General features: G+C 60.5%; 180 protein-coding genes and 4 pseudogenes. 74 read left to right on the forward strand and 110 right to left on the reverse strand.

What is annotated here, in order from left to right:
- Positions 1–574: 574 nt before the first annotated feature.
- The 5 genes from AC0L2C_RS00005 to AC0L2C_RS00025 all read left to right on the forward strand — a co-directional run bounded on the left by AC0L2C_RS00005 (position 575) and on the right by AC0L2C_RS00025 (position 7,707).
- On the forward strand, positions 575–2,635 hold the full coding sequence (locus tag AC0L2C_RS00005) for a hypothetical protein (protein WP_473522411.1): 2,061 nt from the start codon (positions 575–577) through the stop codon (positions 2,633–2,635).
- A 105-nt stretch (positions 2,636–2,740) separates the two neighbouring features.
- The gene (locus AC0L2C_RS00010; RefSeq protein WP_287279764.1) at positions 2,741–3,442 is read left to right on the forward strand and encodes a class I SAM-dependent methyltransferase; all 702 of its coding nucleotides are present in this window, start codon (positions 2,741–2,743) and stop codon (positions 3,440–3,442) included.
- Positions 3,443–4,082: 640 nt separating this feature from the next.
- Positions 4,083–5,363, forward strand: a complete 1,281-nt coding sequence (locus AC0L2C_RS00015) for an O-antigen ligase family protein (RefSeq protein WP_287279766.1) — start codon at positions 4,083–4,085, stop codon at positions 5,361–5,363.
- Positions 5,360–6,325 (forward strand): glycosyltransferase family 2 protein, encoded by a 966-nt coding sequence (locus AC0L2C_RS00020; RefSeq protein WP_287279768.1) that lies wholly within the window; start codon positions 5,360–5,362, stop codon positions 6,323–6,325. The genes AC0L2C_RS00015 and AC0L2C_RS00020 overlap by 4 nt, the downstream gene beginning before the upstream one ends.
- A 278-nt stretch (positions 6,326–6,603) precedes the next feature.
- Positions 6,604–7,707 (forward strand): glycosyltransferase, encoded by a 1,104-nt coding sequence (locus tag AC0L2C_RS00025; protein WP_473522412.1) that lies wholly within the window; start codon positions 6,604–6,606, stop codon positions 7,705–7,707.
- Positions 7,708–7,978: 271 nt separating this feature from the next.
- Here AC0L2C_RS00025 and AC0L2C_RS00030 read toward each other — a convergent pair whose 3' ends face one another.
- A complete protein-coding gene (locus AC0L2C_RS00030) occupies positions 7,979–9,847 on the reverse strand; it encodes a Wzz/FepE/Etk N-terminal domain-containing protein (RefSeq protein WP_473522413.1) in 1,869 nt (622 codons plus the stop codon).
- Positions 9,848–10,107: 260 nt separating this feature from the next.
- On the opposite strand from AC0L2C_RS00030, the gene AC0L2C_RS00035 reads away from it, so the two are divergent.
- On the forward strand, positions 10,108–10,341 hold the full coding sequence (locus AC0L2C_RS00035) for a hypothetical protein (protein ID WP_473522414.1): 234 nt from the start codon (positions 10,108–10,110) through the stop codon (positions 10,339–10,341).
- A 74-nt stretch (positions 10,342–10,415) separates the two neighbouring features.
- On the opposite strand, the gene AC0L2C_RS00040 is transcribed toward AC0L2C_RS00035, so the two are convergent.
- Together AC0L2C_RS00040 and AC0L2C_RS00045 are read right to left on the reverse strand one after the other, a co-directional pair.
- A complete protein-coding gene (locus tag AC0L2C_RS00040) occupies positions 10,416–10,622 on the reverse strand; it encodes an exopolysaccharide production repressor protein (RefSeq protein ID WP_353818970.1) in 207 nt (68 codons plus the stop codon).
- A 465-nt stretch (positions 10,623–11,087) separates the two neighbouring features.
- Positions 11,088–11,240: pseudogene (locus AC0L2C_RS00045) on the reverse strand (molybdate ABC transporter permease subunit); the annotation flags it as partial.
- A 111-nt stretch (positions 11,241–11,351) separates the two neighbouring features.
- Here AC0L2C_RS00045 and AC0L2C_RS00050 point away from each other — a divergent pair.
- Positions 11,352–12,650, forward strand: a complete 1,299-nt coding sequence (locus AC0L2C_RS00050; RefSeq protein ID WP_287279774.1) for a polysaccharide biosynthesis/export family protein — start codon at positions 11,352–11,354, stop codon at positions 12,648–12,650.
- A 175-nt stretch (positions 12,651–12,825) separates the two neighbouring features.
- Here the strand turns inward: AC0L2C_RS00050 and AC0L2C_RS00055 are convergent, their stop codons facing one another.
- On the reverse strand, positions 12,826–13,818 hold the full coding sequence (locus tag AC0L2C_RS00055; protein ID WP_473522415.1) for a glycosyltransferase family 2 protein: 993 nt from the start codon (positions 13,816–13,818) through the stop codon (positions 12,826–12,828).
- Between the two features lie 536 nt (positions 13,819–14,354).
- On the opposite strand from AC0L2C_RS00055, the gene AC0L2C_RS00060 reads away from it, so the two are divergent.
- Entirely contained in the window at positions 14,355–15,029 is a 675-nt protein-coding gene (locus AC0L2C_RS00060; protein ID WP_473522416.1) for a protein-L-isoaspartate(D-aspartate) O-methyltransferase, read from the forward strand.
- A gap of 66 nt (positions 15,030–15,095) precedes the next feature.
- Here the strand turns inward: AC0L2C_RS00060 and AC0L2C_RS00065 are convergent, their stop codons facing one another.
- Positions 15,096–15,722, reverse strand: coding sequence for a CDP-alcohol phosphatidyltransferase family protein (locus AC0L2C_RS00065; protein ID WP_473522417.1), 627 nt, complete (start codon positions 15,720–15,722; stop codon positions 15,096–15,098).
- A gap of 328 nt (positions 15,723–16,050) precedes the next feature.
- Between AC0L2C_RS00065 and AC0L2C_RS00070 the strand changes: the two genes are divergently transcribed.
- Positions 16,051–16,524 carry a phosphatidylglycerophosphatase A family protein gene (locus AC0L2C_RS00070; RefSeq protein ID WP_287237106.1) on the forward strand — a complete coding sequence of 158 codons (474 nt, stop codon included), beginning with the start codon at positions 16,051–16,053 and terminating at the stop codon, positions 16,522–16,524.
- 73 nt (positions 16,525–16,597) lie between these two features.
- Here the strand turns inward: AC0L2C_RS00070 and AC0L2C_RS00075 are convergent, their stop codons facing one another.
- From AC0L2C_RS00075 to AC0L2C_RS00105, 7 genes are all read right to left on the reverse strand, one after another.
- A complete protein-coding gene (locus tag AC0L2C_RS00075; protein ID WP_023799535.1) occupies positions 16,598–17,290 on the reverse strand; it encodes a class II aldolase/adducin family protein in 693 nt (230 codons plus the stop codon).
- Positions 17,287–18,762: an FGGY family carbohydrate kinase gene (locus AC0L2C_RS00080; RefSeq protein ID WP_473522418.1), complete on the reverse strand. Its 1,476-nt coding sequence runs from the start codon at positions 18,760–18,762 to the stop codon at positions 17,287–17,289. Before AC0L2C_RS00080 ends, AC0L2C_RS00075 begins: the two co-directional genes overlap by 4 nt.
- Before the next feature lie 4 nt (positions 18,763–18,766).
- The gene (locus AC0L2C_RS00085) at positions 18,767–19,615 is read right to left on the reverse strand and encodes a sugar phosphate isomerase/epimerase family protein (RefSeq protein ID WP_023799537.1); all 849 of its coding nucleotides are present in this window, start codon (positions 19,613–19,615) and stop codon (positions 18,767–18,769) included.
- Positions 19,616–19,620: 5 nt separating this feature from the next.
- Positions 19,621–20,616: an ABC transporter permease gene (locus tag AC0L2C_RS00090; protein WP_473522419.1), complete on the reverse strand. Its 996-nt coding sequence runs from the start codon at positions 20,614–20,616 to the stop codon at positions 19,621–19,623.
- On the reverse strand, positions 20,613–21,614 hold the full coding sequence (locus AC0L2C_RS00095; protein WP_473522420.1) for an ABC transporter permease: 1,002 nt from the start codon (positions 21,612–21,614) through the stop codon (positions 20,613–20,615). Before AC0L2C_RS00095 ends, AC0L2C_RS00090 begins: the two co-directional genes overlap by 4 nt.
- Positions 21,607–23,121: a sugar ABC transporter ATP-binding protein gene (locus tag AC0L2C_RS00100; RefSeq protein ID WP_473522421.1), complete on the reverse strand. Its 1,515-nt coding sequence runs from the start codon at positions 23,119–23,121 to the stop codon at positions 21,607–21,609. The genes AC0L2C_RS00095 and AC0L2C_RS00100 overlap by 8 nt, the downstream gene beginning before the upstream one ends.
- 88 nt (positions 23,122–23,209) lie before the next feature.
- On the reverse strand, positions 23,210–24,199 hold the full coding sequence (locus AC0L2C_RS00105; protein ID WP_023799541.1) for an autoinducer 2 ABC transporter substrate-binding protein: 990 nt from the start codon (positions 24,197–24,199) through the stop codon (positions 23,210–23,212).
- 211 nt (positions 24,200–24,410) lie between these two features.
- Here AC0L2C_RS00105 and AC0L2C_RS00110 point away from each other — a divergent pair, with 211 nt between their 5' ends.
- On the forward strand, positions 24,411–25,469 hold the full coding sequence (locus tag AC0L2C_RS00110) for a LacI family DNA-binding transcriptional regulator (protein WP_128167811.1): 1,059 nt from the start codon (positions 24,411–24,413) through the stop codon (positions 25,467–25,469).
- A 144-nt stretch (positions 25,470–25,613) separates the two neighbouring features.
- Here the strand turns inward: AC0L2C_RS00110 and AC0L2C_RS00115 are convergent, their stop codons facing one another.
- Entirely contained in the window at positions 25,614–26,258 is a 645-nt protein-coding gene (locus AC0L2C_RS00115; protein ID WP_473522422.1) for a hypothetical protein, read from the reverse strand.
- A gap of 355 nt (positions 26,259–26,613) precedes the next feature.
- On the opposite strand from AC0L2C_RS00115, the gene AC0L2C_RS00120 reads away from it, so the two are divergent.
- Positions 26,614–28,089, forward strand: coding sequence for an FAD-dependent oxidoreductase (locus AC0L2C_RS00120; protein ID WP_473522423.1), 1,476 nt, complete (start codon positions 26,614–26,616; stop codon positions 28,087–28,089).
- Positions 28,090–28,115: 26 nt separating this feature from the next.
- Here the strand turns inward: AC0L2C_RS00120 and AC0L2C_RS00125 are convergent, their stop codons facing one another.
- The 5 genes from AC0L2C_RS00125 to AC0L2C_RS00145 form a co-directional block, all read right to left on the reverse strand.
- A complete protein-coding gene (locus AC0L2C_RS00125; RefSeq protein WP_473522424.1) occupies positions 28,116–28,580 on the reverse strand; it encodes a YbhB/YbcL family Raf kinase inhibitor-like protein in 465 nt (154 codons plus the stop codon).
- A 50-nt stretch (positions 28,581–28,630) separates the two neighbouring features.
- Positions 28,631–29,068, reverse strand: coding sequence for a DUF2267 domain-containing protein (locus AC0L2C_RS00130; protein WP_473522425.1), 438 nt, complete (start codon positions 29,066–29,068; stop codon positions 28,631–28,633).
- Positions 29,069–29,242: 174 nt separating this feature from the next.
- The gene (locus AC0L2C_RS00135) at positions 29,243–30,595 is read right to left on the reverse strand and encodes a Do family serine endopeptidase (protein WP_473522426.1); all 1,353 of its coding nucleotides are present in this window, start codon (positions 30,593–30,595) and stop codon (positions 29,243–29,245) included.
- A 116-nt stretch (positions 30,596–30,711) separates the two neighbouring features.
- On the reverse strand, positions 30,712–30,918 hold the full coding sequence (locus tag AC0L2C_RS00140; protein WP_473522427.1) for a sugar phosphorylase: 207 nt from the start codon (positions 30,916–30,918) through the stop codon (positions 30,712–30,714).
- 338 nt (positions 30,919–31,256) lie between these two features.
- Entirely contained in the window at positions 31,257–31,688 is a 432-nt protein-coding gene (locus AC0L2C_RS00145) for a hypothetical protein (RefSeq protein ID WP_023799551.1), read from the reverse strand.
- Positions 31,689–31,858: 170 nt separating this feature from the next.
- Here AC0L2C_RS00145 and AC0L2C_RS00150 point away from each other — a divergent pair, with 170 nt between their 5' ends.
- From AC0L2C_RS00150 to AC0L2C_RS00165, 4 genes are all read left to right on the forward strand, one after another.
- Positions 31,859–32,041, forward strand: a complete 183-nt coding sequence (locus tag AC0L2C_RS00150; RefSeq protein ID WP_128172175.1) for a hypothetical protein — start codon at positions 31,859–31,861, stop codon at positions 32,039–32,041.
- Between the two features lie 8 nt (positions 32,042–32,049).
- The gene (locus tag AC0L2C_RS00155; RefSeq protein WP_023799552.1) at positions 32,050–32,271 is read left to right on the forward strand and encodes a hypothetical protein; all 222 of its coding nucleotides are present in this window, start codon (positions 32,050–32,052) and stop codon (positions 32,269–32,271) included.
- A 286-nt stretch (positions 32,272–32,557) separates the two neighbouring features.
- A complete protein-coding gene (locus AC0L2C_RS00160) occupies positions 32,558–32,722 on the forward strand; it encodes a DUF3309 family protein (protein WP_023799553.1) in 165 nt (54 codons plus the stop codon).
- A gap of 169 nt (positions 32,723–32,891) precedes the next feature.
- Entirely contained in the window at positions 32,892–34,298 is a 1,407-nt protein-coding gene (locus AC0L2C_RS00165; RefSeq protein WP_473522428.1) for a PAS domain S-box protein, read from the forward strand.
- Between the two features lie 67 nt (positions 34,299–34,365).
- Here the strand turns inward: AC0L2C_RS00165 and AC0L2C_RS00170 are convergent, their stop codons facing one another.
- A complete protein-coding gene (locus AC0L2C_RS00170; protein WP_473522429.1) occupies positions 34,366–34,752 on the reverse strand; it encodes a hypothetical protein in 387 nt (128 codons plus the stop codon).
- 205 nt (positions 34,753–34,957) lie between these two features.
- Here AC0L2C_RS00170 and AC0L2C_RS00175 point away from each other — a divergent pair, with 205 nt between their 5' ends.
- Together AC0L2C_RS00175 and AC0L2C_RS00180 are read left to right on the forward strand one after the other, a co-directional pair.
- On the forward strand, positions 34,958–35,212 hold the full coding sequence (locus AC0L2C_RS00175) for a hypothetical protein (RefSeq protein WP_023799556.1): 255 nt from the start codon (positions 34,958–34,960) through the stop codon (positions 35,210–35,212).
- A gap of 149 nt (positions 35,213–35,361) precedes the next feature.
- Positions 35,362–35,778 carry an HD domain-containing protein gene (locus AC0L2C_RS00180; RefSeq protein ID WP_027153568.1) on the forward strand — a complete coding sequence of 139 codons (417 nt, stop codon included), beginning with the start codon at positions 35,362–35,364 and terminating at the stop codon, positions 35,776–35,778.
- 68 nt (positions 35,779–35,846) lie between these two features.
- Here the strand turns inward: AC0L2C_RS00180 and AC0L2C_RS00185 are convergent, their stop codons facing one another.
- Positions 35,847–36,257: a DUF427 domain-containing protein gene (locus AC0L2C_RS00185; RefSeq protein WP_128245278.1), complete on the reverse strand. Its 411-nt coding sequence runs from the start codon at positions 36,255–36,257 to the stop codon at positions 35,847–35,849.
- 220 nt (positions 36,258–36,477) lie between these two features.
- Between AC0L2C_RS00185 and AC0L2C_RS00190 the strand changes: the two genes are divergently transcribed.
- Together AC0L2C_RS00190 and AC0L2C_RS00195 are read left to right on the forward strand one after the other, a co-directional pair.
- Positions 36,478–36,915, forward strand: a complete 438-nt coding sequence (locus AC0L2C_RS00190; protein WP_287341702.1) for a CBS domain-containing protein — start codon at positions 36,478–36,480, stop codon at positions 36,913–36,915.
- A gap of 448 nt (positions 36,916–37,363) precedes the next feature.
- Positions 37,364–38,494, forward strand: a complete 1,131-nt coding sequence (locus AC0L2C_RS00195) for a site-2 protease family protein (RefSeq protein WP_128167820.1) — start codon at positions 37,364–37,366, stop codon at positions 38,492–38,494.
- Between the two features lie 110 nt (positions 38,495–38,604).
- On the opposite strand, the gene AC0L2C_RS00200 is transcribed toward AC0L2C_RS00195, so the two are convergent.
- Positions 38,605–39,261 carry a TerC family protein gene (locus AC0L2C_RS00200; protein ID WP_128167821.1) on the reverse strand — a complete coding sequence of 219 codons (657 nt, stop codon included), beginning with the start codon at positions 39,259–39,261 and terminating at the stop codon, positions 38,605–38,607.
- Between the two features lie 396 nt (positions 39,262–39,657).
- Between AC0L2C_RS00200 and AC0L2C_RS00205 the strand changes: the two genes are divergently transcribed.
- The gene (locus tag AC0L2C_RS00205; RefSeq protein ID WP_473522430.1) at positions 39,658–40,767 is read left to right on the forward strand and encodes a calcium:cation antiporter; all 1,110 of its coding nucleotides are present in this window, start codon (positions 39,658–39,660) and stop codon (positions 40,765–40,767) included.
- Between the two features lie 31 nt (positions 40,768–40,798).
- Here AC0L2C_RS00205 and AC0L2C_RS00210 read toward each other — a convergent pair whose 3' ends face one another.
- Together AC0L2C_RS00210 and AC0L2C_RS00215 are read right to left on the reverse strand one after the other, a co-directional pair.
- On the reverse strand, positions 40,799–41,254 hold the full coding sequence (locus AC0L2C_RS00210; RefSeq protein WP_473522431.1) for an NUDIX hydrolase: 456 nt from the start codon (positions 41,252–41,254) through the stop codon (positions 40,799–40,801).
- Positions 41,255–41,346: 92 nt separating this feature from the next.
- The gene (locus AC0L2C_RS00215; protein WP_473522599.1) at positions 41,347–42,513 is read right to left on the reverse strand and encodes a glycosyltransferase family 4 protein; all 1,167 of its coding nucleotides are present in this window, start codon (positions 42,511–42,513) and stop codon (positions 41,347–41,349) included.
- 408 nt (positions 42,514–42,921) lie between these two features.
- On the opposite strand from AC0L2C_RS00215, the gene AC0L2C_RS00220 reads away from it, so the two are divergent.
- Together AC0L2C_RS00220 and AC0L2C_RS00225 are read left to right on the forward strand one after the other, a co-directional pair.
- On the forward strand, positions 42,922–44,364 hold the full coding sequence (locus tag AC0L2C_RS00220) for a DUF4214 domain-containing protein (RefSeq protein ID WP_473522432.1): 1,443 nt from the start codon (positions 42,922–42,924) through the stop codon (positions 44,362–44,364).
- 1,127 nt (positions 44,365–45,491) lie between these two features.
- On the forward strand, positions 45,492–45,653 hold the full coding sequence (locus tag AC0L2C_RS00225) for a glycosyltransferase (protein ID WP_353817074.1): 162 nt from the start codon (positions 45,492–45,494) through the stop codon (positions 45,651–45,653).
- Positions 45,654–45,807: 154 nt separating this feature from the next.
- On the opposite strand, the gene AC0L2C_RS00230 is transcribed toward AC0L2C_RS00225, so the two are convergent.
- The 5 genes from AC0L2C_RS00230 to AC0L2C_RS00250 all read right to left on the reverse strand — a co-directional run bounded on the left by AC0L2C_RS00230 (position 45,808) and on the right by AC0L2C_RS00250 (position 50,927).
- Positions 45,808–47,892 (reverse strand): oxidoreductase, encoded by a 2,085-nt coding sequence (locus tag AC0L2C_RS00230; protein ID WP_473522433.1) that lies wholly within the window; start codon positions 47,890–47,892, stop codon positions 45,808–45,810.
- 139 nt (positions 47,893–48,031) lie between these two features.
- Positions 48,032–48,784: an FkbM family methyltransferase gene (locus tag AC0L2C_RS00235; RefSeq protein WP_128245273.1), complete on the reverse strand. Its 753-nt coding sequence runs from the start codon at positions 48,782–48,784 to the stop codon at positions 48,032–48,034.
- Positions 48,785–48,939: 155 nt separating this feature from the next.
- The gene (locus AC0L2C_RS00240) at positions 48,940–49,572 is read right to left on the reverse strand and encodes an FG-GAP repeat domain-containing protein (RefSeq protein WP_473522600.1); all 633 of its coding nucleotides are present in this window, start codon (positions 49,570–49,572) and stop codon (positions 48,940–48,942) included.
- A 12-nt stretch (positions 49,573–49,584) separates the two neighbouring features.
- Positions 49,585–49,875 carry a hypothetical protein gene (locus tag AC0L2C_RS00245; RefSeq protein ID WP_288141922.1) on the reverse strand — a complete coding sequence of 97 codons (291 nt, stop codon included), beginning with the start codon at positions 49,873–49,875 and terminating at the stop codon, positions 49,585–49,587.
- 227 nt (positions 49,876–50,102) lie between these two features.
- Positions 50,103–50,927 carry a PIG-L deacetylase family protein gene (locus AC0L2C_RS00250; RefSeq protein ID WP_128245272.1) on the reverse strand — a complete coding sequence of 275 codons (825 nt, stop codon included), beginning with the start codon at positions 50,925–50,927 and terminating at the stop codon, positions 50,103–50,105.
- Positions 50,928–51,016: 89 nt separating this feature from the next.
- Here AC0L2C_RS00250 and rfbF point away from each other — a divergent pair, with 89 nt between their 5' ends.
- From rfbF to AC0L2C_RS00275, 5 genes and pseudogenes are all read left to right on the forward strand, one after another.
- Positions 51,017–51,856 (forward strand): glucose-1-phosphate cytidylyltransferase, encoded by an 840-nt coding sequence (gene rfbF, locus AC0L2C_RS00255; protein ID WP_473522434.1) that lies wholly within the window; start codon positions 51,017–51,019, stop codon positions 51,854–51,856.
- Positions 51,792–52,835, forward strand: a complete 1,044-nt coding sequence (locus AC0L2C_RS00260; RefSeq protein ID WP_128245270.1) for an NAD-dependent epimerase/dehydratase family protein — start codon at positions 51,792–51,794, stop codon at positions 52,833–52,835. Before rfbF ends, AC0L2C_RS00260 begins: the two co-directional genes overlap by 65 nt.
- 25 nt (positions 52,836–52,860) lie before the next feature.
- On the forward strand, positions 52,861–53,037 hold the full coding sequence (locus AC0L2C_RS00265; protein ID WP_128245269.1) for a hypothetical protein: 177 nt from the start codon (positions 52,861–52,863) through the stop codon (positions 53,035–53,037).
- A 271-nt stretch (positions 53,038–53,308) separates the two neighbouring features.
- A pseudogene (locus tag AC0L2C_RS00270) lies at positions 53,309–53,554 on the forward strand (IS630 family transposase); the annotation flags it as partial.
- A gap of 167 nt (positions 53,555–53,721) precedes the next feature.
- Positions 53,722–54,777, forward strand: a complete 1,056-nt coding sequence (locus AC0L2C_RS00275; protein ID WP_287050117.1) for an acyltransferase family protein — start codon at positions 53,722–53,724, stop codon at positions 54,775–54,777.
- 776 nt (positions 54,778–55,553) lie between these two features.
- On the opposite strand, the gene AC0L2C_RS00280 is transcribed toward AC0L2C_RS00275, so the two are convergent.
- Entirely contained in the window at positions 55,554–56,843 is a 1,290-nt protein-coding gene (locus tag AC0L2C_RS00280; RefSeq protein WP_473522435.1) for a glycosyltransferase family 4 protein, read from the reverse strand.
- A 23-nt stretch (positions 56,844–56,866) separates the two neighbouring features.
- The gene (locus tag AC0L2C_RS00285; RefSeq protein ID WP_473522436.1) at positions 56,867–57,829 is read right to left on the reverse strand and encodes an NAD-dependent epimerase/dehydratase family protein; all 963 of its coding nucleotides are present in this window, start codon (positions 57,827–57,829) and stop codon (positions 56,867–56,869) included.
- Positions 57,830–58,154: 325 nt separating this feature from the next.
- Here AC0L2C_RS00285 and AC0L2C_RS00290 point away from each other — a divergent pair, with 325 nt between their 5' ends.
- Positions 58,155–59,495: a nucleotide sugar dehydrogenase gene (locus AC0L2C_RS00290; RefSeq protein WP_473522437.1), complete on the forward strand. Its 1,341-nt coding sequence runs from the start codon at positions 58,155–58,157 to the stop codon at positions 59,493–59,495.
- A gap of 225 nt (positions 59,496–59,720) precedes the next feature.
- Here the strand turns inward: AC0L2C_RS00290 and AC0L2C_RS00295 are convergent, their stop codons facing one another.
- Positions 59,721–62,534 carry an FG-GAP-like repeat-containing protein gene (locus AC0L2C_RS00295; RefSeq protein ID WP_473522438.1) on the reverse strand — a complete coding sequence of 938 codons (2,814 nt, stop codon included), beginning with the start codon at positions 62,532–62,534 and terminating at the stop codon, positions 59,721–59,723.
- Positions 62,465–62,731 carry a PIG-L family deacetylase gene (locus tag AC0L2C_RS00300; protein WP_473522439.1) on the reverse strand — a complete coding sequence of 89 codons (267 nt, stop codon included), beginning with the start codon at positions 62,729–62,731 and terminating at the stop codon, positions 62,465–62,467. The genes AC0L2C_RS00295 and AC0L2C_RS00300 overlap by 70 nt, the downstream gene beginning before the upstream one ends.
- 382 nt (positions 62,732–63,113) lie before the next feature.
- Between AC0L2C_RS00300 and AC0L2C_RS00305 the strand changes: the two genes are divergently transcribed.
- From AC0L2C_RS00305 to AC0L2C_RS00325, 5 genes are all read left to right on the forward strand, one after another.
- Positions 63,114–64,367 carry a class I SAM-dependent methyltransferase gene (locus tag AC0L2C_RS00305; RefSeq protein WP_287061278.1) on the forward strand — a complete coding sequence of 418 codons (1,254 nt, stop codon included), beginning with the start codon at positions 63,114–63,116 and terminating at the stop codon, positions 64,365–64,367.
- Entirely contained in the window at positions 64,364–65,587 is a 1,224-nt protein-coding gene (locus tag AC0L2C_RS00310; protein ID WP_473522440.1) for a class I SAM-dependent methyltransferase, read from the forward strand. The genes AC0L2C_RS00305 and AC0L2C_RS00310 overlap by 4 nt, the downstream gene beginning before the upstream one ends.
- Before the next feature lie 773 nt (positions 65,588–66,360).
- A complete protein-coding gene (locus tag AC0L2C_RS00315) occupies positions 66,361–67,806 on the forward strand; it encodes a lipopolysaccharide biosynthesis protein (protein WP_128245263.1) in 1,446 nt (481 codons plus the stop codon).
- Between the two features lie 157 nt (positions 67,807–67,963).
- Entirely contained in the window at positions 67,964–68,110 is a 147-nt protein-coding gene (locus tag AC0L2C_RS00320) for a hypothetical protein (RefSeq protein ID WP_287061281.1), read from the forward strand.
- On the forward strand, positions 68,107–68,490 hold the full coding sequence (locus AC0L2C_RS00325; RefSeq protein WP_128245262.1) for a Rossmann-fold NAD(P)-binding domain-containing protein: 384 nt from the start codon (positions 68,107–68,109) through the stop codon (positions 68,488–68,490). Before AC0L2C_RS00320 ends, AC0L2C_RS00325 begins: the two co-directional genes overlap by 4 nt.
- On the opposite strand, the gene AC0L2C_RS00330 is transcribed toward AC0L2C_RS00325, so the two are convergent.
- From AC0L2C_RS00330 to AC0L2C_RS00345, 4 genes are read right to left on the reverse strand one after another with little or no spacing between them, the layout of a single operon-like run.
- Positions 68,451–69,440, reverse strand: a complete 990-nt coding sequence (locus tag AC0L2C_RS00330) for a hypothetical protein (RefSeq protein WP_287237082.1) — start codon at positions 69,438–69,440, stop codon at positions 68,451–68,453. The genes AC0L2C_RS00325 and AC0L2C_RS00330 overlap by 40 nt on opposite strands.
- 40 nt (positions 69,441–69,480) lie before the next feature.
- Positions 69,481–70,440: a glycosyltransferase family 2 protein gene (locus AC0L2C_RS00335; RefSeq protein WP_128245261.1), complete on the reverse strand. Its 960-nt coding sequence runs from the start codon at positions 70,438–70,440 to the stop codon at positions 69,481–69,483.
- A gap of 30 nt (positions 70,441–70,470) precedes the next feature.
- Complete coding sequence (locus AC0L2C_RS00340) at positions 70,471–71,691, reverse strand: class I SAM-dependent methyltransferase (RefSeq protein ID WP_128245260.1); 1,221 nt, start codon at positions 71,689–71,691, stop codon at positions 70,471–70,473.
- Positions 71,688–72,971: a glycosyltransferase gene (locus tag AC0L2C_RS00345; RefSeq protein ID WP_419697011.1), complete on the reverse strand. Its 1,284-nt coding sequence runs from the start codon at positions 72,969–72,971 to the stop codon at positions 71,688–71,690. The genes AC0L2C_RS00340 and AC0L2C_RS00345 overlap by 4 nt, the downstream gene beginning before the upstream one ends.
- Before the next feature lie 345 nt (positions 72,972–73,316).
- Between AC0L2C_RS00345 and AC0L2C_RS00350 the strand changes: the two genes are divergently transcribed.
- The 3 genes from AC0L2C_RS00350 to AC0L2C_RS00360 all read left to right on the forward strand — a co-directional run bounded on the left by AC0L2C_RS00350 (position 73,317) and on the right by AC0L2C_RS00360 (position 76,569).
- Complete coding sequence (locus tag AC0L2C_RS00350; protein ID WP_128245259.1) at positions 73,317–74,183, forward strand: glycosyltransferase family 2 protein; 867 nt, start codon at positions 73,317–73,319, stop codon at positions 74,181–74,183.
- A gap of 178 nt (positions 74,184–74,361) precedes the next feature.
- Entirely contained in the window at positions 74,362–75,657 is a 1,296-nt protein-coding gene (locus tag AC0L2C_RS00355; RefSeq protein WP_287061611.1) for a polysaccharide biosynthesis/export family protein, read from the forward strand.
- A gap of 138 nt (positions 75,658–75,795) precedes the next feature.
- Positions 75,796–76,569: a TylF/MycF/NovP-related O-methyltransferase gene (locus tag AC0L2C_RS00360; protein WP_287363407.1), complete on the forward strand. Its 774-nt coding sequence runs from the start codon at positions 75,796–75,798 to the stop codon at positions 76,567–76,569.
- Positions 76,570–76,581: 12 nt separating this feature from the next.
- Here AC0L2C_RS00360 and AC0L2C_RS00365 read toward each other — a convergent pair whose 3' ends face one another.
- Complete coding sequence (locus tag AC0L2C_RS00365; RefSeq protein WP_287237079.1) at positions 76,582–78,057, reverse strand: hypothetical protein; 1,476 nt, start codon at positions 78,055–78,057, stop codon at positions 76,582–76,584.
- 149 nt (positions 78,058–78,206) lie between these two features.
- Here AC0L2C_RS00365 and AC0L2C_RS00370 point away from each other — a divergent pair, with 149 nt between their 5' ends.
- A complete protein-coding gene (locus AC0L2C_RS00370; RefSeq protein ID WP_287050091.1) occupies positions 78,207–78,449 on the forward strand; it encodes a hypothetical protein in 243 nt (80 codons plus the stop codon).
- 71 nt (positions 78,450–78,520) lie between these two features.
- Here the strand turns inward: AC0L2C_RS00370 and AC0L2C_RS00375 are convergent, their stop codons facing one another.
- From AC0L2C_RS00375 to AC0L2C_RS00395, 5 genes are all read right to left on the reverse strand, one after another.
- A complete protein-coding gene (locus AC0L2C_RS00375; RefSeq protein ID WP_473522441.1) occupies positions 78,521–79,411 on the reverse strand; it encodes a sugar transferase in 891 nt (296 codons plus the stop codon).
- Between the two features lie 412 nt (positions 79,412–79,823).
- Positions 79,824–81,767: a GNVR domain-containing protein gene (locus AC0L2C_RS00380; RefSeq protein WP_473522601.1), complete on the reverse strand. Its 1,944-nt coding sequence runs from the start codon at positions 81,765–81,767 to the stop codon at positions 79,824–79,826.
- A 59-nt stretch (positions 81,768–81,826) separates the two neighbouring features.
- Positions 81,827–82,597: a response regulator transcription factor gene (locus AC0L2C_RS00385; protein ID WP_287050089.1), complete on the reverse strand. Its 771-nt coding sequence runs from the start codon at positions 82,595–82,597 to the stop codon at positions 81,827–81,829.
- Between the two features lie 396 nt (positions 82,598–82,993).
- Positions 82,994–83,713, reverse strand: a complete 720-nt coding sequence (locus AC0L2C_RS00390) for a Crp/Fnr family transcriptional regulator (protein WP_287061292.1) — start codon at positions 83,711–83,713, stop codon at positions 82,994–82,996.
- Between the two features lie 1,039 nt (positions 83,714–84,752).
- The gene (locus tag AC0L2C_RS00395; protein WP_473522442.1) at positions 84,753–85,892 is read right to left on the reverse strand and encodes an acyltransferase family protein; all 1,140 of its coding nucleotides are present in this window, start codon (positions 85,890–85,892) and stop codon (positions 84,753–84,755) included.
- A gap of 522 nt (positions 85,893–86,414) precedes the next feature.
- Between AC0L2C_RS00395 and AC0L2C_RS00400 the strand changes: the two genes are divergently transcribed.
- Positions 86,415–86,597 (forward strand): hypothetical protein, encoded by a 183-nt coding sequence (locus tag AC0L2C_RS00400; RefSeq protein WP_473522443.1) that lies wholly within the window; start codon positions 86,415–86,417, stop codon positions 86,595–86,597.
- Positions 86,598–86,635: 38 nt separating this feature from the next.
- Here AC0L2C_RS00400 and AC0L2C_RS00405 read toward each other — a convergent pair whose 3' ends face one another.
- The 3 genes from AC0L2C_RS00405 to AC0L2C_RS00415 form a co-directional block, all read right to left on the reverse strand.
- Positions 86,636–87,367, reverse strand: a complete 732-nt coding sequence (locus tag AC0L2C_RS00405; RefSeq protein WP_287061295.1) for a glycosyltransferase — start codon at positions 87,365–87,367, stop codon at positions 86,636–86,638.
- A gap of 78 nt (positions 87,368–87,445) precedes the next feature.
- On the reverse strand, positions 87,446–88,261 hold the full coding sequence (locus AC0L2C_RS00410; protein ID WP_287061296.1) for a glycosyltransferase family 2 protein: 816 nt from the start codon (positions 88,259–88,261) through the stop codon (positions 87,446–87,448).
- Between the two features lie 108 nt (positions 88,262–88,369).
- Positions 88,370–89,533 (reverse strand): glycosyltransferase family 4 protein, encoded by a 1,164-nt coding sequence (locus AC0L2C_RS00415; RefSeq protein WP_473522444.1) that lies wholly within the window; start codon positions 89,531–89,533, stop codon positions 88,370–88,372.
- A gap of 116 nt (positions 89,534–89,649) precedes the next feature.
- On the opposite strand from AC0L2C_RS00415, the gene AC0L2C_RS00420 reads away from it, so the two are divergent.
- Entirely contained in the window at positions 89,650–90,714 is a 1,065-nt protein-coding gene (locus tag AC0L2C_RS00420) for a glycosyltransferase family 2 protein (protein WP_287061298.1), read from the forward strand.
- Positions 90,715–90,744: 30 nt separating this feature from the next.
- On the opposite strand, the gene AC0L2C_RS00425 is transcribed toward AC0L2C_RS00420, so the two are convergent.
- The 11 genes and pseudogenes from AC0L2C_RS00425 to AC0L2C_RS00475 form a co-directional block, all read right to left on the reverse strand.
- The gene (locus AC0L2C_RS00425) at positions 90,745–91,440 is read right to left on the reverse strand and encodes a sulfotransferase family protein (RefSeq protein ID WP_473522445.1); all 696 of its coding nucleotides are present in this window, start codon (positions 91,438–91,440) and stop codon (positions 90,745–90,747) included.
- A 14-nt stretch (positions 91,441–91,454) separates the two neighbouring features.
- Entirely contained in the window at positions 91,455–92,234 is a 780-nt protein-coding gene (locus tag AC0L2C_RS00430; RefSeq protein ID WP_128245247.1) for a sulfotransferase domain-containing protein, read from the reverse strand.
- A gap of 304 nt (positions 92,235–92,538) precedes the next feature.
- On the reverse strand, positions 92,539–93,717 hold the full coding sequence (locus AC0L2C_RS00435; protein ID WP_473522446.1) for a glycosyltransferase family 9 protein: 1,179 nt from the start codon (positions 93,715–93,717) through the stop codon (positions 92,539–92,541).
- Positions 93,707–94,894 (reverse strand): glycosyltransferase family 9 protein, encoded by a 1,188-nt coding sequence (locus tag AC0L2C_RS00440; protein ID WP_473522447.1) that lies wholly within the window; start codon positions 94,892–94,894, stop codon positions 93,707–93,709. Before AC0L2C_RS00440 ends, AC0L2C_RS00435 begins: the two co-directional genes overlap by 11 nt.
- A gap of 9 nt (positions 94,895–94,903) precedes the next feature.
- Positions 94,904–96,082, reverse strand: a complete 1,179-nt coding sequence (locus tag AC0L2C_RS00445; RefSeq protein WP_473522448.1) for a glycosyltransferase family 9 protein — start codon at positions 96,080–96,082, stop codon at positions 94,904–94,906.
- A 6-nt stretch (positions 96,083–96,088) separates the two neighbouring features.
- Positions 96,089–97,894, reverse strand: coding sequence for an ABC transporter ATP-binding protein (locus AC0L2C_RS00450; protein WP_287061304.1), 1,806 nt, complete (start codon positions 97,892–97,894; stop codon positions 96,089–96,091).
- A gap of 170 nt (positions 97,895–98,064) precedes the next feature.
- Positions 98,065–98,892, reverse strand: coding sequence for a hypothetical protein (locus tag AC0L2C_RS00455; protein WP_128245242.1), 828 nt, complete (start codon positions 98,890–98,892; stop codon positions 98,065–98,067).
- A gap of 134 nt (positions 98,893–99,026) precedes the next feature.
- Entirely contained in the window at positions 99,027–99,833 is an 807-nt protein-coding gene (locus AC0L2C_RS00460; RefSeq protein ID WP_128245241.1) for a polysaccharide pyruvyl transferase family protein, read from the reverse strand.
- A 489-nt stretch (positions 99,834–100,322) separates the two neighbouring features.
- Positions 100,323–100,496 carry a hypothetical protein gene (locus tag AC0L2C_RS00465; protein ID WP_287061307.1) on the reverse strand — a complete coding sequence of 58 codons (174 nt, stop codon included), beginning with the start codon at positions 100,494–100,496 and terminating at the stop codon, positions 100,323–100,325.
- Between the two features lie 101 nt (positions 100,497–100,597).
- Positions 100,598–101,224 (reverse strand): transglutaminase-like cysteine peptidase, encoded by a 627-nt coding sequence (locus AC0L2C_RS00470; RefSeq protein WP_473522449.1) that lies wholly within the window; start codon positions 101,222–101,224, stop codon positions 100,598–100,600.
- A gap of 981 nt (positions 101,225–102,205) precedes the next feature.
- Positions 102,206–102,427, reverse strand: a pseudogene (locus tag AC0L2C_RS00475) (plasmid stabilization protein).
- A gap of 233 nt (positions 102,428–102,660) precedes the next feature.
- Between AC0L2C_RS00475 and AC0L2C_RS00480 the strand changes: the two are divergent.
- The 8 genes from AC0L2C_RS00480 to hutC all read left to right on the forward strand — a co-directional run bounded on the left by AC0L2C_RS00480 (position 102,661) and on the right by hutC (position 110,749).
- Positions 102,661–103,434, forward strand: coding sequence for an SDR family NAD(P)-dependent oxidoreductase (locus AC0L2C_RS00480; protein WP_287237069.1), 774 nt, complete (start codon positions 102,661–102,663; stop codon positions 103,432–103,434).
- Positions 103,435–103,536: 102 nt separating this feature from the next.
- Entirely contained in the window at positions 103,537–104,682 is a 1,146-nt protein-coding gene (locus tag AC0L2C_RS00485; protein ID WP_128245238.1) for an ABC transporter ATP-binding protein, read from the forward strand.
- A gap of 35 nt (positions 104,683–104,717) precedes the next feature.
- Positions 104,718–105,824, forward strand: coding sequence for an ABC transporter substrate-binding protein (locus tag AC0L2C_RS00490; RefSeq protein ID WP_473522450.1), 1,107 nt, complete (start codon positions 104,718–104,720; stop codon positions 105,822–105,824).
- Positions 105,825–105,889: 65 nt separating this feature from the next.
- Positions 105,890–106,834, forward strand: a complete 945-nt coding sequence (locus AC0L2C_RS00495) for an ABC transporter permease (RefSeq protein ID WP_473522451.1) — start codon at positions 105,890–105,892, stop codon at positions 106,832–106,834.
- Positions 106,831–107,631, forward strand: a complete 801-nt coding sequence (locus AC0L2C_RS00500; protein ID WP_027156432.1) for an ABC transporter permease — start codon at positions 106,831–106,833, stop codon at positions 107,629–107,631. The genes AC0L2C_RS00495 and AC0L2C_RS00500 overlap by 4 nt, the downstream gene beginning before the upstream one ends.
- 35 nt (positions 107,632–107,666) lie before the next feature.
- Positions 107,667–108,989 carry a histidinol dehydrogenase gene (hisD, locus tag AC0L2C_RS00505; RefSeq protein ID WP_031255121.1) on the forward strand — a complete coding sequence of 441 codons (1,323 nt, stop codon included), beginning with the start codon at positions 107,667–107,669 and terminating at the stop codon, positions 108,987–108,989.
- A 6-nt stretch (positions 108,990–108,995) separates the two neighbouring features.
- Positions 108,996–110,018 (forward strand): zinc-dependent alcohol dehydrogenase, encoded by a 1,023-nt coding sequence (locus AC0L2C_RS00510; protein WP_473522452.1) that lies wholly within the window; start codon positions 108,996–108,998, stop codon positions 110,016–110,018.
- Positions 110,015–110,749 carry a histidine utilization repressor gene (gene hutC / locus AC0L2C_RS00515; protein ID WP_023799637.1) on the forward strand — a complete coding sequence of 245 codons (735 nt, stop codon included), beginning with the start codon at positions 110,015–110,017 and terminating at the stop codon, positions 110,747–110,749. Before AC0L2C_RS00510 ends, hutC begins: the two co-directional genes overlap by 4 nt.
- A gap of 176 nt (positions 110,750–110,925) precedes the next feature.
- Here the strand turns inward: hutC and AC0L2C_RS00520 are convergent, their stop codons facing one another.
- From AC0L2C_RS00520 to AC0L2C_RS00530, 3 genes are all read right to left on the reverse strand, one after another.
- Complete coding sequence (locus tag AC0L2C_RS00520; RefSeq protein ID WP_128172146.1) at positions 110,926–112,275, reverse strand: SLC13 family permease; 1,350 nt, start codon at positions 112,273–112,275, stop codon at positions 110,926–110,928.
- 222 nt (positions 112,276–112,497) lie between these two features.
- Complete coding sequence (locus AC0L2C_RS00525; RefSeq protein ID WP_473522453.1) at positions 112,498–114,018, reverse strand: malonate--CoA ligase; 1,521 nt, start codon at positions 114,016–114,018, stop codon at positions 112,498–112,500.
- A 22-nt stretch (positions 114,019–114,040) separates the two neighbouring features.
- A complete protein-coding gene (locus tag AC0L2C_RS00530; protein ID WP_287172014.1) occupies positions 114,041–115,435 on the reverse strand; it encodes a malonyl-CoA decarboxylase in 1,395 nt (464 codons plus the stop codon).
- A 200-nt stretch (positions 115,436–115,635) separates the two neighbouring features.
- Between AC0L2C_RS00530 and AC0L2C_RS00535 the strand changes: the two genes are divergently transcribed.
- The 3 genes from AC0L2C_RS00535 (at position 115,636) to AC0L2C_RS00545 (ending at position 119,234) form a co-directional block, all read left to right on the forward strand.
- The gene (locus AC0L2C_RS00535) at positions 115,636–116,286 is read left to right on the forward strand and encodes a GntR family transcriptional regulator (protein ID WP_128167928.1); all 651 of its coding nucleotides are present in this window, start codon (positions 115,636–115,638) and stop codon (positions 116,284–116,286) included.
- A gap of 268 nt (positions 116,287–116,554) precedes the next feature.
- On the forward strand, positions 116,555–117,028 hold the full coding sequence (locus tag AC0L2C_RS00540) for a hypothetical protein (RefSeq protein WP_128167859.1): 474 nt from the start codon (positions 116,555–116,557) through the stop codon (positions 117,026–117,028).
- A 130-nt stretch (positions 117,029–117,158) separates the two neighbouring features.
- A complete protein-coding gene (locus AC0L2C_RS00545) occupies positions 117,159–119,234 on the forward strand; it encodes a sigma-54-dependent Fis family transcriptional regulator (RefSeq protein WP_473522454.1) in 2,076 nt (691 codons plus the stop codon).
- Positions 119,235–119,421: 187 nt separating this feature from the next.
- Here AC0L2C_RS00545 and AC0L2C_RS00550 read toward each other — a convergent pair whose 3' ends face one another.
- From AC0L2C_RS00550 to AC0L2C_RS00585, 8 genes are all read right to left on the reverse strand, one after another.
- On the reverse strand, positions 119,422–120,465 hold the full coding sequence (locus tag AC0L2C_RS00550) for an NAD(P)-dependent alcohol dehydrogenase (protein WP_027156423.1): 1,044 nt from the start codon (positions 120,463–120,465) through the stop codon (positions 119,422–119,424).
- 38 nt (positions 120,466–120,503) lie between these two features.
- Entirely contained in the window at positions 120,504–122,135 is a 1,632-nt protein-coding gene (gene groEL, locus AC0L2C_RS00555) for a molecular chaperone GroEL (RefSeq protein ID WP_128167861.1), read from the reverse strand.
- Between the two features lie 77 nt (positions 122,136–122,212).
- Positions 122,213–123,013: an iron-sulfur cluster assembly protein gene (locus AC0L2C_RS00560; protein ID WP_128167862.1), complete on the reverse strand. Its 801-nt coding sequence runs from the start codon at positions 123,011–123,013 to the stop codon at positions 122,213–122,215.
- Positions 123,014–123,018: 5 nt separating this feature from the next.
- Positions 123,019–124,041, reverse strand: coding sequence for an amidohydrolase family protein (locus AC0L2C_RS00565; RefSeq protein WP_128167863.1), 1,023 nt, complete (start codon positions 124,039–124,041; stop codon positions 123,019–123,021).
- A gap of 73 nt (positions 124,042–124,114) precedes the next feature.
- Positions 124,115–124,486, reverse strand: coding sequence for an MmoB/DmpM family protein (locus tag AC0L2C_RS00570; RefSeq protein ID WP_023799649.1), 372 nt, complete (start codon positions 124,484–124,486; stop codon positions 124,115–124,117).
- 17 nt (positions 124,487–124,503) lie between these two features.
- The gene (locus AC0L2C_RS00575; RefSeq protein WP_023799650.1) at positions 124,504–125,562 is read right to left on the reverse strand and encodes an aromatic/alkene monooxygenase hydroxylase subunit beta; all 1,059 of its coding nucleotides are present in this window, start codon (positions 125,560–125,562) and stop codon (positions 124,504–124,506) included.
- A 50-nt stretch (positions 125,563–125,612) separates the two neighbouring features.
- Positions 125,613–126,674 (reverse strand): 2Fe-2S iron-sulfur cluster-binding protein, encoded by a 1,062-nt coding sequence (locus AC0L2C_RS00580; protein ID WP_473522455.1) that lies wholly within the window; start codon positions 126,672–126,674, stop codon positions 125,613–125,615.
- Between the two features lie 54 nt (positions 126,675–126,728).
- Positions 126,729–128,402 carry an aromatic/alkene/methane monooxygenase hydroxylase/oxygenase subunit alpha gene (locus AC0L2C_RS00585; protein WP_023799652.1) on the reverse strand — a complete coding sequence of 558 codons (1,674 nt, stop codon included), beginning with the start codon at positions 128,400–128,402 and terminating at the stop codon, positions 126,729–126,731.
- A 562-nt stretch (positions 128,403–128,964) separates the two neighbouring features.
- Here AC0L2C_RS00585 and AC0L2C_RS00590 point away from each other — a divergent pair.
- From AC0L2C_RS00590 to AC0L2C_RS00600, 3 genes are all read left to right on the forward strand, one after another.
- Positions 128,965–129,441, forward strand: a complete 477-nt coding sequence (locus AC0L2C_RS00590; RefSeq protein ID WP_128167865.1) for a hypothetical protein — start codon at positions 128,965–128,967, stop codon at positions 129,439–129,441.
- 336 nt (positions 129,442–129,777) lie between these two features.
- Positions 129,778–130,905, forward strand: coding sequence for a WD40 repeat domain-containing protein (locus tag AC0L2C_RS00595; RefSeq protein WP_287227283.1), 1,128 nt, complete (start codon positions 129,778–129,780; stop codon positions 130,903–130,905).
- Positions 130,906–130,937: 32 nt separating this feature from the next.
- Entirely contained in the window at positions 130,938–131,111 is a 174-nt protein-coding gene (locus tag AC0L2C_RS00600; protein ID WP_167366274.1) for a hypothetical protein, read from the forward strand.
- 221 nt (positions 131,112–131,332) lie between these two features.
- On the opposite strand, the gene AC0L2C_RS00605 is transcribed toward AC0L2C_RS00600, so the two are convergent.
- The 3 genes from AC0L2C_RS00605 to AC0L2C_RS00615 form a co-directional block, all read right to left on the reverse strand.
- The gene (locus AC0L2C_RS00605; RefSeq protein WP_473522456.1) at positions 131,333–131,542 is read right to left on the reverse strand and encodes a hypothetical protein; all 210 of its coding nucleotides are present in this window, start codon (positions 131,540–131,542) and stop codon (positions 131,333–131,335) included.
- Positions 131,543–131,689: 147 nt separating this feature from the next.
- Positions 131,690–133,858 carry an amylo-alpha-1,6-glucosidase gene (locus AC0L2C_RS00610; protein WP_128167869.1) on the reverse strand — a complete coding sequence of 723 codons (2,169 nt, stop codon included), beginning with the start codon at positions 133,856–133,858 and terminating at the stop codon, positions 131,690–131,692.
- A gap of 77 nt (positions 133,859–133,935) precedes the next feature.
- A complete protein-coding gene (locus tag AC0L2C_RS00615) occupies positions 133,936–135,030 on the reverse strand; it encodes a glycosyltransferase family 4 protein (RefSeq protein ID WP_473522457.1) in 1,095 nt (364 codons plus the stop codon).
- Between the two features lie 175 nt (positions 135,031–135,205).
- Between AC0L2C_RS00615 and AC0L2C_RS00620 the strand changes: the two genes are divergently transcribed.
- The 7 genes from AC0L2C_RS00620 (at position 135,206) to AC0L2C_RS00650 (ending at position 140,614) form a co-directional block, all read left to right on the forward strand.
- Positions 135,206–135,352 (forward strand): hypothetical protein, encoded by a 147-nt coding sequence (locus tag AC0L2C_RS00620; protein WP_023799660.1) that lies wholly within the window; start codon positions 135,206–135,208, stop codon positions 135,350–135,352.
- A 58-nt stretch (positions 135,353–135,410) separates the two neighbouring features.
- Positions 135,411–135,614, forward strand: a complete 204-nt coding sequence (locus AC0L2C_RS00625; RefSeq protein ID WP_287227289.1) for a hypothetical protein — start codon at positions 135,411–135,413, stop codon at positions 135,612–135,614.
- A gap of 324 nt (positions 135,615–135,938) precedes the next feature.
- Positions 135,939–136,694: an ABC transporter ATP-binding protein gene (locus AC0L2C_RS00630; RefSeq protein WP_128167870.1), complete on the forward strand. Its 756-nt coding sequence runs from the start codon at positions 135,939–135,941 to the stop codon at positions 136,692–136,694.
- Positions 136,687–137,433, forward strand: a complete 747-nt coding sequence (locus AC0L2C_RS00635; RefSeq protein ID WP_128167871.1) for an ABC transporter ATP-binding protein — start codon at positions 136,687–136,689, stop codon at positions 137,431–137,433. The genes AC0L2C_RS00630 and AC0L2C_RS00635 overlap by 8 nt, the downstream gene beginning before the upstream one ends.
- 53 nt (positions 137,434–137,486) lie before the next feature.
- A complete protein-coding gene (locus AC0L2C_RS00640; RefSeq protein ID WP_413468402.1) occupies positions 137,487–138,674 on the forward strand; it encodes an ABC transporter substrate-binding protein in 1,188 nt (395 codons plus the stop codon).
- Between the two features lie 69 nt (positions 138,675–138,743).
- Positions 138,744–139,631, forward strand: a complete 888-nt coding sequence (locus AC0L2C_RS00645; RefSeq protein ID WP_023799665.1) for a branched-chain amino acid ABC transporter permease — start codon at positions 138,744–138,746, stop codon at positions 139,629–139,631.
- Entirely contained in the window at positions 139,631–140,614 is a 984-nt protein-coding gene (locus AC0L2C_RS00650) for a branched-chain amino acid ABC transporter permease (protein ID WP_473522458.1), read from the forward strand. Before AC0L2C_RS00645 ends, AC0L2C_RS00650 begins: the two co-directional genes overlap by 1 nt.
- A 79-nt stretch (positions 140,615–140,693) precedes the next feature.
- Here AC0L2C_RS00650 and AC0L2C_RS00655 read toward each other — a convergent pair whose 3' ends face one another.
- From AC0L2C_RS00655 to AC0L2C_RS00695, 9 genes are all read right to left on the reverse strand, one after another.
- On the reverse strand, positions 140,694–141,548 hold the full coding sequence (locus tag AC0L2C_RS00655; RefSeq protein ID WP_473522459.1) for a PCC domain-containing protein: 855 nt from the start codon (positions 141,546–141,548) through the stop codon (positions 140,694–140,696).
- Positions 141,549–141,558: 10 nt separating this feature from the next.
- Positions 141,559–142,317 (reverse strand): SDR family NAD(P)-dependent oxidoreductase, encoded by a 759-nt coding sequence (locus AC0L2C_RS00660; protein ID WP_128167875.1) that lies wholly within the window; start codon positions 142,315–142,317, stop codon positions 141,559–141,561.
- Between the two features lie 10 nt (positions 142,318–142,327).
- The gene (locus AC0L2C_RS00665) at positions 142,328–143,953 is read right to left on the reverse strand and encodes an acyl-CoA synthetase (protein WP_473522460.1); all 1,626 of its coding nucleotides are present in this window, start codon (positions 143,951–143,953) and stop codon (positions 142,328–142,330) included.
- Positions 143,950–144,129 carry a hypothetical protein gene (locus AC0L2C_RS00670; protein ID WP_128167876.1) on the reverse strand — a complete coding sequence of 60 codons (180 nt, stop codon included), beginning with the start codon at positions 144,127–144,129 and terminating at the stop codon, positions 143,950–143,952. Before AC0L2C_RS00670 ends, AC0L2C_RS00665 begins: the two co-directional genes overlap by 4 nt.
- Positions 144,126–144,983 carry an IclR family transcriptional regulator gene (locus AC0L2C_RS00675; RefSeq protein WP_473522461.1) on the reverse strand — a complete coding sequence of 286 codons (858 nt, stop codon included), beginning with the start codon at positions 144,981–144,983 and terminating at the stop codon, positions 144,126–144,128. The genes AC0L2C_RS00670 and AC0L2C_RS00675 overlap by 4 nt, the downstream gene beginning before the upstream one ends.
- Positions 144,984–144,985: 2 nt before the next feature.
- Positions 144,986–145,789: an SDR family NAD(P)-dependent oxidoreductase gene (locus tag AC0L2C_RS00680; RefSeq protein WP_473522602.1), complete on the reverse strand. Its 804-nt coding sequence runs from the start codon at positions 145,787–145,789 to the stop codon at positions 144,986–144,988.
- A gap of 80 nt (positions 145,790–145,869) precedes the next feature.
- On the reverse strand, positions 145,870–146,886 hold the full coding sequence (locus AC0L2C_RS00685) for a TRAP transporter substrate-binding protein (protein WP_473522462.1): 1,017 nt from the start codon (positions 146,884–146,886) through the stop codon (positions 145,870–145,872).
- A gap of 29 nt (positions 146,887–146,915) precedes the next feature.
- Positions 146,916–148,760 carry a TRAP transporter large permease subunit gene (locus AC0L2C_RS00690; protein ID WP_473522603.1) on the reverse strand — a complete coding sequence of 615 codons (1,845 nt, stop codon included), beginning with the start codon at positions 148,758–148,760 and terminating at the stop codon, positions 146,916–146,918.
- A 296-nt stretch (positions 148,761–149,056) separates the two neighbouring features.
- On the reverse strand, positions 149,057–150,256 hold the full coding sequence (locus AC0L2C_RS00695) for an ABC transporter ATP-binding protein (RefSeq protein WP_473522463.1): 1,200 nt from the start codon (positions 150,254–150,256) through the stop codon (positions 149,057–149,059).
- A gap of 101 nt (positions 150,257–150,357) precedes the next feature.
- Here AC0L2C_RS00695 and AC0L2C_RS00700 point away from each other — a divergent pair, with 101 nt between their 5' ends.
- Positions 150,358–150,627, forward strand: coding sequence for a hypothetical protein (locus tag AC0L2C_RS00700; RefSeq protein ID WP_473522464.1), 270 nt, complete (start codon positions 150,358–150,360; stop codon positions 150,625–150,627).
- Here the strand turns inward: AC0L2C_RS00700 and AC0L2C_RS00705 are convergent.
- From AC0L2C_RS00705 to AC0L2C_RS00715, 3 genes are all read right to left on the reverse strand, one after another.
- Positions 150,612–151,694, reverse strand: coding sequence for a P-loop NTPase family protein (locus tag AC0L2C_RS00705; RefSeq protein ID WP_473522465.1), 1,083 nt, complete (start codon positions 151,692–151,694; stop codon positions 150,612–150,614). The two genes, AC0L2C_RS00700 and AC0L2C_RS00705, sit on opposite strands and share 16 nt — an antisense overlap.
- 155 nt (positions 151,695–151,849) lie before the next feature.
- Positions 151,850–152,254, reverse strand: coding sequence for a type II toxin-antitoxin system VapC family toxin (locus AC0L2C_RS00710; RefSeq protein WP_128172121.1), 405 nt, complete (start codon positions 152,252–152,254; stop codon positions 151,850–151,852).
- Complete coding sequence (locus AC0L2C_RS00715) at positions 152,251–152,484, reverse strand: AbrB/MazE/SpoVT family DNA-binding domain-containing protein (protein WP_254023080.1); 234 nt, start codon at positions 152,482–152,484, stop codon at positions 152,251–152,253. The genes AC0L2C_RS00710 and AC0L2C_RS00715 overlap by 4 nt, the downstream gene beginning before the upstream one ends.
- Positions 152,485–152,645: 161 nt before the next feature.
- Here AC0L2C_RS00715 and AC0L2C_RS00720 point away from each other — a divergent pair, with 161 nt between their 5' ends.
- Positions 152,646–153,590: a lipid kinase gene (locus tag AC0L2C_RS00720; protein WP_473522466.1), complete on the forward strand. Its 945-nt coding sequence runs from the start codon at positions 152,646–152,648 to the stop codon at positions 153,588–153,590.
- A 103-nt stretch (positions 153,591–153,693) separates the two neighbouring features.
- On the opposite strand, the gene AC0L2C_RS00725 is transcribed toward AC0L2C_RS00720, so the two are convergent.
- The 4 genes from AC0L2C_RS00725 to AC0L2C_RS00740 all read right to left on the reverse strand — a co-directional run bounded on the left by AC0L2C_RS00725 (position 153,694) and on the right by AC0L2C_RS00740 (position 157,424).
- Complete coding sequence (locus AC0L2C_RS00725) at positions 153,694–154,188, reverse strand: hypothetical protein (protein ID WP_473522467.1); 495 nt, start codon at positions 154,186–154,188, stop codon at positions 153,694–153,696.
- Positions 154,189–154,457: 269 nt separating this feature from the next.
- Positions 154,458–155,243, reverse strand: a complete 786-nt coding sequence (locus AC0L2C_RS00730; protein WP_473522468.1) for an ABC transporter ATP-binding protein — start codon at positions 155,241–155,243, stop codon at positions 154,458–154,460.
- Positions 155,237–156,304, reverse strand: a complete 1,068-nt coding sequence (locus AC0L2C_RS00735) for a FecCD family ABC transporter permease (RefSeq protein ID WP_473522469.1) — start codon at positions 156,302–156,304, stop codon at positions 155,237–155,239. Before AC0L2C_RS00735 ends, AC0L2C_RS00730 begins: the two co-directional genes overlap by 7 nt.
- Positions 156,294–157,424, reverse strand: a complete 1,131-nt coding sequence (locus AC0L2C_RS00740) for an ABC transporter substrate-binding protein (RefSeq protein ID WP_473522470.1) — start codon at positions 157,422–157,424, stop codon at positions 156,294–156,296. The genes AC0L2C_RS00735 and AC0L2C_RS00740 overlap by 11 nt, the downstream gene beginning before the upstream one ends.
- Before the next feature lie 113 nt (positions 157,425–157,537).
- On the opposite strand from AC0L2C_RS00740, the gene AC0L2C_RS00745 reads away from it, so the two are divergent.
- Positions 157,538–158,326 (forward strand): class I SAM-dependent methyltransferase, encoded by a 789-nt coding sequence (locus tag AC0L2C_RS00745; RefSeq protein WP_473522471.1) that lies wholly within the window; start codon positions 157,538–157,540, stop codon positions 158,324–158,326.
- A gap of 76 nt (positions 158,327–158,402) precedes the next feature.
- Here AC0L2C_RS00745 and AC0L2C_RS00750 read toward each other — a convergent pair whose 3' ends face one another.
- The 13 genes from AC0L2C_RS00750 to AC0L2C_RS00810 all read right to left on the reverse strand — a co-directional run bounded on the left by AC0L2C_RS00750 (position 158,403) and on the right by AC0L2C_RS00810 (position 174,904).
- A complete protein-coding gene (locus AC0L2C_RS00750) occupies positions 158,403–160,025 on the reverse strand; it encodes a GMC family oxidoreductase (protein WP_473522472.1) in 1,623 nt (540 codons plus the stop codon).
- Entirely contained in the window at positions 160,022–161,536 is a 1,515-nt protein-coding gene (locus AC0L2C_RS00755; RefSeq protein ID WP_473522473.1) for an FGGY-family carbohydrate kinase, read from the reverse strand. Before AC0L2C_RS00755 ends, AC0L2C_RS00750 begins: the two co-directional genes overlap by 4 nt.
- 25 nt (positions 161,537–161,561) lie before the next feature.
- The gene (locus tag AC0L2C_RS00760; RefSeq protein WP_287237044.1) at positions 161,562–162,404 is read right to left on the reverse strand and encodes a class I fructose-bisphosphate aldolase; all 843 of its coding nucleotides are present in this window, start codon (positions 162,402–162,404) and stop codon (positions 161,562–161,564) included.
- Positions 162,377–164,113, reverse strand: a complete 1,737-nt coding sequence (locus AC0L2C_RS00765; RefSeq protein WP_473522474.1) for a glycerol-3-phosphate dehydrogenase/oxidase — start codon at positions 164,111–164,113, stop codon at positions 162,377–162,379. Before AC0L2C_RS00765 ends, AC0L2C_RS00760 begins: the two co-directional genes overlap by 28 nt.
- An 18-nt stretch (positions 164,114–164,131) precedes the next feature.
- A complete protein-coding gene (locus AC0L2C_RS00770) occupies positions 164,132–165,127 on the reverse strand; it encodes an aldo/keto reductase (RefSeq protein WP_473522475.1) in 996 nt (331 codons plus the stop codon).
- Positions 165,124–166,104, reverse strand: a complete 981-nt coding sequence (locus tag AC0L2C_RS00775; RefSeq protein WP_023799691.1) for a sugar-binding transcriptional regulator — start codon at positions 166,102–166,104, stop codon at positions 165,124–165,126. Before AC0L2C_RS00775 ends, AC0L2C_RS00770 begins: the two co-directional genes overlap by 4 nt.
- Positions 166,105–166,132: 28 nt before the next feature.
- A complete protein-coding gene (locus tag AC0L2C_RS00780) occupies positions 166,133–167,122 on the reverse strand; it encodes an ABC transporter permease (RefSeq protein WP_192355807.1) in 990 nt (329 codons plus the stop codon).
- Between the two features lie 19 nt (positions 167,123–167,141).
- The gene (locus AC0L2C_RS00785; protein WP_473522476.1) at positions 167,142–168,683 is read right to left on the reverse strand and encodes a sugar ABC transporter ATP-binding protein; all 1,542 of its coding nucleotides are present in this window, start codon (positions 168,681–168,683) and stop codon (positions 167,142–167,144) included.
- Between the two features lie 104 nt (positions 168,684–168,787).
- Positions 168,788–169,819: a substrate-binding domain-containing protein gene (locus tag AC0L2C_RS00790; RefSeq protein ID WP_027156384.1), complete on the reverse strand. Its 1,032-nt coding sequence runs from the start codon at positions 169,817–169,819 to the stop codon at positions 168,788–168,790.
- A gap of 422 nt (positions 169,820–170,241) precedes the next feature.
- Entirely contained in the window at positions 170,242–171,336 is a 1,095-nt protein-coding gene (locus AC0L2C_RS00795; RefSeq protein ID WP_287374676.1) for a LacI family DNA-binding transcriptional regulator, read from the reverse strand.
- A 110-nt stretch (positions 171,337–171,446) separates the two neighbouring features.
- Entirely contained in the window at positions 171,447–172,964 is a 1,518-nt protein-coding gene (locus AC0L2C_RS00800) for an amino acid ABC transporter permease/ATP-binding protein (RefSeq protein WP_473522477.1), read from the reverse strand.
- A gap of 75 nt (positions 172,965–173,039) precedes the next feature.
- Entirely contained in the window at positions 173,040–173,876 is an 837-nt protein-coding gene (locus tag AC0L2C_RS00805; RefSeq protein WP_287244877.1) for an ABC transporter substrate-binding protein, read from the reverse strand.
- Between the two features lie 161 nt (positions 173,877–174,037).
- The gene (locus tag AC0L2C_RS00810; protein ID WP_287374682.1) at positions 174,038–174,904 is read right to left on the reverse strand and encodes a PfkB family carbohydrate kinase; all 867 of its coding nucleotides are present in this window, start codon (positions 174,902–174,904) and stop codon (positions 174,038–174,040) included.
- A gap of 95 nt (positions 174,905–174,999) precedes the next feature.
- Between AC0L2C_RS00810 and AC0L2C_RS00815 the strand changes: the two genes are divergently transcribed.
- The 7 genes from AC0L2C_RS00815 to AC0L2C_RS00845 all read left to right on the forward strand — a co-directional run bounded on the left by AC0L2C_RS00815 (position 175,000) and on the right by AC0L2C_RS00845 (position 184,358).
- Entirely contained in the window at positions 175,000–176,007 is a 1,008-nt protein-coding gene (locus AC0L2C_RS00815; RefSeq protein WP_473522478.1) for an SIS domain-containing protein, read from the forward strand.
- 60 nt (positions 176,008–176,067) lie between these two features.
- A complete protein-coding gene (locus tag AC0L2C_RS00820; protein ID WP_473522479.1) occupies positions 176,068–177,195 on the forward strand; it encodes an NAD(P)/FAD-dependent oxidoreductase in 1,128 nt (375 codons plus the stop codon).
- A 231-nt stretch (positions 177,196–177,426) separates the two neighbouring features.
- Positions 177,427–179,196, forward strand: a complete 1,770-nt coding sequence (locus AC0L2C_RS00825; RefSeq protein WP_473522480.1) for an IucA/IucC family protein — start codon at positions 177,427–177,429, stop codon at positions 179,194–179,196.
- Positions 179,180–180,889, forward strand: coding sequence for an IucA/IucC family protein (locus AC0L2C_RS00830; RefSeq protein ID WP_473522481.1), 1,710 nt, complete (start codon positions 179,180–179,182; stop codon positions 180,887–180,889). Before AC0L2C_RS00825 ends, AC0L2C_RS00830 begins: the two co-directional genes overlap by 17 nt.
- Positions 180,890–180,901: 12 nt before the next feature.
- Complete coding sequence (locus tag AC0L2C_RS00835) at positions 180,902–182,173, forward strand: AMP-binding protein (RefSeq protein ID WP_287363399.1); 1,272 nt, start codon at positions 180,902–180,904, stop codon at positions 182,171–182,173.
- Positions 182,173–183,516, forward strand: coding sequence for a DUF6005 family protein (locus AC0L2C_RS00840; protein WP_128245193.1), 1,344 nt, complete (start codon positions 182,173–182,175; stop codon positions 183,514–183,516). Before AC0L2C_RS00835 ends, AC0L2C_RS00840 begins: the two co-directional genes overlap by 1 nt.
- A complete protein-coding gene (locus AC0L2C_RS00845; protein ID WP_128167906.1) occupies positions 183,513–184,358 on the forward strand; it encodes a sugar phosphate isomerase/epimerase family protein in 846 nt (281 codons plus the stop codon). Before AC0L2C_RS00840 ends, AC0L2C_RS00845 begins: the two co-directional genes overlap by 4 nt.
- Positions 184,359–184,499: 141 nt before the next feature.
- Here AC0L2C_RS00845 and AC0L2C_RS00850 read toward each other — a convergent pair whose 3' ends face one another.
- The 6 genes from AC0L2C_RS00850 to AC0L2C_RS00875 form a co-directional block, all read right to left on the reverse strand.
- Positions 184,500–186,593 (reverse strand): TonB-dependent receptor domain-containing protein, encoded by a 2,094-nt coding sequence (locus tag AC0L2C_RS00850; RefSeq protein ID WP_128245192.1) that lies wholly within the window; start codon positions 186,591–186,593, stop codon positions 184,500–184,502.
- Positions 186,594–186,760: 167 nt separating this feature from the next.
- Positions 186,761–187,519, reverse strand: coding sequence for an iron ABC transporter ATP-binding protein (locus AC0L2C_RS00855; RefSeq protein ID WP_128245191.1), 759 nt, complete (start codon positions 187,517–187,519; stop codon positions 186,761–186,763).
- Entirely contained in the window at positions 187,516–188,490 is a 975-nt protein-coding gene (locus AC0L2C_RS00860) for an iron chelate uptake ABC transporter family permease subunit (protein WP_287237036.1), read from the reverse strand. The genes AC0L2C_RS00855 and AC0L2C_RS00860 overlap by 4 nt, the downstream gene beginning before the upstream one ends.
- Positions 188,483–189,463 carry an ABC transporter permease gene (locus AC0L2C_RS00865; protein WP_287237035.1) on the reverse strand — a complete coding sequence of 327 codons (981 nt, stop codon included), beginning with the start codon at positions 189,461–189,463 and terminating at the stop codon, positions 188,483–188,485. The genes AC0L2C_RS00860 and AC0L2C_RS00865 overlap by 8 nt, the downstream gene beginning before the upstream one ends.
- Complete coding sequence (locus AC0L2C_RS00870; RefSeq protein ID WP_473522482.1) at positions 189,460–190,362, reverse strand: siderophore ABC transporter substrate-binding protein; 903 nt, start codon at positions 190,360–190,362, stop codon at positions 189,460–189,462. Before AC0L2C_RS00870 ends, AC0L2C_RS00865 begins: the two co-directional genes overlap by 4 nt.
- A gap of 28 nt (positions 190,363–190,390) precedes the next feature.
- Positions 190,391–190,675: a DUF2218 domain-containing protein gene (locus AC0L2C_RS00875; protein WP_287363396.1), complete on the reverse strand. Its 285-nt coding sequence runs from the start codon at positions 190,673–190,675 to the stop codon at positions 190,391–190,393.
- A 159-nt stretch (positions 190,676–190,834) separates the two neighbouring features.
- Between AC0L2C_RS00875 and AC0L2C_RS00880 the strand changes: the two genes are divergently transcribed.
- On the forward strand, positions 190,835–192,544 hold the full coding sequence (locus tag AC0L2C_RS00880; RefSeq protein ID WP_287363395.1) for an ABC transporter ATP-binding protein: 1,710 nt from the start codon (positions 190,835–190,837) through the stop codon (positions 192,542–192,544).
- Positions 192,545–192,622: 78 nt separating this feature from the next.
- On the opposite strand, the gene AC0L2C_RS00885 is transcribed toward AC0L2C_RS00880, so the two are convergent.
- A complete protein-coding gene (locus AC0L2C_RS00885) occupies positions 192,623–192,886 on the reverse strand; it encodes a hypothetical protein (protein ID WP_287363394.1) in 264 nt (87 codons plus the stop codon).
- A gap of 709 nt (positions 192,887–193,595) precedes the next feature.
- Positions 193,596–194,978: an FAD-binding oxidoreductase gene (locus tag AC0L2C_RS00890; protein ID WP_473522483.1), complete on the reverse strand. Its 1,383-nt coding sequence runs from the start codon at positions 194,976–194,978 to the stop codon at positions 193,596–193,598.
- Between the two features lie 342 nt (positions 194,979–195,320).
- Between AC0L2C_RS00890 and AC0L2C_RS00895 the strand changes: the two genes are divergently transcribed.
- Together AC0L2C_RS00895 and AC0L2C_RS00900 are read left to right on the forward strand one after the other, a co-directional pair.
- On the forward strand, positions 195,321–199,010 hold the full coding sequence (locus tag AC0L2C_RS00895) for a PAS-domain containing protein (RefSeq protein ID WP_287363391.1): 3,690 nt from the start codon (positions 195,321–195,323) through the stop codon (positions 199,008–199,010).
- 69 nt (positions 199,011–199,079) lie between these two features.
- A complete protein-coding gene (locus AC0L2C_RS00900; RefSeq protein WP_287363390.1) occupies positions 199,080–199,790 on the forward strand; it encodes a response regulator in 711 nt (236 codons plus the stop codon).
- 241 nt (positions 199,791–200,031) lie between these two features.
- On the opposite strand, the gene AC0L2C_RS00905 is transcribed toward AC0L2C_RS00900, so the two are convergent.
- The gene (locus AC0L2C_RS00905; protein ID WP_287363389.1) at positions 200,032–201,738 is read right to left on the reverse strand and encodes a tetratricopeptide repeat protein; all 1,707 of its coding nucleotides are present in this window, start codon (positions 201,736–201,738) and stop codon (positions 200,032–200,034) included.
- A 3-nt stretch (positions 201,739–201,741) separates the two neighbouring features.
- Positions 201,742–201,918, reverse strand: a complete 177-nt coding sequence (locus tag AC0L2C_RS00910) for a DUF1127 domain-containing protein (RefSeq protein ID WP_084833736.1) — start codon at positions 201,916–201,918, stop codon at positions 201,742–201,744.
- A gap of 305 nt (positions 201,919–202,223) precedes the next feature.
- Between AC0L2C_RS00910 and AC0L2C_RS00915 the strand changes: the two genes are divergently transcribed.
- Complete coding sequence (locus tag AC0L2C_RS00915) at positions 202,224–202,673, forward strand: dihydrofolate reductase (RefSeq protein WP_023799722.1); 450 nt, start codon at positions 202,224–202,226, stop codon at positions 202,671–202,673.
- Positions 202,674–202,738: 65 nt separating this feature from the next.
- Here the strand turns inward: AC0L2C_RS00915 and AC0L2C_RS00920 are convergent.
- Positions 202,739–202,927, reverse strand: a pseudogene (locus AC0L2C_RS00920) (hypothetical protein); the annotation flags it as partial.

A 202,927-nucleotide genomic window follows, 5' to 3' on the forward strand; every position in this document is an offset into this window, starting at 1 on the left:
AGCGCGCCCGCTTCATCGCCGCGTGCCGGACAGCACTGCAAGCGCTACTCGTACCACACGAAAACGCATGGGAAATCCGATTTCTGAAAAGAGGTACTAGGACGGGCGAAGTTCATCACATTGAACTCGCGGGAGACGACCTGACCAAGTGGGTTCCGGCGCGCGGATAGATCTTCGGAGCAAGCTAAGCGCCTTGTAGCAGAATTGCCAGAACTTGTCTGCGGCCATCTTACGGTAGAGAGAGAGAGAGAGAGAGAGAGAGAGAGAGAGAGAGAGAGAGAGAGAGAGAGAGAGAGAGGCAGCGTTCATGTTGACCCGTATGTTCGAGCCCCCTCGACCGAACGAATGACGATAACGGCTCGTTCCATAGTATCTCGATGCTCGCAGACCACTCCGTTTCGAAGGATTCTGTTGCCCTTCGGCGCGCCGCAGGGCGTCATTGAAAAGCCAAACTAAAGCGGCGAATTGTTTTTTGCGAGGAGAAGCGCAATAATCGGTAACGGGCGTCGTTGTGCAGCCTTAGCTCGAAACCAGCGGATATTGGCGCGATGTGAGATATGTAAGGCACACGATAATGACCAACCGCATTTCTCGCCGGGATTTGGCACGGGCCGCATGCGCCGCCCTTGTGCTGACCGCATCCGGTCGCTCGGGATGGGATGCTCGGGCCGCCGGCCCGGCGCAAGGCTCGCTGCCGGAAGCTGACTCCTGGCGTCCTGGTCTGTTCCCGGAAATGATTGTGAAATCCTGGTTTCAGGAGGATCTGGCCGAAGGCGAAATCTCCTCGTGGCAATCCGGCGGCGTGAAGCCGGTGGCTGCGGTGCAAGCCGGGCCCTCCCTGCGCCCAACAAAGCTTCCGAATAACGGCGGCGTCCTCTTCAAGAAGGGCACGAAACAGGCGTTGACCTGGCCAGTCGATAAGGATGCCCCCTATCTCCACCGGTGGTGGCTCGTGATCGCCCGGTGCCATTCGGTGAACAGCACCGGTGCGGATAACGTTTCCGTTCTTTGCGTCAATGGCGCGGAGGGTGGCCCGGTGCATCGCCAGCCCCAGGTCTGTTTCAAGCCCTCGGCCGGCACATTCGTTTCGCGGCTCCATGACGGCAAGCTCAAGAGCGAGGAAGGGCAGTACTCGACCGATTTTGACGACTGGAATGTCATGGTCGGGTACCGCCGCGGATTCGTGATGCAGGCTGTGGTGAATGGGGTCAAGACGGCCGGCCAGGCGATTCATGCATTGAAACCCAACCTGATGAAATCGCAGAGCTTCATGGGCGATGTGAACAATCCGATGAGGGCCGATGTCGCGATCGATTGCGTCATCATCGGGCAAAGCGAACTCAATGATGCGCAGATCGACAAGCTCGTGGGTTGGGCCATGTGGCGCGCCGGCAGGCAAGCCGACCTGCCCGACGATCATCCCTATAGAAAGAGCCCGCCTTCGGCGGTGGATGCCAGCGACAATCCCGCGCGCTATGCCTTCGATTCGCAGGCTTGGGCAAGTTGGGCGGCGGTTGATACAAGGACGAACCAAGCCCATCGCGGTCAGGCGGCGCCCGATATCAGCGGCTATACGACGGTGTTCTTCGACGATTTCGAGACCAACACCATTGTCGACGATCTGACAGGCGCACAGAGCAGCGGCTGGTTCGCGCCGACGCACCTCACCAATATCGGCGGGGATGCGAAGGCACAGCGGATTTCCGGGACGCCGTCTTCATACATTCACGATGCCGAGAGCCACACGCTGTCGCTCCGTCTCGTCCACAACAAGGTTTGGCGGACCGGAGCGTTTTCTTCGGTCAACAACAACGGCCAAGGTCGGTGGTGGGGAAAAGGAATATTCGAGATCCGCGCCAAGTTCCCCAAGCTTTCCGCGCCGCGCCCGGGCTTCTTTCCTGCCTTCTGGGCCTATGGCAAGGAGCACCTGTTTTGGCGGACGCGGAATCGTCTGGAAACTGACTTTTGGGAATATGGGGCGGAGGACGGAACGTGGATCAATATCAGCCAGCATGTGCATAAGCCGGCGCTTGCCTATCCCGATCCCCAAATCGCCGCCGCTGACGTGCGCAGGAAGATCGCCGGCTACCCGATCGACCAATCAAACGGCTTCCCCAACGCGATAGACATATATGACGGCGAGTTTCATACGTGGTACGCCCAGATCGAAGATAATTACACATACTTCGTGATTGATGGCTATGAAGTGGCACGTTGCCCGACGACGCTGGAGCTTGCCGCGCAAAAATACATCATGGTCGATTTGGGCTTTCGATCCGGCAGGGGCGGAGTCTTGCCGGATCCATCCGAAACTTACGACATGGCCATAGACTATATTCGGGTCCGCCAGAAGGAGTCGGACCTTGCGGAGGTGCCTGCCGGCTTCGCGCGATTGCCAGAGCTTTCCGGCTCTGCCTCAATCGGAAGCACGCTGAGCGTACAACCGAATGTGCCAGCGTCGCATCTGGAGTACCTTTGGTATCGTGACGGAGTTCCCATCGTCGGCGAAACTGCTGCAACATACAAGCTCAATGCAAGGGATGCTGGGCACAGGATCCGGTGCCAAGTGCGTGCGCTCTCTTTGCTTGATCAGCCGGAAGCCTGGACAGCCGAAGCGGACGTCGTAGAGAGGTAATCGTGCAAATGAGCTTTCGCGGCTTGACTATGGCATCATCTGCCCGAGCAAAAAGGACAGGCGGCAGGGTCTCCTCTTAGTTCCTTTTCGCCCCGGGAGAAACATATGAGTCCGTCCGCCTATGATCGCTTGACGGTGAATAGCCCCAACCCGGCTGCACGGTTTGCACAGAGAAGCCGGCATGAAAGGGGTATCCGACTTGTGAAGCAACATCTCTCTCCAAGCAGCGCTATCCTCGACTACGGATCCAACAATGGCGACTTTCTTAACACGCTGGCCGGCGGGGGCTGGTCAGGACCGCTTTACGGCTATGATCCCTATGTGGCGCCAAAAGCCCCATCGTTCACGCCGGTAGGGAGCCTGGGAGAGATACCTGATGAGGTACTAGACGCGGTGCTGGCCTTTGAAACCCTCGAGCATGTCGACGAGAACGTATTAGAGGAGTTCATCTCGTTCTGTGAGCGCTCTCTTCGGGCTGGTGGAGTTCTGATCATCTCCGTGCCGATCATGGTTGGGCCTATTCTCTTGCTCAAGTACCCCAACGCCGTTTTCATAAACAAGTCGCGATGGCGATACAGCGCCCGGGAGCTATTCCGTGCGGCAATTCTCTGGCAACAGGTCCCACGGAGCAAGTCCGGCGCCTATCTCGATCACAAGGGGTTTGACTACAGGGTGCTTCGACAGAGACTCGCCTGCCGCTTCGCCCCGATCTCGATCGGATATTCTCCATTTCCGGGCTTGGGCCCGGCCCTAAACTCTCAGGCTTTTATGTGCTTCCGGGCGATGAGCACGAGCGATCGTATCTGAGGTGAAATTGGAACCACCGCCACGGATATGTCCCTTGCTTTTCTCAAAGGCTTTCTGCGGACTGAATGAGTGCACTGAGTCCTGCGCGGACCCATCCCCCTTGATGTCCCGCCGAAATTCAGCGCATTGCCGGTCTTCTCGGGCGAGGCTTCACCAGTCCAAGAGCTGACTGTCGTATCGAACGTGATTGCGTCGCAATAGAGTGTCTCTGGTATCGCGACGGCGTTCCGATCGTGGACGAAACCGGCACAAGCTATGAGCTCAGTTCGCGGGATACCGGGCATAAAATTCGCTGCCATGTTCGCGCGGTCTCTGTTGCTCAACCAGCCAGAAGCCTGGACACCGGAGAGCGAGACCGTCGGCTAGCCCGCATCGACCGCACGCCGTCGGGATGCGTCACCACTCTCGTCGGACTGCTGATGAGTTCTGCCACCAGTAAGCCTCCCCGCAGCCGAGGAGGATGAGCTTTCCCAACAGGCGGAAACCTCTTCGATATGCGATTGCCACAGCGGGCGGAACGATGGGGTCGTCGGCTGGAGGGTGAAGTGTTTCTCCGCGGGCTGGCATTGATACATCCAACAAGTTCTGTTTCCGGGAAAGAGAACATGCTAAAAGAATATCGCGCCGCGAGGGGGCTGTGATGCGTTATCTCCTCACATTCGCGATACTGAGCCTCTTCCTGCCAATCAGGCTCGGGACGGGTCTTGTATTGCTGCGTCCGTTCGAGGTGATCGTATTGCTGGCGCTCATCATTGGCCTGGCGACGGGGCGTTGGCGAAATTTGGCTTTTTCAGTCGGTTTTCTGCTGCTCCTGCCCTTCTTCGGCTGGCACTTGGTCTCGGCCTTCAGCGTAGACGCGAAGAACGGCCTGCGCGAGCTGTTGCAGATGTCCACTGTGGGCGCCTTTGCGTTCGCCATCGCACAGGAGGCTAGATGGCTCGAGACGCAGAAGGCCGTCAACATCTTGCTTTTCGGCATGGTGCTGATTCTCGCCTATACGATCACCTGGCATGTGGCTCATGGCTACTCGGTCGGCTGGAAGCACTTGGCCGACCCAAAGCTCGTATTCACCTTCCTTCCAATTGCGCTCGCGGGGCTCCTCCTCTTCGCCAAACGGGCCAAGCGGCGCGGCCTTTGGTTTGCATGGGCAGGGATACTTCCCCTGCTCCTGCTATCCGGGGAACGCAAGGCGTTTTTGATCTGTCTCTTTCTGACCGCTGCGCTTCTGATGCGCGGACGGCTCGCTGCAATGGTACCGGCGATCGCCGCCGGCTTCGTGGGTCTTTTCATGTTATCGACCACGATGGATAACGCCTATGTCGAGAAGCAAATGCAGACCATTCTCGATCCGCTGAGCATGGGGCAATACGAATATCTGGTTGCGACGGGGAAATATGCCCCTGGCGACACGCCGAGCAATGTCCAGCGCGCGTTTGCTTTCACTCTGTCCAGACAACTCATCTCCGAACATCCACTGATGGGCGTGGGTACGAACCAATTCAAGAATATTATCGATACGGATTTCAGCGGACTTCCTGGCGAGTTGCGGCTGGGGATACATGGCGAGTTTCAACGCATCCTCACCGAGAACGGCATCATTGGGCTCAGCCTCTATATTCTCATATGGATTGCTGCATGGTTTCGCTTAAGCCGTACTCTAAGCTGGGCCCTTTCTCACGGATTGATCGGAGCGGCCCAGGCACGGCTTCTGCCCCTCGTGCTTCTTGTACCCTGCGCCTTTTACGTTGGAACAGAAGCCTCCGGCACACGAGCTTTCGTCACGCTGAGTCTTGTCTCGCTCCTGCCTGAATTGACGCGGCACGGGCTTTGTCTATCATTGCGCAGGACGCGGAGGAGCCACCCCGGGAGCATGAGACATCCCCGATTCCTCGGGAGCCCCTTGGCAGGAAACACGAGATGAGTGTTTCAGTTATCATGACATGCCACAATGAAGAACGCTTCATCGTGCAGGCAGTGGAAAGCGTGATTAATCAGACCGCGTCGAGCCACATCAAAGAGATCATCATTGTCAATGATGGCTCGATGGACGGCTCGTCGGAAGTGATTGCATCGCTGGGTCGCAGGGAGCCGCGCATACATGTCCTGACGACGGCGGGTATCGGGCTTTCATCGGCGAGGAATCTTGCCATCAGACATGCTGCCGGCGACCTTATTGCAATTCTCGACGGCGATGACTTCTGGGCCGAGGACAAGCTTGAGCGTCAATTAGCCGTCTTGGGCAATGGCTGCAAGGCAGGTCTTGTCTATGGCGATTTTGTCGATTTTTCCGCTCCGGATCTGTCCGATGCTCTACACGTCGCCGTGCGCCGCTATCGCGCGGACCAACGCGATACGCTGCCGACATATTTTCTGCTTGATGGGCCGATTGTTCCTTCCAGTATGGTTATGCGGCGGGAGATGGTCGAAGATATCGGGGTATTCAACGAGGCGTTCAGGGCTGGAGAGGATACAGAGTTTTGTATGCGCGCAGCCGAGCGTTGGACATTTCAACATGTGGCCGGAGCACTCGTCTATAAACGGCGCCATGGCTCGAACATAACCCGCAGACTCGACGCGCTTCTGCCGGTAGGCGAAGGCGTCACGCGAGAATGGGTCATGCGGCGGCCGGAGCTTACGCACCTCGCGCGTCGGCGCAACGCGCGTCTGTACGCAAAGGCGGGCAATGATTGCGTGGCTCAAGGCGAAAAGAAACGCGGAGCGCGCTTGCTCATTCGCGCGATGTGGCACAATCCATTGTCATGGCGGGTGTACGTTTACTTTTTTCTTTGCGCCCTGCCGAGGGGCATGGATCCGCAGGTGCGCCGTGCAGCCAAGCTATTGTTCTACCGCGCCTTGCGCAAAGACTTTGCTGACGGCTCTTAATGATGCTGGCGGAATGGCGAGAGTTCGAGCATCTCATGCGGCAGCCCTGGAATCTTTCCATAGCGATTATTCTGTACCGCGACACAGGACCATAACGGAGGCGAAATCAGAGCTCTCCGCGGTCGCCAAGTCGCTCTTAATGCGGGTAAGAACTTGAAAGGTGTCCAGACCCCACCACTGAGCCCTCACCACAAGCGCAGGAGAATTCCACACAAGATCGGGCCGTTAGTTGCGACAGTAAATACGAGGGCAAGAGAATCGGAGCGCTTCACTATCACATGCGAATTCTTTACTTCATCAACGGATTCGATCCCGGTGGCGCCGAGCATGGGCTGCTGACCTTGCTGCAAGCAGGATTTTTCAGCGGCCACGAGCTGAAGATTCTAGCCTGTTGCCGTGGTCGCGGGGCTCTTGCCGATGAAATCGCCGCAAATATCGGAGAGCACAATCTTATCCTGACGTCGCAGAGCGAAGTGCCTTCCTTGCGCATCTTCGTGAGCACGTTCTTTGTAATGTTGCGCCTCATTCGGGAGTGGCGGCCGGATATGGTTGTGTTGTCGCTCAAGCAGGCCAATCTCCTGGGACGGCTAGTTGCGATGTTCGCTCCTCGGCTTCGCTGCGTTTCATTCGAGCACATCGCCCGTTACCGCTCCCGGCGTGCCGAAGGCGTTTATGGCCCTGTGCTCAAGGCGCTGTCCTGGCGTGTCGACGAAATCTGGGCTGATTGCGAAAATACGCTGCAGGATACGCAAGCATACTTCCTGCCCCGCAGGCGCCGGTCGCATGTGGTGCCTCTGTTTCGTGCCGATGAGGCTTCCTCCCACAAGCGCGACTACGCGCTTCACACACCCTTGCGCCTTGCTGCAGCCGGACGCCTTATGGCGCGAAAGAACTTTGACCGCCTGATTGAGGCCATCCGAATGCTCCAAGACCGCGGCGTTTCGGTAAGCCTCGATCTTTACGGCGACGGGCCGGAACGGCAGGCGCTTTCGCGCAAGGCGGATGAGCTCGGCATTCGAGATCGCGTGCATTTCCATGGATATGTCGCACGCTGGTTCGAGCGGGCCTGTGATCGTGACATGTTCATCAATCTGTCCGATACGGAAGGGTTCTGCATCGTCGTCGCGGAGGCGATGCTTGTCGGGCTTCCGGTGATCGCGACCGACGTCGGCGGTATTCGGGATTACGGGAAGCATGGAGAGAATATGCTGAAGCTTACTGTGCCCTCAGCGGAGACGGCGGTGACCCAAGTGTTATTGCTCGCGGGCGATGAAACGCTCCGCAGAGAGATCGGAATACAGGCACGACACGATATGCTGGAGGCCTATTCGCAGGATGCTTTGCGTGTCCGCGCTACGGCGGTGTTGGGTGGCGGAATGTAATGACCGGCAAAGCACTGGCGACCAGGATAGCCGGACCGATCGTGAATTCCGACTGCTCGGCATCCCACCTGTCCGACATGGTTCTCGACCTGGCCCTTCTCCCAGTCCGATGCCAGCGCGCAGCCCACCGGCTGGAGGAAGCGACGAAGTATCGCCGGTCCTTGCCGACGAACACCATCCTGCGGCTCGCGCGGATAAGCCCGGACGGAGTTTGTTCGTCAAAGCCTCCTTGGGCTATCTGCTCAAGACAAAAACAATGCCTGCTCCACAACTAGGCCTGGTAATACTGACTATAGCGTTCACTGTAAAATTCGGCGCTGCCGAACTTTTGGTACCGCTTGATTCTTTTCATATCGACCTTGTTGAGCAGAACGCCGATGCATTTATCCGCCAGGATCGGGTTGTTGTCGAGGATTTCGCGCACGAATGTACGAGCGGTCACACCCCATTCAACAACCAGAACAAGGCCGTCGAGGTGCTGGACAAAGGACCTCACGTCCGCGACTGGAGCCAACGGGGGCAAATCAACGACGACGTAATTGAACATAGGGCCGACCTTGAGCAGAAAGTCGCCCATTTTCTCGATAGGCTGCATGGTGTTTGCGAGCTTTTGTTGGCTCTGGTTCACGCCGGGCAGGAACCTCAATGGCAATGACTGATGGGCCAGCAAATCTCTCGGATTGAGTTCTCCAGCCAACAAGTTGGCCAGGCCTCGTTCCCAGCCGTTGGCTAACATGGGGGACAAGCCCGGATTGTGGATATCGGCATCGATCAACAACGTCTTACAACGCTGCATAGCAAGAACCATCGCTAAATTAGCAGCGACCAGAGACTTCCCTTCTCCCGGGAGGCAAGAAACGATGCCGAGCGCCTTGGTGCTCTTCCTTGGTAACTCGACGTCAACAGCGACTTTCACAGTTCGCATCGTTTCAGCGAATTCCGAGCGCGGATGTTGCTCTACCCAGTTGAAAGCGCTGTTCCCCACCTCGATGAATGACGGCTCTCCGGCCGCACGATCGTGATTGTTTCGGCGAATTGGCTTCCCGTCCAGCAACGGGATCATTCCGAGCGTCTGAAGTCCTAGTTCATCGCGCACTTGAGCCGTCGTGCGGAAAAAGCGCTCCCGGTACTCCCGAATTCCGCCCACACCGGCGCCAACCATGCCGGCGAGCACGACGCAGAACGCCAACGTAAGACTGCTGTTCGGAGAACTCGGTCTGCTGGGGTTTGGTGCCTCCGAGATAGTCCGCGCCTCCGTCAACGCCATCGAAAGGTTCTGCAGGCTCGCTTGGTACTGCTGCAGGACCTGTTCATATTGCGACTTGAGAGAGGACGCCTCAAGTTCGAGCTGGCGCAAGGTTACCAGCGTTTCCTTGGTAAGCGTATTGTCTTTTCGGAACCTGTGGATTGCGAGCTCGGCATCGACCGATCGCTTCCGCACCGTCTCGACCTCTTCCGCCAGTGCGCCGCGAGCTCGGATAATCGACTCGTCTTTGGCTCCGACTTGGTCAGAGATATAGATTTCTGCATACTTACTGGCTACTTTTTGCGCCATTTCGGCGCTAGGCGACCGAAATTGGACTTCCAGAACGTAAGAATCCCCTACACGAGCTACGGTTATATTCTCAGCCAGAATGCCAAATGCCTGCCATCGAGGATCGGATCCTCGCGCGGCACTCGATTTCACCAGCGCTCCGCTTGCTTCGGAACTGCCGATGAATGGCCACCGAGCGACCGATCCCGTGAGACTGTTGAGCAATGAATATGGCGCTGACAAGAAAGAGCGATCGGTAGCAAGACCGAGGCTGTCAACGACCTTTAGCCCGATGCGGTCGGAACGCAACAATTCGACCTGACTCAGCATCATCGGGTCAACCGGTGCGGAGCTTCCGCTCTCTGTTAACTCCGTCACGACGGATGGCTGGTTCTTGTCGATCAGGATTCTGGCGGTCGACTCGTACAAGGGCACCTCGGCCCAGAGATACGCCAGCCCCAGCACAAGTCCTGCGAGCGCGCATGTAAGGACGAACCTCAGCTGCCGTTGCGCTGCCGCCACGAGTGTTTCGAGATCAATCGTTCCCCACTGAGGATCGCCGAATGGAAAGGCAGAATCCGGGTGCTTTTCAACTTCGCGGAGCATGAGCCTTCAAACCCGTGGAATGAGACTGGCAGCGCATTGGTAGTGACAAATTCCATACCACATTATCTGACTAAATGTCTGCAAATTCAGTATCGACGCCCGCGGAGCACAGGCGCACCGCTCGGGGCGGCACAGCCCGCGCTTCGCTAAAGGCGAAACTCCTAACCTCGATGCAATAAACGAAACCTCACGCGGACTGCCGCAATTCCGCTGCATGTCGTAAGCTCCAATTGAAGGAAGAAATTGAGTCGTATTGCCAAATGGCAAAACATCTGAGCAAGAGATTCCAGGCTCCGGTTGAGCCTGTCCTGCGGGAAACAGGGATGTCGATTGGAATGGCTCGTCGATCACAGGCGCGGGATAACGATCACTGCAAGGGTCCTGCGCGCGTCTGGCGTGTCGCGGAAAGCCTCTCCGATGCCCGCATGAGACAGGTTGCAGTCACATTTTGTTTCGTGGTGTGGGGTGTGATCTTGCTGATCGGCCTGCTCTAGCAGCCAGAGCCTATAAAGGCGGAGAGTGGCCCGCCTCACTTTCTAAGTGGCTCGGCAGTTGCTCCCTTTCGGACTCATCGCGCGATGTGTGACTTGGGAGTCTCCGATTCTTTGGAGACCGAGCGCCACACTAGCAGCATGACAGCAACAAAGTACCCGATCTGTATCAAGATCCCACAAATTAACGTTTGGACAAACGTGACCCACGGGGAGGCGGTGAGCAAATATATACTGATGGCGAATGCCAACAGTACTATGATAAGCCCTCGCAAAAAAAGCAAAAAGGAAATCGCCTTCCCACTCGCAGCCGCTGGCGTGACGCGCTCCTTGGCTATCCAGCCTCAGCGCATTAACCATCATAACATATCGGAACGGGTCAGAGCGATCAATATATTAGCAGGTGCGAATAACGATGCCCCAACCTATGCCCGGACGCGCTTGCTTCCAGGCGCGACCAACTCCCGTTCGGCGGCCAAGAGAGGTTGCCACACGGACTGGCCCTGCCATGCGATCTGGATTTAGGCAGAGGCTGAGTCGCGTTGTGTGCGTCAAGTTGAGCAAAATGGGACGGCTTCGACGTTGGTGTGTCCGCCGCGCAGCTTCCGTGTTTAGCGAGCGGCGGACATGGCGGCGCCGGCTCAGGCAGGCCAATGCCGCGACGAACGCGACCGCCATCAGCAGGTTGCGCGCGACCGGCTGCTCGCTGGCCGGCGGTGTCGCTTCCGATCGGCGATACGATGGTGACGTCAGCCATAGCGTTTGCGGCTCCACGACTGCGCCAGATTGACGACCAGGAGCATCGCGAACGATAGCAAAACCATGATCGCCGCGATCGCGGTGGCCGCCGGATAGTTGTATTCTTCACAGCCGGATGACGATCAAAGTGGCGCGATTTCGGAACATCGGCTGCCTTGTTGCCGTTGTTCAGAGCGTAAATTCGCCTCAAAAGAATGGCATTGTGAGAAAGGTCTGCGTCGATATCATGCTCAAGCATTGCGGGGTGATCGCGAATGTTGAATAGATCGGTGCGCTGGATGCGGGCAGGCAGCTGCGCTGCGCTCGCATGCGTGTTTTTGTTGTTCGCAAACGCGAATCTGTCGAATGGCCTTGCCCTAGCAGAAGAGTACAGTGTCGGCGAGTACCGTCTGCAGACTGGCGACGTGATCGGCTTCGCTGTCATAGGCTATCCCGAGATGCAAAAGCGAGCTGTGATCGACCAAAGCGGTGTAATTATGTTGCCGGTCCTAGGCCCCCTAAAGGTTCTCGGGAAGACAATAGAGGATGTTCGCAAGGAGGTAATTGAGGTTTTAAAACCAAAATCCCTTCCGCAACGATCCGCCGACGGCACTGAGACTTGGACTGGTTTTTACCAAGATCAGATTATTGTTGATATTGAGGAATACCGACCCGTCTATATTGACGGGGACATTGCCTCTCCCGGGATTCAGCCCTTCAGACCAGGAATGACTGTCCGACAAGCTGTGGCGGCTGGCGGCGGCTACAAACTCGGTCGCGGTGAGCTTGAAAACCCTGAAATGACAGCAGCGGACCTTGGCGGCCGCCTCCACATTCTGCGCATCAAGTACCAGGAAAGCGAACTCAAAGCTGCTCGCATAGAGGCGCAGCTGAGCGGCGCCAGAGCGATTGAGGTTCCGGACGCAGAACGTGACTCGAGCCTCGAGCCTCGTCGCGACGAAGCTTTGCAGCAGGAGGGGAAGCATCTTGAAGCTGTCTATGCGGATCAGGAGAAGGAGCGCGCTTCGATTAAGTTGGCCACAACCAAGGCGGCGGAACGAATGGGCTACCTGAAGGAGCAGCAGAAGGCGGATCAAGCGGGCGCAGCCACAGATGCGGCGGAACTTGATCGCCTCAAGAAGCTCTTCGAAAAAGGTCTGATCCAGATCACGAGCGTCAACGATGCTCAACGCGCAGTGCTCTTGTCAGCGACCCGCGCTTTGCAAACCAACGCTGAGATCGCTCGACTTGAACGCGACCAAGGGGATTTGCAGCGCAGTCTTGATAAGTTTATCGACCAGGGTCGAATTGACCTGTTGGCTGAACTGCAGACTGAACGCGCGGCGATGACGCAAATGCGCGCTGAGATGGATTCATTGACCAAACAAATCGCCTACGTGATGCAGATGCGCAGCGACCTTGTAGGCGAAGGGGACCGAATTACGATCGGTGTAACCCGCTCCACTGACGGACAGGCAGCAACGACCGAGGCGACAGAAGATACTCTGCTTGCTCCGGGAGACACCATCACAATTACGCTGAAGGCCGCACCAGGAGCGGCGGTCGCGAACTAAGTAACTAAGTATTGCATAGAGGCGGCGCGCAGTTGCACGTGTCCTATGGAATGTGGTCCGGGCCAAGATCGTTCTGGTGGCCGCTCAGGGTCCGGGCAGCGTGCGCCGCCAAAGCCTGGCATCAAGCATCTAGCTTGAACAGCTCCGGCTCGGTAGGTCCGAACAGGGGACGCGCTCACCTCTCCAGATAAATCTTTTCATAAAGAGGCCGAAACTCGGCGTTTCGCATCCGGTTCACTCGAACCTTGATCCAGCGAGGAACCAGCCCCCGGCAGAAGACGTCGATCGTGTGAGGCAGACGTGAAATGGCCGTGCGCGGCTCCAGGACAAAGAGCTTCTTCGACAGGTACCAGGCTGCGGAAAGCCGCCCTTGAACCAAAGCTCTCACGGCAAGCGCATTGATCGTGTCAAGCAGATGGGCATTGAGATCGCTCCCAAATTGCGGATATTTCTCGTGAAACTCGGCTAGGACAATTTCATACGAACGAAACATTTGCATGACATCGCTCGACATGTTGCCGATCGTCCTCCGATAACCCACAAGATGTTGGGGCACGATACGAAACTCGTAATTCTCCGCTATTCTGAGGCACATTAGAAGATCTTCGCAGCCTTGTGCGTTCCTCGCCCTCAGGGAAGGATCAAACTGTCCTGCCCGCTCGAATGCGGAGCGACGTACAAGCATCGAACTTCCGTTACCGACAAAGTTGTTTCTGCACATGCGTTGCAGCACGCGCCCCTCAGCATCGGGCTGTTTGAAAGAAAATATCCGACCGTCCTCGTCGATCTCCGCAAACCAGCAATATGCCAGGCCAGCTGACGAGCCTCCTTCCTGCAGGACGCGCAGTTGCAGTGCGATTTTGGATGGAGCCCAAAGATCATCCGCGTCCACGAACGCTAGAAACTCCGCATCGGTGGCAGCGGCGCCGCTGTTGCGTGCGTGCGCAACACCCGCGTTCGGCTGCCTGAAAAGGCGTATACGCGGATCTTGCTCGGCATAGGCGGCCACGATTGACGCGGATCGGTCCGTCGACCCATCATCCACTACGATAATGTCCAGGGCCTGGTGGCTCTGCTGGCAGATGCTGGTCAGCGTCGGGAGAATGGTTCTCTCGGCATTGAACATGGGCACCACGACGCCTATCCCAGTGGCATTGTGCTGGCTCATTTGCCTTCGTCTTCTCTCACGACGTGGTAAAATGGCACATCAGGGCCGGTAGTTCCATCAGATTTCGCTACTTTAGCTGATGAGGATTCAACCACGACGGCCGAACGGCAAGGCAGAGGCCTCGGCGAGTTCCACTCAGCACTCCTGGAAGCGATAAAGTAGCGGCTTCCGGACTTTAGCTGGATATTTAGGAACCGCCCGTCGCGGCATTCCGCTGCCGAAGCCATGCAGCAGTCGCATCGGTGAAACAGGCGTCCACCACTACAACGACAACGCCTCGGTCGAGATCGCCGGCTGCCCACGCATGCACGCGATTCAGCCGTTCATCGTTCAAATCACCGCGAGCCAGGACATACCGTTATGGCTACATGGCACCGGATCTCCAGGGCCGCCGCCGATATCGACCAGACGCAACGCCGAAATTACCTCCGGTCGCCGTGGGCCACCCGCAACTGGAAACGATGACGGGCGTTGCTGTGACGAACAGGATATAAGCGTATCAGGCAGCAAGCCTGGTTGAAGAAAGCCTGACGGTCATGAAGCCAATGAACGAAGAGCACCTCGCAGTGCTGCGCAGGCACATGGTCGAGATGATTGCAATCCATACCGACCTTACAAGCGAGGAGCTCGGCAAGGCGGCGCTCGATGAACGGGTGATGGCAGCGATGCAGCGGGTGCCGCGCCATCTCTTCGTGCCAAGCTCGGTCGCGCCTTATGCCTATCAGGACATGCCATTGCCGATCGGCTTCGACAAAACCGTCTCGCAGCCGTTCATTGTCGCACTCATGACCGATCTCCTTGCGCTCCAACCGCACGAGGCGGTGCTCGAGATCGGCACCGGCCTGGGCTACCAAACCGCAATCCTCGCGGAACTCGCCGGGCACGTTTGGAGCGTTGAAATCATCGAGGAATTCGCAAGCCATGCCGAGGCTCTGCTGCAGGACCTCGGTCTGTCCAATGTCGGCATTCGTGTCGGGGACGGGTCTCGCGGCTGGCCCGAGCACGCCCCATTCGACAAGATCCTGGTCAGCGTCGCGGCGGGGCGGGCGCCGCCGGCGTTGCTCGAGCAGCTCAAGCCGGGGGGCCGCCTGGTTATGCCTGTAGGCCCTGAACAAGGGCAGTTGCTGACGGTCATCGACAAGAATTCGGCAGGACAACTGAAGACCCGCAAAATCATCCCGGTTCGGTTCAGCCGGCTCGAAACGGTCTAACGAGGGGTGCGGACAACAGGCACGCAGGGAGCGCCGGGCGCCTCATCCTTATGGGATTTGGCCGTCTCACGGCTGCTTCGCGTCCGATCGTTTGAGCATCGCAAATGCGCGATTGATCCGTTGCAGCGCTGTCGCGTTGGCCACGAGTGCGTACAGCGCGAACCCGCCCGTCAGAATCCAGGGCGAAGCGGCGCTCATGGCGGTCGCCAATCCGTCGGCGACCAACAGCACGCAAATGAACACCAGGCGTTCCATCCGTTCGAAGAAATCCGGCCATGCCTGGTTTTCTATGGGGATTTCGATCGCCGTCCGCGCCTTGGCGTAGCTGGTGAGGAGTCCGCCGGCGAACGCGAGCATGGCGATTGCCCACATATCGGCGACCCAGCCTATTGCCGCAAACACGGCGAATTCCTGATAACGGTCGGCCATGGCGTCGAAATAGCCACCCGCCTTGGTGCTCATATGTCTGCGGCGAGCAACCGCCCCGTCGAGCGCGTCGAAGGTGAAGGCAAACGCCAGGCAAAGGCCAAAGGCAAGACTTGACTGGTGGTACAGATAGGCGGCGCACGACAAGGCGACGAGCACCAGCCCGCCTGACGTAACCTGGTTCGGGGTCATGCCGATCCCGATCAGCGGAGAGGCGGCGTGCTCCCATAGCGGGTCGATACGGCGTTTCATGAGACCGGCGATCATGATGACTTGGCTCCTCTGATGATGTCGACGTTTAACCGGCAAATTGAGGGTTCGTTCCAGCCCGTCGGCGCCGATCGAGGTGGTCAGCGCAATGTCCGTCTGTGTCCGCTGTCGCAAATCGACTGGCGGTCTAAAGTGCGTCGCGGCTGAATGGATTCATGCGAGGCGCTTCAAGTTCTTGTCTTTACGCACGTCGTTGTCGCAAAACCGCTGCGCACCCTTGGGTCGGGCCTGAGGGCACGCTTTTGCGCGACCGCATTGGCGGAAGTAACCGGATAGACTGATATAACGCATATCCGCAATTCACCGGGAAGCCGTTCGAAACGCCATGCGTAAATTTTTGCCCAGGCTTGCTTACCTGCTCGCGACCTCTGCCGGCGCGGGACTATCTCCGGTATGGCCAGGCACGGCCGGCGCGGGTGTCGGAGTGGCTGTTGCCGCGGTCCTGATACCTGCATCGCCTTGGCTGATCGTGCTCGCCTATATGGCCTTTTTTGCCGTGGGAGTATGGGCGTCGTCGCATGTCGTCTCCCATACCAGGACGGAGGATCCGCAGATCGTCGTCATTGACGAGACCTTCGGCACCGCCGCAACGCTTTCCGTGCTGCCGCCAGATCCGGTCTGGTGGGCAGCAGGTTTCCTTGCTTTCCGGTTTTTCGACGTCGTCAAGCCTTGGCCGATCGGCGTCGTGCATGACAAGGTAAGGGGTGGACTCGGCATCATGCTGGACGACGCGGCTGCGGCTGTCTTCGCCGGCGCGTCGCTGCTTTTGCTGAACGATTTGATTCACCGTTTGCCGTAAGGAGGACATCTCAGTCTTCACCTGCCACCCAGCGCGAAAACAGACATCTTCACTAAAATCTGCCGGAGCAGCGCTAGACCGCAGCGTCGCGCGGCCGCGCCAAATCGTTCGTTCCCTCCGGATCCGGCGCCTGGCCATAGCTCATCTTCTTCATCTGCTCGATCACGCGCGCCATCTCCTCGTCGGAAAGGACCGGCGGCTCGCCAAGGCTAAGCGCCTGGACATACATGCGCGACAGGGTTTCGACCTCGTTCGCCAGCCACAACGCGGCCTCCATGGTCTTGCCGAGCGAAATCTGGCCGTGCTGGCCGAGCAGGCAGGCGAGGCGATCCTTGAGTGCAACCAAGGCATTGTCGGACAAGGCCTGCGTGCCAAAGGTTGCGTATTCCGCGCAGCGGATGGTGGTGCCGCCCGCCACTCCCGTCATATAGTGGAAGCTCGGGATCGTCTTGTGATGGCAGGCCAGCGTCGTGGCGTAGAGCGAGTGGCAATGCAGCACGACGTCGATCTCCTGCCGCTCCCTCAAAATGTCACGGTGGAAGCGCCACTCCGAGGAGGGCCGTCGGCCGACATAGGTGCCGTCAAAGCCCATCTCGACGATGTCTTCGGGCGTCATCGTTTCGTAGGGCAGCGACGAGGGCGTGATCAGGAAACCGTCGCTAGAGCGCACCGACAAATTGCCGGCATTGCCCTGGTTGATGCCGCTTGAGTTCATCCGGCGGCAAGCATCCACCATCTCGCGGCGCAGAGCGCTGTCATCAGTCATCGATCATTCCTTTTGCTGGTCTTGCGCTGTTGCAAGTTGTTTCGCTTCGCCAGTTCGCGCCACCGCTGTGCATAGGCTGCGAGCGCCTCACGATCGCCGGCAAAGCCAGTCGGCAGGCTGAGCGCGATCGGAGCCGGCGTGTCACGCGTTTCGTGTTCGCCAAGCAGCGCCGCACCCGAAGCGGTGCCATAGGAGTCGAGGTTGTAGGCCGTTTCGGCGTTTGGCCGCAGCGCCGCAACCAGCGTGGCGTAGAGCGGGTCTCGCAGGAAGGTGCCATCCAATGCAACCAGCCCGGTTTCGTTCAGTGCATCGATACATTCGACCGTCAGCAGCGCGGCGTAGAGCACCGCGAGCGCCTTGCGCTCTGCAGGGGTTTCTGCAGGCGGCCCTTCAAACCGGCCGAGCCCAGCGCTGCCTCGAAACAGGCCGTCATCGTCGCCGAACGACGGCAATGCGAAAGTGCCGCGCTCAATCAGCAAACTGACGAGCGCAGCGTCGGCCGCAGTTCCTTCTTGCCCCTGCCCTGCCACCCCGTGCCCTGCCACATGACTGAACTCACGTCCGCCCATGGTCAAAACGCCGCCGACCGGGCGTCCTGTCACGTCGCTGTTCAGAACCATTCCGCGATTTTCATCGAGGCGGTCGAGAGGTGTCGCCGCGCACATTCCGACAATCCAGGTTCCGGTAGAGATCACGCAGGCGTCGTGCATGCCTGCCGCCTGATAGCGGTAGAGGTTCAGGCTGCTGTCGTGGCCGCCGGTCAGGACAGACAGCTCTTCCGGTATGCCGTGTCGGCGCGCCAGATCCTGCCGGATTGGCCCCAACCTCTCCCAGGCCGGATGGAATGGTGGCATGAGGCGCTGCCATCCCTGCCCCGCCACAATGGGCGACCACTGCTTGCGCACATTGTTCCACAGATGGGATTGCGCCGAGAGGATCGTCGTTTCGGCCGATGGCACGCCTGACAGCCGCCAGGCCCAATATTGAGGCAAGCCCAGATACCAACGAGCCTGAGCGACGCGCTCCGGATCAACCTGCTGCATCCAGTACAGCTGACGCGCCTGGTGGGCAGCCTTCAGCATGATCGCGCTGCCGCGATCGAAGAAATCGCCCGAAAGCGGCGCGTAGCCTTCGCGAATTGCACGCGGCAGATCCTGCTCGTAGTCAATCATCGGCAGGGCACAAGTCTCGTCGGGATCTGCGTTCACCAAGACCCCCGCGGAGCCATGTCCGGTGCCGACCACCTTTTCCAGCGGATGGTGTCGGCACAAAGTGGCGAGCGAGCCGAACAGCCAGTCGCTAATGCCGTTGAGATCGTGCTGCCGCCAAGGTGGACCGGGCCGCACTTCGTTGTGGACAGAGAGGCTCTCCACGAGCACGCCGTCGAGCGTCATTGCGGAGAGCTTTATGTTGGTCTTGCCGACATCGAAGACGGCGATCCTTGCGCCGTCCGCCTTCTGCCCGTCACCCATCGTCTCAGATCAGACCGTATTGGCGAGCCTTGTTGCGCAGGAACGGCAAGCCATTGCCCATCACTTCGGCCTCGTCCTTCGCAACCGGCCGCCAGACCGAGAGGCCGTAGGAGACTTCCGGCGGCATGTTGATGAAGCTTTCCATGGCCAGTCCGCCCTTGAAGCCGATTGCCGCCAGCGTCGCGTAAATCTCGTCCCAGGGGCAGTTGCCGGTGCCTGGTGTGCCGCGATCACTCTCAGACAAGTGGATGTACTTCAGGTGGTCGCGGGCAGCCAGAATGCCGTTGGCTGCCCCTTTCTCCTCGATGTTCATGTGGTAGGTGTCGAGATGAACAAAAATGTTGTCGGCCCCGACTTTCTCGACCATCCAGACGGCCTGGGCGCCGGTGTTGATCAAATGGTTCTCGTAGCGGTTCACCGCCTCGATTCCGAGCTCGATGCCGCGCTTCTTGGCGTGCTTGGCGGCGACGGTCAGCACGTGGGCGATATTGTCGTATTCCTTTTCGGTCGGTGGCAGGCCGGTGCGTTCGCCGATACCGCCAAAAATCACGCCGGAAAGCGCCAGCGCGCCCATTTCAGCAGTCTTGTCGATCGCCACTTCGAGATGTTCGATGGCGGCATCCGGCCGCACCGAGGCCCAGGCGCGCTCCGGCAGGCCAAGCGAGCAAACGGCAGGAAGATTGTGCTTTTCGAGCAAGGCGCGTGTGTGCGCGGCATCGACCGCCGGCGCGTTCAGAAGCGCGATCTCGATAAAGTCCATCCCGTATTTGACGGAAGCCGCGATCGCCTTCTCCGCGCCGGCCCGGTCCCAGTTCATCGTCCACATCGAGGTGTGGACCCCAAAACCATGCATCTAACTCACCCTCTGTTTGTGTTCAGGAATTTGAGGCGCCCGGCAAGCCAGCGCAGGATCATCACCGTGATCATCAGGATGCCCCAGACTGCCGTCGCAAGATGCTGGCTTGCGCCCATCAGATTGAGTCCCGAGGACAGAAGCTGGAGCACGACGAGCGCAACGAAGACCGGGATCACCCGACCGAAGCCGCCGAACGGATTGACCCCGCCAAGGAAGCAGGCAAGCACGGTGATCAGCAGGTAAGACTCGCCGTGGCCGACACGCACCGAATTGAAGCGCGCCAGCATGATGATGCCGGCGACCGCGCACATCGCGCCGGACAATGTGTAGACGAGAACCTGCACCTTGCGCGTATTGATACCGGAATAGCGTGTGGCCTCGATATTGGAGCCTATCATGTAGGTGTTGAAGCCTAGCTTCATGCGCGTTAGCAAGACGTGCCAGATCAGCACGCAAGCGATGAAGATGAGCAACGGCACCGGGATGCCAAAAATCGAACCGTAGCCGATCGGCGCCAGGAAGCCGGGAATGCCGGACACGTCGCCCCCGCGCGTCAGGAATTCGCCGAGACCGCGCAGGAAGATCATCATCGACAGCGAGACCAGGATCGGGTGAGCCTTGGTGTAGGCGATGACGAGCCCCATGATCAGCCCGCTCAGTGCGCCGACCGCGATGGCAAGGACCGAGCCAAGCACAAAGGCGCCGACGCCCGCTTCGACGCCTCCCTGGCTTTGCAGTACCCAAGCCAGCGTCAAGCCGGCCATGTTGGCCGTGAAGGTGATGGCCAGGTTCAGGCCGCCGGTCAGGATCGGCATCAGCATGGCGAGTGTGAGGAGGCCGAGTTCCGGCAGCTGGAAGGCAACGGATCCAAAGGTAGCGCGGGAAAGAAAGTTCGGCGCGGCAAAACCGAACACGATCATGACAGCTACGAACGCGGCAAACGGACCTGCAAGTTCGGGGCCGAGCGCGTTGCGGACGCGTTCAATCAAAACCGTCATGAAGGCGCCCGTCGGCTTTTCAGGAACGGCAGCAGGCGTTCGATGCTGGTATTCGAAAGCGTGATTGCGGCAAGAATGATGGCGCCGACGATCATCTTGAACGCGAAAGGCGACACGCCCATCAAATTAAGCCCGTTCTGGGTAATCGAGACCAACAGAACGCCCAGAATGCAGCCGAGCACGCTGCCCTTGCCGCCGCCGAGCCGCGCACCGCCAAGGACCACCGCTGCCAGGACGTCGAGTTCGCGCCCATAAAGGGCATTCGGCACAACCTCCTGCGCGTAATGCGCCTGGACGAGACCGGCGATACCCGCCATCAGGCCAAGCCAGCCGAAGGCGATAAATTGCATGGCACCGATATTGATGCCGAAGCGGCGCGCGCCCTCCGGGTTGTCGCCAAATGCGTAGAGTTGGCGGCCAGTCGTGGTGCGCGTGATCAACGCCCAGGTAGCGAACACGCATATGGCCATAATGAGCACAGGCAGGGTGATCTCCGCCCAGGTCCCGTCAGCCATCTCTCGCTCGAACAGCACGACGCGGGTGGTGAGCCAGTCCGGCAGGTTGTAGATCGACACGCCGCCTGTGAAAAACATCAGCAAGCCGAAGAAAATGTTGAAAGTCGAAATCGTGGCGACGATCGAGATGATCCTGAACCCGTGGATCAGGAAGGCGTTGATGCAGCCCAACGCGACGCCCAATGCGCCAGCGATGATGAAGCCGACAATCCAATTCCCGCCGCCGATCCAGCCGAGGACGGTCGCGGTCAGATATTGCACAACGGAGGCAGCAACCGCGAAGGAAATATCAATGCCGCCGGCGATCAGCACGACCAGCAGGCCGACGGCGAAGATGATGTTGACCGAGCTGGTGTTCAGAAGGTCAAACGCGTTGCCGAGGGTGAAGAACCGGTCTGTCGCGAACGAAAGGAAGACGCAGATGACTGCGATAACGCCGAGCAAAGCCAGTTCCGTTGCGTGGGAGCGGACAAACCTACGCATAGACCGCCTCCTCGATCGCCTGGAGGGTCGTAGCGCCCGGCGTAAATTCGCCGACAATGCGCCCCTGAGCCATGTGCAGCACACGGTCCGCGTTGAAATAGACTTCAGGCACCTCGTCCGAGATCAGGATAATGGCCAGGCCGCTGTCCGCCAGCTTGGAAACGATGTCGAAAATGCCGGCGCGCGCGCCGACATCGACGCCGACCGTCGGTGCGTCGAGGATAAGCAGCTTCGGGTCGGTCGCCAGCCATTTTGCAATGGCGACACGTTGCTGATTTCCCCCTGACAGGGTCGAGATCGCGTCGTCCTGCTTTCCGATCCTGACCCCGAGATCCCTTATCCAGCGATTGACCAGAGATCGCTTGCGATCGCTCGAAATGAAACCGCCTGAAAGGATCTTGTCCAGCGAGGCGATGACCATGTTGTCGGCGATTGCCTGGGGCTGAATGAGACCGAGCGACAGCCGGTCTTCCGAAAGATAGGCGACGCCGGCGGCGATCGCGTCACGGTTGGAACCGAATCGGACGGGTTTGCCATCCAGGACGACGGAGCCCGATTTCGGCTTGCGCATGCCAAACAATGTCAGCGCCAATTCGGTGCGCCCTGCCCCGAGCAACCCGGTGATGCCGAGCGTCTCGCCGCGCCGGACTGTCAAGGACACGTCGTCGAATTCGCCGGGCCGCGACAGTCCCTTGACCTCAAGCATGACTGGGCTCCTGCTCAAATCCCGATGCAGGACGGAATAGTCGAAGGTCTTGCCCGTCATCAACTCGGTGACGCGCGACTGGGTCAGGCCTTTGGTTGGATAGACGCCAACCAGGGCGCCGTCGCGCAGCACGGTGACGCGGCTGGAGATTTCAAGAACCTCCGCCAGGCGATGACTGACGAACACAACGGCGACACCCGACGCCGACAGATTGCGCACAACGTCCAGCAGATAGTCGGTTTCGGATTGGGTGAGCGACGCCGTCGGCTCGTCCATGAAGACGAGCTTTGCCTCACCGACGAGGGCGCGGGCGATTGCTACGATCTGCCGCTGTGCGATGGGAAAGTGGTGGAGTGCCAGATCGACATCGAAGGTAACACCAAGACGTTGCAAGGCGTTGATCGCGATACGGCGCATCTCGGCATAGTTCACCAGCCGCGGCCAGCGGCCGATGACGGTCTGGAACGCGATATTCTCGGCGACAGTCATCTCGGGAAACAGGGCGAGGTCCTGCCAGATGATCTGAATTCCGCTGGCCTGCGCCGTAACCGGCGACATATGGGAGTAGCTCTGGCCATCATAGTCGATCACGGCGCCCGCCTCGGGCTTGTACACGCCTGTAATGACCTTGATCAGCGTGCTCTTGCCGGAGCCGTTCTCGCCGGCAAGACAATGCACCTCGCCCGGCAACACCTCAAAGCTGACATTCTTCAGCGCCTTCACGCCGCCGAACGTCATGTTGACGTTGCGGAGCGACAGCAGCGGCCGTGGTGCGGCGCCATCGAGTGCCTGATCAGCCATCGAACGAAACCTGGATCCAATCGCGTTTGCAATCCTGCAGCCGGGCCGGTTCGAGGCCGGGCCCGACTGCCATTCGCCTTGGGAGGCTTTACAGGCCCATCGCCGCGAGATCGTCGACAGTATCCTTGTTGATGGGGACGAGTTGATCGACGATGATGTTACGGTTTTCGAAGTCGGGCTTGACTGTCCCAAGCCCTTCGATCGTATCGCCATCCTTGATCTCTTTGCCCTTCATGAGATGGTCGGCCAGCGTGACGAAAACCTCGCCCGCCTGCTTCGGATTCCACATGAAGCCGCCGGAGATCGCGTCGCTTTTGATGAGCTTCCGGCCTTGGCCTGGCGAGAATGGTCCGAGCACGAAAATTTCGCCCACCTTCCGGCGCTCTTCGATTGCGCGGCCAGCGCCGATCGGGCCTTGGCTGCCGAAGGCGAGGAAGCCCTTCAGGCCGGGATTTGCGGAAATCAGGTCAAGCGCAGTGCTGCGGCTCTTGTCCACATCCTCGGCGACGCCATAACGTTCGCCGACGAGTTTCATGTCGGGATTATTCTTCTTCAGATACTCGATTGCCGCATCGGCCCAGGCATTGTGCAGCGGCACCGTCAACGAGCCGACGAACACTGCATACTCACCCTTGCCGCCCATCTTCTCCGCCAGGAGCTTGGCGTGAGCCTCGCCGAAGCCGGTGGCGGACGCGAGTTCGAAATCCCAGTCGGCGCCCTTCTGGCCAGGCGATTCATGTGTGATGACGATGATGCCGGCGTCCTTGGCCTTCTGCAGGACCGGTTCAAGCACTTTGGCATCATTCGGCACGACGCCGATGACCTTGACGCCCTGCGCGATCAGATCCTCGATGGCGCGAACTTGCAGTGCTGGATCAGCGCTGGTCGGGCCGACCATGAATGCGTCGATCCCGAGCTTCTCGCCGCGCTCCTTGATACCCGCCTCCATTGCGTTGAACCACGGAATGCCGCCGATCTTGACGACGACGCCGACCTTGCCGGCCTGCTGTGCCATCGCAGCGAATGATCCGCCAATCATAAGGGTCACGGCAAGCGCCGCGATCAAGAGCTTTTTCATCTGTACTCCTCCCATAACGTTCCTAGTGGGAACACACTCGAGCCGTCGAACGACGGCGGCCGTTAGAAACCTCCCCGAAAGAGACGGGGCACTTCCCCATCGATCATCCACCGGTTTTCGCTTGCACAATCGATGGTGCAGAAACTATTGTGCATTGAGAAGCTCTCGTCAAGCGGGATATTGCTCTAAATAGACGCGCCGGAGGCGCCAGATGGATCAGCGGGTCAAGAAGAAGGCGACGATCTATGACCTGTCCGTGCTGTCGGGCAGTTCGCCCTCGACCGTGAGTGCCGTGCTGAACGGCACTTGGCGCAAGCGCCGCATCAAGGAAAGTACGGCGCAAACAATTCTCGGCCTCGCCGAACTCCACCAATACACCACCAATCTGCAAGCGCGAGGCTTGCGACGCTCGCGATCGGGCCTGGTCGGCCTGATGCTGCCCGTCCACGACAATCGCTACTTCTCCTCCATGGCGCAGACGTTTGAGGGGCATGTGCGCAGCCGCGGCCAATGCCCGGTCGTGGTTAGCGCCAGCCGCGACCCCGAAGAGGAACGGCGGACTGCGGAGACGCTGATCTCCTATTCAATCGACCAGCTCTTCATCGTCGGCGCCACCGATCCCGATGGCGTGCACGAGGTCTGCGAACTGGCGGGGCTGAGGCATATCAACATCGACCTGCCGGGAGCGAAGGCGCATTCGGTGATCAGCGACAATTATCAGGGCGCGCGGATGCTGACGGAAGCAATCATCCGCCACTTCGGCAACGACGATCCTCTGCGGCCGGACGAGCTGTTTCTGTTTGGCGGCCGCAACGACCACGCCAGCCGCGAACGCATCGCCGCTTTCCATGCGACCAAGAAGGCGCTGCTGGGCGCCGACCCTGACGATGGTGTGCAGTCCTCCGGGTATTCGCCTGATATAACTTTGCGTGCCTTCGAGGCGTTTTACCAATGCCGTGGCAAGCTGCCGCGCGCGCTGTTCATCAATTCGTCGATCAATATGGAAGGTCTGCTGCGTTTCATGGCCGGCCGGCCGGCGGAAATGTTCAGCGAACTCGTCGTCGGTTGCTACGACTATGACCCCTTCGGCTCCTTCCTGCCCTTCCCCGTAATCATGGTGCGGCAGAATGTTGAGGCGATGATCACGAAGGCATTCGAGCTGATCGATGAACCTCCGACGGCACCGCAGACCTTCCTGATCGCGCCAGAGTTGATCCAGCCCAGGTCTGCATTGAAAGGGCCGCTGGACACGCTGAAGGATATAGCCTGAGGGTGACCCGGCGCTATAGGGCGACACCGCCTTGAGATTTTCAGTGGTTCATCGTGCCGACCCTCACGGGGGTGTCGCCGTCCTCAGCGCGAGCCAACTGGGTGGGTGCGTAGGCGCCTGCAAGAAGGTCTACAGCACCGAGCGTTAGAAGCGATAACGGATTCCAAGGGCGTTCGCATTGGAACCCTCTGTCATATCTCCAAACGTACCATCGGCGCCGGATCTATGGTGGAGTTGGTAGACGAGTTCGACGTTGGGAGCCTGCCTCACTCTGAACGAAAGCTCCGCACCAACGAAGCCGAGGAATGATGCATCGCCATCGCGGACGATTTCGCGTTCGCGCTCGATCTCGGTAGGGCCGGTAACGACACTGAATCCAGCAGTCAGTGCGGGCGCAATCGCCAAATCACCAATGACCAGGCCGTGGTGGCGCAGTCGCGCTCCGGCCCAAAGTTCGCCAGTCGTATCATCGTCCTCGCCAAATCTTATGGCCGCGCCGGCGACGCCACCAAGAACGAAGCCAGCGCCGATATCGACGAAATCGCGACCGTATGCAGCTCCGATTATATAGTTGTCCGTGTAGTCGGCACCCAAAACATTGATCGCGTCCCCGAAGGCCCCGTGCGCAAAGACGCCACCAAAGACATAAACATCATTCTTGGTCGGCAAACCGTCTGCGAAAGGGTCCTGGGTCGCAAAATAGATAAAGGGAGAATTGTCATCGGCGAGTCCAGAACTGACTGAAATGCCCAAGATCACCGCAGCCAGGGCCACTTGCAGTCCACGCATAGACTAGCTCCGAATCAATCCATTTCCATGGTTGGCAATTGCAATGGGGAAAAACAAGGTACGAATTGTTTTATCGCCAAAATACTGGATGCGGGTGGCTCGAACCATTCTTCAGGCTTTGCCGGGCGCGCGCAGGTGACCTTCGCCACAGGCCGTAACGGCGCAGTCTTCGGCCGCCGGCCTAACAGTAATGGCATCTGCCTATACCAATTCACGTCCGTTGCTGCGTTCGACTGCCCCGATCATCTGCTGAAGCTCCAAATAAACCACGATTGAAGACCGTAGATCTCGGAACTTTTTCGCGCCGGCGCGGGTTGTCGATGGAGATGCATCGAACGCATGGGACGCTGGTGAAATGGCCATTCTTTCGGGAAAACCGGGAAGCTGTTGGGTGGCGGCAGCCACCGCTACGAACTATCCCCCGCTCGAGGGCTCGATCCATGCCGATGCCGTTGTCGTGGGCGCCGGGATTGTCGGGCTCACGACGGCGCTTCGCCTTTGCGAGGCCGGTCGGTCGGTGATCGTCATCGAAGGCCTGCGGACAGGCGGCCAGGTGACCGGCCGCTCGACGGCCAAGATCACGACGCAGCACGCGCTGATCTATCGCCATCTCATCGACACGTTCGGGCGGGACCTGGCGCAGACCTATGCCGATGCGAATTCCGCCGGCGCCATCCAGATCCGGGAATGGGTTCGCGACCGCGCCATCGCCTGCGATCTCGAGGCCAAGGACGCCTATACCTACACCTGCGATGCAAGCCGGCGCGCGGAGATCGTGGCCGAGGCGGAGGCCGCGCGCCAGGTTGGGCTGGACGCCGATGTTTTGGAGCGCGCGCCGCTGCCTTTCGAAACGGCCGCCGCTCTGCGTTTTTCCGACCAGGCGCAGTTCAATCCGGCGATGTATCTGGTTGGCCTGGCTCAAGCAGTGACGGCCCGTGGCGGACGGATTTTCGAAAACAGCCGCGCGATCTCGATCGGCGAGGCAAGCCGCTGGCGCGTCGTTACCGACAGCGGCACCGTTCACGCCGAGCATGTGGTCGTCGCCACCAACATGACGGTGAAGAGCCCCGTCGGCATGGCGAACCGGACCCAGCCGCGCTGTCACACTGCCATGGCGTTTCGGATCGATGACCCTCGTGCTGTCGACGGCATGTTCATCGGCATCGACGATCCGACGCATTCCATCCGCACCGGCCGCGACGCCGAAGGCCCGCTGCTGGTCGCGCTCGACCCCAAGTTTGACACGGGCCAGGACGGCGACGTGGCGAAACGGTTTGTCGAGCTGGAACAATGGGTAAGAATGAGCCTTCCAGTTGGAGACGTTGCGTGGCGCTGGTGTAATGAGGACTATGATACGGCCGATAGGGTTCCGTATGCCGGCGAGCCCGATCCGGACAAAGCCTCCGGGTTTTATATTGCCACGGGTTTCAACGCCTGGGGCATCACCAATGGAACGGCCGCAGGCATGACGATCGCGGATTTGATCTGCGCGCGGCCGAGCCCATGGCAAAAGCTCTATGATCCGGCGCGGCCTTATCCCGAGGACTTTCACAGGAATGGCCGCAGCCAATCGATTGTCACAAGCCTTGACGACATCGTGCCCGGCATGGGCGGTGTGATCGTCAGGGGCGACGAAAAGATCGCGGCGTGGAGAGACGCTGAAGGGGTGCTCCACCCGGTTTCGGCGACATGCACCCACAAGGGCTGCACGGTGACCTGGAACAATGCGGAGAACACCTGGGATTGTCCTTGCCATGGCTCGATTTTCGCCGCCGACGGTTCGGTCATCCATGGCCCAGCTCGAAAGCCGCTTGCGCCGGCCGCGCTATAAGAGGCAGCGACTGGCGCGGCCCGGTGTTACCGTGCGTAGGTTCCGACCAGCTCAGTCTGCTCCAGCGCATGCTTCTGGGCTTCCTTCCAGACGAGCTGCACGCCCGCCTGTCCCGGCACACTGAGGCTCGGCACGTCGAGCGCGGCCAGCCGGAAATGATAATGATGGACGCCATGTCCCACCGGCGGCTGCGGGCCGTCGTAATAGGCATTGCCGAAATCGTTGGTGCCTTGCCTGAGTGCCGACGGGCCTGGCTTGCCATCCTGCGCCTCGGTGAGTTCGCTCGCATCGGGCGGGATATTGAACACCGCCCAGTGCCCGAAAATCCCGCTCGGCGCGTCGGGATCCTGCACGACAAGAACAAGGCTCTTGGTACCGTTCGGAACACCGGACCATTTTAGCGGTGGTGAGACGTTCTCGCCGTCGCGGGTATATTTTTCAGGGATTTTCCCGGCCGCCGGGAACGCCGGGCTGATAAGGGTGAGTGGCATTTCCATCTCCCCAAGAACAAGCGCTACAGCCAGCTATATCTGGCGCTATTTCACGCCGCTTGCTGAGCTTCCGCGACGCGCCTGATTTCTGCTGGCAAGGATTCCCAAACCTTGATCATCTGCCCCTCTCCCACATGGTGAGCGAGAACCTGGGATACGACCCTCAATGCATCCTTGGAATCGACCGATCGGGTGAATTCCAGCTCCGCCTTGATTTTGGCCAGGAACTCGTCGAGCGACCGCAACTTCTCGGGAGTCTTGGAGGGCTGATATTGGTCGTAGTAGGCGCCGCGCACGAGGATCGGCAGCTGCGAGCCCAGGTGGGCGGCAAGATCCGGCTGCATGCGGTCTCGCAGGGCGTGGAGCACCGCTCCAAGCACATGCCATGCGACCTGCCGATCCGGTCCAATCTCGGTCATGATCTCGTCGAGCCAGATGTTTGTTATCTGCAGCGTCTTGTCGAATACTTCGAGTCCGGTGGCGCTCATCGAAGCCTCCTTTCAACAGGTTGAATGACTCATTGGACGAAACGGCCTGGGTCGGCTGTTGTTCCCGTTCCTAAAGGCCGCCTCTCGCGAAGGCGGGTGATCTATTCGGCCAAGTTTACGTTCGCCAAACTTAACGCGTTCCCGTCAAGAGTTGGCCCGTCAAGATTTGGCCCGTCAAGATTTGGCCGTGGCCACGGCAACGAAAAGAGATTGCCCTTGCCTGCTGATGCGGAACAACATCGGCTTGTTCAGCTGGCGGGATTTCGCCCACTCCTCTTGGATGTCCGACGGCTGTGTCACATCCCGGTTGTTGGCCGAGACGATCACATCGCCAGGCTGAACGCCGTTTTCGGCGGCGAGGCTGTTTGGAGCCACTTCCTGGACGAACACGCCTGTAGTATCCGGCTGGAGTCCGAGCTGCCGGCGTGCCTCATCCGGGATTGGGCTGAGCGACAATCCAAGACGCGTGTCGGCCGTTTCCGACTTCGGAACGGCGCTGGTCTGTTGCTCCTCATCGTTGCGTTGTCCGATGGTCAGAGCTATTTCCTGTTGGCTGCCTCCGCGGTTCCGTGTCAGCGTCGTTTTTGTTCCCGGCTTTTGGCTCGCAGCGGCGAGCGTCAGATCATGGACGCTCTGGATGTCCTTGCCGTTAAAGCGTGTAATCACGTCTCCCGCCTGTATGCCTGCCTGCTCTGCCGGACTGCCGGGTTCGACCGAGGCGACCAGCGCTCCCTTGCTGCCGGGTATTCCAAGCGCCTCGGCAATCGACGGGGTGATCTCCTGGAGACGCACCCCGATGAAACCGCGCTCGATCCGGCCAGTGCGGATCAACTGGTCGACGACGTTCCGGGCGGTGCGGGATGGTACCGCAAAGCCAATCCCTATGCTGCCACCTGTGGGAGATACGATGGCCGTATTGACCCCGATCACTTCGCCGCGCGCATTGAACAGCGGGCCGCCGGAATTGCCGCGATTGATTGAGGCGTCGGTCTGGAGAAAATCGTCGTAAGGACCGGCATTGATGTCGCGCGAACGGGCCGAAACCACGCCGACGGTAACGGTCCCACCGAGCCCGAACGGACTGCCGACAGCGATCGTCCATGCGCCGGGTTGTACTGCATCGGAGTCACCCCAGGCGGTCGTTGTCATATTGGACCGCGGGTCGATCTTCAGCACCGCGAGGTCGGTTGCCGGATCGCGGCCGACGAGCTGCGCAGGCAACGTCTCCTTGTCAGAGAATACGACATGAATTTCGCTTGCATCGGCAACGACATGGTTGTTGGTGACGATGTACCCCTCGGGGCTGATCACAAAGCCGGAACCAAGGGCCTCTCGCACCTGCGGTTGCGCCGGTCCGAGGCCGGGACTGCCGAAAGGACTAAGAAAGTCGCCCAGCGTCGCCTGGTCCTGGATGATCTGTTTGGTCGTTATTGCGACCACGGCTGGAATTTTCTCGCGCACGATCGCCGTGAAGTCGTTTGGGATTTCCTGAGCTGCGAGCGGAGCAAAGCCGCCGGCCGAGAGCATCAGAGTTCCGGCGATCAGCCCGGCGCAAAGTCTTTTATTCAATACCGGTAACATGGCCTGCGACGCCTCCAGCGTTCAGTGATCAAGCATGGGCCGCTCCGGCATGAGCCAGCGGTTCACCAGCGGATTACGACAACCCTGTCGTTCCCGTTGGCGAGTTCGACAGCTTCGGTGCCGTCCGGTTTCCGGCTTTCGATCCGGGCACCTTCTACCGTTTCTATGCCGGCAATGTTGGCCGCAAAGGCCTCGTCAATCTCGGCGGTACAGACGAGGGTATCCGGGGGCAGATCCTTCACTTGGTCCATCAACTCGCGAAGCTTCATGGCGAACCTCCTTGGCACAGGCCCGGATTCTTTCAGCCGCACATTCCAACCATGTGCCTCCAGAAAAGTTCCCAGACGCGATTGCGGGCATGTCACAGGGACGAGATTCCGCCAACGATGCATCGGTGGTGGCATGGATCAGGGGCGCGGGCCGTGTTCACATGAATCGAGCTTCCTGCCCCCCCGACAAGGGACCCGGCCATGAGCCTTCGTCCGGCCGCCCTGAATGCAAGGCGTCGGCTCGATCAACACTGCGGCGCCGGCGATGCCACCAGCCTTTTGCCGGCCAGCCGCTAACGAGAACGATCAAGACTTGTCGTCACCGTTCTGGGCTGGCCTCAATGCACAAACCTTGCCCTCAGCCAGGCCAGAAGTCTGTTCCCGGTAATCGTCCGGCGGACTCTGGCGGCAGCCCATCGCGCTTGCATCGTAGCACCAACGTGACAGTGACAGACGATGTTGTGCAACTGCCAGTCACTTAGCTCGAAGAAGCGCTTTGCCTCACCGTAGGTATCATCTTTCAGACCCATGGCGCGCAGCACCGGATCCTCATAGGCAACGGTGATCGGCGACCCCGCGCCACGCGCTACGTCACGAGCTTCAGGACTGAGATATTCGGTGCCTGAAAGGGCTCCGAGGCAACGCCGTGGATTTTGTTCGAGAAGCTCTGCCCAACGCTCGATCCGCTGCGCCCGAGTCATGGTCGGGTATGTCGCCGAGGGCTCAACTTTCGCAACTGTCTGCAGTTGGTCGAGTGTTTGGTGTTTCATGGTCGGCTCCTTTCAATAGGGGGAAGTGCCCACGCCCTAACAGAAGATTATTGCGCTGCGACGCGCCGACAAGGCCGGAATTGGCAATGTCAGGAGTTTGCCCCTCGCCCGGTTCGGATTAGGAACCTTCCCGGGGGCCTGCTTGTTTTGGCTAGTGAAAGGAGACGGTCATGAGCACAAAACCACCACCCGTTCCGACAGAGAACCAGAGCCCAAAGGGTCCGGGCGACAAGAAGTCGGTTCCTGTCGACCAGACGCAGCACAGCCATTCCGCCCCAAATCCTGACAAACAGGGCCAGCAGGGCAACACGAAGGTCAATACGACCCATCAAGGCTATCAGCAGGACCGCTAGGTGATTTCATGTCCACGTCGAAGAAGACCCGCGCCAGTATTCGCCATGGCGGTCCTGGCGCATCGCACGAAAATGCCAAGGAGCCGCTGGTGATAGAAAAACCGCCAGCCGATTCCGATCTGCGCAGCCGCAGCAAGATCTCCGGCGGCGGAGGCGAACGCGACAGCCACCATACTCATGACCCGGAAAAGAAGGGCGGCGGCACCCGGCCGGCAAACAAAGGGCGGTAGAGTGGCTGTGGCCTTCTTTGGCCTACCGCCGCAACTTCCGACTGCGTCAGGCATTTTTGCTGTGATCGCCGTTCCTCCAGGCGGTCCGAGGCTGAGAAAGCCTGTCGCCCGCGGGCTCCCGGCCGGCGGGCTGTCTCGTCAGCCTACCGGCTTTTCCCGCTAGACGAGCGACAGCGATGCTACTTCCGGTGGAACAGGAAGCCCCCTCTGGGAGTTCATACCGTCATCAACAGGCGCATGGACGTGCCCTTGTACGGCGCGGCAGCGCACGAATGGGAGAACCACCATGAGCCTCGGAACCATACTCATCATCATTTTGATCCTTATCTTGCTTGGCGGGTTCAGCGGTTTGGGTGGTGGACCGTTCTACGGCACCGGCTATTATGGTGGCGGTGGCCTCGGTCTCGTGCTGCTGATCGTTATTATCCTGGTCCTTCTCGGGCGCATTTAGTACACGATTAGGCGGACAATTTGGCGATGATCCTGTGTCGGCCTGATGCCTTGCCCAGGAATGTCGCCGCGACTGCGGGCAAAGGGGGCCGCACGTGATTGTCCGGACGGAACCGAAACCGCTCAAGGGCATTATAGCCGCTCAGAAATCCACGAGAATGGCGCCATAAGTGAACTTCGTTGAACAAGCCGATGTCGGCCTCGGAGTTCCGGGCATTCCCACTGCCGATCTGATGCAGGCACTGCCGGTCGCCATCTACACCGTCGACGGGCAGGGACACATCACCTTCTTCAACGAAGCCGCAGCTGAGCTCTGGGGCCATCGTCCTGTTATCGGTCGGGACCTATGGTGCGGCTCGTGGAAGCTTCGTCATCTGGACGGTCGGGATATGGCGCATGGCGAGTGTCCGATGGCCGTGGCGCTGCGCGAAGGGCGGGATGTCTCCTGGGACCAGGCGATTGCGGAGCGGCCGGATGGCGAACTGGTCCCATTCAGGGCTCACCCACGCCTGCTTCGCGACGAAGCGGGCAATGTTGTCGGTGCCATCAACACGCTGCTCGACCTGCGCACGCAGACGCTGGGCGATGAAGCCCGCATGCGTCTTGCCGCCATTGTCGAGTCGTCGATGGACGCCATCGTCTCGAAGGACATGAATGGCATCATCACCAGCTGGAACGATGCTGCAGAACGCCTGTTCGGCTACACGCCTGCCGAGGCGATCGGCCGGCCGGTGACGATGCTCATTCCGCCTGACCGTCTCGACGAGGAAGTCTCGATCATCAGCCGCATCCGCGCCGGCGAACGCGTCCCCTCCTATGAGACGATGCGCCTGCGCAAGGACGGCACGCTCGTTTCGGTCTCGCTCACCGTCTCACCGATCCGCGACGGGATCGGGCGGGTCGTCGGCGCCTCCAAGATCGCGCGCGACATCAGTTCCCACAAGGAGAACGAACGGCGCATCCGACTGCTCATGCGCGAGGTCAACCATCGGGTGAAGAACCAGTATTCGGTCATCCTCTCGATGATCCGCGAGACAAGCAAGCTGACGAGCACACCTGAGGCTTTCCTCGGGCAAGTTCGAGAGCGCATCATGTCGCTTTCGGAATCCCATGATCTCCTGGTCAATGCCGAATGGCGCGGCGCGACGGTCGGCGAGCTCATCCAGGCACAGCTCAAGGCCTTCGCAGCGCAGTCCCGCGTGTTGATGGCCGGGCCAATGGTGGTACTGCAGCCGAACGCCGTCCAGTATCTCGGCATAGCCTTTCACGAGCTCGCCACCAATTCGGCAAAACATGGAGCGCTGTCGTGCAACGGCGGACGCGTCGAGATCGATTGGCACGTGGTCCCTGCGGGCGACGGCGCTGAGACCTTTCGACTGGTCTGGCGTGAGTTGGACGGGCCAATCCTGGACGCTGTCAGGGGGCGCGGTTTCGGACTGGTCGTGCTAGAGCGAGTGGCGCCGCAGGCTCTCAGCGGCAGCGGGCGGCTGGAGTTCCACGCCCGAGGCATCACCTGGACGCTCGAGGCGCCGCTGCATTTCGTCCAGACATCACTGGCCGAAATCGCGGCCGATTGAAGGAATTTCGCCGCGCTCGTGACGTGAAGCTGAGCCCTTCCCCGCGACCGACTGTGTTCGGCCAGACCTATTGCGTTTGGTCCGGCGGGCGAAAATAAGGCGAAACAGCCCTGTCCTCCAGAACATCGACGTCGCCTCTTCCAGGCAGGGCATCGCAGCCAAGCGAGTGCCGATCGACGTTACCTGGTTCAAACACGGTCAGGCTGTCGAATTCCATGGCCGCCCCGTAGAACTGGGCGGCTTGCAACACCAGGCATTCGACGTCTTCAAGCGCAACGTTTTCTGCGAGGTTTCGCAGCCGCACAGCCTCGGCCACCGCAGTGACATTGAGTATCCCCTTATCCCGGGCGGCTGCCCAAACCTGGAGGTTGACGTCTTGATACAAATGAGCCGAGTAACCGAAGCGCATGGAAAACCCCCTTTTCAGGAGCGGTTTGTCCCTCGTGATCAGCATGTGCCCTATCGGTCCGAATAGCAAGCTGAATTAGTAAAATTACCCGCACAATCAATGATTTAGCATATGACGAAGACTGCATAATCGACGCCTTGCCGTAGCTGTCAGCCGTTCACACCAATGGCTAATCAACCGGTCTTGACGACCGCTGAGGCGTTTCCTAATTCTTAGGCAAATACTAATTTTGAGCGACTGGAGGGCAGAAATGGCCGAACTGGAAAGACCCGAACGACTGCAGATCATGCTAACGTCGGAGGAATTGGCTGCTCTGGAAAACTGGCGCTTCGAAAGGCGCATGCCAAGCCGGTCTGCGGCCGTGAGGGAGTTGCTGCGGCGCGGTCTCCACGCGGACGGATTTTTGACAGCGGCACAAGGTGCCAAGTCGCAGGATTTTGGAATTCTGCCCAGTTCCGGCATTGTCGATGGAGCGTCCCGCGACCAGGGCGGCAGCAAGCTGTGAGGCTGCCCTTGCGGCGCTGGAGATGTTTCGGCGCCGGAGCCTTGCCCATTCTGTGGAACTTCAGGCAATCGTCGCGCGTTCGGTGAGGCATGTTGTGGACCGGAACAAGGCCGGTTGCAGCATCACACAGGCCAGCAAGGATCGAGGCAGTGAGCTTCCTTTACCGCGCGGCAAAAATCGCCGAACAAGCTCATGCGGGGCAGACGGACAAGACCGGACGGCCCTATATCGAGCATTGCCGCCGGGTCGTTGATGCCGTCGAAACGCTCGACCAGAAGGCCGTTGCCTACCTCCACGACGTTGTTGAGAAAAGCGACGATTGGGATCGCGAGCGGCTCGAGGCGGCAGGTTTCGGAACGTCCATCGTATCGGCCGTCGATGCGATGACACGCAGGCCGGACGAGGACGACCTCGCTTTCGTGCGCAGAGCAGCAGCCAACCCATTGGCGCTGCCGGTCAAGCGCGCCGATCTTACCGACAATTTATGGCAGGCACAGCAGATTGGCGCGTCGACATCGAAATATGAAGACGGACTGCGGATCCTCGACGAAGAATTCTCCGAATGACTAAAGGAATGACTAAAGGATTGTCGCCGGTGGCGTGATCGGCCGATGTGCGACCTTCATGCGAGGCTCTATTCGGGGATGTGAGGCGTATGTCGCTTGTCCTCGGCAGGATCGGCATCGATCCGCGCCTTGCTGGGATCGAAGGCGCCATGGCGGGCGATGGCCAATGCCGGCGTGTCGGGCGTCTCGTAGGCCCACATGAAGTCGTCGGCCGCTCCGCCGACCGCGTGGACCCGCCAGTAACTGGCCGTGCCCTTCAGCTGGGAGTGGGTTGTGGTGTTGGTCTTCTCCAGAAGGTCGAAATAGATATCCTCGAACGGGATATAGAAGACCGGACCTTGCCCCTCTTCATGGAGCACTTTTGCCCGCTCTGTCGAGGCAATGATCGCGTCGGAGAACCTGACCGTCACGGTTCCATTGAATGGGGTAATCGTCAGCGCGCCGGGACGGCTGGTGGAATTTACGGCTAAGGGCTGCATTCGACTTCTCCGTTGGCTGCCGATCTCCTGGAACGTCGTATCGCCCGTCAGGGTTCCAACCGCGTGAGGCTCATTGGAGCCGCGACATCGGGGGGCCGGCGACAGATGAAAAACCTCCCGCGGGGCATTCAGATTCAAGGGAACGTTACCGCCGAAGAGTTCGTTTCCTAGATTGACACCGGAACCGGCGGCAGGGCTTCGCAAGTCAAGGGAGATTGCCATGAAGGTCGGCAACTGCATGACGAGGAATGTACAGGTCGCTAACGCCGAACAGTCGATCCGCGAAGTGGCTGAGATGATGGGCAGGCTTGACGCCGGAGTGATGCCCGTGGGCGACCACGACCGGCTGGTCGGGATGATCACCGATCGAGATATCGCGATCCGCGGCGTAGCATTGGGCAAGGGACCTGACACGAAGGTGCGTGATGTCATGAGCCCGGAGGTCAAATATTGCTTCGATGACGAAGACGTCGAGCATGTGCTTGAAAACATGGGCGACCTGCAGGTACGTCGGCTCCCGGTTCTGAACCGCGACAAGAGGCTCGTCGGCATCATCTCGCTTGGCGATCTCGCGACGAATGGCGAAGCGGCAGAGGCGGGAGAAGCTTTAAGCGACATCTCGAAGCCGGGCGGCGAGCATTCGCAGACTGCTCACTGACTAACGCCGCGACATGTCGGCGCAAGGTCAACATCACTTGTTTCGCGGTGCGTCGGCTAACGCCGGCGCCCCGCCGGAGCCTTCTGCATTTGCGATGTTTTTCGGCAAAGGTTCAGGAGCATCCATGACAACGATCCGAAGCACCGTGTCCTTCAGCGCCGAAAAAAGCGCGGCAGGGCGAAATCATCGTGCAGGCGCGGACGCGTCAGATCACGCGCCGAGACGTTCACCCGGATGTCGTGTCGTGATAAGCTGTTCTTGCGACGGGACCGCGCAACACCGAGGCGGGCATCTCGCGGCCGGGCAGCCCTTAGTCGCAGACGATGAGCTTTGAGCACCTGATGTTCTCGAACGATTGCAAGCGTCCTGCCAAACCCTGTTGCGAAGGTGGGGACTGTTGCCAAGGTGGGGCCTCTTGCGAACGTCGGGCCTCTCGGAGTGGACGGATTTGGGTTGGTCGCTGAACCTCGGGACGATCGCCGGCACCACCGTGCGCGTTCACTTTACCTTCCTGCTTCTGCTCGTCTGGATCTGGCTGACGCACTATCAGATCGGCGGCACGCCAGCGGCCTGGCAAGGCGTTGCCTTCATCATTGCGGTTTTTGCCTGCGTGGTCCTGCATGAGTTCGGCCACATCGCCGCTGCGCGGTATTTCGGCATCAACACGCCGGACATTACGCTTTTCCCGATCGGCGGCGTCGCCAGGCTCGAACGCATGCCCGAAGAGCCGGGGCAGGAGTTCGTGATCGCGGTCGCGGGGCCGCTGGTCAATGTCGCGATCGCCGCGCTGATCTTCGTCCTGCTCGGCGGGTCGGCGGGCGTCGAACAGATGGCCGGGATCGAGGATCCGCGTATGAGTTTTCTCGCCAGGCTTGCCGGGGTCAATGTCTTCCTGGTCATCTTCAATATGATCCCAGCCTTCCCGATGGATGGCGGCCGTATCCTGCGCGCCGCACTCGCCGCCCGCCTGTCGTGGTCGCGCGCAACCCAGATCGCAGCCATGATCGGGCAAGGATTGGCCTTCGTCTTCGGTTTTGTTGGGCTGTTCTACAATCCGCTACTGATCTTCATCGGCATCTTCGTCTATCTCGCCGCGGCAGCGGAAGCGCAAAACGCACAGATCCGGGAGGTAGCCACAAGCGTCCTTGTCGCGGATGTGATGATCACCGAGTTCGCCCGGCTGGAACGGTCGGCGACGCTCGACCAGGCAATCGAGATGCTGCTCGCGACGACGCAGCACGAATTCCCTGTCGTCGACTCCGCTGGCCATCTTGAAGGATTGGTGACACGCAACGACATGATCCGGACATTGAAGGAAAAGGGACCCGCCGCACCGGTCGCGAGCGCAATGCGGCACGATATCCCGAAAATACATTACCGCAAAAGTCTCGAGGAAAGCCTGCGGCTGATGCAGCAGGCAGACGTGCCTGCTGTAGCCGTCGTGGACAGTTCCGACCGGCTGGTCGGGCTCATGACACACGAAACCATAGGCGAGATGCTCATGATCCGCTCAGCCGTGTCGGATGCCTTCCGATTTGGTCGTTTGCGTGGGGCCAAGCCGCGATTCACACGGATCTGAGCACGAGGATTCTTTTCACCGCCGGATCGGGTGAGTGCGCTCTAAATCGTAGCGGAGCGATAAGCAGAAATCGGCCGGAACGAAGGTCGTCCCGGCCCTTTTTCTGTGTCTCAAGCGCCCGGAACGTGAGGCAGAAGTTCAAGCGCACCGCGATAGATCATGTCGCCAGCTACGTAGAGGATGACCACCAGCCCGACATAGGCGATCCAGCGGTGCTTCTGAAGCAGATTGGCAATGAGGTTTGCAGCGATGCCCATCAGCGCGACGGAGAGGACAAGGCCGAAGATCAGCACGTTCGGATGTTCGCGCGCAGCACCGGCTACCGCCAGAACATTGTCGAGTGACATGGAGACGTCGGCGATGATGATCTGCCAGGTTGCCTGGGCCAGGGTCTTGCGCGGAGCCTTGCCAGCTACGACACCATCGTAGTCGACGTCGCTTTCCGAAAGCGCTTCGATCGCCTGTGCTTCCTGCGCATGGTTTTGCCGGAGTTCGCGCCACATCTTCCAGCAGACCCACAACAGCAAAAGACCGCCGGCGAACAGCAGCCCGACGATCTGCAGGAGCTGGGTTGTCGCGGCCGCAAAGCCGATGCGCAGAACGGCCGCTGCGATTATGCCAACGACGATTGCGTTTCTGCGCTGCTCTTTGGGTAGTCCGGCCGCGGCAAGGCCGATAACGATGGCATTGTCGCCGGCCAGCACCAGGTCGATCATGATGACCTGCATGAGAGCGGTCATTGCTTCGGGACTGAAAAAATCTGTCATACGGCACCCTTGCGTTCAGCTAGGGGTGACGCGGCTTGCGAGTATAACCGTAGAGCAACGCGGACACCGCGTGTGACAAGAGAAATGCCGCTACAGCTGAAGAAAACTCAAAGCCAGGCCACCCGGATTGGAATTCCAGTCCGACATCGCAGTCCTGATGGACTGCCAGAGGGGCCCGGCCTGGCAGCACCTAGCTATTGCCCCAAGCGCAAAAACTCAAGGCTTAATTGTGATCAGCATATGCGGCATCGAGTTCGGCAAGCTGGTTAAGCCAGGTCGATCGGCCACGCGGCCATTGAACGGGCCGGCAGCCGCAAGTAGACTGATACAGTGCGCTTCGGTAAATTTCTCCAACACCCGATCTGCGACCGTCGATGGCGATGAAGGAATTCCGTCTTGGCTGCTCATCGACGATCGATCGGCAAATATCTGTTCCCAATCGGCTCCTTGGGCCTGGCCGCACTCATTCATTTCGGCGCCGCGTCGATCGAGCATTCGCCGCTCTCGATCAAAATCCTGGCGTTGATCGTCGTCGCTATCTTCATCTTCGCGACAGTGTTTGTGGTTTTGCATCATGCAGAAGCCGTCGCACTGCGGCTCGGTGAACCATATGGCACGCTGCTGTTGACATTTTCGGTGACGGCCATCGAAGCGTCGGTCATCGTTTCGATGATGCTGCACGGCGAGAACAACCCGACGCTGGCACGCGAATCTGTGTTTTCGACGGTCATGATCGTTTGCGCTGGCGTCGTCGGGGTCTGCCTCACCCTGGGTGGGCTGAAGCATCGATATCAGGACATCAAACGTCAGGGCACCAACGCCTCGCTTGCCGTCATTATGGCGCTGACAATTCTTACGCTGATCCTTCCAAACTACACGCTTGCAACAAGCCCCGGTACGTTCTCCGCCTCGCAGCTCGCTTTCGTGAGCGTTCTTTCAATCCTCCTCTATGGTGCCTTCGTCTTTGCCCAGATGGTGCGCCATCGGGGCGATTTTATCGAAGACCTGACCTCCAGCGCGGAACATGACAAGCATGTATCTGAGGGTGGGAGAGTGACCACCAATGTGCTCCTCTTATTTGTCGGACTGGCAGGGATCGTTCTTCTGACCGAACAGGTGGCCGGCAACATCGAGAATGGGCTCGAGTTTCTTCATATTACCCAGGCGGACGCCATCGTGGGCTTCTTCGTCGCTGCGCTTGTGCTTATGCCGGAGGCGGTATCGGCGGTTCGGGCAGCACTCAATAATGAACTTCAGCGAGGGCTGAATGTCGCCCTCGGCTCGGCCTGCGCCACAATCGGCCTGACAATCCCGGCGATCGGTGCGGCGAGCCTGCTCACCGGACGAAGCCTGACTCTTGGTCTGGGTCCGGGGGATACCGTGCTTCTCATCCTCGCCCTTGCCATCAGCATCGTGAGCTTTGGGACGGGCCGAACAACGATGCTGACGGGGCTCGTTCATCTCGTCGTGTTTGTCGCGTATCTGTTCCTTATCTTCGTGCCGTAGGTAGATGTCAGTCGGGCCATTGGGTCGACCCTTAGACAGACACCACAAGCCGGTCGAGAAAAGGCCGCTGGCCGACAAGCAACTTTTCCCGGGCCATTTCGAGGCCGAACCACCCTGCGCGATCGATCTCAGGAAAAGTCTGCATGCGGCCGCTGCGCGGCGGCCATTCCATCTCGAACATGTTGCTGCGCAAGGTGCCGGCGTCGAAATCGTCTTCGACGCCGAAGGCCGTAACAAGCTTGCCGCCGGGCTGGCGCAGTTCCCCTAGCGGAAGCAGTGCTCCCGAGAGCTCCCAGCCGGTTTCCTCCTCAAATTCGCGACGCGCCGCGGCTTCCGGCTGTTCGTCATCACCATACTCGCCCTTTGCAATCGACCATGCGCCGAGATCGCGGCTTTGCCAGAACGGCCCGCCCGGATGGACAAGCAGCACCTGCAGTTCGTTGGTCGATCTGCGGTAAGGCAGGATGCCCGCACTTCTTTTCGCCATCGCCTCATACCTCCGGATCCAGCCTGTCATCGCAGGCAGGCTGAACGGGAATGATGCGCCTGAATGGCAGATGCCGTTAGACTCGAGATACCTCAATTGATACTAGCGGCCGCCGCAAGTCGCTCATTCGGATTGCATTCGACTTCCCTCAGCGGTGGTGGCGGCACTTCTGGAAATCCATCCACGCTGGCCATCAGCTCCACATAGCGCTGAGCCGACGCGGCCCACTGAAATCGCGCCGCCCTGGCGCGGCCGCGTGCGATCAAGTTGGTTCTCAGGTCTTCTTCGTGGACCAGGCGCATGAAACAATCGAACCATGCATTCTCGTCGCAAGGTGATGCGTACAAAACCGCTTCGCCGCCGATTTCGGGCAGGCTGGCACGGTCCGACATGACCACCGGACATCCCAGTGTCATGGCCTCGAGGGGCGGCAGCCCGAAACCCTCGACCAAGGAGGGGAACGCGAGGCATAGGCAATCGCGCAGAAGCGCGCCGAGTTCCGCGTCCGACCTTCTTCCCAGCCAAATGACGTTCGGCGATTTTTTGTCGCCGATGCTGGCGAAAACACGGGACGTTGACGCGCCCACAACAACAATCTGCAGGCCCGCCGCGGCAAGTCGCTCGTGCATGCCGATGATCAAGCCGACATTTTTGTGCGGGATGGAACTGCCAAGCACAACGATCGTACGAGGGCCGGCGACTGCCAGTGTTTGTTCCGAGTGGCAAGGAGCCCATCGCAACGCATGTTCATGCCCATTGCCTGCAATTTCGACCTTTGCCGCCGGGCACACGCCATAGCGCGCCAGTTCACCCGCAGAGTATTTCGACACCGTCGTAATCTTATGCGCGGCCCGGCCCAGGGCAGGAACCAAGGTGCGGTAAAGAAGCCGGAATGGAAATGAATAGCTCTGCGGGCATGCCCGTGTATTGACGTCGTGAATACACAGCACCTGCCGACGAACCGTCACAGGGCCCGTATTGCAGAGGCTAAGCAGCCCGCCGCGAAGATAGGCCGGAAGCACAGCCTGTTCCCATAAATGCCCGCCGACGCTGCCGACAGTGCGGACACGGATCGCTGCCAGGGGCAGTTTGTCAAGCGCCCCCGGCGGGACCAGCAACTCGACCGTGAGATCCCGTGTCAAGGCAGCCTGGCCCACGATCAAGGCGTCCAGCGCCGAAACGATCTCGCGTGCGTAGCGCTGAACTCCGGTGGTCGGCTGCGCGAGAAAACGGCCGTTGATTGTCCAATGTCGTGTCATCACAGGGTTTTTGGTCACCAGCGCCATGCCTCGGTTGCACGACTTTGGACGACCAGGACAGCAGGGTCATCCTGGCCTTTGGGACGTACCCGGTCGTTTTCCTCAGAGGCATCCCGGCAGCTCTCATCCGAATGGCGAGGCCAATCATGGGCGTTTACGCCAAACGTGTGAGGTTCTGCGTGGCGCGGTTTTGATAGACTGCGTCGGGCAGTGCGGCAGATCTCAATCGTCGTCTCGGATGGATGTCAGGCGAGTTCAGCGAGTGGAGTGATGCCGCATGATGTCCGGCGCAAACCAGGCAAGTTCGAGCTGATGCAGCGGCCGACTAATCCATCGCAACCAGGTTCCGTTGGACGGGCCGTCGCCGCGGCCAGACGCCTATGGACAACCCTGGCATGCCTGCTGGGCATGACAGCTTCGTGCGCAGCGGATCTGCTCTGGGGGGTGAACGGCCACCCTTTCAACGCCTATCCCGGGATATCGATCGAACAGCAACTCGACTATGTCAGCGACCTCGGCATGAAGTCGTATCGCGTCAACATTTCCAGCGCCGACAGCGCCACCAAGCTTGCCGAACTGGTCAAGTCGGGCAAGCAGCGCGGAGTCGAAATCCTGCCGGTAATCACGCCCGACCTGGACCTCGACAATCAATCCGTCGATGACCTCTATGCGCAAGCCTACGATCTCGCGTCGACACTGGTATCCCGCTTCAAGGACGACATCCGCGTTTGGGAGCTTGGCAACGAGATGGAGAACTACGCCATCCTGATGCCCTGCGAGATGCAGGACAACGGAATCCAATACAACTGCTCCTGGGGCCCTGCCGGCGGCACCGAGACGTCCGACTATTTCAGTCCGCGCTGGGCAAAGGCAAGCGCAGTGCTGCGCGGCCTGTCGGATGCAACCATCGCAGTGGATCCGACCATACGAAAAGCAATGGGAACGGCCGGCTGGGGTCACCGCGCAGCGTTCACCCGCATGCTGCAGGACGGCATCAGATGGGATATATCGGTCTGGCATCTTTACGAGGGCGATCCCGAGGAAGCATTCAAGTTCTTGGCCACTCTCGGTCGTCCAATCTGGCTAACCGAATTCAACTACGCCGGGGGCAGCCAACGAGGGGAAAAGCAGCAGGCGGACGGTCTGGTCCAGACGATGACGCTATTGCGCCGATATCAATCTCGATATGGATTGGAAGCTGCCCATATCTACGAACTGCTCGACGAGCCGTACTGGGCGCCAAGCTACGAGGCCTTTATGGGCCTCGTGCGCCTGAAGAAGCGCGGCGAAGGGCTATGGGCGCCGAGCGGGCGAAAGCCGGCATACGATGCCGTAAAGAAGACCATTGCGAACGGCAATGCAGGCTCGAGCTCGTCAATGGCCACGACGGAGAGCTTGCCGCCTGCTGACCAGATGTCGGTGCCCCGCGTTCCCGGCATCGGGGCATTTCACCCCTGTTCGCTTGATGCGTTCGACAAGTCTGTCTTCAACCACGCCAACCAGATTGCATATGCTTACTGCCTGGTCCTGCGTCGCATGCCGTCTCCGGCCGAGCAGTGGCGCGAGGTCATCGCGATGAAGAAGGATCCATCGATCGTTCCATTACTGACGAAGATGTTGCTTTCGGTCGAATTCAGGACTGACAATCAGCCGGTTGGGCTTGGAAACGCGCAATACGTGGCCCTTCTCTATCGGTCATTGCTGGGACGGGAGCCAGACGGCCAGGGACTTTCTGCTTACGTGTCGAAACTGGACAGCGACAAGGCGAGTGGAGAACAGATCGTGGCGGAATTGATCCATTCGTATGAGTTTCGCTCCAGACACACGGTTCTGTTTGCCAACGAGCCTTAGCTGGCGGTCCAATGATTTTTTTCGGCCGACAGGTCGTGACTGGCGCTGTTTGGGCCGCAGTCGATAGCTGGGGCCGACAGATCGCTATGCTCGGTGTATTGTGGTGCTGGCGCGGCACCTTGGCCCCGAGGCGTTCGGGATTGCGGCGCTCGCCATGGTGGTGCCCCAATATTCTGGCTGCTCCGGTAAACGAGGGGTCTACCTGACGCCATTATCCAGCGGGAGGAAATCGATCCCATGCACCTTGATTCGGCTTTCTGCCTCCTTGCGGCGACAGGCGTTGTGATCACTGCACAATCTGGATATCCGCCGGTGCCATCGCGGCCGCGTTGGACCAACTGCATTTGGAGACGCTCGTAAAAATGGACCAGCGCCATAGGCTGCGGGCTCGATGAAAGTCGTAATCCTGAGCTAGCCTTTTGACACGGTCACGCCCCTGGCCGCGGTCGCCGTTGGTGGCACAAAGTCCCTACGCATTCGACTTTCTCGCCCAAGCCATTCGGACAATACGCCGTCTATCGCCCGACGTGGTCCACACCCAGAATTTTCCGCATGCCCGCCATTCGATAGGGGGCGCCGCAAGCAGCAATCGTGTTGCACATGCATTGTGACTGGCTTGCAGAACTTGACCGCCATGCGATGAACCGAGCCCTCGCGCCAGCGATCTCACCGTCGGTGCTCAGAACATGTCGTGACGGCGGCGCACGTGCTTTGCTGAAATGGGCACAATTTTCGCAGTCCTGCCGAATGGAGCGCCCCCGCGAACCAGGACGTCGCCGTAGCGCGAATACCAGGAAAAGTATTATTCGTTGGCCGTGTGTCGCCCGAAAAGGCATTCACACGCTGATTGAAGCTTGGCAGACCGTTATCGCGGCCTGTCCTGAAGTCCCGCCGCGAGATCGTCGGCCCCATCGGCAACGCTTCCTCGTGAGTTCCTGATTGACCTGAGTGCGGACCGCGAAGTCTGCGATCTCGCTCGCTTCTACCACAACGGTAGCGCATACCCCGGTCCCTACCATGCCGCGCTGCGCGATGATCCCACTCTGAGCTTCGTTGGCACCCTGCCCTACGAAGAATGGCCGCGCGATATGCCGAAGCAACGCTTCTGATAATCCATCTCTCAGCGAGTGCTTCGGAATGAGCCTGTCGAGGCGCTGTCGAATGGTACTCCTCTCGTAGCCACTCGCGTCAGCGGCATGACCGAAATCGTGGAAGCGACTGGCGATGGCGTTGGGGTTGAAAACAATGACTCGGAAGCGCTTGCAGCCCATATCATCTGCCTTTCTTGATATGCAGGCGGGCGGCAAACCTGGGACGCCAGGAAGCCGCGCGGGTCGCCGATCTCTATTCGGGGGAAAAATAGCCCAGTCGACCCGGGACCTGTACGATGAGGCCGTCGTCATTCAACCGTTCATGGCTTGGAAAGCGAAACCGCTCTTTCGCTCAGCGCCGGGCCTTGAACGACGTGAACACCGAGCCCGTGTCATCTCCCCACTCCCAGTTGACGGCGAGTCCGACCCGCAAAATTTGAAGGGCGGCATCGTCGGGATAGATATCGGTGAGGCTTCGCTGCATCACCAGTTCGTCGTCGATCAAGATTGCAAACCGATTTCCGTCGAACGCAACGCGCATGCGAAAAGGTTTTCCCCAAACGACCTTGTCCGCCACATTTGTCCAAACCGCGTCATAAAGTTCCTCAAAGCCGAGCCGCTTGATGAACACCGAAATCGATGCACCCTGGTAGACGTCGTCGAGCCAAGTCGTGACACAAACGTAGTTGTCGCTGTCTTGCCAGAAAAGCAGTCCTGCCCGGCCGCGCTGATCTTGTCCTCGGCGCTCCCCAGGAGGCTCGATTGTGGCCTCGAGATCGGCGAATCCCGGTAGGTCCCATGGCAGCGAATAAAATGTTCGACCTGGGTTCGGTCTGTCTACGCTCGCGCGCACACGCGCGCTGCCCAGCCCATCAACGTCGATGACACCGGTGCCCAGTGTTCTGGCCCATTGCCCGTCGCCCAGCTCCGACGTGCGGCGATCTAGTTCGCCGGCAGTACCGGTAAAACCGTCGGCATAGGACAGGGTTGCTCCGAGTTGGTTCCAAGGTGCCCCCAGAGGCGCCATAAATGGGATGGGAACTTCGCAAGGATGAGCCTCGAAATTATGCCAGCGCGGCTCGCTATCGAAGCTTTTCCATATACCTACTCCGGTAGCGTTCTCGACCGAATCGGCATTGACAGACGCTTCGAAAAGGCGAACCCCGTCAAGAAAGCAGCTCACCTGACCGTTCCAGTCAAGAATCTGGACCGAATGGGTAGAACAGCTGCGCAAAGCGTGTTCCGTACCGGTCCCGATCGTAATCTCTTTGCCCGATTGCTTGCGCACCAAGGTCCATCCGAGCGTCGACAGTTTCAGCACCCAGAAATTGTCGTTGTCCCGAAACCGACAAACAAGACCACACACATCCGAGACGGCGCCAATTGCCAGCAGCCCGTGGATCAATCCTGAAGGGCGACCAGGATCGACGACGGATAGGTTATCGCCAGCGTCCTGCGAAAAATGCCACCGCCCCCCGATTGCAGCGATTTGCCCAGGCCAGCCTTCGACGAGTGCATCGGCGGCGTGGGCGGTGCCAAACAGCGTCGAAAATTGAGGTATCCGCCCGACTTGGACCGCTTGGACGCGTGTGTCGACCCGAAAACCGATCTGGCCAAGTGCCGACTGATGAACACCCGCAAACAGCTTTTCGTCCTTGTTGAAAGGATCGATCGCGATCGGACGCATCATCGGAAAAGCGGCAAGACCGTGGGCTTTTTGGTCGGCGGCCGCATAATAGACAGCGCCCTGCTCTCGCAACGCCACGACATAATAGACATGAACATTCTTTAGGCGCCGAAACGCACTCAGGCATTGCTTTCCTACACGAGCCCACAGCTCGCCGTTTTCGCCTTCTGCGGCATGCACGACAAAGCCGCAGCCCTCTTCCACGGGATTAATCGGCGCCTCACTGGGGAACCAGCCGACAGCCAGGTTCTCGTCGATGTTCGATCCCCGGTAGGTTCTGGAGGTGCTGAGCGTCCACCACCAAAAACGGCGAAGGGTGAGCCTCTTTCGTGGCGCACGTATCAGGGCAACCAGTCGGCCGGGCCATGGGTCAATGCCGGGTCCTCGCAACCAACGGTAGAGCCGCCTGGCGAGGTCATCAGGCAATGGCGATCCCTGCGATGTGTTGTGGCCGTTGGTGATCGAGACCAATAGCACCAGACCAGCCTCTCGCTGAAAGGGACCATAGGAGATCCCTTGCCGGCTCCAACCTGGCCTGACGAGCGGCTGGAAACGAAGTGCGCCGTGATCGATCGCGATCTGGCGTTCGATGTCACGTCCTCGCCTGACACCTCCCTTGACTGCCAAGGTGCCAATTACCGCACCGCGGGCGCGTTTATCTTGAAAATCGTCTGCGACAAGAACCTCCGGCCGGGCAACGCCGGACCCAGCCTCTTCAGCAGTTTCTACCCAGTCATGACGGTGCAACAACAAGACCCTCCTCACGTCGTCGTACGAGATTCTTCAAGGCATCAATGACGTTTCGCAGTCCTGGGCAGAAGTCGCGCACTGCCTCGCTTGTCCCATTGATCAGGCTTGCTGTCTCGCATGACGCCCGCGAAGATAGTTCTTAAGCGCCCACCGGCCGCGCCAAGACGTGTTCGACCCGCCATTCCCCATTGCCATAGGAGGCTGGCAGCGGTTTTAATGCGTAGCCTGCAGCAGTCAGGAGTTCCGCGATCTGTCGGGCCTTGCGGTTGAGCCCCTCGCGCGTTGCATCGTCTACCTCATAAATCACCTTCGGACGGTGTCGCCGCAGTGTTTCCGTCATACCGCCCAGGACGTCAATTTCGGCGCCTTCCACGTCGATCTTGACCAGCGAGGGCGGCCTGAGGCCTCGCTGGGCGATGGCATCGTCGATGGCGACTATGCTGACCTCCAGGCGGCCGCTCATGTCCGGCGGTGCTCCCGCCGAGGCAAGCGCGGCGCCGCCGATGTGATGGGCGAGCAGAAGCTGGCCACGGCCGGATGTGGCGCCCGCAGCTTCGGCGAACACCCGTATTGTGTCGAACCCGCTAAGCCGTGCACTCTCTGCGACAGCTGCGGCATTGCGGGGAACAGGTTCGAACGCATAGACTTGACCGCGCGGCCCGACGCGGCGCGCGGCGATGAGGCTGAAGAAACCTATATTCGCGCCGATGTCGAAAAAGGCGTCCCCAGGCGCCAGGTTTGCCGCGATCGCCTGTTGGATGGGCGGCTCGTAGGTGCCGCGAACAAAGTTCGGGTCGGCGCTCTTCGCCACCAGTTTGAGACCGGCGGCCTCTCCCTTGGCTATGACGCGCGCGTCGCTGAACACGCTGAGGAACCTTGCCGTCAATGTCACGCGCTCTTTCCCATTCTTCGACGCCTCGGGGACGGGGCCAGCCCGTGCCGCTCGCCGCGAAGGTGACAGATTGCGCGCCCGGGATCGAGCCCGACAACCGGTTGGCCGGCTCCTACCTCCTCCGACTGATCGCTACTCCGATTGTGGGCCATATCTCATCTTGGGGGTACCTGCCCGGCCTCCCGGTCCGATGGAACGGTGGCATCGTTGCGCGAGACATGGATGGCCTGGGGAGCATCCCCCCCCTTCGAAACGATCTCACGATCGCCGTCGCCGTCGAGGTCGACCGTGCGGGCGCCGAGATGACTCTCGACGCCCTCGCCGACCAATTGCTCGATGAACCGCCCGCCTCCCAGATTGCGCCAGAGCGAAAGGCGCAGGGCGCCGCGGTGCTCGCCCATGACGAGGTCCGGCCGGCCATCGTCATTCATATCGGCCCCCGAAAGACTGTTGAGCGAGCCGCGCGAGGTGATCTCCTGCTGCTCCCAGTTTTGCTTGATGTCGCCGGGATTGCGCCGCCAATAGGCCTTTGCGTGGTCGGCCTGCCCGTTTTCTTCACTCATGACGATGTCGGTTCGTCCCTCGCCGTCCAGATCGGCGACCGCCACGCGGTCCGGATAGACCATGTTGGGGACATTGGCGACGTCGCGGCGCTGCCAGTCGTCAGAGCCATCCCCCGGATTGCCCCACCATGCGATCTCCTTTGCGTTGCCGGTAGTGGCCGCAAGGTCAAGCAGGATGTCGCCGTCGATACTAGGCGAACGCGATCCCCTCGTCAGAGGCCTCAGGGCAAATGCGGGTTAGCGGCCCCCCGCCGCCGTGTCGCCGGGGATGGGAAAGTAGAACACTCCGAGACCGCTTGCGACCGCAAGCTCGGCCGGCCGCCTTCGACGATCTGCGACGGTGCATGGCCCTGCCCCGAGATCGTGGCTGGCGGCGGGAACCTCGCCGATCGCATGTTCCTCAAAGCCCCGCGCTGACGCCTGCTGCGCCTGAAGCCACGCCAGGTTCAGTGTCTCGCCCCCGCCGCGCTGGGCGATCACTTCCCCGCGTCCGTCGTCGTCAACATCGATTGCCGCGATCGCATCCACTCCCTCACCGAGCCGGCCTGTTCCCATTCACCTTGCCAGGGATCGGCCGGCCGGCGATACCAGAACGGACCCGAGGCTCCGTCTTGGATGGGACGGCGGTTCATCCAAAACGGGCGGCAAGTAAAGTCGCAGAGGGATCGAAGCCGCACCGCAGCTTTGGCTCGAACCCCGAAGAGGTCATGGCCGCCCCGCCGACTTCCTCCCGAGACGCTTCAGGCCGCCTATGTTCACGCATTAAGCTCGTATCGCGTGAATATCTCGTGCTCGCTCAGCAGCCGATTCAGAAAATCGCCCCCACCTACATCCGCCAGGATAGGCCAGTCGTCGAGTCCCGCTGGCCGCTCCATCTGGGACCGGTGAGCTGCCAGCGCGTGACGTTTTGCATCTATCACGTCGCCGATAAAAGCGTGGGAGTTGAACATCTTAACGCCGCGCAAGCCGGCAAGGGTCCGGACCGTCTGCCGCAATGCGGTGCGATTGAATCCAAGCACTCGATCGTGCAGACGAACCCAGGGCCACTGATACCAGTACCAGACGGGATATTCGAACACGGTCACGCGCCGGCCATACAGTTGCAGCGCGCCTCGGGCGCCAAGATTGGTGGCAACATGGTCCGCGGGCGGCTCTTTTGCATGGGTGACGAACACGCTCTGCGGTTGCCAAACGAAAAGCAACTCAGCGATCGCCTCTGCGATCTTGCCGATGTGATGCTTTGCCGTGCCGTCGGGAACACGCAGGAATCTCACCCGATCGGCCGACCCTCCCAACCGGCAAACCGCCTCGATCGCTTCGTCCTCGCGGGCGATCCGCAGCGCCTCCCTGTCAACCCGATTTGCATGGGATGCCGAACCGTCGGTGACAAAAATAAACCGGACATCGGCGCCCGAGCTAAACTTCTTGCTGGCAACCCCTCCACATCCCAGCGTTTCATCATCGGGATGGGGTGCAATGATGACCGCCGACGCCTGCCAGTCTGCTACATCGAAAGGATGAGACCGGTTACGCATCGCTCTATCGAGCATAGCGCCAATCGTATGCCTGACGTCATGCATCGATGCTTCCGATCATCCCTTCTTCGGTGTGGTTCAACCCGACCTGCGCATGGTAGCAAAACACTGTAGGCGATTGGGGTGAGAAAACAATGAAGGTAGGAATTCTTGCTGGCGGACTGGGAACGCGGCTAGCGGAAGAAACCGAGATCCGGCCGAAACCAATGGTCGAAATCGGAGCAAAGCCGATCCTTTGGCATATTATGATGCATTACTATGCCTACGGCCACCGCGAGTTCGCCGTCGCGTTGGGGTACAAAGGCGAATACATCAAACGCTGGTTCAGCGACTATGTCGCATTTGATGGCAGCTTGACTGTCAATGCTGCATCGGGAAGCGTCAAGCGCCACTCGAACTCGCTGCCTGACTGGTCCGTCGATCTTGTGGAGACGGGACTGAATACGCTGACGGGCGGCCGCATAAAACGCCTGATCGACTGGATGGGCGACGAGACATTCATGCTCACTTGGGGAGATGGCGTTTCGGACGTCAACCTTGATAAACTGATCGCCTTTCACAAATCGCATGGCAAGCTTGCAACGATGACGGCGGTGCGTCCGCCAGCACGCTACGGGCACATCGAATTCGATGGTCATCGCGTTGTCAACTTCACGGAAAAGCCACAGGCCTCGGAGGGTTGGATCAATGGCGCCTTCTTCGTGCTCGAGCCGGGTATAAAGGACTATATCGACGGCGACGATGTCATGTTCGAACACGCGCCAATGCAGCGGCTCGCGACTGACGGCCAACTGATGGCATATCGCCACGAATCCTTCTGGCAATGCATGGACACCATCCGCGAAAAGCATCTCCTTCAGAAATTGTGGGACAGCGGGCAAGCGCCCTGGAAAACATGGGAATTTATTGATGAAAGTTCTGGTTACAGGCCACCTCGGTTACATCGGTTCCGTCCTGACTCCGATGCTGCTTGAACGCGGCCATGACGTCACGGGCCTGGACAGCGACATCTTCCGGTCATGCACTTTCGTAGGAACGTTGGCCGAAGTGCCGACGATCGAGAAAGACATCCGCGACATTGAAATCGACGACGTCGCCGGCTTCGACGCGATCATCCATCTCGCCGGACTGTCAAACGATCCGTTGGGGGACTACCGACCCCTGCTTACCGAGGAAATCAACTGCGGCGCTTCGGTCAGGCTCGCGCAACTCGCCAAGGCCGCCGGCGTCCAGCGGTTCCTGTATGCTTCCTCTTGCAGCAATTACGGCGCGGCCGGCGACAGCTTTCTAACTGAAGATGCTCCCTTCAACCCGGTTACGCCTTACGGCGCCTCGAAGGCGAATGTGGAGCGAGCGGTCGCCCCGATGGCGGATCAATCGTTCAGCCCGACGTTCCTGCGTGCGTCGACTGCATACGGCCTGTCGCCTCGCATCCGCTTCGATCTCGTGGTCAACAACCTGACCGCCTGGGCCTACACGACCGGCCTGGTCTACCTCAAGAGCGACGGCTCGCCATGGCGGCCGATCGTCCACGTGGAGGACATCGCGCTGGCCTATATCGCGGTACTCGAAGCCGAGCGAGAGCTGGTCCACAACGAGGCATTCAATGTCGGCTTGACCACGGAAAACTATCAGATTCGAGAGATCGCGGAGTTGGTGCAAACGATCGTTCCCGATAGCCGGGTGAAGTTCGCGCCCGACGCCGGGCCTGACAGACGGTGCTATCGCGTCGACTGCACCTATATTGGTCGCCGCCTGCACGGGTTTAAGCCGCAATGGACAGCGCGGCGCGGTATCGAACAGCTCTATCACACATTTCGAGCGGAAGGCCTTGCACTTGGGGATTTCGAGGGCGAGCGGTTCAAGCGCATCGCCCATGTGCAGAAGCTGATCCAAGATGGTGAACTGGATACCGATCTGCGTCGCACGCCGCAATTAGCGGTAGCGGTTTGAACAAACACAGCCGGGAGCCATGGCCATGATGATTGCTGGTGCAGCCTCTGTAACCGAGCAGGTTTGCCGCTCCTGCGGCGGAAGTCACATCGACACTTTCCTGAAGCTCGGCACGACGCCCTTTGCCGATCGGCTTTCCCTCAAGGTCGACGACGGCGAGGACGAGCCTGTCTTTCCGCTCAGTGTGGTCGTGGTCGAGTAGGTCAGCAATTCGGCTTTCGCCCTCAGAGATCCGGGCGTGCGGCTATCCCGAAACCGGCTCTTCCCGACCCGCGCGCCGTCAGGGTCTCGAACTCCGACCAGCCATACGCCGGTTTTCTGGATGCGTCGCGCAAAATCCGGTCGCCGCGTCGCGTTACGATCCCGACGCCACCGCCTCGCCACCAGCAATGTGTTGCGAATTGATCCTTTGTCGGAACGGAAAGAAGTCTTGCAGTCGTCTGCGTCAGATGGCAGCGAAGATGCTGCGCCGCCGCGTCCATTTCACCCCAACATCCTGCTCTTGGCTCAACGCCGTCGAGGGCTTCTTCGCCAGACCCACCCGGCGCAGGCTCAAGCACGGCGTCTTCCATTCCGTTGTCGATCTTCAGGCCGCCATTAACCGCTTCATCTGCGAATACAATGCCGAGAACCCGCGACCATTCATCTGGAAAGCCAACCCCGATGACATCATCGCCGCCCGAAACCGCAGGTTCCAAACGTTGGAATCAATCCACTAGGTCGTGAGGCACGTACCTTCGAAAGGATGAATTCGGCTCTCAAAGGACGAACTTACAATGCCCATCGGCGGCCTCTAAGCTCACTTTGACGCGCTCTGCCCAAAAACTGGTCTCCTTGCTGAGATCGCAATGCCCGACGCAAGAGATCACTTCTCGAAGGCTATCAAATGAGTGATTTCGACTTACGAAGGCCCAACGCTCTAAGCTTCTTCCGGCTATTCTTTGCGTCGCTTGTTATTATATCCCACTCGCCGGAACTTATAGATGGGAACTCGAATCGCGAGGTGCTGAAGAACATCTTCGGTACATTGACCTCCGGCCAGGTAGCTGTTTACGGATTTTTCTTCATTAGTGGATTCCTCGTGCTCGACAGCGCGATGCGAAGCAGCATCTACGCCTTCATGTCCAGACGTGTACTTCGTATAGTTCCTGGATTTGTTGTGGCATACTTGATCAGCATTAGTCTGGTATTCTGGCTGGGAGGTGGTGACTTTGATGAACTATCTCCGAGCCAGTGGGCGGCTAAGCTTTCCAAAATGGCGCTCTTGCTGAATCCGGCGCAGGTAGGATCGGCGTTTGCCGGGTCCCATGCACCAGATGTTAATGGATCACTATGGACTATTGCATACGAGTTTCGCTGTTATGTGCTTGTGGCAATTGTCGTATTCTGTCTCGGTCGCGTTACGCTTGTCTTTTCGATCATGTCAATGTCACTGGCCATAATCCTCGTTAGTTCCATTTCGCAGGGTGTCTACTTTCGCTACGACCTTGGAAACTTTGAGCCCATCGGTAACGTGGACGATGCCGTACGTTTTACGATGATATTTTCCATTGGGGCGTTGTTTCAGCTGCTCAAGGAGAATGTGAGGAGGAGCAATCGGGTAGCGCTTTTGTGCTGTTTCCTTCTCATAGGCGGGATGTGCTCGGAACGGCTAGCGCCCCTCGCAGTGGGCGTGTTTGGAGGTTATCTGGTCCTGTATTTGGCGTTTCTAAACGAGAACAGCGTCTTAAATTCGATTAACCGAAGGAATGATATATCGTACGGCGTGTATCTCTACGCATGGCCGATTCAGAAGCTACTGATCATGTATGTTCCGGCAATCACGCCTACGCAGCTAACGATCTTGACCTTGCCTATAGCAGTCTGCGCGGGCTTTCTCAGCTGGCATCTTGTTGAGAAACGCGCGATCCATATGCGGCTGCCGATCCTCCGCACTGCATAGTTCGGCTGTCGTTGGGCCGGACCTCGGTCGAAGGCGACGGCTCCGCCCGTCGGATAGACGCGGTTTCGCTCGCCGGACCGCCATCACATGCTCGACGTGCCGGTTCCCATTGGCGTAGGAGGCGGGCAGAATGGTTACCCATAGTCCATCGATGCCATAAACGACGCGATCGCCCGGGACCTTCAGCTGAAGCCCCTCGCGCCTGGCGTCGTCGAGTTCATAGATCACCTGTGGGCGATGCGCACTTAGGACCGACCGCTTCGGCGAACACGGTGTCGACCTGTTGGGCCGAGCGCTCTGCTCAATCGCGGCAGCGCTTTGCGCACCTGTTCAGATGCGTAGGCGCGCTCTGCCGCCCCCCACGCGGGCGCGCCGCAATCGATGTCGTAGACAACGTCACCTGCGTTCAGGTTCGATGCAAGTAGCTGCTGGACCGGCGGCTCGTAGGCGCCCCGCGCAAAATCTGGGTCGCCGCCTCTCGTTACGATCCTGAGGCCACCCGCCTCGCCACCAGCAATGCGTTGCGATTTGGAGAACAGATTGCGGAGCGTTACAGCCAGGTTCACTCGGCCTCTCTCCGCCCTTTGGGCTGGGTGCCCCTGACGCCCGTTACGGAAGAGAACGGCGGGGCCCGACGGGCCTATTTCAATCCGACATGGGTTGGCCGTAGACCGATACGCTCACTGGGTTGAGCGCTACACTGAGGGTCGCCGCATGAGCATCACATCGGCCTACAAGCTGCGAGGCACTTGGCGATCGCCGCCCACCGCTAAGGCTCAATGGCTCACGATCTTTGTGGAAACATGGACCCGCGTGCCTGGGCGCAGTTTCTGATAGACGGACTTGAGCCGTTCTGCGCGCGCCTCCCACGAATACAGCTCGACGGCACGCTTGCGCCCCTCGTTTCCCATTTCGCTTGCCCGGACGGTATCCTCCAGCATCGTGATCAATGCCTGGGCGAGTTCGCCAGGAGCATCGACTTCGACCAGCATCCCGGTGCTGCCAGCTAGAATGGATTCACACATCCCGCCCACGCGCGTTCCAACCACCGGTATCCCGCAGGCCATGCCCTCCACGACCGATATTCCGAAGCTCTCGCTGAGTGACGGATTCACCACAATGTCGGCCTCATGGTACGTCGCTACGAGGTCCTTGTGGGGCACGTTGCCCACGAAGTGAACTCGATCACGTAACCCGTGGCTCTCGATGAGTTCTTCTAAGTGTTCCCGATATTTGCAATTGCCCCAGCGATCGTAGAAACGGCTCAACGCGGTAACCCGCGGATCCGACGAGAGGCTGGTCAGGAAGTCCGCCGGGAGCGGAGAATGCGGCCCTGCGATCCGAAGTTCCACGTCCGCGAACCTGGTCGCAACCTCACTGAAGGCCTCGATCAGTGTGTGTAGCCCCTTCTCTGGCGACACCCGCCCAACGAACAGGATGACATGTCGGGTTCTGGTGGATGCGGAAGCCCGCTGCTCGCTCGGCCGAAAGTAAGAAACGTCCACGCCATTACCGACAGTGGCAACGACGCCAGGATAGTCCGGGAATGCAGAACGAAAGGTGCTTGCGATGTGGTCGCTGACGGCGACCACAGCATCCACCACCTTGAGCTGACGGGCCACCTGATCGCGGTCACGCTGTGACAGCCACTCACACTGCATCTCAAGCACGAGCCGATGAGATGAGCTGGCTGCTTTCAGTTCCCGGCACCATGCCCAGTAATTCATCAAATGGACGATATCTGGTTGATCGACGGCGAGGTAGCGACGAACCTTGTTACGATATTGCGAGTGGTCATCGGCCTTCCGATCCAGCCGCAGCCAGCGCGCCAGGCGCGGAAACTGGTGGATGATCCGCTGCAGCGCGCGGTCGCGCCGCGCCGCAGCCCGCCGCACCGCGAACGGCAGGTCCGCGGGCACCGTATCGTCTCGATAATGCTTGCCATAGAGCGTAATCTGCAGGCCTTCGCCGAGCCGCAGCGCCGTATTGTAGACGATCAGACCGATTGAGTTTTGAACAGGCGGAAAAAGTCTATCGTACGGCTGACCGACGTATACGAGCTTCATGTCACTCCCTACCGTCAGCTCGTTCAGGCGACTCTTCTAAGTGCAGGGCGGTCTTCGGGTCGGGAGAGGTGGTCGGCGAGGCGGCGAATGCCCTCTTCGAGCGGCACCAGGGGACGATTCAATATAGCCTTCATCTTGTTCGTGTCAGGACAGCGGCGCGTCATGTCGCCCTCCGCAAGGGGCGGTCGGAATTCCAACTTCGATGACGAGCCCAGCACTTCGATGACAAACTCGGCCAGCTGTCGAATGCTCATTTCCACGTCGCTGCCCACGTTGATCACTTCGTTCTCGTGCGCGCGCGTTCGATGAACCGCGATGCAAGCGTCAACCGTGTCGTCGACATAGCAGAAGGTGCGGGTCTGCGAACCGTCCCCGTAAATCGTCAGGGGCTCGCCGCGCTGGGCGGCACGCACAAATCGCGGCAGAACGAAATCCTCGCTCTGACGTGGTCCGTAGGTGTTGAAGAAGCGAAAAATGGTAAATGGCAGTCCAAACTCACGCTGAAAAGTGCGCAGATAGACCTCTCCAAGATTCTTCACCACTGCATATGGCAGACGAGAGTTAAGCGGCGTGGTGCTCTCGTTTTGAGGAATCTCGAAAGGCTCGCCATATACCTCCGATGACGAAGCGAAGTAGACACGCTCGGCGCCGGTGTTCTTGCATAGCCTCAGCACGTTCTCGATACCGGTGATGTCGCGCAGCACGAGCAACGGATTTGCCAAAGTCCGCTGCACACCGACCACGGCTGCGAAGTGGAAGACGTGGGTGAAATGGAAGCGGTAGAACAACGACGAGATGTCGTCGAAATCGTTCGCATCCGCCTTTACTACGGTCAGATTGCCCGCTTCTATTTGTACCTTGTCTCGACTTCCGGTCGACAGGTTGTCAGCGACGACCACCTGGGTCTGAGGTAGCTTGACCAACGCGCGAGTGAGGGCGCTGCCGATATTGCCCGCTCCACCAGTTACCAGGATCGATTGCATCATATTCCCCACCTCAACCGAACAGTTTAATCGTCTGACGCAGTGTGCGTCCCTTCGCCAAACGCGACATCTTCGATCTCGCGAGCGAAGGTGGCTCCTAGATCCTTTAGGACGTCGCTTGAAAGTTAAATGTGGCAGCGCCAGGTTTATTTGACAACGTGGCTTGGGGTAAGCATTTCGGCTGTTCTCCCAATGGTGCAATCCATGCTATTTTCAGCTCTGGGGCTGGCTAAGCGCATACATTTTGCTGATTGCTGTGAACTGCTTCCCCGCGGTAATTGAGGCGATCCTTTATTGTCGACATTGAAGCGAAAGTTGCCAGCATCTCATGCAAACTGCTCCAGATCTTCAGGAACTGGTTAACCGCATCCGAACGCGGGACTACACCATTGGCATCATGGGCCTCGGCTACGTTGGCCTGCCGCTCGCCATGATCTCGCTGGACGCGGGGTTCAAAGTCATCGGTTTCGACATCGACGCGTCTCGGGTTGCACTTCTTAACCGCGGAGAAACAGGCATAGATCATTTGCCTGGTGCTGCCATCAAAGTGGCTGTCGACAGCAAGCGGTTTCGCGCCACCAGCGATTTCGCCGACCTAAGCGAACCTGACGCGATCTTGATAGCGGTGCCAACGCCGCTTACCAAAAACCGGGAGCCGAACCTGTCGTTCGTCGAAAACAGCGCACGTGCGATCGCGGAGCGGCTGCGCCCTGGTCAACTTGTCGTTCTGGAGTCGACGACCTGGCCAGGAACGACGCGGGAGGTCGTGCAGCCGTTGCTCGAGGCGACGAATCTTTCTCTGGGAAAGGACTTTTTCCTCGCCTATTCGCCCGAACGGGTGGACCCAGGCAACGACGTACACACCACCGCCACAGTTGCAAAGGTGATAGGCGCCGACGATCCATCGTCCCTACAAGTTGCAAAGGAACTGTATGATCAGATCATCGTGCAAACCGTTCCCGTTGCCTCCACCGCAACGGCAGAGGCTGTGAAGCTGACCGAGAACATATTCCGCTCTGTGAACATTGCGTTGGTCAATGAGCTAAAGGTGATTTTTGACAGGATGGGCATCGACGTCTGGGAGGTCATCGAAGCCGCCAAGACCAAGCCGTTCGGATATATGGCGTTTTATCCAGGCCCCGGCCTCGGCGGGCACTGCATCCCGATCGACCCATTCTACCTGACCTGGAAGGCAAGAGAGTACGAAGTAACAACACGCTTCATTGAGCTTGCCGGTGAAATCAACACAAACATGCCGCATTATGTGGTTGACCGCCTTGTGGAGGCCTTGGACCGGCGAGCCGGCCGCGGCCTGAGCGGTTCGCGGATCTTGGTGATCGGGATGTCCTACAAGAAAAACGTGGGTGACACACGAGAAAGCCCATCGTTGAAGCTGATCGAAATCATGGAGCGACGCGGGGCAGTCGTTGATTACCACGACCCCTACGTACCGGAGATACCCGGAACGAGAGAGTACGCCACCCTGGCAGGTCGCCCCTCTGTGGATATCTGCCCTAGCAGTTTGGCATCGTATGATGCCGTTGTCATCTCGACAGATCATGATGCGATTGATTGGCACAACATCACCAAGCACGCAAAGCTGGTGCTCGATACCAGAAATGCTTGTGCGCGTAGTCAGTCACGCACCGACAACGTCGTAAAGGCATGAGCGGCCCGACTTGCGCACCGGCTTGGTCAACCGGCTATCGACAACGTTGAATGGTTTAACACGTCGAGCGGTTGAATTCATTCAGCGCATCGCATTTTCCCGGACTTGCGCGTCGAGGCATGCATGAGCGCCGGCGCAGCCGTGTAAAGCCGGCGCAGCCGTGTAAACAGGTGGTGCCGGACGAGGTCGCCACGGTTCATGCGGCGCCGGCCGATGCCCTCCCCGTCAGCGGGCCTTTTGGTCGCCATCAGCATCCTTGCCGACCGCGTCATTCCGCCAGACATGGATCGCTTTGAATGCGTCCCACGCGATCGACACGAGGTCGAGATCCCCGTCACCGTCGAGGTCGACCGTCCTTGCTCCCAGATGGCTTTCCATCCCTTCGCCGACCAGCTGCTCGATGAACCGTCCCCCACCCAGATTATGCCAGCTCGAGAGGCGAAGTGCGCCGCGATGCTCGCCCATGATAAGATCCGGCCTGCCGTCCCCAGTCATATCGGACACTGAAAGGCTATTAAGGGAACCACGCGAGGTGATTTCGTGTTGCTCCCAGTCGGAGGAGCTGTCGGCGGGGTTGTGCCACCAATACGCCTTAGCGCTGTCGGCTTTGCCGTTTTCCTCGGTCACGACGATGTCCGCACGTCCATCGCCATCAAGATCGGCGGCCGCGACGCGGTCGGGATAGACCATTTCAGGAACTTTTCCAACGTGCCGAAGCTCCCAGTCTGGCGAGCCGTCACCTGGATTGCGCCACCATGCGACCGTCTTTGCATCGCCGGTCGTGGCGACAAGGTCAAGTAGACCGTCGCCATCGATATCGGCGAATGCGATCCCTTCATCAGACGCTTCGGCGCAGATGCGGGTGCGCGGCCATGGCTCGACTGTTGGATCGTCAGGAATCTTAAAATAGAAAACCCCACCCCCACTCGAGACCGCCAGCTCCGGCTTTCCACCCTTTACGACCTGGGCTAGGGCATGGCCCTGAGAGCCGAGCTCATGACTGGCGGCGGGAACCTCTCCGATCTCGTGCTCTTCAAAGCGGTGCGCTTCAATGTCCTCGGCATGGAGCCACACCAGGTGCAGAGCCCTGCCTTCGCCGCGCTGTGCTATGACCTCCCCGCGCCCGTCACCATCGAGATCCAGGGCTGCGACCGCGTCCACACCCTCGGCAAGCGGTGTCCGTTCCCATTCTGTGTTCCAGGCTTCGGACGGTTGACGGTACCAGAACGGACCCGAGATGATGTCAGTGAGATCATCACCATCCATGGCGGAAAAAGCGACCCCAAAGGAGCGGACGTGCCCGTTCGTGATACGATGATAGGTCCAGCGGTCGAGGCGGACCGATGCAGGCGGATCCAGCCGATTGATCCACACTCTGACAGGCGGGTTGCCCACCCAGTTCGCCCCATAGATGTCAAAATCGCCGTCCCTGTCGACATCGGCGACGACGCCGTTGTGGAGACCCACATCGTCGATCACTTGACGGGCCCAGCGCGTTCCTCGCCCGTCGACATTGTAATGAATCGCGAGCTTGCGCTCCTCGGTCGTATGCATCTGCCCGACAACGACATCGTTGTCCCCGTCTCCGTCCATGTCGGCGGCCTGCAGCGTATGGGCGCCCGCGACAGAAGGCTGAATGACATGGCGGATCCAGCGGCCCGTCGGTCCGGCGAGGGGCTGGAACCAGGCGACGTCGTCAGTGTGCTCGGAACTTGAAGTCAGAATGTCGGCGCGGCCGTCCTGGTCAAGGTCGGTGACGAGCGCCTTGAATGCAGGATTGAACGGACCAAGCTCATAGCTGCGCCATAGTGCTGCATCGCGTGCTGCCGCTGCGCCCGGATTCGACGCCCATACTCCGTGCAGGACGAGATCGACATCAGCATCGCCGTCAATATCACCAATTGCCATTCCCTCTTCGCCAAGGTTGAAGAAAAAGCCAACGCGGGCCCAGGAGTTGGGGCTTTCTTGGAAGAAAATCATCACTTCGCCAGGCGCCCGAACGACGATATCAACGAGGCCGTCCCCGTCGAAATCAGCCGCCTTGATGTCTTTGCCCCAGCTGCCGACTGCACCGATTTCCCGACGATTCCAGCTGGGACCGTGGGTCGGGTTACCATTCGGCCGCGGGTTCTCGAACCAGACGAGATTGACAGCATCGGGCCCATCGGCCGTGACGATGTCGGGATCACCGTCCCCGTCGATGTCGGCAAGCACTCCGTCGGTGGTGAACTCGACGCGAGGCCTCGCGATTACGGTGTGAACCAGATCGGGCCACCGCCACCAAGACATCGCATCCTCGGGGAAGCCGCCAAGGACGAAATCTAGTCGACTGTCGCCGTCTATATCGCCAACAAGCTTTACGTCTCCTGAATAGGGGGCAATCTCTTTGCGTTCAAAAACAAGACCCGACTGTAGAATTTCTTCGGGAGGCCCCTGTCCCCGAGCGGCCTCGCAACTTGCGAGGGTGTACCCGATCACCAGGACCGCGATCAGGCGGCCGAACATGCTAAATGTTGATTTCGCAGCGTGTGAACATTTCGTAGTCGGCCAGCGACCGCCCGACGAAATCTCCCCCTGACAAGTCCGACAGCGTCCGCCATTCATCTTGGTTCTCCAGGCGCTGCATCTGCGCGCATGCGCCGCCAGCGCTTCCCGCGATATGCCCATAACGTCGCCAAGATAGGCGAGGCTATTGAGCGTGGACGACGCAATGGTACCAATCCAGACTGGATACTCTAATACCGCAACAGGGCGACCATAAGCACGAAGCGCCGCGCGAACTACTGCATTGATGGCGACATGATCGGAAGTCGGATCCTTTGCATAGTTCACGAAAACGCTCCGCGGCCGCCATGATTTGAGCATCGACACGACCGCATTTGTTATCTCATGAACGTGATGATTGGCCGCCCCGCCTGGAAGGCGTAAGAATGTAACACTTTCGGATGCGCCCAGACGATGCACTGCTTCTATGGCTCCGGCCTCGCGTGTCCGCAAGGTTTCAGGATGCCTAAGGTCGCGGTGAGGAGACGGCGCCATCGGTGACAAAAAACAAAACGGACCTGGGCACCCGAGGCAATCTTTTTGGCCGCAACGCCACCGCAACCCAGCATCTCATCATCCGGATGCGGCACAACAACGACAGCCGACGCTGACCAGTCGCCTACCTCAAACGGCCTAAGTCGCAGTCGCAATTGACTAGCAAGCATGGTGCTGAAGGTCCGCCTAATCCCCATTGGTGCGCTTCCATCATCCGTTCGCTCGCATTGTTGAACGCCGATCGCCCATGGTAACAGAACTCACTGGCGTTCGAGGCCTGTGTCTGTTGGTGGGGAAGACTTTTATGAAAGTGGGTACCCTCGGGGGAGGATTTGGGACACGGCTGGCCGAGGAAACCGAGAGCCTGCACGCGTTCAAGCCGCAATGGACGGCCGACGCGGCGTCGCGCAGCTCCACGAGGCATTCGGCACTGTTGGTCTCTTGCTTGAAGAGTTCGAGGGGAGCGCTTCAAGCGCATCGCCCACGTGAAAAAGCTGATCCGCGATTGCGAACTGGACGAGCACCTGGTCTCGTTCCCGTTCTGGCCAAAGCAGACTGAGCAGGGCTAAGGGGGACGATATGGACATGATGTGCCTAGATGCGAAGTCGGTGACCGAGCGGGCCTGCCGATCTTGCGGTGGAAGTGGCATTGAGACGTTTCTCGAGTTCGGTAAAACGCCACTGGCCGATCGCCTTCTCACCAGCAGCGACATCAGCGAACCGGAGCCCATTTTTCCGCTGCGCGTCGCGTTCTGCAAAGACTGCAGCCTCGTCCAGATCACCGAGACGGTGAATCCGATAATCCTTTTTGCCGATTCTTATCCATATTATTCTTCTTTCTCCCCTGCTCTCTTGAAGCATTCGCGTGCGAATGCGCTTGATCTGATCAACCGCCGCGGTCTTGGCCCGGAGAGCCTTGTCATCGAATTGGCGAGCAATGATGGTTATCTGCTGAAGAACTACGTCGAAGCGGGAATCCGGGTGCTCGGAATTGATCCCGCCGACGGACCTGCCGCCGCTGCCGAGAGGGTCGGCGTGCCCACGCGCTGTGCGTTCTTCACCCGCGATCTCGCTGAAACGCTGCGCGCGCAAGGCATGCGCGCGGACATTGTCCATGCCAATAACGTGCTCGCCCACGTGGCCGACACCAACGGATTTGTGGCAGGAATTGCCCGACTTCTCAAGGATGACGGTGTGGCGGTTATCGAGGCACCCTATGTCGAACCTTTGATCGAACATTGTGAGTTCGACACGATCTATCACGAGCATCTTTGCTATTTTTCAGTTACTGCACTGGACAAGCTGTTTCGCCGTCACGGGCTTTACCTCAACGAGGTCAAGCACCTTTCAATCCACGGCGGTTCGCTGCGCCTTTACGTGGAAACGCGCGAGAACGTGGGGGCGACAGTAAAGGAACAACTTGCCCATGAGGCCTCGCGCGGGATCGATGCAATCGGCTATTTCCGCGATTTCTCCACCAAGGTCGACGCGCTGAAGCGCGACCTTTCCACGCTCTTGCGCCGGTTAAAGTCGCAGGGTGCCACGATTGCCGCCTATGGAGCGGCAGCCAAGGGAGCAACGCTGATTAACACCGTCGGCATCGGGTGCGACCTCGTGGACTTCGTCGTGGATCGCAACGTCCATAAACACAACAAATATATGCCCGGACAGCGCCTGCCGATCCGCTCGACTGAAGCGCTTCTCGAGGTGCAACCCGATTACGTCCTTCTCCTTGCTTGGAATTTCGTAGACGAAATTCTCGATCAACAGGCCGAGTATCGTGCACGCGGCGGAAAATTCATCCTCCCCGTCCCAACGCCGAGAATCATATGACAAAACAGGCGGACCGCGCGCAAATGGCTTGCCTGAAAGCCGATGGACCGACGCAGTCGGCGGGTTCCATTCGAACCGATTGCTTGGTCTGCGGTCAGCGAAATCTGCTCAATTCGGTGCTATTCGAAGCGTTGCCCCTGCTCTGCAACGCGCTTTGTGCGGACGCGGCATCGGCGCGCGCGGCACAGACCGGCAGATTTGCGACTACCTTCTGCCTCGGCTGCACGCACGTCTTCAATGCCTCGTTCGAGGAAAATCGCATTGGTTATACGCAAAGCTACGAGAATTCGCTTCATTTCTCCGCCCGTTTCGTGGCGTTTGTTGAAACACTGGCCGAGCGCCTGAGCAGGACCTACGCGCTCTCCGGGAAGACGATCGTCGATATTGGATGCGGCAAGGGGGATTTCCTGAAGCGGCTCAGCTTGATCAGCGGTGCGCAGGGAATCGGTTTCGACAAGAGCTTCGAGGACAATCGGGGGGAGGTGGTCCCTGGCGTACGATTTATCAACGACTGGTTCGGCGATTCCTACGCGGATTTGCGTCCGGACCTGGTGGTATGCCGCCAGGTTCTCGAACATATCGCCGAGCCGGTGAAATTCCTGCGCGCCCTTCGCGCCCATCCGGGCATCGGACCGGAGACGGTGTTCTTCTTTGAAGTCCCGAATGTCCTTTACACGCTCCGAGATATGGGAATCTGGGACCTCATTTATGAGCACGCCTCCTATTTCACGCCCGCTTCGCTGAACGCGGCGTTCGAGACAGCTGGCTTTCGAGTGCTGGATGCAGGGACGTCTTTCGGCGAGCAATATCTTTACATTGAGGCGCGGCCGGCTGCCCCCAAGTACACTACTTCCGTTGACAGCCGCGAGATCGAGATGCTCGTCCGCGATTTCGAGCGCGCCTATCGCGACAAGATCGAGCGATTGGGTGGTTACATCGCGAGGCGCAATCCCCAGCAGACCGTCGTCTGGGGAGGGGGATCGAAGGGCATTACATTCGTCAACGTGGTGCCAGGCGCCGATCGGATCCGCGCGATCATCGACGTGAATCCGCACAAGCAAGGTCGCTTTGCCCCAGGAACCGCCACTCCGGTCCTTGCTCCGGAGGCGTTGCGCGGCCAGCCAGTCGAATCAATCATCGTCATGAACCCGCTCTACCGCGAGGAGATCACCAGTCTCGTAGCGGAGCTCGGCTTCACACCGGAGATTGTGGTTGCATAAAAGTTCAATTCAACCGCGGCGGCACGAAGCGCAGAACGGGATTGGCAGGGGATACTCCAATGACCGTGCCGGTCGGGATCAACACGGCCATTCCACCAAGGGTCATCGGACTTTCTCGTCTCGTTATAGCCCGACAATCTGGCAGAGAGCGCTCTCACTTTGATTGCCGCGGGCACCTCGTTTGCCCTTGAATATCAGCCAGCGCGGAAAGAGGTAGCTCCCGCTTCTTGATCGCCTGTGCGGATCGGCGTGTGGGACGCGGGATGGTCCCTCGGTAATCGGGCTGCACCAAACTGCCCGGAGGGGCGTAAGACATACGTCGTTTGGGGACGTTTACGTTCCCACGCTCCGGCGTAAGGTTTGGCAAGATGCACTCGAACGAATTCGAATCCCAGCGACGCGCCCGCAGCGATAACCGCCTAATTTGATTGCGCTACAAAGAGGATTTCCAGAGGAGCTGCCTATGACCAATAAGAACTGGAAGCAGCCATCCTTCCTCGCCAACCACAGCATCCTCAGCCATGCGTGCTTGTGGGGTGGTGGAATAGAATGACGAGCAAGCATGCGAAACGCCATCTGTGTCCCGCGACAACTCTGCGTTCGCGAGGTTCCAGCTCGATAAACGGTAGCCGGAGAGAGATCGACGGCTCTCCTTTTTATTCACGTAGACCAGGCCAGATCGCTAGCGGCGCAGCTGTGAGACGACGACGGAAAGCCTTGACTGCGCGATCGAAAGTCGCAGTTCCGTCCTCCAACGGGCAAAGAGACATGCGATGACATCGATCGGCGCGAAGATTGTCACCGGCGCAGCTTGGACAGCAGTCGAAACATGGGGGCGGCAAGCAGCCATGTTTGCCGTTTTTGTCGTATTGGCCAGGCACCTCGGACCTGAAGCATTCGGCCTCGCCGCCCTCTCCATGGTTGTACCCGTCATTCTTGCTGTTCCGGTCACGACCGGAATACCGGAGGCACTCATTCAGCATCCTAAAATTGAGTCCTTACACTTTGACTCGGCCTTCTGGCTTCTCGCCGCGAGCGGCGCGGTGATTAGCGGGCTCATCTGGATGTCTGCCGGTTTGATTGCTGCAGCGTTCGGACAGCCCATTCTCGAAGATCTCATCCGCTGGAGCAGCGTGGTCGTCGTAATCCAGGCCCTCTCGTCGGTACCTGCGGCTGTGTTGAAGCGCCAACTCGAGTTCCGCTTGTTCGCGTTGCGTACGCTTGCCGGCACCGTCGTCGGCGGCACACTCGGCATCGTCTTGGCAATAGGCGGTTTCGGCGTATGGAGCATGATTTGGATGCACCTTGCAAAAGCGACTGTGGAAACCGCTGTCCTGCTCGTTGGCAGTTCTTGGCGACCCCGTCTGACCTTCTCCTATGCAAAGGTTCGTGACCTATTAGGATTTGGTGGCCCGCTTATCGTCCAGACTTTTTGGAGTTTTTTGAATGAGGAAATTCCAAAGGTCCTACTCGGTACGTTCCTCGGCCCCCACGCGGTCGGAGTCTATGCTCTCGCCCGTCGTCCGCTCGACCTTCTGGTGCAAGTATTCCTCAGTCCGCTGATGGCTGTCACTATGCCCACCGTGGCACGGATTCAAGATCAACCCGAAAAGATCGACCGCTTCTTCAACACGACCGTCCGCATCGCCGGGATAGCGGGGTTTCCTGCATTCATCGGATTTGCCGCGATCGCACCGATCGCGGTTCCCTTTATCTTCGGCCCCCAATGGGCCAGCGGGGTCGTCGCTGTCCAGATTCTCATGCTGCTGGGCCTGCAACGCACGATTGACAGCCTCTGCGCGTTTACGATCCTTGCAATGGGTCACTCCAGGTTGATCCTGAAGTTGAACATAGCCTACTCTGTTGTCGCAACGATGCTGTTGTCCGTCACTGCGCAGATCAGCCTCGAGATGACAATGGTGGCGCTCGTAGCCTGCGGCCTGGTCCTCCTACCAATCTTCCTCTTCTACGCTCAGCGCATCGCGCGTATCGACGTGCTGAGACCCCTTGAGATCTTCCCACGACTGGCTCTCGCCGCCCTCCTGATGTTCGGCGCCGTCAGCGCGTGGCTAAGCAGCGCGCCTGAGCACGCCTCACAGGAGACGCTTCTTATTAGCGCAATTGTCCTTGGAGCCGCTGTCTATTGTACGGCTCTCTTCGTGCTGGTGCGCTCTGACCTGTTCAATGCGCGAGACTTGTTCCTCAGGCTTCGCGGCTAGTTTGGTGTCGGGCGCGACCTGTAGAAGAACCCGGGGAAATAGGAGCCCTTCCAGCCGGCGCCGGTGGCGCCCCCAACCTCTCGGCGGCAAAGCCAATCATCTCGCGCAAGAGATCGGAATCCGGAGTCTTCTCCTCGAGCGCGCGCAAGTTCTGTCGATGACCACCGCAAAGCCGCTCGATCGCAACAGCGCTATCGAGGGCGCGCTCGCGAGCGGCGTCGCTACCGCCGAGCTACACCACCTGTGGGGACGCGACCGTGACCAGTACCTCTTCATCGAAGCAAGCCTCCCGAAACCGGGATGACCGCTGGTCTTTCAAGACTGGAAGGATTGATACGTTGGTCCGCCGCTTCGACCAAAACTATCGCGACAAAGTCGCCTGGTGGCGCGATTACCCATTACCTTGCCTGGGGTGCGGGATCAAACGGTATCACTTTCGTCAACGTCGTTCCCGAGGGCGCGCGGATAAGCGCTCTGGTCGACGTCAACCCGCACAAGCAAGAGCGCTTTGCTCCAGGCACAGGCACAGCTGTGGTTGGGCCGGAGAGCCTACGCGGCCGACCCGTGCGGTCAATCATCGTGATGACCGCTCTATCGAGACGAAGTTGCCCAGGCGGCACACAAGCTTGGTCTCGCGCCCGATATCATCGTTGCCTGAGCCGGCGACCCAGACTTTGCGGCTGACGGCCTGACTTAACCACTCCTTCGACGTCGATCCGTTGCAGGTTGACCGGCCTCAGCCAGCAGTGTCGCGTATAGTCGGTCGAGCGGCGCATAAACTGCGGCCATCTAAGTGGCGTCTTGGGCAGCGCCCGCCAAAGGGACAGCGAGTTAAGGCCGATCAGAAAGCGAGACCGGATGAGCTGCCCGCGCCGGTCCACCGCTGCATAGGTTACGAACCCGCGAAACGCAGCGCCGAACCTCTTCAGCACAGCATCAACCTGCACGTCATAACGCTCGTTGGCGGCGAAACCTTGAAGCGACTTTGTTGTCCCGACGGGCCGCGTGTGTCTCACAACGACATCGTCAACGATGGCGTACCGCAACCAAGGCATGTCAGTCAGGCGGGTCCAAAGAAGGTCTATTCCCGTCTCGTAGCCGAGCCCGAACAATTTCAATGCCGTTTGCAGGCACCTGGCGCTGAACACCGGGCACATCATCTCGACCGTGTTGGTATATCGCAATAAATATCGCTTGCCGATGACAAGCGTCGCTGCGTAGGAGAAATAGCTGTCCCAAGACAGTGCTGGCTGAAACAGATCAAGTTTATAGCGGCGGCCTATGGCGAACAGACGATTCAAGTCCAGCTTCGTCGTCTCGATGTCATCGTCGATCAGTGCAATGAGATCATATCGCATCACAATTTCAGGGTAGCATTGAAACAAGGCATGATAGCCGGCGATCTTGCGCCCCGGGAGAAATACGCTGAACTCGTCCTGTCCATGGGAGACGCCAGCCTCGTAGGCGGCGACGAGAAGATCGAAGTCGGCGTCGCCCGCCCCCTCAGTCCAGCCGGCATGCAAAGAGCTACGCCCCGCCCGGACGATCACCAGATTTCTCTTGCCCGAGCCCTCCGGCAATTTTCGGAAGGCTGACACTGTTGAGGCCGCGGGCGTGACTTGGCGAAGGTTCATACAAAGCCTCCCGACGGGCGTCGCACCAGATCACTCGTTTCTAGCCAGGCGATCGGTTTGACACGGCATGAATGCGTTTCAGCGCTCCCAGGCCGGCGCCGCGGAGCTTGGTACGAAGCTGCGGAGATATGGCGCCTACAAGCTCCAGGAACAATCTTGCGATAAGCAGCGGATCCAAGATCCACGCAACCAGATGAAGCAGTGTCATGCCCAACGGTGCTGTGCGCCTGTGCCGATAGGCAATTGCGACGAGGTGTTTTAGCCGCCTCGACAATTCAAAGGCATTCGCCGCGGAGTCACCAGGATTTTGCCAAGCCAATCGCTCGGAGCTTGGCAACCGCACCGAGCGCGTCGGATGGTCACGGCTGTACAGTATCGCGTTGGGCGCATGAACAAACGTCCCGAGAAGAGCCATCTCGGCCAGAAGCGCACAATCGGAGCCGTAGTAGGGCTCGTGCAATGTCGTCTTGGCTAAGGATTCCCGACGCCAAAGGCCGAACATCGCAGCATCCCAACCGTGCGCAGCAACCATCAACCGGAAGCGGGATGCGGGCCACGGTCCTTCCATGTCCGGCAGCACCCTTTCGACATAGGAAGTGAGCTGCCCTGTCTCGTCGATTCCCAGCAGGCGCGGGTAGGCAATAACGTGGCGGGCATTCGCGTCAAGCGCACGCACGCAGTCTGTCAAGAAACCACCGCTCAAGAGGTCATCGTGCGCGCACCATTTGAAATATTCGCCTGTGCTCAGCTGGAAAGCTCGATTGAAATTGGCACCGGCGCCCAAATTGCGCGCGTTTCGGACATAACGGACGCGCTTGTCCAGCCTCGCGAATTCCAGACATATATCGGCTGTTCTATCCGTCGAAGCGTTGTCGGTGATGACGAGTTCGAAATCACCGAAGTCCTGCTCGAGGATCGACCGGATCGCTTCGGCGACGAAATTCTCGCCGTTGTAGACCGGCATACCAAGGGACACTTGCGGCGACTTAGGACGTTCCATTTCGGGTTCTTCTTTGACGAGAGAGCGCAATCAGACCGCGACGACTTCCGCTCGAAGGTCCAGCGCAATCAAGGATTGCGTCACTTCATTCAGGTATATCGGGTTCATGACGATGACGAGATCAGGGGGAGCGTCCAACAAGTCGCTTGGCGCGATGACCGGGTGCCCGGTTCCGGGCGTAAACTTGCCTTGCTTGTAGGGGTTGATGTCGACTGCTGCCCAGACTTCGTCTCCAAGCTGCAAGGTCGTCAGGAACGACACTGCCTTGGAGCCGCCGCCCCACAGGACGACCCGCCGGCCGGCGGCGTGCGCGGCGCGAATGCGCTCCTGCCAGCAAGTCTGAGCGGCTCGCACGCGGGCGGGAAAGGTTTCCGCCAAACGGTGCATCACTTCCAGATCGTGCTCGAGCGGTAGTCTCGGCGTCGTCCGGCCGGCTGACGGCCGGGCGTACTGAACGATGTACTGGTTGTCGTAGACGAGCTCCAGATCGGTAACGTCGAAACCTTCCTGGCGAAACAGGCGTGCGTGCGCGCCAGGACTGAAATAGGAGCAATGCTCGTAGTAAATGTCCCAGAACGCGCTCTCCACGAGCACACGTTTTGCATCCGGCGTCTCGAAGACCGCCCAATCCTGGGTCCTCTTGCCGATCATCTTGCGGATCAGCCGCACGAAACTCGACACCGAGCTTACGTGTTCGAGCGTGTGGCGACAGAGGACCGTATCCGCCTGGAGATGCTGGTAGTCCGGTCCGAAAAAATCGACGATGATCTTGACGTCGCCGTACTCGTCATTACGGCCTTTGTCGGCTCGATAAGCTGGATCGATGCCGAGCCCGGTGGCGCCGGCCGTCATGCAAAGTTCGCGGAGAAATTCACCCTTGCCGCAGCCGATCTCTAACACGTGCTTGCCGGCTATCGCACATTTTTGTGCAATCTCGCGTGCAAGTCCCTTCGCGAAATTGTTGAAGGTGCTGGAAAAATGCTGGGATTCCTCGAAGTTGGTGGAGTACCCCATGATCGTCTCGTCAAAGGCCCTGTTGAATATGAACCCGCATGCTTCGCAGAATGCGAGGTCAAGGTCGCGACGAGGAAAGGCATGGGCTTCTTGGGCCGAGTTAAGCAGGACGCAACTATGCACCGGGATGGCTTCGACCCGGTAGATTGACCGGCTGACTGGCGCCGAGCAGCACGGGCACACGGCCGATCGAAGCGTTTTGCTGTTACTTGCCATGGGAAGGTCAAATGAGTTCATTGTAGAATTGGCTCGACAAGTGAACCGGTTATATCGCGCGTCGAGCTCTCGGCTCCGAAGAGTTCATTGTACTCGGTTGCGCGAGCGAGTTGGACAGACTGGGCCAGGCCAAGGGCGTCGAGAATCGCCAGGTCGAATCTTTCCTCGGAGAACCGGGTCGCGTTCATGCGACAGGCGTGCGGCGTAATGGACAGTGCATTTTTCTCGAATAGATCAATGGCCCCAGCTACGGAATCGACGGCCTGACGGTCGAAGAGCACACCTGTCGGATGGGCGCTCTCGCCAAGCGGCCGGACAATGTCGCGCGCACCTCCGCGGCCGAAGGCGATCAATGGAGTACCACACGCTTGGGCCTCGGCAAGCGTTATCCCGAAATCCTCGCATCCAGCGAACACCATCGCACGAGCATTGGCGATTTTTTCGATGTATTCATGCCGCGGCAGATAACCGGTGAAGACTATGTTGGAGCCGGCAAGCGATCGCAGATGCTTGGATTGTACTTCGTCGCCTACAACAACCAGGCGACGCGACGGCGTTTTGCTGAACGCCTCGATTATCAGATCCGTACGCTTATACGGGGCGTGGAACGCGGCCGTGACGTAGTAGTCATCCTTGTTGACCACGAATTTAAGATCCTCGATGGCGACCGGCGGATGGACTACCCGCGCGTCGCGGCCGTAAATCCGTTCGATTCGAGAGCGGACATAATTCGAGTTTGCCAGCATCAGGTCAGGACCATGTGCCGTTCGGGTGTCCCAGGTCCGCAGCCTGTGAAGCATGTAACGAAAGGCTAGACCTTTTGGTCCAAATCCCAGGCCGGCTTGCTGCAAATAGGAGAATTGTTCGTCCCACGCATACCGCACCGGACTGTGCACATAGCACAGGTGTAGTTGGTCTGGGCGAGTCAGAACGCCTCGAGAGAATGCGGCCGAAGAGGAAATTACCGCGTCATAACCCGTGACATCAAATTGTTCGATCATAAACGGACAGAGAAAGAAAAGTGACCTGTAGTACTTTTCCACGAACGGAAGTCGATTCATGCCGGAAACGTGGAAAATTACGCCTGGAAAATACTCTTCCTTGATTTCCTTCGGGAGAAAATCAAAGAGGGTGAAGACCTCGGCTCTTGGAAAAGTCTTGCAGATACGAGCAAGGACCTGCTCCCCTCCCCGAAAGTTGGGGCACCAATCATGCACGACGGCGATGCGGGCGTTGCGGTCTATCGCGGCAAATGGCGTCTTGCTGATGGATCGCAAATGTTTGGCATCACGGCCCACCATAGTGGTTGCTTTCGGCTGTCGCACATGGCGCATGCTTTGCCCCTCACGGAATGTTGGCACTTTTTTTTCCGGAATTCTTGTTGCCCGGATGCTCAGCGACTGTGTGCCGTCCGTCCCGTCCAAACAAGTTGCCTATCGGGTTAAGCGCCGCACCCTCCCGAGGCCGGATGTACTCCAACGAGGTACGTCTACTACTTCGATGGGCCTAAGCAGGCCTCAACGCTAACCTTATGCGCAGGCTGTATCGGCGCGGCCGGCGGATTAGGATCACAGCGCGCTCACTTCGCAAGCAGTGGTCGCACGCCGTATCTGTAATCCATTGCTCGCGAGGAGAGTTGATCGTCGATGAAAGTGGTGGTGATCGTCGCAACGTTTGGTCGCAAAGAACAAGTGGCTCGGCTTCTCGCACAGCTTGAGCGACAGACCCTGCTCCCTGACGCCGTGATACTGTCGGCCCCCGACGCCAGCCATATTCCCGGTAACACGGTTTGCCGGTTTCCCGTATCGCGCGTCGTCGGAAGGACCGGCTTGCCGGCGCAGCGCAACATCGCCCTCGACGTCGCAGGCGACCGTTTCGACATAATCACCTTTTTCGACGACGATTTCATTCCGGCGGACGACTACCTCGAAGGCGTATCGAAGGCGTTCAAGCAGCAGCCCGACTGGGCAGTGATGACGGGACACGTGCTTAAGGACGGCGCGACAACCGCAGGGCTCACATGGGACGAGGGCATCCAGGCGCTTCGCGAGGCCGGCCCTGCGACTGAATCGCGTGGGGTGGATCAACTCAGCGCCTATGGATGCAACATGTCGATCAGGGCCGCATTCATCAACGGCCTGCGCTTCGACGAACGGCTTGCGCTCTATGGCTGGCAGGAAGACGTTGATTTCACCAGCCAGTTGAGAGCCAGAGGGCGGGTCGTCCGTTTGCCGTCGATCCGCGGGGTTCACCTCGGCATCAAGAGCGGTCGCGTAAACGGCATCCGTTTCGGCTATTCCCAAGTGGCGAATCCGATCTACCTCGTCCGCAAAGGCACCGTCCCATCGACTTTCGCACTTAGATTGATGGGCAAAAATCTGCTCGCCAATCTCATGCGCAGCCTCTGGCCGGAATCCTACGTCGACCGGCGAGGGCGTCTGCGCGGCAATCTCCTGGCCCTTTCACATGTGGCAAGGGGCCGGGTGGAGCCCGAGTATATTCTGAAGATCTAGTGCAGAGGAAAGAGAAGATCTAGTGCAGAGGTAAGAGATGCTCCAGGAACTGCCCTTTTCAGTCGACAGCGACGCTCGCTCAAATCATCGAGTTCGGCGCCTGGGCCAGTTGTCGGCTCAGCGCAAAGGTTGGCGCATTCTCCACGTCGTGGTGTATGCGGGGATATCCCTGGCCGGCATGTTGGGTGCCTCGGCTGCAAACGACAAAGAGTATGTGCTCGGTCCGCAGGACAAGCTCCGCGTCAAGGTCTACGAATGGCGTGCGTCACGCGACAAGATTTTTGGCTGGGATGCTCTCAACGACGAGTACACGGTCGGTCCCAATGGCTCCGTTTCGCTACCGCTGGTCGGCGAAATCAAGGCCGCCGGACTCACCACCGGTGAGATCGCAAACTCGATCGGCGACAGTCTCATGAAAAGTACCGGCCTTGCCCGAAAACCGAATACGGCGGTGGAAATCGTCCAGTTCCGACCGTTCTATGTTGTCGGCAAGGTGACGCAGTCGGGAGAATTCGCATACCGGCCTGGGCTGACCGTGTTGCAGGCATTGAGCATCGCGGGCGGGTTGCGGACTCGAGAGGACAGGGACGCCAGGTTCGAGCGCGAAGTGATCCAGGGCGAAGGGGATGTGAGCCTGCTCAGACTGAACGAGGCCAGTCTCATCGCTCGCAAGGCACGACTCGAGGCGGAACTCTCGCATGCCAGCGACATTCAGTTTCCGGCCCAATTGACCTCCCGCATTCAAGACGACGTCTTTGCGATGCTCTTGAAGCAGGAGCGCCTGATCTTCCAGGCGCGCAGCGAGGGATTGGACACTCAGGTCAGGGCGCTTCATGGACTGCGCGAGTTCCTCCAGAAGGAACTTGCCTCGCTGGAAGCGCAACTCGTTTTCCTCGACAAGCAAATCGGCTCAATCCAGAAAGAGTTGACAGCGGTTTCGGCGCTTGTCGTCAAAGGCCTTGCGGCGGCCCCGCGCGAGTTTTCTCTAGAGCGGGCCCTTGCCCAGGCGCAGAGCGAGAGGTTGTCGGCGGAAACCAGTCTGCTGCGTGGGCGTCAGGAAATCAGCAAAACTGACATATCAATTCTCGAGCTCCAGGATGGGCGCAAAAATGAGGTAACGATCGACCTGCGTCAAACGCAAGCTGAGCTCGATGCTCTCGAAAGCAAGACAGAGACGGCAAGGCGGCTATTGTACGAGTCCGCGGTTTCTGCCCCGAGCCTTCTTGCCCGCCGAACTGATGCGGAGCTGGCTGCGCCGATCTACACGATTTTCCGGCCGTCGGCGGATGGTGCGACAGTGCAAATCCAAGCTAGCGAAACGAGTGCCGTCGAGCCCGGAGACACGATCAAGGTTGAAATACCACTGGCTGAGGATGAAACGGGCGCGCTGGACCTGACATCGACCGAGCGGCACGAGGCGCCGGGAATAGAACTCAAGGCAGAAACCGCCGGCGATACTGTAGGCGTTCCGTAGCCTCCCGGCGGGTCTTGCTAGAAGGATTAGGTAGCAACGCGCGACTGCTTGATGTAGATCAGGTAACTTCCTTGACCAATACACGCACTATATAGCTCTATCGCCATCGCGCTCTATGAGAGGAAAAGAGACTTCGCTATGCAAGCAACTGACCTACCGAACGTCTTCTTGACCAACACGTTCGATGAATGGATTCAACAGAAGCCATCCAAGTCTCAGACGGTTCGCTTTGCCAACAAGGTTCTCCGAAAACTTGGAATAAATCTCGTCCTCGCACCACCTGTTCGCACGGGCTGGATGACCAGTGTTGAACAGAGAATGGACATGTATCACTTGGCAGGCGCAGCGCTTTTCTACAACGTACCGGGAGACTTCTGTGAATTGGGATGCCACGAAGGCAAGTCAGCCGTGGTATTCCAACGCATACTTCAGCACTACGATCCAAGCAGGAACCTTCACTTGTATGACAGCTTCGAAGGTCTCCCGAACGCCAGTGCCGAAGACGGCCACGCCAACGCTCACAAGGGCGACATGGCCACTACGAAGGATGCGCTCATGGCAAACTTCAAGCGTTTGAATCTTCGGCAGCCTATTCTTCACCAGGGATGGTTCGAACATACGCTTCCCACACAGTTGCCGGACAAAATTGCATTTGCGCATCTGGATGGTGACCTATACGACTCGGTCAAGGTCAGCTTGGAGTATGTATATCCTCGCCTATCAAAGGGTGCTGCATGTCTGATAGACGACTACAGTGATCCTGGATTGTTCGACTCAGTCGATCTCTATCCGGGGGTAAAGAAGGCCTGCGACGAGTTCCTTAGCGATAAACCCGAAAAGGTTGCGCTTTTGTATGGTGGATTCGATAGCACTATGGGTTTCGGAGCTCATGGATACTTCCGAAAGCTCTGAGCCTAGATCGCTTTAGGCGCGGCCGGGAACAGTGCCGACCTGCGATTTAATCACCTGTTCGCTGGAATCGCGCGAATGCCGGAGCGTCCTTACAGGAGCCTCAGCAACACTGTCGTCTTCAACAGGCAAGAACCGGCTGACAAGAACGACGGCGAGAGGAATCAAGAAAACGATACCCGGGTCGGCGCCGCCGCTTGCCAGGGATCCAGCCACGAGCGCCGATAAGGCGCAAGCGCGGACACTCGACGCGATCGCGTCGACCTCGGGATCGATGCGACCGCGGCCACCCCGCACCCCCCGCACCAGCATTGCCAACAGAACTGTCATCATCGCGGTGCCGAACAGCCCCAACTGGGAAAGCACCGCGATCGGCCAACTCGAGGCGCGCGAGCTTCCCAACCCGACCCCCAGTCCACCTGTATCGAAGAAAGACTGCAGGCTTTTGTAGTTCCAGTAGCTGCGCTCTTGGCCGGAGGCTGATGTGACTTTGTTGATTACCGTGTTGTCGACAAGCTGCAAGACCGGATCGAAGAAATGCGGATAGAACAGACTGGCGGCCATCGCGGAGAGGAGCAAGGGCGGTAGCAACGCGATAAGCAGTGCCTCCCCCAACCTCAGCCGACCTGAAGCGAGCGACTTCACGATGGAAAAGACAACGGGCACGCTTACGATTGCAAGACCAACGTAGGCGGTCGACGATGTCGACAGCAGCAGGAGAACAAACAGGGCCGCTCCTAACCCCAATGCGAATTTGGATCCGGTCTTGCGCCAATAGGTGTAGGTGAACGCCAGCCCTGCCAGCGATGCCCCACCGAACGACGATGCCTCTGAAAACGCCCCCGCGATCCGCCAGAACCCAGCTTCCGTGACCTGCGTCAGCATGGCGTAGTTGGCCGTACGGATCGGGGCAAGGATGTCGCCGGCACCGAGCACCTTGCCCAGCAAATCCAGGGCGCCCATCAGCACGTGCAAGCTGAACCACAGGAAGAAGCCCCGCCTGATATCCGCTAACGTGCCGCTGCGCCGAAGCAGCAGACAGGCCGCCAGGAACGTCAGCCCTCCCAGAATAAAGTATCCCGCCTGAGAGATATTGGCCGATACCGGCGCCAAGGCCGCTTCGTAGACGCCCCTGCCGGTGCGGGAAGCGACGAAGGCGCTTGTCTGCCCTGCAAAGAGCCTCGGAAATAACAGCGCTCCGATGCAGACATAGATCATCAGCGCGCAGACGATCCATGCGGCACCTATACGAACGAAGACCGCGCCTATTTCTCTCCAGATTCCCCGTCGAGCCAGCGCGGCTACTATCACGAGCATATCAAAGACGGTAAAGATAAGCGGCGATGAACCGCCAAGCGAGGTTATTGTCCCGATTGCCGTCGCACCAAAAGCCAGCGAGGCAATCAGTGCAGTGATCAGCGACCAGCGCATATAAACGACGAGGGCCAGCAGTCCCATGCAAATCAGTGCCCCAACGAGGGAAACCTGCATTTCACACTCCGACCATCAATGATCCAGACCCTGACGGCGCCGCCGGAACCGCTGAGCTGAATGCTTGGCTTCACAAAAACCAGCGACTCTGATTTGCTTAGGATAAGGTTGGTTCTCGCAGCGTAGATTGACCCAGGGACGAGGTCGCCGTGTTGCTTGCCATTATCGGCGTTGCCGGTCTTGCCCTGACAATAGGGCTTACGTTGCGAGCGCCGGCGCTGATAGTGACGACCTTGGTGGTGATCGTCGGCAGCGTCGCTGTAGGCAGTCTTCTTCACCTGTCTGTTCCAAACACCATCCGCTCGACGTTTTATCTTGTTGTCGTCACCCAAATTGCCTACCTGGTCGGCCTTGCAATTGCCGTGCTGCGGCATCGCCCAAGGGGACAATAGAGTGGGCGACAATCCCTTGTCGGCGAAAATCGCTTGAGGCCGTTTCTGCCGCGCCCCTGACATCGCCAAGGTCAGGAGGTCTGATCGAACTTCATCATGGCCGGTATCGTCCGCATCAGGATCGAAAGATCGAGGCGTAGAGACCATGTCCGAACGTACTGCGTGTCCAGCAATACGCGATGCGAATACTCAGTCGTGTTTCTCCCGTTTATCTGCCAGAGGCCGGTCAGTCCTGGCCGCGTCTTCAAATATTCATGCGATGCGGCGCCATAGCGTTGCAATTCGTCGGCAACGACAGGACGCGGGCCGACGCAACTCATGTCGCCCCGCAAGATGTTGAACAACTGCGGCAGCTCGTCCAGGCTCGATTTGCGAAGCATCCTTCCGAAAAACAGGATACGCGGATCGCACTTCAGTTTCTGGTTGGCTGCCCATTCCTGGGCGGCTTGTGGATTGCAGCTCAGATGCCGTTGGAGCACCTCCTCGGCATTCGGTACCATGGTGCGGAACTTGTAGCAGTCGAAGACCTTTCCGTTGAATCCAATACGGTGGTGAACGAACAGCACCGGACCGCCTGTGGTGGCCTTGATCAGAAGTGGGATAAGAACCAAGATCGGACCGGCCAGAATGAGCGCTGTCGAGGCTACCATCAGATCCAGCAGCCTCTTGGCCCAACCGCCGAGAGGCTCTCGGCTTTCGGTCCGCACATCGTCGTCAATGCTTGCCGTGCGCATATCCGGCTCAAACGGAACGGCGCCATGGTCATGGCTTGCGTTGAGTTGAGGCGACGGAAGGTCTGGCGTGATCGATCGTGCGGCCGCGTCGCTGTCGCGCCGAAGAAGCGATGTCGCGGGGGGCCCGGCTCCGACCAGTAGAGCCCAGCCTTCAACAGCCAGGTCTTCGCACTGCCGCAGGTTGCTTTCGGTTACGTTGGACATCTTCCGCTTGCGCTCGATTTTCAACTTATTGCCTGCATCTTGTCGACGACGGATGATCTCCGGCAAGCAAGGAAAAGGTGGTAGATCGGGGGTTGTTTGGCAGCGTGGCCTACCCCTTAGTTGCTAGGCCGGGTACGGACGAATGGCTGCTCCGTTCAATGCCTGGCACGATATCGGAATCGATTTTTCGACTCGCGAGCCCCGAAGGGGCGCGGATTCCCTTTGACGGGCAAGTGTCGGATTGACGGGGCGGTGTCGAGACTTGCCGCGGACTCTAAAGCGCGTCGCATTTGAACGGATTCATGCGACGCGCTTTAAGGTCTTGTTTTTGATGCATCGTTATCGCAAAGCCGCTGCGCACCCTCGGTTCAAGCCGGCTTCAAGGCCGAGGGCATGCTTTTTGCGCGCGACGTGCTGCCGAGAGGAGGCCAGGATGTCAGCGCGGCGCTTGACCTGCGCGCTTCCGGTAACGCCGGGCCGAAACAGTACGAACACGTGTCATCAACACGCCAAGGACGGAGGAATTGGTGTTTTTGAGTGTCTGCGTCAGGTCTTCCAGCTGATCAAGCGACGTCACGCCCCACTGCGCCACCACAATCACGCCATCAAGAAGCGGGCAGAGAGCAAGCCCTTCGGCACCGGAACTGAACGGTGGCAGTTCAACAATGACGATACTGTAACTGCCAACTTCGTTCAGCAATTTCTCCATATTATCGGGAATCAGCAAATTCGCCCAATTCGACGCATCGTTCTTCAAATAATAAAACGATGTCTTTTCAATGAATTGGATTTGCTTGCTGATGTCTTTAGGGTTGCCGGAATCCCGATCGATCACGGTGAAATCGGAGGAAAAGAGACGTTCGTTGGCCAGTGCCGACTTATCGTCGGCGTTGATCACGAGGGTCGCCGTGCCCGACCCCCCACACAGCGCCGCCAGATTGCTTACAACGGTGCTCTTGCCGTCGCCGGGGGACACGGATGTAATTCCGATGCGACGCCCCCTTGAAGCGTTGGCCCCGGCCAGGCCCATGATCGCCTTGACGCTCCTGAGGCTGCCGCTGAATGAAGAGTCCGGGTTCCTGAGTACCTCGTCAAGCCGGCCAAAACCACCCCGCCTGAAGCTGACCGGCGGCAATTCTCCAATACAGGCCAGGCCCAGTTCGCGACGGATCTGACGCGGGGTCCTCACGTTCCGATCGAGCCCGCGTCGCGCCACGGCGAACCCGATGCCAGCTACCATCCCGGCAAGTGCGCCAAAGGCGAGGATCAGCGTCCTGCGCGGCCGACTTGCCTTCTTGGGGCTCGTCGCGGACGTGATCACGCGAGCATCGGCGATCAGATAAGGCTGTTGGTCGACCGAGTTTGTATATGCCGCGAGCAGGCTTTCATACATCTTTCGGTAGGTGTCGGCGGTAACCTCCAATTGCTCCAGCGTAATCTGGTGTGTTGGCTTTCCTTCGCTGTGTACGAGGTCCTGTCCGGCGACGGGCGTCTCGTCCTGACCGATGCTGTAGTCGTGTTTTGCGCGAAACTCCTGGGCGACCCGGGTCGCCCTGTTCATCTGATCACCGACCTCCCGCATCCGCCTTTCCAGCCATGCGATGCCTTCGCTAGCCGTTGCTGTTGTCGTTTGCACTTGCTCGCGCACGAACGCTTCTGCTGTGGCGTTTGCGACGCGTGCCGCCAATGCCGGATCGTGAGACTGGAATGTAATGTCCATTGCATAGGAGACACCGACACGCTGGACATCCAGACCATCGCTGAATATCTCCACCGCGCGACGCCGACGCTCGGATTCCAGCTGCGGCCCGTTCACCTCCAAACGATCCGGCCAGGGCAGCACGCTATGGAAGAAATCCGTCAGCGCAGCATTGCCGGCATGGAATCCGCCGGCATCGACGATGCCCATCCAGGCTCTGCGAAACCTCTCGCCGATGGTCGGACCGTCCAGATCCCTGAAGGTTGGATTGTCCAGGAGTCCAAGATCATCGATCACCATCATCGCGATCTTCTGGGAGCGCAGAACTGCAAGTTGGCTCTCGACCTGAGCGGTGTCGAGCGACAGGTTCACTTCGGCCGGTTGCTGCTGAAGGTTTCTGGGTATCTTCGGTTCGATCAGGATCTGGGTGCGCGCCGAATAAATAGGATCTGAGGTAGCAAAGTAGAATGTGGCGCAAACGATTCCGGCGACGACGAACGAAAGAATCGAGAAAAGATACTGCCGAGCAAACGAGACAACGTCAGCGAGGCTGATAAAGTCCTGCGGTGCGTCCGCCCCAAGCCATGGCTTGTGAGCAATTGCCGCCGACGGCCGGTCTAGCATGGCTTCAATCCATATCTGCAACAAAAAGAGCGGCGAACTGCAACGCTCGAGCAGCATCGCCACCGATGGGTCCCGCTACGAGCATGCAGCCGCGCCACTGTTATGATGACAACCGTTTAGCTCGATCGGCCCAACAGGTGGGCGCCAGGAAACATCTCATTGAGCTTGTAGACGACCTCCGTCCTGTTCGTCGCCTTCAGCTTCTTCATGATGTTGCGGATATGGACCTTGACCGTGCTCTCGCGAAGGTTGAGCTCATGAGCGATTATCTTGTTCGCCTTGCCACGCCTGAGAGCCTGGACGACCTCTTCTTGCCGCTCCGTGAACACACTCGCCATGGGCCTTGTCATATCGGCGGTTGTGTCGATTGCCTTGTGCTGGGCAAGCACGCTGCTTGCCGGCACAAATGTGCCGCCGGCAAGGACAAGATTTACGGCTTCAACACAGATCTCGAAACGGATCGATGAAGGGATGTAGGCTTTTGCGCCATAATTCAACGCCTTCAGAATCTGCTCCAGATCGTCGGTATCGGCCAAAATCAACACTGGAACCGGGTGGGCCTCATTCACGAGATCGGCGATTTCGCTGCCGGTCCTTGCATCTGTCACCTTTCGGCTGCCCACGTTCAGCAGAATAGCCGATATCGACAGTGCATTCTCTTGATGCCGCCACTCTTCGATCGAGCCGAACGACAGGATTTCCTTCCCGATGCCATAGGCGGTCAGGCATTGCGCAAGACATTGTCGGTCAAGCACTCGCTCGTCTAGCAGAGCCAGGCAAGATTCGGTCAAGCCATGTCTATGAAGATGTATTCCATTCCCAGCCTTGCGCGATACGAATTCAAGTGCACCGGGTGATTTGCTATCCAGTTGAATTGTCGGAACCATGAACTTACTCCCCAAACTCTACCCAACGTTTCGAGACCAGTACGATATGTACTGCAGGCAAATACTATTTGCCGCGAACGATGATCTGTTCGCGTCGCCTTCACTATAACCTCGGGATTTCCCAAGCCCCACCTTGGACAGCACTACCCCGTCCATAATGTTTATCGCCGAAAAGATGTGCCTTCACTAATTTAGGTTAATAAAAGGTAAAAAATTTTCTATCCCTTCACTTGGCCCTAGCAGTTTGGTCTAGGAGGGATGGTAGCCAGAGAACTCACCGACATCGCGTTGTTTGCCAGGCGCGGCGGACCGTCGCTAAAGACAGCGGGCGTCGCCGATGGCAGCGCGGCTTCAAGGCGCGTCGCACCGCCTTTGCATCGTGCGCCAAAGTAAGTGTCAACCATCGATATACCTGTCATCGAACTCGGCAAACTTCGTTACGCCCAGCCGATCCAGCACGCGGACGTGACCTTGGCGGAACTCCAGAAACCCGCGTTCCCGTAATTCCCGCAGCATTCGATTGACATGGACCGGCGTCAGGCCGAGCGCGTCCGCGAGGTCATACTGGGTGAGAGGGCATGCAAAGCCAGTGCGGCTGGCAGCGCCGACGCGCTCCAAGCGCGCTCTCAGCTCGAGCAGCAAGTGCGCTGTACGCGCCAAGGCGCTGCGTCGGCCTATATTGGTGAGGTGTTGGGCAACAAGCGCTCGCTGGCGCGCCAGCGTTTCAAGAAAAAGCGAGGCTATGTGGGGCGACTTCGCTGCTCCAAGAGCAAGCGTCTTGGCCGAGGCTTCCAGCACCGCAAGGTCGGATTGAGCCACAAATGTCTGGAGAGCAGCGCCCGTATACGTCTGTGGCAGGACAATGTCGCCCTTCAGGGCAAAGTCCAAAATCTGTCGCTGTCCCCCGGCAAGGTCATGAGAAATGCAACCCCAGCCAGACTCGATTATGAAGACGCGATCGCCGTCCTCCCCCTGATTGACGATAGCGGTCTGCGCCGCATATCGCTTCGGCATGAAGCCTAGCGCCTTGATGTACGCCTTATCGTCGCTTTTGACTGCGACTGACGTCGGACGGTTTTCATTCTCACTCAATGAAAGGCTTGTAGCATACGTCATTCGAACCCCGCCAATCCTCCCCTTATACCCTCCCTACGCAAAAACGTACTCCAGCTTTGACGTGTTGAGTACCCTGCACGGGCTACAACCATTGGGTGATATTGCACTGCACTCTCACAAAAAAGCAAGGATCACACCTGATCGAGCGCAGTAGGACCCGAATTCATCATAAAGCTCGACCGACGTTCTGCACCATCCATTCGAATGGTGAGGTCTCCGGCGGTCGGAAGCGATTGATGGACACCGTGCAACTTTCGACCACGCCACCCTTCCGGATGCTTACGGCTTTCGGCGTGACTGGCTAGCCTACCGACAGCAAGGCCAGGCATTGCTGCTGACTTGCGGTCGCGCTTAAGTTGTCGGGGGCGAACCGGCGGTCGTTCAACATCGGGCGGAACGTGCCGCTACCCCATCCTGCAACCTTCTGATTTCACTCCCAGATAGCACCTCGGGTTCCGCCAGATCGAGCAGCACCGGGTCACTCAAGTGCAACCGCTGCAGGCCAGATGCCTCACAAAGCCGGCAGGTCGCGCTGGGCCCGGTACGAGAATTCCTCATTGCGGTGACAAGGTTTGAACGGACGAGAGCGTTCATTCACAGATTCGGCCACTTCGGCTCGATGAGTAACGCTGCAGTTTCAGGACCGGAACGCGTCGATTGACCGTCCCTCTTTCGAGCCAAACTGTCTCTGGGTTCAGCCGCGACACAGGCGCGAGTACTCCATTCGCGTTAGCTCTGAAGCCCCAATTGCCTCGCACGTGCGAAGAGACGCTCGCCACGCACCCTAAAGAGGGCGACGCGCTTCAGGGCGAGCGGCCGCCTCAACCGCCCTGTTGCGCTCCATAGGGTTGGTGCTCCCGCCAAGTCGCGGTGGCTCCGGTTGCGGCTTGCGGCCGGATTGGTCCGCCCTGGAGGACCGATACTCAGGTCACGCCGAAATTGTCGCCTTGCTCGGCCCGTGATTATCGATGTAGTCGCCCGGATCCCCTGCTCACCACGCAAAAGCCATGGGATTTCCTACCCTCCTCTCGGAGACGCGCTAAACTGCCATTTGATCTCGCTTGGCGTCGGGTCTAGGAAACTCTCGCCTGATGGCGTTTTGAATCCGCTTTTCCAAGGACATGACCGCCATGCTCAAACCCAAAACGCATAGCATAGACAGTACAAAGGCAAGGGGCGTCGAAAAACCTAATGAAAACAACCACCAGACCACAACCATTCCAACCGAGTAATGATTCAGATATACTGGATAGCTAATTCCCCCAATGTATCTCACAAAATTCCGGTAGCCTGAAATATTGTATTTAATGACTTCATTATACCTTATTCCTGCTGCCATTGCATACATGCACATCAACCACACAATCACCGCGGCGGTTTTATATGCATAACCGCGTTCAACCGACATAAAAATTTCAGCAGTGCCCATACAGCCAAAAAACAATATCAATATCGTCTTCCCCGCATGTCCCATTTCGCTACGGCCGTCGCCGCCGTTCCTGACAAGAAAGATGATCATGCCGGTCGCGAAGAAAACGCCGTGCTGCAGCAGAAGCAGTTTGAAGGGGAACCGCGAAAGCACTGATATCGCTTCTTCCGGCCGCGTGGACGGCGGCAGCAAGTGCAACCCGGAGAGAATGAGAAGGTATACCGAGCTCGAAAACCCTATTATTTTGGCCAGATCATAGAGTGATAAGCGAAACCTCGACAAAATTGACGCGGCCACCAGGACGTAGAATACGGCCTCGACGACGAGCGACCATACGACCCCGTCGATATAAGGGCCCTTGGGAGACAAGGTTACCGATCTGAAAAAATCCATCAGAAGATGGGAAAAATCCTCGCCATAGAGAGCTCGTGCGGCCAAGCTGACGAGCGCGGACAGCCACAGGGCGGGCAAAATACGCGTAGCGCGCGTGCGCGCGAAGCGCAGCGCTTGCGACGCGCCCCCTTCGCCTGCAGCGCTCATGGCAATGACGAACCCGGAAATTACGAAAAAAACTTCGACCCCTACAGCACCCAAACCGGCAAACGCCGACAGAAAACCGAAGGCGACATCGCTTCCCTCGGTGACTGACGCACTGCTCCAGGCGAATGTCGCGAAATGGTTCAGCAGCACCAAGAGCGCTGCAAAAATGCGCAAGAAGTCCATGACGTGGTAGTGGACATTGCGTTCCATATAATGTTTCCGAACCTTGCCAGAGGCCAAGGTCGAATACTATCGTGAAACGGTCAGCACACCTGCTACTACATTCGGACATAGCCGAATTGATTAACCGTCGGATATGTCCTGTTTCGTGGGCAGATCCACCGAACTGCCACGCCTGGATTGCTCGGCGCCTTGATATGTTGAGCAGCGTTGCGTCCGATCGTTGCCATTGACGAAGAATTCTAGGCGCCGTCTTCAAGGTGACCGCATGGCTGTTGCTCATCGCTGGCTTGGCCGCGACCTCGCAAGGAATAGCTGGATGAGACTGTGGCGGTGACGCTCCTACCCTCCACCCGCTCTACTCCTAATTGGTGTCGCCCTCCTAAATGATGCCGTGCTAATGTTCTAGCCGGCTTGGGAGGTTCCAATCGACCTCATTGCGAATGTTTTTGCCGGCACGTGGGCTGCCGGGGTGCTTGCCGCCATCTGGTATGTCTGGACGCGGCACTCGCTGCCCGTTGCCGAAAACAAGCAGGACCGCGATTTGCGGGAATGGCTGGACGGGCAGATGTAGAGGGCGCTTGTGCCGGGGCGAAGCAGCGCCCGACCCTGGTCGAAACGATACGGGCTGTCCCGGCGCCCGCGAAGAGCGCGCCCAACCCGGTGTTCGGCGAGGTCGTGCCGCAGCAGGGCGCGAAGACCGGCCGTCAGGGCGGGAACCCCAAGCGGCGTTAGGCATCGCCACCGCCAGCCGCTGGGGCTTTTTGACTGGGCTACCGGCTCGCCGAGCGCGAAAGAGCAGCCTCCGTTTGATCGGCACTGCTCAGGAATTCGTTGCGTTCGGCTATCCACAGATCCGCATAGTCGACATTCTGCCACTCGGCAAACCACGGACCGCCACTTGTATAGTGGACCGCCTTGGGTGTGCCATGCGCCGGCTTTTCGTTCCAACCTTCAAGCCAGTTCCACTCTACCGGCAGCGAGCCCAAATCCTCATCGGCGACCCACTGCATTCGATGGAGGTAGGCGCCACTTTCGCGGTTCACGACCTCCGGCGTAAGCGATTTAACCGAAGGGTGCGCGCAATTGAACAGCATCAGCGAGGACCAGTTTTTTCGTGGGTAGGATGTCTGAACAACGCCATCCATCTTGGTGGTAGCCTTCGGCGTATAGTCGTGCTGGACGCAATAGACCGCCTTATTCGACTTCGTGTATTCCAGCAATCCTGCGACGTCACCTAGCCACAGGAAGTCGCAATCGCAGAACAAAGCCCAACCCGTATAGTCGGCGAGAAAAGGCGTGAGAAACCGCGTATAAGTGAACTCTGTTGACGCGAGCGGATCTTTTTCCCTCCAATACAGGTCACGGGCACGCAGCTCGTCCTGTTTGATTGGAATGACGGAGACAGGCACCGAAGCGTTTTTGAGCAAAGAGTGCCGCGCCACGTCGTAGGCGATCGGCTCGCGGCTGTCCCATCCAACGAATACCCTAAACGCATCAGTCATATTCAGTACCTTGGCTCCAATTTCAAAACGGTCATACACTAACCATCTGGCAACAGCTCGGCAACAATGGCGCGGAAATTAGCCAGGGCGATTTCTGAAGCCCGCGGATTTGCCCTTCACCCCGGCCCGGCTCTCCTCGGCGCACCTCGACTTGCCGCCCAACGCGACAAGCGCCCATTTCTGATAGGTGTAGCCGGCCGAATAAGCGGCGACCATCGCACCGGTCGAACCGTCCAGAAACCCCAGCCTGAAGACATAGCTGTTCATATAAGCCCAGACCGAGCGCAAAACCGCCTTGCTGATCGAGCTTTTTTTCCCCTCGGCAAGCAGCCGCGCGGCGGACGCTTGCGCGTATCTGCCGATCTTGTCATGCGCATCCGCCAGGTCGGCGATCGAGTCATGCTCCATGGGATGGGACAATCGCGAGATCTTGCCATTCACCACCACCTTCTCATGCACGGTGTCGTTGCTGAAGCGGCCGGACTGGCGACGGAAAAGCCTAAGCACCAGATCGGGCGACCAGCCGCCATGGCGGACAATGCGCCCACAAAAGCGCGATCGTCTTGGTATTTCGAAGCCGTCACAGCCTTTCGGGTTGGCGATGGCGGCCCTGATTTCCGCGGCCAGCGGCGGCTCGACCCATTCGTCGGCATCAAGCGAAAGGACCCAATCGCCTGTCGCCGAGGCGAGGGCGCGGTTTTTTTGCGCGCCGAAACCCGGCCAATCGAGGGTGATCAGCACCTTGGCCCCGAGCCCGCTGGCGATTTCCCTGGTCTGATCGGTACTGTTATTGTCGAGGACGACGATTTCGTCGGCAAAATGTACCGAGCGAAGGCAACGTGCAATGCACGCTTCCTCATTGCGGCTGATTATGACGACTGAGAGCGCAGGCACGGTCAGACGGTTCCGGCATCAAAACTGCAACTGTTGTTCAAATGAAACTGTCCCCCCGGCCGGTTGGCGCTCTGGTGATACTAACGGATTCAAAAAATATGTCGAAAATTATTTCAGGTCGAGATTTTCGTACAGCGCTATCATTCTCCTGATCATGACGTTGAAATCGTAGTGTTCGGCTGCCGCCCTGACCCTGACCGCAGTCTCAGGCCGTGACGACAGCTGCAGCGCGCGGGCAAGCCCGGCGGCGAGGTCGTCTACGCCTGCTGCGTCGCAAACAAGCGTCGGCTCGAAGCGATCGACAAGCTCGCGCGCCCCGCACCCGGTGCTGACCACGGCGGGCAAGCCGCTGGCCATGGCTTCGATCACGACTGTGCCGAATGGATCATAGATGGAAGGCAGCACGGCAATGTCGGCGGCGCCGTACCATGGCAGCGTATCTTTTTGCGGCCCCAGCATGCGGAGCCTTGCACCAAGACTAAGCCTGTCGCCGGCCTGCTTGAAGGCATCGGCGCGCGAATCGTGGCCAATGACCCATAACTCCGGCTCACCATCGAGCATTGCGACAGACTTCATCAAGGCAAGAAGTCCTTTTCGCGCAAAACCCGAGCCTACGAAGAGAACGACCGGCCTGTCATCGTTGACGCCAAGCCGTGAGCGGACCACGGCCCGATGCTGTTGGCGCAACTTAGGGTTGAAGAGGTCCAGGTCGACCCCGTTGGGGATATGGTGCACGCGCTCGGCCGGATAGTCGTAGTGACGGACAACGTCCTCAGCCACCATTTTCGAAATGGCAATCACCGCTTTAAGCCGTGGGCTGGCATAGGTCGCGCGCTCGAGGCGCAGCGTCTGGCGGTGAAACGGGCTCAGCGCCATCGCTGCCCTGCCAAGCCGCGTCTCGAAACGCCGTCGCTCGGCAAGATAGGCGGCATGGACGCCTTCCCCAGCCCGGAAGACGTCGCAGCACGGAAGGCGATCGTTGCTCTGCACCAGGGCCGGCGGCATTTCGGCGATCTTGCTGCAGGCGGCTCGAGCAAAGGACGTCGCCCGCAGGTAGCGGGGAAAGCGGCGGCCGGCGCACTGGATGAACTCTATGCCTTCGTGTCGCGGCCAGTCGCCTGACAGCACGGCCACCGGCCGTTGACGCGCGGCGAACGCCGCCATGATGTTTTCCAGCATGATCTCGCCTCCGCCAAAGGGCGCGTAGCGCTGGCGCACGAACAGGATCGGACGGTCGGATTGATTTTCGATGCCACGATATCCCGCGTGCATTGGGTCTGCGCTCCCGCCCCATTGCCATCCTAGATGTCTATAGGGGTCGGCGCGCGTCGGCAACAGTTGGAAAGCTAACCGCTGATTGTTCACTGCTGCTTGCGATTTGCCTAACGGTGCTGCATGTAGAAATTAACTGCAAACAGCGGATCAGCGCCAGCTCCAGCCGGGCGGTGATCGCCATGAGGGGAATCGACGGCTTGAGCAAAGCAACCTGGCCCGCCATTGTCCGCCGGACGATTACCGACACCGCCATATATCGGCTGAGACACACCTTCGGAAGACGGGCAGAAGTGTCATCGCTGCGGCCGATAACGCCCCTTAAAGCGAATGACCTGCCTTTGATCCTCGTCATCCGCAACGAGGCGGACAGGTTACGCCCGTTCCTGAAGCACTATCGCGAACTCGGCGTCACCAGATTCGCCGTCCTCGATGATCGCTCGACCGACGGCACAGCTGAGCTTCTCGCCGAGCAGCCAGATGTCGATCTATTCAGCTCGCCGATCACCTATTCGCAGTCGGACCTGGGCAACCTTTGGCGGCAGCGTATTGTGCAGATTTATGGTCAGCCTCGCTGGTATCTGACCGTGGATGCGGACGAATACCTTGTCTATGACGGCATGGATCAGCATCCGCTCGGTGCGATGGCCGACTGGCTCAAGCGGCGCGGAATGACACGCCTGCTGGCGCCGATGATCGACATGTATCCGAGCGGAAACATCTGGGACGTACCCTTCGATCCCATCGTGCCGCCTTGGCAAGTTGCGGACCATTTCGACGGCAGCGGCTATGAGGTGACGAGGAGCCCTCGGCATCTCAAGATCACAGGCGGCCCGAGGACCCGGCTTTTCGCCAGGCAGCACAAGTTGACCAAGTTTCCTCTGATATATGTTGATCGCCCGACGATTTTTACATCGATTCACTCACCGCTGCCTTACTGGCGAAACTATATAAAGGGATTGGGCGGCCTGCTTCATTTCAAGTTCTTCGCCGATTTCAACGACAAGGCGCAGGTCGCGGTGGCTGAAGGTCAGTATTGGAACGGCGCTTCCAAATATCGCCAGTATCATGAGGTATCGAGCGGTAAAGCCGCTCTCAGCGCGATGAGCGAACAGTCAATGCTGTACGAAGGAGCTCACAGCCTGTTCAAAACGGGTTTGATCGACAAAATCGATTGGTAGACGGCATCTCCAGCACATGCCGAACCGACATCATGCATAACCGAATGCTTTCATAAGCTGGGCACCTCGTCCTTGTACTAGGTCCTGTAACTCGGCGTTTCCAAGTTCGGAGCGCCATCTCCCGCTTCCGTCGTAGATCGGCTGATTGACCTGTTGGTTCCGGAGCACCTCATGTTGCGTCTCGACGCTGGCGTCGGTCGGCTTGAACCATTGCTGCGGGTTCTTGTGGTAGTCGAGGAGATCCGGGCTGAAGGTCACATCGAGAAAGCCGCAGATCTGCTCAACGACTTTGGCCGGATTCTCGACCAGATCCTCATAGCGATAGATCAGCACATCTGGCTTTCCCCGTTCCGCAAAAACCAGCGCATTGTCGTTGATCCAGCGGTCGAGAGCCTCCTTTGGGTCGCCAAGTCGTTTGATCAGGGACGCTACGACGTCGCGCCCATCTCGCACCGGCATGACGAAACGCGCGCCGGGCACGAGCCGGCGAATGCGGGCGACACGGCGGATATGCCGCGGTGTCTTTTCAAGCAGCACGTTCTTTCCAGCATCGAGCGCCGCCCGCTTCAGTTTCCAGAAGCGGAACATGGCCAGTGGCGTCCACTTGAAGAAAATGTTGGTTTCCTGGAGCGGCAGGTAGACGTCGGGATGCGACGCAAGGATCGTCGCAATCAACGTCGTCCCGCTATGGCCGCAGCCGCAAATGAATCCGGTCCGCGTCACCATGTCGGCAATGCTCCCTAACCCAAAGCGACCCGGGCGCGGTTATCGACGCGAGCGTAGCACAAGCCGTTCGTGCTAAAGACCTTGTCCAGCTTCTCCCAATATTCGAACTTAGCCAACTGCTCGTCACAATAGGCCACGTCGTCCTCGGAAAGATATTCGCGGTAACCGCCTATCTTGCCCTTGCGCACCTTGAAGCTTTCGGGATCATTCGCATCGCGCGGCTGTAATATCTTGCCGTATCGATCGGACAGATCACCGGTCGATTCGCTCACTTTCATCTTGTCGAACGTTCGGTTGTTCGCCACCTCGACAAGCGTCCGATCGTCAGCCTGCAGGTTCAGGAATCCAAGGATTGCGCGAAGGACACCAGCCGTATCTCGATGCATGTCCTCATATTGAAGATACTGGATTTCGCGCATCCGGGGCATGGCAGCGAACCAATGCAAATTAAATCTGATGATCTTTTCGATCCCATGATTGTCGCTTCTGATAAAATCGCTGAACGATCCCACTGGAAGCATGTGGCGCTTCTGAACCTGAAAGTACCCTGAGACAACCGTATCTCTTGGATCGCGAACAAGCATTATTGTTCTTCTCTTCTTGTATCGAGATTTATTCTCCTTGGGGCTCGATTTCGGTCGAAGTAATTTGTGGTCGGTTCCGTCGTGAATGTATTGAACTTCAACTCCGAGATCGTCCAGCATGACACGCAGCCAGGTGCGCCCTGATTTTGGAAAGGATACGATAAGAGGAAGAGGCGGCGCTTTGGCCTGGAAAAATTTTAGAAAGGACATGGGAGAGACCTCCTTTAGATTACCAGAGCTGGCGCCCGAACCGCTGCCGGCCAGACCAACCCCATTACTGGGCGCCTAAGCCTACGGCTGATTCGAACACAAGGCAGAAATGCCGGCAAGAATTGCGATCCTCTGCGGGGCGAATTGGCCTTTACTATATCCCGGTTCGGAATGCCTTACCTTTTTTTTTGGCCTGTTGCGACGACTGTTCGACACGGGCGCTCCATTCCGCGATCCGTCGGCCGAACCTTTAATGAGCATCGCGCCGAAGCGTATTCAGTGACGTGCTTTTGGACGACATGCATTAGCCACTCACTTTTGTGATCCATGGCGCCAGGATGGACCCGGCCTCGCCCATCACCACGGACCACGGCCGTTCCCGTTTCGAGACCAGCACGGCCGATGGATAGTAGGGCGTGCGGTCGCCCTCGACCGGCCAGGATCGCTTGAAGCCGTCGCCCAGAATGAAAACCGAGGGGATGCCGAGCGCGCCGGCCAGATGCGCTCCGGTATTGCTGATGGTCACCACGGCGTCCATCGCGGCAACCTGCGCGGCGAAAAGGTCCATGTCGACGAGCTGATCGACCGATCTGTCATGAAGAATGCGCTCCGGCTCACCGTCGGTCAGGATCTTCAGATCGGTCTCGATCTGGCCGTACTGCAGCGAGACGAATCGGAGGTCCGGTCGGCCGATCAGGTTTCGCCAGGCGGCAAGCGGCGGCAGGTCTTTGCCGGGATTGGAGCTACCCCATGCGATACCGACCAATGGGCAGCCATTCTTGCGATAGCGGGCGCGAAGTTCAGCGACCCGGGCCGGATCCGGCTTAAGGGGCACGAAATGCTCGCGGATCGTCGCCTCGTCGGTTTCGAAAACGGCAGTCAGATGCTGGACGCCGGCGAAGGCCTGCGCCTCGGCATAGGCGGCCTTGCCGCCAGCGCCGACCGGCCGCACATCGGCAGTCGGAAAAGTGCGCTGAAAGAGCGGCACCAGGCGGTGCTCGACGAGGACGATCAGACGAGCGGCGCGCGCCAGGGCACAGCCGACGGAACTCGCATGATGGATTGCGGTGGCCAGACCCTGCTTTTCGGTTTCCATCAGATCGATCAGCAGTGTCTGGCCAGAAATATCCTGGCCCAGCCACTCGCCATCGACGCGGCCGTTGACGATGTGGCGTCGTGCGATCCTGAGTTCGGCGGCTGCGCCATAGGCGCCCATCCGCATCAGCGCCTTGCTGAGCTCGTCGATCAGGTGGACCTCGCCCCTCGACTTCGCAATGGATCCAAGAGCCAGGGCTTTCGGCAGTGCCGCCGGCCAATCGCGGGACTCGACGCTTCGCCGATAATCCGCCATCTGATCGGCAATGTCGCCGTCGCGCCAGCGAAGGAAGAGCTGCCGCCGGTGACGTCGGAACCAGACCTTGTATTTGTAGCCTGCACGCGCGACAGCGCGGCGCAACCGGCCGAGAAGCTGGCTACCCTCCATCGCCAGCTCCGCCGATGATTTGCATGACCCGTCCGCCTGCTTCCTGCACTGCCGACGCCCAGGCTCGGCCGCCTTTTCGGACCAGTCGAACGCTCGGATATGCGGCGACGGTCTCGCCGAAAGCAGGCCAGGACAGTCGAAACCCATCGTCGAGCAGGACGACGGTCGGCACGCCAAGCGCCCCCGACAGATTGGCGCCGGTATTGCTGATCGTCACCACCGCGTCGAGCGTCGCGATTTGGGCGGCAAAGCGGTCCATATCCGTTAACTGGTCGATTGAAGCGTCATGGATGATGCGCCCCGGCGCGTGGCGCTCGAACTCGGAGAGGGCCGGCCCGACATCGCCATATTGCAAGCTGACGAGGCGCCCCGGCAGGCTGCCGAACAGCGTCCGCCAATCGTCCAGGGCCGGCAGGTCTTTGCTCTTGTTCAGGCTTCCCCAGGCAAATCCGATCAGGGGACCTGGGCCGCCATCTAGATAGGTGCCGCGCAGCTCGGCAACCAGTCGGCGGTCCGGCTCCAGCGGAACGAAGGGCGCGCGTGCCGCCGGCTCGTCCGGCCAGAAATGCTTTGCGAGTGTCTCGAAACCGGCAACGACATCGGCGTCCACCGCCGCCATGTCCTCTTCCCCTTCAATCCTGACGTCGAGCGCAGGATATGTTCTGCGATAAAGCGGTGCCAGTCGCGGTTCGACGAAGACGATGCATCGACCGGCAGCCGCGACGACTGGACCAAGCAGCGACGCGAACTGGAAAAAGATCGCCAGATCGCCTTCGCGACGATCGACGAGAAGCGTGCGACCCGTAAGATCGCTGCCATCCCAATCGGGCCTGCCGCGCACCTGCTTGCTCGCTGCCATCAACTGCCAGATGCGATTTCCTCCGTCGAGACGTCTCAGTCCACGCCCTGCTTTCTTGATCAGGCCGAGATCGCCAAGCTGCTCACCAAGCACGCCAAGCGCCAGTGCATGGTCGCGAGCAGTTTGCCAGTCACCACGCTGCACGCTTTCCTCCATCAGCCTCATATGCCGTTCGACACTTTCGTCGGCGTGGCGTGAGGGACGTCTAAGAAGTTCCTTTGCCCGCTCGAAAACCTTCTGCAGCCGCTTGCCGACGGCGCCTTGCGGGCGCAGATCGGCGGTTTTTGCTTTCTGAAGGATGGTTCGTCTGTTCTGCACGGCGATGTTCTATCGTCCTCGGGGAGCGTCGGAAAGCGTCGTCAGGATCGACGAGAGCCGCCGGCCGGCCTCGTCGAGCACCAGCGACCAAGGGCGCCCCTGCTTGCGAATGACAATGCCCTTCGGATACCAGGGGGTCCGGTCGCCGGTCACTGGCCATGCCGTCTGAAAATTATCGTCGATGAGGAAAACAGTCGGCACGCCAAGGGCTCCGGCAAGATGGGCCGCCGTATTGCTGATCGTCACGACAGCATCGAGTGCGGCGACCTGTGCGGCGAAACGGTCCATGTCGACCATCTGGTCGACGCTGTCGTCAAAGATCAGACGCGCGTCATTGCCGTTGCGAAGGCGCCGCAACGCCGGCTTGATCTGTCCGTATTGGAGCGAAACGAATGTCGCTGCCGTCTGGGCGATGAACCTTGCCCATTCCGGGAAGTCAGGCACGTCCTTGCTATGGGATTTGCTGCCCCAGGAGAGACCCACCAGCGGCAGATCCGTCAACGAGCGATAGCGCTTGCGGAATGTATCGACGAGTTCAGGATCTGCCCGCAGCGGCACGAAATCAGCGGCAAGTCTGTCAGCATCGCGGCCGAAAACCCAGGCGAGATTTTCGAAGGTCGCAAATCTGTCACCAACGACATTCTGCTGCGCTGGGACCACGGTCGCATTCGGGAATGTCCGCTGCACGAGCGATACAAGGCGCAGCTCGACCCGAATTGTCGCGCTTTGCGCACATGCAGCGGCGGCTCCGGCCAGTCGCGCATGGCGGATAACCCGGCCAAGACTGCGAGGGTCATCCTCTACGAGATCGATCAGCAGTGTATCCGAACCGAGGTCTTCTCCCGTCCACTCGTTGGCACCTTTTCCTTTTCGCAGCCGGCGAGCGGAAAGCCGAAGCTCGGCCGCCCGCGCGAAGTTGCCCAGCCGTTCGAATGCCTGGCCTGCCTTCTGCATCAGCTCGGGGTCGCGGGCACGATCGGCCATGATGGCCCTTTCATCGGTACTTGCTTCAAGGCCTGTCCAGTCCCTGCGCGCGATCAGCGCCTCGACCTTGGCCTGCTGCTCAAGAGCGGAACGAGGCTTGGCGCCGGTATACAGCCTCCGCACGGCCTTTGTGTATCGGCGCAACTGCAGGCCCAATCCACCAATCAAATACCGGATGTAGGAACCGTGGTAAAAGCTGGTCATCGGCCCTCAGCCCGATACGCTCTGCCGCAGCGTTTTGCCGCCTTCGACGACCGCAGCGGACGCTTCCAGATGGAAGATCGAGCGGTAGATTTCGCTGCGCTCGGCAAGCTCGTCGTGAGTCCCGGAATCCGCGAGCAAGCCAGCGTCGAATACGAGGATACGATCGGCCGCCTTAATGGTTGAAAGCCTGTGCGCGATGCAGATCACTGTGCGCTGAAATGCATCGTCGAACGCTGCCTCCATGACGGCCCGCTCGTTTTCGCCGTCGAGCGCCGATGTTGCTTCATCATAGACAATCACGGGAGCATTTTTGAGCAGGGCGCGTGCGATGGCAACGCGTTGTTTCTGCCCGCCCGACAGGTTGGTGCCGCTCGGCCCGACAAGCGTATCGAGCCCGTTTTCCATGTTAGAGGCAAAGCTGGTGACCCGGGCGAGGTCCGCCGCGGCCTCGATCTCCCGATCGGTGGCGTTCGGGCGTCCGTCACGAATGTTGTCACGGATCGAGCCTTCGAACAGGAAGACGTCCTGTGACACCAGTGCGATATTGTCGCGAACGTCGGCTAGGCTGATCTTCGAAATATCCTTTCCGTCGAGGAGAATCCTGCCCTTGTCCGGCTCCATCAGGCGCAGGACAAGATTGACGATGGTTGTCTTGCCGGCGCCGGAGCGGCCGACGATCGCCAGCTTCTCACGAGGTCGCACCTCGAAGGAAACACCGTGCAGCGCCGGGCTGTTGCCGCCATAGGTGAAGGCGACATCTTCAAAACGGATACCGCCCTCGACATCGGTGAGGTGCTCGCCCGCGGTTGCGAGTTGTCGCTGTTCGGGCGTGTCGATCAAATCATACATCTGCCCGACGGCCACCATTTGCTTCTGGATATCGACATTGACCCGGGCGAGCCGCTTGGCGGGTTCATAGGCCAGCATAAAGGCGGTGATGAAGGCCATGAATTCGCCCGGCGTCTTGCCGTTGCCAAGGGTCTGCCAACTGGCATAAATGACGAAAAGGCCGATGATGAAACCGCCGCCGGTCTCCATCAATGGACTCATCAACGCCGATGTCCGATTGATCTGGATGCCACGCCTTTCCATCTTGCCGACGGCCTTTGCGAAGCTGGCGGCTGCCTTGTCTTCGAGCTGGAACGACTTGATGGTACGGATGCCTTCGACGGCTTCCGTGCCGATCGACTGGACCAGTGCAGCCAACTCCGTCTCACCCCTTGCCAACGCCTTGAGCTTCCCGGTTATGGCCCCCACTGATAGGAACAACAGGGGTAGAACCGCCACGGATATCAGCGACATCACCGGATCCTGCTTGACCATGACGCTTGCCAGGGCAATCAGCTTCAGCACATCGGAGATGGTACTGCTCGTGACAGTGAGAATAACGGCGGCCCCGGCGCGCGCGTTGAACATGATCTTGGAGACGAATTTCGCCGGATGCTGGTTGGCGAACCGGCCGATGTCGAAACGCACCATTCGGGAAAACTGGCGGTTTTGAAGGTCCGAAACGATAGCCCGGCGGATCTTCCCCGTTGTGATGGTCTGGCAGTAGTCGGCGATCCCCTTGACCAGGAAAATGCCGATAATCACGGCGCTAATACCCGTTGCGGCGGCAGCGTTCCGTTCCACATAGATGGTATTGATCATGACACTCATGATCCAAGCCGTTGCGCCGGTCGCCGCCGCAGCGGCGATCGAACACAGCAAACCTGTAAGATACAGCTTAATGTGCGGCGGCAGGTTCTCGACGATCAGGCGCTTGACCAGCGGATACGCCAGGGCCGCTGAAATTCGTCTTTTTTCGCTCATTCGGGTTCCTGCTGCGATGTATATCGGCACTTGGTTGACCTTCTGGCGACTCCCTTGGTCTCCGCGCTTTCGTGAATGCGCGAGGGATATTCACCCGAATCGATACGTCTGTGGCTTCGTTCCCGACCGCAGTCAATGGCGCTGTCTGCAAAATCGCTACAGGACACGTTTCATTCGGTAGTCCTGCGCCCACTCCAAGTACTTCTGCCCCTTTCGGTTATCTTTGATATGCCGCGCTCGTCACGCCATTTCCTGCCTATGTCCCTAATTATTTCGGGTTGTGCAACCCCGGGCAAAACGCGGCATTCATAACGCGAAGTAAAATTCATCAATGGCGGATTAATATGCGAGCGCTGCTGCTTTTCAGGATCAAGATCGTCCATCAAAAGTGAACTGCAACGCCTCGCAAAATCACCGGAAAAGAAGGCCGGACTGGTCCCAAAACTAGAAATCTTTCGTTTCCAAATCGTCAGGCCTAGCAACTTTACTTTTTCCGTACGTCTACGAATCTCATCCCGCCCATTCCATCTAAGTTCTTTTGTTACAAGCTTCACTGCGCGGGTGCGTCCCTTGAACAGGGGAAACACCCGATCTGGCGTGATCGATTCAAGCGCCAGCCAGTCATCTTCCAAATGCAGCACGAGTGGTGATTTCACTTGAGACCAAAGCACCTTTACGGCACGCCCAAAACTTGCGGTCTCCGGTTCTGAAATGGCAGCATTGGGGAAATATCCAAGGACAAGACTGCGGCACTTTTCGTGGTCGATCTCGTCTCCGCCAAACGGATCGATGTTCACATAGACTCCACCGATACGGAAATGCCGAAATACCATCTGTTGAAATGATTGCAGTGTTTGCGAGAGCAGTTCGGGCCTCCTGCCACACACAAGCGTTACGTCGATGGCAGGGTGATTTTTTGACGACATGAGTTGCAACTTTTCGTTTCGGTGGAGCTGATTGCGTATGATTTCCTGCGGCATGACTGCAAGGAAAATCACGGGTCATCACTGCGTCTATTTTTGCTGAATACGACCCAACTGCGTCCTCCTAGTCGGTCAGGCCGAGCGGGAGATGCGGTGCTTGTTCAAGCGTGGTTGCGAGGAGCAATGCAGTCTAAACGGTCCCTCAAAATTCAAAACGGGAAACTAGCGAGAAGTGATTCCAGCCGGTCTGTATCAGGCTGTCGCGCATCTGCTGGAGTGGGATTACCTGGCTGGGCGAGAACGTCTTCGAAATTAAGTATGTGCCACGAGTCGCCACGAAATGCCTCATAATCACGATATTTGAAGCCGTCGCCCTTGATACGCCTATCACCTTCAATCCTGACAGACGGAACTCCGTAGGCATCCGCAACGATGAGGCCGTGCAGACTGTTGGATATCACCATGTCGGACTCGGCGATGGCGTGTGTGATCTTCTTTGGGTCATCTAGCAGATCAACAATCTTCCAGTGACGCGGAAGGGACGACGCATATTTTGCCCGAAAATGGCGATTGGTAATGAAATGAGGGACGATCGCCACGGCGTTACTGATGGTCGCCGGCTTCGGCCAGATCCGCGGGAGCAATAGCGCTGGGTCACCTGTCGCCAGTCCCGGCTGCCCGAGCTTTTCAGCACTTAGAGGACCACGTACCGCATGGAACACCAGCTTTTGCGGCCAAACGGGCTGTCCGGTACTGCTCATGAAGCCAGATCCCCAAACGTGCAGCGTTCGCCAAGGCCTCCGATTGATAAGTTTTACGCCCTTTGGATATCGCCGATGATAGGAATCGATCACGCTCCCGATAGAAATGAGTTCCGCTCGGTCCCGGCCTACAAATTCGGGTTGCAAATTGAACAAAGCGGGCAACAGCACCGCCATGAGATTGTCCCCGTAATTTTCTGGCTGCGCTCCGAATGTCTTCCCGGTGGAAGCGGCATAGACGTTTATCTTTCGCATTGAATGTCGTCTTATCTGCCTTTTTACGCAAAGTGAATGCAAGGGTGCGATCTCTTATCCAGAACCGACCGCCATGGATTATACGATTTGGTCAATGGGCGGTAGAACCCATCGATGTCCTCCATCTATTCTCGGGTTGCGTGGGCCGGCCAAACCGTGGCCGAAGATCGCTCATCAGCATGAATATCGTTGACCGGCCTTGTCTTACGCCGCATTCGGCCACATCGCCGTCGATGCGCTCGATCGATCGCAAACAGCTTTGCAGGACGAAAGCACGGGGATCTGGAATCCCACTTATATCCTTGACCCGCTGCAGCGCCTTTCGGAAAAATGGCTGGTCCCTCCCATATGCCTGGAATAAACATAGAAGCCGTATTTGTCGGCCTTCTTCTGGGAGACCTTGTACCAGGCCACGCCTCTGCTTTTTTTCGAGATAAAAGCGCGCGCCACGTCTCGCAATTTCATCCGTACCTCCAGCATTCGATATGTTCATAAAACCGGCGGAAGAGAAAGCTCCGCCGGCATCAGGCGCGCAATGATGTCGAGTTCCCGGCTGATTGACCCCGGCTTATCGAGCGCCGCAAGGAGCGCTTCCCGGTGCTCGTAATAAGCCTGGGCCTGGAATGGAACTCCCATGCAGTGCGACTCAAGATCACGGGTCATGTGCCTGGGCCGGTGCGGAAACAGACGCGGAGCCGGGCATCTGGCCGTTCTCCGGCATGAGCGCCGGCGCCAGGCATTGTCGATCCGCTAATTCGGGAGGTTTAGTCGACTGCCCCGACCAGTACATCGGGGTGTTCGATTATCGCGACCCAGCGCCCGGTGTGCGTAGACGACTGCCTTTTTATAAATCGATATCCAGTTACCGACCAAGGCTTCACATCGTCGTTGAGGTTGTCGAGCACATAGTCGCCTTTGTCGGTCTTGACGGTCAGCACCGCGTGCCCCTCGCCGTCCTGCTTCCTGACGACGGTGATCAGAAGGTTCGACAGCGATATGCCCTGCTGCCTGAGCAACTGACGCTTGAGCAGGACATAGTCCTCGCAGTCGCCGAGCGCGCCGTCAGGATAGGACCAGAATTCCATCATGCCGTGAACGTCCAAATCGCTCGCGGGCCTGATCGATCTGTTCACCAGCTTGTTGACGGAGGCGAGCTTGCCTTCCATTCCCGCGGACAGAAGGACTGGAGCGCTCTTGCCTGATCGTATTGCGCACTCCGCGGCCCGCCGTCTGCAGAATTCGATGTAGCCGACAGGGATGGAGGTTGGCTGCCCGGTGGCCATGGCGCCAGGCACGACGTCGGCCGAAGCCTTCTCCATCGGCGTCGCGGACACCATCAAGCCTATCAGTAGGCCGGCACACAGCCATGCCCGCGGTACCACCAATCCCATTCGCCCCGCCCAAGAGGTAACAACCCGAAACAATCTTTAATACCGCGTTACCATCTTTTTTTGGGCGCATCAACACAGCCGCCGCACAATTTAAAGCGACGGTCGCGAACCACCTGACGATGGACGCCGCGCGTCGCCCGATCAGCAAATTATGCGTTCACCCGATCAGGGGAATTGTCCCGCTTTTACGTCATCGGCGTTCTTCGGCAGCTCCGCTTACCTGGACCTGATGACGGCGCCCGACAGGTATCTGGCCGCGCAAACGCCGACAGGCGGCCGAAAAAAATTGTAGCCAAATTTGTCGAAGTCCAAGAGCTGCGGGCCCTCGCATGGATTCTCATACATTCGGATACACTTCGATAGCACTCGGGCAAACCTCTGCGACAGGCCCAGCGTAGTTTCATCCGTGAGCAGGAAGCCTCGTCATGATGGCGAGACAGAGAGCCGACGGGATTTCGCAAAGCAGGAGTCAATTCCGCGCGAGCCGCCGTCGGCGGGTCTGCTCATTATTGAAAGGAACAGCACGATGAACAAAATTGTAACCGCTATCGCCCTCCTCGCCCTGTCGACAGGAGTCTCGCTCGCTGCCAATCAAAACCCGGACCGCGACCCGACCCGCGGCTTCGCTACTGGCGTCGACAACAGCGGAATGACCTTGGATACTAGTCACACGGCTTCCTTGCCTCAACCGGTGGTAGCTCCGAAAGAAGAACAGCCACAGCCCGGCAAGGTCCTTAGGGGTCGTGCGCCATGGGCGGGCAGCCGTTGAGACGCTGAACTTTTCCACCTATGCAAAATTGTCCAATCACCCCGCATTCAGCGGGGATGGTTGGACAAGGGCGCTCAGGAAAATCGCGCCGATAGGGTGAATTCAATGTCTCGGGCGAGCGTGTCGAGGCGCCATGGCGAACAGCCATGCAATCACGGCAGGCTCGGGCGACTTCTTCAGCGTCTCGGAAATGAATCTGGCAGCAGGGAAGATCAAAGCTCCGCATCAACCTGCCGAGGGCCCCGGATCGCTGCTTCAAGGTCGATTTCGACGCCATAAGCAGAACGTCGACGCCGGCTCACGACCGGCTTGCCGAACCTCATAGGATTCCAGCGCGCGCTCAACCACGTCGGCGATCGAGCGGTTCTCGCACCGAGCCAGCCGGTGCGATCACGCGCCTTTGCACTGCGCACGGAAAGCCGCGGTTCGACCATGTGGGACTCCCTTTGCCGTTGATCGAGCTTAATGGCTTTACCAGCGAGACGCCAGTTGATGGCGCTCTGTTGGGGCATCCGGGATGCCGTCGTTCAAGCGATCGCCGCAAACCGGCGCCGCGCCGTTTAGTGGCACCCCCGCAATAGCGCAAGATGTATAGACAACCGGCCGCAACTGGTGTTCGTTTCCAATCCGACCGCATGGTTTTTTTTCGGGAATGCAGGAAACCGCCATGGACGCCGCTCGCCTGTTCGACCTGACGGGAAAAAAGGCGCTGGTGACGGGCGCCAGCCGCGGCATCGGCCAGGCCATGGCGGAGGCGCTCTCGGCGGCCGGCGCCGATGTGGCGGTGACCGCCCGCGACGAAAATTCCCTTCGTGAAACGGCGGACCGAATTAGCGCACATGGGCGAAGGTCGCTTTGCCGGTCCCTCGACGTGCTCGACACCGATCGCATCCGCGTGGTGGTCGACGAGGTGGCGGATGCCTTTGGTGGGCTCGACATTCTGGTCAACAACGCCGGCTACGAAAAAGTCCAGCCCTCGCTCGACGTGGACGAGGCGGTATGGGACCGCATCGTATCGACCAATCTGAAGGGCGCCTTCTTCTGCGCGCAGGCTGCGGCGCGGCGGATGGCTGACGACAACAGCGGTGGCGCGATCATCAATCTTTGCTCGCTGACCTCCTATGTCGGCATTCCGACCGCGGTACCCTACGGCTCGTCCAAGTCCGGGCTCCTGGGCATGACGCGCGCACTCGCCGCGGAATGGGCATCGCTCGGTATCCGCGTCAACGCCATCGCTCCGGGGTATTTCCATACGGCGATGACGGACGCCTTTTACCAGGATCCCGACTGGCAGACGGCGATGCTGGCCAAGATCCCGCAGCGGCGCTTCGGCACGATGCAGGATCTGGCCGGCGCTATCGTGTTTTTGGCGAGCGGGGCATCCGCCTATGTCACCGGGCATTGCCTCCCGGTCGACGGCGGCTATCTCGCATCCATCTGAGCGACTGAGAGGATCGTGTAGACCGAGCTTGTATATGGTTGTATATACCACCTGATACGCTGGACGTTCTTGCATGCGACCGGCGACAAAAGGGGAACCACAATGCAGGAGCGTTTTCGGGCCGCAGCTTCGCACGAAGCGGAAGGCGACAGGGAAATCGCCGTCACGGTCCGCAACGTCGGGATGGACTTCGATGGGGTTCAAGCCGTCAAGAACGCGTCCTTCGATCTGCCGAAGGGCCGGTTTCTCACCATTCTCGGGCCGTCTGGGTCCGGCAAGACAACCCTCCTGCGGATGATCGCCGGGTTCCAGACCCCGAGCAGCGGCGAGATCTTCATCAACGGTGAAGCGGTGAGCGCGGTGCCACCGCACAAGCGGTCGATCGGTATGGTCTTTCAGAGACTTGCCTTGTTTCCTCATATGACGGCGGCCGAGAATGTCGCCTTCCCGCTGAAGATGCGTCGGCGCGACGCACGCACCATTCCCGACCGCGTCGAGCGATATCTCGCTCTGGTGCGGCTCGGAGGCTATGGCGGCAGGCGCATTCACGAACTGTCCGGCGGGCAGCAGCAGCGCGTCGCGATTGCGCGCGCGCTGGTGTTTGAGCCCGACCTGCTGCTTCTCGACGAGCCGCTTGCCGCACTCGACCGCAAGCTGCGCGAGGAAATGCAGCTCGAATTCCGCCGCATCCAGCGTGAGCTCGGCGTCACCACGATCAATGTCACCCACGACCAGCGCGAGGCGCTGGTAGTTTCCGACGATATCGTCGTCATGGATCAGGGCGAGATCCAGCAGAAGGCACGGCCGATCCACACCTACCGCCAGCCACGCAACGCCTTCGTCGCCAATTTCATCGGCGTCACCAATTTCATTGCCGGCACGGTACGGGCCGTATCGGAAATGGGCGATGTTTCCGTCGTTCGGGGTGATCTGATGCTTGCCGGAAAGGTCGGCGATCCGGTCAATCCGCCTGCCGAGGGCGACAAGGCATCGGGAGCGATCCGCGCCGAACAGATCCGTCTCGCCGGCGATGCTGCGCAGCTGTCGAAGCTTGATTGCATGCTGGCCGGGACTGTGACCGACACCATCTTCGAAGGCGAGCGCATGGTCTATGAGGTAGCCTGCGCCGCAATTGGCGACGAGGTCATTCGCGTTTTCGACCATGATCCCGCCGCGCACACGCAGTTCGACATAGGCGAAAGCGTGTTCCTGGGGTGGAATGCCAGGGACATGCTTGTTTTTCGATAGAACCGGAGACCGGTCAAACCCAGAGGAGAATGCAGATGAAGCGCTTTAAGCCGACATTATCCCATCTTTCCCGCAGAACCTTCCTTCAGGCCACCGCTGCGCTCGGCGGCGCCTCAGCGCTCGGCCTGCGCGGCGCCTATGCGCAGGAACCGGAAAAGCCGGCGGAGATCATCGTGCGCGCCTGGGGCGGCAGCTGGGTGGATAGCCTGAAGGCCGGGGTGTCCGACAGCTTCACCAAGATGACGGGGATTGCTGTCCGTCACGACCTGACCGAAGACAACGAGATTCAGCCCAAGGTCTGGGCGGCCGTGGCGCAGAAACGCGTCCCGCCGATCCATATCAACTGGGACACCACCACCAATGCCACGAAATCGGCACTGCGCGGCGTGACGGAAGACCTCTCCGACCTGCCGAACCTCGCCAATGTGACGGACCTTGCCAAGCCGGCCGGCCTGGAAGGCTTCCCGATCGTCAATACCTACGGTTATGTCTATGTGCTTGCCTATCGGCCTGCGGCATTCCCGGATGGACCGCCCAAGTCCTGGAAAGATCTGCTCGACCCGAAGTTCAAGGGTCGGCTTGCCTTCTACAATGACGGCATCGGCTTCCATTTCCCCGCCCAGGTCGCCGGTGGTGGCAAGCTGGAGGACATTCCCGGCAACATGCAGCCGGCATGGGATTTCATCACCAAGATGAAGGCACAGCAGCCGCTGCTCGGCGAAGATCCCGACTTCACCACCTGGTTCCAGAACGGCGAGATCGACGCCGCCTGCACCATCTCGACCAACGCCCGGGAGGCGCGCAAGAACGGCGTCAAAATCGAATGGGTGGTGCCGGAAGAGGGTGCAAAATTTGACACTGACGGTCTGTGGATCCCCAAGGGCCTGCCGGAAAACGAACTCTACTGGGCCAAGCAGTTCATCAATCACGCCTTGACCAAGGAAGCCCAGCAGATCTGGCTGGACGGGCTTGGCTTGCCGGGCGTGGTGCCGGGCCTCACGCCGCCCAAGGATCTGGTGGGCGATCCGTCCTATCCGACCACTGAAGCGGATTTCCAGCGCCTTATCCGCATCTCGTCGAAGATCCAGGTCGAGAACGAGAGCGAGTGGTTTTCCAAGTTCAAGGCGATCATGCAGGGCTGACGCCGGTCGGCCGGTGCTGCGCTCGTGCGGCACCGGCTCCTTCACGACGTCGGATACGGGTTTTCATGCGGGCAGCCAGGACAGCCTATCCCCTGACATGGCGCATCATGGATGTGCTGGAAGGCGTTGCCGCCGCTGTCTGGCCGGCGCGGTTCAGGCGCGCAACGCCCTATCTGATGCTGCTTCCGGCGGTGCTGCTTGTCGGGCTGCTCGTGCTTGGTCTCATCCAGATCGCGGATGCCAGCCTGCGCACGCTCGACACCACCACCTTCCAGTTCTCCGACGACTATTCCATCGCCAATTTCCGCCGCGCGCTGATTGAGCCACTGTTCCTGGTCGTCGCGCAGCGCAGCCTCGTTGCCGCCCTGATCGTCACCGCGGTGACGCTGGTCTTCGCCTTTCCCTACGCCTATCTGATGGTGCGCACGCGTTCGCCAGGATTGCGCAAATTCCTGCTGATCGCGTTGTTCCTGCCGTTCTTCATCGGCCAGGTGGTGCGTGCCTATGGCTGGCTGATCATCCTCGGCAACCAGGGCATGGTGAACGAGGCGCTCGGCCTTGTCGGGGTGGCCCCGATGCGGCTCATCTATAACTATCCCGCCGTGCTGTTCGGCCTCGTCCAGTACATGCTGCCGTTTGCCGTACTGATGCTGGCGCCGGCGCTCACCGCGATTCCCGAAGAGCTGGAGGCAGCCGCTGGATCGCTCGGCGCGAACTGGGTTCGCACGTTCATCCACGTCGTGCTGCCACTCGCTCGTCCAGGCTTCGTCGGCGCCGGCGTGGTGGTGCTGACGCTTTCGCTCACCGATTTCGCAGTCCCTGCGATCCTTGGCGGCGGCTCGCAGGATTTCATCGCCAACGCCATCTACGACCAGTTCTTCCGCACCTCCGACCAGGGTCTCGGCGCGATGCTGGCGCTTATGCTGGTCGCGCTCGGGTCAATCCTTGTCGGCTTGGTGTTCGCGCTGTTTGGAGCCGGAACGCTCGCCATGGGGAGGTCGCGGGCGTGAGCGGCTCGCGCAGCAAATCGATTGTCCTGTGGACCCTGGTGACGATCGCCCTGGTGACGCTTTCGGCGCCGACGATCGTTGTGCTCGGCGCTTCGTTTACCGGCGGCAACATCATTACGTTTCCGCCGGATGGACTGTCGCTGCGGTGGTACGCGCGCATTTCGCAGGCCTCCGACCTGCGCAATGCTTTCCTGCGCACGCTCCAGGTCGCGACGGTCTGTACGATCGTTGCCATTCCAGTGGGCACGCTGGCGGGCATCGCGCTGGCGAAATATGCGGTGCGTTTTGAGAAGACGATCCAGATCTACCTGCTGCTGCCATTCACCATCCCGCTGATCGGATCGGGCATCGGCCTCATGCTGATCTTCGGCAACGCCGGCATTCTCGGCCAGCTCTGGCCGGTCGGCATCGCCTGCTGCGTCATCAACCTGCCCTTCATGATCTGGGCGGTCACGGCGAGCGCCACCGGGCTTGACCCGGATCTTGAACTGGCCGCCGCCAATTGCGGCGCGCCGCCGCTCCAGGTGTTCTTCTCCGTCACCTTGCCGGCGGTCATGCCAGGGGTGATCACCGGCTCGCTGCTGATGTTCATCCTGGCGCTCAACGAGTTCCTGGTCAGCCTGCTGCTCGTCGATGCCCGCATCGTGACGCTGCCGGTGCTCATCTACAACTCCATCCGCTCGATCATCACGCCGGATCTCGCCGCGATCTCCGTGGTCTTCATCGCCTGCTCGGCTGTCGCCGTTTTCCTGCTCGACAGGCTGGTCGGGCTCGACATCTTCCTGAAATCGAAATGAGGAAAGCCGGCTCGTCGGGCCGCAAAGGAAATCCTATGCCAAACGTATCATTCCACGATTTGAGACAACTCGACGCCGCCGCTCGTTCGGCATTGATGCGGCGCTCAGAGACCGATCTCTCTGGCTTTATGGAGAAGGCCGCGCCGATCATCGAGGCGGTCCGAACAGAAGGCGACGCCGCGCTCGTTCGCTTCGCCCGCGACTTTGACAAGGCAGATCTCGATGCCACGCGACTGAAGGTCAGCCCCGCCGAGTTCGACGCCGCCTTCGGCATGGTCGACGAGGACGTGATCGCCGCCATTCGCTTCGGCATCGACAACATCCGGCATTTCCACGAAGAGCAGAAACCGGAAGCGATGTGGCTCAAGGAAATGCGGCCCGGCGCCTTTGCCGGCGACCGCTTCACGCCGATCCGCTCGGTGGCGCTCTATGTCCCGCGCGGCAAAGGGGCGTTCCCTTCGGTGACGATGATGACCGCAGTGCCCGCAGTGGTGGCGGGCGTTCCGGAGCTTGCCATCGTCACGCCGCCGGCGCCCGATGGTTCGGTGGACGCAGCGACGCTGGTTGCGGCGCGCCTCGCCGGCGTCGAAACGGTCTACAAATGCGGCGGCGCGCAGGCGGTCGCCGCGGTCGCCTACGGCACAGAGACGATCACGGCCGCGCTCAAGATTGTCGGTCCAGGCAGCCCCTGGGTGGTTGCGGCCAAGCGGCTGCTTGCCGGCGTCATCGATCCTGGCCTTCCCGCCGGCCCGTCTGAAGCGATCATCCTCGCCGACGACAGCGTGCATGGCGGGCTGGCCGCGCTCGACCTCCTCATCGAGGCGGAGCACGGACCGGACTCGTCTGCCTATCTGGTGACCCACAGCCGCCGCGTGGCGGAGGAGGCACTGGCCGCGCTGCCGGAGCACTGGGCGCGCATGACCGAGCAACGGGTCGCGTTCTCCACCGCGGTCCTGACCGGCGCCTGTGGCGGCATTGTGCTGACGGCCTCGATCGAGGAGAGCTACCGCTTCATCAACGACTACGCACCGGAGCACCTGGAGATCCTCTCCACCGACCCCTTCGCGCACCTTGGCCACATCACCGAAGCTGCAGAGATCCTGATGGGACCGCACACGCCGGTCTCGATCGGCAATTTCGGGCTGGGCCCCAACGCCGTGCTGCCGACCAGTCGCTGGGCGCGTACCTGTGGACCGCTCTCGGTCACGGATTTCGTCAAGCGCTCTTCGATCGGCTACGTGACGGAAGCGGCCTATCCGGAATTCGCGCGCCATGCCCGCACACTTGCCCGCTATGAAGGCTTCTCCTCGCATGAACACGCCGTCTCCGACGTGCGCGACCGATATCTGGCGCGGTAGCGGATGATGAAGGCGGCCAGACTCCATGCGGCGGGCGATTTGCGGGTTGAGGACGTGCCATCTCCCGGCGAACCAGCGCCTGGCTGGGTGCGGCTCAAGGTGACGGCCGCCGGCATTTGCGGCTCCGACCTCCACAACTTCCGCACCGGTCAGTGGATCAGCCGCGCGCCGAGCGTCGTTGGACATGAGTTCGCTGGCGAAGTGACTGCCGTGGGGGCCGGCGTGTCCCAGTTTGCGCTCGGAGACCGGGTCGTGGCCGATTCGCGCTTCTGGTGCGGCGAGTGTCCTGCCTGCCTGGCCGGCCGGCATAATGTCTGTGCCAGACTGGGCTTTGTAGGCGAGATCTGCGACGGCGGCTTCGCGGAAGAGACGCAGCTGCCGGCGCGGCTGCTTGTGCGCCACGAGCCCACGCTCGATCCCGCGATCGCCGCCATGGCGGAGCCGCTGGCGGTCGCCCTGCACGCGGTGCGGCGGCTGGCGGCGCCGGCCGCAGCGCCGGTGCTTATCGCTGGTTGCGGCCCGATCGGCGGATTGGCTGCGCTGCTCCTGTCGCGGCCAGGCGAGAGACAGGTCCTCGTCGCCGACCGCAATACGGCGCGTGCGGAGCTTGTGGCCAAGGTGAGCGGCGCGACCGTCGTCGACCTGGACGCCCTGCCCTGTGATCCCAATCTGCGCCATGCCCCCAATCTGCGCCATGCCATCGACGCGACGGGCAGCGTGGCGGTGATGGCGCGGCTGCTCGATGTTTTGGCCGGCGGCGGCACGCTGGCGCTGGTCGGCATTTCGCATGGCCGCCTCGACCTCGACCCCAACTTGCTGGTCGAGCGCGAGATCGCGCTTGTCGGCTGCCACGCCTTCGCCGACGAGCTTGCGCCGGCCGTCTCGATGCTGGGCGATCTCGCGCCCGCGCTGTCGCGCTTCGTGTCCGACGAGATCGCGATCGGCGAAATTCCCGCCGCTTACCAGCGCCTGATCGCCGGCGTGAGCGGCGGGTTGAAGACCATCGTCCGGATGGAGAGCGGACGATGATCAGGCTTACCGAAACCGCCGGGCCGCTCTACGAAAAGGTCAAGGACTACGTGCTTGGCAATATCGGCAGTGGCAACTGGCCGAAGGACCGCAGGCTGCCTTCCGAAAACGAGCTGGTCAGCACGCTCGGCGTCTCGAGGATGACGGTGCACCGGGCGCTGAGGGAACTGACCTCGGAAGGCCACCTGCTGCGTATCCAGGGCGTAGGCACCTTTGTGGCGCCGCCGAAACCGCAATCGGCCCTCATCGAAATCAGGAACATCGCCGGCGAGATCGCCGCGCGCGGCGCACGCCACAGGGCCGAGGTCATCGTCCTCGAGAAGATTCGCAACCCGGCGCTGGACCTCGTCGTCGCCTTCGAGTTCACGCGCCGCAGACCGGTCGCCCATTCGATCATCGTGCATTTCGAAGACGATGTGCCCGTCCAACTCGAGGAACGCTTTGTCAATCCGGCGCTCGCACCGGACTACCATCGGCAAGATTTCGTGGCGACCACCACTTACGACTACCTGCAGCGGGCGACGCCGCTGACGGAAGTGGAGCATGTGATCTCGGCCGTCGCCGCAGAAGAGATGGCGGCCCGCCATTTGAAGATCCGACCCGGCGACCCATGCCTGCTCCTGCATCGGCGGACCTGGTCGGGCGCGGCGGTCGCCACCGTCAACAAGCTCACCTATGTCGGCAGCCGCTATTCGCTGGGCAGCCGCTACGCGCCCTCACCCGCCGCATGAGCAGCGACAGCCCGCCAGGCAGGGCGGGCGGCGCTATCGGCCAAACGACTGCCTTGATAGGCAATCAGCTCCGCCTGCGCCGCCTTTTTTCTTGTTGACGCCGATCAGATCATTTCAGGTCAAGCCTGGCCGCCGGTCAAATTGCACCGGAGCGGCCAGACTGATTGGCCGACCGTTCAAACCAAACCGGGGACCACGAAAACCAGCCAGGCGATGACAGGGCCGATGATGGCGATAAGCGCGCTGTAGATCAGCAACGTCTTCAGCACGCCCTCGCGCTCTGCTTCCCGGGCATTGGCGACGACCAGCGCACCGTTGGTCGAAAACGGGCTGGTGTCGACGATGGTGGTGGAGATCGCGATCGCCGCAACCACACCTATGGCACTGATCTGTCCCTGCAGGAGGAAGGGCACGGCCAGTGGAATGATGGCTCCCAGCAATGCCGTGGACGAGGCGAATGCCGATACAATGGCGCCGGTGAAGCAGAGGAGGAGTGCAACCAGCAGCGGCATGCCCAGGCTTGAAATGCCTTGGGCGACGTAGTCGATCGTGCCGATCTTCTCCATGACGCCGACATAGGTGATGATGCCAGCGATCAGGAGCACCGTCGACCAGCTGACCTTGTCGATCGCTGCCTTTTGGGTCTTTGGCGAGAGGAGCGCGAGCGCGACCGCGACAGTGATCGCCACCAGGCCGACATTGAACTTGAAGACAAGTGCGCCGACCGCGAGCGCGGTTAGGCCGACTAATGTCGTCAGCCTTTCCGTAGTCAGGCCGGAAAGCGCCGACACATTTTTTGTCTGCTCCTCAAAGACGTGATGGCTGATCGGAGTAGCCGGCGTGCCGCCGTGGCCGACGATTGACTGCGTGACGCCTTCGGGGTGGAGGTCAGGCAGCGGTCCCGACGCGACCGAATACTTACGCAGCACCTTCGAGCCGCCGAAGACGAAGAATACGAGGACGGCGATGGCCAGATTGAAGAAGAAGCTGGAGAGAAACAGTGATGTCGGCGCGAACGGCAACCCCGCCTTTTCGACGATCTGGTTGGTAATGCCGCCATAGACGCTGATCGGCGAAAAGCCGCCCGCCTGTGCACCGTGAATAACCATCAATCCCATCATGACCGGATTGATGCGGTACTGGAACGCAAAACCCAGCGCCACCGGGGCCAGGATGGCGACCGCCGCAGGTCCAAGCGCACCGAAGCCGGTGATGACGGCCGCGACCAGGAACATGACCCAGGGAATCCACGCCACATGTCCGCGCACCAGTTTGACCGCGCCCTCGACCAGCCAATCGATAGTACCGTTGATCTGGGCGATGGCGAACAGGTAGGTAATGCCGACCAATGTCAGGAAGAGGTCGCTCGGGAAGCCAGCAAATATTTCCGCCGGCTTCATCGCCATGACGAGCGAGCCGACCAGAAAGGCGCATGCGAAGGCGAGCGCGCCCATATTGATCGGCTGCATGGTGGCGATCACGAACATGCCGATCAGCAGCGCAATCGACAGAATCTGGATGTTCATAGCTTCCTCCCTCGGGAAACGCCTTCAGGCGCCCGTTCTCATTTCCATCGGTGGTAGATCAGCCTGCGTTGGTCTCGCTCCCAAGCACCAACGCAGGGTCGTCAGCGCCTCCTAGAGCCGGATGATTTCAGGAGTCGACCTGAAATCTGAATCCGGCTCTAAATCAAAGAGATAGAGCATGATGTCGTCCGAAAACCGCTTCACACTTTTCGGCATCATGCTCTAGGAGGCGGGCATGTAAAGGTTGCTGAACCGGTCGCGCAGAAGGTTCTTCTGCACCTTTCCCATGGTGTTGCGCGGAAGGTCCTCGGCGAAGATCACCCGTTTCGGCTGCTTGTAGCGCGCGAGGCGGTCGCGCAGCGCGTTCAGCACGGCCTTTTCGTCCATTGTGGCACCGGGCTTGAGCACCACGATGGCCGTCACCCCCTCGCCGAAATCCGGATGTGCAATGCCGACGACCGCACTCTCGGCGACGCCGTCGAGTTGATCGATCTCACCCTCGACTTCCTTCGGGTAGATGTTGTAGCCGCCGGAGATCACCAGGTCCTTGTCGCGGCCGACGATGTGGAGATAGCCCGCCTCATCGATCTTGCCGAGGTCGCCGCTGATGAAATAGCCGTCCTTGGTGAACTCCGCCGCGGTCTTTTCAGGCATCCGCCAATAACCCCGGAAAACGTTCGGGCCCTTGATCTCGATCATGCCGGTTTTGCCTGGTCCGAGCGTCTCGCCGGTGGCCGGATCGGTGACCCTCACCGACACGCCCGGGAGTGGGAAACCTACTGTCCCTGCCCTTCGCTCGCCGTCATAGGGGTTTGAGGTGTTCATGTTGGTTTCGGTCATGCCGTAGCGTTCGAGAATGGCGTGACCGGTGCGCTGCTCGAATGCGGCGTGCGTTTCAGCGAGCAACGGCGCCGAGCCGGAGATGAACAGCCTGATGTTGGCGACCGTCTCCCGGTTCAGGCCCTCATGCTGCAGCAACCGGACATAGAAGGTCGGCACGCCCATCATCAGCGTCGCCCGCGGCATCAGAGAAAGGATTTCCTCCGGATCGAACTTTGGCAGCAGAAACATCGAGGCGCCGGCGATGAGTGTTACATTGGTCGCCACGAAGAGCCCATGCGTGTGAAAAATCGGCAGCGCGTGGATCAGCCGGTCGGCTGCCGTCGCCTGCCACCATTCGCGCAGTGCTATTGCATTGGACAAAAGGTTGTCGTGCGTCAGCATTGCGCCCTTGGAACGGCCGGTGGTTCCAGATGTGTACAGGATCGCGGCGAGATCGTCAGGCGCGCGCGCCGCGTCGAGAAAATCGTCAGACTCGTCCCGGGCCAACTCCATGAGCGACCCGGCGCCGTCCGCATCGAGCGTTTCGACAATCGCGCCGTAGCCGTGCGCGATCGTCTCGACATCAGTTCGCGACTTCGAGGAGACGATGACGAGCCGCGGTTCGGCGTCACCGATAAAATAGTCGAGTTCAGCCAGCGTATAGGCGGTATTCAGCGGCAGATAGATCGCCCCGCAGCGCACGCATGCGAGATAGAGCATCAGAGCCTGCGGGCTCTTGTCCACCTGGACCGCGACGCGGTCGCCCGGGCGAACGCCGAGCACATCAATTGCGCTGGCGATCTGTCCGGAGAGCCGCAGCGCATCTGCATAGGTCCAACGCTGACCATCAATAGTCTCGATGAAAATCGACTCGCCTGACTTAGCGGATGCTCGCATGGCGTCGAACAGATGATTGCTCATTGAACTCCTCCCAATCTGCTTATTAGGTTTTCTGCATTTCGGTGCGGCGTCGATGAACCGGGGCCGCGATATCGGTGTCGGTCGAAGCGGTTGCCGCCAGTTTTCTTACCTCCGGCGAAGCGGCTATTTCGCCATGCTGCGCCAAGGCTTCGTGGTTCGCCTCGATGTCGTCCAACTTGTAAAAGTAGTTGACCATCAAGCCGTGGGACTGCCGCATCGCCTTGGCGGAGCGATCGGCGAGGAAGTTCAGCCGTTCAAGGCGAGCGCCGTTGCCCAAATGAAAACGCGCCACAGGATCGACCGGCCGTCTGCCGGTGGCTCGTTCCCTAATGAAATAGCGTGCGGCGAGCGGGAGAAGCACCGCTTCAACGGCCTGTGCCTTCTGCGGATTGTCCGCCCAGCCCGGATCGTCCAGCAGCTCGAGCGTCTTGAGGGTCCGATCATCGAGGCTGGCATCGGCCGCCTTGCGCAGTCTTGCCAGCCAGCCAGCGAAACCCGGAACCGGCGACAGCGTCACGAAGGTCTTCAAGCCGGGCAGGTCGCGGCGCAAATCCTCCACCACCTGCTTGATCAGAAAATTCCCGAAAGAGATGCCACGCAGTCCGTCCTGGCAGTTGGAGATAGAATAGAAGACAGCGGTGGTGGCGTCCTGGGCCGTGATCGGCGAACGGTTTACATCGAGCACATCAGCGATGGCAGAGGGAATCGCCCTGGTCAGCGCAACCTCGACGAAGATCAGCGGATCGTCTGCGAGACGCGGGTGGAAGAACGCAAAGCATCTGCGGTCGGCTGGAGCTAGCCTCCGCCGCAGCTCCTCCCAGCCGGCGATTTCATGCACCGCCTCGTATTTGATGATCTTCTCCAGGATGTCAGCTGGCGTGGACCAGTCGATCGGACGCAGGGTCAGAAAACCGCGGTTGAACCATGAGCCGAACAGGTGGGCGAAGTCGGCATCGACAGCGCGAAACGGTTCCGTCGCATCCTTCATGGCTAATAGGCGTTCGCGCATCTCCACCAGCCTTGCCGTGCCTTTGGGGGCCAGGTTCAGTCTGCGCACCAGTTCCTGGCGACGCGGCTCGGCGGCCTGGTGCAGTTCGATGACGGCGTCCGAGCTCCTGTCGCTGCGGTAGCGCTCGATGGCTTTGTCAAGCTTGGCGATGTCTGGGCCGAACTGTTCGTGCAGCATACGCGCGAAGTCTTGCTGACCGGCCGCGTCCAGTTGGGCCCAGCGCTGAAGGACCTCGGCGGCCAATGCCATGCCCGAGGCCTCGCCCCGGCTGGACAGCAGCATGTCGCAGAGTGTTTCGATATTCGTCTCGGCTTGGACCGGTTCGCTGCGCGCCCCTGCCGCAACCAGCCTGCGGCCGCGATCGGTAATGCTTTGCACCATATCGCTAAAGAACGAGATGCCTGCCATGTCGGAGTCCCTCCTGGCAAAAAAATCGAAATCGGCGCAAGCAGACCCGCCGCGCGGCCTCGACGCGTGCCGGGTGCTCGGATGCGTCCACCCATTTGTGTGCGACTTGCCTTTTGTGGTATTGTTCTTAAACGTTATTGTACGCAAAGTCAATGTTCTTGCATACAAGATTTATCATGCTGCATTGGAAGGCCCAGAAAATGTCGGAGAATGTCGTTCAGCGCCTACGTGACGAGATTGAAAACGGCATAATCTCGAACGACTTCGCCCCCGGTGCACGACTGGACGAGGTGCAATTGGCAACACGCTTCGGCGTGTCGAGGACGCCGGTGCGCGAGGCGCTGATGCAGTTGAACGCAATCGGGCTGGTGGAGATCCGGCCGCGCCGGGGTGCCGTGGTGATCGATCCGGGACCGCACCGCATTTTCGAAATGTTCGAGGTGATGGCGGAACTTGAAGGCTTGGCCGGTTCGCTGGCCGCGCGACGGTTCACCGATGCCGATCGCACAACCATCCTGGCCGCGCATGCAGATTGCGAGCGTTCGTCTTCGGCCGGCGACAGCGACGCCTATTATTACGATAACGAACGCTTTCACAAAGCTATCTACACTGCCAGCCACAGCGGTTTTCTGGCCGAGCAGTGCGTCGCACTGCACCGCCGTCTGCAGCCCTACAGGCGTCTCCAACTGCGCGTGCGCAACCGCGTTGCCACGTCGTTCGCCGAGCATGGCGCGATCGTGGAAGCAATCCTCGCCGGCGACGCGGAGCAGGCGCGCACGCTCCTGCGGCAGCATGTCAGCATCCAGGGCGAACGCTTCAGCGATCTTGTAGCGACGCTGGCGAGCAGATAGTCCGTCGCAAGTCGAGCCTCTCGCCTTTCACCGTCGCCTCAATGAAGTCAAGCCGCATGCCGAGGCCGGCATGGCAGCGGGCGTGCATCTGAGCAAGCGGGCGTTCCGGTTATCGGAAATCCCGTGTAGCAGCCGCCTGCTACCAGCAAAGCAAATTTTGGCGCTATCTTGATATGAATGGCGAACTTCGCCGAGGCGGTGTAGGGTTCACCGCAAAAGAAGAATTGAGCCGTAGAAACGGCGACGCGGAGCGAATCTGGGAGGATTCATGGTCGAGATTATCTCCAAGCGGGATGGCCCGCGGCGCGAGGACGCACACGTCAAAAGACTGATCGAGCAGAACCGCTCGACCATCGTCCGCCTTGCCGACCAGATCAGCGGTGGCGGCTATTCAGCTTCCAGGAAGCCACGACAGCAACCAAAGGCGGAAGGCCTGATCATCCATGTCGGTGGCGGCGCGGCACCGGTTGCCGAGGCCAAGCCGTCCATCCAAGTCACCATGAACGGCCGCGTCATTTCGAAGGATCGGAACACCGGCCGTCAACTTCATCACATCGGCGATATCCGCGACCGCGGCGGCGACCAGGTCTTCGTGCTGGCTACAAAGCAGAATGGCTTCTTCTCTCCGGTCGACGAAATCGTTGCCGAGGCGCTTGCCGACATGGACGGATCCCGCCTCGCTGCCACCTATACCGAAGAACAGCTTGCCTTCGACATCGGCGCGAAACTCGGCATCAACTGATCAGGCTAACGCCTGGGCGTGCTTCTTCACGTCCAACTCGCGGCAGCCTACGAACGCGACAGCATACAGAAATGGCATGCCTCAAAGGTTTTGTGATGACTGAATGAAACAAAGGTTCTGTGATGACTGAATGAAACGCGAGATAGCCCCCAATCAGATGAAGATCGATGCCCTTCCGGCGCGTAGGTCGCTGACCACCGGCCAAATGGCTCTGAGCAACATCGACTATGACGAGCATGCCACCATGCGCGCCTGGGAAAGTTTCCTGGCTGACGAGCCCAAATGCGCCGGCGATGCTGTCCACCCAAGCCACGTCCGCTCCCTCATTCACGATTCCTGGTATCGCAGTGCCACCGGCGGCATCAACGCTCAAGGCATTGAAGCGCCGCTGAGCAGTGATCGCGACGAAATCGAATATCTTACCCGGGCCAATGCAGAACTGCTTTCGGCGGCGCGGCGGTCGTTCGCATCGCTTGGCCAGTTACTGGACGGGACCGGCGCGATGCTGGTTCTGGCCGACAGCGACGGCGTGCTGATCGACGCCATCGGCGACAAGAAGACGCTGCATGACGGCATGGATATCCACTTGGCCATCGGCGGCAAATGGAACGAGGATGCCGTCGGGACGAACGGCATCGGTACGGCGCTGTGGACCGGCGAGCCGACTTTCGTGCATGCGGCCGAGCATTTCTGTGCCGGCATCAAATCCTGGACCTGCGCCGGCGCGCCGATTCGCGACCCGCTGGACGGCAAGATCATCGGTGTGGTCGACCTGTCAGGCTATTCGCCGATCTTCAGGCCGCACAACACCGCGCTCGTCGCCGCGACAGCCCGGCAGATCGAAAAGGCATTGGCCGAACAGCAGCAGGAACAGCGCACGCGCCTGCTCGAAGCTTTCATTTCATCGGCTCCCGGCTACCGCCGAAAGGACGGGCTGGTAATCGTCGACCACCGCGGTCGTGCCATCTTCTGCAACAATGTGCCTGATGGCGAGGCCACTGAGATGATGGACGGCCCGATGGAGCCAGGCCGTGGCCGCTGGCTGATGAACCTTCCGTCCTCCGGCTCCGAAGCCGACCTTGCCAGGGCGCTGCCGGCCCATCTGCGATCCTGCCATATCACCCCGCTCAAGCTCGATGGCGACCTCCGCGGCGCGGCGCTGGTGTTCCCCTCCGTGCCGGCAGTCTCCAGTGCGGCGGTGGTCCACCGGGAAGTGAACAAGCATCTTCAGGATGCTGTCGCCATGATCGTCGGCGAAAGCGAAGCGCTGCATGCCGCCATCGACGTCGCCCGCCGCGTCGCCCGGTCGAGCAGCGTAACATCGCTGTTGGTCGAGGGTGAAACAGGGGTCGGGAAAGAGCTGTTTGCGCGGCTTGTCCATGCCGGCGGCCGGCGCACGGCGAACGATCCGTTCATCGCCATGAATTGCGGGGCGATCACCAGGGACCTGTTCGGCAGCGAGTTGTTCGGCCATGTCGCCGGCGCCTTTACCGGCGCCTCGCGTGAAGGCAAACCGGGGGTTTTCGAGCTCGCCCATGGCGGCGTCCTCAGTCTCGACGAGATCGGCGAATTGCCGCTCGAGATCCAGCCGTTTCTGCTGCGTGTCCTGGAAGAGCGCGTGGTCAACCGCATTGGCGACAGCCGGGGCCGCCCGGTGGACGTGCGCCTGGTCGCCTCGACCAATCGCGATCTCAAGCAGGAAATTGCCACAGGCCGATTCCGCCGCGATCTCTACTATCGAATTGGCGCGGTTTCGATCACTGTTCCACCGCTGCGCGAGCGTGGCGAGGATGTGCTGCTGCTGGTCGAACATTTCAACCGGCAGATCGCCACCGCAGCGGGCGAGGACCCGCTGGAATTTTCCCAAGAAGCGCTCGATGCCCTGCTCGCCTATCAATGGCCGGGCAATGTACGCGAACTGAGGAACCTCATCGGGCGGTTGCATGTCCTGGCGCGGGGCCGAGATATCGGGCTCCACGATCTCCCCGGTGAAATCGCGGCGCCCAGCGCCACGTCCGATGATGGCAAGACCCTGTCGGCCGAGTCGCCTGGAGGCACACTCGTCGAGGCGGAACGCCAGGCGATGAAGAACGCATTGGCGGCCGAGGGCGGCAATCTCAGTCGGGTCGCGCGGCGGCTCGGTATTTCCCGGCCGACACTCTATCGCAAACTCGACCAATACGGCATCCGCCGCGGTTTCCTCTAGGATCAGAACCCGTCACCGGCACAAAAGCGCCGAGCGGCATTCGCGCCACTGGCTGGGGAAAGTCATGCCAATGGTCAGCGAAATTGCCACAGCCGCGCCGATCTTGGTGATGCCGCCCGGACCCTTTCTCTCCCTCTAGATGTGACCGGACACCGCACCCGACCGCGCGAAATCCGGCCCATATATTTCAGGGCACGATGACGCCGCGGCCGGTGAACCGGCGGTTCTTGAAATCGTCGAGCGCAGTGTTGATGCTGGCAAGGTTGTATTCGGTGTAGTGCATCTTCACCTTGCCGTCGGCGTTGAGCTCCATCAGTTCGACAAGCTCGGTGAAATTGCCGACCAGGCTGCCGCCGATGTTGATCTCCTCGATGACGAGATGGGCGGTCGGCACATTGATATTGCCGCCATAGCCGACGACGAACAGTTGCCCGCCCTTGCGCACCATCTTCCAGCAGATGTTTTCGACGCCGAGCTCGCCGACGAAATCGATGACCACATGGGCGCCTCCGCCGGTGATCTGGCTGACCTCCTCGATGACGTTCGGCCCGCCATCGAGGACGAAGTCGGCGCCGAGATCCTTGGCCAGCACCTGTGCTGCCGGCTCGCGATCGACGGCGATGATGCGGCAGCCCGAGATCGCGTGCAGCGATTGCAGCGCGATGTGGCCGAGCCCGCCTATGCCGAGCAGCACACAATAGCTCCCTGGTCGCAGCAGTTTGGCGGCGCGCTTGGCGGCGCGATAAGCGGTGATGCCGGCGTCGGCAAGCGGCGCCACCTCGATCGGCGTGACGTTGGCGTTCAGCTTGATCAACGAACGCTCGCTGGTGATGAAATACTCCGCGAAACCGCCGTTCATGCCGAGGCCCGGAAATTGGCCGTTATCGCAGTACATATCCTCGCCGTGGCGGCAGTTGAGGCAGATGCCGCACGAGCGGAAGGGGTGGCAGATCACGGCGTCACCGCGCTTGACCGACCTGACGCCGCTGCCGACCTCCTCGACCCAGCCTGCATTTTCATGGCCCATGATGTAAGGCAGCAGCGTCCCCTCTGGATCCATGGTCGGCTTCCACACACCCTCGATGATGTGGAGGTCGGTTCGGCAGAGGCCGGCAGCACCTACCCGCACTATGACCTCGTCGGGAGCGGTAATGGTCGGCGCCTTGACCTCCTCGACCCTGAGCTGGACGTTCATATGCGGGTCGTATTCGTAAAGTCTGGCAGCTTTCATCGTCGTATCCTTTCAACGTCGAGATTGTTCGGATTGCTTCAGGCGCGGCCGAGCTTTTCAGAGCCGCCACCGCGAGCCGGTCCGGCCGTCGGGTCCTCGTCCTCGGCGAGATGGCCGATCAGCGTTTCGGTGGTCAGGATCAGCGTCGCCACCGAAGCTGCGTTGGCGAGTGCTGTGTAGGTGACGCGGACCGGATCAATGATCCCTGCCTCGAACATGTTCTGGTAGCTGCCGGCAGACGCGTTGTAGCCGTAGCCGCCGTTGATGCGCGTGACTTCCGCCACGACCGCTTCGGGATCGGCGCCGGCATTGACGGCTATGCGCCAGAGCGGCCGCGACAGCACCGATCGCACCAGGCGCACGCCTTCGGCGACATCGCCGTCGACGTCTGCCGCCACCTTGTCGAGCAGCGGCGCGATCTGGGCAAGCGCCGAGCCACCTCCGGCGACCACGCCCTCTTCGGATGCGGCGCGCACCGCATTCAGCGAATCCTCGATGAGCTGAATGGTTCGCTTTTGCTCGACCGGCGTGACACCGCCGGCATAGAGAATCGCGGTGCCGCCAGAAAGCTTGGCCAGGCGTTCGCGCAACTTGTCCTGATCGATATTCGGCGGCGAAGCTTCATACTGCCGCTGCACCTGAGCGCGACGCGACGCGATTGCCGCGTGGTCGCCGCCGCCGCGGATGATCGAGGTGTAGGACGAACTGGTCTTCACCCGGTCAGCCGTTCCGAGATCGTCGGCGGTGATGTCCTCCAGCCGACCGCCGAGGTCGCGCGCGATCACCTTGCCGCCGGTGATGATCGCCAGATCCTCCATCATCGCCTTGCGCCAATGGCCATATTCCGGCGGATGGACAACGAGGTATTTTCCAGGTCCTTGCTTGCCGAGCAGCGTTACCACGACTTCCGGCGACATTTCCTCGGACACGATCAGCAGCGGCCGACCATCCTCGGCGGCAATGCGGCGAGCCGCATCCAGCGCCTCGGGCTGCTTGATCTTGAGATCGGTCATCAGGATGTACGGCCGTTCGAGAACAGCCTCCATCTTCTCCTGGTCAGTCACCATGTGATGAGAGAGATAGCCGCGGTCGAAGGACATGCCCTCGACCACATCGAGCGTGGTCTCGGTGGTGACGCTGAAGTCCGTGGTGATGACGCCTTCGGCCCCCACCCGCTGGTGGGCTTCCGCCACCAGTGCGCCAAGCTTGGTATTGGTCGCCGCAATGTTGGCGACCGAGGCGAGAATGCCGTTGCCCTTAGCCGGTTTGGCCGAAGCCTTGAGCGCCGCCACCACCGCTGTCACGGCAAGGTCGATACCCTTGCACAGATCGACGGATTTCACGCCGCGTTCATTCGCTTCCACACCGCCCTGGATGAGAGCGTTGGCGAGCACGATGGCAGTCGTGGTACCGTCGCCGGCGACCTCGTTGGTTTGCATCGACACTTCGCGAACGACCTGCGCGCCCATGTTTTCGAAACGGTCGTGCAATTCGATCTCGGAGGCGATGCTGACGCCGTCACGGGTCACCATCGGCGTGCCGATCGGCCGATCGATCATCGCGTTCATGCCTTTGGGGCCGAGCGTCGGCTCGACGGCAGCGGCCAGCCGAAAGACGCCACGGGCGAGAGCACGACGGGCGTCGGAGTTGTGAAGCATTATTTTGGGCATGATTCCTCCTTCCGCCTTACGGGCGGGTTGTTGGTTAGGGGCCTCGTGCAAGGGAGGCCGTTGTTTTCGGCTCTACTTCAGGCGGTCGGCGCGGCTCGTGCCGGCACGCGATCCATGATGAAATCGACCAGTGTCGGTTCGCCGTCGACCACATGAAGTTCCTTGTATCTGGTCTGCTTGAGCCCACGGCAAAGCGCGCCGTTGAACTCCATATTGACGCGCACACCGCGCAGTTCAGCGAGATGGGCGCCGAGTGCGGCAGTCTGTATGCGTTGCCCTTCCCAGGTCACGAAGACAGGATCATCCGCCCGGCGGCCAGGAAAACGCTCGATCAGAGCCGCCCGGTATCTCGGCTTCTGTTTGGCCGCTTCGCCCGCCTCGAGCCGCGCGACGTCGTATGCCGGCAGGTCCATGCCGAGGATTTCCCGATCCGTCAGACCATGCTGCCGAAGGCCCCGCAAAACCGCCTCCTGGCGCCGCTTGAATGCCTTCATCCTGAAGGTTTCGCGCAAGGCGCCGAGATCCTGATCCTCGGCAAGTTCAGCGAAAATATCGCCGAATGTCTTGCCGGCTGCCATGCCGCGATTGACCTCTTCCGCGAACATGTGGTCGTGCAGCTTGACGCGATAGGCCGGCGACCATGAGAGTTGGTCGAGCGCCTTGCGGACGCCGTCCAGCATCAGGAACGCGAAGTTGGGCGAGCACCAGTAGGTCGGCAGGCGGAAATCTATCTCCACGCTGCCATCGCCCGTCATCACGGCTCGCTCGACGAAGCCCATCTCGGTAATCGGTTCGTCGAGTTCGGGGTCATTGACCTCACCAAGGCACCGCCAGAGCTCCTTCTCGCGGTTGCCGGAAACGCTGGCGGCGGTTGCCATGGCCCCTACTCCGCCGCGATGCTGAAGGGCGAACTGGCGAGCGCCTTCTTCTTGGCTGCGATGTCGATGTTGTAGAGACGCGCGGCATTAAGACCGAGGATCTTCTCCTTGATCTCGTCGGTCAGTTGCACGCCGCGTTCTGCGGCGATGTCGTCGGGGATCTGGTAGGCCCAGAATTTCTCGACCAGCCAGCGTGGCGTCCAGATCGCGTAGTCGGAACCGAACAGGATTTTCTCCGGCCCGATCCAGAACAGCAGTTCGGCGATGACCTCGCCGAAATAGCGCGGGCGGGAATGGATGAAGGGCAGCGCTACCGCAAGCCCGCCATAGACGTTGGTTTCCTGGGTCGCGATCCAGCAGAAATCGTCAAGACGCGGCAGGCCGCAATGCTCGATGATCCAGTTGAGGCCCTGGAAATCCGTCGCCGCATGATCGACGTCATGCACGTCGAACGCATCCTTCGAGAGCGGCAGGATCGTCGGGCCCTTGTGGACGTGAATGTTCCTGATGCCAAGCTTGTCGCAGAGTTCGAAGCATTTGTAGGCATCGGGATCGGTGAGCTTCCAGCCCTTGGAGGCGCCGTTCCATTCGGCCGTGTACATCTTCACGCCCTTGACGTCGTAGGTCTCCTTGAGGAAATGGATGTACTCAAGCGCCTTCTCACCGTCCCGCGGATCGAAGGCGCCGTTGACGATGAAACGCTCCGGATAACGCTTGGCCACCTCGGCGTTGCGCTCGATCGTGTTGAAGCCGTTCTTGTAGAAGTCCTTGAGATAGGTCGACTGGACGATCGCCATGTCATCTGGACCGTCGATGAACAGGTCGCGATAGAGATCGTCGGCACTGTATTTCTCGAACTTGCTCTTCTCCCACAGCTGGTCCTTGGGGCTCATCCCCGTGTGATAGGCGTAGAAGCAATCGATAAACTGCTTGCCGTGAATATTCTTCTGGTTTTCCGGGCTGCCGTCCCAGAAATGGGTGTGGCCGTCGACCACGAAAATATCCTTGCCTTCCGGTGTCCTAAACATTCTTTCCTCCGCAAGATGCGTGTTGATCGGTTCGGCGTGCCGCAACCAGCCGGCACGCCTGATTTTTTGCTGGCTATTCGATGTATTCGAACATCTCGTCCATGTTGCCGAACAGGATCACGGTGTTGTCGTCGATGCGCACCATCCGCCCGTAGTGGGTCGAGCTGTTGACCTCGAACGTTTCCGCCGTCATCTCGCGGCCGAGATATTCGCTGATCTCGTCCATTTTGAAGATCAGTTTGCCGGTGCCGTCGATCCGGATCATCGCCGGTTGGTAGGTTACGGTCACGTTCGGCTTCAGGCCCATGAATTCAGCGATGGCCCTGGCTTCCACCGAGTCGTTCATGGTGACGCCGCACTGATGCGAAATCGTCTGTTCGAAGGTGATGTCCTTCATCGCCCTGAAGATGTTGGATTGCGATGCGTCGCGTGCTGCAGTTGACATGACGGTTTCTCCCTGTGTCAGCGCTTGAGGCCAAGTTCGCGGAGTATCTGACCAATCCGTTCCTCGGATTTGGCACGGACATCCGCAAATGCGACCGGCTTGGAATGCGGCATCGACCAGATCGGCTGCAGGCCGGTGGCTGCCTTGTCGGCGAGCGCGCCGTGTTTCTCGACCCAGCCCTGGAAGAGCTTCTTGTTCGCCGCGCCGTGCTTCTCGTCGTTGGCGAGCATGTGCATGAGGTCGATCGTGTTGGCGAGGTTGCGTTCGTAGTCGGCCTCGGCGGCCGAGATCACCGCAGGCGTTATGAAGTCGTGGTTGGCGGCGGCGATCTGCATCAGGAAGCCTGAGCGGAATGCTTCCCCGACCAGCGGCTCGAAGACGATGTTGATGGCGAAATACTGTTCGAGATAGTCGGTCGCGCCCATGATGGTTTCGACCGCCTCGCGGGTACCTTGCCAGTTGTTGTCCTCGAGCCAGGCCTTCTTGCCAAGTTCGTCGTCCCAGCCGGGAAGGTCCATGCCGATCTCGGCAAGGTAGAGCGTGATGTCCTGGGCAAGCCGCAGCTTGTAGGACGAGTTGGTCAGCGTCGCGTTGTTGATCATCTGGGTGTAGCCGTAACGCTGCGCCTGCATCAGCGAGGTGCCGAGCCCGAATTCGGAGTGCTTCCAGGCGCCGAGCTGCGTCTGCAGAATCTTGACCCAGGCCTTGTCGAAGGTCTTGGGCGCCCCCGACTTGCGGGCGTTGTTGATGACGCTCTGCACCATCGTCTCGATTTTCGACTGGCGCTGGTAGTGCGTGCGTTCCCATTCCTGATCGGGGGCGCGAAAGGCATGCCAGTTGGAGCTCTGCGCAGCAGTGTTCTGCTTGACATAAGCGCCCTTGCCGTCGGCAAAGGAGATGATCCAGTCCTGGATCAGGTAACGCTCCGGGTCAGGCTGCACGTCGACCGTCATGTCTTCGTAGTGCGTGGCGCGCTGGCCCTTCGGGTCGAAATACCGGTACTTCCGGCTGTCGGAATCGGCAAAGATCGCCGCGCCGGCGGCTCCGGATCCGACTGAACTCGAGATAGCTGGCATAGTCTTCACTCCCTTGTTGCAGTTGTGGTTGCAGTTGCGTGGCCGTCCCCTCAGTGGGTCGGCGTAGCACCTGTCGATGTGGTGAACTTGTCGAAGAAGATCCGCTCCGTCTCGAACCCGTTCATGAATAAAACCGGCTGAAGCGCATCAATCATCGGTGGCGGGCCACAGGCATGGACATCGCCCTGCCCGTCGACCGCAAGTTGCTTGAGCTTGGCATCGACACTCTGGTGTACGAAACCGCGTTCGCCTTCCCATTCGGCGTCATCAGTCGCGTGCGACAGCACGGGAATGAAAGTGACATCCGAATGCTGGCCGACCAGCTCGGCGATCCTGTCGAGATAGAACAGGTCGTTGCGGGTCCTGGCACCGTAGAAGAAATAGACCGGACGTTTCTCGCCGCTCTTCAGATGGTCGTTGAGGATCGACCAGATCGGCGACATGCCCGAGCCGGCGCCGACCAGGACTAGGGGTCCTTGCCGTTCTTCCCGACGGAAACAGGTTCCGTAGGGTCCGACGACGGTGACTTCGGCTCCAACCTTGATTCCTCCGGAATCGAGTTCTCCAGAGAACTTTCCCTCAGGGTATTTTTTGATGATGAAGCAGAGTTTTTCGGTTTGGTCCGGCGTATTTGCCATGGAGAACGAGCGCGTAATCGTCTCCCCTTTTTCCGTGGTAACCGTGATGTCGACATATTGCCCCGCCCAGAACTTTATCGGCGAGCCGAGTTCGATCTCGATGCCGCGAATGTCGTGGGTCAGGTGCTCGATCAGAGCAATCCGGCCGTTGAACGTCTTCACGGCGATCGCTTTCGCCAAAATCTCCTCGTCGTAGTTGAGAAGCTCGACTTCCAGATCGGAGTAGGCGATGCAGCGGCACAAAAGGACGTGGCCGCTCTCCTTCTCCATGTCGTTCAGCGCGAAAGTCGAGTATTTCAGCATGTCGACTTCGCCTTCGAGCAACACGCTCTTGCAGGCCGAGCATTGCCCTTCCTTGCAGCCGTGCGGCAGGGTGATGCCCTGGCGGAAAGCGGCGTTGAGTACCGTTTCGCCATTTTCGACATCAAATTCGACGCCGACCGGGCTGAGCCTGACCGTGTGGGTTTCCGACATACGGACCTCCAGTGAAAGGAAGGGGCGGGACGAACCCGCCCCCCTTTGGCCTGATCAGTTGCAGGGGGTGATCGTGAAGCCGGCCCGGTATTCCGCCAGGTGCTTCTCACGGTCCGCGGGTGACATGGCACGCAGCGCGTTGAGCGGCGACCCGAGCTTGTTGCCTCGCACGTCGTCCAGCGTCCACATCTCCTTGTCGGCGAAACGCATATGCGGCTGCGGGACCAGCGTCTTGCCGTCGGAGCGGACGAAGTTCAGGTCCTTGATGGCATCGGCCAGATCCCAGCCGTCATAGAGCGTCTCCCATTCGCGCTTGCCGCTGAAGCGGCCCATCGCGGGTGTCGGACGGCCCTGATATTCGTCGGCGAACGCCACGGTGGCAGTCCACTTGTCGAGTTCGTGGGCGAAGGTGTGCAACTGGCCGTCGATCTCGCCGACCACCATATCCTCGCGGATCAGGCAGGGAACAAGGCAGGACCAACAGCGATGTGGATAGACGTAGCCGACGTCGCTGTTGAACAGCAGTACCTTCTCGCCCTTGTGGCTGAGCTTGGCGTACCATTTCCAGAAGTCGCCGAATTCGGCGTACCAGCCCGGATATTTGTGCTCGAACCACTCGAAGTCCTTGTCGGTCTGGGCTTCGATGCGCCAGAAGTTGACCGGCCAGCCGACCGCGAAGAACTGTCCGACCTTGTGGACATAGTTCTTCTTGGTGATGCGTTCCCAGGCCGCCTGGACGTCGTCGTGATGGACCTTGATGCCGTATTTCTCGAGCGGCAGCATGTAGGTGCGGTAGTAATCCTCATAGATCCAGCGGTGCCACATTTCCGCGTAAGACTCCTTGTTCTTGTCGCGGTTGGTGGTGCCGTATTCGATGAAGGTGCCGATGGCCGCATCGACGATCGCGTGGTTCTGCCAGAAGGCATAGCGCAGGTCGCGCTCGAGCAGCAGATGATTTTCCGGCTCCTTGAGAGCCGCCATCAGCAGTGAGTGGCCATTACCGATATGCCGGCTCTCGTCCGACTGCACCGACAGGAAGACGGTCGGCAGCGCATAGTCGCCGTTGCGGGCGGCTTCCGAAGGCATGGCGACAAAGAGCGTGTTGGTGAAGGCGGTTTCGGCCACCACGGTCAGGTACATGCAGGCGGCAGTCATGGTGTCGCCGGTGATGAAACCTTCCGCGAACTGCCGGCCGATAGTCGTGGCGTAGCATTTGCCGAAGGCTTCCTCGGTGATGTCGAAGCCAGCCGGATCGATGTAGTTCTCCATGTACCATTTCTTCAGGTTCATCTGGATCGTCGAGTGCCGGAACTCGTCGATCATCTGCATCGTGAAGCCGGTCCTGAGTTCCTCGCCAGGGGCGATACGGGCGACCATCGCCATCGAGCGGGCAGCCGAAATTTCCGGGAAGGGAATGATCGCCAGAAAGAGTTTCATCCACTCGACCCAGCGCGGTTCCACATTGCGGAACATGTCGCCGCGCAGCGCCGCATCCAGCGCGCCGTAGACCCGGTTGTCCTTCTCTTCCTGCATCGGGAAGTAGGACCGCAGGACCTGCTTCATCGGGTCGCGCGGCGTCTTGTTGATCTTGTAGTCCGTCGGAAACGTCATCGCTTCCTGGACGTAGGAAGGATTCCAGCCGAGATCGGCAATCTTCTTGGTTGCCTCGCCGACGGAGATTCCGCGTTGCGAGGTAATCTTGTTGAGCGTCAGAGACGTCATGGTCATAAGCCTCCACCAGGTTTGAGCCGCAGGTCCCTTGACCCCCGGCATGGAGCGGCGCACAGCACCGCTAGTGAGAGTGCGAACGGCACGACAAAGGGTTGCGCAGTCAGGCGCGACTCATGGTCCGGCCATTCAAGTGGATCGTGGCAAAGGTTCTCGAGGCGTCTGGCAGGGACCGCGGAGCCAACCGCATATGCGATGGGCGTATCGAAGCGAGGTGACCTGCTTCCTCCGTTCCTTCGTTCTTTTGGCACCGCGTCAAAAGCGCGATGGGCTTCTTGTGGAAATGTATAAAGCAAGCGCCGTGCCAACTTGAAAATGGCGCCCGTGCCTGACGCTAAAAACAAATCGCCGCCCTTTCGGCACATGAAGAGGACGGCAACTGTAACGTTCTTTTACAGTTGTAACGTACGCATGTAATATTTAATATCTATTCGCAATTGCGATATATCAAGTTAGCATTCGCAGCAAATTTGAAAAACACACATCATCTATTTTATTCTTCTCCTTTCTCTACTATTTGAGGGCGATGGCTCACGGACGGGCCTCGCACTGGAGAAAAACCGTGGCGAACGACAAAGACAGCCGGAGGCAGCCCGAGCCAATGTCCAGCCACGCTGATGGCGTCACCGGCGATCTTGTCAGGCTGATGCCCAGTGACCTGGTCTTTGTCATGCGCTTTATGGGCGAGAGCCAACATCGCCTCCAGAGCCACTTCCAGGACTTCATCCGGGCCGAGCTTGCCGCCGGCGGCGTCACCACGGAAACGCATCCGATGATCCATCTGTTCATCGAGAACCATGCGATCCTGTTGCGCGACTTCGTGTTTTCCGGCGTTTCGCTGTCGCGGCAGTTCCGCGTCGAGGAGATCGAGCGCCTTACCGGCGATACGACATCGATGATCCGCGTCGACATCTGGGATCAGTTCAAGAGCCACATCGAAACGGCCGAAAAACAGTTCCAGTCGCAGGCCGGCACATTGCCCAAATTGCTATCGGCTTTCGAAAAACCACCCGGACCGACGGCTGGGGCCGAAAAATGATGGAGGATCCGATGGGGCAAACTACCAGGCGTGACATGTTGCTCGCCCGCCGGCTCGATCTTGTCGCCAAAGTCTCCGCGCTGACTGCCGAGGCGCTGCGGCTCGATCAGAAACGCGCCGGTATCGAGATGGAGGTGCTGCGCCTGGAACTCGAATCGGCAGGAGCGGCGCCAGCGCGCAACTGGTGCAGGATTTGCATGAGGCGGAGGAGAGAGCCGCGGCGGTCATGCAGGAAGGCGCGAGGTGCGAGCAACGCATCGCCGCCGCGGAAGCCGACGTCGAGGACGTCGACCGCAGCCTCGCGCGGACGGTGGGTAACTGACGAAGGGAATGGTCATGAACCAGCACGCGATACAGAACCTGACCTTGTTCGACCTGCTGGCGCGAAGCTGGCGTCGCCCGTCGGCGATCGCCAACCTGCGCTTCAGCGCCGATGGCTCGGCTGTCGCATGCACCAGCGTGGACGGAACGGTCGCCATAGCCGCGGTCGCGGACCAGGAGCCGCCGGAATCGCGGATCAGGGTGAGCGGCGATCTCGGCCAGACGACGATCCGCCCGCGGGAGAAGCCACCGGCACCATTGATCGCCACCGCTGCGTTGGGGGATGGAGGCGTCCCGCTCGCCAGCTATTTTTCCTTCGGCTTCCTCGTTGGAACGGCGGCTGGCGAAGCGGTGCATCTGGCCGCGGACGGCAATGTGATGGAGACGCTGGTCAAGATCGACGGGCCAGTCGTCGCCGTCGACCACAACCCCCGGACGACCATCACAGCCGTGAGCAACGGCCAGGATGTCTTCCTGGCACGCGGCCAAGGCGATGCAGTACGACTGCGATACGATGCGACACCGTCCACGGGTGCGCTTGCCTTTTCGCCAGGCGGAAGGCGCCTAGCCTGCGGCCGGGATGATGGACTATCGATCTGGGCGGTCGACGGCGACGCTACCCCGATACGCGACGTTTCTTTTTCGGCGCGCCCGGTGTCGATCCGCTGGAGTGGCGACGGCACATGGCTGGCCTGTGGGCTCGAAACAGGCGGCTTTGCCCTGGTCAGCATGACCGATGATCGCTACGGCATCGTCGCGGGTTTTCCATCGCCGGTCAGGACACTGTGCTGGAGCCGGCCGGAGCATGCGCTGTTTGCGTCGGGCGCCTTCCGGATCGCCGGCTGGTCGATGACCGCTCCGCCACTTGACGGCGACACCTCGGGCGCGCTGGAGACTGGCCGAGCCGGGCTGGTTCCGGTCGAGACAGTGGCTGCGCACCCGGAGAAAAAACTGATTGCGGCCGGCTATGCCAACGGCCGGATCACCATCGCCCAGATCGGCGCGCGAGACGAACTCCTCGTCAGGCCGCTGGGCAGCGCGGTGACCGCGCTTGCCTGGTCCGGCGACGGACGCCACCTGGCAGTGGGCGGAGTCGACGGCGCCGCCGCGATCGTCACCTTTCCCGCACAGATGTTCAAATAGCAAAGGCAGGCCGCATGCAAAAGGAGCACAAAATGCAAACCGAACCCACCCCCGAGGACGAGAGCAAGGACGAATTCTTCGAACGGCTCGCCAAGCTGTCGGAAGAAATGGTGGCCAAACACGGCAAGGATTTCAGTATGGGCGCATTGGTGCTTGCCGCCCGCTGGATTGCCGAAAACCGCGTCGGCCAGTTGAAGACCAACTAAACTCACGACCAATCAATGCGCTCGAAAAGCCAAAGCTCCGAAGGAGCTTTCAGGCGGATTCGCCGTACAGGTTTGCGCAGAGCTGGCTGTGCATGCCATTCCTTCAGATTGCGACTGGCAGTGTCCATCACGGAGCACATTGGGAGCCGGCTTGCTGGTCGGGTGCGGCGGAGCCCCCGTTACGCGCCCTCACCCAGCGGCGGACCGCCAAGAGGGCGGCGCTATCGGCCCAACGGCTGCCTTGATAGGGAAATCAGTTCTGTCTCGTCGGTCACGCCGGCCATGTAGTTGGCAATAATCCGAGACGCGAGCGCCTCACGCTGACCAGTCGATTGACCTTCAAGCTTGAGCTGCTCGAACGCCCGAGCCAGCAGAGCCAACTCGGACGAATCGAAAATACCAGCTTCCTCGGCTTTTCGACGGATCGCCATGGCATCCCTCAAAGACAATCGATTGTCTTGGCAACGTTTGCAGCGATATTGTGTTCCGGGAGGTGGTTCAAGACGAGCCTGGGCGGCGTGCGCTTGCTGGCCCTCTGCCGACAGCAGCTGACGCCAGTGGCCGCTTGCCGGCCTTAGTTATGAGCGCACCACCAGAGGCACCAGACCCTCATGGCGGTGGTCGAGATAACACACAACACGGTCGCCAATGCGCTCGAAGATGAGATCGACTTTCGCCTCGCCAATGGCCAGGTGGCGGATAACGATGTTGTCGATGCCGATAGGCAGCCGCGGGCGTTCCACAGTGATCTCGCGTTTCCAGCCGTCAACCCGAATGCCCAGGCAAGCCTGCAGCATCATGAAAGCGGAGCCAGCCGACCAGGCTTGCGGCAGGCAGGCGACCGGGTAGGCCACCGGTGAATCGCTGGCCGCACGTGTAAAGCCGCAGAACAGCTCCGGCAGCCGCATGTTGAAACGGACCGCTGCCTCGAACATACCGCTCATCAGCTTCACGACGCTGTCTCGTTCGTGATAGCGGGCGAGCCCGGAGGCGCAGAGCGCGGTGTCGTGTGGCCAGATCGAGCCATTATGATATGACATCGGGTTGAATGGGATCTCATCGTCGGCCAGTGTGCGAACGCCCCAGCCACTATGAAGATGAGCAGAGAGCAACTGGCTGGCAAGTGCCTGCGCCCGTTCCGCCGACGGCAGCCCGACATAAAGCAGGTGACCGGCATTGGACGTGCGGACCGCGCATTGCTTGCCTTCTCCGTCGATCGCCAAAGCATAGAAATCGCGGTCCGGCATCCAGAAATGCGTCTCGACCGCCTTACGGATCCTCTCTGCCAGGACGCTCCAGTGCGCCGCCTTGGCGTCGTCGCCGCGCCTGGCGGCCAGCGCCGCCATCCCTAGATATGCAGCGAAGGCATAACCTTGCACCTCGACCAATGCGATCGGCCCTCTGGGGATGGTGCCGTCGGCATGGAAGACGGCATCGGAACTGTCCTTCCAGCCTTGGTTGAACAGACCCGTGTCGGCCGCCCTGTTGTAGGTCACAAAACCTTCGCCGTTGCGGGCTCCGACTTCTTCCATCCAGGCAGTGGCAGCGCCCAGCGAGTCCCACATATGGTCGACGAACGCCTCGTCCCCGGTGCGTTCGGCGTAGGATGAAGCCAGATAGACATAGAGTGGCGTGGTGTCGACGCCGCCATAGTAGCGGCCGAACGGCAACTCGCGCAGCACCGCCATTTCGCCCTTGCGGGTTTCATGCATGATCTTGCCAGGTTCGGCATCGTCGAACACAGAGGTCTCGGTCGACTGATAGTGGGCCAGGAAGGCCAGCACCCCACGAGCAAGGTCCGGATTGAGCCAGAGCATCTGCAAGGCGGAAATCACGCCATCGCGGCCGAAAGCCGTCGAAAACCAGGGGATGCCGGCGTAGGGGTATGGCCCGGTCTCCAGATCGGTCGTCAGCAGCGCGATGTCGGCGCGCGTGCGTGTCAGCCAGTCGTTGAACACGCGGCCGGAGCTGAACACGGTGGCGCCCTGCCGGCGCTTTGAGCGCATGGCAAAGCGGGCTCGCGCAGCGGCGGCGCGAAAGCGGTCGCTGGAGGGGGTCTCTTCGCTGTGGCCGACCTCCAGGTACAATGCTCTGGCGCCGCGCCTTGCCACGCGAATGACGAAATCGGCGTGGTTGGGGTGGACCTCGTCGGGTCGGATCGAAAAGGCGATGACCGACTGACGCGCCACATTATCGAGGCCTTCATATCGGAACGTCACGCTCGCCTCGCCGACCAGCGCGTCATGGGCGCGGCCGCGGCGGCTGCGCGTGGTGCCGCGCACCTCGAACATGTCACGGAAATCGGCGTCGAAGTCGAGCCGGACGGGCAGAACCACCTCGCGCGCGGAGTAGTTGGTGAAGGTGATGCGCTCGAACATGCGATCCTGCCAGATGAACCGCGTCCGATCAATGTGGACGACGCCCGGCAAGGTTTCGCTGCCATTCGGCCCAATAGTGGCCAGGTTGGTGAGATTGGCGGTGAACAGGATATTGTCCTGCGACAGCGAGGCGCCGAGCAGCGACGGCATCCGGCCGCCGATGAACAGGCGGAAGCGCGACAAAACACGCGTGTCGTCACGGAAAAGCCCGTCGCCGGTGCCGCGTATGTCGCCGTAGCTGTCTGCGACGACGAAGCAATCCTCGTGTTTCAGCGCAAATTGCCGATGCGGCTCGCGCGGCGCCGTTTCGTCGATTGCCGGCAGCGCCACGGCTGGATCAATCTTGCGATCTTCGAGTTGAGTGGTCATGGTCAACCCCTCCCGTCCAGAAGCGACCAAGGCGGCTCAGGCGCTGATTCGAGCAGCCGAGCCGTCGCCTTGCTCGGTCAGGTAGACATAGTCATCATTGCGGCATTTTTAGCGCGCTCGTTTTGAGAGCCAAGTGCTTTCGTTATGTCCTCCGAGAGCGAGCCATAGATCGCCACGTAGTCGCGGCACATGCGCTCGACCGTGAATCGCTCTTCAAAAGTCCGTCGCACCTGTGCACGATCGAGGCCGTTTATCCGCCGCACTGCATCCACAGCTCCGTCTGCTGTGTCGACGATCAACCCGGACACACCATCGTCGATGACCTCCGGAACGGCACCGCGCCTGAACGCTATCACAGGCGTGCCACAGGCCATCGCCTCGATGGTTACGAATCCGAAGGGTTCCGGCCAGTCGATAGGGAACAAAAGCGCTGCCGCATTGCCCAAAAAGTCTGCTTTTCGCCGTTCGTCGATCTCGCCGATGAATTCCACGTTCGAATTTCGAAGCACCTGGGGTTCGACCGTCTCCTTCCAATAGGATTGGTCTACCTTGTCGATCTTGGCGGCGATCTTCAGCGGCATTCCGCTACGCGCAGCGATCTCAATTGCCGTTTCCGGCCCCTTTTCCGGAGAGATGCGGCCGAGGAATGCGAGATAGCCCGAGGCTTTCGGGCGAAACGGCAGAAGATCGCGAGGCAGACCGTGATACACCGTTCCGGCCCAACGGACAGGCGGCATGGGCCAGCGTTGATCGTAAGAAATCGAAACCAGCGGAATGTCATCAAACATCGAATAAAGCTGAGCCAGGTCGGGGAGGTCGAGCCGTCCATGGAGCGTCGTAACGGTTCGCTCGGCAAAGTCCCGGACTACCGGGAAGTGGAAAATATCGATGTGAAAATGCAGCACGTCGAATTCATCGGCCCGCCTGCGCACCTGTTCAAGCATCATCACGTGGTGGGGAATGTCGTGCCGAACCCTGGGATTCAGGCGCAATGCAATATCGCAACACGGGACCAATTCGGCAGAGGTGCGTGAATCACCGCTGGCGAACAAGGTCACGTCATGCCCCTGTCGAACAAGCTCCTCAGTCAGATATGAAACTATCCGCTCGGTCCCGCCATAGGTCCGCGGCGGCACGGCTTCGGTAAGGGGGGCGATCTGGGCAATTTTCATCTGCAACACTTCTCGAAAGCGAAGGTCATCCTTCAAAAAGCTCCGACGGCAATCCCCTTCCTCGCGTTCATTGCAGTGCGGTCCTCCCGGGCCAACTCTCGAAGGGTCGATATGTTCCCGGCGGGAACAATCGCCGCGTCAGGCGAGTTCAACTAGGGACCAAAGGAGAACCAGAATGGCTACGAAGCTTCAGGACACAAAAGCCGTCAAGGGATCGAGCAGCGAGCACGGCGGCAACCGCGCTGGCAATCAGGACAAGAAGGACAAGCCGCAAAAGAGCAGCCAGGCTGCCGGCAAGGATCCAAGGCGTGGCAAGGACTAACCGACGCCCTGCCCCGGAGGCGGACAATAATGGCTGCGACCATCGAGAGGAGTGACACATGGCAAAGACAAACTTGTCTGCGAAAACCAACCAGCCTGTATCGGGAAAGAGGGCAAGCGGCGGCAGCGACAAGGCCAAGCTACCGGCCAAGGGCGGCGCCCAAGCCAGGAACGCCCAGGAATGGGGCGGCGGATCGAAAGCGTCGAAAGGCAAGATCACCCGGGCAGACCGGGAAAACCCCAACTCAAGCCAGCGCAGCTAAGCTTTTCGCATTCATCTAATCAGTCGGCCCAATCAGTCGGGGCGGAATTTCGAACTGCTCGGCCGGATGGGTTCGGATTGGGGTTGGGTTCGGATCCCGGCACGTCTCGCCGGTCGTTGGCGCCGCTTCGACATTGCAATTCGAAAATGATCGAAGGCTCCGTGCCACGGCGCCGGTAATTGCGGCCTTGACGCGATGTGCATTAGGTCGTTTGTTGCGGGCGGAAGTGCCACGGGAGGAAACCATGGAAGTCACCCCGGGGGCGGATGGCCTCGCAGCGCGGTTCCACGTTTTCACGCCGATGACCGGCGAGGGCTGCCGCGCATGAATTCCGGAGCGATCCTCGAAGCAGCGGGATTGACTAAGGAATTTGGGGGCTTTGTCGCTGTCAACAATGTCAACCTGACGGTGGAGCGAGGATCGGTCCACGCGCTGATCGGCCCCAACGGCGCAGGCAAGACGACCCTCTTCAACCTGCTGACCAAATTCCTCCAGCCAACGCGCGGCGCGATCCGCTACCAAGGCCGCGACATCACCAGGATGCAGCCGGCCGACATCGCGCGGCTGGGCCTTGTGCGCTCCTTTCAGATATCGGCGGTGTTTCCGCACATGACGGCACTCGAGAATGTCCGCATCGCGCTGCAGCGCCGGCGCGGCGACAGTTTCGATTTCTGGCGCTCCGAAAAAGTGCTCTCCAAGTTCGATGGCGAGGGTGCGGCGCTTCTCGCCGATGTCGGCCTGACCGCGTTTTCAGACATCCGCGCCAGCGATCTGTCCTACGGCCGCAAGCGCGCGCTTGAAATCGCGACGACGCTGGCGCTGGACCCTGAAATGCTGCTTCTCGACGAGCCCATGGCCGGCATGGCGCAAGAAGACATCGAGCGCATCTCGGCGCTGATCCGGCGCATCTCCAAGAACCGCACCATTTTGATGGTTGAGCACAATCTGTCGGTCGTCGCCTCGCTGTCGAACCGCATCACTGTGCTCGCTCGCGGCAAAGTCCTCGCCGAAGGCGACTATGCTGCGGTTTCCAAGGATCCGCGCGTTATCGAAGCCTATATCGGGGCCGGACATGCCTGAAGTTGAACTTGCAAACAGGCCGGCTGCTGGCCCCTCGACGAGACCCCTGCTTCGCGTCGATGGCCTGCAGGGCTGGTACGGCGAGAGCCATGTGCTTCACGGCGTCAGTTTCGAGGTTGGCGAAGGTGAAGTGGTGACGCTGCTCGGCCGCAATGGCGCCGGCAAGACGACGACGCTGAAGGCGATCATGGGAATTCTTTCCAGGCGCTCGGGCTCGGTCACGTATGAAGGTCGGGAAACGATCAAGCTGCCGTCGCGGTTGATCGCACAGATGGGCATCGCCTACTGCCCCGAGGAACGGGCGATCTTTTCCAGCCTCTCTGTCGAGGAGAATTTGATGCTGCCGCCGCAGGTGCGCCCCGGTGGGCTCACCGTCGAGCAGATTTTCGAGCTCTTCCCGAACCTGAAGGAACGGCTTTCGAGCCAAGGCACCAAGCTATCGGGCGGCGAACAGCAGATGCTCGCCATCGGCCGGATCTTGCGGACGGGCGCCAAGCTCTTGCTGCTCGACGAGCCGACCGAAGGGCTTGCGCCGGTCATCGTGCAGCAGATCGGCCGCACCATTGCCCGGCTCAAGGACGAGGGATTCACGATCGTGCTCGTCGAACAGAATTTTCATTTCGCCGCGTTGGTCGCGGACCGTCACTACGTGGTGGAACAGGGGCGCGTGATCGACACCATCCCCAACCACGAGCTCGACGCCAACATCGACAAGCTGCACGCCTATCTCGGCGTCTAGACATCATCAACGGCGCGTTGCGCCGCAATCGGAGGGAAGTAGCGATGAAAAAAATGGGATTTGTCCTGGCTTCGACGGCGAGCCTGCTGATGGCCGGCGCGGCCTATGCCACAGATGTCAAGATCGGCGTTCTGAATGACCGTTCCGGCATCTATGCAGACATCGCTGGCGAAGGCTCGGTCATCGCGGCCCAGATGGCGGTCGAAGACTTCAAGGCGACGGACAAGGGCATCAATGTGTCGATCGTCTCCGCCGACCACCAGAACAAGCCGGACGTCGGCTCGAACATCGCCCGCCAGTGGTACGACACCGAAAATGTCGATGTGATCGCCGATGTGCCAACCTCGTCGGTGGCGCTCGCCGTCAACGAGATCACCAAGGAGAAGAACAAGATCTTCCTCGCCTCGGGTCCGGCCTCGTCCGACCTCACCGGCAAAGCCTGTTCGCCCAACACCGTCCACTGGACCTACGACACCTGGGCGCTTGCCAACGGCACGGGCTCGGCCATGGTCGCACAGGGCGGCGATAGCTGGTTCTTCGTCACAGCCGACTACGCCTTCGGCCACGCGCTCGAGCGCGATACGACGGCGGTCGTCGAAGCATCGGGCGGCAAGGTTCTCGGCGCCGTCCGTCATCCTTTCCCCGGCCAGGATTTTTCGTCCTTCCTGCTGCAGGCACAAGGGTCGGGCGCCAAGGTCGTCGGCCTCGCCAATGCCGGCGGCGACACGATCAACGCGGTCAAGCAGGCGTCGGAATTTGGCATCACCCAGGGAGGCCAGGCGCTCGCCGCCCTGCTGATGTTCATCAACGACGTGCATGCGCTTGGCCTCGAAGTGGCGCAAGGCCTCGTGCTCACCAGCGCGTTCTACTGGGACAAGAACGATCAAACGCGGGAGTTCTCTGCCCGTTTCCAGGAGCGGAATGCCGGACAAAAGCCTTCGATGATCGAGGCCGGAGTCTACGCTTCTGTCCTGCATTACCTTAAGGCCGTCGAGGCCGTCGGCGACAAGGATGCGGCCAAGGTGATGGCCAAAATGAAGGAAATGCCGACCGAGGATCCGCTATTCGGCAAGGGCACCATCCGCGCCGACGGGCGCAAGCTGCACGACATGTATCTGTTCCGCGTCAAGAAGCCGGACCAATCGAAGGCTCCATGGGACTATTTCGAGACGGTAGCCACCATTCCGGCCGACAAGGCGTTCCGCCCGCTCGCCGAAGGCGGCTGTTCGCTCGTCAAGTAAGCGAGCCTCGCCAACGATGCGCCGAACAGCTCGGCGCGCCGTTTTGTCGATAAGTCAGCTGGAGCGACCATGTTCGAACTGCTTGGAATTCCGCCTCAGGTCCTGTTCGGGCAATTGCTGCTCGGGCTGATCAATGGCTCCTTCTATGCGGTTCTGAGCCTCGGGCTGGCGGTCATCTTCGGTCTCCTGAACATCATCAATTTCACGCATGGCGCCCAGTACATGCTGGGCGCCTTCGGCGCCTGGATGCTGCTCAACTATCTTGGCGTCGGTTACTGGTGGGCTGTGTTCATCGTCCCGCCGATTGTCGGCGTCACCGGCATCGTGCTTGAGCGCGTCCTGATCCGACGGCTCTATCACCTCGACCATCTCTACGGGCTGCTTCTCACATTCGGCCTGGCGCTGATCATCGTCGGCTTCTTCCGCCAGTTTTTCGGCGTATCCGGCCTGCCGTACCCGCCGCCGCCGCTTCTGAACGGCGGGTACAATCTCGGCTTCATGTACCTGCCCAATTCGCGCGCCTGGGTGATCGTGGCTTCCCTCGTCGTGTGCCTCGCGACCTGGTTCATCATCGAAAAGACCCGGCTTGGCGCCTATCTCAGGGCTGCGACCGAGAACCCGACCATGGTCGGCGCGTTCGGCATCAACGTGCCGCTGCTGGTCACACTCACCTATGGTTTCGGCGTCGCACTCGCGGGTTTCGCCGGCGTGCTCGCCGCGCCGATATATGCTGTCAATCCGAACATGGGGGCAGACCTGATCATTGTCGTCTTTGCCGTCGTCGTCATCGGCGGCATGGGCTCGATACTGGGCTCGATCCTCACCGGCTTCGGGCTTGGGCTGATCGAGGGCTTGACCCGCGTATTCTATCCGGAAGGCTCGGCGGTGGTGATCTTTGTCATCATGGCGCTCGTGCTGCTGGTCAAGCCCGCGGGTCTGTTTGGACGGAGTGTGTGATGACAACCGACACCAACCCGATCGCTATGGCGGCCATAACGTCGGTCGGCGCTGCGGGCATGCCCCGTCATCACCTTGCGATCTTCGCCGCGCTGTTCGTCTTCCTCGTCGCCGCGCCATTTCTGCTCTATCCGATCTTTGTCATGAAGGTGCTGTGCTTCGCGCTGTTTGCCTGCGCCTTCAACCTGTTGCTCGGCTTTGGCGGTCTCCTGTCCTTCGGCCACGCAGCCTATTTTGGCATGGCGAGCTACGTCTCGGCCCATGCGGCAAAGGTTTGGGGCCTGACGCCTGAACTTGCCATTATCGCGGGCACGCTGGTGGCAGCCGTGCTCGGTCTCGCCATCGGCTCCCTCGCCATTCGCCGCCACGGCATCTATTTCGCCATGGTGACGCTGGCTTTTGCGCAGATGATCTATTTCTTCTCGCTGCAGGCGGCGTTTACCGGCGGCGAGGACGGCATCCAGGCCGTGCCGCGCGGACATCTGTTCGGGCTGATCGACCTGCGTTCGAGCGAAGTTCTGTATTTCTTCGTGCTCGCCGTCTTCTTCGCCGGCATATTGCTGATCTATCGGATCATCCATTCGCCGTTTGGACAGGTGTTGAAGGCGATCCGCGAGAACGAGCCGCGCGCGATCTCGCTGGGCTATCGGGTCAACCGCTACAAGCTCGCCGTATTCGTGCTGTCGGCCACGCTCGCCGGCGTCGCCGGCGCAACCAAGGCCATCGTGTTCCAGTTGGCGTCGCTTACCGACGTCTACTGGACGATGTCCGGCGAAGTCGTGCTGATGACGCTGTTGGGCGGCATGGGCACGGTGTTCGGACCGATCGTCGGCGCGGCAGTCATCGTCACGATGCAGAACTACCTCGCGACATTCGGCGACTGGGTCACGATCGGCCAAGGCATCATCTTCGTTGTCGCGGTGCTGTCGTTCCGGGAAGGCGTCGTTGGGGTCCTGGCAAAATGGATGCGAAAACCGCTCTGACCGGGTCGCGAAAACCAGATCCACGGTCGACCAAGTGGGGCCGCAGCGACACGGCACACAGCGTGGTCAGCATCCTCAACTAGGCAGATTTCTCATCGGATGCGACAACCAGCAGTTCGAACGTCACGCAGACGGGGTTAGCGTCGCGGCGAAGGCGACCTGAGCTTATCAGACCGTCCATGCCGACCAGCGCGATGTCGAGCGTGCAACGACCGGAGCGCACGGCGCCGTCCGTGACGAGAACTTCCGTCGCATAGGAGGAGACCGCCGAGCCGTCGTCGAAATCCGCGCCGACCAGGCTGCCGATGCCCTGGATCGAGGCGTGGTCAAAGCCGTGCCGTCGGCAAAGTGCTTCGATCGCCTGGCCGATATCCTCGTTGGGCCTTACCGTGCAGATGGCGGCGCGGCGACCGCGGCGCTCACCCAGGAGCGGAGCCCTGATCGGCGCGAAAAGGCGAAAATTCGTCTCGGCGTCGTCGCGCACGTCGAACAGCGCGCCCTCGATACCCCAGGCGGTGACCTCAACCGGCTCCGCCAAGCGCGAGTCGAGCGGCAGGAGATGGCCCATGCGGCGCACGCCGTCGGGGGTGCGCCAGATGCCATGGCAATGAAAAAATGCCCGCTCGTCGCGCCGGCCGGCGACGAGGCCCGCATCCTCGATGACCGTTATGCCTTCCGGTGCGAATGTATCGCTGTACCACGCGGCGTGCGTGCCATCTGGAGAGGCGGCGGGGACGACGTAGCGCATTGGGTCAACCCGCGCGTTGCGCAGGCGGATATATCCGCTGCTGAATCCGGCGACCGCGAGGGCCTGCGCCACGGCGTCATTGATCGAGCTGCCGGCTTCAAGCCGCAGCGTCAGCGGCTCTGCGGCGCAGGGCATCGCTGCGAAACGTTCCGATGCGATCGGACCGGGATGGCGGATGCTGCGCATCGGAGCCATCTCAGGCGACAAGGCCGGCATGGATGAAGCCGCCATCGACGGCGAGAATCTGGCCGTTGATGTAGCTGGCCTCGTCTGAAATCAGGAAAGCCACCGCTCCCGCGATCTCGCGCGGCGTGCCGTAGCGGCGCTGCGGCACGCGCTCCAACCACTGCCGACGAACATCCTCGGTGTGGGCAGCCTGCGTCAACGGCGTTTCGATCGGCCCGGGTGCGACGGCGTTGACGCGGATGCCATCGACGCCGAGCTCATTGGCCATGACGAGCGTGAGCAGATTCTGACCGCCCTTCGATGCGCCGTAGGCGCTGCGGCCCTTGTTGCCGCAAAGACCAGAAACAGAGGTGATATTGACAATCGCCCCCGGCAGCTCCCGTTCAAGCCAGTAGCGCGCCGCAGCCCGCGAGACAATGAACGTTCCGGTGAGGTTCACGTCGACAATCCGGCGGAAATCCTCGACGCTGGTCTCGACCGACGGCCGGTCCATCGCTATGCCGGCGCAGTTCACGACCGCGGCGAGGCTGTGCGCGGCGGTGATCCGGCCGATGGCCTCGTCGACAGCCGCTTCGTCGACGACGTTGCAGACGATGCCGCGTTCCTCGCTGAGGCCGAGATCCGTGCAGGCCGAACCCAGCGCTGGCGCGGCGAGGTCGAGGAGGAAGACGTCGAAGCCGCGCTCGGTCAGCAGGCGCGCCGTCTCAAGGCCGATGCCCGATGCGCCGCCGGTGATCGCCACGGCGCGGCTTTGGTGGCTGCTGTTCATCGCCTGCTCCTCATGCCGAGAGCTTCGGCTCGGACGGTCCCAACTCGCCGCGGCGCTCCAGCTCTTCGCGAATCAACTTCTTGGCGATCTTGCCATAGGCCGATTTGGGCATCGTCTCCCACCACACGAAGCGCTTGGGCATCTTGTAGCGGGCGAGCTTGCCTTCCAGCCAGCGCTCAATCGCGATCGTTTCGCGCACAACGCCGGCGCGGGCGACGCAAACCGCGACGCCGACCTCGCCCCAGACGGGATCGGGAATGCCGAGAACGGCGGCTTCGCTGATGTCGGGATGGAGCAGGATCTTCTCCTCGATCTCGCGCGGATAGATGTTGGAGCCGCCGGAGATATACATGTCGGACGAGCGGCCGGTGATGTAGACGAAGCCGTCCTCGGACATGTGGCCCAGATCGCCGGTGCGGAACCAGCCGTTGCGGAACGCTGCGGCGTTGGCTTGCGGGTTGTCGTAATAGCCGGCGAAGACTGCAGGCCCGATCACGCAGATTTCGCCGGTTTCGCCCGGCGAGACGGCATTGCCGGCGTCGTCCTGGATCTCGACCTGCATGGCTGTGCGCTCGAAACCGCAGGTTCCGATGCGCGCCTGCGGGCCATCCTCGACGGAATGATAGGAAGGAGGCTGCACAGTGATATTGCCCGTGACTTCCCCCAGGCCAAAATACTGGACCAGAACCGGCCCGATCTTCTCGAGCGCCCGCTTCTGGTCGGCGCGGTACATCGGCGCACCGGCATAGATGACATGGCGCAACGAGGAATGGTCGAACCGGTCGACGCTGTCGTCCTCGACCAGCATCTTGAGGATGGTCGGCACGGTGAAGGCGTTGGTCACCCGCCATTCTTCGACCAGCGCCCAGACCGTCGGCACGTCGAGCTTGTCGGTTGGCAGCAGGATAGACTTGGCGCCGTGCGCCACCTGCACGAGTTGATGAATGCCGGCCCCATGCGACAGCGGCGCCACCACGATCGAGGCGTCGTCGCGCGTCGTGGCGGGCATCAGGTCGCACAAATGATTGGTGATGACAAAGCCCATCTGGCCATGCGTGAGCACGGCGGCCTTTGGCCGGCCGGTCGTGCCGGAGGTGAAGAAGAACCAGCAGGGATCGTCGCGATCGACGGCGACGCTGGCAACGGTCCGGCCGGCAAAACGGGCGGCGACGGCGTCGTAGTCATCGCCGAATTCGGCCGCGCCGATCGACAGGACGAAGTCGATCCCGGGGGCTGTTTCCCGGCAGGCAGCAGCATGAGCCGGGAAGCCCGCGCCGCAGATCAGGCCACGCGCGCCGCTCGCCTTGGCGAGGTAGGCGACTTCGTCCGGCGACTGGCGGTAGTTCGCCGGCACCCAGACGGCCCCGAGCCGGAAGCAGGCGAACATAGATTCGAACATCTGATTGCAATTGGCCGACTGGACGAGGATTCGATCGCCCTTTGTCACGCCGAACGCGTCGCGGAGTGCAGCGGCCATCGCGTTGACGCGCGCTTCCATCTCGCGCCATGTCCACTGCCGCTCGCGCCAGACGAAGCCAATATCGTGCGGATTGCGGCGTGCCGCCTGGGTCAAAAAATGCGAGAGGTTCATGACGCGCGTGGAGGAAGGCGTCACGCCGCCTGCAGCCATGGTCATGACTTCGCGCGCTCCAGCGACGACACGTAGACGAAGATGGCGGCGACGTCGCAGGGCTCGACACCGGCATGAGCAAGCGTGGACGCCGCTGCCGTCGCCATCAACTGCCCGGTGTTTTCCAATTCCGACTTTCCTAACGCGGAATGCGCCCGTCCGTCGGTGTGAGCCTCCGTCATTGTGACAACCTCCTGGTGCGCGGCTTTAAAGTGGGGTGCTCGCGCATATGCGCGCGCGAGGCGAACATCTGGGCAAGCCGTTCCTCGACGCGCTTTGCCTCCAGCATGAGATATCCGACGAGTTCGATTTGCCTTGCCGGCTGCATCCGGCTGTCGATCGCCGCGATCGACAGCGCGCCGACTGGCCGTGCGTCGGCGCTGCGAAGCGCAACCCCAACGCCCCAGGAATTGGCGACGATGCGGCCGGGATTGAGCGAATAGCCGTTGGCGCGCGTCGTCTCTACATCGCGCCGGATCTGCTCGACCGGCAGCATTGGGTAGTCGGATTTGAGCACCGCGTCGTTGGCGGCAAGCACCGCTTCCACTTCCTCGTCGGGGAGTGCGGCGAGCATGGCGAGCGAGCCGGCGCCGACGCCCAGTGGGTGCTCGAAGCCGGCCTGCAGCGCGTGGGTCCTGACCGGATAGGTCCCCTCCTCGCGATAGAGGCAGACTGAATATGTATCGCGGCGAACCGAGAGGAAGCTGGCATCCTCGGTCTTCTTCGAAAGGCGCAGCAGACTTTCCATCGAGACCTGAAGCAAGCCGAAACGTCGCGAGGCGAGGCTGCCCAGCACGTAAGCCTCCTCGCCGAGATAATAGCGCCGCGTCGTCTCGTCCTGCTCGATCATTCCCGCGCGCATCAGCGCCAGCAGCAGGCGGCGCGTTGTCGGCTTGTTCAGCCCACTTTCCTCGACGATATCGGAGAGGGAAACGCCGCGGTCGGCGTGCCGGCCGACCATCGAAAGAAGGCTGAGCGCCCGGTCGACGCTCTGCGAGCCGGTCTGATCGCGTTCTGGGGGCAGTGCGACGTCCATGGTCAGCGGAGCTCGCAGACGGCGCAGCTTTGGCCGCCGTCGACAGGCAGGCAAACGCCGGTGACGAAACGCGCTTCCTCGGAGGCAAGAAACACGGCCGCCGCAGCGACGTCCCACGCTGTTCCCATCCGCCCCATCGGCACCATGGCGTTGCGGGCGGCCACCATCTCGTCGGCCGAACCATACTGGCCGGAAATCTGCTTGTAGATCATCGGCGTGTCGATCAGGCCCGGCATGATGCAGTTGGCGCGAATACCTTGCCGCGCATATTGCATGGCCAGCGCCACTGTGGCCTGGTTCACCGCGGCCTTGGCCGCATAATAGGCGAAATAGGGATAGCCGACGTAGCGTATCGCGGCGAGCGACGAGATATTGACGATTGCACCGCCGCCGCCCTTGAGCATATGCGGCAACACCGCCTTGGCGGTGCGGTAGACCGGTCCGATATTGAGGTCGAGGGCGGCCTGGAACGCGTCCTCATCGAGTTCGACGGGACCGCCCATATGGGTCACGCCGACATTGTTGTGCAGGACGTCGATGGCGCCGAACGCCTCCATTGCCGCCGTTGCTGCCAGCTCGACTGAAGCCAGACTGGTCACGTCGGCTGACAACGCGATCGCCTGGTTGCCTTCGTCGCGGATGATATCAGCGGTTTCGGCGGCGGCCGCCGCAGTGAGATCGACGCAGGCGACGCGCGCACCTTCGCGCGCGAAGGCGACCGCCGCCGCCTTGCCGTTGCCCCAGCCGGGTCCGGACGACCCTGCGCCGAAGACAATTGCGGATTTTCCCCTGAGCCGGTCGACCACCATCGAATTCCTCGCAAAAAGCCGTGGCTGTTATCGGGCGGGCGAGCCACATGGCCTGCCCGCCCGGGAGCCGCCCGCCCTCAGGTCAGGCTGGCGCCAACAGCCTTTTCCAGGATGGCCCAGGCTTCGTCGCCATATTTGCCCTTCCACTCGGCGTAGAAGCCGGCGTCCTTCAGCGTCTGCCGGAACGGGGCCGCATCCGGATGGTTGATCTTCATGCCCTTGCCGACGAGCTCCTGCTCAAGCGTGGCATTGAGCTTGGCGACGTCCTCGCGCTCCTTCACGCCGGCCTCGTTGAGGTTCCTGGCGACGATCTCGCGCATGTCCTGCGGCATCTCCTCCCAGGCCCGCTTGTTGGCGAGGAACCAGAAGCCGTCCCACATGTGGTTGGTGAGCGAGCAGAACTGCTGCACCTCATAGAGCTTGGCCGTCGAGATGATGGCGAGCGGGTTTTCCTGCCCGTCGACAATCTTCGTCTGCAGCGCCGAATACACTTCGGCGAAGTTGATGCTGGCCGGCGCCGACTTGAAGGCGGTGAACATCGAGGTCCAGAGCGGGCTGACCGGGACGCGAATCTTGAAGCCTTCGAGGTTCGCGGGCGTCTCGATCGGGCCGACGGAACTGGTGATCTGGCGAAAGCCGTTGTCCCAGATCTTCTCCATGACGACCAGGTTCGATTTCTCGATCTCGCCGCGCACATATTTGCCGAGGTCGCCATCCATCGCCGCCCACACCGCGTCGTAGTCCGAGAAGGCAAAGCCGATGCCGCTGATCGAGGCATTGGCGACGAGCGTGGAAAGGATCAGCGGCGACAGCGTGAAGAATTCGACGCCGCCCGAGCGAACCTGGCTCAGCATGTCGGTGTCGGCGCCGAGCTGGTTGCTGGGGAATATCTGGATGGCGACGCGGCCGCCGGTCTCCTCGCGGATTTTCTCGACGGCTTCCTGCGCGCGCAGGTTCATCGGGTGGGTGAGCGGCAGGTTGTTGGCGTATTTGTAGTTGAACTCCGCCGCCTGCGCCCCGGCGTAGCGGATGGTGCTCACGAGCGGGATGGATGCGGCTGTGCCTATCATCAAGCTGCGGCGGGTGATGGTCATCGTCTTTCCTCCTGGTTGAATCCGAGTGGCTAGAGATAGGCTACCGACAGCGCCGGGACGGCGGCGATCAGCAACAGGCCGGCAAGCAATGCACCGAGGTAGGGCCAGATGGCGCTCATGGCCTCGTCGGGCGAGACGTCGCCGATCTTGCAGGCGATGTAGAAGCCGATGCCGATAGGCGGGGCCATGAGCCCGATGTTCATCGCCGTCACGACGACCATCGAATAGTGCACGTCGTTGATGCCCAGCCGAGCGGCGATCGGAAACATGATCGGCGCCATCAGAACGATCGCTGGCAGACCTTCAAGGACGCAGCCGAGAACCATGAAGACGGCGATGGTGACGAGCATGAAGGAGAACCAGCCTCCCGGCAGGTCGGTCATGTAGATGGCCAGCTGGTTGGCGAAGCCGGTTTGCGTCAGCGCCCAGGCCATTGCCGAGGCGGTGCCGAGGATGAGCAGGATGGCGCCAGACAGCGCCGCCGTCTCGACCAGCATGGCGTAGAATTTCTTCGCGCCGATGCCGCCATAAAACAAGGCGCCGATGACCAGCGCATAGAGCACGGCAATTGTGGAAACCTCGGTGGCGGTGGCGACGCCGCCGCCGACGGCGCCGCGGATCAGGAAGGGAAGCACCAGTGCGGGGGCGGAGACTAGCAGCGTCTTCCAGACGAGCGAGAACGGAGCGCGATGTACGCCTTCCATGCTTTCGCCCGAAGCCTTCCAGCGCGCGAGCACCGCAAGGACGAGCAACAGAACCACGGCGATGACGAAGCCGCTGGTGAAAAGCGCGGCGATCGAAACGCCGGCGACCGAGCCGAGCACAATCAGCACGATAGACGGCGGCACCGTATCGGCCATCGCAGCGCCGGTTGCGAGCAACGCGATCATCTCCTTGGGCTTGTGGCCGCGACGCTTCATTTCGGGGAAAAGTGCCGGAGCGACAGTCGCCATGTCGGAAACCTTCGAACCGGAAATGCCCGAGACGAGGAACATGGAGCCCAGCAGCACGTAGGACATGCCGGCCTTCACATGGCCGAACAGCGACGCCATGAATTCGACGATCGCCTTGCCCATGCCTGTCGCGTCGAGCACACAGCCGAGCAGGACGAAGATCGGCACCGACAGCAGGATGAGGCTCGACATCCCCTCGTCGATGCGGCCGACAAGCACGATCATCGGCACGTGCGTGCTGAAGGCGATGAAGGCGATCGTGCCGACGCCGAAACAGAAAGCGATCGGCACGCCGAGCAGAAGGCAGACCGCCACCACGCCGACGAGAAAGATGACGATGTTGGCGTAGCCGAGCGTGAGGAACAATGGCGAAAGCAGCCAGCCGAACACGGCCAGTGCGGCAATGACTGCGACAGCGGCGGCCAGGTTGGCGAGCGTCGCTGCGCGGATCGCGTGGCCCACGGCGATAACCGACATCAATGCCAGCCCGGCGACAATTGCCGAGGCGCGGAAGCTCATCGGAATGTTGAGCGCCGCCGAGGTGACGTACCACTCTTCCTGTACATACTGGCTTGCCGGCACGATCAGCGCGAGCAGCACCGTCGCCACGACGAGCAAAGCGAGGGCGTCCACGAAGTGGCGGCCGCGCTCGGGGATCAGATTGAGGAAGATGGTAAGACGCAGATGCTCGTTGCGGTCGATGGCGATCGCCGAGCCGAGCATGGCGAGCCAGAGAAAGGAGATGGAGGCGGCCTCATCGATCCAGACGATCGGCAGCGATAGCACGTAGCGCGAGATGACGCCGGCGAGCAGCAGGCCGATGACGAAGACGAGCAGGATCGAGGCCACCGCCTCGACCGGCCACATCAACCGTGACCCTGGCCGCGCATCCAGCACCTCGGCCGGCGTATCGACGATCATCGTGTTGTTGCTGGCGGCTGCCATGCTTCAAGCTCCTCCGCTCGGACCAGGCAACAACGCCTGCCTGAAAGGCTCACGCCGAAATCGGAACGAAGCGATCTCCTCCCGCTCGTTCCAGATCTTCGCACTTAGGTCTATATCATGGACCTATAATTTCGCATAACCGATTTTTGCCATGCAATCGCCTGTATATCAGCGACTGCGGCGAAAATGCGATCCATATTGTGGATCGATGAACCTAAACAGGACTATTCAGGAGGGGTTGCAACAAGACATGCAGCAGGGCGATCTCTCGATCACGCGCAATCGAGAAGCCAGGTATCATCGAATTCCATGCCCGCAGTGGCTGCTTCGCACGAGACGATCACTGTCGTTTGCGCGGCACGCGCGTGTGCAAGAACGGCCGCAAGCAAGTCCCGGTCCTTGCAGACATCGATGTCGTCGATAAGGAGCACGGCCGCTGATCGAACCAGCGCTCGTGCGGCACGGATCCGGGCGGCCTGCATGGCACTGATTTGAGGGGGCTCCAGTCTCTGGCCGCTGTCTGGCGGTCCATCGACTGCCAGGCCGCACAGCGAGGCCGTGGCGATTATCTCTTCCTGCGGGGTCGCTGAGGGCGCTCCCAGGGCTATATTGTCGACCATTGTAGCCCGCACCAACGGGATCGCCGGCGACAAAAGGGTGATTGCCCGGCGCCGGTCGCGCCGCGAAATCTTGTCGACAGGAATGTCATCGAGGAAAATCGCCAGGCCGCTGTTTTCCTCAAAACCTGCGATGCTGGAAAAAAGCGCGCTGCGTGCTTCAGGCGTATCACCGCCAAGCAGGATCGAGGCGCCGGGCGCGGCATCCAGCACTTTTGACGGCGTGCCGTTTCGGCAATGAAATTCGATGCGCAGCCGCCGGCCTGACGTCGAGCGCGGCAGGGGAACTGGATTCACAGGATCCGCAAGCACCGGCCTTGCCAGGATGGAGGCAATCCGGCGGCGGGACTCGACATAGGCAAGCCGATAATCGGCGGCGCGAGCGAGGTCGGAAAGCTGGCCAACCGTCAGTCCGGCGAGGAGCAATAGCGTGCTGAGATCGCCAACCAGCATCGCCGGGCGGCCCGAAAACGCATAGGCCACGAGAATGACGACGATCACGGGCATGACGAAGTCACTGGACGCGCGCGCAGCCCCCGACCACCCTGCCCGGCGAACGAGCCACATGTTGAGCGCTTCCGACATCCGGTCGATCTTGCGTGTGGACGTTCCGCTTTTGCCGAAATGGGCAAACGCCGCCCGGGCGGCAACGATGTCGCCGAGACGACCGGCAAGCCGTCCCCGCCTCCGCCGGCTTTCGCGGATGGCCCGGTGAAGAAACGGCAGGGCAACAAGACAGACGATCGACCAGGCAAGAACGCCGCAAAGCAGGAACGGCGCAACCCCTGGGACAAGCCAGAAGGCGCCAACCACGATGAGAACGACGGAAGGACCCGCAACAAAGAGGGAAGCCACGCCGTCGGCCAGCCAGGATCTGATGGCGGAGAGGTCGGTGAGGAGGCGGGCATTACCAGGCCGAGACCGGTCCGGCCGGCGCCAGGCGGCAATGCGAAGAGTTGCTCGACCAGCAGTCTGCGGACCTCGCGCACATAGTCCAGTGCAAAAGCTGCCCCCTGTCGGCGCTGCATCACCCCGAGTGCGAAGAGCGCGATGCCAAGCGAAAGGCTGGCCACGATCAGCCTGCCCTGCCCGAGCGGCTGCGGTTCCCCGGAAACCGCCGCACCGACGATGGCGACAAGAGCGAGCGACGTGGCGGCCTTGGCAAAGCCGATGGCGACAAGAACCGCAAGGGCGACCAGTCGCGTGCCGATCAGGATTCCTGGTAGAGGCATTGTGCACCTCCAGCGATCACCATCAGGCGCGGGTTCAATATCCCTGAGACTATGCTTGCCGCGGTCGCCGGATCGGTGAGTTCCTTGACGCCATAGACAGGGACGTTGGCAGCGCCTGCTTCCCGGCGCGCCAGCGGCGAGCAGGTCAAGAGCCCGCTGAGCCCGAGCACGTCGTATCCAAGCTCGCGCAGCCTTTCGCAGCCCGCCACCGCCCCCATCGCATCGCCTGCGGCAAACAGCACGCCGCCGGTCAGCTCGCGGAATTTCGGGGACTTTGCCAGCGCCGCCGTCTCGGACTGGAATAGCCCATCCGCGACCTCCAGAACCGCGATGTCCGCCCCGGTGGCGGCAAGAGAATGCAGCAAATGCTGCGCGCCCTCGACGATGGCATCGATTGGGGCGAGATAGGTCGTGGCAAAGCCGGCAACAGTAAAATCAAGAGCGGCGCATGCTCCGGCATCCATCATCGACCAGAGATCATTGCCGGCTCCGGTTCCGGTCACCTTTGCCGCACCAACTGCGAAACCTGCCCTGGTCAAACCACGCACGAGGCTTGCAGCTGTTGTCGTCTTGCCCGAATTCATCGACGTTCCGAAGACAACGATTGTCGGCGGGGTGAGCCGCGCCGGCTGCGGCGCGACCGCAAAGTCTGCAACGTTCAGAACGCGGCCGCATGAGTTGGTGACGAGGCCGAGCGGCACGATCGCAGTCGGAGACATGGTCTTGTCGTGCCATGCCAACGCCCGCGAAGCCACTCCGCCTGCCGCCACCATATGGCACGGTCCGAGATCTGCCGGAACGATCGCCTCGAACTGATCAGGGGCGTAGCGGTTGCCGTAGGCCAGGACGACTTCGTCCGTCGCGGCAAGTGCCGCCTTGCGTCCCGAGGGCAGCTCGACCGACTTGTGGTGACCGAGCGCCTCGATCCGCGCGAGCACCAGGTCGCCTGCCTTCGGTTCGGCGGGAGGCGAAAGCAACATCCGCATGCGCTCAGTGGGAATTCGGCGGGTCGTGAAAGCCCGCTTGGCCTTCGCGATGCGTTCGCAGTCAATAATTTCCATTGTGGTCTCTCCGGTCACCAAGGGGGCGCTGTTACCTGGGGGAGAACGCGGTCGATCCAGGATTATTCTCGGTGGAGTTGCAATTCTTTTCGCCACGATGGCGTAGACCCAAGCCGCGGGGCCTACGCACACATGTTCTCGGGCAGGCGGGCTGTTCAGGCGCCCGGTGCGATCAGTTTCAGCGATGGAAAATAGGTGCGATAGCGGCCAACGTCGCGGGTGAGCAGCGGCAGTCCATTGACGGCCGCATGGGCGCCAATGAAGAAGTCAGGCAGCACGCCAGTGCGCGATCCGCCCGATTTGCGATACTGCGTAAAGACCTTTCCGGCGAGGAACAGTGCTGCCCGGGGCATCGGAGCCATTTGGAGACCGGCTTCGTCAAGAAACGCGTCGATACTCTCGATGCGGTCATAGCGGACGGCAAGTTCGGCATAGACCGCATCGTTGATCAACAACGGCCCATCGAGGCTTGCCGCCTCAAGCCGGGCGATCGACCAATCCGCCCAGTTCGCATCGTCCGTGACAAGATCGAGCAAAACGTTGGTGTCGACCAGCGTCACGCGTCGCCACGCGTCAGTGCCATGATCGCGTCGGTGTCGAGCCCCTTGCCGGCATGGCCGCGCAATTTCGCGAAGCGGCTCACGGGCTGCTTCTTGTCACTACGCACAATCACCACATTGCCGTCATCGGTGCGGCGGAAATCAACCTTGCTGCCCGGAACGATTCCGAGCAGGTCCCGGACCGGCTTCGGGATGGTCACCTGTCCTTTGGCTGTGACTGTGTTGGTCATCTCATCTTGCACCTTGGTAATACCCATTTTCCACAAGGTATTACCATGTCAGCCGAATTTCAACCTCCGCAAGCGGCTGCCAAAGCCATGATTTTGTGACTTGTTTTCCCAGGCGCCCTGTCGACGTCGTAATCCGCAGGCACGCACCCTATCTACGCCGCATGAATGACATGACGAACAGACGCGCGCTTCTACTCATCAATCCAAAGGCACGACGCGGGCAGGAATCTCTCGCACCGGTCGTCGAGCGGCTGGAAGCCGGAGGGCTCCGCGTCAGCGTCGAGACATTTGAGGCACTGCCCGAGATAGCACGCGAGATCGTGCGCCTTCGCCGTGGGGCCGATCTTGTGATCGTGTGCGGCGGCGATGGCTCGGTGTCCTCGGCGGCGGTCGCGGTCATGGAAAGCGGGCTGCCGATGGGCATCATTCCGATGGGGACGGCGAACGATCTGGCGCGTACCCTCGAAATACCGTTGGATCTTGGGAAGGCGGCTGACGTGATAGTAGAGGGCGGACGACGTCTGATCGATATCGGGACCGTCAATGGCCACGCTTTCTTCAACGTCGCGAGCATCGGCCTCAGCACCGATCTTGCCCAGGGGCTGGATCCGGCGCTGAAGAAGCGTTTCGGCAGGTTTGGCTATGCCTTGGCGGCCATGAAAGTGTTGACCAAGGCCCGCCACTTTGAAGCAAGGATTACCGAAAAGGGCGCAACGACCGAAGTCGAGACCTACCAGATAGCGGTCGGCAACGGCCGCCACTATGGCGGCGGCAACGTCGTCGAGGAGACGGCGGAGATCGATGACGGCCATCTCGACCTGTACAGCCTGGAAATGACGAATCTCTGGAAGATGGCGCTCTTGTTGCGCTCGTTCCGCTCGGGCACGCACGGCGCCTGGAGCGAGGTTCGCACAGCCAGATGCGTCGAGTTCGACATCGAGACGAAAAGGCCGATGCCGGTGAATACTGACGGTGAGATCGTCACCTCAACCCCGGCGCATTTCAAGGTCCACCCGAAGGCGATTTCGGTGTTCGCGCCTGCCGCCGCGCGCATACAGCCCCGCACAAAGGTGCCTGGTGACGCGGTCAGCGCAAACAGCGGCTAGACTGGCGACCAAGCGCGCGTCGAACAAACCCAACTGCCTGCGGCCATCTCTCGATCAGGAGTGATCTGGCAACAGCAACATAGCCTTCCGGGCATGTCTTCGATCATTGCTTGAGGAACGCGCCCGTGTAGGTCTGGCCGGCAAGCCTGACGGTTCCGGCCAGGGTTCTGTCGGGCCGCATGACAAAACTGACGTCTGCGCCACTCGGCAGGCGCTCAAGCTTCAACGTAGTCCCCACAATTCTTCCAACGCCGGCGGCCTCTCCCGGATGGTTGTCGCCCAGAGTTCCCCACGCATAGGTGACCGTCACCTTGCCATTGGAAGAAATCGTCTGAACAGCAAGTTTGGCGTCATACATCCCCTCCAATCGTCCGGCCCATAAACCCGAAAAAGCAGCATATTTTGCCGGGACGGTCTTGGCAGGCGGAGTGACCGCCACGGATTGATCAATAATTGCCGAGCCGGAAGGAACAGCGGCAGGATCCGAGGCGGTTTGGGCAGGAATGGGTCCAGGTCCTAACGCAGGTTCGACAGTGGGTCGCGGCGTTTCAGGCGCCGATTGGCACGCGGTTATGGCAAGCGCCGCGAAGCCAAGCATTGCGTTGCACATTCGGCGTGCCATCATCTGGTGCCCCGGCCATCTCTGAATCTAGCGCAGCCTAACCTTATCGCGCGTTTTCATGACCTCTGTCTACCCAAGGTATCTCGTACGACAGTGGCTCGTCGAAGGACGTGCAGTGGTCGTGAGTGAATGCCTCCATTCGTCGCCAAAGCAGCCGCCATGGTGATATAAAACGTATTTGATTCAAAGATTTATGCCATAATTTCGATCTATTTTCTACGCTTTTGGCTTCGACCACAGATGCCTTAGGCTGCTATCGATGCAGTCGCTGCCGTTTCGGCGGCGACGCCGTCCACCATGACATGACCGATGCCCCGCGAGCAGCGCTCGATCCTCGCCTCGACGCGGTACACATCACGCAAAAGCGCCGGCGTGACGACCTCTTCCGGCGCGCCGCAGGCGACCATCCGCCCCTCGGCGATGACGATGCATTTGTCGGCGAAGCGCAGGGCCTGATTGAGGTCGTGAATTGCGATCAACACCGCAATTCCGTGCTTGCGCGCAAGCGCGCGCATGAAGGTCAGCACCTCGACCTGCCGGTGCAAGTCAAGCGCGGACGTCGGCTCGTCCATCAGCAGGATTTCAGGTTCGCGAGCCAGGGTCTGGGCAATGCTTACCACCTGCCTTTGCCCGCCGCTCAATTCTCCGACGTTGCGAAAGGCAAGATCCGAGATGCTGAGCGCGGCCAGGATGCCGTCTATGAGTGCGAGGTCGCCGTCGCTGACCGACCATGCCGAGCCCTGCTTGCGGGCGAGCAGAATCGATTCATAGACGGTCAGCACCGCGTTGGCTGCCGTATCCTGCGGCATATAGCAGATGCCGTCCGGCCCCTTCACCGCTCCCTCGCGGCAGACGCGTCCCGGGCCCTTCAGAAGTCCTGCGATGCGCTTGAACAGCGTCGACTTGCCCGCTGCGTTGGGTCCGATCACGGCGACAACCTCGCCACCCCGGAAAATGGGAGTTGAAACATCCGAAAGGACGAGCCGCGCCCCGTGGAAGGCTCCGAGACCATCGAGCCTGATCGTTACCATGTGCGCCTCACATTCGAGAGGATAAGCGAGATGAAGAAGGGAATGCCGATAAGCGAGGTGACGATGCCGATCGGGAAGATCGTGCCTGGAACGAGCGACTTGCTGGCAACCGAACTCGCCGAAAGGATGAGCGCCCCCGAAAGCGCCGAGGCGGGCAGGAAGAAGCGCTGATCTTCTCCGATCAGCATGCGGGCGATGTGCGGACCGACAAGCCCGATGAAGCCGATCGTGCCGACGAAGGCGACGGGAATGGCAGCAAGGAGGCTCACCATCATCATGGTTTCGAGCCTGAGGCGTGCGACCTTGACGCCAAAGCTCGCGGCCTTGTCTTCGCCTAGCCGCAGCGCCGTCAGCGCCCAGGCGCGGCGCACGAACATCGGAAGTGTTGCGAGAAGGATGAGGCTGGTAATGATGAGCTTGGGCCAGGTGGCTTTGGTGAGGCTTCCCATCGTCCAGAACACGACCGCGGCGAGCGCCTGCTCGGAGGAAAGATACTGGACGAGCGACAGCAGCGCATTGAAGGTGAATACGAGCGCGATGCCGAGAAGCACGATGGTTTCGACCGTCACGCCGCGCTTGAGGCTCAGAAGGTGGATGACGAGCGCGGTCAGCATCGCCACCACGAAGGCGTTCAGCGGCACGATATATTCGATCGCGGCCGGGATCAGCGCGACGCCGAAGGCGAGCGCGAGGGCTGCGCCAAAGCTGGCCGCCGCCGAAATGCCGAGCGTGAACGGGCTGGCGAGCGGATTGTTGAGGATCGTCTGCATCTGCGCACCGGCGACCGACAGTGCTGCGCCGACGACCACTGCCATGAGCGCGATGGGAAGCCGGATGTCCCACAACACGACGCGCACCTGAAGCGGCACACTGCCGGGAGAAACCAGGGCGAGCACCACCTGGTCGAAGCTATAGCTTGCGGGCCCGAGCGCGAGGTCGATGCAGAAGCTCAGCAGCAGCGCCAGGGCGAACCCCGCCAGGATCAGCTGCTTGCGCAGGACAAGGGCGCGGTAGAGCCCGCGCCCTTGTTTGGCTGACAGTGCGGCCGGTTCACTGCTCATCGGAGAGCGAGACCCAATGGCCAGGCCTGTACCCGACCGGCAGGAACTTCTCGTGCAACTCCTTGAAGGTGGCCTCGGCGTCGAGATCGGCGAACAGGTCGGGATGCAGCCAGTTGGCCATCTGCTGTATGGCGACGAACTGATAGGGGCTGTTGTAGAACTGGTGCCAGATGGCGTGGACCTGCCCGTTCTCCAACGCCTTGATGCCGGTTAGCGCGGGCCGCTCGGTCAGGCCCTTGAGTTTCTTCAGTGCCGCGGCTTCGTCGGCGCCGGGACCGACGCCGACCCATTTACCGCCCGGCACATAGGCCTCCCAATTGCCGCCCGTCACAATCACCTGGTCGGGATCGCTGGCGATGATCTGTTCGGGATTGAGCGCGCCAAACGTGCCCGGGATCAGGTCGGCCGCGATATTGGCCCCGCCGGCCATGTCGACGAACTTGCCAAAATTGTCGTTGCCGAAGCTCATGCAGCAATCATCGGAATAGCCCCCGGCGCGATCGATGAACACGGTCGGGCGTTTGGGGTTCTTCTCTGCGATCACATCGGTGACGCGCGCGATCTGGGCCGCGCGGTAGGCGATGAACGCCTCGGCCCGCTGTTCTTGGCCAAGCAGCTTGCCGATCAGGCGCATGCTCGGCTCGGTGTTGGTGAAGGGTTGCTCGCGGAAATCGACATAGACCACCGGAATGCCGACGGCGGCGAGCTTCTCGATGTATTGCGCGTCCTCGGTTGCCTGCTTGGACTCGATGTTCATGATCATCACGTCCGGGTCAAGTGCGATAGCCTGCTCGATGTCGAAGGTGCCGTCCTTGAAACCGCCGAAGGTCGGTATCGCCGCCATCGACGGGAATTTTTCCAGATAGACGGCGTAATTGTCCGGATCGGCCTGGGAGAAATCCTCGCGCCAGCCAACGATGCGCTTGAAAGGGTTGTCGGTATCGAGCGCGGCGATCAGGTAGATCTGCCGGCCTTCGCCGAGGATGACCTTCTCGACCGGCGTCTTCACCTCGACCTTGCGGCCGGCAATGTCAGTGACGGTCTCGGCGCGCGCGCCTGGGGTAAGCGGCATCAAGGCCGCGAGCGCGACCGCGGCCGCAAATATCGATTTCAAAATCATTGGGCTCTCGCAATTCAGTTGCCGGCCCCGCTTATGAAACATGAATTGTATAATCAAGATTTTTCTTTTAGAGCAATTCCAATGTAGCCGCTTTGGGGAGTGCGTTTCGGGCAATGACGGCTCACGCAAACTATTCGCTGCGCGACGAGATTCGGGACTATTGGTCCGACCGCGCCGAGACATTCGACCTGCAGGTCGGCCACGAGATTTTTTCCGAGCAGGAGCGTGCCGCCTGGCACGCGCTCATAACCAGGCACATTGGGCCAGGCGCCGGGCGGGCGTCTCTGGATCTCGCCTGCGGGACTGGCGTCATTTCGCATCTGATGCACGATCTGGGCTTTGTGGTGACAGGCCTCGACTGGTCGGAAGCCATGCTCGCCAAGGCGCGCGCCAAGGCACAAAAACGCGGCGCCGATATCCGCTTCATCGTGAGGGATGCCGAACGGACGCTCGAGGACAGGACGAGCTACGATGTCATCGTCACCCGTCACCTGGTCTGGACGCTGCTGGATCCGAAGGCGGCCTTTGCCGAATGGTTCTCGCTGCTGAAGCCCGGCGGCAGGCTGCTGGTCATCGACGGCGATTTTGTCAGCCGCAACTGGGCGACGCGTATGCGGGAACTTTGGCAGAAGCTCACGGCCGGCAAGTCCCAGGTCTCGGACGATGACGGCGCCGCCATGGCCAGACGTCACCAGAACATTCTTGCCCGTGTCTATTTCTCCGGCGGCGCACGGGCGGAAGAGATAGTTCGCTTGCTGGCCGAAGCCGGGTTCGAGCAGCCGGTCGTGGACTGGAAACTGGGCGCGATCCATCGCGCCCAGGCTCGACGGATGAGTTGGCCCAAGGCGCTCGAACGCGCCACTCAACATCGCTTCGCGATGTGCGCGACAAAGCCGCAGTAACACCTCGGCATTGCGGGGCGACGGCACGACAGGCAATAGCTGCCGGTCGGCGGCAGCTCAGATGCGCCACCGAGGATTATTTCTTCTGATTGGCGTCCTGGAGGATCATCTCCGATGCCTTCTCTGCGATCATGACCACTGGAGAGTTGGTGTTGCCGGAAACGATCGTCGGCATGATCGAAGCGTCGACGACGCGCAGGCCAGAAATGCCGTGCACCCGCAGCCGGCCGTCGACCACTGCCGTCGAGCCTGCGCCCATCTTGCAGGTGCCGACCGGGTGGAAAATCGTGGTGCCGATATCGCCGGCCTTGCGGACGAGTTCTTCGTCGCTTTCATAATGTGCGCCGGGCAGCATTTCCTCAGGCGCGTAACGGGCAATGGCGCGCGCCTTCATCAAGCGGCGGACGTGGCGGAGCGATGCCACAGCCACGGTCCTGTCCCCCCTGGTAGACAAATAGTTCGGCCGGATCTTCGGAGCCGCCTGCGGATCGGACGCCTCCATGTGGACGGTGCCGCGGCTTTCCGGTCTGAGATTGCAGACCGAAACCGTGACCGCGGGGAAACGATGCAGGGGCTCGCCCAGCCGGTCAGTGCTCAACGGCTGGACATGGTATTCGAGATCGGGCGTCTCCAGGCGTGGGTCGCTTCTGGCGAAGATGCCAAGCTGGCTCGGCGCCATCGACAGCGGTCCGCTGCGACGGATAGCGTATTCGACGCCCATGGCCGCGCGGCTGAACAGATTGTGGTAGCGCTGGTTTAGCGTCGAGGCGTTGGCGACCTTGAAGACTGTGCGGATCTGCAGATGATCCTGCAAGTTCTCGCCGACGCCTTCCAGCGCGTGGCGAACCGGGATTCCTGCTGCGCCAAGCACGGCAGGTCGGCCGACGCCGGAAAGCTCGAGCAGCTTCGGCGAATTGATCGCGCCGGCGGCAAGGATCGTCTCGCCTGCCCGCGCACGATGCAGTTGGCCGCCCATGCGAAAGACAACGCCGGTAACGCAAGCTCCGTCGAAATCCAGCATCTCGGTCTCGGCGCCGGTGACGACGCGCAAATTCGGGCGTCGCAGCGCGCTGCGCAGGAACGCCTTAGAGGTATTCCAGCGCACGCCTTTCCTCTGGTTGACCTCGAAATAGCCCGACCCTTCGTTGGTCCCGCCGTTGAAATCCTCGGTCCGGGGGATGCCGAGTTCCTCGGCAGCATCGCGGAAGGCATCCAGGATTGGCCACGACAGGCGCTGGCGCTCGACGCGCCATTCGCCACCGGCGCCGTGAAGGTCGTTGGCACCACCAAAATGGTCCTCGGACTTGCGGAAATACGGAAGCACGTCATCCCAGCCCCAACCGAGATTCCCGGCTTGCCGCCAACCATCATAGTCGGCCGCCTGGCCACGCATGTAGATCATGCCGTTGATCGACGAGCAGCCGCCCAGAAGCTTGCCGCGCGGATAGTTGAGCGCACGACCGTTCAGCCCGGGCTCCGGCTCGGTCTTCATCAGCCAATCGGTGCGCGGGTTGCCCATGCAGTAGAGATAGCCGATGGGAATGTTGACCCAGTGATAGCGATCGCTGCCGCCGGCTTCCAGAAGCAGCACGCGCATGCCTGGATTGGCCGACAGTCTGTTGGCCAGCACGCAGCCGGCTGAACCCGCGCCGACGATGATGAAGTCGTACTGTCCAAAATCGGCAGCGGTCTGTGTCAATTGGACGTCCGTTCGCTTGCCATCCTGTCCCATAGCGGACCCATGGCCTTGTTGATCTCACCATAGAGACGATAGCGCCGCTCATAGACCGGTGCGATCGCGCAATTGGGCTGGTAGCATCGGTCGGGCGCGGTCATCGCGGCGGCGCCCGCAGAGAAGTCGGCAAATAAGCCGACGCCTGTCCCGGCTGCAATCGCAGCTCCCAGCGCACCTGTCTCACGGCTGCGCGCCACGGTCACCGGCACGTCCAGCACATCGGCGAATATCTGCGGCCAAACGGCGCTGCGCGAGCCGCCGCCCGAAAGAACCGCCTGGCTGACAATGGCTCCCGCTCGACGCAACGCCTCGACATGGCGCCGGTGCTCGAAGACGACGCCCTCGAACAGTGCGCGCAGCATATGAGCCCGCGTGTGCCAGCCGGCGATGCCGTAGAAACCGGCACGCGCCTTGCCATTCTGCTGCGAGCCGTAAAGGAATGGGTGGTAGATCGGCATGTCTCCCGCGGGATCGACGGAAGCAACAAGCTCGCTGCAGATCTCGAATGGCGATGCGCCTGCCGGCGGCGCATGCTCGAAGAACTCACGCACGATCCACTCGAGATTTGCGGCCGAAGTGGCGCTCGATTCGATGGCGAGGTAGCGCACCGGATCGAACGTCGACAGCATGAAGATCGACGGATCGCGGATCGGCTCCTGGGTGATAACCTGGTTGATGCTCCAGGTGCCGGCAATGATCGAGGCTGCGCCGGTGCTGGTGACGCCCGAACCGATGGCGCTGGCGACGACGTCGAACAGGCCAGCCACCACAGGCGTGCCCGCAAGAAGGCCGGTGGCAGCGGCGACATCGCGCGTGACATGGCCGGCGATGGCGGAGGCTTCCAGCACGTTCGGCAGCAGTTCCATGCAATCGTCGAGACCATAGGCGGCCAGCAACTCAGGCTCGTAGCGTCGGCCGGGCATGTGCAAAAGCCCGCAGCCCGACATATCCGAGGTCTCGGTCGAGCGCGTGCCGGTGAGGCGGTTGACGATAAAATCCTTGCACAGGAAGACGGTGCCTATTTTGGCAAAAAGTGCCGGATCATGGCGCTTGAGCCACGCCAGCAGAGTCGGCGTCTGCGCCGCCCAGGGCCGTTGCAGGCAGTGGATATAGGTCCGGTCGCCAACGCCTGCGGCCGCCCATTCGCTGACGATGCCGACGCCGCGCGTGTCGAGAGACTGGATGCCGAGCAGCGGGTCGCCGCCGCGGTCCAGCGCATAGAGCCCGTTGCCGTGGCCGGCGCAGCCGATCACCCGGATCTCGCGGGGGTCGATGCCCGACTGGTCGAGGCACTGGCGGATGACCTCGACGGCGTTGCGCCACAATTCGCCGAGGTCCCGCTCGACATGGCCGGGCTCTGGCATGCAGGAACGGCCGTCGCGAGCGGCAAGTGCGAGTTCGCGACCGGCGGTGTCGAAGATGATGGCCTTGATGACGGTATTGCCCGCATCAAGGCCAAGAATGTATCGCTGCATTGAAGCTCCTCCCAAGCTGCAAAGATTATTCTTGCTGGTAGAGCTCCCAGGCCGCCGCGCCGTCCGCATTCTCATGGATGATCGCCATCAATCCTCTCACGACGGCACGAGGGTTGGAATGCTGGTATATGTTGCGGCCATAGACCATGCCTGCCGCGCCTTGTGCCATCAGCGCCGCCGACTTGTCGAAGACGGCGCGCAAATCCTCCCTGCCCCCACCGCGCACAAGGACAGGACAGCGTGCCGCAGCCACCACCCGGTGGAAGTCGTTCGGATCGGTCGTCGGATCCGCCTTGATGATGTCGGCGCCCATCTCGCTGGCGAGCCGGGTCAGGGTGACGATCTTTTCGGGGTCGCCGTCGACCATGTAGCCTCCGCGCTCCGAGTTGGGCAGCATGGCCAGCGGCTCGATCATCAGCGGCAAGCCATATCTTTCACAGTCGGCGCGAACCCTGGCAATGTTGTGGACGCATTGCCGGAACAGGTCCGGCTCGTCGGGCAGCATGAATAGATTGACGACCACGCAGGCCGCGTCCATCTCCAGCGCGCCGATCAGCGGCTCGGCTTCGTTCTGCAGGATGGCCCACATCGAGCGATGGCGGGTTTTGTTGTATGGATTGCCCATGTCTATGCGCATGACCAATGCCGGCTTGTCCTTGCCGGGCAGGGACTGCAGCAGATCGGCCTGGCCATAATTCATCTGAATGGCGTCCGGCCCCGCGGCGACCAGCTGGCCGACGACGCCGGCCATATCCTCCAGCCCCTCCAGGAACGACGGCTCGTTGCATACGCCATGGTCGATTGCGACGTCGAGACAACGCGCCCCGCCGAACAGCCGGTTCATGCGGACTTTCTTGTTGATGCGCATTCGGCGCTCCTTCCTTGGTCTTTTTGCGATAGCCGGTCGAGATCGACGCCGTGCTGGCGCTGCAGCAGGGCGAGGAAATCGGTGCGCTCGAATGCCTTGCGCGCAGCGTCCCAGCTCTTTTCGACTGCGAGAATATCGAGAACCGCATCGAGAAGGTCGCAAGAGAGAGCGCCGGTGATGGCAATTGTCGTGCGGCGGAGCAGCAGGTCCTCCAACTGCTCGACATATTCATTGGCGATGAGATACTGAATCTCCCGGACCGAGTAGTCGCTGCCAGGCAAGAGCTCGTCCTGTCCCGCTGCCAAAAAGGCGGCGACGGCATCCGCCACGGTGCCGTAGCGCTCGAAGAGGCTGCGCATGCGGTCAAGCGACAGGCCATGCGCCGCCGCGCGTTCTGCGCACCATTTTTCGGGGGCCATGGGAAAATGCCGGCCGCCGCCGATCGGCATGTTTTCGGTGCCGACGATGCGCTGTCGGCACAATCGCCCGAGCACGATATCCGCTGCCAGTTCGCCGAACGACCGGAAGGTTGTCCATTTCCCGCCGATCATGCACAGCGTCGGCGGCACTATACCGGCGCCCTCGATGAGCTCGCAGAAATGATCGCGGGGAATGCGCCCGGTAAAACTGTCCTGGCTTATCGGTAGCGGCCTCACCCCGGTGAACTGAAAGACGATGTCGCAATCAGCGATCTCGATCCCGGGAAACACGAAGGACACGGACTGCCGGATGTATTGCCGCTCGTCGTCCTCGCAGCGCGCCTGGTCGGGATCGTCGGCACGGATATCCGTCGAGCCGACCAGCACATTGCCGAGATAGGGGAACAGAATGCAGATCCGGCCGTCCTCGTTCTCGTAATAGATCATGTGGCCGTCGAGGGCGTCGTGAAGCTCGCGATTATCGACGATCAGATGCGATCCTTTGGTGCCGCCCATAAACTTGGGCGCAACGGCTCCGATAGCCGAATTGGTCAGGTCGATCCAGCCGCCTGTGGCGTTGACGACGAGCCGCGGCTTCACGGCAACTGTTTCGCCAGACAGTCCGTCGTTAAGCGCAAGGCCCGCGTCACCGAGCAATACGCGTGCATAGTTGAGCGCTCGAGCGGATGGCTTTTCCTTCATGGTGTCGCGCAGCATCTCGGTACCCAGCCGCTCGGGGTGGCTGACCCAGGCGTCAAAATATGTCGCCGAATTGCGGACAGCAGGGTTTATTGCGGGCCAGACCTCGAGTGTTTCAGCGCGGCTCCTGAACTTGTGCGTCGGGACGATACGCCGTGCGGCGGTGAAGAAATCATACATCGCCAGGCCGGTCTTGATGACCAATGCGCCGCGCCGACCCGGACGACGGCTTAGCCCAAGGAAGCGGAACGCGCCATTTGCCATGCCTGAGAACAGGTCGAAGATAGGCACTGTGGTTGGCAGTGGCGCAACGTAATGCGGAGCGTTCTTCAATAGCCGATCGCGTTCGAGCAGAGATTCGCGAACCAGCTTGAACTCGCCGTTTTCAAGGTAGCGCAAGCCGCCATGAACCATGCGCGAGAGGGCTGCGCTGGCGCCGCCACAATAATCACCCTTTTCGGCGAGCAGCACATCGACGCCCTGCAAAGCGAGTTCGCGAAATACGCTGATGCCGTTAATGCCGCCGCCTATGACGAGGACGTCGACATCGGGGTTCTCGCGCAAGCCGGCGATCGTCTGGATGCGATTCATCTCAGGACGCGCTTTCTATCACGCGTCTATCGCTACGAGATGCCCGGCCACCGCTGCATCGATGGCCCCCAGTTCCGCCGCGCTCAACAAAATCTCCCCTGCCCTGGCGTTGTCGAGCGCCTGCGTCGCGTTTCGCGCTCCACACAACGCGAAGGTGATGCCGGGCTGCGCCAGCGTCCAGGCGATGACGATCTGCGCCATGCTTGCCTGGTGGATCTCAGCGACCGGGGTCAGGGCATGTTTCAACGCGGCTACCTTGCGCCGGTTGGCCTGAGAGAAACGCGGATTGTCCTTGCGCTGGTCGTCGCCGCTGAACTCACGCGCCGGATCGATGGCGCCTGAGAGCAGGCCGAGTGCAAGCGACGAGTAACTGAGTGCTGCAACTTGATGCTGGCGCGCGATCGGCAGCAATGTCTGCTCAATCTCTCGATCCAGCATCGAATATCTTTCCTGGATCGCGTCGAGCTGGCCAGCGGCGACATACTGCTGCAGCTCGGCAGCATTGAGATTGCTTGCGCCGATGGCGCGGATCTTGCCAGCGGATTTGAGGCGTTCGAGCGCTTCCATTGTTTCGGCAATGGGTGTCGTCGGGTCCTGCCAGTGGGTGATGTAGAGATCGATATAGTCGGTGCCGAGCCGCCGCAGGCTCTGTTCCACTTCGTAAGCGATGCCGTCGGCGCCCAGATATTGGTTCACCGGCGTTCCATCCTGATCGAAGAAGTGGTTGCCCTTTTTCGAATGCCAGTTCAGGCCGCATTTGCTGGCGATGACCGCGCGGTTGCGCCGGCCCTTGATGGCCTTGCCGACGATCTCTTCGCTGCGGCCGAGGCCGTAAGCCGGCGCAGTGTCGATCAGCGAGACGCCGGCATCGATGGACGCCTGGATGGCGGCGATCGATTCTGCTTCATCCGTGCCACCCCACATCCAGCCGCCGATGGCCCAGGTGCCGAGTCCCACCGCCGAAGCGACAACGCCGGACTTGCCGATTGAGCGGTTGATTTGTCGAGAATTCATGCTGCATTTCCTTCGGCGAGCTCGAGGATCTTCAAGCCGGTGGTTTCGTCGGTGACGAGAGTATCGAGGTGAGAGCCGCGCATGGCACTGAGGATTGGGACCACCTTGCTGGCGCCGCTGGCGACCCCGATCGACTGCGGAATGGTCGCGAATTCCTCGAGCGTCAGCGAGACCAGCGAGCGGTTGAGGCTGTAGTCGGCGAGCTTGCCGTCGCCGTCTATGAGATGGGCGAGCAGCTCGCCCGCCGCCCCCGAGCGCTCGATGGCCAGCCGGTCGGCGCTCGAGGATGGGTGCAGATCGTAGTAGCTCGAATCGTCAGCCAGGATGGAGCCGATGCCGACCACCGCAAGCGTTGCTTCGCGCGCCTTGTTGAAGACGTCCGAAACCGCCCGGACGCCCATCAGCATGTCACGTTGGGCCGGGCTGTCGGCAAACAGCGGCGCGTGGATCTGATAGGCGCGGCCGCCGAGCTTGTCGGCCATCAGAGACGCGACATGATTGACGTCGGTGTAATGCTTGCCCTGGACCAGGCCGGTCGCGGGAACTACCTCGACGTCGTAGCCGCGGCTCGGCTTGAGGCCGGCGACGACGGCACTCACCCCCTTGCCCCCGGTAATTGAAATCGTGTCGCCGTCCTTGATCGTCTCGAGCACCAGCCTGGCTGCGGCCTCACCGACACGCTGAAGCGCAGTCTGCGGATTGTCCGAAACGGAGGGGACGACGACGGCCCTTTGGAGTCCGCCGATCGCGACAAGTCGCGCCTCGATGTCGATCAATTGCTCGACCGGCGACTTGATCTTGATCTCGACAAGCCCGAGTTGATGACCGCGTTTGATGAGGCGGTTGACGGTCGCATGCGAGATGCCGAGCTCCTTGGCGATTTCCGCCTGCGTCTTGGCTTCCATGTAATGAAGCACAAGAGCCTGATACATCTGGCGGACGATCGTGACGTCGTCCCGTGAATTGGGTGGTGACATGATGGATGCTCAACTCTCGCGCTGCTGCTCAGGACTTCCTGCGGTGCAGGAAGTGGTCGATCGATACCGCCGCGAGCAGGATGCATCCCTTGATCATGTCCTGCCAATAGACGGAAACGTCGAGCAGGATCAGCGAGCTTGTGACGACCGAGAGCAGCGCCATGCCCAGTATGGCGCCGAAGATGGTACCCGAGCCGCCATTGAGCGATGCTCCGCCAATCACCGCCGCGGCGATGATGTTGAGCTCCATGCCAGCGCCGAAGGTCGGGGTCGCAGCGCCAAAGCGTGACATATAGATGACGCCTGCAAAACCCGCGAGGGTGGAGCAGAGAACCGTGACCCAGAATTTGACCTGCTTGGTCTTGATGCCCGAAAATTGGGCCGCCTTCTCGTTGCTGCCGGTATAGAAGACCTTGCGGAAGGCCGTGGCACGCCGAAGCAGAAAATCGAAGATGGCCACGACCACGACAAAGATGACGATGACATAAGGCACATTGCCGAAGCTGCCCTGGCCGATCGCCTTGAACCCGGGCGGCAGGGTGAACAGCGACAGCGGGGTTCCCTTAGTGATGACAAGGCAGAGACCGCGCACGATCACCATCGCCGCCAGCGACGTGATGAAGTGATTGAGCCCGATAACGGTCACGAAGAAACCCATCGCCGCGCCGATCAGCGCGCTGGCGCCTATGCCGATAAGGCTCGCGGTCCATGGGTCCAGACCCATCAGGAACAGAGCGCCTGACACGACCATGGAGAAGCAGACCACCGACCCGACGGAAAGGTCGATGCCGCCGACAATGAGGAGTATCGTCATGCCGACCACGACGATGCCTTCAATGGAGAAGCTCATCAGCATGGCGCGGAAATTTCCCCAGGTCAGGAAATGCGGCGAAGCGAATGTCATGGCGATGCACAGCGCCAGCATGATTGCGATCAGCCCCGCCTCGCGCATCGACCCAAGACGCAGCCAGTTGCGCCCGCCAAGCCCGGGGGCGCTCGCCTTGATTTCGGCGTCCATGAGGGTTCCTCCGGTCTGTCTAAGCGACATTCTGAACCTGCCTTGCGTTTGATCGTTGCTGCCGGAGACCCGAAGCCAGCAGCATGATTGCCTCTTCGGTCAATTCGTCAGCCCCCAGTTCGCCGACGATGGCACCTTCGTGTATGACAAGCACCCGGTCGCTCAGCCCGATCAATTCCGGAAGCTCGGATGAAATCACGATGACGCCGACGCCCCGCTCGGCGAGATCGCGAAGCAGGCGATGAATTTCCACTTTGGCGCCGACATCGACCCCGCGTGTGGGTTCGTCCAGAATGACCACTTTGGGGCCGACCGACAGAAGCCTGGCGATGGCGACTTTCTGCTGGTTGCCACCGCTGAGCGTCGACACCTGTGTCTCGATGCCGCCCATGCGCACACCGTGGCGCACGACCAGGTCGGTGGCTTGCTTTGCCTCGGCGCGGCGATCGAGCAGCCCAAGCGGCGTGGTCAGCTTCCGAAGGTCGAGCGCGGAGATATTGGATGCAACCGACAGGTCGAGGAACAGGCCCGACGCCTTGCGGTCCTCCGAGAGGTAGACGAGGCCTGCGCGCACCGCATCGCTGTAGGTCCTGATGCTGACCGGCTCGCCATTGAGTTCGACCGATCCCGACACTTTCGGGCGCAAGCCGCAAACGGTCTGGACCATCTCGCTGCGACCGGCGCCAATCAACCCGCCGAAACCAAGAATTTCGCCTGCTCGAAGCGTGAACCCAACGCCAGCGGAACCCTGTCGATAGGAAAGATTTTCGACCGACAGCACAGGGCGGTCGGTACTTCGTTCAGGCGAGAGCTTTTCGGGATAAAGCTGCGTGATTTCGCGCCCGACCATCTTGCGTACGACATCATTGGGAGTGACCGAAGCGATAGAATCGGTCGCTACGTATCTGCCGTCACGAAACACCGTGACGCGGTCGCACAGGCTGAAGATCTCGGCCATGCGATGGCTGATGTAGATGATTGAAATTCCGCGCGCCTTGAGATCGCGGACGATTGCGAAAAGGCGCTGCGCCTCGGTCTCGGTCAGCGCGGCCGTCGGCTCGTCGAGCATCAGCACCCGGCATTCGAGCGTCAGCGCCTTGGCGATTTCCACAAGTTGCTGGTTGGAAATCGAAAGGTCGGCCACCGGCGTCTCGACCGGGATCGGCGCCAGCAGGTCCATTATCTTCTGTGCATCGGCGTAGAGCCGGCGAAAATTCATCAGCGGCGCGCGCCGATTGTTGACGGCCGCCATGAGGATATTCTCGGCCACCGTGGCATCCTGGCAGAGCGCGATTTCCTGATGGACGAGGCCTATGCCAAGCCGCTGCGCGGCGGATGGCGATGTGATGGTGACGTTCTTGCCTTCGAGACGAATGGCGCCTTCGTCGGGTTGCACAATGCCGGCGATGATATTCATGAGCGTGGACTTGCCCGCACCGTTCTCGCCGCACAGCGCATGAATTTCGCCGCGCTGCAGCGTGAAATCGACCCCGGTCAGCGCTTTGATGGCGCCGAACGATTTCGAGATGTCGCGGATTTCAAGAATGGCGGCGGCAGTCACTCCGTCCCCCTTCAGCGTTGAAATTGATGATATGGCCGGGGTCGACGGGGCGAACGCGCCCCGTCAGGTCTAGCATTCCGAAGGAGCTCCAGGAGCGGCAGGCCTTATTCCTCGATGCCCTTGGTGCCGCGCCGCTTGAGGTAGGCGTCCCAATAGAAATCGTCGGCATTTTCCGCGGTGACGATGGAAAAGCCGTTGTCGACGAAGGGCACGCTCATGCCGTTGAAGCCCGACCGCCGGGCGTCGTTCATCGGATCGATCAGTTCAGGATGCTTGGCCAGCCACAGCAGCATGAACCCCATATAGCCCTGCATGCCCTGGTTCGGGTTGACTGAGCCAAAGATTTCGCCGGCCTTGATCATGTCGAGGATCTTGGCGTTGACGTCGGCCAGCATGACCCGGATCTTGCCGCCGCCTTCCTTGGCGGCCTGAGCTGCGCCGATTGCCGAGTTGGCTTCCGGCATGAACACCGCGCCCAGATCGGGATGCGCCTGAGCAAGGCTGAGCACGGCCTGATAGGCCTTCGTCGCATCCTGGTTCGACGCCGCGCGGCCGACAAGCTTCATATCCGGCCATTTGGCTTCCATGCGGGCGATGAACGCGGCAATGCGCTTGTCGTGATTGTCCTGTCCGGGGTTTTCGAGGACCGCGTATTCGCCCTTGCCGTCCATCGCCTTGGCGACTGCATCGGCAGCATAGGTGCCTTCGGCGACGTTGTCGGAGGTGATGTAGGATACTCGTTTGGAGTTGGGCGAGTCTGCGGCGAATGTGACTACTGCCGTTCCCTGCTCAATGGCCCGATTGATTGGCTCGATGAAGGGATCGGAGTTCATCGGATGGACCAGGATGCCAGCCGGCTTCTGAGCCAGCGCCTGGTCGAACGTCGCTATTTGCTTGTTCACGTCGTATTCGGGGGTCCCGGTATATTCGGTCTCGCAGCCGAACTGTTTTCCAGCCTGCTTGAACATCTCGTAGACCGGGAACCAATATTCGACGCCGGAAACCATGACGTTCATGACGTATTTTTCACCCGGCTCGCACTTGAACGGGTTAGCGGCCTGGGCAGCGGCGTGGCTTGCCCCCAACACTGTGGTGGCGGCTGCCGAAATGGCGAGCATGCTCAAAAACTTTCGCAAGAGTCCTCCCTCGGCCGAAGCCTGGTCAATTGGGCGGTCGGACACTTGCGTGCCGCCGCTTGTGGTTGATGAGGCCGAACCTCCTCCCGAGGCCCAGCGGTTGATCATTCGCAGCAGTTGGCTCGAGTGTCAATAAAATTCACATACAGAAATATATTTCACAACTGCTCGTGCACCCGCCCGGCCGAGACGACAAGCGCCGCCATCGCAGCGGCTGTCCTCGTTCACGAGGACCGGCGCCGAAGCCGTTAGGGTCGCCAGTGTTGGTGAATGAACCGCCAGGCAAGCTCAGGTCAGCGGTTTCAACTGACCTGGCGATGCTTTCCTGAATGACCTACGACCGTTGTAGGTCAAGGCAGGCAGGGATTGAATGTCAGGGACGGGCCTTCTTCCCCTCTCAGGGGACTTCAGATCGTCCAGCCTTAGACATGCACGGCAATCGAATTGCGCTCCACCAAGCGGGCCGCCAGGACACGGTGCTCGAAAGGTAAGGTGGCCTCCGCCAGCCTCTTCAAGAGAAGCTCCGCCGCCGCCGCTCCGATCAAATGGGCGGGTTGCGCGATGGCTGTGATACCTTGTGCCACGAACTGCATCCAGTCGAGATCGTCGAAGCAAAGCAGCGAAACGTCTCCTGGAATCGCAAGCTTCAGTGCGGAAGTCGCCTCCAGAACGCCTGTCGACATCACACCGTCGGCAGTGAATAGGGCGGACGGCGCATTGCGCATCGTCAGCAGATCGAGCGCCTCTTTGCGGGCCGCCTCGCTGGAATAGACCGTCACGCGGCGGATCAACGGCAGATCTGGCTCGATTCCTGCGGCACGATGGGCTTCCAGATAACCCAACAGCCGTTGCCAGCTTGGATGGTGGTAGCGAACCTCGGCGCTGGAGAGGTCAGCGTTCGCGACAAACGAGCCGACATCATCGCGCTGGCCCGGACCTAGTTCGGCCAGTATGCCGATGCGGCTGTGTCCGGCCTCAATCATTGCAGCGATGCTGCTGCGCGTTGCAGACACGTTGTCGACCACCACGGTATCGGTTTCCAGGCCCGCCACGATGCGGTCGAACTGCACCACGGGACAGCGGGCCGCGACTGCCTCACGAAGATGATCCGGCTGATCCGCGAAGGTCGACGAGACGATCAAACCGTCGACCTGTTTTTCCAGCAGCAGTTGCACTGCCTCTCGCTCGAGTTCGGCATTTTCGTCACTATTCGTAACGATAACCCCGAAGCCGCCACGGCGCGCGACATCCCCTATTCCACGCAAGACGCTCGCGTAGAATGGGCTTTCGATGTCGCCGACCACAACTCCGATAGTCTGCGTCTTACCGGTGATCAGACCTTTTGCCAGGCGATTGGGGCGATAGCCCAGCGCTGTTGCGGCGGCGCGCACCTTCTCCTGAACCTCGGGGCTGCTGTAGCCATAGTCGCCAAGCACACGCCCCGCCGTGGCGGAACTGACCCCGGCCCGGCGAGCAACCTCTATGATGGTTGCGTTTTTCGACGATCTTTGAACCACTCAGCAAGCCCCGCCGCCCATTCGTGCGTCGTAACGACGAGCTAGTGGCAGTTAGGCCCGCCCCGCAAGCCCGAAAACAGCAGCACTCGCCGTTGCACACACTATTGCGTTCAGAGCACCTCAGACAGAAAGCGCCGAAGACGTGGGCTCTGCGGATTGTCGAAAAGGTCCGCTGGTCGCCCTGCCTCGACAATCCGTCCCTCGTCCATGAATACGACCTGGTTTGCAACCTTGCGAGCGAAGTTCATCTCGTGCGTAACGACGACCATCGTCATCCCGCCCCGTCCGAGGTCGGCCATCAAGTTCAGGACACCCTTCACCAATTCCGGATCGAGGGCGCTGGTGACTTCGTCGAACAGCATAATTTCGGGTTCGAGGGCCAGGGCTCGCGCGATGGCCACCCGCTGCTGCTGTCCGCCCGAAAGATTTGCCGGCCGATGGTCTTTTCGCTCCAAAAGTCCGACTTCATGCAGCCTCGCCAAGGCCGCGCGCTCAGCCTCCTCGCGTGACATGCCTTTTACCTTGCGCAGCGCCAGGGTGATGTTGGCGAGCGCACTGCGGTCGGGGAACAAGTTGAATTGCTGGAAAACCATGCCGACACGCCGCCGAAGCTGGTCAGGGGTCTGGCTGTAGATGCTTTCGCCATCGAGCAGGATGTCCCCGGCTCGACACTCGACGAGGTGGTTGAGGCAACGCAGCAAGGTCGACTTGCCTGAGCCGGATGGGCCGATCAGGCAGGTGACCGTCCCGGGCTCCACTTTCAGACTGACGTCATGGAGCACCTGGACGGCGCCGTAGGCCATGTCGATATTCTTGACCTCGATGCTGCCACCCTTGAAGCGTGCGGGCGACTTCGCTGCGCCCGGCAAACCTGCGTCAGCCAGCTCGGCGACTTCCTTGAGGCCGCTCTGCACGCCGCTGATACGCTTGCCGACGCGCATGCGCGCGTCGATGTAGTTGACGAGGTGGGTTAGCGGCACCGTGATCACGAGATAGAACACGCCGGCCAGCAAGAGTGGTGACAAATTGCCGGTCAGCACGGCCTGGTCTTGGCCGACACGGAACAGTTCGCGTTCGGAGGCGAGCAGGCCAAGGAAATAGACCAGGCTGGAGTCTTTGACGTTGCCGATGAACTGGTTGACCAGTGCCGGCAGGACGCGGCGGATGCCTTGCGGGATCACCACCAGGCGCATGCCTTGGCCATACGTCATTCCGAGAGTGCGGGTGGCGTCGATCTGACCACGCTCGACGCTCTGAATGCCGGCCCGGAAAATTTCTCCGATGTAGGCGCCGGCAATGAGGCTGAGTGCCAGAATGCCCAGCGGATAAGGCGATGGACCGAACAGATCGCGGCCCAACCGCGCGAAGCCCTGGCCAATGATTAGAATAGTCACAATGGCGGGAAGCCCACGAAAGATATCGGTGTAGATCCGTGCGAGGAGTTTCAGCGGCCGGTTTTCCGAAATCCCCATCACGGCGAGGACGATACCGATCAGCGTCCCGAAAAACGTCGAGGCGACGGCAAGGATCAGGGTGTTCTTGAGGCCGACCATCACCATGTTTGGCAGAACGTCTGCCATCGCCTGGAAATCAAGGAAGCTGCGGGAGAAGGTATCGAACCAGCTCATATCAGGTCCATCTATAACTCGGCCGGGCACCGTTGCTCACGGGCCCGGCCGGAAACACAGCAAAGTCGCTCGAACTCACTTCTTGGGCAGATATTGATCCGGCATCGGGGTGCCCGCGAACCATTTTTCGTGCAGCCGCTTCCAGGTGCCATCATCCATGGCCTCGCGCAGCGCCTTGTTCAGTGCCTCGCGGAAGTTATCGTTGCCTTTCTTGACGACGAACCCGGCTGGCGCATCGAAGGACGGTACGTTCATTGTTATCTTCAGGTTCTTGTAGCGTTCTACATACTGCTTGGCCGACTCATAGTCGGTGAAATGGCCATCGATCGTCCCGTTGTTCAGCGCCGCCACTGCGGTGTTGTTATCGGGGAACTTGACGATGTCGCCCTTCAGATTCTTCTCGGCATAGATTTCCTGCAGCGTCCCCTGGATGACGCCGATGCGCTTTCCGGCGGTGCTCTCATTGCTCGTCAGAGCCGGATCGGCCGAAATGATCGACAGATAGCCGGCGATATATCCGTCGCTAAAATCCACGGTCTTCTTGCGCTCCGCAGTCGTGCCAATCGCGGCGACAGCGACGTCGAAGCGGCCGTTGGCGACGGATGGCAGCAGCGCCGAGAATTCCTGGCCGGTGAAAACAATCTGCTCCTCCTTGAACCCGAGCCGGCGCGCCACGTCGCGGAAGAGTTCAGCATCGAAGCCGGTGAAGTTTCCATTGGCGTCGGTGAAGACGTAGGGCTTCGCATCGCCCATCGTTCCGACGCTGATCGCCATCGGGTCGATTAGATTGTAGGGGTTGTCGCTCGCCTTTGCCTGCGTGGACCAGGCCAATGTGCCAAATCCTGTCACCAACGCGACGGTCAGCGCCAGACCGCATTTCACCAGGTGGCGCCTGCTCGAATTTGTTTGCATGTCTTCTCCTCTTAATCGGCCGAACCCGGCCTTGCGGTTCCACTCGACGTCTGATCCATCAAAAATGCTCTTAGGCGGCGTTTCGTTGAGCGGATGAGAACGTTATCACTTCCCCTAGCATTATCCGTTCCTTGCGTCAATTGTTTCGGAGAATTTCGCAGCTAGACAGCTTTCCCGGGTGGAGCGTGCCGAGCCCCGCTAAGGATCTCGGGCGTCATGTTCCCGATATCTATTGCTGACGCATGGCCGATCGCGCCGTAGTACTGGCAGGTTGCAGCCGCCGCCTCTGCGGCATGGCGGAGAATGTCCTGAGGCGCCTCTTCGTTAAGCAGGCCGAGTAGCGTTCGGGCGATGAAGGTGTCGCCCGCGCCCAAGGTGTCGACGGGTTCGACCAGCCGCGCCGGAGTGTGGTAGGAGACAGAGTCTCTGTGAAGCACCGCGCCGGCTCGACCGCGAGTCACCAAAACCCACTTTGAACCACATGCAAGCAGCTCGGATACGACTGCGGCCAATTCCTTGTCGTCGAGACCATCCCCTGAGACGGAAGCCAGATAGCAAAAAGGTCCAATCTTGCGCCGGTGCTCCGGTTCCCGTCGCGTAGAAAAATCATAAGATAATAGAGAGTTACCTGACACTGAGGCAATCCAAGGGTCTAATCCGCTGGACTGGCCGATATGCACGGCCTGAAAGCCTGAGAGAAAATCCAGATCTTCATGCGTCGGCGTGAACATCGAAACACCGAGGTCGAAATCCAGGAAAATCCGATCGGCGTTGTGGTGACCTATGAGGCAGTAAGCGGTCGGCCCTTCGAGGCGCCGCAATCGGGTGATGTCAACGCGCTCCGACGCCAGTGCGGTGCAGATCAGGTCCCCGGCCCGGTCTTTTCCGATCGCTCCAACATAGGCCGACTGCCCGCCGAAGCGGCTCAGGTGGACTGCAACATTGAGGCAGTTTCCGCCAGGATACATCTCGCCGCGATCAAGGTAGCAATCGACCACGTTATCGCCCATCGCGGCAATCTTGACCATTGCAGGACTTTCAGCTTATAGGATGTGATAACGTTCGCACAATGACTGCTACCTGTCAATTGCGCGCCGACCCCAACTCTGTCAGCGAGACGAGGATGCTCATGATTTCCGCCCTGCCTGCCGACGTAGAACGCGCTCTGAACGCCACCGCGGGCAGGCAGTTTTCGCACCTCTTTCTCGTGGCGTGCGGCGGCTCGCTCTCGATCATGATGGCAGGCAAATACTTCCTCGACCGCCACAATGGGACATTCGCCTGTGACAGCTACAACGCGGATGAATTCGTCTGCCGAGATCCGCGGCGGTTGGGACCTGACACGCTCGTTGTCCTTTGCTCGCAGACAGGAACCACCAAGGAGACAGTGCGGGCGGCCAATCATGCCAGGACGCGAGGCGCAACGACAATCGGCATGACGCTCGACCAGACATCGCCCCTCGCGCGGGCGGTCGACCACCCGATTGCCTACCAGGCTTCGTACACGACGGGCAAAGCAATCGATGCAGCCTACAGCAATTACGGCGTGCTCTACATGCTGCTCGCCGGTTTGATCGATGCTCGGGAGGATGGCGGGCTAACCGGTGACCTGCTGATCTCCCTGGGCCATCTTCAACCGGCCATCGAGCGCGCGCACTGGGCCTACGCAGACCGGTTCGAGGCGTTTGCCCCTCGCTTCGCACCTCGAGAGGCAATCTACACACTAGCCAGCGGTGCCAGCTACGGTGCGGCCTATTCCTACGCCATCTGCGTGCTCATGGAAATGCAGTGGTACGACTCGCAGGCAATACACGCGAACGAGTTCTTTCATGGCCCATTCGAAGTCGTGGATAAGGATGCTTGCTTCATTGTCTTGCTGGGTTTGGATGAGACGCGGAGCCTTTCCGAACGCGCCCGCGATTTCCTTATCGAGTACGGCAGCCGGGAAAACATCCTGGTGCTCGATGGAGCCGAACTCGACCTCAGCGGTATGTCCGAACACATCAAACCCTATCTCGTGCCTTTGGTCTTCTTCGACACTCTATGGCGTTTTGCCTACAAGCTGGCCGGTTTGCGCGATCGGCCAATGCTCGAGGGCCGGCGCTACATGAAGAAGCTGTCGGACTACTAGTCCCGCCGCGCGTGTGGCGATCTCACACTCAGCCCATCTTCCGCGTAGAAGGATTTCTCTATGACTGCATCCCCTAAGCCGCGTCATGTCGTCGTTGTCGGCGCAGGCATCTTTGGCACATCGACCGCGCTGCACCTCGCCCGCCTTGGCCTTGATGTTACCATTGTCAACGACGGCGCGCCGTCCAATGGTGCATCCGGCCGTTCACTTTCCTGGCTGAACTCAGCGCGACGCGCGGACACTGCCTATCACCGCTTGAGGCTTGCAGGCATCGATCGTTATCGGACCCTGGCCGCTACAAGGCCGGAAGCCGCATCGTGGCTTCGCTTTGACGGCGGCCTCACCTGGGATGCAGATGACGAGGCGAACCAGATCGCGTCGATGTGGCAGTTGGAGCAGGATATTGGTTATGACTCGCTTCTGCTCGACCCTGCCGAAGTTGGCGCAGTGACGCCCGGCATCGATGCCAACGCGATCGCCCCGCAGGGCGCCATCTTCAATCCTGGCGAAGGTTGGGTCGACCTGCCGTCTTTGATCGATCGGCTGCTCAATGAATTCCGCTCCCGCGGCGGCAAGCTTGTTCAGGACGCTGGACGCGTGCGGATAGTTGCCACAGGCGGTCGCGCACGTGGCGTCATCACTGCTGGCGGTACGCCGGTCGAGGCGGATGCAGTCGTCCTTGCCGTAGGGCCAGCGACGCCTTGCATGCTTGCGGAGATCGGAGTCCATGTCCCCGACGCCACCCCGATTTCACTTCTCTTGAAGACCAAACCGATCAAGACCGACCTCCGTGCCGTGCTGAATACGCCGCGTGTTGCGGTGCGCCCGACGCCGGATGGCGCACTTGTTTTGGATTCGGCATGGTCGGAGGAAGAAGTCATGGTCAACTCAGACGGCACTTACACCGTGCACGACAAAACCGTAAAGGGACTGCTCGACGAAGCTACCGCGGTGCTCGACGGCAATCCGCGGCTCCAACTCGCAACCTACGCCGTTGGCCCGAAGCCTATCCCCGGCGATGGCGAGCCGGTGCTTGGCTCCGTCGAGACCGTCGCCGACCTTCACGTCGCTTTTAGCCACAGCGGCGCCACGCTTGGACTGATCGTCGGCGAATTGCTGGCCAAAGAAATCGCCTCCGGCAATCCGCATCCCATGCTTGCAACCTTCCGCGCCAACCGTTTCGGCTAAAAGGGCAATCGCGGCCGAGATCGAACTGTCCAGATGAGCCGCGGTGGCATTGCCCAGATGACCGCCTTCGGAGGTTGATCCGCGAAGCTGACTAGGATAACATGACAATCGTAGTTTAGTTTTAGCCGCGGCCGCAGCAAGGCTGGCCCTTCACGCGCGGCGCCATCAAAACCTTTGAAACTCAGCACAGAGCGCCTGCCCGGCGTCTGTGCGACATGGCGTCCGCAACGAATGATCGACAAGAATCAGATTGCAGCAGAACAGGCAACGTTTCGAGCCTTCGCAAACAGCTATTTGCGTGAGCTGAATTCCGGGATTCCGGTGTTCCACCGCATCGGAGAACGGAACTTCGATTGCGTGGAGATTTCCCTGCCGTCGCGGCATGCCGTGCTGCGCATCGAAATGAAATCCCGATCGCTTTGCGGAATGCACCTGTTTGGACAGATCTGGATTCGTCAGGATGCAGGTCCGAACTGGCACGAGATAGAACCGATCCTGGCCGTGCATCTACTTGTGTTGGGAGCCAGAGAAGCCGGATCGGCCACGCACCGACAAGCCGATCTGGAGCTCCTCGAACGGATTCTTCAGAGCTGTCAGGCGACGAAGCGTTACCTCGATGCCGCCGATCGGGCGCCGCCACCGATCGGCTTTATAGCCGCGGAACAATCCCTGTATTTTGGACATCCGCTGCATCCGACGCCCAAGAGCCTGCAGGGCATGTCGAACTGGCAGCAGGATGTCTATGCCCCCGAATTGCGCGGCGGTTTCCAGCTGGCCTATTTCGCCGCCGCTGCCGACCTCGCCCGCGAGGATTCCGCCGGCATCGCGGTGACCGCGATCGTCAGCTCACTGCTGGGGAATGACGCCGGCAAGGTCGCCGCAGGTAACGGCGAGATGCTCCTGCCCATGCATCCGCTTCAGGCGCAAGCGTTGATGCTCGACCCGGCGGTGCGCGCGCTCATGGATTCAGGGCAGATCCGGTATCTCGGCCCGGCAGGGCCGGTGTTCACGGCGACTTCTTCGGTGCGCACGGTTTACAGCGATGATGCCGCCTGGATGCCGAAATTCTCGCTGCCCGTCCGCATCACCAACTCGAAGCGCGTCAACAGGCGGCACGAGCTGGAGGCGGGCGTTGCGGTGGCGCGCCTGTTCGAGCGCGCCGGGATCGACATGTTCGAGCCGCGCCTCGGCTTTCTCCACGACAGCGCATACGTGACGCTGGATTTTTCCGGGCAGGCCGAGAGCGGTTTCGAAGTCATCTTCCGCGAAAACCCGTTCCGGGGCCGCGCCGACCACCCGGTGATCACCGTTTCGGCACTGACGGCCGAACCACGTCTCGGGCACAGCTCATTGTTCGAAACCGTCGTCCGGCGCGTCGCGCAGGATCATGATATCTCGGTGCGGCAGGCGTGCCGTCGCTGGTTCGAATGCTATCTCGACTGTGCGCTCGATCCGCTGGTCAAACTCTACGATCGGTTCGGCGTCGCGCTGGAAGCGCATCAGCAAAACAGCTTGCTTGACCTGTCGCAGCAGGGGCTGCCCAGCCGATACCTCTATCGCGACAGCCAGGGGTTCTACCTCTCGAACAGCTTCAGGGCCCGGTGGTATGGCCTGACGCCCGACATTGTCCAGATCCGCAGTCTTTTCTTCGACGACCGTGAGATTCGCGAGCGGCTCTCCTACTACCTCATCGTCAATCAGATCTTCTCGGTCGTCGCTCGCGCCGGGCATGACGGCCTGGCAAGCGAGGCCGAACTGCTCGCCATGCTGCGTGCGCGGCTCAAGAAGCTGGCGCAAGAGTTCACTGGCGCGGGCGGGGAATTCGCGACCAGCCTGCTGGACAAGCCGCACATCACCGCGAAGGCCAACCTGGCAATCCGACTGCAGGATGTCGATGAGCTGGCCGAGGGCGGCAGCGCCGTCTACACGCATTTTCCCAATCCACTCAGCCGTGTCAGGCTATTTGTCGCCGCGGAGCAGGCACATGCCATTGCCTCTTGATCTCCACGGCATCCCCGAGCTGCGTGTGATGCGCCAGCTCGCGGAAGCCCTGGTCTATGAGGGCCTGGTCGATTGCGCGGTGTCGCGAGACGGCGGGAAAGCCCGCTTCGAATGGCGCTGCGGCGGCGCCTCGATACGCTGCGAGGGATCGATCGGCGCCTTCGGCCGGGTCAGGGTTGTCGCCGAAACGATCGAGCGGGGCTGCGCCGGCCAATGGCGCCCGGCGACGCTCGGCGATCTCCTTGCGAGCATAGACACCTGCCCCGAACGGCGCGCGCAACTCACGTCCGAACTGGATCGGACGCTCGATTTCAGCGCCTGGAACCAGCTCAATCTCCGGCCCAGACCGCGCCGCGATCTGCCATTTGCGCAACTCGACAGCGCGATCGATGAGGGTCATCCCTATCATCCGTGTTTCAAGGCGCGCACCGGCTTCGACTACGCCGACCACGCGGCGTACGGCCCGGAAGCAGGCAACGCCTTCCAACTGGCCTGGCTGGCGGTCGCGCCCGAACGTCTGCACTCGGCGTTTCCCACGGACGAGCAGGCTTTCTGGATGCACGAACTCGGCACCGAAACCTACGCGCTGCTGGACGAGCGCCGTGCCCGGCTCGGCGACAATGCAAGGCGGTTTGGCCTGATGCCGCTGCATCCCTGGCAATGGAAAGCGTTACAGGGCTCGGAGCTGTCGCGCTGGCTGGCGGAGGGCTCCGCCGGTTTCCTCGGCCATGCCGGCGATCGCTATAGCGCCAGCCAATCCGTGCGGACGCTATTCAATCGCGATCACCCGCGACGCGCCAATCTCAAACTGCCGATGAATCTCGTCAACTCGTCGGCCAGGCGCATCATCGAGCCGCATTCGGTGTGCAGCGCGCCGTCGATCAGCCGCTGGCTCAAGGACATTGTCGCCAGCGATACGCTGTTCGAGGCGCGCTATCCGCTCACGATCCTGGCCGAATATGCCGGCACGATCGCAGATCGGGAAGGACCGCTGGCAGGACAGATCGCCGCGATCTGGCGGGAGGACGTTACGAGCAGCCTCCAGCCCGGCGAAACCGCGGTGCCGCTCAACGCGCTGATGGCCTTGGAGAGTGACGGCCAGCCGTTCGTCGCGGACTGGGTCGAGCAGTACGGGCTGGACGCCTGGCTCGACAGGCTTGTGGCTACGGTGGTGATGCCGGTGTTTCACCTGCTCGTCGGCCATGGCATCGCGACGGAAGCGCATGGCCAGAACTTGATCCTGATCCATCGCGATGGCTTGCCCGTGAGGCTGGCGATGCGCGACTTCCACGACAGCGTCGAATATGCGCCGGGCTTCCTGCGCGATCCCTCCATTGTTCCCGACTTCCTCGCCTTGAACCCCGCCTATCGTGACGCCGCGCCCAACCAGTACTACTGGATGGAGAGCGCCGATTTGCTCGGCGAGCTCTGCCTGGACGCGCTGTTCGTTTACAACCTCGCCGAGATCTCGCATCTGCTGCGGCATTGTTACGGCCTCGACGAAGACAGCTTCTGGTCAGGCGTCGGCAGGCAGTTGCAGGACCATTGCCGGCAGTTCGGACTGACACACCGGCAGGCCGCGCTTGGCCTTTTCCAGCCACGCATCCGCACGGAATCGCTGCTGCGACGCAAGCTCGCGCCACCGGGCACCGAATGCGCTCACGAAATCCCAAACAGCCTTGCAGTCGCGTAAGGAGACAGAAAAATGATCACCATCAACGACACGGTCTTTGATCGAACCTATTTCCGCGACGCGGCGGATCGCATTGCGGCCGCGGTGCAACTCGACAAGCGCGCAGGCGACCGTTTTGCGGTCTGTTTCTCCGAGGCGCAGGATTGGCTGGCGTTCTTCTTTGCCGCGCGCGCGGCCGGCGCCAGCGTGCTGCCGCTGCATCCCTCGACGCCATATGCCGCCGCGCGCCGGCAGGCGGAGACGGCGAAGTGCAACTGGCTTTTCTACAACCGGCTGGATGGCGAGCCGATCTGCGAGGAGCGCGCCAGCGAAGCTGGACAGCTGCTGCAGATGAGTTCTGGCACGACCGGCGAGCCGAAATGCATCGCGCGCGCCTGGAGCGACATAGACGACGAGATCGACAGCTACACCTCGGCGTTTGTCGAGCCACAGGACATGACCCCGTTGATCGCCGGCCCAACCACCCATTCATATGGCTTGATCTGCGGCGTAATGGTGGCGCTGAAGCGCGGCCAGTCGCCCGCCATACTGGACACCGGGAACCCAAAATTCCTGCTGCGCAAGCTGCGCGAAACGGAGCGCCCCTATCTGATCTCGTCGCCAGCCATCCTTCACACGCTTGCCAGGCTTTTGCCGGCCGGCGAGCAGATCCACGCAACGATGACATCCGGCACCCTCTTGCCCGACCCCTGGTTCGGGCAGATCAGGGCCAAGTCCAGGCACATGTTCCAGCAGTACGGGTGCTCGGAAGCCGGCTGCATCGCGATCAACCCTGATGTGCAGTCGGCTAATGAAATCGGCTCTGTGCTGCCGCGCTTCGCGTTGCGCGACGCCGGCACGGCCATTGAGCCGAAGGAAATTGCCGTCGAGCGCAAAGGCGTGGTCGTCGAGACCCGCGACCTGGGCTACCGCCGCGACGACGGCATGCTGGTCTTCCTGTCGCGTCTCGACGACCTGATCAACGTCTCGGGCCTCAACGTCTATCCGAAGGAAGTCGAGGACGTGGTCATGACGTTCGCCGGCATTGGCGACGCGGTCGTGTTCCGCAAGCAGGATGCATTCGCGGGCGAGCGCGTCGCGCTTCTGTTCAGCGCCGAACATGCGGTCGACCGGTCGCAGCTTCGGCAATGGTGCGCCGAGCGGCTTGCAGCACACCAGATGCCGTTCGAGATCGTTCAGGTGGAGCGGATCCCGCGTCAAGCGAACGGCAAGATCAGCAGGCGCGACGTGGCTGCGCGCTACGGCACGGGCGAATTCGCGCCGGCACGGACGGAGGCAGCCTGATGACCTACGATCAGATAGTCGACGCGATCGGGACGGTCCTGCGCGACAGGCTCGACAACCAGCACATGGATGGCTTCGCGCCGCAAGCCAGGCTGAACGAGGATCTGTATCTCGATTCCGTGCTCATTCTCGAACTCATGCTGGCGCTTGAACTCGACCACGGTCTCGCGCTTCCCGAGGAGGTGATCAGCCGTCAGGATCTGGACACGGTGGACGATCTGGCGCGGCTGTTCGTCAACGCCTCGGAGCCGAATGGAACACTGATTAAGCCGGCTAAGGAACTTGTTATCGCTCGCGCGGAACAAGAAGCGGCTGAGCGGATCGGCGTGCATGGCGAGGACTTCGTCGACATCAAGGTGCATTGCTTCGTCAGCAATGTCTGCCACGCGGTGAAGCAAAGGCAGCTTGATCATCGACCTTTCTTCTTCGGCGTCTGGGATGCGGGTTTCGCCGTCGATAAAAGCTGGCGGCTGGCGTATCACACGCATGAAATCAACCACGACTTTTTCCGCGATTGGTTCGAGCGCCTGTACGGCGCCAAGGTCCGCCAATGGTATCGGCCGGACTCCGCCAAGGTAGAGAACCTGGCGACGATGCTGGAGCTCCTGGAGTGCAAGAAGCAGAGCGAGTACCTGATGGTCATGCTCGATCTCTTCCATCTGCCGGAGCGCGAGAACAAGTTCAACCAGAACCCGTTCCCGCATTATCTGATGTTGGAACACACCGAGGATCCCGCAGTATGGATGGTTCTGGATCCGGATTTCCGCTGGGAAGGCAGGATCGAGAAGCAGAAGGTCATCAACGCGATCATGCAGCCGACCGTTGCCGGCGGCTTCATTATCGACGCAGCCGACATCAGGAAACCGTCCGCCGTCGATCTGCGCGACTATTTCCTTGCCTGTTTCCATGAAGACGACAATTTGCTGACGCGCGCCACGCGCGAAGTCGTTCGGGCGCATTTGGAAGGCCGCGACGGCGTGAAGCTGGCCGAGTTGTCGATGGCGCTGCGCGAGCTGCCGGTCATATCGATCCGCAAATACGCGCTGGAGCATGGCTTCGCCTTTTTCTGGCGATCGCTGCAGCTTTCCAACGCCGGGTTCGACACGATCTGCGACGACATCGAATCTCTGATCCAGGAATTCAAGGCGCTTCACTACGCCGTCATGAAACTCAGCCAGACAGGCGACGAAGCCCTGGCATCGCCGGTGTTCGAGAAACTCGATATGCTGGACGCGATGGAGCGCTCGCTGAAGCGCCGTCTTGCCCAGACCTATCGGGTATGGTGCGACACGCGCGGCCTCCTGCACGCGCCGCGCCACGATGTCGAGGATGCCGTAGCATGAGGCTGTCGCTCTGCACGATCACCTTCCGCCATCACCTGCTGTCGCTGGAGGACATCGCGCGATGGGCGGCGGCGAACGATTTCCAGGGTATCGAGCTCTGGGGCGCACACGCGCGCAACATGCAGCATATGACCGACCGCAACGCCTCCTGGATGGCGGCGTTCGGGCTTTCGGTGCCGATGCTCAGCGACTATCTGCCTCTTGATGAGGATCTGGCGTCGCTGCGTCACGCCACGTCGAACCTCTGCCGCCTGGCCGGCCGCTGGGGCGCCCGCAAGGTGCGCACGTTCGCCGGCAAGTCGGCAAGCCGGGACACCTCGCCCGAAGCGCGCTGGCGACTGTCGGCGCGGCTCAAGGACGCCTGCATGATGGCGCAGGACCAGGGCTGCCAGCTACTGGTGGAGACACATCCGGGAACGCTTGCCGATACGCTGTCGTCGACGCAGCGCCTGCTCGAGGAGGTCGACCATCCGGCGCTGGGCATCAATTTCGACACCTTGCACGTCTGGGAAGGCGGCGCCGATCCGGTCGCCGCGCATCGCGCCCTGTTGCCGCATATCCGGCACTATCATCTGAAAAATGTCCGCTCGCGTGCCGACCTCGCCGTCTTCGAGCCGGCAAACGTCTATGCCGCGGCCGGAAAGCGGACGGGCATGACCGCGCTTTTCGACGGCGCGGTGGACTATCTGCAATTCCTCGACGAATTGTTCGAGCGCGAGGAGGTGGATGCCTCGCTGGAATGGTTCGGCGGCGACTGCTTCAACATACTCGCCAACGACGCCCGCAACATGCGCCTGCTACGGGCGGACCGCGAAGCACCGGTTCGCGCCGGCGTCGCTTGAGCATCGACAGCGCCGCGCGTCCTTATGGATGCCGAAAGGGCGCTGTAGCACTTTGGCGCACGATCCGTTCCGAAGGCGCCAACGCAGACATCGTTTTTGCAGCCGGCTGGGCGATTGCCGAGGCCGGCGTTTTGCCAGGGATCAGAAGCGCGCGGTGGCGCTCAGCCGGAACGAGCGGCCGGGATCAAAGTGCGGCGCCACCCCGTCGAAATCCTGCCCGTAGGCCGCGCGGTCGGTATAGGCCTCGTCAAAAATGTTGAGCGCGTCGGCGCGTAGCGTGAAGTTCGGCTTCGAAGGCGGCGTCCACTCGACATAGGCATTCACCACCTCATAGCCCGGCAGTTCCTTCTTCTCGCTTGCCGGGTCGGTTGGATGCCGCACCAGGGTCCTGTCGGTCTTCAAGGCGATTTCGATGTCGCCACCGACTTTGACGCCCCAATCGTCGAATGTGTAGCCGGCGCCGATCATCACGATCTGGCCGAGAGGCGTCGTCAAATAGCGGCCGATCTCGGTATCGGCCGGCTTGCCGTCGACGTCGGCATTGATGTCGGCATATTTCACACTGACAAAGCCGGCCTCCCAATCATAGCGGCCGCCGATTTCCCAGCCCTTGGAAACGAGATCGAGCGTTCGAATCGATGTCACCTCCGGGACCGGCGCGCCACGTCCGAACACCGGCAGGCGCGCGTCGTTGATGCCGGTGCGAAACACGTTCGCCTCGAAGGTGAAGCCGTTGTAGCGCGCCTCCAGGCCGGCCGTATAGTTGTTAGACGTCACCGGCTCCGGGCCGTCGCCATAGGTCCAGGCCGGGTTCTGCAGGTAGTTTTCTGCCAGCGGTACACCGCCCCAGACATGCGAGGTCCCCGCCTTTACCGTCAGGAACTCCGGCACAAGGTCATACTCGCCCGAAATGTTGCCGCTCAGACCCGCATTGTTCCAATCCGAATCGTCGACGCCGGTGAACCATTGGTGATCGGCGCGCCCGCCGAACGAAATCCTGGCCTGGTCTAAGGGCTCCAGGCGCGCCTGTGCATAGGCGCCGATATTGGTGGCGCGCTCGTCCGTGAAGAACGGCTCGGTCGAGTTGAGATAATCCAGGTCCGCCCTGTCGTTGTAGAAGTCGAAACCGGCAGTGACGCTGCCGATGTCGAGCGCGAAGCGGTTCTCCACTTTGCCGTTGAAGCTGCTGGTCGCGCCGTCGGTCGGCGACACGATATTGGGGTCGGAGCGGGCCGTTTCCAGCGTCCCAATTTGGGTGCGGCTGTAAGCGAGTACGATCTTGGGGTCCCACCAGCCTTCCGGCGACGTATCCGTATAGGTAAAGACCGTGTTCTGGCGGCGCAGATCGTAGTTCCGGACTTCAGGCTCCGCACCGCGGTTGATATAGACATTGGCGCGATAGGGGCGCAGTTCGTCGTCGCGGACCTGCTCGTGGCTGAGCTCGAAACGATGGCCCTCGACGCTCTCGTAGGCGATCTTGGCCAACCCGCTGATCAGATCGGTGCCGGTCCCCAGCATCTCCTGGCCGTTGCCGGCGGTGAAGTTGTCGCCACGGCCGTAGTTGATGTAGCCGAGATACTCGAACCCGTCCTGCCGGCCGAAGCCGCTGACGCCGGTGGTGAACGTCTCGCTGTTGGTGTCCCATATGCCGGTGACGAAACCGCCAAAATTGCGGCCGGGTTCGAGCAGATCGACGGCGTCCTTGGTCTCGAATCCAAGCGAGCCCGCCAGTGCGCCCGGACCGGCGTCGGCCGGCGCGACGCCTGCCTGCACCGACGCGGCCTTTAGAAGTGCCGGGTCGAGCAGATAGGTGCCGTTGTGGTGGAACACCTTGTTGTTCTGTCGTGACCCATCGACAGTCACGGCCAGATTGTTCTCATCGACGCCGTTGACGTAGATCTTCTGCGTGCTGGGGATCGCGCCGCCGACGGCGATCTGCGGCTCGCCGGAGAACACCTCCCTCAAATCCTGCGGTTTCTTGCGATCGATCTCCTGCTGGTCGATGGTGATCAGGTTGGCGCCGGCCGTCGCGTTGGCGCCCGCCCCCACATCCACGACGAGAATGGTGTCGAGTTGCGTGCCCCCAGCGGGAGCTTGGCTGTCTTCATTTTCTTCGGTGGTGCTCGTTCCGGCTTCCGCCTCCGGGGCGGGGGCAGACTGCGCCATCGCTTCGGGACACAAGAAAATGGACATCGCGGTGCTGACGGTCAGCGCTCGCAACAGATCTGATGACATCGGCTAAATCCCCTCGAATACGGTAGCCCCGGCTGGCGCGAACCGCGACTGTTGGGACTGCCTTAACCCATCGGTTGCGCTGCGGCAATAAACTTGATAATAAAAATCCAGTTATGCAAGCCGTTGTAACTGCTGCGCTCTTCGAGCGCTGCAGCCGCGGAGCTTACTCAGGCGTGGTGCAGGACGGTCAGCCGACCGGCGATGTTTTCGACCCGGATCGAGAAGCCAAAAATGCTCTCCAGTATATCCGGCCGGATGATGTCGCCGGTTTCGCCCGATGCGATAACGGCACCGTCCTTCATCGCGACGATGCGGTCGGCGTACGAGGCTGCATGATTGATGTCGTGGAGCACGATGAGCACCGTCTTGCCGTGCTCGTCGGCGATGCGTCTCAGTGTCCGCATCAGGTTTCTTGCATGAAACATGTCGAGGTTGTTCAGCGGCTCGTCGAGAAGGATGTAATCCGTCCCCTGGCAGAAGGTCATGGCGACGAGGACGCGCTGCCGTTGCCCGCCTGACAAGGTGTCGATGAAGCGCAGCGCCAAATCGCTGAGATCGAACTGCTCGAGCGACGCCGCGATGATTTCGCGGTCTTTCGCGGTCAGCCGCCCGCGGTTGTGCGGGAAACGACCGAACCCCACCAGTTCGGCGACACGCAGGCGGCTTGCGACGCCGGGATCCTGTCGCAGGATGGCCATGATCCTGGCCAACTGCCGGCTCGGCGTCGTATCTACCGGCAGCCCGTCGACGGTGATGCGGCCGCTTTGCAGGGGCCGCAGGCGGGCGATCAACGACAACAGGCTGGACTTGCCGGCGCCATTCGGTCCGACAAGCGCCGTGACGCCGCCCTTCGGCACGGTCAGGCTGACATTGTCCAGAATGCGGCTGCCGCCAAGAGCCAGGGAGACGCCTGCAATCTCGATCATTGCCGGCCCCCGGCAAACAGAATGGCGAGGAACACGATGCCGCCGACAAACTCCACGACGATGCCGAGGCTGCCTTCCCCGCCCAGAGCATGCTGGAGGATTGTCTGGCCGCCGACGAGCACGATTATCGCCGTGAGCGCGGCTGCCGGCAGAAGGATGGCGTGCCGGTCGGTGCCGACGATGCGCTCAGCGAGCGAAACCACCAGCAGCCCCAGAAACGCCATCGGTCCAACCAGCGCCGTCGACGCCGACACGAGCGCGGCGACAACAACCAGCAGCCCGGCAGCCGTGCCGCGCCACGCCACGCCGAGCCCGATGGCTGTGTCGGTGCCCAGCGCGAGCACATCGAGAACATGTCGCGCCCGCCAGGCGATGGCGACACCCACCACGGTGATCAGGCCGGCCAACAGCAGGAGATCGGGTTCCACCGCATTGAAGCTGGCGAAGACCGTACCCTGCAGTACGGCGAAATCGTTCGGATCCAGCAGCCGCGCCAGCAACGTCGTCAGCGATCGGAACAGCACGCCCAGCACGACGCCAGTCAGCAGCATCAGCGTCAGGTCGAACCGCTGGCGAAGCATCGGCAGGAACAGAGCCAGTGCGAGGCTGGTCATTGCCGTGAAATTGCCGAGGAAGTGCAGGCGCGGATCGATGCCGGCAACGCCGAAACCACTCAGCGCAAAAACCAGCGCCGTCTGGCAGAAGACGTAGAGCGCATCCAGGCCCATGATCGATGGCGTGATGATGCGGTTGGCGCAAACGGTCTGGAACACGACCGTCGAAACCGCCACCGCCACGCCGACCAGAACCATCGCAGCCAGCCGCGCTGCGCGCAGTTCGACCACGAAGGCGAGATCGCCGCGCAGGCCGATCGTCATGAAGGCCACGCCGACCAGCACTGCGACCGCCGCCATTATCACGAGGCGGCCCTCGTGCCGCACCAGGCCGCGTTGCATCAAAACTTCAGTCATTGCTGTTTCGGCCAAGCAGCAGGACTAGGAAAAGCACCGCCCCGACGACGCCGAGGATCGTGCCGACCGGAACCTCGTAGGGGAAACGGATGAGCCTGCCCAAAATGTCGCAAGCAAGCACCAGCGCCGCGCCACCGCCGGCGACCCATGGCAAGGTGTGGCGCAGGTTCTCGCCGGCGAAGCGCGATACGATGTTGGGCGCGACAAGGCCGACGAACGGGATCGTTCCGACGACGACCACGGTCAGCGCGGTGATGGCCGAGACGATGACCAGGCCGAGCCGAAGCATGCCGGCATAGTTCAGGCCGAGCCCTATGCTGACGTCCCTGCCCAGCGAAAGCATCGTCAGGCGGTCGGCCGTCCACCAGGCCAATACGACCAGTGCGCCCGCGACCCACAACAGTTCATAGCGCCCGCGCAGGATGCCGGAAAACTCGCCCGTCATCCACACTTCGAGATACTGCAGAAGGTCCAGGTGCCAAGCGGCAAAGATCGCGGCGGCGCCAATGACGCCGCCATAGACCAATCCGAACAGCGGAACGAGAAAAGGTTGTGTCGGCGGCAACCTATGCGCGAGCATGAGGAAAACGGATGTCCCGGCGAGAGCGGTCACCGCCGCGCCGGCTGCCTTCCATCCAAGCGATGCATCGGGCCAAACCAGCGTCACCACCAGTATGCCGAGTGCCGCCGATTGCGCGGTTCCAGCCGTCGAAGGCTCGACGAAACGGTTGCGGGCAAGCGTCTGCATAACAAGCCCTGCGATGGCCAGGGCGCTGCCGGCCAGAAGTGCCGCCAACGTCCTTGGCAAGCGGCTGATCATGATCAGCCGCAAGGCTTCCGGGTCGGAGGCCAGACTGCCTATGGCGAGTTCGCTGACGCCGACGAACAGACTGGCCACAAACAGCGCCAGCAGGGTTGCGGCGCCGATTGCCTGATAAGCGAAGCCTTGAGAGCCAAGCGATCCGGCGGTCATTGGGTCCGCGAGAAAGCGTCTCGAATGGTCTCAAGCACGCGCTTCGTCGACTGGACGCCGCCTGCAGCGATATAGAAATCGGCAGCCGGCATGTAGACCACCTGCCCCTTCTTCCAGGCCGTGGTTTCGGCCACCAGTTCATTGTCGAGCGTCGCTTTGGCGTTCTGCTCCCCCGAGCCGATCGCCGCGGCGCGATCGAGCACGATGAGCCAGTCCGGATTGGCGTCGCGGAGGAACTCGAAGGAGATCGCTTCGCCGTGGGTGGCGGCCTCGACACCCTCGACCGCCGGCGTGAACTGGAGCGCCGAATGCAGCCAACCGAAGCGGGACTCCTTGCCATAGGCGGTCACCTTCGGGCCGCTGGTCATCAGGATCAGTGCCGTGCCCTTGCCCTTGACGGCGGCACGCGTCGACGAAAGCGCCTCATCGAGTTCCGAAGCAAGCGCCGCCGCCTCGGCCGGCTTGCCGACGAGAGCGCCATAGGCCATCAGGCGCTGCTTCGCCTGCGCGAACAGATCATCGCCATTCATCGTCATATCGATGCTCTGCGCAATCCGGCTGGTCGCCGCCAGTTGCGGCGAGGAGCGCCCGCCGACAATGATCAGGTCCGGCGCCAGCGCGCTCAGCGCCTCCAGATCGGGCTCGAAAATGGTGCCGACGATTTCCGCGCCGTCCTTCAACTCGGCGAGTTCAGGCACATAGAGCTTATCGGGCAAGCCGGCGATCCTCACGCCCAGGCTGTTCAACGTATCGACTGCCGCAATGTCGAACACCGCGAGCGTTTGCGGGGTCTTTCCGACCGTTACCGGGCCGTTCGCAGTCTCGATCTCGGTTGCGAACGCCTGAACGAGGAAAAGCGCCAATGCCGGCAAGGCCAGGACCGACTTCAGCCATCTCATGAGCATACTCCGTAGCGAAGACGACGCTTCAATCGCGCCAGGCCAGCGGCTGGAGATTTTCGCGGAAGGCGAACCGGACGAGATGCGATTCGATGACCTGCTTGGTCTCGGTCAACGCGGTGGTGTCGGCCGCTTCCACCACTATGTCCAGCCGTTCGAGACCGGCATGCATTGTAGCCGTGCCGCAGGAGAAGCGGCACTGCCCATGCCCATCGCCATAATCGACCTCGACCTTGTGCGCGAAATGCTTGCAAAGCTGCTGGAGATATTTGCCCGCATTCGGCGTTTCGCAGCGCGTGGTTGCAGTCAGCATGGAGACCTCATAATATGATGTTTACACTCCACTTATCGTAAGCTATCCGTTCGGACAAGTCGGCGCCGCTGAGCAGTCGCCGCAAGAAATGCCTGTAGCGACAGCCCTCGCATAGCCATGCTCCTGGCAGGCCAGACCTTCGAACAGAAAAGCGTCCCAATGCTGCGCAGATTTTTCGCCTACTACCGCCCCTGGGGAAGTCTGTTCATCCTGGATTTCTGCTGCGCGGTTCTGTCTGGCCTGCTGGAACTAGGGTTTCCGATGGCCGTCAAGCTGTTTGTCGACGAACTGTTGCCGACTCAGCAATGGCTGCTGATCCTTGCTGCGTCGGCCGGCCTGCTTGCCATCTACGTGGTGAACACCGGACTGATGGCGGTCGTGGTCTACTGGGGCCATATGCTTGGTATCAACATCGAGACCGAGATGCGCCGGAAGAGCTTCGATCACCTGCAGAAGCTCTCGTTCCGCTTCTACGACAATCACAAGACCGGTCACCTCATCGCCCGGGTCACCAAGGACCTGGAGGAAATCGGCGAGGTTGCCCATCATGGCCCGGAAGACCTGTTCATCGCGATCATGACGTTCATCGGCGCCTTCGCGCTGATGTTCCTGGTCAATCCGCAGCTTGCGCTGATTACGGCGGCAATTGTGCCGCTGGTCGCCTGGGTGACAAGCCGCTATGGCGCGCGCATGACGCGCAACTGGCAGGCGCTTTACGGGCGGGTCGGCGATTTCAACGTTCGCATCGAGGAGAATGTCGGCGGCATGCGGGTGGTGCAGGCTTTCGCCAATGAAGACCACGAGCGCAACCTGTTCGCGCGTGACAACGCCAGCTACCGCAAGACCAAGCTCGATGCTTATCGCATCATGGCCGCCAGCACGTCGCTGAGCTACATGAGCATGCGGTTGATCCAACTGGTGGTGATAATCGCCGGAAGCTACCTCGTGCTGCGCGGCGAACTCTCCAGTGGCGGCTTCGTTGGCTTCCTGCTCCTGGTCAATGTGTTCTTCCGGCCGATCGACAAGATCAATTCGGTGATCGAGACCTATCCGAAAGGCATCGCCGGATTTCGCCGCTATGCGGCCCTCCTCGACACTGAGCCGGACATCGCGGATCGGCCCGGTGCATTTGACGCACCGACGCTCCGGGGTGACATCAGCTACCGGGATGTCACTTTCGGCTATAGCGGCGAACGGCCGGTCTTGAAGAACATCGATCTCGACATCGAAGCAGGACAGACCATCGCCTTCGTCGGGCCATCCGGCGCCGGCAAGACGACCCTGTGCTCGCTGCTGCCGCGTTTTTACGAGGTCGACAGCGGCGCCATCACCATCGACGGTCTGGATATCCGCGATATGACGCTGGCCTCGTTACGCGGCCAGATCGGTATCGTGCAGCAGGACGTGTTCCTGTTCGGCGGCACGATCCGCGAGAACATCGCCTATGGCCGGCTGGACGCGGTCGAGAGCGAGATCGTCGAGGCGGCGCGCCGTGCGCGCCTCGACGAACTCATCGCGTCGCTGCCGGAGGGCCTCGATACGATCATTGGCGAGCGCGGCGTAAAGCTTTCGGGCGGTCAGAAGCAGCGCCTGGCAATCGCGCGTATGTTCCTGAAGAACCCGACCATCCTCATCCTGGACGAGGCAACGTCGGCTCTCGACACGCAGACCGAGCGCGAGATCCAGCAATCGCTGGCAGAGCTTGCGCAGGGCCGAACGACGCTGGTGATCGCGCACCGGCTGGCGACGATCCGCAATGCCGATCGCATTGTGGTGGTCGCCGATACAGGCATCGTCGAACAAGGTCCGCATGATGAACTGGTGGCACGCGGCGGCGCTTACTCGCGACTGGGCGCGGCTTCAGATTAAATCCGCTGGGAGGTGATTCCAAGCGGCGGGCGAGCCCGCCGCCTGGAAGTCGAATCTCGACCGTGTGGCCGAACGCTGTTATCGGCTCCCCCAGATACCGTGTCCGTAACCGGGTTCGGGGAAGGTCGAATTTCCTGCCGAGGTCGGTGCGCTGTCGGCCGTGCCGACACTGGCTGTGCCGCCCAGGTCAAGCGCGTAGCCGTTGTCGGACGCCATCGAATGGTGACCGGTCCTCGGATAGAAGGAGCCATGGCTGTAGTCGGAGCCATAGTGGTCGCTGCCGGCAAAAGCCATGCCGGAGGCAAACAGGAAGGTGGCTGTGGCAAGAACGATCTTGAGCATTTCAATTCTCCATTTTGAGGGTTAGCGTTTGGCCTCGACGCGCCGTGCCCCGCACCGCATCGATGAGGCCGTCTTTTCATGCCCTTTGGGCAAACCGACCAACCGCTATCCTCCTGGATGTGCGGCGGCAGGTTGTTCAGCGCACGGTCTCTTGTTGCGTTCGTGCGCAGTTCGGTGGGCTGCCCAATGGCAGCCGAGATCATCACCAATCGGCAGTGTCAGCGCGGCCGTACGAATGGCGGCTGTTCCCGATCAGGCGTCGCGTAGCTGGGTTGACGTCTGCCCCTTGTCGATCATGGCGTTGCAAGAGCCGGCGAGCCGCTTCATGGCCCGGGTGGTTTTGGCCAACAAGGCTCGCGCGGAGCCGGTCGGGGAAATCGTATGAAGCAACTGGCCTATGCATTTTGAACCTCAGGTTTCGGAGCAAAAAATGTCGACCCTCGCCAAGACTAGATGTTCGGTATTAGGCTCTGGATATTTTCGTTTCGTCCGTTTATTCTTCCGCGTCTTCGGATCTTATTGTCATACACCGCTTTCGTTTCAGGCGTTTTTCTGCATCGCGGTGGGAGTGTTTCGTTTGTTTCAGAGGCACGCCCGACGGGGCGGGACGCATTTTGTGGATGGTCGTCCTCGATGGCGCGACACTGGCTTGCGCATGCCAGGCCTGTCCGCCTCGCTCGACCCAAGGACGGACAGGCTCAGCCTCGGCTTACGGCCGGATGTTGTGGTTGACGCGGAAGAGGTTCGCCGGATCGTATTTGCGCTTGACCGTGACGAGCCGCTCATAGTTGGCGCCGTAGGCGGCGCGTACACGCGCCTCGCCTTCATCATCCATCATGAAGTTGATATAGGCGCCACCGTGCGGGTTGTGCTTGTGCACCGCAGCCCAATACTCGCTTGCCCAGCGCCTCAGCTCCAGCGCCTTCGTCGGGTCGGGGTCGATGCCGGCGATAACCATGGACCAACGCGCTCGCCGCGCTCCCCAGGCGGTAGCGTCCGGAGCCACTTCCTGGGCCGCTCCGTCGATGGGGTAGAGATGCATCAGCGACAGTTCGCTCGGCGTCTTCGAGCCGTGCTCGGCATGGGCTGCGATGGCCGCATCGGACAGCTCGTCGACATAATCGCCCTTCCAGTACCACTGCAAGCCCTTCGGCAGCAGCGGATCAAACAGCGCCTGCAGATCGACGAAGGGCATCTGCATCATACCGTCCATCAGTGGCCCGGGAAGCGCGTCGCGCACGGGCTGCATCGCCCGGATGCCGTCCTCCTCCGCGCCGTTGTAGCAGCTGATCAGCGCGCAGACGCGCCTTCCCCAGATCTCGCGCGGGAAAGGGTCGCAGGAGGGCACCGTCTTGATGCCTAAGAACATCCCGAGCTCTCGCGGCGCTCCGGGCAGGAAGCCGCGGTACCAGCGCATGATCTCTGCGGTATGCTCGATGTCGAAGAAGATCGGCCCGGCATAGACATCCTTCGCCGGATGCGCCTGAAATGTGAAGCGCGTCACGACGCCGAAGTTGCCGCCGCCGCCGCGCAGCGCCCAGAACAGCTCCGGGTGTTCGTTCTCACTTGCCGTCACGACGCTGCCGTCGGCCAGCACGACCTCGGCCGCAAGCAGATTGTCGATGGTGAGGCCGTGTTTGCGCGTTAGATGGCCAGTGCCGCCGCCCAGCGTCAGTCCGGCGATGCCTGTGGACGAGACGAGGCCAGCCGGCACCGCCAGCCCATGAGCGCTGGCGGCGCGGTCGACATCGCCTTGGGTGCAGCCGGCCTCGACGCGGACCGTGCTGGTCCCGATATCAATATCGACCCGATTCATCGGCGACATGTCGATGACCATTCCGCCGTCGCAACTGCCGAAGCCCGGACCGCTGTGGCCGCCGCCGCGAATGGCAAGAAGCAAGTGCTTGTCCCGGGCATGATTGACTGCCGCGACGACATCGGCGACCTCGGCGCAGGGGATGATCCAGCGCGGCCGCTTGTCGATCATGGCGTTGTAGAGCCCGCGAGACTCTTCATAGGCCGGATGGTTTTGGTCAATGACGCTCGCGAGGAGCCGGTCGGGGAAATCGTGCGAAGTAACTGGCTTATCCATATTGAACCCTCAGGTTTCAGAGCAAGACGCGTCGACACTCGCCAAGACTAGATTGTTCATCCTGGGCGCTGGACATTTGCGCTTCGCCGGTTGAATCTGCCGCATCTGCGGCTCTTCTTGTCCTACACCGCCTTCGTTTCAGGCGTTTTTCTGTGGTGTAGTGGGAGTGTTTCGTTTGTTTCAGCGCGCGCCCCACGGGGATGACAGGCGACACGTCAGCGCCGGCGATGTCTCCCACGCGCCGAAATAGTTGAAACAAATCACGCGTCGCCCGAACGCGTGCTGAAACAAAGAAGGGCTATTATCCGCCCTCGCGGGATCACGCGAACAAAGGGAACGACCATGCGGCCTGATAATCCGGTGCCATCCACACACACAGGCTATGCGCTTTTTGACGCCAACCATGTTCTCGTCAACAGCAATCCGCAGATATTTGGAAGCCGGCGGCTCGACCGCGGCGAGATGCAGCCGACGGACGCCATTGCCGCAGTCGCCGAAGCCCTATCACGTCTAAAGAGTTTCGACGGCCGCCCCATCGAGCCGGGCAACGCATTTGTTGAAAGCGCCGCAGCGCGATGGACGCAAATCGACGACGCTCCAGTTGAAGCCGAGACATTGGATGGCCGATGGAAGTTGCTCACCGCACATCCTTGGCCGGATGGCGGCATGGCCCTGGTAAGCGTCGACATTACCGAGATGAAGCGAGCGCAGATCGCGCACCAGGAGAACGCCGAGATATTCCGCTGCATCACGGACAGTCACCCGCTGCCGGTTTGGGTGGTGGACGCGGGAAGCGGGCAGATCCTCTACGAAAGCCTCGATGCGTCGAACCTGCTTGGCCGAAAATGGACGCCGAACGAGCCGCAATTCCTGACGGATCATTTCGTGAATTCTGGCGAATTCGATGAAATCAGTTCTCTCGCCAGCAACAGCGAAATCGTCCGGGATCACGAAATCCAGCTCAGAAACACAAGCGGATCGGCCGTCTGGTGTTCGACCAACTGCCGTCGCGGCGTCTATGGCGGGCGCCCCTCGCTCATCATCGGCGTATTGGACATCACGGAACGCAAGCAGCGCGAGGATCTGTTCGGTTTCCTGATCAAGCATCACCCGTTGCCGGTATGGATGAACGATGCAAGTTCGGGGGAACTCATCTACCAGAGCAATGCTGCCGAACGGCTGCTTGGATGGAGCAAAAAGGCGCAACGCGAGACGGTGCGGCTCGGCGATTACTTTGTCGACCCCGAGAAACACCGGGAAATCAATCGCGAGCTCATGCTAAAAGGCGTCGTCGAAAATTGCGAAGTGCTTCTTAAAAGACCCGACGGCCAGGAGTTCTGGGCCACGGGCAATCTCAGGATCGTCGAGTTCCAGGGCCGGCGAGTGGTTCTCGCCGGCATCGCCGATGTGACCAAGCAGAAGAAGCGTGACGGCGAAGTCGCCGCGGCGCGGGAGATGCTCGCGGACGCCGTTGAATCACTCTCCGAAGGATTCGCACTGTACGACGAAGACCACCGCCTGGTCATGTGCAACAGCCTTTACCGCGAGCTGAACCACCCGGTGCGGGATCTCGTCGAACCGGGTGTGGAATGGGACGAACTCCTTCGCGAATCCGCCAAGCGCGGCGTGTTCCGCAATGCGGTTGGGCGCGAGGATGAGTGGCTCGACGAGCGGATCCAAAGCCGGATCGAGTTCCATTCCCATTTCGAGGTCCCCCTCTCCGACGGCAGATGGCACTCGGTATCGATACATCCCACCGATCTTGGCGGCTTCGTCGTAACGCGCGCCGACATCAGCGAGCGCAAGAAGGCCGAGGCATTCGAGCGCGACGCCACGACACTGCTGCAAAAGGTGCTCGATGCCTGCCCTTCGCCGATACGCATGACCACGTTCGAGGGAGAAACGCTCTACCGCAATCCTGCTACCAGAGATCTCTACGCCGACCGTCCTCGAATAACCGACCAGTATGTCGATCCAGACTATAGCGCGATATTGGAGCGCACCCTGATCGAAAAGGGCAGGATCGATGATTTTCGGGTCCAGCAGTACGACACCGAGAACAAGGCCTTCTGGGCTTCGATTTCCGCTCGCCTGATCGATTTCCAGGGAAGGCAGGTGATAGTGTCGAACACGACTGATATCACCGACATGATCACCGCCCAGCAAGAAACGCGCAAGGCCAACGAGCGGCTGATCGACGCGATCGAATCTCTGGCCGAAGGGTTTGCCCTCTACGACAGGAACGATTGCCTGGTGCTGGCCAACAGCAGGTACCGCCAGATGCACGCGATAAGCGCGGATGTGCTCGTTCCCGGGGTGAACTGGTTCGATTTCCTCCGCGTGACCGCAGAGCGCAACCAGTTTCCGGTTCCACGCGACAAGATCGACGACTGGCTTGCCGAGAGGGCAAGGGACCGCCGCGAATTCCGGCAACAGGAATTCCGTCATACGGACGGGCGTTGGTTTTTCGTCTCGAACTGTCCGACCCGCGAAGGCGGGTTCGTGGTCACCCGTGTCGACATTACAGAGCGCAAGCGGGCCGAGGAGGCCGCCAAGGAAGCGGACGAACTGGTCCGTAAAGTCCTCGAAGCCTGCCCCGTCAACATCCAGATGACCCGCGCGCATGACGGGAAGCTGCTTTACCGCAGCCCCGCCACCGTTGATCTGCTCGGCGACGTCACCAGCGCCGTCGACTATTATGTCGATCCTTCAGAGCGGAGGCGATACGTCGAGCGGCTGCTCGCGACGGGATTGGTCGACGATTTCGAAACCCAGCTCAAGCGCAAGGACGGTGGAACCTGCTGGTGCTCGATTTCGTCTCGACTGATCGATTACCATGGTGAGAAGGTGATCGTTTCCCACGCCTACGATCTCACCGACCGTATCGAAATGCAGCAGGAATTGGAGCGGCAGCGCGAGACGCTGCACCAGAACGAAAAAATGTCGGCGCTCGGTGGATTGCTGGCCGGGGTGGCGCATGAGCTCAACAATCCGCTCTCGGTGGTGCTTGGCCTGTCATCGCTGTTGAAGGAGACCGCTGCCGACGCCAAGGTCGTGGAACGCGCCGACAAGATAAGCAAGGCAGCCGAACGCTGCGCCAGGATCGTCAAGACTTTCCTGGCTATGGCCAGACAGCAGCCCACGCGAACCTCAAACGTTGCGATCGATGACATCATTTCCGAAGCGGTCGAAGTGGCGACCTATTCGATTCGATCGTCGGACATCGGGCTTTCAGTTCATCTTGAACCTGGTCTTCCCCCGATCTGGGCGGATCCCGATCAGCTTGGCCAGGTGCTGATCAACTTGCTTGTCAATGCAGAACAGGCGTTGCATGGCTGGGAAGGACGACGGACAATCACGGTTTCAACGCGGCTTCATCCCACATCCGGCAACCTAATCGTCAGCGTTGCCGACACGGGTCCGGGAATTCCCAAAGAGATACTTCCCCGCATTTTCGAGCCGTTCTTCACGACCAAGGAGATTGGGGCAGGGACCGGGATCGGGCTGTCCTTCTGCCATCGGATCGTTCAATCCCATGGAGGAACCATCGAGGTCGAATCCCCCGAAGGGGGTGGCTCGACCTTCATACTTTCGCTGCCTGCTTCGGACCGTCTCGACGAAGGAACCGAAACGGCCGAAGACGAGCTCCCGAATTCGACCGGCATTGCCTGTCTGGTGGTGGACGACGAAGAGGAAGTGGGTGAGCTGGTTGCTGAGGTGCTCAGGCGAGATGGTTTCAACGTCACTATTGCCAGATCCGGCGAAGAAGCGCTGCTGCACCTCAAGAACCGCACTTTCGCGGTGATCCTGAGCGATCTGAAAATGCCTGATATGGACGGGCGGGGATTGTTCAACCAGATTGCCAAGCTCCATCCGGCTGAACTCGACAGGTTAGCCTTCCTGACGGGGGACACAATCAGTCCGGACGCGCAGATGTTCCTGCGCGCCGCGAAACGGCCCTATCTCGAGAAACCGATCAAACCGAACGAGCTCCGTTCGTTTGTCTCTAATCTGGTCAACAACAATGCTTGACAGACCCGTTGATTTGCACGTCACTTTAGAGGCAGCTTATCCATCAGGCTGGTTGCTCGGTAGACGATCTTGACGACGCACGCACATGTAGTGGTCTGCGATGACGAACCGGATATCCGCTACACGGTAGCGGAATATCTGGAGCACCATGGCTATGCCGTGACGCCCGCCAACGGGGGGCCTGCCCTGCGTGAACTTATTGAGAGCCAGCACGTCGATGTGGTCATATTGGATATCCGAATGCCAGGTGAGGATGGCCTCTCGCTGGCGCGATATCTACGAGAGCACTCAGACGTTGCCATTATCATGCTGACCGGATCGGCGGAAATCGTCGACCGCGTTGTCGGATTGGAGATTGGCGCCGACGACTATGTCGCGAAGCCCGTCGACCTGCGGGAGCTGCTGGCGCGGGTCAAGGCCGTGCTGCGCAGGACATCGGCGAGCGAACGCGCTGCGGGGAAAGCGAGTACTCCGGGCCCTCACCAGCTCCAGTTCGGCAAGTGCCGCTTCGACCCGGACGCACACAAATTATACAACGCCGAGGGAATCGAAATAGCGATCACCCCGATGGAGTTCCGGCTTCTGAAAGTATTCAGCGAACATCGCGGACGCGTACTCAACCGCGATCAACTGCTCGAACTCGCCCATGACCGCGGGTGGGATCCCTTCGATCGCAGCATCGACATTCGCGTTTCGCGCCTGCGGAAGAAAATCGAGGTCGATCCCTCCAAGCCGGAGGTGATCAGGACGATCCGCGGCATGGGTTACCTCTACGCTTGAGGCGCCACTGGCTGGTTGAACCAGCGCCTCGGCCCCTGCGGCTTATGCGGTTTGTGGCTCCAGGGGGGTAGCCCTCTCAACCTCTGATCTTCGGGTGTGTTTCTACTATGACGTGTGGCACTGAAGCGCAGTTACCGGCCAAGCATGTCATTTTCAACCTAGGATTGCGTGTCGCAGCCGGGGTTGCGAGGCTGCGACACGTTTCCTGAGCCGACAACGACGCCGGCACCTTAAGAGCGGGTCAGAGCCGTTCGATGCCGAGAAAATCCGGCGCTCCCACCCAGGCGGCCTTGAAGCGCGCATCCATCTCTTCGGCGTCCGCTGTCCTGCCGGTCCTGAGGAAAACCTCGCGCAGGCCCCACAACGCCCAGGCGTTGTTTGGCGTCTGTTCCAGGACGTGCGCGAAGGCTGCCGCGGCCACCTCGTGCTCACCCATGGCCATGTAGACCCCGCCGAGGGTCTGTCGGACCGGATAATACCAGTAGGCCGGTTCCATATAGGCAAGGCCGTCCTCGATCGCGACCGCCGCCTCAAGCTTATCGCGCGCTTCCCGCAGGTTGCCCTGGTGCTGGGCAATGCGGGCCTCCACGATCAGCGCGCTCAATTCCAGCAAATCCGGCGCCGGAAGTCCTCCCGCCGTTTCCGTGGAAAAATCGGTCTCGGCAGCGAGCTTGCGGATTGCGGCGGTCTCGGCGCGCGCCGCCTCGCTCGCACCCTTTGCGGCGAAGGCGACGCCCCGCGCATATCGCCAGGTTGCCTTGACATAAGGCAAGGCGTTTGCCGGCAGCGGCAGCGCGAGTATGGCCTCGTGATCGCTATACTGGGCGTGGGCAAAATAGGTCGCCGCCTTGATCGGCTGCAGCCCGGCCACCTTGCTGGCCGTGGTATTGGAGACCAGCGATTCGAGCTTTTTGGCCGCCTCGGCGATTGCCTCGACGTCGCCCGCCATCTGTGCGGAGGTCATCAGGAAATGCAGGTTGTGCGGATAATAGCCGTCCGTGTAGACACCGGGCGTGCTCTCCGGCGCTATGCCGACGCGCTCGAAATAGGCCTCGTCCGCTGCCACCGCCTCGCGGTTGATCTCCAGGCTGTCGATCCACCGGCCGACCTGGTGATAGATGTGCGCTGGCATGTGCACGATGTGTCCGGCGCCGGGCATGAGGGCGGCAAGCCGGTCGGCATGAGCTTCGGCCCTTTCCGGCGTCGTGGATGCTTCGACGGCATGGATATAGAGATGGATCGCACCGGCATGATCCGGATTGCGCGCCAGCACCCGCTCCAACGAGGCCACAAGCTTGACCGTGTCCGGCTTTGGCGTTGCCCCGCCGTCAAGCCAGTAGTCCCACGGCATCAGGTTCATAAGCGCGTCAGCGTAGAGCGTGGCGATCTCGTCGTCCTGCGGGTGGCGGTCTGCCAGTTCCGCCATCGCCGCGGCATAGGCCTCGTTCAGGGCACCCTGATCGGCCGAAGTATCGGCGCTGTAGCGCTTGGAGAGCGCGGCGATAAGATCCTTTTCCCGGCTGGAGGCGAGGTGCGCTAGCTTGCGCGCCTGCGCGACGGCTTCGGCAGCATTCGCTGCCGCCTCCTGGCCCATGCCGGCGTTGATGTTGGGGCCGAGCACGTAGGCCTCGCCCCAGAAACACATGGCGCAGGTCGGGTCCAGCTTCTGCGCGACCCTGAAAGCGCGTTGCGCTTCGGCGTGGTTGAATGCCCACGCCCAGCGCAGGCCCTGATTGAAATAGGCCTGCGCCAGCGGGTTGGCGGTGGTGACAGGGTAGGAATGACTGCCGAGGTTTTCGACTAGCGGGACGCTTGTCGAATCCTCTGCAACCGCCGCCTTGGCCTGGCGGTGCGGAACGCCCGTTTCATGGGCATTCGCGGCGGGCGCCGCCAGAAGGGCGGCCGCGCTCGCACAGGCCAGTAGCGGGAGCCTAAATGAAAGCTTCATGGTTCAGCCCGCCTTGTCTTCTTGGCCGCGCTGCAAGCCGCGGACCACCAAGCCAATCTCGGACCGGCTGATCCCGATGTCCTTCAGGAGGGCATCGTCCATTGCCGCAAGGGTCCGTTCCGCCATGCGGTGAATCCGGTAATTCCGAAATGAGCGGTAAGCTGTTCGCATTCTCGACATCGCAATACTCCATTGATTGGCGCCGCGGGGTGCAGCGGTGCCGTTGGATTTAAACCATCGCTGTTTCAGGGGTTTTTCCGCGCCGAACTCGAAGTGTTTCGTTTGTTTCAGTGCCGGGATGGACTTTTGAGAAGGAGTTCCATAGTCCGACCGACGACACTCAAAACCACCTCCTCAACGAGGCGGTGGACCAGCCAGCCGCAGCGGAGTAAGGCAGCGGGTTGGGTCATCTTACCGAAGTGCGTGGCGCAGCATGACGTGCAAGCGTTGCGAATGCGATCAGACCGGCTATCGGTGGAGTACGCATGAAGAAGACTGTCGTTAGAGTCGTCTGTGCCATTGGCCAAGCGGGGCAGCTCGGCCTCAACGGCGGCCTTCCCTGGGAAGGCAACCGGTCGCCGGAGTTCGTCGCCGACGTTGCACGATTTTTCGACCTGACCAGAGGACACGTCTTGCTCGCCGGTCCCAAGACGATCGCGAGCGTTCCGGATTTTGCGCGCGCGGATCGGGACCTTGTCGTCGTTCGCTCCAGCATGGATCCCGAGGCCACACTCCAGCGCTTCGTCGGCCGCGTCGTCTTCATCGGCGGCGGGCCACCAGTGTGGGACGCCTACGCGCGCTTCGTCAGCCATTGGGATATCACGCGGCTGCCCTATGACGGACCGGCGGACCGCTGGTTCGATGCAAAATGGCTTACGGCGGGTGGCGAGATTGCCAGAAATCACAACGACCCCAGAAATCACCGCGACCAATGAAGGCTCGGCTCACAGCGGGCACCGCGATGGAACGATCGCGGTGCCCGTAGTCTGTACCCGCACATTTAGCAGTTCGCCCCAGTCTGCGGATCGCACGCCTTGTTTTCTTGCTGCTGTGGTTTGGGCTCGGCCTGTTCCGGCTCGGCCTGCTGCTGCTCGGCGGCGGGCTGCTCCTCAGCCTTCGGCTTCTCAGGCTTGGCCGCCTGTTCGGGCTCGGCCTGCTCCTGCTCGGCGGCGGGCTGCTCCTTGGCCTT

The organism is Mesorhizobium sp. WSM4845, assembly GCF_055811455.1.

Coding starts and splice junctions, on each gene's coding strand:
- AC0L2C_RS00005 (WP_473522411.1), top strand. CDS start 575: ATGACCAACCGCATTTCTCGCCGGGATTTGGCACGGGCCGCATGCGCC.
- AC0L2C_RS00010 (WP_287279764.1), top strand. CDS start 2,741: ATGAGTCCGTCCGCCTATGATCGCTTGACGGTGAATAGCCCCAACCCG.
- AC0L2C_RS00015 (WP_287279766.1), top strand. CDS start 4,083: ATGCGTTATCTCCTCACATTCGCGATACTGAGCCTCTTCCTGCCAATC.
- AC0L2C_RS00020 (WP_287279768.1), top strand. CDS start 5,360: ATGAGTGTTTCAGTTATCATGACATGCCACAATGAAGAACGCTTCATC.
- AC0L2C_RS00025 (WP_473522412.1), top strand. CDS start 6,604: ATGCGAATTCTTTACTTCATCAACGGATTCGATCCCGGTGGCGCCGAG.
- AC0L2C_RS00030 (WP_473522413.1), bottom strand. CDS start 9,847: ATGCTCCGCGAAGTTGAAAAGCACCCGGATTCTGCCTTTCCATTCGGC.
- AC0L2C_RS00035 (WP_473522414.1), top strand. CDS start 10,108: ATGGCAAAACATCTGAGCAAGAGATTCCAGGCTCCGGTTGAGCCTGTC.
- AC0L2C_RS00050 (WP_287279774.1), top strand. CDS start 11,352: ATGTTGAATAGATCGGTGCGCTGGATGCGGGCAGGCAGCTGCGCTGCG.
- AC0L2C_RS00055 (WP_473522415.1), bottom strand. CDS start 13,818: ATGAGCCAGCACAATGCCACTGGGATAGGCGTCGTGGTGCCCATGTTC.
- AC0L2C_RS00060 (WP_473522416.1), top strand. CDS start 14,355: ATGAAGCCAATGAACGAAGAGCACCTCGCAGTGCTGCGCAGGCACATG.
- AC0L2C_RS00065 (WP_473522417.1), bottom strand. CDS start 15,722: ATGATCGCCGGTCTCATGAAACGCCGTATCGACCCGCTATGGGAGCAC.
- AC0L2C_RS00070 (WP_287237106.1), top strand. CDS start 16,051: ATGCGTAAATTTTTGCCCAGGCTTGCTTACCTGCTCGCGACCTCTGCC.
- AC0L2C_RS00075 (WP_023799535.1), bottom strand. CDS start 17,290: ATGACTGATGACAGCGCTCTGCGCCGCGAGATGGTGGATGCTTGCCGC.
- AC0L2C_RS00080 (WP_473522418.1), bottom strand. CDS start 18,762: ATGGGTGACGGGCAGAAGGCGGACGGCGCAAGGATCGCCGTCTTCGAT.
- AC0L2C_RS00085 (WP_023799537.1), bottom strand. CDS start 19,615: ATGCATGGTTTTGGGGTCCACACCTCGATGTGGACGATGAACTGGGAC.
- AC0L2C_RS00090 (WP_473522419.1), bottom strand. CDS start 20,616: ATGACGGTTTTGATTGAACGCGTCCGCAACGCGCTCGGCCCCGAACTT.
- AC0L2C_RS00095 (WP_473522420.1), bottom strand. CDS start 21,614: ATGCGTAGGTTTGTCCGCTCCCACGCAACGGAACTGGCTTTGCTCGGC.
- AC0L2C_RS00100 (WP_473522421.1), bottom strand. CDS start 23,121: ATGGCTGATCAGGCACTCGATGGCGCCGCACCACGGCCGCTGCTGTCG.
- AC0L2C_RS00105 (WP_023799541.1), bottom strand. CDS start 24,199: ATGAAAAAGCTCTTGATCGCGGCGCTTGCCGTGACCCTTATGATTGGC.
- AC0L2C_RS00110 (WP_128167811.1), top strand. CDS start 24,411: ATGGATCAGCGGGTCAAGAAGAAGGCGACGATCTATGACCTGTCCGTG.
- AC0L2C_RS00115 (WP_473522422.1), bottom strand. CDS start 26,258: ATGCGTGGACTGCAAGTGGCCCTGGCTGCGGTGATCTTGGGCATTTCA.
- AC0L2C_RS00120 (WP_473522423.1), top strand. CDS start 26,614: ATGGCCATTCTTTCGGGAAAACCGGGAAGCTGTTGGGTGGCGGCAGCC.
- AC0L2C_RS00125 (WP_473522424.1), bottom strand. CDS start 28,580: ATGCCACTCACCCTTATCAGCCCGGCGTTCCCGGCGGCCGGGAAAATC.
- AC0L2C_RS00130 (WP_473522425.1), bottom strand. CDS start 29,068: ATGAGCGCCACCGGACTCGAAGTATTCGACAAGACGCTGCAGATAACA.
- AC0L2C_RS00135 (WP_473522426.1), bottom strand. CDS start 30,595: ATGCTCTCGGCCGGCGGCTTTGCTCCGCTCGCAGCTCAGGAAATCCCA.
- AC0L2C_RS00140 (WP_473522427.1), bottom strand. CDS start 30,918: ATGAAGCTTCGCGAGTTGATGGACCAAGTGAAGGATCTGCCCCCGGAT.
- AC0L2C_RS00145 (WP_023799551.1), bottom strand. CDS start 31,688: ATGAAACACCAAACACTCGACCAACTGCAGACAGTTGCGAAAGTTGAG.
- AC0L2C_RS00150 (WP_128172175.1), top strand. CDS start 31,859: ATGAGCACAAAACCACCACCCGTTCCGACAGAGAACCAGAGCCCAAAG.
- AC0L2C_RS00155 (WP_023799552.1), top strand. CDS start 32,050: ATGTCCACGTCGAAGAAGACCCGCGCCAGTATTCGCCATGGCGGTCCT.
- AC0L2C_RS00160 (WP_023799553.1), top strand. CDS start 32,558: ATGAGCCTCGGAACCATACTCATCATCATTTTGATCCTTATCTTGCTT.
- AC0L2C_RS00170 (WP_473522429.1), bottom strand. CDS start 34,752: ATGCTGATCACGAGGGACAAACCGCTCCTGAAAAGGGGGTTTTCCATG.
- AC0L2C_RS00175 (WP_023799556.1), top strand. CDS start 34,958: ATGGCCGAACTGGAAAGACCCGAACGACTGCAGATCATGCTAACGTCG.
- AC0L2C_RS00185 (WP_128245278.1), bottom strand. CDS start 36,257: ATGCAGCCCTTAGCCGTAAATTCCACCAGCCGTCCCGGCGCGCTGACG.
- AC0L2C_RS00190 (WP_287341702.1), top strand. CDS start 36,478: ATGAAGGTCGGCAACTGCATGACGAGGAATGTACAGGTCGCTAACGCC.
- AC0L2C_RS00200 (WP_128167821.1), bottom strand. CDS start 39,261: ATGACAGATTTTTTCAGTCCCGAAGCAATGACCGCTCTCATGCAGGTC.
- AC0L2C_RS00210 (WP_473522431.1), bottom strand. CDS start 41,254: ATGGCGAAAAGAAGTGCGGGCATCCTGCCTTACCGCAGATCGACCAAC.
- AC0L2C_RS00215 (WP_473522599.1), bottom strand. CDS start 42,513: ATGACACGACATTGGACAATCAACGGCCGTTTTCTCGCGCAGCCGACC.
- AC0L2C_RS00220 (WP_473522432.1), top strand. CDS start 42,922: ATGACAGCTTCGTGCGCAGCGGATCTGCTCTGGGGGGTGAACGGCCAC.
- AC0L2C_RS00250 (WP_128245272.1), bottom strand. CDS start 50,927: ATGCATGACGTCAGGCATACGATTGGCGCTATGCTCGATAGAGCGATG.
- rfbF (WP_473522434.1), top strand. CDS start 51,017: ATGAAGGTAGGAATTCTTGCTGGCGGACTGGGAACGCGGCTAGCGGAA.
- AC0L2C_RS00260 (WP_128245270.1), top strand. CDS start 51,792: ATGAAAGTTCTGGTTACAGGCCACCTCGGTTACATCGGTTCCGTCCTG.
- AC0L2C_RS00265 (WP_128245269.1), top strand. CDS start 52,861: ATGATGATTGCTGGTGCAGCCTCTGTAACCGAGCAGGTTTGCCGCTCC.
- AC0L2C_RS00275 (WP_287050117.1), top strand. CDS start 53,722: ATGAGTGATTTCGACTTACGAAGGCCCAACGCTCTAAGCTTCTTCCGG.
- AC0L2C_RS00280 (WP_473522435.1), bottom strand. CDS start 56,843: ATGAAGCTCGTATACGTCGGTCAGCCGTACGATAGACTTTTTCCGCCT.
- AC0L2C_RS00285 (WP_473522436.1), bottom strand. CDS start 57,829: ATGATGCAATCGATCCTGGTAACTGGTGGAGCGGGCAATATCGGCAGC.
- AC0L2C_RS00290 (WP_473522437.1), top strand. CDS start 58,155: ATGCAAACTGCTCCAGATCTTCAGGAACTGGTTAACCGCATCCGAACG.
- AC0L2C_RS00295 (WP_473522438.1), bottom strand. CDS start 62,534: ATGGCGCCGTCTCCTCACCGCGACCTTAGGCATCCTGAAACCTTGCGG.
- AC0L2C_RS00300 (WP_473522439.1), bottom strand. CDS start 62,731: ATGGGGATTAGGCGGACCTTCAGCACCATGCTTGCTAGTCAATTGCGA.
- AC0L2C_RS00305 (WP_287061278.1), top strand. CDS start 63,114: ATGGACATGATGTGCCTAGATGCGAAGTCGGTGACCGAGCGGGCCTGC.
- AC0L2C_RS00310 (WP_473522440.1), top strand. CDS start 64,364: ATGACAAAACAGGCGGACCGCGCGCAAATGGCTTGCCTGAAAGCCGAT.
- AC0L2C_RS00315 (WP_128245263.1), top strand. CDS start 66,361: ATGACATCGATCGGCGCGAAGATTGTCACCGGCGCAGCTTGGACAGCA.
- AC0L2C_RS00320 (WP_287061281.1), top strand. CDS start 67,964: ATGACCACCGCAAAGCCGCTCGATCGCAACAGCGCTATCGAGGGCGCG.
- AC0L2C_RS00325 (WP_128245262.1), top strand. CDS start 68,107: ATGACCGCTGGTCTTTCAAGACTGGAAGGATTGATACGTTGGTCCGCC.
- AC0L2C_RS00330 (WP_287237082.1), bottom strand. CDS start 69,440: ATGAACCTTCGCCAAGTCACGCCCGCGGCCTCAACAGTGTCAGCCTTC.
- AC0L2C_RS00335 (WP_128245261.1), bottom strand. CDS start 70,440: ATGGAACGTCCTAAGTCGCCGCAAGTGTCCCTTGGTATGCCGGTCTAC.
- AC0L2C_RS00340 (WP_128245260.1), bottom strand. CDS start 71,691: ATGAACTCATTTGACCTTCCCATGGCAAGTAACAGCAAAACGCTTCGA.
- AC0L2C_RS00345 (WP_419697011.1), bottom strand. CDS start 72,971: ATGGTGGGCCGTGATGCCAAACATTTGCGATCCATCAGCAAGACGCCA.
- AC0L2C_RS00350 (WP_128245259.1), top strand. CDS start 73,317: ATGAAAGTGGTGGTGATCGTCGCAACGTTTGGTCGCAAAGAACAAGTG.
- AC0L2C_RS00355 (WP_287061611.1), top strand. CDS start 74,362: ATGTTGGGTGCCTCGGCTGCAAACGACAAAGAGTATGTGCTCGGTCCG.
- AC0L2C_RS00360 (WP_287363407.1), top strand. CDS start 75,796: ATGCAAGCAACTGACCTACCGAACGTCTTCTTGACCAACACGTTCGAT.
- AC0L2C_RS00365 (WP_287237079.1), bottom strand. CDS start 78,057: ATGCAGGTTTCCCTCGTTGGGGCACTGATTTGCATGGGACTGCTGGCC.
- AC0L2C_RS00380 (WP_473522601.1), bottom strand. CDS start 81,767: ATGCTGCTCGAGCGTTGCAGTTCGCCGCTCTTTTTGTTGCAGATATGG.
- AC0L2C_RS00385 (WP_287050089.1), bottom strand. CDS start 82,597: ATGGTTCCGACAATTCAACTGGATAGCAAATCACCCGGTGCACTTGAA.
- AC0L2C_RS00390 (WP_287061292.1), bottom strand. CDS start 83,713: ATGACGTATGCTACAAGCCTTTCATTGAGTGAGAATGAAAACCGTCCG.
- AC0L2C_RS00395 (WP_473522442.1), bottom strand. CDS start 85,892: ATGGAACGCAATGTCCACTACCACGTCATGGACTTCTTGCGCATTTTT.
- AC0L2C_RS00400 (WP_473522443.1), top strand. CDS start 86,415: ATGGCTGGACGGGCAGATGTAGAGGGCGCTTGTGCCGGGGCGAAGCAG.
- AC0L2C_RS00405 (WP_287061295.1), bottom strand. CDS start 87,367: ATGACTGATGCGTTTAGGGTATTCGTTGGATGGGACAGCCGCGAGCCG.
- AC0L2C_RS00415 (WP_473522444.1), bottom strand. CDS start 89,533: ATGCACGCGGGATATCGTGGCATCGAAAATCAATCCGACCGTCCGATC.
- AC0L2C_RS00425 (WP_473522445.1), bottom strand. CDS start 91,440: ATGGTGACGCGGACCGGATTCATTTGCGGCTGCGGCCATAGCGGGACG.
- AC0L2C_RS00430 (WP_128245247.1), bottom strand. CDS start 92,234: ATGTCCTTTCTAAAATTTTTCCAGGCCAAAGCGCCGCCTCTTCCTCTT.
- AC0L2C_RS00435 (WP_473522446.1), bottom strand. CDS start 93,717: ATGGAGGGTAGCCAGCTTCTCGGCCGGTTGCGCCGCGCTGTCGCGCGT.
- AC0L2C_RS00445 (WP_473522448.1), bottom strand. CDS start 96,082: ATGACCAGCTTTTACCACGGTTCCTACATCCGGTATTTGATTGGTGGA.
- AC0L2C_RS00450 (WP_287061304.1), bottom strand. CDS start 97,894: ATGAGCGAAAAAAGACGAATTTCAGCGGCCCTGGCGTATCCGCTGGTC.
- AC0L2C_RS00460 (WP_128245241.1), bottom strand. CDS start 99,833: ATGCGAAAGATAAACGTCTATGCCGCTTCCACCGGGAAGACATTCGGA.
- AC0L2C_RS00465 (WP_287061307.1), bottom strand. CDS start 100,496: ATGACCCGTGATCTTGAGTCGCACTGCATGGGAGTTCCATTCCAGGCC.
- AC0L2C_RS00470 (WP_473522449.1), bottom strand. CDS start 101,224: ATGGGATTGGTGGTACCGCGGGCATGGCTGTGTGCCGGCCTACTGATA.
- AC0L2C_RS00480 (WP_287237069.1), top strand. CDS start 102,661: ATGGACGCCGCTCGCCTGTTCGACCTGACGGGAAAAAAGGCGCTGGTG.
- AC0L2C_RS00485 (WP_128245238.1), top strand. CDS start 103,537: ATGCAGGAGCGTTTTCGGGCCGCAGCTTCGCACGAAGCGGAAGGCGAC.
- AC0L2C_RS00490 (WP_473522450.1), top strand. CDS start 104,718: ATGAAGCGCTTTAAGCCGACATTATCCCATCTTTCCCGCAGAACCTTC.
- AC0L2C_RS00495 (WP_473522451.1), top strand. CDS start 105,890: ATGCGGGCAGCCAGGACAGCCTATCCCCTGACATGGCGCATCATGGAT.
- hisD (WP_031255121.1), top strand. CDS start 107,667: ATGCCAAACGTATCATTCCACGATTTGAGACAACTCGACGCCGCCGCT.
- AC0L2C_RS00510 (WP_473522452.1), top strand. CDS start 108,996: ATGAAGGCGGCCAGACTCCATGCGGCGGGCGATTTGCGGGTTGAGGAC.
- hutC (WP_023799637.1), top strand. CDS start 110,015: ATGATCAGGCTTACCGAAACCGCCGGGCCGCTCTACGAAAAGGTCAAG.
- AC0L2C_RS00520 (WP_128172146.1), bottom strand. CDS start 112,275: ATGAACATCCAGATTCTGTCGATTGCGCTGCTGATCGGCATGTTCGTG.
- AC0L2C_RS00525 (WP_473522453.1), bottom strand. CDS start 114,018: ATGAGCAATCATCTGTTCGACGCCATGCGAGCATCCGCTAAGTCAGGC.
- AC0L2C_RS00530 (WP_287172014.1), bottom strand. CDS start 115,435: ATGGCAGGCATCTCGTTCTTTAGCGATATGGTGCAAAGCATTACCGAT.
- AC0L2C_RS00535 (WP_128167928.1), top strand. CDS start 115,636: ATGTCGGAGAATGTCGTTCAGCGCCTACGTGACGAGATTGAAAACGGC.
- AC0L2C_RS00540 (WP_128167859.1), top strand. CDS start 116,555: ATGGTCGAGATTATCTCCAAGCGGGATGGCCCGCGGCGCGAGGACGCA.
- AC0L2C_RS00545 (WP_473522454.1), top strand. CDS start 117,159: ATGAAACGCGAGATAGCCCCCAATCAGATGAAGATCGATGCCCTTCCG.
- AC0L2C_RS00550 (WP_027156423.1), bottom strand. CDS start 120,465: ATGAAAGCTGCCAGACTTTACGAATACGACCCGCATATGAACGTCCAG.
- groEL (WP_128167861.1), bottom strand. CDS start 122,135: ATGCCCAAAATAATGCTTCACAACTCCGACGCCCGTCGTGCTCTCGCC.
- AC0L2C_RS00560 (WP_128167862.1), bottom strand. CDS start 123,013: ATGGCAACCGCCGCCAGCGTTTCCGGCAACCGCGAGAAGGAGCTCTGG.
- AC0L2C_RS00565 (WP_128167863.1), bottom strand. CDS start 124,041: ATGTTTAGGACACCGGAAGGCAAGGATATTTTCGTGGTCGACGGCCAC.
- AC0L2C_RS00570 (WP_023799649.1), bottom strand. CDS start 124,486: ATGTCAACTGCAGCACGCGACGCATCGCAATCCAACATCTTCAGGGCG.
- AC0L2C_RS00575 (WP_023799650.1), bottom strand. CDS start 125,562: ATGCCAGCTATCTCGAGTTCAGTCGGATCCGGAGCCGCCGGCGCGGCG.
- AC0L2C_RS00580 (WP_473522455.1), bottom strand. CDS start 126,674: ATGTCGGAAACCCACACGGTCAGGCTCAGCCCGGTCGGCGTCGAATTT.
- AC0L2C_RS00585 (WP_023799652.1), bottom strand. CDS start 128,402: ATGACCATGACGTCTCTGACGCTCAACAAGATTACCTCGCAACGCGGA.
- AC0L2C_RS00595 (WP_287227283.1), top strand. CDS start 129,778: ATGAACCAGCACGCGATACAGAACCTGACCTTGTTCGACCTGCTGGCG.
- AC0L2C_RS00600 (WP_167366274.1), top strand. CDS start 130,938: ATGCAAACCGAACCCACCCCCGAGGACGAGAGCAAGGACGAATTCTTC.
- AC0L2C_RS00605 (WP_473522456.1), bottom strand. CDS start 131,542: ATGGCGATCCGTCGAAAAGCCGAGGAAGCTGGTATTTTCGATTCGTCC.
- AC0L2C_RS00610 (WP_128167869.1), bottom strand. CDS start 133,858: ATGACCACTCAACTCGAAGATCGCAAGATTGATCCAGCCGTGGCGCTG.
- AC0L2C_RS00615 (WP_473522457.1), bottom strand. CDS start 135,030: ATGAAAATTGCCCAGATCGCCCCCCTTACCGAAGCCGTGCCGCCGCGG.
- AC0L2C_RS00620 (WP_023799660.1), top strand. CDS start 135,206: ATGGCTACGAAGCTTCAGGACACAAAAGCCGTCAAGGGATCGAGCAGC.
- AC0L2C_RS00625 (WP_287227289.1), top strand. CDS start 135,411: ATGGCAAAGACAAACTTGTCTGCGAAAACCAACCAGCCTGTATCGGGA.
- AC0L2C_RS00630 (WP_128167870.1), top strand. CDS start 135,939: ATGAATTCCGGAGCGATCCTCGAAGCAGCGGGATTGACTAAGGAATTT.
- AC0L2C_RS00635 (WP_128167871.1), top strand. CDS start 136,687: ATGCCTGAAGTTGAACTTGCAAACAGGCCGGCTGCTGGCCCCTCGACG.
- AC0L2C_RS00640 (WP_413468402.1), top strand. CDS start 137,487: ATGGGATTTGTCCTGGCTTCGACGGCGAGCCTGCTGATGGCCGGCGCG.
- AC0L2C_RS00645 (WP_023799665.1), top strand. CDS start 138,744: ATGTTCGAACTGCTTGGAATTCCGCCTCAGGTCCTGTTCGGGCAATTG.
- AC0L2C_RS00650 (WP_473522458.1), top strand. CDS start 139,631: ATGACAACCGACACCAACCCGATCGCTATGGCGGCCATAACGTCGGTC.
- AC0L2C_RS00655 (WP_473522459.1), bottom strand. CDS start 141,548: ATGCGCAGCATCCGCCATCCCGGTCCGATCGCATCGGAACGTTTCGCA.
- AC0L2C_RS00660 (WP_128167875.1), bottom strand. CDS start 142,317: ATGAACAGCAGCCACCAAAGCCGCGCCGTGGCGATCACCGGCGGCGCA.
- AC0L2C_RS00665 (WP_473522460.1), bottom strand. CDS start 143,953: ATGACCATGGCTGCAGGCGGCGTGACGCCTTCCTCCACGCGCGTCATG.
- AC0L2C_RS00670 (WP_128167876.1), bottom strand. CDS start 144,129: ATGACGGAGGCTCACACCGACGGACGGGCGCATTCCGCGTTAGGAAAG.
- AC0L2C_RS00675 (WP_473522461.1), bottom strand. CDS start 144,983: ATGGACGTCGCACTGCCCCCAGAACGCGATCAGACCGGCTCGCAGAGC.
- AC0L2C_RS00685 (WP_473522462.1), bottom strand. CDS start 146,886: ATGACCATCACCCGCCGCAGCTTGATGATAGGCACAGCCGCATCCATC.
- AC0L2C_RS00690 (WP_473522603.1), bottom strand. CDS start 148,760: ATGATCGTCGATACGCCGGCCGAGGTGCTGGATGCGCGGCCAGGGTCA.
- AC0L2C_RS00705 (WP_473522465.1), bottom strand. CDS start 151,694: ATGGAAATTATTGACTGCGAACGCATCGCGAAGGCCAAGCGGGCTTTC.
- AC0L2C_RS00715 (WP_254023080.1), bottom strand. CDS start 152,484: ATGACCAACACAGTCACAGCCAAAGGACAGGTGACCATCCCGAAGCCG.
- AC0L2C_RS00720 (WP_473522466.1), top strand. CDS start 152,646: ATGAATGACATGACGAACAGACGCGCGCTTCTACTCATCAATCCAAAG.
- AC0L2C_RS00725 (WP_473522467.1), bottom strand. CDS start 154,188: ATGCTTGGCTTCGCGGCGCTTGCCATAACCGCGTGCCAATCGGCGCCT.
- AC0L2C_RS00730 (WP_473522468.1), bottom strand. CDS start 155,243: ATGGTAACGATCAGGCTCGATGGTCTCGGAGCCTTCCACGGGGCGCGG.
- AC0L2C_RS00735 (WP_473522469.1), bottom strand. CDS start 156,304: ATGAGCAGTGAACCGGCCGCACTGTCAGCCAAACAAGGGCGCGGGCTC.
- AC0L2C_RS00740 (WP_473522470.1), bottom strand. CDS start 157,424: ATGATTTTGAAATCGATATTTGCGGCCGCGGTCGCGCTCGCGGCCTTG.
- AC0L2C_RS00745 (WP_473522471.1), top strand. CDS start 157,538: ATGACGGCTCACGCAAACTATTCGCTGCGCGACGAGATTCGGGACTAT.
- AC0L2C_RS00755 (WP_473522473.1), bottom strand. CDS start 161,536: ATGCAGCGATACATTCTTGGCCTTGATGCGGGCAATACCGTCATCAAG.
- AC0L2C_RS00760 (WP_287237044.1), bottom strand. CDS start 162,404: ATGCGCATCAACAAGAAAGTCCGCATGAACCGGCTGTTCGGCGGGGCG.
- AC0L2C_RS00765 (WP_473522474.1), bottom strand. CDS start 164,113: ATGAATCGCATCCAGACGATCGCCGGCTTGCGCGAGAACCCCGATGTC.
- AC0L2C_RS00770 (WP_473522475.1), bottom strand. CDS start 165,127: ATGAATTCTCGACAAATCAACCGCTCAATCGGCAAGTCCGGCGTTGTC.
- AC0L2C_RS00775 (WP_023799691.1), bottom strand. CDS start 166,104: ATGTCACCACCCAATTCACGGGACGACGTCACGATCGTCCGCCAGATG.
- AC0L2C_RS00780 (WP_192355807.1), bottom strand. CDS start 167,122: ATGGACGCCGAAATCAAGGCGAGCGCCCCCGGGCTTGGCGGGCGCAAC.
- AC0L2C_RS00800 (WP_473522477.1), bottom strand. CDS start 172,964: ATGAGCTGGTTCGATACCTTCTCCCGCAGCTTCCTTGATTTCCAGGCG.
- AC0L2C_RS00805 (WP_287244877.1), bottom strand. CDS start 173,876: ATGCAAACAAATTCGAGCAGGCGCCACCTGGTGAAATGCGGTCTGGCG.
- AC0L2C_RS00810 (WP_287374682.1), bottom strand. CDS start 174,904: ATGGTCAAGATTGCCGCGATGGGCGATAACGTGGTCGATTGCTACCTT.
- AC0L2C_RS00815 (WP_473522478.1), top strand. CDS start 175,000: ATGCTCATGATTTCCGCCCTGCCTGCCGACGTAGAACGCGCTCTGAAC.
- AC0L2C_RS00820 (WP_473522479.1), top strand. CDS start 176,068: ATGACTGCATCCCCTAAGCCGCGTCATGTCGTCGTTGTCGGCGCAGGC.
- AC0L2C_RS00825 (WP_473522480.1), top strand. CDS start 177,427: ATGATCGACAAGAATCAGATTGCAGCAGAACAGGCAACGTTTCGAGCC.
- AC0L2C_RS00830 (WP_473522481.1), top strand. CDS start 179,180: ATGCCATTGCCTCTTGATCTCCACGGCATCCCCGAGCTGCGTGTGATG.
- AC0L2C_RS00835 (WP_287363399.1), top strand. CDS start 180,902: ATGATCACCATCAACGACACGGTCTTTGATCGAACCTATTTCCGCGAC.
- AC0L2C_RS00840 (WP_128245193.1), top strand. CDS start 182,173: ATGACCTACGATCAGATAGTCGACGCGATCGGGACGGTCCTGCGCGAC.
- AC0L2C_RS00845 (WP_128167906.1), top strand. CDS start 183,513: ATGAGGCTGTCGCTCTGCACGATCACCTTCCGCCATCACCTGCTGTCG.
- AC0L2C_RS00850 (WP_128245192.1), bottom strand. CDS start 186,593: ATGTCATCAGATCTGTTGCGAGCGCTGACCGTCAGCACCGCGATGTCC.
- AC0L2C_RS00855 (WP_128245191.1), bottom strand. CDS start 187,519: ATGATCGAGATTGCAGGCGTCTCCCTGGCTCTTGGCGGCAGCCGCATT.
- AC0L2C_RS00860 (WP_287237036.1), bottom strand. CDS start 188,490: ATGACTGAAGTTTTGATGCAACGCGGCCTGGTGCGGCACGAGGGCCGC.
- AC0L2C_RS00865 (WP_287237035.1), bottom strand. CDS start 189,463: ATGACCGCCGGATCGCTTGGCTCTCAAGGCTTCGCTTATCAGGCAATC.
- AC0L2C_RS00870 (WP_473522482.1), bottom strand. CDS start 190,362: ATGAGATGGCTGAAGTCGGTCCTGGCCTTGCCGGCATTGGCGCTTTTC.
- AC0L2C_RS00875 (WP_287363396.1), bottom strand. CDS start 190,675: ATGCTGACTGCAACCACGCGCTGCGAAACGCCGAATGCGGGCAAATAT.
- AC0L2C_RS00880 (WP_287363395.1), top strand. CDS start 190,835: ATGCTGCGCAGATTTTTCGCCTACTACCGCCCCTGGGGAAGTCTGTTC.
- AC0L2C_RS00885 (WP_287363394.1), bottom strand. CDS start 192,886: ATGCTCAAGATCGTTCTTGCCACAGCCACCTTCCTGTTTGCCTCCGGC.
- AC0L2C_RS00890 (WP_473522483.1), bottom strand. CDS start 194,978: ATGGATAAGCCAGTTACTTCGCACGATTTCCCCGACCGGCTCCTCGCG.
- AC0L2C_RS00895 (WP_287363391.1), top strand. CDS start 195,321: ATGCGGCCTGATAATCCGGTGCCATCCACACACACAGGCTATGCGCTT.
- AC0L2C_RS00905 (WP_287363389.1), bottom strand. CDS start 201,738: ATGAAGCTTTCATTTAGGCTCCCGCTACTGGCCTGTGCGAGCGCGGCC.
- AC0L2C_RS00910 (WP_084833736.1), bottom strand. CDS start 201,918: ATGTCGAGAATGCGAACAGCTTACCGCTCATTTCGGAATTACCGGATT.
- AC0L2C_RS00915 (WP_023799722.1), top strand. CDS start 202,224: ATGAAGAAGACTGTCGTTAGAGTCGTCTGTGCCATTGGCCAAGCGGGG.